This window comes from Phytobacter sp. MRY16-398 (genome assembly GCF_003925915.1).
In the GTDB taxonomy this organism is placed as follows: domain Bacteria; phylum Pseudomonadota; class Gammaproteobacteria; order Enterobacterales; family Enterobacteriaceae; genus Phytobacter; species Phytobacter diazotrophicus.
The window spans coordinates 3669547-3896809 of the sequence record NZ_AP018756.1 but is presented as its reverse complement, the minus strand read 5'-3'; the positions used below and the strand labels follow the sequence as shown (position 1 = coordinate 3896809).

The 227263-nt window shown below is 52.4% G+C and carries 236 protein-coding genes, 1 tRNA gene and 1 pseudogene (2 of these 238 running past the window's edge); 177 read left to right on the top strand and 61 right to left on the bottom strand.

Going from position 1 to position 227263, the window contains the following annotated elements; all coding sequences use genetic code 11:
• From MRY16398_RS30690 to MRY16398_RS19225, 5 genes are all read left to right on the top strand, one after another.
• On the top strand, positions 1-9 hold the end of the coding sequence (locus MRY16398_RS30690) for a hypothetical protein (RefSeq protein ID WP_155033999.1). Its footprint begins 144 nt before the window's first position; only the last 9 of its 153 coding nucleotides appear in the window; its start codon lies off the left edge, out of view; it ends in the stop codon at positions 7-9.
• Between the two features lie 672 nt (positions 10-681).
• Positions 682-897, top strand: a complete 216-nt coding sequence (locus MRY16398_RS19240; RefSeq protein WP_079498699.1) for a class II holin family protein — start codon at positions 682-684, stop codon at positions 895-897.
• Positions 897-1433 (top strand): lysozyme, encoded by a 537-nt coding sequence (locus MRY16398_RS19235; RefSeq protein ID WP_107224311.1) that lies wholly within the window; start codon positions 897-899, stop codon positions 1431-1433. Before MRY16398_RS19240 ends, MRY16398_RS19235 begins: the two co-directional genes overlap by 1 nt.
• Positions 1430-1882 carry a lysis protein gene (locus MRY16398_RS19230; RefSeq protein WP_107224312.1) on the top strand — a complete coding sequence of 151 codons (453 nt, stop codon included), beginning with the start codon at positions 1430-1432 and terminating at the stop codon, positions 1880-1882. The genes MRY16398_RS19235 and MRY16398_RS19230 overlap by 4 nt, the downstream gene beginning before the upstream one ends.
• 14 nt (positions 1883-1896) lie before the next feature.
• A complete protein-coding gene (locus tag MRY16398_RS19225; RefSeq protein WP_071196285.1) occupies positions 1897-2094 on the top strand; it encodes a hypothetical protein in 198 nt (65 codons plus the stop codon).
• 159 nt (positions 2095-2253) lie between these two features.
• Here MRY16398_RS19225 and MRY16398_RS19220 read toward each other — a convergent pair whose 3' ends face one another.
• Positions 2254-2487 (bottom strand): hypothetical protein, encoded by a 234-nt coding sequence (locus MRY16398_RS19220; RefSeq protein WP_107224313.1) that lies wholly within the window; start codon positions 2485-2487, stop codon positions 2254-2256.
• Between the two features lie 176 nt (positions 2488-2663).
• Here MRY16398_RS19220 and MRY16398_RS19215 point away from each other — a divergent pair, with 176 nt between their 5' ends.
• From MRY16398_RS19215 to MRY16398_RS19090, 27 genes are all read left to right on the top strand, one after another.
• A complete protein-coding gene (locus tag MRY16398_RS19215) occupies positions 2664-3422 on the top strand; it encodes a hypothetical protein (protein WP_107224314.1) in 759 nt (252 codons plus the stop codon).
• Positions 3422-3769, top strand: coding sequence for an HNH endonuclease (locus MRY16398_RS19210; RefSeq protein WP_075203689.1), 348 nt, complete (start codon positions 3422-3424; stop codon positions 3767-3769). Before MRY16398_RS19215 ends, MRY16398_RS19210 begins: the two co-directional genes overlap by 1 nt.
• Positions 3699-3938: a hypothetical protein gene (locus tag MRY16398_RS30685; protein ID WP_172600611.1), complete on the top strand. Its 240-nt coding sequence runs from the start codon at positions 3699-3701 to the stop codon at positions 3936-3938. Before MRY16398_RS19210 ends, MRY16398_RS30685 begins: the two co-directional genes overlap by 71 nt.
• Before the next feature lie 15 nt (positions 3939-3953).
• Complete coding sequence (locus MRY16398_RS19205) at positions 3954-4427, top strand: phage terminase small subunit P27 family (protein WP_107224315.1); 474 nt, start codon at positions 3954-3956, stop codon at positions 4425-4427.
• Entirely contained in the window at positions 4427-6184 is a 1758-nt protein-coding gene (locus MRY16398_RS19200) for a terminase large subunit (protein ID WP_107224316.1), read from the top strand. The genes MRY16398_RS19205 and MRY16398_RS19200 overlap by 1 nt, the downstream gene beginning before the upstream one ends.
• Positions 6181-6342, top strand: coding sequence for a hypothetical protein (locus tag MRY16398_RS30680; protein WP_165158537.1), 162 nt, complete (start codon positions 6181-6183; stop codon positions 6340-6342). The genes MRY16398_RS19200 and MRY16398_RS30680 overlap by 4 nt, the downstream gene beginning before the upstream one ends.
• Positions 6332-7558, top strand: coding sequence for a phage portal protein (locus MRY16398_RS19195; RefSeq protein WP_125125020.1), 1227 nt, complete (start codon positions 6332-6334; stop codon positions 7556-7558). The genes MRY16398_RS30680 and MRY16398_RS19195 overlap by 11 nt, the downstream gene beginning before the upstream one ends.
• A complete protein-coding gene (locus tag MRY16398_RS19190; protein WP_071196294.1) occupies positions 7551-8150 on the top strand; it encodes an HK97 family phage prohead protease in 600 nt (199 codons plus the stop codon). The genes MRY16398_RS19195 and MRY16398_RS19190 overlap by 8 nt, the downstream gene beginning before the upstream one ends.
• Before the next feature lie 12 nt (positions 8151-8162).
• Positions 8163-9389 carry a phage major capsid protein gene (locus MRY16398_RS19185; RefSeq protein WP_125125019.1) on the top strand — a complete coding sequence of 409 codons (1227 nt, stop codon included), beginning with the start codon at positions 8163-8165 and terminating at the stop codon, positions 9387-9389.
• A gap of 74 nt (positions 9390-9463) precedes the next feature.
• A complete protein-coding gene (locus MRY16398_RS19180; RefSeq protein WP_107224319.1) occupies positions 9464-9781 on the top strand; it encodes a head-tail connector protein in 318 nt (105 codons plus the stop codon).
• A gap of 8 nt (positions 9782-9789) precedes the next feature.
• Positions 9790-10128, top strand: a complete 339-nt coding sequence (locus MRY16398_RS19175) for a phage head closure protein (protein ID WP_107224320.1) — start codon at positions 9790-9792, stop codon at positions 10126-10128.
• Positions 10125-10571 carry an HK97-gp10 family putative phage morphogenesis protein gene (locus MRY16398_RS19170; RefSeq protein WP_107224321.1) on the top strand — a complete coding sequence of 149 codons (447 nt, stop codon included), beginning with the start codon at positions 10125-10127 and terminating at the stop codon, positions 10569-10571. The genes MRY16398_RS19175 and MRY16398_RS19170 overlap by 4 nt, the downstream gene beginning before the upstream one ends.
• On the top strand, positions 10568-10915 hold the full coding sequence (gene gp17, locus MRY16398_RS19165) for a tail completion protein gp17 (protein WP_107224322.1): 348 nt from the start codon (positions 10568-10570) through the stop codon (positions 10913-10915). The genes MRY16398_RS19170 and gp17 overlap by 4 nt, the downstream gene beginning before the upstream one ends.
• A 62-nt stretch (positions 10916-10977) precedes the next feature.
• Positions 10978-11448, top strand: coding sequence for a phage tail tube protein (locus MRY16398_RS19160; RefSeq protein WP_107224829.1), 471 nt, complete (start codon positions 10978-10980; stop codon positions 11446-11448).
• Between the two features lie 50 nt (positions 11449-11498).
• Positions 11499-11879, top strand: coding sequence for a phage tail assembly chaperone (locus MRY16398_RS19155; protein ID WP_125125018.1), 381 nt, complete (start codon positions 11499-11501; stop codon positions 11877-11879).
• 23 nt (positions 11880-11902) lie between these two features.
• Entirely contained in the window at positions 11903-12169 is a 267-nt protein-coding gene (locus MRY16398_RS19150) for a phage tail assembly protein T (RefSeq protein WP_107224703.1), read from the top strand.
• Between the two features lie 36 nt (positions 12170-12205).
• Positions 12206-12769, top strand: a complete 564-nt coding sequence (locus MRY16398_RS31020; RefSeq protein ID WP_232034352.1) for a hypothetical protein — start codon at positions 12206-12208, stop codon at positions 12767-12769.
• 58 nt (positions 12770-12827) lie between these two features.
• Positions 12828-16208 (top strand): phage tail tape measure protein, encoded by a 3381-nt coding sequence (locus MRY16398_RS19140; RefSeq protein WP_125125017.1) that lies wholly within the window; start codon positions 12828-12830, stop codon positions 16206-16208.
• Positions 16208-16546, top strand: a complete 339-nt coding sequence (locus tag MRY16398_RS19135) for a phage tail protein (RefSeq protein ID WP_110296711.1) — start codon at positions 16208-16210, stop codon at positions 16544-16546. Before MRY16398_RS19140 ends, MRY16398_RS19135 begins: the two co-directional genes overlap by 1 nt.
• On the top strand, positions 16543-17298 hold the full coding sequence (locus MRY16398_RS19130) for a phage minor tail protein L (RefSeq protein ID WP_125125016.1): 756 nt from the start codon (positions 16543-16545) through the stop codon (positions 17296-17298). The genes MRY16398_RS19135 and MRY16398_RS19130 overlap by 4 nt, the downstream gene beginning before the upstream one ends.
• 1 nt (position 17299) lies before the next feature.
• Entirely contained in the window at positions 17300-18010 is a 711-nt protein-coding gene (locus tag MRY16398_RS19125) for a C40 family peptidase (RefSeq protein ID WP_125125015.1), read from the top strand.
• 29 nt (positions 18011-18039) lie between these two features.
• Positions 18040-18495: a hypothetical protein gene (locus tag MRY16398_RS19120; RefSeq protein WP_125124592.1), complete on the top strand. Its 456-nt coding sequence runs from the start codon at positions 18040-18042 to the stop codon at positions 18493-18495.
• A gap of 37 nt (positions 18496-18532) precedes the next feature.
• Positions 18533-19147: a tail assembly protein gene (locus tag MRY16398_RS19115; RefSeq protein ID WP_125125014.1), complete on the top strand. Its 615-nt coding sequence runs from the start codon at positions 18533-18535 to the stop codon at positions 19145-19147.
• A gap of 51 nt (positions 19148-19198) precedes the next feature.
• Positions 19199-22987, top strand: a complete 3789-nt coding sequence (locus MRY16398_RS19110) for a TipJ family phage tail tip protein (RefSeq protein WP_125125013.1) — start codon at positions 19199-19201, stop codon at positions 22985-22987.
• Positions 22987-23940, top strand: coding sequence for a DUF6453 family protein (locus tag MRY16398_RS19105; protein ID WP_125125012.1), 954 nt, complete (start codon positions 22987-22989; stop codon positions 23938-23940). The genes MRY16398_RS19110 and MRY16398_RS19105 overlap by 1 nt, the downstream gene beginning before the upstream one ends.
• Positions 23941-23987: 47 nt before the next feature.
• On the top strand, positions 23988-25127 hold the full coding sequence (locus tag MRY16398_RS31015) for a tail fiber domain-containing protein (RefSeq protein WP_232034351.1): 1140 nt from the start codon (positions 23988-23990) through the stop codon (positions 25125-25127).
• 15 nt (positions 25128-25142) lie between these two features.
• Positions 25143-25364 carry a hypothetical protein gene (locus MRY16398_RS19090; protein WP_125125011.1) on the top strand — a complete coding sequence of 74 codons (222 nt, stop codon included), beginning with the start codon at positions 25143-25145 and terminating at the stop codon, positions 25362-25364.
• Between the two features lie 172 nt (positions 25365-25536).
• On the opposite strand, the gene MRY16398_RS19085 is transcribed toward MRY16398_RS19090, so the two are convergent.
• Together MRY16398_RS19085 and MRY16398_RS19080 are read right to left on the bottom strand one after the other, a co-directional pair.
• Positions 25537-25962: a hypothetical protein gene (locus tag MRY16398_RS19085; protein ID WP_125125010.1), complete on the bottom strand. Its 426-nt coding sequence runs from the start codon at positions 25960-25962 to the stop codon at positions 25537-25539.
• A gap of 242 nt (positions 25963-26204) precedes the next feature.
• A complete protein-coding gene (locus tag MRY16398_RS19080) occupies positions 26205-26438 on the bottom strand; it encodes a DinI family protein (protein ID WP_125125009.1) in 234 nt (77 codons plus the stop codon).
• Between the two features lie 415 nt (positions 26439-26853).
• Here MRY16398_RS19080 and pepN point away from each other — a divergent pair, with 415 nt between their 5' ends.
• The gene (pepN, locus tag MRY16398_RS19075) at positions 26854-29466 is read left to right on the top strand and encodes an aminopeptidase N (RefSeq protein ID WP_079496806.1); all 2613 of its coding nucleotides are present in this window, start codon (positions 26854-26856) and stop codon (positions 29464-29466) included.
• A 68-nt stretch (positions 29467-29534) separates the two neighbouring features.
• On the opposite strand, the gene ssuE is transcribed toward pepN, so the two are convergent.
• Positions 29535-30116 (bottom strand): NADPH-dependent FMN reductase, encoded by a 582-nt coding sequence (ssuE, locus tag MRY16398_RS19070; protein WP_125125008.1) that lies wholly within the window; start codon positions 30114-30116, stop codon positions 29535-29537.
• Between the two features lie 247 nt (positions 30117-30363).
• Between ssuE and pyrD the strand changes: the two genes are divergently transcribed.
• Together pyrD and zapC are read left to right on the top strand one after the other, a co-directional pair.
• Positions 30364-31374, top strand: a complete 1011-nt coding sequence (pyrD, locus tag MRY16398_RS19065; RefSeq protein ID WP_125125007.1) for a quinone-dependent dihydroorotate dehydrogenase — start codon at positions 30364-30366, stop codon at positions 31372-31374.
• 168 nt (positions 31375-31542) lie between these two features.
• A complete protein-coding gene (zapC, locus tag MRY16398_RS19060; protein ID WP_039078575.1) occupies positions 31543-32085 on the top strand; it encodes a cell division protein ZapC in 543 nt (180 codons plus the stop codon).
• On the opposite strand, the gene MRY16398_RS19055 is transcribed toward zapC, so the two are convergent.
• Positions 32082-33191 (bottom strand): YcbX family protein, encoded by a 1110-nt coding sequence (locus MRY16398_RS19055; RefSeq protein ID WP_125125006.1) that lies wholly within the window; start codon positions 33189-33191, stop codon positions 32082-32084. The genes zapC and MRY16398_RS19055 overlap by 4 nt on opposite strands.
• Positions 33192-33290: 99 nt before the next feature.
• On the opposite strand from MRY16398_RS19055, the gene rlmKL reads away from it, so the two are divergent.
• The 6 genes from rlmKL (at position 33291) to rmf (ending at position 41216) form a co-directional block, all read left to right on the top strand.
• The gene (gene rlmKL, locus MRY16398_RS19050; protein ID WP_039078577.1) at positions 33291-35399 is read left to right on the top strand and encodes a bifunctional 23S rRNA (guanine(2069)-N(7))-methyltransferase RlmK/23S rRNA (guanine(2445)-N(2))-methyltransferase RlmL; all 2109 of its coding nucleotides are present in this window, start codon (positions 33291-33293) and stop codon (positions 35397-35399) included.
• Between the two features lie 12 nt (positions 35400-35411).
• A complete protein-coding gene (locus MRY16398_RS19045; protein WP_125125005.1) occupies positions 35412-37319 on the top strand; it encodes an ABC transporter ATP-binding protein in 1908 nt (635 codons plus the stop codon).
• Between the two features lie 14 nt (positions 37320-37333).
• Positions 37334-38587 (top strand): membrane integrity-associated transporter subunit PqiA, encoded by a 1254-nt coding sequence (pqiA, locus tag MRY16398_RS19040; RefSeq protein WP_039078579.1) that lies wholly within the window; start codon positions 37334-37336, stop codon positions 38585-38587.
• 4 nt (positions 38588-38591) lie between these two features.
• A complete protein-coding gene (pqiB, locus tag MRY16398_RS19035) occupies positions 38592-40232 on the top strand; it encodes an intermembrane transport protein PqiB (protein ID WP_039078580.1) in 1641 nt (546 codons plus the stop codon).
• Positions 40229-40795, top strand: a complete 567-nt coding sequence (gene pqiC, locus MRY16398_RS19030) for a membrane integrity-associated transporter subunit PqiC (RefSeq protein WP_071194678.1) — start codon at positions 40229-40231, stop codon at positions 40793-40795. Before pqiB ends, pqiC begins: the two co-directional genes overlap by 4 nt.
• A 253-nt stretch (positions 40796-41048) precedes the next feature.
• Positions 41049-41216 carry a ribosome modulation factor gene (gene rmf, locus MRY16398_RS19025; RefSeq protein WP_039078582.1) on the top strand — a complete coding sequence of 56 codons (168 nt, stop codon included), beginning with the start codon at positions 41049-41051 and terminating at the stop codon, positions 41214-41216.
• A 90-nt stretch (positions 41217-41306) separates the two neighbouring features.
• Here rmf and fabA read toward each other — a convergent pair whose 3' ends face one another.
• Together fabA and MRY16398_RS19015 are read right to left on the bottom strand one after the other, a co-directional pair.
• Positions 41307-41825, bottom strand: a complete 519-nt coding sequence (gene fabA / locus MRY16398_RS19020; RefSeq protein WP_039078583.1) for a bifunctional 3-hydroxydecanoyl-ACP dehydratase/trans-2-decenoyl-ACP isomerase — start codon at positions 41823-41825, stop codon at positions 41307-41309.
• 69 nt (positions 41826-41894) lie between these two features.
• Positions 41895-43655, bottom strand: a complete 1761-nt coding sequence (locus MRY16398_RS19015; RefSeq protein ID WP_039078584.1) for an AAA family ATPase — start codon at positions 43653-43655, stop codon at positions 41895-41897.
• A gap of 183 nt (positions 43656-43838) precedes the next feature.
• Between MRY16398_RS19015 and matP the strand changes: the two genes are divergently transcribed.
• Complete coding sequence (gene matP, locus MRY16398_RS19010; RefSeq protein WP_125125004.1) at positions 43839-44291, top strand: macrodomain Ter protein MatP; 453 nt, start codon at positions 43839-43841, stop codon at positions 44289-44291.
• A gap of 72 nt (positions 44292-44363) precedes the next feature.
• Here matP and ompA read toward each other — a convergent pair whose 3' ends face one another.
• The gene (gene ompA, locus MRY16398_RS19005) at positions 44364-45407 is read right to left on the bottom strand and encodes a porin OmpA (protein WP_039078586.1); all 1044 of its coding nucleotides are present in this window, start codon (positions 45405-45407) and stop codon (positions 44364-44366) included.
• Between the two features lie 366 nt (positions 45408-45773).
• Positions 45774-46274 (bottom strand): SOS-induced cell division inhibitor SulA, encoded by a 501-nt coding sequence (gene sulA / locus MRY16398_RS18995; protein ID WP_039078587.1) that lies wholly within the window; start codon positions 46272-46274, stop codon positions 45774-45776.
• Positions 46275-46492: 218 nt separating this feature from the next.
• Between sulA and MRY16398_RS18990 the strand changes: the two genes are divergently transcribed.
• Entirely contained in the window at positions 46493-47113 is a 621-nt protein-coding gene (locus MRY16398_RS18990) for a TfoX/Sxy family DNA transformation protein (protein ID WP_039078588.1), read from the top strand.
• Here MRY16398_RS18990 and yccS read toward each other — a convergent pair.
• The gene (yccS, locus tag MRY16398_RS18985; protein WP_107224517.1) at positions 47110-49239 is read right to left on the bottom strand and encodes a YccS family putative transporter; all 2130 of its coding nucleotides are present in this window, start codon (positions 49237-49239) and stop codon (positions 47110-47112) included. The genes MRY16398_RS18990 and yccS overlap by 4 nt on opposite strands.
• A 16-nt stretch (positions 49240-49255) precedes the next feature.
• Positions 49256-49702, bottom strand: coding sequence for a YccF domain-containing protein (locus tag MRY16398_RS18980; protein WP_039078590.1), 447 nt, complete (start codon positions 49700-49702; stop codon positions 49256-49258).
• 123 nt (positions 49703-49825) lie between these two features.
• Here MRY16398_RS18980 and helD point away from each other — a divergent pair, with 123 nt between their 5' ends.
• On the top strand, positions 49826-51880 hold the full coding sequence (gene helD / locus MRY16398_RS18975) for a DNA helicase IV (RefSeq protein ID WP_125125003.1): 2055 nt from the start codon (positions 49826-49828) through the stop codon (positions 51878-51880).
• 29 nt (positions 51881-51909) lie between these two features.
• Here the strand turns inward: helD and mgsA are convergent, their stop codons facing one another.
• Positions 51910-52368: a methylglyoxal synthase gene (gene mgsA, locus MRY16398_RS18970; RefSeq protein WP_039078592.1), complete on the bottom strand. Its 459-nt coding sequence runs from the start codon at positions 52366-52368 to the stop codon at positions 51910-51912.
• 111 nt (positions 52369-52479) lie between these two features.
• Positions 52480-53142, bottom strand: a complete 663-nt coding sequence (gene csgI / locus MRY16398_RS18965) for a curli synthesis inhibitor (protein ID WP_071194671.1) — start codon at positions 53140-53142, stop codon at positions 52480-52482.
• A 153-nt stretch (positions 53143-53295) separates the two neighbouring features.
• Here csgI and MRY16398_RS18960 point away from each other — a divergent pair, with 153 nt between their 5' ends.
• Complete coding sequence (locus tag MRY16398_RS18960; RefSeq protein ID WP_039078761.1) at positions 53296-53709, top strand: CoA-binding protein; 414 nt, start codon at positions 53296-53298, stop codon at positions 53707-53709.
• 25 nt (positions 53710-53734) lie between these two features.
• Here MRY16398_RS18960 and hspQ read toward each other — a convergent pair whose 3' ends face one another.
• Positions 53735-54052 carry a heat shock protein HspQ gene (gene hspQ / locus MRY16398_RS18955; RefSeq protein WP_039078594.1) on the bottom strand — a complete coding sequence of 106 codons (318 nt, stop codon included), beginning with the start codon at positions 54050-54052 and terminating at the stop codon, positions 53735-53737.
• A gap of 60 nt (positions 54053-54112) precedes the next feature.
• Positions 54113-55324, bottom strand: coding sequence for a 23S rRNA (cytosine(1962)-C(5))-methyltransferase RlmI (gene rlmI / locus MRY16398_RS18950; RefSeq protein ID WP_110294709.1), 1212 nt, complete (start codon positions 55322-55324; stop codon positions 54113-54115).
• Between the two features lie 209 nt (positions 55325-55533).
• On the opposite strand from rlmI, the gene MRY16398_RS18945 reads away from it, so the two are divergent.
• From MRY16398_RS18945 to yccX, 3 genes are read left to right on the top strand one after another with little or no spacing between them, the layout of a single operon-like run.
• Positions 55534-56088, top strand: coding sequence for a kinase inhibitor (locus MRY16398_RS18945; protein ID WP_071194668.1), 555 nt, complete (start codon positions 55534-55536; stop codon positions 56086-56088).
• 10 nt (positions 56089-56098) lie between these two features.
• On the top strand, positions 56099-56887 hold the full coding sequence (locus MRY16398_RS18940; protein WP_172600675.1) for a helix-turn-helix transcriptional regulator: 789 nt from the start codon (positions 56099-56101) through the stop codon (positions 56885-56887).
• A 56-nt stretch (positions 56888-56943) separates the two neighbouring features.
• Positions 56944-57237: an acylphosphatase gene (gene yccX, locus MRY16398_RS18935; RefSeq protein WP_039078597.1), complete on the top strand. Its 294-nt coding sequence runs from the start codon at positions 56944-56946 to the stop codon at positions 57235-57237.
• On the opposite strand, the gene tusE is transcribed toward yccX, so the two are convergent.
• Both tusE and yccA read right to left on the bottom strand, forming a co-directional pair.
• A complete protein-coding gene (tusE, locus tag MRY16398_RS18930) occupies positions 57234-57560 on the bottom strand; it encodes a sulfurtransferase TusE (RefSeq protein ID WP_039078598.1) in 327 nt (108 codons plus the stop codon). The genes yccX and tusE overlap by 4 nt on opposite strands.
• 91 nt (positions 57561-57651) lie before the next feature.
• Complete coding sequence (yccA, locus tag MRY16398_RS18925; protein ID WP_039078599.1) at positions 57652-58311, bottom strand: FtsH protease modulator YccA; 660 nt, start codon at positions 58309-58311, stop codon at positions 57652-57654.
• Positions 58312-58641: 330 nt separating this feature from the next.
• On the opposite strand from yccA, the gene MRY16398_RS18920 reads away from it, so the two are divergent.
• Both MRY16398_RS18920 and MRY16398_RS18915 read left to right on the top strand, forming a co-directional pair.
• Complete coding sequence (locus MRY16398_RS18920; RefSeq protein WP_409349131.1) at positions 58642-60216, top strand: ABC transporter substrate-binding protein; 1575 nt, start codon at positions 58642-58644, stop codon at positions 60214-60216.
• Between the two features lie 145 nt (positions 60217-60361).
• A tRNA-Ser gene (locus MRY16398_RS18915) sits at positions 60362-60449 on the top strand.
• A 471-nt stretch (positions 60450-60920) separates the two neighbouring features.
• On the opposite strand, the gene MRY16398_RS18910 is transcribed toward MRY16398_RS18915, so the two are convergent.
• Complete coding sequence (locus tag MRY16398_RS18910) at positions 60921-61103, bottom strand: hypothetical protein (protein WP_039078626.1); 183 nt, start codon at positions 61101-61103, stop codon at positions 60921-60923.
• Positions 61104-61643: 540 nt separating this feature from the next.
• Here MRY16398_RS18910 and MRY16398_RS18905 point away from each other — a divergent pair.
• The 7 genes from MRY16398_RS18905 (at position 61644) to MRY16398_RS18875 (ending at position 71714) form a co-directional block, all read left to right on the top strand.
• Complete coding sequence (locus MRY16398_RS18905) at positions 61644-63197, top strand: sensor domain-containing diguanylate cyclase (protein ID WP_125125000.1); 1554 nt, start codon at positions 61644-61646, stop codon at positions 63195-63197.
• A gap of 436 nt (positions 63198-63633) precedes the next feature.
• Positions 63634-65109, top strand: a complete 1476-nt coding sequence (locus MRY16398_RS18900; RefSeq protein ID WP_071194662.1) for an NAD(P)-binding domain-containing protein — start codon at positions 63634-63636, stop codon at positions 65107-65109.
• Between the two features lie 311 nt (positions 65110-65420).
• Entirely contained in the window at positions 65421-67055 is a 1635-nt protein-coding gene (locus MRY16398_RS18895) for a TIGR04028 family ABC transporter substrate-binding protein (RefSeq protein ID WP_125124999.1), read from the top strand.
• Between the two features lie 54 nt (positions 67056-67109).
• Positions 67110-68054, top strand: coding sequence for an ABC transporter permease (locus MRY16398_RS18890; protein ID WP_125124998.1), 945 nt, complete (start codon positions 67110-67112; stop codon positions 68052-68054).
• Positions 68051-68911 (top strand): ABC transporter permease, encoded by an 861-nt coding sequence (locus MRY16398_RS18885; RefSeq protein ID WP_107223030.1) that lies wholly within the window; start codon positions 68051-68053, stop codon positions 68909-68911. Before MRY16398_RS18890 ends, MRY16398_RS18885 begins: the two co-directional genes overlap by 4 nt.
• On the top strand, positions 68908-70563 hold the full coding sequence (locus MRY16398_RS18880) for a dipeptide ABC transporter ATP-binding protein (protein WP_125124997.1): 1656 nt from the start codon (positions 68908-68910) through the stop codon (positions 70561-70563). The genes MRY16398_RS18885 and MRY16398_RS18880 overlap by 4 nt, the downstream gene beginning before the upstream one ends.
• Positions 70560-71714 (top strand): alkylhydroperoxidase domain protein, encoded by a 1155-nt coding sequence (locus MRY16398_RS18875; RefSeq protein ID WP_103245721.1) that lies wholly within the window; start codon positions 70560-70562, stop codon positions 71712-71714. The genes MRY16398_RS18880 and MRY16398_RS18875 overlap by 4 nt, the downstream gene beginning before the upstream one ends.
• A gap of 4 nt (positions 71715-71718) precedes the next feature.
• On the opposite strand, the gene MRY16398_RS18870 is transcribed toward MRY16398_RS18875, so the two are convergent.
• Positions 71719-71979 carry a hypothetical protein gene (locus tag MRY16398_RS18870; RefSeq protein WP_103245720.1) on the bottom strand — a complete coding sequence of 87 codons (261 nt, stop codon included), beginning with the start codon at positions 71977-71979 and terminating at the stop codon, positions 71719-71721.
• Here MRY16398_RS18870 and MRY16398_RS18865 point away from each other — a divergent pair.
• The 15 genes from MRY16398_RS18865 (at position 71969) to MRY16398_RS18795 (ending at position 84986) form a co-directional block, all read left to right on the top strand.
• Entirely contained in the window at positions 71969-72709 is a 741-nt protein-coding gene (locus tag MRY16398_RS18865; RefSeq protein ID WP_039078770.1) for an amino acid ABC transporter ATP-binding protein, read from the top strand. The two genes, MRY16398_RS18870 and MRY16398_RS18865, sit on opposite strands and share 11 nt — an antisense overlap.
• 10 nt (positions 72710-72719) lie before the next feature.
• Entirely contained in the window at positions 72720-73418 is a 699-nt protein-coding gene (locus MRY16398_RS18860; protein WP_071194657.1) for an ABC transporter permease subunit, read from the top strand.
• A gap of 9 nt (positions 73419-73427) precedes the next feature.
• Complete coding sequence (locus MRY16398_RS18855) at positions 73428-74183, top strand: amino acid ABC transporter permease (protein ID WP_071194656.1); 756 nt, start codon at positions 73428-73430, stop codon at positions 74181-74183.
• A complete protein-coding gene (locus tag MRY16398_RS18850) occupies positions 74170-75015 on the top strand; it encodes a transporter substrate-binding domain-containing protein (protein WP_039078635.1) in 846 nt (281 codons plus the stop codon). Before MRY16398_RS18855 ends, MRY16398_RS18850 begins: the two co-directional genes overlap by 14 nt.
• Before the next feature lie 23 nt (positions 75016-75038).
• Positions 75039-75560 carry an L-2-amino-thiazoline-4-carboxylic acid hydrolase gene (locus MRY16398_RS18845; protein WP_071194655.1) on the top strand — a complete coding sequence of 174 codons (522 nt, stop codon included), beginning with the start codon at positions 75039-75041 and terminating at the stop codon, positions 75558-75560.
• A complete protein-coding gene (locus tag MRY16398_RS18840) occupies positions 75560-76312 on the top strand; it encodes a VOC family protein (RefSeq protein WP_071194654.1) in 753 nt (250 codons plus the stop codon). The genes MRY16398_RS18845 and MRY16398_RS18840 overlap by 1 nt, the downstream gene beginning before the upstream one ends.
• A 13-nt stretch (positions 76313-76325) precedes the next feature.
• Positions 76326-77129 carry a pyrroline-5-carboxylate reductase family protein gene (locus MRY16398_RS18835; RefSeq protein ID WP_039078637.1) on the top strand — a complete coding sequence of 268 codons (804 nt, stop codon included), beginning with the start codon at positions 76326-76328 and terminating at the stop codon, positions 77127-77129.
• A 21-nt stretch (positions 77130-77150) separates the two neighbouring features.
• Entirely contained in the window at positions 77151-78038 is an 888-nt protein-coding gene (locus MRY16398_RS18830; RefSeq protein ID WP_083381223.1) for an alpha/beta fold hydrolase, read from the top strand.
• Between the two features lie 152 nt (positions 78039-78190).
• Positions 78191-79009 carry a hypothetical protein gene (locus MRY16398_RS18825; RefSeq protein ID WP_071194653.1) on the top strand — a complete coding sequence of 273 codons (819 nt, stop codon included), beginning with the start codon at positions 78191-78193 and terminating at the stop codon, positions 79007-79009.
• A gap of 159 nt (positions 79010-79168) precedes the next feature.
• Positions 79169-79942 (top strand): DUF3750 domain-containing protein, encoded by a 774-nt coding sequence (locus MRY16398_RS18820; RefSeq protein ID WP_103245719.1) that lies wholly within the window; start codon positions 79169-79171, stop codon positions 79940-79942.
• A gap of 934 nt (positions 79943-80876) precedes the next feature.
• A complete protein-coding gene (locus MRY16398_RS18815) occupies positions 80877-81725 on the top strand; it encodes a peptidoglycan-binding protein (protein ID WP_172600674.1) in 849 nt (282 codons plus the stop codon).
• Entirely contained in the window at positions 81679-82209 is a 531-nt protein-coding gene (locus MRY16398_RS18810) for a hypothetical protein (RefSeq protein ID WP_125124995.1), read from the top strand. Before MRY16398_RS18815 ends, MRY16398_RS18810 begins: the two co-directional genes overlap by 47 nt.
• 452 nt (positions 82210-82661) lie before the next feature.
• Complete coding sequence (locus MRY16398_RS18805; RefSeq protein ID WP_108701657.1) at positions 82662-83555, top strand: LysR family transcriptional regulator; 894 nt, start codon at positions 82662-82664, stop codon at positions 83553-83555.
• Between the two features lie 351 nt (positions 83556-83906).
• Complete coding sequence (gene pagP, locus MRY16398_RS18800; RefSeq protein ID WP_039078640.1) at positions 83907-84482, top strand: lipid IV(A) palmitoyltransferase PagP; 576 nt, start codon at positions 83907-83909, stop codon at positions 84480-84482.
• 255 nt (positions 84483-84737) lie between these two features.
• Positions 84738-84986 (top strand): hypothetical protein, encoded by a 249-nt coding sequence (locus MRY16398_RS18795; protein WP_108701655.1) that lies wholly within the window; start codon positions 84738-84740, stop codon positions 84984-84986.
• Between the two features lie 550 nt (positions 84987-85536).
• On the opposite strand, the gene MRY16398_RS18790 is transcribed toward MRY16398_RS18795, so the two are convergent.
• Positions 85537-85938 carry a helix-turn-helix domain-containing protein gene (locus tag MRY16398_RS18790; protein WP_108701654.1) on the bottom strand — a complete coding sequence of 134 codons (402 nt, stop codon included), beginning with the start codon at positions 85936-85938 and terminating at the stop codon, positions 85537-85539.
• A 159-nt stretch (positions 85939-86097) separates the two neighbouring features.
• On the opposite strand from MRY16398_RS18790, the gene MRY16398_RS18785 reads away from it, so the two are divergent.
• The 25 genes and pseudogenes from MRY16398_RS18785 (at position 86098) to MRY16398_RS18670 (ending at position 107402) form a co-directional block, all read left to right on the top strand.
• A complete protein-coding gene (locus MRY16398_RS18785; RefSeq protein ID WP_125124994.1) occupies positions 86098-86784 on the top strand; it encodes a hypothetical protein in 687 nt (228 codons plus the stop codon).
• Positions 86785-87449: 665 nt separating this feature from the next.
• Positions 87450-88028: a DUF1133 family protein gene (locus MRY16398_RS18775; RefSeq protein WP_108701652.1), complete on the top strand. Its 579-nt coding sequence runs from the start codon at positions 87450-87452 to the stop codon at positions 88026-88028.
• Between the two features lie 535 nt (positions 88029-88563).
• Complete coding sequence (locus MRY16398_RS18770; protein WP_108701651.1) at positions 88564-89013, top strand: hypothetical protein; 450 nt, start codon at positions 88564-88566, stop codon at positions 89011-89013.
• Between the two features lie 49 nt (positions 89014-89062).
• A complete protein-coding gene (locus tag MRY16398_RS18765; protein WP_108701650.1) occupies positions 89063-89587 on the top strand; it encodes a phage neck terminator protein in 525 nt (174 codons plus the stop codon).
• Positions 89588-89595: 8 nt separating this feature from the next.
• Positions 89596-90753 (top strand): DUF3383 family protein, encoded by a 1158-nt coding sequence (locus tag MRY16398_RS18760; RefSeq protein WP_108701649.1) that lies wholly within the window; start codon positions 89596-89598, stop codon positions 90751-90753.
• A gap of 17 nt (positions 90754-90770) precedes the next feature.
• Positions 90771-91175, top strand: coding sequence for a hypothetical protein (locus tag MRY16398_RS18755; protein WP_108701648.1), 405 nt, complete (start codon positions 90771-90773; stop codon positions 91173-91175).
• A 3-nt stretch (positions 91176-91178) separates the two neighbouring features.
• Positions 91179-91574, top strand: a complete 396-nt coding sequence (locus MRY16398_RS18750; RefSeq protein ID WP_108701647.1) for a phage tail assembly chaperone — start codon at positions 91179-91181, stop codon at positions 91572-91574.
• Between the two features lie 123 nt (positions 91575-91697).
• Positions 91698-93380: a lysozyme family protein gene (locus MRY16398_RS18745; RefSeq protein WP_232034350.1), complete on the top strand. Its 1683-nt coding sequence runs from the start codon at positions 91698-91700 to the stop codon at positions 93378-93380.
• 2 nt (positions 93381-93382) lie between these two features.
• A complete protein-coding gene (locus tag MRY16398_RS18740; RefSeq protein WP_108701645.1) occupies positions 93383-94027 on the top strand; it encodes a phage baseplate protein in 645 nt (214 codons plus the stop codon).
• Entirely contained in the window at positions 94024-94314 is a 291-nt protein-coding gene (locus MRY16398_RS18735) for a phage baseplate plug family protein (RefSeq protein ID WP_108701644.1), read from the top strand. Before MRY16398_RS18740 ends, MRY16398_RS18735 begins: the two co-directional genes overlap by 4 nt.
• On the top strand, positions 94307-95194 hold the full coding sequence (locus MRY16398_RS18730) for a phage protein (RefSeq protein ID WP_108701643.1): 888 nt from the start codon (positions 94307-94309) through the stop codon (positions 95192-95194). The genes MRY16398_RS18735 and MRY16398_RS18730 overlap by 8 nt, the downstream gene beginning before the upstream one ends.
• Positions 95191-95871 carry a Gp138 family membrane-puncturing spike protein gene (locus MRY16398_RS18725; RefSeq protein WP_223878719.1) on the top strand — a complete coding sequence of 227 codons (681 nt, stop codon included), beginning with the start codon at positions 95191-95193 and terminating at the stop codon, positions 95869-95871. Before MRY16398_RS18730 ends, MRY16398_RS18725 begins: the two co-directional genes overlap by 4 nt.
• A 60-nt stretch (positions 95872-95931) precedes the next feature.
• Positions 95932-96282, top strand: a complete 351-nt coding sequence (locus MRY16398_RS18720; protein WP_108701641.1) for a hypothetical protein — start codon at positions 95932-95934, stop codon at positions 96280-96282.
• Positions 96282-97499, top strand: coding sequence for a baseplate J/gp47 family protein (locus MRY16398_RS18715; protein WP_125124992.1), 1218 nt, complete (start codon positions 96282-96284; stop codon positions 97497-97499). Before MRY16398_RS18720 ends, MRY16398_RS18715 begins: the two co-directional genes overlap by 1 nt.
• A complete protein-coding gene (locus MRY16398_RS18710) occupies positions 97486-98391 on the top strand; it encodes a DUF2612 domain-containing protein (protein ID WP_125124991.1) in 906 nt (301 codons plus the stop codon). Before MRY16398_RS18715 ends, MRY16398_RS18710 begins: the two co-directional genes overlap by 14 nt.
• Positions 98392-98394: 3 nt before the next feature.
• Positions 98395-101511: a hypothetical protein gene (locus MRY16398_RS18705; RefSeq protein ID WP_125124990.1), complete on the top strand. Its 3117-nt coding sequence runs from the start codon at positions 98395-98397 to the stop codon at positions 101509-101511.
• Between the two features lie 36 nt (positions 101512-101547).
• Positions 101548-101700, top strand: a complete 153-nt coding sequence (locus MRY16398_RS30675; protein ID WP_165158878.1) for a hypothetical protein — start codon at positions 101548-101550, stop codon at positions 101698-101700.
• A 78-nt stretch (positions 101701-101778) separates the two neighbouring features.
• Positions 101779-103827, top strand: coding sequence for a tail fiber protein (locus MRY16398_RS18700; RefSeq protein ID WP_110294735.1), 2049 nt, complete (start codon positions 101779-101781; stop codon positions 103825-103827).
• A 2-nt stretch (positions 103828-103829) separates the two neighbouring features.
• Entirely contained in the window at positions 103830-104510 is a 681-nt protein-coding gene (locus tag MRY16398_RS18695; protein ID WP_125124989.1) for a hypothetical protein, read from the top strand.
• Positions 104511-104839: 329 nt separating this feature from the next.
• Positions 104840-105145: a hypothetical protein gene (locus MRY16398_RS18690; RefSeq protein ID WP_108701635.1), complete on the top strand. Its 306-nt coding sequence runs from the start codon at positions 104840-104842 to the stop codon at positions 105143-105145.
• Complete coding sequence (locus tag MRY16398_RS18685) at positions 105145-105630, top strand: lysozyme (protein ID WP_108701634.1); 486 nt, start codon at positions 105145-105147, stop codon at positions 105628-105630. The genes MRY16398_RS18690 and MRY16398_RS18685 overlap by 1 nt, the downstream gene beginning before the upstream one ends.
• A pseudogene (locus MRY16398_RS31170) lies at positions 105609-106019 on the top strand (lysis protein); the annotation flags it as partial. The gene MRY16398_RS18685 and the pseudogene MRY16398_RS31170, both read left to right, overlap by 22 nt.
• Complete coding sequence (locus MRY16398_RS31000; RefSeq protein ID WP_232034349.1) at positions 105958-106110, top strand: Rz1 family lipoprotein; 153 nt, start codon at positions 105958-105960, stop codon at positions 106108-106110. The pseudogene MRY16398_RS31170 and the gene MRY16398_RS31000, both read left to right, overlap by 62 nt.
• Positions 106111-106217: 107 nt before the next feature.
• Positions 106218-106436, top strand: coding sequence for a DUF7940 domain-containing protein (locus tag MRY16398_RS18675; protein ID WP_125124988.1), 219 nt, complete (start codon positions 106218-106220; stop codon positions 106434-106436).
• A 447-nt stretch (positions 106437-106883) separates the two neighbouring features.
• Positions 106884-107402 (top strand): DedA family protein, encoded by a 519-nt coding sequence (locus MRY16398_RS18670; protein WP_108702352.1) that lies wholly within the window; start codon positions 106884-106886, stop codon positions 107400-107402.
• Between the two features lie 150 nt (positions 107403-107552).
• On the opposite strand, the gene MRY16398_RS18665 is transcribed toward MRY16398_RS18670, so the two are convergent.
• Complete coding sequence (locus MRY16398_RS18665) at positions 107553-108347, bottom strand: SDR family NAD(P)-dependent oxidoreductase (protein ID WP_079496760.1); 795 nt, start codon at positions 108345-108347, stop codon at positions 107553-107555.
• 128 nt (positions 108348-108475) lie between these two features.
• On the bottom strand, positions 108476-108937 hold the full coding sequence (locus MRY16398_RS18660; RefSeq protein ID WP_125124987.1) for a winged helix-turn-helix transcriptional regulator: 462 nt from the start codon (positions 108935-108937) through the stop codon (positions 108476-108478).
• 152 nt (positions 108938-109089) lie between these two features.
• On the opposite strand from MRY16398_RS18660, the gene agp reads away from it, so the two are divergent.
• A complete protein-coding gene (gene agp, locus MRY16398_RS18655; protein ID WP_071194649.1) occupies positions 109090-110331 on the top strand; it encodes a bifunctional glucose-1-phosphatase/inositol phosphatase in 1242 nt (413 codons plus the stop codon).
• A gap of 33 nt (positions 110332-110364) precedes the next feature.
• On the opposite strand, the gene MRY16398_RS18650 is transcribed toward agp, so the two are convergent.
• The 5 genes from MRY16398_RS18650 to MRY16398_RS31450 form a co-directional block, all read right to left on the bottom strand.
• Entirely contained in the window at positions 110365-110592 is a 228-nt protein-coding gene (locus tag MRY16398_RS18650; RefSeq protein ID WP_039078645.1) for a YccJ family protein, read from the bottom strand.
• A 20-nt stretch (positions 110593-110612) separates the two neighbouring features.
• Entirely contained in the window at positions 110613-111209 is a 597-nt protein-coding gene (gene wrbA / locus MRY16398_RS18645; protein ID WP_039078646.1) for an NAD(P)H:quinone oxidoreductase, read from the bottom strand.
• Between the two features lie 382 nt (positions 111210-111591).
• Positions 111592-112470, bottom strand: a complete 879-nt coding sequence (locus MRY16398_RS18640) for a hypothetical protein (protein WP_039078647.1) — start codon at positions 112468-112470, stop codon at positions 111592-111594.
• Positions 112471-112655: 185 nt separating this feature from the next.
• The gene (locus MRY16398_RS18635) at positions 112656-113159 is read right to left on the bottom strand and encodes an AP2 domain-containing protein (protein WP_052249232.1); all 504 of its coding nucleotides are present in this window, start codon (positions 113157-113159) and stop codon (positions 112656-112658) included.
• Between the two features lie 247 nt (positions 113160-113406).
• Positions 113407-113979: a hypothetical protein gene (locus MRY16398_RS31450; RefSeq protein WP_039078648.1), complete on the bottom strand. Its 573-nt coding sequence runs from the start codon at positions 113977-113979 to the stop codon at positions 113407-113409.
• A gap of 760 nt (positions 113980-114739) precedes the next feature.
• Here MRY16398_RS31450 and MRY16398_RS18625 point away from each other — a divergent pair.
• Positions 114740-114913, top strand: coding sequence for a con-10 family general stress protein (locus MRY16398_RS18625; RefSeq protein WP_071845896.1), 174 nt, complete (start codon positions 114740-114742; stop codon positions 114911-114913).
• A 141-nt stretch (positions 114914-115054) separates the two neighbouring features.
• Positions 115055-115975 (top strand): DMT family transporter, encoded by a 921-nt coding sequence (locus MRY16398_RS18620; RefSeq protein ID WP_039078649.1) that lies wholly within the window; start codon positions 115055-115057, stop codon positions 115973-115975.
• Here MRY16398_RS18620 and rutF read toward each other — a convergent pair whose 3' ends face one another.
• The 6 genes from rutF to rutA are packed head-to-tail and all read right to left on the bottom strand — an operon-like array spanning position 115976 to position 120055.
• Complete coding sequence (gene rutF, locus MRY16398_RS18615; protein ID WP_369944952.1) at positions 115976-116467, bottom strand: NADH-dependent FMN reductase RutF; 492 nt, start codon at positions 116465-116467, stop codon at positions 115976-115978.
• 9 nt (positions 116468-116476) lie between these two features.
• Positions 116477-117067 (bottom strand): malonic semialdehyde reductase, encoded by a 591-nt coding sequence (locus tag MRY16398_RS18610; protein WP_125124986.1) that lies wholly within the window; start codon positions 117065-117067, stop codon positions 116477-116479.
• On the bottom strand, positions 117064-117867 hold the full coding sequence (rutD, locus tag MRY16398_RS18605) for a pyrimidine utilization protein D (RefSeq protein WP_071194646.1): 804 nt from the start codon (positions 117865-117867) through the stop codon (positions 117064-117066). The genes MRY16398_RS18610 and rutD overlap by 4 nt, the downstream gene beginning before the upstream one ends.
• A gap of 7 nt (positions 117868-117874) precedes the next feature.
• On the bottom strand, positions 117875-118261 hold the full coding sequence (gene rutC, locus MRY16398_RS18600; RefSeq protein ID WP_039078653.1) for a pyrimidine utilization protein C: 387 nt from the start codon (positions 118259-118261) through the stop codon (positions 117875-117877).
• A 10-nt stretch (positions 118262-118271) separates the two neighbouring features.
• On the bottom strand, positions 118272-118964 hold the full coding sequence (gene rutB, locus MRY16398_RS18595; protein ID WP_071194645.1) for a pyrimidine utilization protein B: 693 nt from the start codon (positions 118962-118964) through the stop codon (positions 118272-118274).
• On the bottom strand, positions 118964-120055 hold the full coding sequence (gene rutA / locus MRY16398_RS18590) for a pyrimidine utilization protein A (RefSeq protein ID WP_039078775.1): 1092 nt from the start codon (positions 120053-120055) through the stop codon (positions 118964-118966). Before rutA ends, rutB begins: the two co-directional genes overlap by 1 nt.
• 278 nt (positions 120056-120333) lie before the next feature.
• Here rutA and rutR point away from each other — a divergent pair, with 278 nt between their 5' ends.
• A complete protein-coding gene (gene rutR, locus MRY16398_RS18585; RefSeq protein ID WP_071194644.1) occupies positions 120334-120972 on the top strand; it encodes an HTH-type transcriptional regulator RutR in 639 nt (212 codons plus the stop codon).
• Here rutR and MRY16398_RS18580 read toward each other — a convergent pair.
• Together MRY16398_RS18580 and putA are read right to left on the bottom strand one after the other, a co-directional pair.
• Entirely contained in the window at positions 120969-121364 is a 396-nt protein-coding gene (locus MRY16398_RS18580; protein ID WP_039078656.1) for a lysozyme inhibitor LprI family protein, read from the bottom strand. The genes rutR and MRY16398_RS18580 overlap by 4 nt on opposite strands.
• 117 nt (positions 121365-121481) lie before the next feature.
• Positions 121482-125444, bottom strand: a complete 3963-nt coding sequence (gene putA / locus MRY16398_RS18575; protein ID WP_125124985.1) for a trifunctional transcriptional regulator/proline dehydrogenase/L-glutamate gamma-semialdehyde dehydrogenase — start codon at positions 125442-125444, stop codon at positions 121482-121484.
• Between the two features lie 388 nt (positions 125445-125832).
• Here putA and putP point away from each other — a divergent pair, with 388 nt between their 5' ends.
• On the top strand, positions 125833-127341 hold the full coding sequence (putP, locus tag MRY16398_RS18570) for a sodium/proline symporter PutP (RefSeq protein ID WP_039078658.1): 1509 nt from the start codon (positions 125833-125835) through the stop codon (positions 127339-127341).
• Between the two features lie 94 nt (positions 127342-127435).
• Positions 127436-127867 carry a DUF3574 domain-containing protein gene (locus MRY16398_RS18565; protein WP_125124984.1) on the top strand — a complete coding sequence of 144 codons (432 nt, stop codon included), beginning with the start codon at positions 127436-127438 and terminating at the stop codon, positions 127865-127867.
• A gap of 36 nt (positions 127868-127903) precedes the next feature.
• Here MRY16398_RS18565 and MRY16398_RS18560 read toward each other — a convergent pair whose 3' ends face one another.
• A complete protein-coding gene (locus tag MRY16398_RS18560) occupies positions 127904-129088 on the bottom strand; it encodes a NupC/NupG family nucleoside CNT transporter (RefSeq protein ID WP_125125704.1) in 1185 nt (394 codons plus the stop codon).
• Between the two features lie 277 nt (positions 129089-129365).
• Here MRY16398_RS18560 and efeU point away from each other — a divergent pair, with 277 nt between their 5' ends.
• From efeU to MRY16398_RS18530, 6 genes are all read left to right on the top strand, one after another.
• Positions 129366-130199, top strand: a complete 834-nt coding sequence (gene efeU, locus MRY16398_RS18555) for an iron uptake transporter permease EfeU (RefSeq protein WP_039078776.1) — start codon at positions 129366-129368, stop codon at positions 130197-130199.
• A 53-nt stretch (positions 130200-130252) separates the two neighbouring features.
• The gene (efeO, locus tag MRY16398_RS18550) at positions 130253-131380 is read left to right on the top strand and encodes an iron uptake system protein EfeO (protein WP_039078661.1); all 1128 of its coding nucleotides are present in this window, start codon (positions 130253-130255) and stop codon (positions 131378-131380) included.
• A gap of 5 nt (positions 131381-131385) precedes the next feature.
• Positions 131386-132669: an iron uptake transporter deferrochelatase/peroxidase subunit gene (efeB, locus tag MRY16398_RS18545; protein WP_039078662.1), complete on the top strand. Its 1284-nt coding sequence runs from the start codon at positions 131386-131388 to the stop codon at positions 132667-132669.
• Positions 132670-133211: 542 nt separating this feature from the next.
• Positions 133212-134000 (top strand): phosphate starvation-inducible protein PhoH, encoded by a 789-nt coding sequence (phoH, locus tag MRY16398_RS18540; protein WP_039078777.1) that lies wholly within the window; start codon positions 133212-133214, stop codon positions 133998-134000.
• Positions 134001-134279: 279 nt separating this feature from the next.
• Positions 134280-135560: a hypothetical protein gene (locus MRY16398_RS18535; protein WP_071194638.1), complete on the top strand. Its 1281-nt coding sequence runs from the start codon at positions 134280-134282 to the stop codon at positions 135558-135560.
• Between the two features lie 135 nt (positions 135561-135695).
• A complete protein-coding gene (locus MRY16398_RS18530; protein ID WP_079496748.1) occupies positions 135696-136364 on the top strand; it encodes a YecA/YgfB family protein in 669 nt (222 codons plus the stop codon).
• A gap of 30 nt (positions 136365-136394) precedes the next feature.
• On the opposite strand, the gene tyrP is transcribed toward MRY16398_RS18530, so the two are convergent.
• Positions 136395-137606, bottom strand: a complete 1212-nt coding sequence (gene tyrP, locus MRY16398_RS18525; RefSeq protein ID WP_071194636.1) for a tyrosine transporter TyrP — start codon at positions 137604-137606, stop codon at positions 136395-136397.
• 241 nt (positions 137607-137847) lie between these two features.
• Here tyrP and MRY16398_RS18520 point away from each other — a divergent pair, with 241 nt between their 5' ends.
• Entirely contained in the window at positions 137848-138087 is a 240-nt protein-coding gene (locus tag MRY16398_RS18520) for a YecH family metal-binding protein (protein ID WP_039078666.1), read from the top strand.
• 39 nt (positions 138088-138126) lie between these two features.
• On the opposite strand, the gene ftnA is transcribed toward MRY16398_RS18520, so the two are convergent.
• Both ftnA and yecR read right to left on the bottom strand, forming a co-directional pair.
• A complete protein-coding gene (gene ftnA, locus MRY16398_RS18515; RefSeq protein ID WP_039078667.1) occupies positions 138127-138624 on the bottom strand; it encodes a non-heme ferritin in 498 nt (165 codons plus the stop codon).
• Between the two features lie 208 nt (positions 138625-138832).
• Positions 138833-139171 (bottom strand): YecR family lipoprotein, encoded by a 339-nt coding sequence (gene yecR / locus MRY16398_RS18510; RefSeq protein WP_039078778.1) that lies wholly within the window; start codon positions 139169-139171, stop codon positions 138833-138835.
• A gap of 244 nt (positions 139172-139415) precedes the next feature.
• On the opposite strand from yecR, the gene MRY16398_RS18505 reads away from it, so the two are divergent.
• Together MRY16398_RS18505 and azuC are read left to right on the top strand one after the other, a co-directional pair.
• Complete coding sequence (locus tag MRY16398_RS18505) at positions 139416-140054, top strand: RpiB/LacA/LacB family sugar-phosphate isomerase (RefSeq protein WP_039078668.1); 639 nt, start codon at positions 139416-139418, stop codon at positions 140052-140054.
• A gap of 266 nt (positions 140055-140320) precedes the next feature.
• A complete protein-coding gene (azuC, locus tag MRY16398_RS18500) occupies positions 140321-140404 on the top strand; it encodes a stress response protein AzuC (RefSeq protein WP_088218881.1) in 84 nt (27 codons plus the stop codon).
• 91 nt (positions 140405-140495) lie between these two features.
• Here the strand turns inward: azuC and MRY16398_RS18495 are convergent, their stop codons facing one another.
• Together MRY16398_RS18495 and MRY16398_RS18490 are read right to left on the bottom strand one after the other, a co-directional pair.
• Positions 140496-141839 carry an anaerobic C4-dicarboxylate transporter gene (locus tag MRY16398_RS18495; RefSeq protein ID WP_039078669.1) on the bottom strand — a complete coding sequence of 448 codons (1344 nt, stop codon included), beginning with the start codon at positions 141837-141839 and terminating at the stop codon, positions 140496-140498.
• A gap of 213 nt (positions 141840-142052) precedes the next feature.
• Complete coding sequence (locus tag MRY16398_RS18490; RefSeq protein WP_125124983.1) at positions 142053-142499, bottom strand: ferritin-like domain-containing protein; 447 nt, start codon at positions 142497-142499, stop codon at positions 142053-142055.
• A 392-nt stretch (positions 142500-142891) separates the two neighbouring features.
• Here MRY16398_RS18490 and MRY16398_RS18485 point away from each other — a divergent pair, with 392 nt between their 5' ends.
• The 6 genes from MRY16398_RS18485 (at position 142892) to otsA (ending at position 149736) form a co-directional block, all read left to right on the top strand.
• Positions 142892-143449 (top strand): DJ-1/PfpI family protein, encoded by a 558-nt coding sequence (locus MRY16398_RS18485; RefSeq protein ID WP_071194632.1) that lies wholly within the window; start codon positions 142892-142894, stop codon positions 143447-143449.
• Between the two features lie 317 nt (positions 143450-143766).
• Positions 143767-144756 (top strand): arabinose ABC transporter substrate-binding protein, encoded by a 990-nt coding sequence (locus tag MRY16398_RS18480; RefSeq protein ID WP_039078671.1) that lies wholly within the window; start codon positions 143767-143769, stop codon positions 144754-144756.
• 70 nt (positions 144757-144826) lie between these two features.
• Positions 144827-146341: an L-arabinose ABC transporter ATP-binding protein AraG gene (gene araG / locus MRY16398_RS18475; RefSeq protein ID WP_039078672.1), complete on the top strand. Its 1515-nt coding sequence runs from the start codon at positions 144827-144829 to the stop codon at positions 146339-146341.
• An 11-nt stretch (positions 146342-146352) separates the two neighbouring features.
• Positions 146353-147342, top strand: a complete 990-nt coding sequence (araH, locus tag MRY16398_RS18470; protein WP_162303309.1) for an L-arabinose ABC transporter permease AraH — start codon at positions 146353-146355, stop codon at positions 147340-147342.
• A 188-nt stretch (positions 147343-147530) separates the two neighbouring features.
• On the top strand, positions 147531-148337 hold the full coding sequence (otsB, locus tag MRY16398_RS18465) for a trehalose-phosphatase (protein ID WP_125124982.1): 807 nt from the start codon (positions 147531-147533) through the stop codon (positions 148335-148337).
• Positions 148312-149736 carry an alpha,alpha-trehalose-phosphate synthase gene (gene otsA, locus MRY16398_RS18460; protein WP_125124981.1) on the top strand — a complete coding sequence of 475 codons (1425 nt, stop codon included), beginning with the start codon at positions 148312-148314 and terminating at the stop codon, positions 149734-149736. The genes otsB and otsA overlap by 26 nt, the downstream gene beginning before the upstream one ends.
• A gap of 29 nt (positions 149737-149765) precedes the next feature.
• Here otsA and uspC read toward each other — a convergent pair whose 3' ends face one another.
• Entirely contained in the window at positions 149766-150191 is a 426-nt protein-coding gene (uspC, locus tag MRY16398_RS18455) for a universal stress protein UspC (RefSeq protein WP_039078676.1), read from the bottom strand.
• Positions 150192-150970: 779 nt separating this feature from the next.
• On the opposite strand from uspC, the gene flhD reads away from it, so the two are divergent.
• The 18 genes from flhD to cheZ all read left to right on the top strand — a co-directional run bounded on the left by flhD (position 150971) and on the right by cheZ (position 169740).
• The gene (gene flhD, locus MRY16398_RS18450; RefSeq protein ID WP_039078677.1) at positions 150971-151321 is read left to right on the top strand and encodes a flagellar transcriptional regulator FlhD; all 351 of its coding nucleotides are present in this window, start codon (positions 150971-150973) and stop codon (positions 151319-151321) included.
• Between the two features lie 2 nt (positions 151322-151323).
• A complete protein-coding gene (gene flhC / locus MRY16398_RS18445; RefSeq protein WP_039078678.1) occupies positions 151324-151902 on the top strand; it encodes a flagellar transcriptional regulator FlhC in 579 nt (192 codons plus the stop codon).
• A gap of 126 nt (positions 151903-152028) precedes the next feature.
• Entirely contained in the window at positions 152029-152916 is an 888-nt protein-coding gene (gene motA, locus MRY16398_RS18435) for a flagellar motor stator protein MotA (protein ID WP_039078679.1), read from the top strand.
• Complete coding sequence (gene motB, locus MRY16398_RS18430) at positions 152913-153866, top strand: flagellar motor protein MotB (protein ID WP_039078680.1); 954 nt, start codon at positions 152913-152915, stop codon at positions 153864-153866. The genes motA and motB overlap by 4 nt, the downstream gene beginning before the upstream one ends.
• A 4-nt stretch (positions 153867-153870) precedes the next feature.
• Complete coding sequence (cheA, locus tag MRY16398_RS18425; RefSeq protein WP_071194628.1) at positions 153871-155946, top strand: chemotaxis protein CheA; 2076 nt, start codon at positions 153871-153873, stop codon at positions 155944-155946.
• 23 nt (positions 155947-155969) lie between these two features.
• Positions 155970-156473, top strand: coding sequence for a chemotaxis protein CheW (gene cheW, locus MRY16398_RS18420; RefSeq protein ID WP_039078682.1), 504 nt, complete (start codon positions 155970-155972; stop codon positions 156471-156473).
• Positions 156474-157007: 534 nt separating this feature from the next.
• On the top strand, positions 157008-157574 hold the full coding sequence (locus MRY16398_RS18415; protein WP_125124980.1) for a Csu type fimbrial protein: 567 nt from the start codon (positions 157008-157010) through the stop codon (positions 157572-157574).
• A gap of 456 nt (positions 157575-158030) precedes the next feature.
• A complete protein-coding gene (locus MRY16398_RS18410) occupies positions 158031-158603 on the top strand; it encodes a spore coat protein U domain-containing protein (RefSeq protein WP_039078684.1) in 573 nt (190 codons plus the stop codon).
• A gap of 88 nt (positions 158604-158691) precedes the next feature.
• The gene (locus tag MRY16398_RS18405; protein ID WP_232034433.1) at positions 158692-159174 is read left to right on the top strand and encodes a Csu type fimbrial protein; all 483 of its coding nucleotides are present in this window, start codon (positions 158692-158694) and stop codon (positions 159172-159174) included.
• Positions 159175-159187: 13 nt separating this feature from the next.
• A complete protein-coding gene (locus MRY16398_RS18400) occupies positions 159188-159943 on the top strand; it encodes a fimbrial biogenesis chaperone (RefSeq protein ID WP_125124979.1) in 756 nt (251 codons plus the stop codon).
• The gene (locus tag MRY16398_RS18395; RefSeq protein WP_125124978.1) at positions 159922-162318 is read left to right on the top strand and encodes a fimbria/pilus outer membrane usher protein; all 2397 of its coding nucleotides are present in this window, start codon (positions 159922-159924) and stop codon (positions 162316-162318) included. The genes MRY16398_RS18400 and MRY16398_RS18395 overlap by 22 nt, the downstream gene beginning before the upstream one ends.
• Positions 162318-163295 (top strand): Csu type fimbrial protein, encoded by a 978-nt coding sequence (locus tag MRY16398_RS18390; protein WP_103245712.1) that lies wholly within the window; start codon positions 162318-162320, stop codon positions 163293-163295. Before MRY16398_RS18395 ends, MRY16398_RS18390 begins: the two co-directional genes overlap by 1 nt.
• Positions 163296-163435: 140 nt before the next feature.
• Positions 163436-165100 carry a methyl-accepting chemotaxis protein II gene (tar, locus tag MRY16398_RS18385; RefSeq protein ID WP_125124977.1) on the top strand — a complete coding sequence of 555 codons (1665 nt, stop codon included), beginning with the start codon at positions 163436-163438 and terminating at the stop codon, positions 165098-165100.
• A 42-nt stretch (positions 165101-165142) separates the two neighbouring features.
• The gene (gene tap / locus MRY16398_RS18380; protein WP_125124976.1) at positions 165143-166741 is read left to right on the top strand and encodes a methyl-accepting chemotaxis protein IV; all 1599 of its coding nucleotides are present in this window, start codon (positions 165143-165145) and stop codon (positions 166739-166741) included.
• 19 nt (positions 166742-166760) lie between these two features.
• Positions 166761-167630: a protein-glutamate O-methyltransferase CheR gene (cheR, locus tag MRY16398_RS18375; RefSeq protein ID WP_039078691.1), complete on the top strand. Its 870-nt coding sequence runs from the start codon at positions 166761-166763 to the stop codon at positions 167628-167630.
• Positions 167627-168679 (top strand): protein-glutamate methylesterase/protein-glutamine glutaminase, encoded by a 1053-nt coding sequence (locus MRY16398_RS18370; protein ID WP_039078692.1) that lies wholly within the window; start codon positions 167627-167629, stop codon positions 168677-168679. Before cheR ends, MRY16398_RS18370 begins: the two co-directional genes overlap by 4 nt.
• 16 nt (positions 168680-168695) lie before the next feature.
• On the top strand, positions 168696-169085 hold the full coding sequence (gene cheY, locus MRY16398_RS18365) for a chemotaxis response regulator CheY (RefSeq protein WP_039078693.1): 390 nt from the start codon (positions 168696-168698) through the stop codon (positions 169083-169085).
• A 10-nt stretch (positions 169086-169095) separates the two neighbouring features.
• Positions 169096-169740 (top strand): protein phosphatase CheZ, encoded by a 645-nt coding sequence (cheZ, locus tag MRY16398_RS18360; RefSeq protein WP_039078694.1) that lies wholly within the window; start codon positions 169096-169098, stop codon positions 169738-169740.
• A 56-nt stretch (positions 169741-169796) separates the two neighbouring features.
• On the opposite strand, the gene MRY16398_RS18355 is transcribed toward cheZ, so the two are convergent.
• Complete coding sequence (locus MRY16398_RS18355; protein ID WP_071194623.1) at positions 169797-170447, bottom strand: type II CAAX endopeptidase family protein; 651 nt, start codon at positions 170445-170447, stop codon at positions 169797-169799.
• 223 nt (positions 170448-170670) lie between these two features.
• On the opposite strand from MRY16398_RS18355, the gene flhB reads away from it, so the two are divergent.
• From flhB to bglB, 6 genes are all read left to right on the top strand, one after another.
• On the top strand, positions 170671-171819 hold the full coding sequence (flhB, locus tag MRY16398_RS18350; protein ID WP_110294754.1) for a flagellar biosynthesis protein FlhB: 1149 nt from the start codon (positions 170671-170673) through the stop codon (positions 171817-171819).
• Positions 171812-173890, top strand: a complete 2079-nt coding sequence (gene flhA / locus MRY16398_RS18345; RefSeq protein WP_125124975.1) for a flagellar biosynthesis protein FlhA — start codon at positions 171812-171814, stop codon at positions 173888-173890. Before flhB ends, flhA begins: the two co-directional genes overlap by 8 nt.
• Positions 173890-174285: a flagellar protein FlhE gene (gene flhE / locus MRY16398_RS18340; protein ID WP_039078698.1), complete on the top strand. Its 396-nt coding sequence runs from the start codon at positions 173890-173892 to the stop codon at positions 174283-174285. Before flhA ends, flhE begins: the two co-directional genes overlap by 1 nt.
• Positions 174286-174330: 45 nt before the next feature.
• Positions 174331-174489, top strand: coding sequence for a hypothetical protein (locus MRY16398_RS30670; protein WP_172600610.1), 159 nt, complete (start codon positions 174331-174333; stop codon positions 174487-174489).
• Between the two features lie 70 nt (positions 174490-174559).
• Entirely contained in the window at positions 174560-176137 is a 1578-nt protein-coding gene (locus tag MRY16398_RS18335) for an MFS transporter (RefSeq protein ID WP_071194621.1), read from the top strand.
• Between the two features lie 10 nt (positions 176138-176147).
• Positions 176148-177287, top strand: a complete 1140-nt coding sequence (gene bglB, locus MRY16398_RS18330; protein ID WP_079496736.1) for a beta-galactosidase BglB — start codon at positions 176148-176150, stop codon at positions 177285-177287.
• Positions 177288-177718: 431 nt separating this feature from the next.
• On the opposite strand, the gene argS is transcribed toward bglB, so the two are convergent.
• Positions 177719-179452 carry an arginine--tRNA ligase gene (argS, locus tag MRY16398_RS18325; protein WP_039078701.1) on the bottom strand — a complete coding sequence of 578 codons (1734 nt, stop codon included), beginning with the start codon at positions 179450-179452 and terminating at the stop codon, positions 177719-177721.
• Positions 179453-179741: 289 nt separating this feature from the next.
• On the opposite strand from argS, the gene MRY16398_RS18320 reads away from it, so the two are divergent.
• From MRY16398_RS18320 to tnpA (MRY16398_RS18255), 13 genes are all read left to right on the top strand, one after another.
• Positions 179742-180470: a MerR family transcriptional regulator gene (locus MRY16398_RS18320; RefSeq protein ID WP_039078702.1), complete on the top strand. Its 729-nt coding sequence runs from the start codon at positions 179742-179744 to the stop codon at positions 180468-180470.
• Positions 180471-180683: 213 nt separating this feature from the next.
• A complete protein-coding gene (locus MRY16398_RS18315; RefSeq protein WP_039078703.1) occupies positions 180684-181118 on the top strand; it encodes a nuclear transport factor 2 family protein in 435 nt (144 codons plus the stop codon).
• Positions 181115-181834 (top strand): SDR family NAD(P)-dependent oxidoreductase, encoded by a 720-nt coding sequence (locus MRY16398_RS18310; protein WP_110294758.1) that lies wholly within the window; start codon positions 181115-181117, stop codon positions 181832-181834. The genes MRY16398_RS18315 and MRY16398_RS18310 overlap by 4 nt, the downstream gene beginning before the upstream one ends.
• Entirely contained in the window at positions 181831-183090 is a 1260-nt protein-coding gene (locus MRY16398_RS18305; RefSeq protein ID WP_125124974.1) for an NAD(P)/FAD-dependent oxidoreductase, read from the top strand. Before MRY16398_RS18310 ends, MRY16398_RS18305 begins: the two co-directional genes overlap by 4 nt.
• A 1-nt stretch (position 183091) precedes the next feature.
• Positions 183092-183814, top strand: coding sequence for a DUF1365 domain-containing protein (locus tag MRY16398_RS18300; RefSeq protein WP_125124973.1), 723 nt, complete (start codon positions 183092-183094; stop codon positions 183812-183814).
• The gene (locus tag MRY16398_RS18295) at positions 183811-185031 is read left to right on the top strand and encodes an SAM-dependent methyltransferase (protein WP_125124972.1); all 1221 of its coding nucleotides are present in this window, start codon (positions 183811-183813) and stop codon (positions 185029-185031) included. Before MRY16398_RS18300 ends, MRY16398_RS18295 begins: the two co-directional genes overlap by 4 nt.
• Positions 185028-185513: a DUF2878 domain-containing protein gene (locus MRY16398_RS18290; RefSeq protein WP_125124971.1), complete on the top strand. Its 486-nt coding sequence runs from the start codon at positions 185028-185030 to the stop codon at positions 185511-185513. Before MRY16398_RS18295 ends, MRY16398_RS18290 begins: the two co-directional genes overlap by 4 nt.
• Positions 185514-185518: 5 nt before the next feature.
• The gene (locus tag MRY16398_RS18285; RefSeq protein WP_125125702.1) at positions 185519-186037 is read left to right on the top strand and encodes a hypothetical protein; all 519 of its coding nucleotides are present in this window, start codon (positions 185519-185521) and stop codon (positions 186035-186037) included.
• Positions 186034-186564 (top strand): DUF3833 domain-containing protein, encoded by a 531-nt coding sequence (locus MRY16398_RS18280; RefSeq protein WP_125124970.1) that lies wholly within the window; start codon positions 186034-186036, stop codon positions 186562-186564. Before MRY16398_RS18285 ends, MRY16398_RS18280 begins: the two co-directional genes overlap by 4 nt.
• 12 nt (positions 186565-186576) lie before the next feature.
• Positions 186577-187536, top strand: coding sequence for a YbgA family protein (locus tag MRY16398_RS18275; protein WP_039078710.1), 960 nt, complete (start codon positions 186577-186579; stop codon positions 187534-187536).
• A gap of 109 nt (positions 187537-187645) precedes the next feature.
• Positions 187646-188206 (top strand): VOC family protein, encoded by a 561-nt coding sequence (locus tag MRY16398_RS18270; RefSeq protein ID WP_039078711.1) that lies wholly within the window; start codon positions 187646-187648, stop codon positions 188204-188206.
• 82 nt (positions 188207-188288) lie between these two features.
• Entirely contained in the window at positions 188289-189032 is a 744-nt protein-coding gene (cutC, locus tag MRY16398_RS18265) for a copper homeostasis protein CutC (protein WP_039078712.1), read from the top strand.
• A 223-nt stretch (positions 189033-189255) separates the two neighbouring features.
• Positions 189256-189714 (top strand): IS200/IS605 family transposase, encoded by a 459-nt coding sequence (gene tnpA, locus MRY16398_RS18255; protein ID WP_038918153.1) that lies wholly within the window; start codon positions 189256-189258, stop codon positions 189712-189714.
• A 254-nt stretch (positions 189715-189968) separates the two neighbouring features.
• Here tnpA (MRY16398_RS18255) and cmoB read toward each other — a convergent pair whose 3' ends face one another.
• Genes cmoB through MRY16398_RS18225 form a run of 5 tightly spaced genes read right to left on the bottom strand, consistent with a single transcriptional unit; the run spans position 189969 to position 193545 of the window.
• On the bottom strand, positions 189969-190940 hold the full coding sequence (gene cmoB / locus MRY16398_RS18245; protein WP_071194611.1) for a tRNA 5-methoxyuridine(34)/uridine 5-oxyacetic acid(34) synthase CmoB: 972 nt from the start codon (positions 190938-190940) through the stop codon (positions 189969-189971).
• On the bottom strand, positions 190937-191680 hold the full coding sequence (gene cmoA / locus MRY16398_RS18240) for a carboxy-S-adenosyl-L-methionine synthase CmoA (RefSeq protein ID WP_039078714.1): 744 nt from the start codon (positions 191678-191680) through the stop codon (positions 190937-190939). The genes cmoB and cmoA overlap by 4 nt, the downstream gene beginning before the upstream one ends.
• 39 nt (positions 191681-191719) lie before the next feature.
• On the bottom strand, positions 191720-192115 hold the full coding sequence (locus MRY16398_RS18235) for an MAPEG family protein (RefSeq protein WP_039078715.1): 396 nt from the start codon (positions 192113-192115) through the stop codon (positions 191720-191722).
• 48 nt (positions 192116-192163) lie between these two features.
• Entirely contained in the window at positions 192164-192982 is an 819-nt protein-coding gene (locus tag MRY16398_RS18230) for a DUF72 domain-containing protein (protein ID WP_125124969.1), read from the bottom strand.
• Positions 192979-193545 (bottom strand): hydrolase, encoded by a 567-nt coding sequence (locus MRY16398_RS18225; RefSeq protein WP_039078717.1) that lies wholly within the window; start codon positions 193543-193545, stop codon positions 192979-192981. The genes MRY16398_RS18230 and MRY16398_RS18225 overlap by 4 nt, the downstream gene beginning before the upstream one ends.
• Before the next feature lie 268 nt (positions 193546-193813).
• Between MRY16398_RS18225 and aspS the strand changes: the two genes are divergently transcribed.
• The 4 genes from aspS to ruvC are packed head-to-tail and all read left to right on the top strand — an operon-like array spanning position 193814 to position 197366.
• Positions 193814-195598: an aspartate--tRNA ligase gene (gene aspS, locus MRY16398_RS18220; RefSeq protein ID WP_125124968.1), complete on the top strand. Its 1785-nt coding sequence runs from the start codon at positions 193814-193816 to the stop codon at positions 195596-195598.
• A gap of 1 nt (position 195599) precedes the next feature.
• On the top strand, positions 195600-196043 hold the full coding sequence (gene nudB / locus MRY16398_RS18215) for a dihydroneopterin triphosphate diphosphatase (protein ID WP_125124967.1): 444 nt from the start codon (positions 195600-195602) through the stop codon (positions 196041-196043).
• 26 nt (positions 196044-196069) lie between these two features.
• Positions 196070-196810 carry a YebC/PmpR family DNA-binding transcriptional regulator gene (locus tag MRY16398_RS18210; RefSeq protein ID WP_047370910.1) on the top strand — a complete coding sequence of 247 codons (741 nt, stop codon included), beginning with the start codon at positions 196070-196072 and terminating at the stop codon, positions 196808-196810.
• Positions 196811-196844: 34 nt separating this feature from the next.
• Positions 196845-197366, top strand: a complete 522-nt coding sequence (ruvC, locus tag MRY16398_RS18205; RefSeq protein ID WP_039078721.1) for a crossover junction endodeoxyribonuclease RuvC — start codon at positions 196845-196847, stop codon at positions 197364-197366.
• Here ruvC and MRY16398_RS18200 read toward each other — a convergent pair.
• Positions 197338-198180 carry a helix-turn-helix transcriptional regulator gene (locus tag MRY16398_RS18200; protein ID WP_107222996.1) on the bottom strand — a complete coding sequence of 281 codons (843 nt, stop codon included), beginning with the start codon at positions 198178-198180 and terminating at the stop codon, positions 197338-197340. The genes ruvC and MRY16398_RS18200 overlap by 29 nt on opposite strands.
• 95 nt (positions 198181-198275) lie before the next feature.
• On the opposite strand from MRY16398_RS18200, the gene MRY16398_RS18195 reads away from it, so the two are divergent.
• From MRY16398_RS18195 to ruvB, 3 genes are all read left to right on the top strand, one after another.
• Positions 198276-199145 (top strand): SDR family oxidoreductase, encoded by an 870-nt coding sequence (locus MRY16398_RS18195; RefSeq protein ID WP_125124966.1) that lies wholly within the window; start codon positions 198276-198278, stop codon positions 199143-199145.
• Between the two features lie 109 nt (positions 199146-199254).
• Positions 199255-199866 carry a Holliday junction branch migration protein RuvA gene (gene ruvA, locus MRY16398_RS18190; RefSeq protein ID WP_039078724.1) on the top strand — a complete coding sequence of 204 codons (612 nt, stop codon included), beginning with the start codon at positions 199255-199257 and terminating at the stop codon, positions 199864-199866.
• Between the two features lie 8 nt (positions 199867-199874).
• Positions 199875-200888, top strand: coding sequence for a Holliday junction branch migration DNA helicase RuvB (gene ruvB / locus MRY16398_RS18185; RefSeq protein ID WP_039078725.1), 1014 nt, complete (start codon positions 199875-199877; stop codon positions 200886-200888).
• A 79-nt stretch (positions 200889-200967) separates the two neighbouring features.
• Here ruvB and znuB read toward each other — a convergent pair whose 3' ends face one another.
• The gene (gene znuB / locus MRY16398_RS18180) at positions 200968-201753 is read right to left on the bottom strand and encodes a zinc ABC transporter permease subunit ZnuB (protein WP_125124965.1); all 786 of its coding nucleotides are present in this window, start codon (positions 201751-201753) and stop codon (positions 200968-200970) included.
• Positions 201750-202505 carry a zinc ABC transporter ATP-binding protein ZnuC gene (gene znuC, locus MRY16398_RS18175; RefSeq protein ID WP_039078727.1) on the bottom strand — a complete coding sequence of 252 codons (756 nt, stop codon included), beginning with the start codon at positions 202503-202505 and terminating at the stop codon, positions 201750-201752. The genes znuB and znuC overlap by 4 nt, the downstream gene beginning before the upstream one ends.
• Positions 202506-202583: 78 nt before the next feature.
• On the opposite strand from znuC, the gene znuA reads away from it, so the two are divergent.
• From znuA to lpxM, 3 genes are all read left to right on the top strand, one after another.
• The gene (znuA, locus tag MRY16398_RS18170) at positions 202584-203528 is read left to right on the top strand and encodes a zinc ABC transporter substrate-binding protein ZnuA (RefSeq protein WP_071195193.1); all 945 of its coding nucleotides are present in this window, start codon (positions 202584-202586) and stop codon (positions 203526-203528) included.
• A gap of 15 nt (positions 203529-203543) precedes the next feature.
• On the top strand, positions 203544-204872 hold the full coding sequence (mepM, locus tag MRY16398_RS18165) for a murein DD-endopeptidase MepM (protein WP_039078729.1): 1329 nt from the start codon (positions 203544-203546) through the stop codon (positions 204870-204872).
• Between the two features lie 118 nt (positions 204873-204990).
• Entirely contained in the window at positions 204991-205962 is a 972-nt protein-coding gene (lpxM, locus tag MRY16398_RS18160) for a lauroyl-Kdo(2)-lipid IV(A) myristoyltransferase (RefSeq protein ID WP_039078730.1), read from the top strand.
• Positions 205963-206033: 71 nt separating this feature from the next.
• Here lpxM and tnpA (MRY16398_RS18155) read toward each other — a convergent pair whose 3' ends face one another.
• The 3 genes from tnpA (MRY16398_RS18155) to MRY16398_RS18145 all read right to left on the bottom strand — a co-directional run bounded on the left by tnpA (MRY16398_RS18155) (position 206034) and on the right by MRY16398_RS18145 (position 209067).
• The gene (tnpA, locus tag MRY16398_RS18155; RefSeq protein WP_107224832.1) at positions 206034-206468 is read right to left on the bottom strand and encodes an IS200/IS605 family transposase; all 435 of its coding nucleotides are present in this window, start codon (positions 206466-206468) and stop codon (positions 206034-206036) included.
• A gap of 165 nt (positions 206469-206633) precedes the next feature.
• Complete coding sequence (gene pyk, locus MRY16398_RS18150; protein ID WP_039078731.1) at positions 206634-208076, bottom strand: pyruvate kinase; 1443 nt, start codon at positions 208074-208076, stop codon at positions 206634-206636.
• A 121-nt stretch (positions 208077-208197) separates the two neighbouring features.
• Entirely contained in the window at positions 208198-209067 is an 870-nt protein-coding gene (locus MRY16398_RS18145; protein WP_039078781.1) for a MurR/RpiR family transcriptional regulator, read from the bottom strand.
• A gap of 345 nt (positions 209068-209412) precedes the next feature.
• Between MRY16398_RS18145 and zwf the strand changes: the two genes are divergently transcribed.
• From zwf to MRY16398_RS18120, 5 genes are all read left to right on the top strand, one after another.
• Positions 209413-210888 carry a glucose-6-phosphate dehydrogenase gene (gene zwf, locus MRY16398_RS18140; protein ID WP_039078732.1) on the top strand — a complete coding sequence of 492 codons (1476 nt, stop codon included), beginning with the start codon at positions 209413-209415 and terminating at the stop codon, positions 210886-210888.
• A gap of 232 nt (positions 210889-211120) precedes the next feature.
• On the top strand, positions 211121-212932 hold the full coding sequence (edd, locus tag MRY16398_RS18135) for a phosphogluconate dehydratase (RefSeq protein WP_039078733.1): 1812 nt from the start codon (positions 211121-211123) through the stop codon (positions 212930-212932).
• 39 nt (positions 212933-212971) lie between these two features.
• A complete protein-coding gene (gene kdgA / locus MRY16398_RS18130; RefSeq protein WP_125124964.1) occupies positions 212972-213610 on the top strand; it encodes a bifunctional 4-hydroxy-2-oxoglutarate aldolase/2-dehydro-3-deoxy-phosphogluconate aldolase in 639 nt (212 codons plus the stop codon).
• Between the two features lie 228 nt (positions 213611-213838).
• Entirely contained in the window at positions 213839-214525 is a 687-nt protein-coding gene (locus tag MRY16398_RS18125) for a fimbrial biogenesis chaperone (protein ID WP_052249235.1), read from the top strand.
• 15 nt (positions 214526-214540) lie between these two features.
• On the top strand, positions 214541-215683 hold the full coding sequence (locus tag MRY16398_RS18120; RefSeq protein WP_125124963.1) for a fimbrial protein: 1143 nt from the start codon (positions 214541-214543) through the stop codon (positions 215681-215683).
• A 48-nt stretch (positions 215684-215731) separates the two neighbouring features.
• Here MRY16398_RS18120 and purT read toward each other — a convergent pair whose 3' ends face one another.
• The gene (purT, locus tag MRY16398_RS18115) at positions 215732-216910 is read right to left on the bottom strand and encodes a formate-dependent phosphoribosylglycinamide formyltransferase (protein ID WP_125124962.1); all 1179 of its coding nucleotides are present in this window, start codon (positions 216908-216910) and stop codon (positions 215732-215734) included.
• A gap of 133 nt (positions 216911-217043) precedes the next feature.
• Here purT and MRY16398_RS18110 point away from each other — a divergent pair, with 133 nt between their 5' ends.
• The 4 genes from MRY16398_RS18110 (at position 217044) to ptrB (ending at position 220693) form a co-directional block, all read left to right on the top strand.
• Positions 217044-217385, top strand: a complete 342-nt coding sequence (locus MRY16398_RS18110; protein WP_125124961.1) for a YebG family protein — start codon at positions 217044-217046, stop codon at positions 217383-217385.
• Between the two features lie 65 nt (positions 217386-217450).
• Positions 217451-217798, top strand: a complete 348-nt coding sequence (gene yebF, locus MRY16398_RS18105; protein ID WP_039078739.1) for a protein YebF — start codon at positions 217451-217453, stop codon at positions 217796-217798.
• Positions 217799-217894: 96 nt separating this feature from the next.
• A complete protein-coding gene (locus MRY16398_RS18100; RefSeq protein ID WP_039078740.1) occupies positions 217895-218554 on the top strand; it encodes a tellurite resistance TerB family protein in 660 nt (219 codons plus the stop codon).
• A 78-nt stretch (positions 218555-218632) separates the two neighbouring features.
• Positions 218633-220693, top strand: coding sequence for an oligopeptidase B (gene ptrB / locus MRY16398_RS18095; RefSeq protein WP_125124960.1), 2061 nt, complete (start codon positions 218633-218635; stop codon positions 220691-220693).
• Here ptrB and exoX read toward each other — a convergent pair.
• Together exoX and MRY16398_RS18085 are read right to left on the bottom strand one after the other, a co-directional pair.
• On the bottom strand, positions 220690-221367 hold the full coding sequence (gene exoX / locus MRY16398_RS18090) for an exodeoxyribonuclease X (protein ID WP_125124959.1): 678 nt from the start codon (positions 221365-221367) through the stop codon (positions 220690-220692). The genes ptrB and exoX overlap by 4 nt on opposite strands.
• Entirely contained in the window at positions 221364-221594 is a 231-nt protein-coding gene (locus MRY16398_RS18085) for a DNA polymerase III subunit theta (protein WP_039078743.1), read from the bottom strand. Before MRY16398_RS18085 ends, exoX begins: the two co-directional genes overlap by 4 nt.
• Positions 221595-221731: 137 nt before the next feature.
• Here MRY16398_RS18085 and yobA point away from each other — a divergent pair, with 137 nt between their 5' ends.
• The 3 genes from yobA to MRY16398_RS18070 are packed head-to-tail and all read left to right on the top strand — an operon-like array spanning position 221732 to position 223333.
• On the top strand, positions 221732-222106 hold the full coding sequence (gene yobA / locus MRY16398_RS18080) for a CopC domain-containing protein YobA (RefSeq protein ID WP_071195198.1): 375 nt from the start codon (positions 221732-221734) through the stop codon (positions 222104-222106).
• 1 nt (position 222107) lies between these two features.
• Positions 222108-222977: a copper homeostasis membrane protein CopD gene (copD, locus tag MRY16398_RS18075; protein ID WP_079496722.1), complete on the top strand. Its 870-nt coding sequence runs from the start codon at positions 222108-222110 to the stop codon at positions 222975-222977.
• Between the two features lie 14 nt (positions 222978-222991).
• Positions 222992-223333, top strand: coding sequence for a YebY family protein (locus MRY16398_RS18070; protein ID WP_107222991.1), 342 nt, complete (start codon positions 222992-222994; stop codon positions 223331-223333).
• A 345-nt stretch (positions 223334-223678) separates the two neighbouring features.
• Here the strand turns inward: MRY16398_RS18070 and MRY16398_RS18065 are convergent, their stop codons facing one another.
• The 3 genes from MRY16398_RS18065 to MRY16398_RS18055 all read right to left on the bottom strand — a co-directional run.
• A complete protein-coding gene (locus MRY16398_RS18065; RefSeq protein ID WP_125124958.1) occupies positions 223679-224785 on the bottom strand; it encodes a tyrosine-type recombinase/integrase in 1107 nt (368 codons plus the stop codon).
• Entirely contained in the window at positions 224760-225020 is a 261-nt protein-coding gene (locus tag MRY16398_RS18060) for an excisionase (RefSeq protein ID WP_336513218.1), read from the bottom strand. The genes MRY16398_RS18065 and MRY16398_RS18060 overlap by 26 nt, the downstream gene beginning before the upstream one ends.
• Before the next feature lie 76 nt (positions 225021-225096).
• Positions 225097-227263, bottom strand: partial view of a 3'-5' exonuclease gene (locus MRY16398_RS18055; RefSeq protein ID WP_125124957.1) — the 3' portion only. It continues 341 nt past the right edge of the window; 2167 of the gene's 2508 nt are visible here — the last part of the coding sequence; its start codon lies off the right edge, out of view; the stop codon is at positions 225097-225099.

The following is a 227263-nucleotide window of genomic DNA, read 5'->3' as shown; positions in this document are numbered from 1 at the left end:
AAAAAATAATACTGCACAAAAATCCCCTGTTGTATGGGGGGAGTGTGGAATGTTATGAAAAAAAACAGGAAGTGACGACACCGTACACTACCTGTGAAATACAGCAACACGTCTGGTTATATGTCTGTTAACGCCCGATAAATGTGGATCAGATCACGAAAATGTACAAAGCTAAATTTTGGTGAAATGCTTTTATACCCGTGGTAATGTATTTCTGTAATAAATCCAGATTTGCGGGGTGTGTAAGACAGGTTGCTGTTTCTGTAACTTACACCAACGGTACGCAACAGTCCTGCACCTTCGGAATACTTGGAATTATGCATAACAAATATAGAGATAACCCTGATTTATGACCTGTCCCGTGGCAGGTCTTTTTTTATGGCTAAGGCTGTTGCTTTGTTTGGACGATGAGTTTAACTCATTGACGAATTGGTATTGGCAATTTTACATTGTTGAGGTGGTGAATCCCCCTGTGCGGAGGGGCGTAAACAGTACCGGTTTTCCACTACGGTCTCATTAGCTAACGCGAGTCACGGTGGCTGACCAAAGACTCACCGGGAGGCACCCGGCACCACAGTATTCTCTGTTTTGTTATTTTTCTCTTTAGGCCTGCTCCCTGCGAGTGGGCCTTTTTTATTTCTCCCTCTTCCACACAGCACTTCCCAAAAGCGGAGGTGGAGTATGTATCGAATGGACAAAATCACAACTGGTGTGAGCTACGGTTTTGCCGGAGCAAACGGAGGGTTCTGGGTGCTCCAGCTACTGGATAAAGTCTCGCCCTCACAATGGGCGGCTATTGGTGTTCTCGCGAGCGTCCTGTTTGGTCTGCTGACGTATCTGACCAATCTGTATTTCAAAATCAAAGAAGATCGGCGCAAAGCCGCCAGGGGTGAGTGATGGCAAACAGGGCAAAGCTTAGCGCGGCAATGTTGTCTCTCATCGCCGCGGGGGCATCAGCGCCGGTACTGTTTGATCAGTTCATCAGCGAGAAAGAAGGTAACGCACTTGTAGCCGTTGTTGACCCGGGTGGCGTCTGGTCACTGTGTCACGGCGTAACGGTCATTGACGGTAAGCCAGTAGTTAAAGGCCAGCGTGCAACAGAAGCACAGTGCAAGAAGGTAAACGCCATCGAGCGTGACAAGGCGCTTGCATGGGTAGACCGAAATATCAAAGCGCCACTAACTGAACCGCAGAAAGTAGGTATTGCGTCATTCTGCCCGTACAACATCGGCCCCTCTAAGTGTTTCCCCTCGACGTTCTACCAGCGCATCAATGCTGGTGACCGTAAAGGTGCGTGTGAAGCTATTCGCTGGTGGATTAAAGATGGTGGTCGCGACTGCCGGTTAACCAAAGGCCAGGCGAATGGCTGTTATGGACAGGTAGAGCGACGGGATCAGGAAAGCGCACTGACGTGCTGGGAGCTGGATAAATGACGCCAAAAGCCTGGTTGATAATCGGTGCTGAGTTACTGCTGTCGCTTCTGCTGATTTATATCCTGTTTGATCAAATTAGCACTGAGAAAAAGCGGGCCGACGATGCCACATCGCTGGCTAAACAGCGTCAGGAAACCATTGACGATATGACAGTACGTCAGCGTGATGTCGCCACGCTTGATGCAAAATACACCGGAGAACTTGCAGATGCTAAAAAACAGCTTGAAAATCTGCAGCGTTGCGTTAGCACTGGTAAGTGTGGGCTGCACATCAACGCCAAATGTCCAGCGAACGGTACGACCAGCGCCACCGGCATGGATGATGCAACCGGCCCCCGACTTACTGACGCCGCTGAACGGGATTATTTCACCCTCAGAGAGCGAATCGAAACCATCACCAAACAACTGACGGGCCTGCAACAGTATGTGCGTGAGCAGTGTCTTAAATAACTGGAGAGGAAAATATGGCAGTAGTTCTCACAGCCAGGCAGATTGAAGAGCTGGCAGTTTTCGCGAAAGAAGATGGACAGCCTCAATACACCATCACTACCGTAACAATTCCGGCGTTTGAATCCGATGATGGTGAAACCATCCCGGAATACACGGGGCTGATCGCTTACTCCGATTCGCTGGAACATGGTGTGCTGCAACTCGACGACTAGGCATTACAGCAGGCATTCACTGAGTGCCTGATAATGTTCCACACTCCGTATTGTGATAATTTGTAGTATCGGGAGGTGTTATGAAAAAAAAAGAGGCCACTAACAAGGCCCCTTCAAAGTCAGATAAATCTATTCAGCGCAGTGCAGAAGCACTCATTGCTAACTCTCAGGCGCTGCTGAGGCAATTTCAAGAGCGACCTGACGTACCACCGCATTAATCTGCACTGTTTCTTCTGGCTGCAATCTCTCGACGTCAACAAAAACTTGCTCTAGGTTAGCCCTGAAAGTCTTCGCTTGTTGTGCATCTAATGTAGCGAGCAGGCTACGCACAACTACTTCCAGCACATTGGATCTCACATTAGTTTCGTGAACAGAAAATGGTTCAATTCCCATGTTAAAACCCTCTTGTTAAGGAGAGGGAAGGATACCACCAAGCCTCGCAATAGCGGGGCTTTTTTATGCGCCTCGCACGCGCAGCCTAACGATAACTTTCAGTCGTGAGCCTGGGGTATTCCGCGTTATCGGGCGGTCTTCCCGTGCGACAGGCTCACATCTAAAAGGAAACAAACATGAACTGCCAGATTAAAAAAGTGATCGTCAGCATTTCATCGCTTGGCTCTAAGCTTTCCGGTGAGCACCTTACTGTTCACGTGTACGCCAGCAATGAAGCTGAAAAGTTGTTGGTTGGCCGCCTGGATTTTGTGGGCAAAACAGATTCAGTTTTCAAACGTTCTCTGAATGTGATTTGTCCTGATGGGTTTGAACTCTCGGCCATTGCCGTGGATGAACTCGGCGTGCCACATCCATTTAACGATAGTTGGGGCATTACTGTCGCTGATGATTTGCATTATCCGCGTGGTGGGTTTCTTACGCCTGAAAAGGCTATGAGCAAAGAACTATCCGGTGATGCTGACGCCAGCATTAGTACTATCCACTTAGCTACCTCTTGTACTGGAATTAACCCGTTATCAACTGCGATTAAACTTTCTGATGAGATGCGAGATGCTGTTATTGCCGCCGTTCGTGACAGCGGCCAGTTCGTTGAGAAACCAACTGGCGACGAGCAGCAGTCAGTGGTGTTCAGGGCTGACCGTTTCAAAGTGACGGTTGAGGTAAATGACAGCGGTGAACCCACCATCCAGCGGCAAATCCAGCAGGCTGCTAACGCTGTTATTGAAGCGACAAAAGCAGCACTAACCAGACAAGATGCGGCGATGGCGGATCTGGCTTCCGCTCAGGCTGCTATTACGGAACACATTAACCAGGTTGTGAATAATGCCCTTGCCAATGCTCTTAAGCCTGGTGGTGTGCTGTATGGGCTGCGCTGATGCCCGCGCTAATACCGCGAGCGTGCCGAAAGCGTGGATGCCCAGGCACTACCACGGACCGCTCAGGCTACTGCGATAAGCACCGCAACGAAGGCTGGGAGCAGCACCAGCAGGGCAGGAGCAGACATCAGCGAGGATATGGCAGCAAGTGGGAGATTCGCCGCACTCGCATCCTGAGCCGCGATAACCACCTGTGCCAGTCATGCCTCAAAGAGGGTCGCGCTGTGGCTGCTGTGACCGTCGACCATATCAAGCCGAAGGCACAAGGGGGTACCGATGATGACGCCAACCTGCAAAGCCTTTGCTGGCCTTGCCACCGCAGGAAAACGGCCACCGAAAAGCAATAGTGAAATCATTTCAAATGCAATCATTTCGATGTTAATGATAACGATTATCATCATGGTGGGGGGGGGATCAAATCCCTACAGCCGCGCGCCCCAGGGACCGACGCCTGACCTTTCTTCACATCGCCGCAGGTTACAAAACTTTTTTTGGGGATCCCCAGCCGATCATTAATAGGAGTTTTCGATTATGTCTGGACCACCGAAAACCCCGAGCCATCTGCGTTTGGTGAGGGGTAACCCATCCAAGCGCCCGATCAACAAAGATGAGCCAAAACCCCCAAAAGGGGTTCCCCCAACTCCGAAGCATTTCGATAAACAGGCGAAGTACTGGTTTAAGAGAATGGCCGAGGAACTGGATGCTGTCGGCGTCATTTCTCAACTCGACGCACGGGCGCTTGAACTGCTGGTGGAGGCATATACCGAATACCGCCACCACTGCGACGCTCTGGAGATCGAGGGATATACGTACCGGACTGAAACACAAACTGGAGATGTGCTAATTAAGGCTCACCCGGCGGCAATTATGAAAGCGGACGCATGGAAACGGCTTCGCGCCATGCTTGCTGAGTTTGGTATGACCCCCGCCAGCCGTTCAAAAGTCAGCATTAATAAGCCTGATGCGGTTGACCCGCTGGCAGAGTTCATGAAAGCGAGGGATTAATGGCTAAGGTTGCAGAAGGCATACGCTACGCCGAACGGGTTGTAGCGCGGGAAATTGTTGCCTGTGAATATGTGCGCCTGGCCTGTCAGCGTTTTCTTGATGATCTGGCGCATGGTGAGGAGCGGGGCATTTTTTTCAGCGAGGCGCGCGCGCAGCACATCCTCAATTTTTATAAATTTGTGCCTCACGTTAAGGGGGCACTGGCAGGCCAGCCGATAGAATTAATGGACTGGCATGTTTTCATTCTGATTAACATCTTCGGCTTTGTTATTCCCCTGGTGAATGAAGCGACCGGGGAAGTGGTTCTGCGTAACGATGGCAGCGGACGCCCGGTAATGGTTCGCCGCTTCCGGACCGCTTATAACGAAGTGGCCCGAAAAAACGCAAAATCTACGCTTTCCTCTGGTGTTGGCCTCTATATGGCCGGGGCTGATGGCGAAGGGGGCGCAGAGGTCTATTCAGCGGCGACCACCCGCGATCAGGCTCGTATTGTTTTCGAAGACGCCAAAAACATGGTGAAAAAGGCGAAAGCGACACTGGGCCGACTGTTCGAATTCAATAAGCTGGCGATTTACCAGGAGCAAAGCTCATCCAAGTTTGAACCGTTATCGTCTGACGCCAACAATCTCGACGGCCTGAATATTCACTGCGGCATTGTCGATGAGTTGCACGCACACAAAACGCGTGATGTGTGGGACGTTCTGGAGACAGCAACAGGTGCGCGCCTGCAGTCGCTTTTGTTTGGCATCACAACCGCCGGATTTAATAAAGAGGGCATCTGTTACGAGCTGCGCGACTACGCCATAAAGGTTCTGCAGGGCTACAACAGCAAGGTTGAAGGTGCTGTTAAAGATGACAGCTTTTTTGCCATCATTTTCACTCTTGATAAAGGCGATGATCCGTTTGATGAAACGGTCTGGCAAAAAGCCAATCCCGGCCTGGGCATCTGTAAACGGTGGGATGATCTGCGCCGCCTGGCGAAAAAAGCGAAAGAGCAGGTTTCCGCGCGCGTTAATTTCTTCACAAAGCATATGAATATCTGGGTGACCGCTGAATCAGCCTGGATGGACATGATGAAGTGGGAGGCTTGTGAAGACATCGCGCCCGTTCATGAGCTGAAAACCTACCCGATGTGGGTTGGCGTGGATTTGGCCCATAAAATCGATATCTGCGCAGCCGCGAAGATATGGCGTGCCGATAACGGCCACCTGCATGCGGACTTTAAATTCTGGCTACCCGAAGGGCGTTTAGAAAAATGCTCTGAACAAATGGCGCAGATGTACCGGGGGTGGGCCATGCTCGGAAAGTTAGAACTGACCGACGGTGACGTAATCGACCACCATCAGATTAAAGCTGATTTGCTCGACTGGATAGGCGGGCAAAGCCTGAAAGAGGTCGGTTTTGACCCCTGGAGTGCCACACAATTCAGCCTGGCGCTGGCCGAAGAAGGGATCCCGCTGGTGGAGGTGCCTCAGACGGTTCGCAACTTCTCGGAAGCCATGAAAGAGGTGGAAGCGCTGGTGTACGGGGGAAGATTCCACCATTCCAATCATCCGGTGATGAACTGGATGATGTCGAACGTGACCGTTAAGCCCGACAAAAACGACAACATTTTCCCTAACAAATCCACTCCGGAAGCAAAAATCGATGGCCCTGCAGCGCTGTTTACCGGGATGAGCCGCGTGCTTGTGAACGGTGGCGATGCTCCCGACTTCCTTTCCACTCTCGACCCGGATGACGACCTGCTAATCCTATGAAATCTCTGATTATCGATATTATCGGGCTGTCCGGTTTCGGGCTGCTCACGGGCGGGGTTTACCTGCAATTTGGGCTGGCCCCTGCGTTGATGTTTTCTGGTGGGTTGCTGCTTACAGGGGCGCTGCTGACAGCAAAAGGGGGCAAGCGTGTTACTTGATGCCATTTTCCGCAGTGAACCGCTCGAAAACCCCGCCACGCCGCTGACAGGTGAGACCGCCGACGCTGACAGCAGCCTGGGGCGTGATATTTACGTCAGCCCGGTGACCGCAATGAAGCTGGCAGCGGTGTATTCCTGTATTTATGTGATCGCATCCAATCTTGCGCAAATGCCGTTACACGTCATGCGAAAGAACGGGAATGCGGTTGCCCCGGCGCGCGACCATCCGGTGTTTTACCTGCTGCATGATGAGCCAAACATCTGGCAGACCAGCTATAAATGGCGCGAACTCACGCAGCGGCATGTGCTGGGCTGGGGGAATGGTTATGGCTGGGTGAAGCGCTCCCGTCGCGGAGAGGTACAGTCGATTGAAAACCCGATGCCCTGGGAAACCACCTTACTGAATACCGGCGGTCGCTACACCTACGGGGTTTATAACGAAGAAGGATCATTTGCTATCAGTCCCGACGACATGATTCATGTTCGCGCACTGGGTAACAACCAGAAAATGGGCCTGTCACCGATCATGCAACACGCAGAAACCATCGGTATGGGGATGAGTGGTCAGCAGTACACCAGTTCATTTTTTAACGGCAACGCACGACCTGCCGGGATCATCTCCGTGAAAAGCGACCTGAATGAAGAAAGCTGGTCGCGGCTTAAAAAGGTGTGGCAAAAAGCGGTAGCGGCTTTACGCAGCCAGGAAAACAAAACGATGTTGCTCCCGGCGCAACTGGATTACAAAGCGTTGACGGTTTCCCCGGTCGATGCACAGATCATCGATATGTCCAAACTGAACCGTTCAATGATTGCCGGGATTTTCAACGTCCCGGCACACATGATTAACGACCTGGAAAAAGCCACGTTCAGCAATATCACTCAGCAGGCCATTCAGTTTGTCCGCTATACGATGATGCCGTGGGTGACTAACTGGGAGCAGGAGTTAAACCGACGCCTGTTTACCCGCGCCGAACGTGCCGCCGGGTATTACGTCCGCTTCAATCTTACGGGGCTGTTGCGCGGTACGCCGCAGGAGCGAGCCCAGTTCTATCACTTTGCCATCACCGATGGCTGGATGAGCCGCAATGAGGCGCGCGCCTTTGAGGATATGAACCCGGTTGACGGGCTGGATGAAATGCTGGTCAGCGTGAATGCCGCAAATCCTGCCGGCGATTTTAAACCCGATAAAACAACAGAGGATAAAACCGATGAATGACCGTGAATTACGGTGTTACAGCGGCGAGGTTCGGGCAGAACAGCAGAGCGATCAGCCCACGCGGATCATCGGTTACGGTTCCGTGTTCAATTCCCGTTCCGAGCCACTCTGGGGCTTTCGCGAAATCATCAAGCCCGGTGCGTTTGATGACGTTCTGACAAACGACGTTCGCGGACTGTTTAACCATGACCCGAATTTCATTCTTGGGCGCAGCGCGGCGGGTACGTTATCGCTGAGCGTGGATGAACGCGGCCTGCAATACAACATTCTGGCACCGGATACGCAAACCATTCGCGATCTGGTCATTGCGCCGATGGTACGGGGTGATATCAGCCAGTCTTCGTTTGCGTTCCAGGTGGCCCGTGATGGTGACGACTGGTACGAGGATGACGAAGGCATTGTTATCCGTGAAATCAGCAAGTTTTCCCGTCTGTACGATGTCTCGCCGGTGACGTATCCGGCATATCAGGATGCTGATTCCGGCGTCCGCTCTATGAAAGCCTGGCAGGAGGCGCGCAACAGCGGTGCGCTAAAGAACGCCATTAACCAACGAATGGCGCGCGAGCGCCTGCTGACCCTTCTTAACGCGTAAGGAAATTATTCTATGGCACTTCATGAACTTAAACAGAAACGTAACACTATCGCAGCAGATATGCGCGCGCTCCACGAAAAGATTGGCGATACCGCCTGGACTGACGAGCAGCGCACGCAGTGGGGCGCGATGAAATCTGAGCTTGACGCGCTGGACGCCCAGATTGCTCGCGAAGAAGAACTTCGCCGCCAGGATCAGACTTATATTGAAGATCAGGAAGGAGAGCAGCGCCAGCAGCAGGGTAACCATGGCGATCCACAGCAACAGGCCAGTGAACGCCGGGCCGCCGCATTTAATGGCTTCCTGCGCCGTGGCGTGGCTGAACTGAGCGCAGAGGAACGTCAGGCATTACGTGAACTGCGTGCGCAGGGCACCAGTCCTGATGAGCAGGGCGGTTATACCGTTCCGACCCAGTTCCAGAACCGCATTGTTGAATCCATGCGGGCCTATGGTGGCATTGCCAGCATTTCGCAAATCCTCACGACGGCCACCGGGCAGGATATCGCCTGGTCAACGTCCGACGGTACGACAGAAGAAGGTGAACTTCTTGCTGAAAATACCGCAGCCAGTGAGGGTGATACCACGTTCGGTACCGCCATTCTGGGTGCAAAAAAACTCTCCTCCAAAATCATCCGTGTGTCCAATGAACTGCTGCAGGATAGCGGTGTGGATATTGAGGCATTTCTTGCGTCACGCATTGCATCCCGTATTGGACGCGGTGAGGCGAAATACCTTGTGCTGGGTACGGGGGCTGGTACGCCGCTGCAGCCGAAGGGGCTGGCAGCATCAGTGACCAATACGGTCAGCACAGCAGCCGCCGCAACTTTTAAATGGACTGAGCTGAACTCCCTTAAACACGCCGTTGATCCGGCATATCGCAATGGTCCTAATGTGCGCTTTGCCTTTAATGATGCGACGCTGCAGGTCATTGAAGAGATGGTGGACGCGCAAAACCGTCCGCTGTGGTTGCCCAGCATCATCGGCGGTGCGCTGGCTACGGTTCTCCAGACGCCATATGTTATCGACCCGGCCATTCCGAATGTTGCAGCGGGCGCTAAGTTCGCTTATTTCGGTGATTTTAACCGCTTCATCATTCGCCGCGTGTCGTATATGACCCTCAAACGCCTGGTGGAGCGTTACGCTGAGTATGACCAGACCGCATTCCTGGCCTTCCATCGCTTTGACTGTGTGCTGGAAGATACCGCAGCGATTAAAGCGCTGGCGGGTAAAGCCGCGTAATCGAACCCCGGAAATGCCTCCACCGCTTCGGCGGTTTTTTTATGCCCGCAGTTCGCTGCGGGCTAAGGAAAATCATGGTTCCTTCACTCAAACAACTGCGGATGCAGTGCCGTATTGATGACGATGACACATCAGGCGACGCTCTTTTAACGCTGATGGCGGCGGCGGCACGAAAGCGTGCGGAAAACTTTATCAACCGTAAGCTGTATGACGTGGTCGTACCTGACACCGATCCTGACGGTCTGGTTATCAGCGAGGACATTTGCCTCGCGCTGATGCTGCTGGTGGGCCACTGGAATGAGAGCCGGGAAGAAGCCACCGAAGTGGCGAAGATGAGCATCCCCTGGGGCTTCGCTTCACTGCTGGAGCCTTATCGCTATATTCCACTTTAGGGGGTTTTATGCAGGCTGGTCGAAATCGTCACCGTGTCACCATACAGAATTCAGTAACAGTCAGATCACCTTCGGGTCAGCCTAAACAGGACTGGCAGGATGGGAAAACTGTATGGGCTGAGGTGAAGGGCATCAGCGGGCGCGAGCTGATGGCCTCCGGTGCAGAAAAAGCCGAAGCCACTGTGCGTGTGTGGCTTCGGTATCGTCAGGATGTTTCTGCAGCGTCTCGCCTTAAAGTGCTGACTGGCCCGTTTCGTGGGCAGTTGCTTGAAGTCTCCGGTCCGCCTGTCCCTGATGAACGAGCCACGCGGCTGGAAGTTCTCTGTAAGCAGGGGGTAAAAGCGTGATTGACCATAAACTGGATTTTTCCGGCCTGCTGGATATCTCCCGTGATATGGAGTTGCTCAGCAAGGCGGAGAACAAAAAGGTTTTGCGTGACGGCACACGCGCAGCCGCAGAAGTGCTGAAAACGGCAATTGTTGAGCGTGCACCTGAACGTACCGGGAAACTGAAACGAAACGTTGTGGTGGTCACGATGCGGGGCCGCAGAAATGCGATCTCATCCGGTGTTCATATCCGCGGTGTTAACCCTGAAACGGGAAACAGCGACAACACCATGAAAGCCAGCAACCGGCGCAACGCGTTTTACTGGCGTTTCGTTGAGTTAGGCACGTCGAACATGCCTGCACATCCCTTTGTGCGGCCTGCGTTTGATACACGTCAGGAAGAGGCGACACGCGCGGCGATCGCCAGGATGAATCAGGCTATAGATGAGGTGCTGTCAAAATGACTGAGGCGACGATTTATGCGCTGATCGGTGCACTGGCAGACGGTCAGGTTTATCCGTATGTGGTACCGCTGAATGCACAGGGTGAGCCTGCCGTCAGTCCACCCTGGGTTGTCTTCTCGCTGCCGACTGACGCAATGGCCGATGTGCTCTGCGGGCAGGCTGAATCCACTGTTTCGTTTCAGGTGGATGTGTATTCGCTCGATCTGGATGAGGCCCGCGAAATTCGTGATCAGGCGCTTGCCAGCCTGTCTGTACTTGGGCTGGAAAACATCAATAAGTTTCCACTGTATGAACCGGAGACCCGTCTTCACCGCGCCTCGCTTGAGGCATCTGTGATTGTCTGACCCGTCACGCATCATAAATCCAATAACCCGCTCCGGCGGGTTTTTTTACATCTGGAGCAAACATGACCAGTAAGTATGAAAAAACAAAGGGCACGCAGATCGGTATCTCGAACGCCCCCGTCACAGAAGACGATTTTAAGGCTGCAGGTTTCCCGACGGCAGGCGTGACGTTCCTTGAAGCTGAATGTGCCACGAAGGAGATCAGCTACACAGGCGGCCAGAAAAGTGACATCGATGTCACCACGCTTTGCTCCACCGAGCAGGAGCAGACCAACGGCCTCGCGGCGCCGGCAGAAATGTCCATTTCCCGTAACTGGGTGGGTGATGAAGCCGCGCAACTGGCGCTGCAGACGGCATATGAAAATGACGAGCTGCGGGCGCTTAAAGTCGTTTTCCCCTCCGGTAACGGTTTTTATGTACTGGTTGAGGTCCGTCAGAGTAGCTGGTCTGCAGCGACATCCCAGGTCGTTGGCGCAACCTATTCGCTTCGCGTGAAAGGCAAGCCGAAACGCATTGTAGCCTCCGGTTCTTAAGCGCCTGCGGGCGCTTTTCCCCTCCATTTGATAACACAGAGAGTATAAAAATGTCCTTACGCGAACTGGCTCTGACACCTAATCTGGCGTTCCGTACAAAAAGCATCACCGTTCCTGAATGGAATAACGCAAAAGTCATTCTTCGTGAGCCGTCAGGTGATGCCTGGGTTAAGTTTCGTGAATTTATCGCCCCGCCGGAACTGGGGGAGGGTGAGGAAGCTCCGAAGCTGACTGCTGCGCAGGAATTTATCCGCAATAAAAAAGCGGACACGATCCTCTTCGTTGATGTTCTTCGCGATGAAGCAGGCGAACGTGTTTTTTCTGATGATGATATCGGTACCGTCGCAGAAGTTTATGGACAGGTGCATAAACGTCTCCTGAATGTGGCTCTGGCGCTGGGCGTGGATCAGGATCAGGCCGAAAAAAAGTAAAGCAACCCCTTACATTCTTTCTCATGACGCTGGCGCTCCGGCTGGGGCGCACGCTCCACGAACTGCGCAGTACCCTGACGGCCAGTGAGCTGAAAATGTGGATTGCGTATGACCGGATAAGCCCTGTTGGTGACTGGCGCGGTGATGTTCAGGCCGCCCAGATATCGGCGGCAGCATTCAATGCCCAGGGCGGCAAAGCGAATATGGCTGACCTGCTGCTTAAATGGGGTAGTGAGGGGGACGGCGGAGAAGAAGCCGCTGAGCTTGAAGAATGGATGTCGAAACTCTGATACGATTATTCATGTTTATCCAAAAGGGAAATTGACATGAAAATCTGGTTGAGGGTTATTTGCGGCTTGTTTGTGTTGATAACTTTTATTGTGGCGCTGCGTCAGCCGATCTCTATTATTATTTTGATTGGTGCGCTGTGTATTGCAATAAAGATAAGTAGTAGCTTTAGTGAATCAGCAACAATTGTTTTGATATTAGTTGTGTGTGTGGGTTTTGGGCTTTATCTGAATTCTGTAAGTCCGCTCTTTAACCAAAAGATAGAAACTTCTGGATTCAATCACTCTTACCTAACCGTAACAAAAAAAGATGAGAGTTCAATAAATAGAGAGGTGATAAATGTCCCAAGTGATAAAAATGCGAAATATTATCTGCTCGATAAAAATAATAACGGGTCATTAACCGATATTACGATAGAGCGACATGGTAGTTCAGGTGTAACTTTCTCAAAAAGGTCTTATTCATGTCACACTAATGAAGTTATGTATGTTGGAACAGGTGATACTTTAGATGATATGAAAAATTCAAAGCCTGATAAAGGGATGTCAAAAATAGTCCCTGATTCGATTGCTTATTATATAGGGTTGGCGGCATGTAATTAAGTCTCCAGCTCATAAAGAAGCCTTGCGTGAGCGAGGCTTTTTTTATTGAGGATACGAGATGGCAACTCTACGAGAATTAATAATTAAGGTTTCGGCTGACTCCGGCTCATTTCAGCGAGAAATTGCTCGCGCCTCACGGATGGGGCAGGACTATTACAAAACAATGGAGCAAGGCGGCAAACAGGCTGCCGCCGTCACCCGTGAAACACAACGCTCAATTGCGGCGCTGAATGCTGAGCTGGTCAGCGTTAAATCTACCGCTACGGGCCTTGCTGGGGCGTTTGCAGGGGCATTTGCCACGCATCAACTTATCCAGTATGCCGACACGTGGAACCAGTTAAGCGGGCGTCTGCGCCTGGCTTCCACTGGCGCGGAGGATTTTGCAGCAGCGCAACGCTCGTTAATGGCAATCAGCCAGCGCACAGGCACCTCGTTTGAGGCTAACGCAACCCTTTACGCTCGTATTGCATCTTCCCTACGTGATGCTGGCTACGCGTCAGCCGATGTGGCAAAAGTCACGGAAACGGTCGCCACGTCACTGAAATTGTCCGGCGCGAGCACGGAGGAGGCAAGCTCCGTTATCACGCAGTTGAGTCAGGCACTGGGCTCCGGCGTACTGCGCGGCGAAGAATTCAATGCAATTATGGAGAACGGCGGCCGCCTGGCGAAACTGCTAGCTGACGGTATGAAAACGACCGTTGGCGGGCTGCGCAATATGGCGCAGAACGGGCAACTGACAACGGATAAAATTGTCCCGTTACTGACCAATGTCGAATTACTGCGCAAAGAATTTGAAACGCTACCAGCCTCCATCAGTGGCTCAGCACAGAAAGTCCAGAACAGCTTTATGGCCTGGGTTGGTGGCGCGAATGACGCCCTTGGCGCGTCCACGGCGCTGGCTGGTGCTCTCGATAGTCTGGCGTCAAACCTCGATACAGTGGCTAGCGGGGCGGCAGTTCTGGCCGCTGCCGGTGGTTCTCGCCTGCTTGGTGGTATTCTGTCCGGCGTGACTTCATCCGCAGGTAAGGTGCTGGACGCCAGAAAAGAACAGATTGCCTTAGCTGATGCGCAGGCTTACGCCGCAACACAGGCACAACGCAAAGCACTGGCGAACGCCGGTGCCGCAACGTCTGCCTATAACCTTGCCGTCGCCGAGGCGAATGTAGCCAAAGGCTCTAATGCGTCAGTACTGGCGGCTGATAACGTCATCAAAAAACGCAGCGAAATGATCGCCGCGAATGCTGAGCTTGTTCTCTCAAACCGTGCGGTTACCGCGTCTCAGGAGGCATTAAACCGCGCGACATCCGCTGTGGGCTTACTGCGCAGTGGTGCTAGCGGCTTATTGTCACTGGTCGGTGGCATTCCCGGCGCGTTATTGCTGGGGGCTGGTGCCTGGTACACTATGTACCAGCAGCAGGAACAAGCCCGCCAGTCAGCGCAGGATTATGCGCAGCAAATTGACCTGATTCGACAAAAAACGACCTCAATGTCGCTGGGCGATGCAGACAGTAACAGGGGAAAAACTGTCGATGCGCTGGTTGAGCAAAACCGGCTGATTGATGAGCAGGCCGGGAAAGTGACTGCACTGAAAACGCAGATCGATGATCTGAATTCAGCGCGGAACAAACCAGGCATTACCAGCGAAAATGATGCAAATATCGTTAAGTCGCTCGGAATTCTGACTGACCAGCTAACGGTTGAAGAAAACAAGCTGAACCAGATGCGTGAACGGTCACGCACCATTCAACAGGCACTCAATGATATTGATGTCCGGCGCAATGATCTGATCCGGGAGCAGGCCTGGCGCCAGAACGAAGCGTATCAGTCCCTTATAAGGATGAACGGGGAGCATTCTGAATTTAACCGCCTGCTGAGTCTCGGTAATACCCTGCTGTCTGCCCGTAACGGTCTTGTTCAGGTGCCTCTGGCATTACCGCAGGCACCAGTATCCGATAAGGATGCGAAAGCCCTTCTGAATAAACAGCGTCAGGCTGAACTGGCCGGGTTGACGGGCATTGCTAAGGTCAATCGGCAGGTTGATTTTGATCTGCAGGATATGGGCCGAGACGGTCCGAATAATTCAACCTTTGCGTCTCAATATCGGGCAGCGGCAGAAAAAGACTATAACAACACGCAGAACGTGGCAGCGGCACAAAAAGCAAAAGCAGACGCCACCAGGGAAGCTGAAAAGGCTGACCGTGCTGCGGCGTCTCAGGCTGAACAGTACAGCCGAAAAATGGCTGATCTTTCCGTAGCTATCGAGGTGCAGAAAGTCCGCGCGACTGATGGCGAGAAAGCGGCAGATCTCTACGCCGCCGCGAATCAGGCAGGTACGAAATGGACGGATGAGCAGCGCAAAGCGATCCGTGAGTCCTCAGCAGAGTTAGCCCGCTGGACACAGCGAGCAGAAGAGAACGTGAAGAAACAGCGCGATCAGGCCGAAGCGCTGAAACAACTCACCGAAGCCGCGCGGAAATTTAAGGATGAGGCAACGGCGGCGACGGATACCGCCGGACTGAGCGACAGGCAGCGGCAACGTTTCGACGAGACCCAGCAGGTTGAACGTCAGTTCGATAAAACCGACAAAGGAACAGCCGCTGTCGCAGCACGCTCGGCAGCGTTAACCGAGCTTGATAATAAGTATCGGGCTATTGCCGAATCTGAGGCAGACTGGCGTAATGGTGTATCGCGTGGTTATGAAAACTGGCTACAGAACACGATGGACATCGCCGGGACCGTTTCACAGGGAGTTACTACCACAATGGATAGCGCCATGGATAATGTGGCATCTATGCTGGTTCGTGGTAAAGCGGACTGGAGGTCATGGGGGCTGTCGGCGCTGGAAATGATTTCTAAAGTAGCTTTGCAAATGGCTGTTGTCAGCGCCATGAGTAAATCGTCTGGTACATCAGGCCTGCTTGGCTCTCTTATCGGCGGTATTACCGGGCTAATCGGTGGTGGCGGCACATCTTCGGTTATGTCTTCAACATCTGGCACGGTTGTCACCGGACAAAGTTTCTCCGTACCTACACCTCATCTCGCAAATGCCCTGGGTGGTGTTTACGACTCACCTTCACTCAGTGCATACAGCAATGGTGTTTACAGCACCCCGAAAACATTTGCATTTGCCAAAGGCGCGGGAATTTTCGGAGAAGCAGGCCCAGAAGCCATTATGCCGCTGACTCGTGCTGCTGATGGTTCTCTGGGTGTTCGTGCTGTCAATTCAGGTGTAAATAACGTTCAGACAGCTAGCGGTTCGCCGCAGGTTTATATCACCATCGAAGGTAATGGCAATACCAGCGTTCAGACGGATGGCGGTATGACAGAACAATTCGGCAAGGAGATTGGGAGCTATGTTGAGCGACGTTATCGCGAACTGATGGCGCGTGATATTTCCCCAGGCGGTGCCGTATGGAATCTGGCTAAAGGAGGTCGTTAATGGCTATCGAAACATTTACCTGGTGCCCGCGCATCAACCCGGAGCAGGAAGTCAGTTTCCGAACACGCAAAGCACAGTTTGGCGATGGTTATGCGCAGGTTTCCGGCGATGGACTCAATCCGCGCTCGCAAAAGTGGACTCTGGAGTTTACGGGGAACGAAACCTATATCACTGCGATAAAAGCCTTTCTGGACAGGCATGGTGGGGTGAAAGCATTTCAGTGGACGCCGCCGCTTGAACCGTTGGGCTTATACCGTTGTGCAGGCTATAAGCCCACGCCACTGGGCAACAAAAAATATAACCTTTCCGTGACTTTTGAGCAGGCGTTTGCACCATGAGTTTAAACAACGATTATCAGAAACTGGAACCGGGTAACGCCGTTCGGTTGTTTGAGGTGGACGGTACCGCGTTTGGCGTTGGCGGGGTTTTGAGGTTTCATAATCACAATATTCCCCATACAGAAGCGGAAATAACCACTGCTGGTGGGGATGAGTCAAAACTTCCGGCAAAATCCATCTGGTGGCAGGGCTTTGAGTATTCGGCATGGCCCTGCCAGATTGATGGCCTTGAAAAATCGACTACCGGCAGTGGTGCCACGCCAAAACTGACCGTGGCGAACCTTGACGGCTCCATCACGGCGCTTTGCCTTGCATACGATGATCTGTTGAAAGCGACGGTCACGATACACGACACGCTGGCGCAGTATCTGGATGCGCGTAATTTCCCTTCCGGCAATGCCACTGCAGATCCCACTCAGGAAACATTGCAGGTCTGGTATATCGACGGGAAAAATACAGAAACGTCAGAGGCTATCGAGTTTCGGTTAACCAGCCCGATGGACCTGCAGGGTTTACTGATCCCGACCCGTCAGCTTCATTCGCTTTGCTCCTGGTGTATTCGTGGTAAGTACCGCAGCGGTGATGGCTGTGACTATGCAGGCACGAACTACTTCGATAAAAACAACAACCCGGTGGCAGATCCTTCACTGGACCAGTGCAACGGCACCCTGACCGCCTGCAAACTTCGGTTCGGGGAAAATAACGAACTTTCCTTTGGTGGATTCCCCGGCACGTCACTCATCAGGAGCTGATATGCGTCAGAAAACCATAAATGCCATCATGGCGCATGCCGCTAGTGAATATCCCCGTGAGTGTTGTGGTGTCGTGTCGCAAAAAAGTCGAGTGGAGAGATATTTTCCTTGCCGTAATCAGGCTAACGAACCCACTGAACATTTTGTTCTGTCGCCGGAGGATTATGCTGCCGCCGAGGACTGGGGGACGGTGATCGCTATTGTGCACAGCCACCCTGATGCGACAACACAGCCCAGCGAACTGGATAAGGCGCAATGCGATTTGATGGCTATCCCCTGGCATATTGTCAGTTGGCCGGAAGGTGATCTGCGTACAATCAACCCGCGCGGTGAATTGCCACTGCTGGAGCGGCCTTTTGTGCTGGGGGTTTACGACTGCTGGGGGCTGGTAATGTCCTATTATCGGCAAACGTACGGCATTGAGCTGCCGGATTACCGCGTCGATTATCCGTGGTGGGAGGACAAGTACCCCGATAATTTATATCAGGATAACTGGTATGAATGCGGATTCCGTGAAGTGTCTGGAGACCCGCAACCGGGTGATGTAGTGATTATGCAAGTGCAGGCCAACAAATGGAATCATGCAGGGTTGCTACTGGAAGGCAACATGTTGATGCATCACCTTTACGGTAGGCTAAGCAACCGTGTTCCGTATGGTGGCTACTGGATGGAACGAACAATGAAAGTACTACGTTATAAGGACATGTGTTAACCTTCAATAAAAATGAAGGGGAACAATTGATGAAAAAGCTATTATTTTTATCCATTGCATTAATAACCTGGAATTCTTCTGCAAGACCTCTGACAGAGCCTGAAAGGGAGGCCGTAGAAAAGACCATTAGAGAGGAAATGAAGGATCCTGATGCTGCAAAATTTTATCATCAGGATTATCCATATCCCGACTCTACTTATATGTATTGTGGATATGTGAATGGTAAGAATTCTTATGGGGCATATGCAGGAAAACAATTATTTGCTGCTTTTATTTTTCCTAAAACAGATAAACAAGAATTAACTGTAGCGTCTTTTGATATTAATTCATCAACAGGCGAGCCTACCGATCCTGATGTCCTTGCCTCTATGTGTGCTGGCGCGGGATACGATTTGCCTGTAAAAAAAATCCTTTTCAAAGGGGTTAATGATGACCGGAAAAAGAAAAACATACCGCCACTTGAAAAAAGATACATCAGGAATTAATTAAACCCGCTTCGGCGGGTTTTTACTTGAGGTTGCTATGAAAGAAATAATGATTATGATTGAGCTTGGTGGCATACTCGGTAAAACCTTCGGTAAAGTTCACCGACGCTTGATCAGTACAACCCACGAAGCCACGCGCGCACTGGCAGCAACAATTCCCGGCTTTGAAAAATTCATGATATCCAGTCAGCGGCGCGGACTTACCTACGCGGTATTCAAAGGTAAAAAAAATATCGGAATAGATGATCTGGGATTTCCGGTTACTGGTGAAGTCATTCGGGTCGTACCGGTTATCATCGGCAGTAAGCGTGGAGGATTGCTCCAGACTATTCTCGGTGTTGCCCTTGTTACCGTTGCTGCAATTGCGACTAACGGTGCAGCGCTTGGCTTTGGTGGTACTTCCTTTGCGGGTGGATGGGGGGCTGCTGCTGCAATGGGGATATCGATGTCACTCGGTGGCATTGTACAACTCCTTTCACCACAGACTACCGGGCTGGCAAAAACGCAATCAGCAGACAATAAACCGTCATATGCATTCGGTAGCGTCACGAATACCACATCGCAGGGATACCCGGTGCCTCTGTTGTACGGCAAGCGCCGTATCGGTGGTGCAATTATTTCTGCCGGGATCTATGTCGAAGACCAGCAATAAAAACACCTCAATTTAATAACCGCCTCCGGGCGGTTTTTTTATGGGCGAAATATGGCAAATAAGAAAATTCAGGGGCGAAAGGGCGGCTCCTCATCTTCCCGTACGCCGACAGAACAGCCCGACGATCTCCAGTCGGTCGCGAAAGCAAAAATCCTGCTGGCGCTGGGTGAGGGTGAATTTTCCGGCGGCCTCACCGGGCAGTCTATTTTTCTGGATGGTACGCCGCTGCTGAATGCTGACGGTTCGTCAAATTTCAGCGGTGTGGCCTGGGAATTCCGCTCTGGTACGCAGGCACAGACCTATATTCAGGGGATGCCCGGTAGTGAAAATGAAATCAGCCTGGGCGGTGTGGTTGTTTCCAGCGCTTCGCCGTGGACCCGAACACTGACCAATACACTGCTTTCTGCCGTTCGCCTGCGTATCAAATGGCCGTCCATTTTCCGGCAGGAAGATGACGGAGACTTAGTCGGGTATCCCATAAGTTATGCGATTGATCTGCAGACAAACGGTGGCGCATTTCAGACGGTAATCAGCGCCTCAGTTAACGGGAAAAATACATCAGGTTACGAGCGTAGCCACCGTATTAATCTTCCAGCTGGTGCCACAACGTGGACGATTCGACTACGCAAAATTACGGCAGATGCAAACAGCGCAAAAATCGGCGACACGATGACGCTCCAGAGTTATACGGAGGTTATCGATGCCAAGCTTCGCTATCCCAATACAGCACTGCTCTATATCGAGTTCGACTCCAGCCAGTTTAATGGTTCTGTCCCGCAGATTTCATGCGAGCCTCGTGGTCGCGTTATTCGTGTCCCTGATACCTACGATCCTGAAACACGCACCTACAGCGGTACATGGACAGGCGCGTTTCGGTGGGCGTGGACCGACAACCCGGCATGGGTTTTTTATGATCTGGTGGTGAGTGATCGCTTTGGTCTGGGCGACAGGCTGACGGCAGCTAACATCGATAAATGGATGCTGTACCAGGTTGCACAGTACTGCGATCAACTGGTCCCTGACGGGAAAGGCGGTGATGGTCTGGAGCCTCGCTACACCTGCAATGTTTATGTGCAGGACCGTAACGACGCATACACAGTTATGAGGGATTTTGCGGCTATTTTCCGGGGTATGACATACTGGGGCGGCAATCAGATTGTTGCCCTGGCTGATATGCCGCGTGACGTTGATTACAGCTACACGAACGCAAATACCCTTGACGGTAAATTCACGTACAGCAGCAGCACCTCTAAAACCCGCTATACCTCTGCACTGGTTTCATACTCCGACCCGGCGAATGCGTATTCCGACGCAATGGAGCCTGTATTCGAGCAGGATCTGGTGCGTCGCTTTGGTTTTAACCAGCTTGAACTGACGGCTATTGGCTGCACCCGACAATCGGAGGCAAACCGCAAAGGTCGCTGGGGCATTCTGACCAATAACAAAGACCGCGTGGTGACCTTCTCTGTCGGGCTCGACGGGAATATTCCGCAGCCGGGATACATCATTGCAGTCAGTGACAGGGACCTGGCCGGAAAAGTGACAGGCGGCCGCATCAGCGCGGTAAGCGGTCGGGTACTGACGCTCGACCGTGTACCGGATGCCGTAGCGGGTGATCGCATCATGGTGAACCTCCCGACAGGCGCATCACAGAGCCGCACTATTCAGGCTGTCAGCGGTAATAAAGTCACCGTTTCGACGGTGTTCACTACAACGCCAGAAGCTCAGGCGGTGTGGGTGGTTGAGTCAGATTCGCTTTATGCTCAGCAATATCGTGTTGTCAGCGTTACGGAAAATGACGACGGCACATTCACCATCGTAGGTGCCGCACATGATCCGGATAAATATGCCCGTATCGATACGGGTGCGATTATCGATCAGCGTCCGGTAAGCGTGATCCCGCCAGGTAATCAGTCAGCACCTTCGAATATCGTCATTTCCAGCTACGCCGTTGTGAATCAGGGGATCAGCCTGGAGACAATGCGTGTCAGTTGGGACCAGGCACCAAACGCTATTTCGTACGAGGCCCAGTGGCGGCGTAACGATGGCGACTGGGTGAACGTACCCCGCAGTTCTACCGCGTCGTTTGAGGTGCCGGCCATTTACACCGGACGTTATCTTGCACGTGTACGGGCTATTAACGCGGCTGAAATTTCCTCCGGCTGGGGATATTCAACCGAAACAACACTGACCGGGAAAACGGGAAATCCGCCGAAGCCCGTCGGTTTTATGGCATCAGATAATGTGGTTTTCGGCATTGAACTGAACTGGGGATTCCCTGCGAACACGGACGACACGCTGAAAACCGAAATTCAGTACAGCGCCACGGGGACGACTGATGATGCGGTTTTGCTGGCTGATGTGCCGTATCCGCTGCGCAAATATCAGCAGATGGGCCTCAAGGCGGGGCAGATTTTCTGGTACCGCGCGCAACTGGTGGACAGGACCGGGAACGAGTCGGGTTACACCGACTGGGTGAGGGGGCAGGCCAGTGTTGATGTGTCTGATATCACTGATGCCGTGCTTGAGCAGATCAAGGACACCGAACTGTTCAAAGATCTGATAGAAGATGCCGTGGAGAGCAGTGAAAAAGTTGCTGAACTGGCAGAGGCGGTCCGTCAAAACGCCGACCAACTTGCGGCGGCAGTGGGCGCGAACCGGCAGACGGCAGAAAGTATTATCAGTAACGCACTGGCTATCGCTGACGTAGTTGTCAGGCAGTCTGTACAGAACGGCGCAAACTCAGCAACGTTCACCCAGCTACGGGAGGTGATTGCCACCGAAACACAGGCCCGCGTTACGGACGTGACGCGTCTGGAGGCGAAAACCGACCAGAACGCTGCACAGGTAACGCAGCTCACGCAGGCGCTGGCTGACGAGACTCAGGCCCGCGCGACGGCGGTTGATACGCTGACGGCGCAGACGGAGGACAATACCGCTAACGTAACGCAGCTTACACAGGCGGTGTCCACCCTCGACAGCGCTAGCGCGTCCCGTTTCGACGAACTGTCAGGGAAAACAACTAATGCTGCTGGTGGGGTGCAAAACACGGCGGTGGCGTTGATTCAGGAAACGCTGGCGCAGGTCAACACCCGAATGACGCTCAGTGTTCAGTACGGTGCAAACAGTGCAGGCATCCAGCGCGTTGATAACGTGATGGTGGATGCGAGCAAAGCTGTCGCTGAGTCGCTGAAAACCCTGGATGTCACGGCTGGCGGCAATGCCAATATCACGGACTTCGCAAAAACGATGTCTGATTTTACGCAGACCTCCGCGACGCGAATCAACTCACTGAGCGTCACGGTAAACGGCCAGTCTGCGGCCATCACCACTAACGCCCAGGCAGTTGCGGATATCAACGGCAACCTGAACGCGATGTACAGCGTCAAAGTTGGCGTGGATGTGAACGGCGTGCAGTACGCGGCAGGGATGGGGCTGGGTGTGCAGAACACGCCGAGTGGCATGCAGAGTCAGGTTATTTTCCTGGCCGACCGTTTCGCAGTTATGTCTCAGGCAGGTGGCGCGGTCTCACTGCCATTTTTTATTCAGAACGGTCAGACTTTCATTAACGATGCGTTTTTCCGCGATGCCAGCATTCAGTTCGCGAAAATCACCGATTCATTGAAGTCGAATAATTTCGTTTCTGGTCCGAATGGTGTCGGGTGGAATTTGCCAAAAAGTGGCAATGCTGAACTCAACAACGTAACGGTTCGTGGGGCACTTTACGCCACGTCGGGCGCTTTCAGCTTTAACGGTGTGAACAATGCTGTAGTGATTGACGGTACCGGTGTGCTGATAAACCTGCCCGGTGGTGGTTCTATAAAGCTGGGGACGTGGTAATGCCGAGTGGATTACGCATTGATTTGAATGACGGCGGACCGGTAATGGAAATCACGGCGGGGCTGCGCGCCCCGTTTTTCTGCCGCACAACCGTCCAGGGGTATAACGGAAAGTCTGTGCCGGTCGACGGGTACGGTGCGGGGGATGTGGCTGTTTTTATCCCGACTGAAAGCGTCAGAATCTTTTTTTTCGACACCGGGCTTTTCCCCTTCACGCAGCGCCTGGCTTCTATAGTGCAAAGCGGCGGGACACTGACGATGAATACTCAGGGAGACAGAGCGGGGGCACCTGATACCTATCAGTGGCCCGGCCAGGTATGGCGCATCACACCCGCCAGCCAGGCAGGAAAAAGCGGCCTGCTGATTTCTGACTCGACTGATTTCACCGTCCTGACCACTAACGGGAATCTGGGCAGTTGCACCTGGTACGGCACGGTGACAATTAACGACTCCTGGACGCCCCCTGTTTCAGGGATAGTCTTTGCTTCATGGGACAGCCCGAGCGCGGTACTTGAGAATATCGGCGGAACGATATTCTGTTCGTCAGATTCGGGTAACTATGGTGATGCACCCGCATCGGTTACAGCCCGCATCGCGATATTTTCCAATAACGCACCTGTACCGGGGACGGGTCTGACGTTCCTCAACCCACAGGGGCAGTGCACGTTCTCCACGACCCGGAAGCCATTTGTAATCAGGTCGTTTTTCACACCCTCTCTTTCATGGCAGTCAGTCGGTGGAATGGTACCGATAGGCAGGTATGGATGGGACGTCGGCAGAGCTGAAGACTCAACATCCTGGAATATCGGCAGGGGGCGCGGCCTGATGATGAGTGGGGGAAATGTCAAAGGTGGACGGGGACGCATTGTTACCAGAAATGATCGGGCGGGCTGGAATTTTGACAGCAGCGGGATGAGCGCAATCAGTCTTCCGGTAATTCCCGCCATGTATTAATCAAATTAATAAACCGCTTCGGCGGTTTTTTTATGCCTGGAGAAAACATGATTTACACAACTGGCACCATAGCCATCAGCGGCAATACCCTGACGGGTACTGGCACGAACTTTACAGCAGCAGGCTCACTTATCCGCGTTGGGTGCTCGTTGCTTTCCCTGACTACACCGACACAGGTGTTCCAGATAACGGCAATCAACAGCGCAACCCAACTCACCATAACGCCAGCGGCAAACCCGGCAATTGCAGCCGGTACCGCTTACGCCATCCTCCTGAGCGACAGTCTGAGCGTTGACGGACTGGCTCAAAACATCGCTGAGACGCTGACGCTGTATCAAAAAAATATGAGCGGTTTCGCCGACGTGATGAACGGGGCGGGTGACGTCACTATCACAACAAACGGTGTGGCCGTCACGGTTCCCGGCCAGAAATCGCTGGCAAAAAAAGGGGCCAATTCCGATATCACCAGTCTGTCAGGGCTAACAACACCGCTCAGCAAGGGGCAGGGCGGGACGGGATTAACAAGCCCGTTTGGCACCGTCGCCGGGTCATTTTGCCAGGGCAATGATTCACGGCTGAATTCGCTGGATCGGAAAACTGGCGGAACCGTACTGAGCACAACACGACTAACAAATGAATCCGCTGGTAGTGTAAACCAGGAAACTCCGCATATGGAATGGGGGTATGGTGGGTCATTAACTCCGCATAAATCAGTGGCATATCACTATGTTTCTTCGACGTTCTCTGGGTTTTATTTGAACGTTATCGCGGGGCCGACGTCGTCATTTTTTGGGTTTAACTCTACAGGCTCGGCAACAGCGCCGGGGTCGTGGATTTCAAACTCTGATATCCGTGTGAAATACGACGTGGCAAGGATAGAGAATCCCCTGGAGAAAATGCGGGCCATTCGCGGCGTTTCGTGGAAACGTCTGGATGGCATCTCGCCTGGCATCGGGTTCATTGCTCAGGAGGTTCAGTCTGTATTCCCGGATAACGTTTTTGTCACTGGCAACAGAGAACTGGACGACGGTACCGTAATTAAAGATGTGCTCAGTCCTGACACTGCTGGGGTTGCAGCAGCGCTGCACCATGAGGCCATTCTGGCTCTGATGGCGCAGATAGACGCACTGACCGCACGCATTGCTGAGCTGGAGACAAAAAAATCCGAGGTACCAGCGGCAGAATAATCAACGCGTTATTCAGTGCAAAAAATAAATGTTCAAAATGGCGTTGATCTGCCAGGTTATATAATCTTTTTCGCTATAGTCGGTTTAAGTTTAGGGAAGGAAAAAGAAAAGTTTTCGTTTAGTTCGCTTCTGATTGTTGAAGGTTATTCAAACTCGCAGCATAGAAAATTCGCCGTTGTTTTAATGGCGGATTGGAAAGAAAAAATCCTAAACGAAGATAAGCGTGTCGCTACTTAAACAGTTTTTGAATGTTAGTATATTCGAAGGGGTTTTAAATTTTCGGTTCATATCGTATCAATGATTTTTTTAAAAAGCAGACAGAAAGTGGAAATTCGTTTTACAACCATAAATCTTCCTTTAAATATATACTAAAAAAGTAACTCATTGTTTTGACTAGCAGTGATTTATTCTATGCAGCTTTATGTATTATATTTTGTACTCTTCGCGCACTGTTACTGCTGATGTTTTTATCGGTGACATACTTGGCACTATCACGCAACGCTTGGTTAAATGCAACCACTGTCACCGGTTTCGCTATGGATTTGACTCTATTAGAATGGCTTTGAAATATAAATTCGTCATTAGGGTATAATGAACGGCGTTTCTGGATAATATGCCTTACAGGATTCTCAGCCAGTAATTGAATAATTTCATGTTTTTTTAATGGTAAGTCTGACTCCGTAACATCTTCAAAGCGTAACACCAGCAATTTCCCAACACTTATCTTAGTGTAATAGATAGTAATCCACAAATCAGCCCAAGTATCGCTAACTTGCCTAAGCCTGCTGTTGATCGATGAAAACTCCGTAAAGGTTAACTCATCAGCTTTAGCCATAAAATAACCACCCCTTATCCTAACACTAATACCGCTCTCCATGACGATAAAATACACAAAAGAAATAAAGAGGTAAACCTGCGGCTTATAAAAAATCCTTTACTAACTCGCGAATCAGATAACAGATTTCCATGTGGAGGTTCATTGAGATTTCTATTGTCAGCGAAATAAACAGTCATCCGCCGATTCCCACGTTTCCAGTAATACACCCTGCACCTATTCGTTATCGCCTTCCTTGTCCTTCAAACGAGCCACATATCTGCTTCTTCAAACATCTCCTCGATCATGCGGTTGAGTCGCTCCTTCTCAGTTTTCGTACAATCGCTGTTCAGCGCGTTCGCCTGCATTGGTTTAACTCTCACATCTGCACCTGGGAAAATCTTGTGAACTCTCTTTGTCAGTTCAGCCAGAATGATTTCTTTTGCGCTTGGTAAATCCTCAACGTTTCTCTTGTCGTAAACGAGTTCAACGAACATACTTACCTCAGTTAAATTACTGGTTGGATATACAGCTATTATTAGCTGGATATTTATACAGTGTCAAGTGGTCGCTCATCTAGCAGCGAATCTGTGGGGTATTTTCGACCAGAGTTTTAGCGCGAGGCCTTTATCCGTCTGGGCTGCAGAGAATTGTCTATGGGGCACCAATGGGGCATTTACCATCGATGAAAATCGCTAAAGTTCGCAAATGTGAAATTCGTTTAATCAGTCCAACCGTGATTTACGGCGCTCCTGGACGATATTTGTCGATTTTTAAAATTACTGTTTCATGTTACTAAAATGTAGCATAGTGAGCTTTTCTCCCTGAAAAGATGAACATTCTGCGTGGCGGGATTTACGCAACAGGAATAGACTGGAGACGTAACCAAACAGAAGATGCTAAAGGTTTTTTATGACACAACAGCCACAAGCCAAATACCGCCACGACTACCGTGCGCCGGATTACCTGATTAGCGATATTGACTTGACCTTTGACCTGGATGCCGCAAAAACCGTTGTCACTGCGCTGAGCACTATTTCGCGTCATAGCGCCTCTCCAGTGCCATTGCGTCTGAATGGCGAAGACCTGACGTTAGTGTCAATCCATGTTAACGACCAGCCATGGACACAATATAAAGAAGAAGACAATCACCTGGTCATTGACGGCCTGCCTGAACGATTCACATTGCGTATCGTGAATGAAATCAGCCCGGCTGCGAATACTGCGCTTGAAGGCCTCTATCAGTCTGGCGAAGCACTCTGTACCCAATGCGAGGCAGAAGGTTTCCGCCATATTACCTGGTACCTGGATCGCCCTGATGTTCTGGCGCGGTTTACCACTAAAATCATCGCCGACAAAGCTGCCTATCCTTACCTGCTCTCTAACGGTAACCGCGTGGACCAGGGCGAGCTGGATAATGGCCGTCACTGGGTGCAATGGCAGGATCCATTCCCGAAACCGTGTTACCTGTTTGCGCTGGTGGCGGGTGATTTTGATGTGCTGCGCGATACCTTTACAACCCGCTCCGGGCGTGAAGTTGCACTGGAACTCTTCGTTGACCGTGGCAACCTTGACCGCGCGCCGTGGGCAATGACCTCGCTCAAGAACTCCATGAAATGGGACGAGACCCGTTTTGGCCTCGAATATGACCTCGACATCTATATGATTGTCGCCGTGGACTTCTTTAATATGGGCGCGATGGAGAATAAAGGCCTCAACGTCTTTAACTCCAAATATGTGCTCGCCCGTACCGATACCGCGACCGACAAAGACTATCTTGATATCGAACGGGTGATTGGTCATGAATATTTCCACAACTGGACCGGTAACCGCGTAACCTGTCGCGACTGGTTCCAGCTCAGCCTGAAAGAAGGGCTGACTGTGTTTCGCGACCAGGAGTTTAGCTCGGACCTGGGTTCCCGTGCGGTAAACCGTATCAATAATGTCCGTACCATGCGCGGGCTGCAATTCGCCGAAGACGCCAGCCCGATGGCGCATCCTATTCGCCCGGATAAAGTGATTGAAATGAACAACTTCTACACCCTGACGGTGTATGAGAAAGGTTCAGAAATTATCCGCATGATCCACACCCTGCTGGGTGAAGAGAATTTCCAGAAAGGGATGCAGCTCTATTTTGAGCGTCACGATGGCAGCGCCGCAACCTGTGATGATTTCGTCCAGGCAATGGAAGATGCCTCAAATATCGATTTGTCGCATTTCCGTCGCTGGTATAGCCAGGCGGGGACGCCGATTGTCACGGTACACGACGATTACAACCCGGCGACCGAGCAGTACACGCTCACCATCAGCCAGCGCACGCCACCTACAGCGGAACAGCAGGAGAAACACCCGCTGCACATCCCGTTTGATATTGAACTTTATGATAATGAAGGCAAGGTCATCCCGCTGCAGAAAGACGGCCACCCGGTGCACCATGTGCTGAATGTCACCCAGCCAGAACAGACTTTTGTCTTTGATAACGTCTACTTCCAGCCCGTGCCGTCGCTGCTGCGTGAGTTTTCCGCGCCGGTGAAACTGGAATATAAATGGAGCGATCAGCAACTGACGTTCCTGATGCGCCACGCCAGCAATGATTTCTCTCGCTGGGATGCCGCACAGAGTCTGCTGGCGACGCACATTAAGCTCAACGTTGCCCGCCATCAGCAGGGGCAGGCGCTGTCTTTGCCACTGCACGTTGCCGATGCGTTCCGCGCGATCCTGCTGGACGAACACATCGATCCGGCGCTGGCTGCGGAAATTCTGACGCTGCCGTCAGCAAATGAGATTGCCGAATTGTTTGACGTTATCGACCCGGTAGCCATCGTGGCGGTACGTGAAGCGCTGACCCGCACCCTGGCCACCGAACTGGCAGATGAAGTGCTGGCCGTTTATAACGCCAATAAGCTGGATACCTACCGCGTGGAACATGCGGATATCGGTAAACGTGCCTTACGTAATACCTGTCTGCGTTATCTGGCTTTCGGCGACGAGCAACTGGCCGATAAGCTGGTAAGCGAGCAGTATCACAATGCTGATAACATGACGGATGCGCTTGCGGCGCTGTCTGCCGCGGTTGCCGCCCAACTGCCGTGCCGTGATGCGCTGATGCAGGAATACGATGACAAATGGCACCAGGATGGTCTGGTGATGGACAAGTGGCTGATTCTGCAGGCCACCAGCCCGGCACAAAATGTGCTGGAAACCGTGCGCGGTCTGCTTAAACACCGTTCGTTTACGATGAGCAACCCGAACCGTGTGCGTTCACTGATTGGCGCGTTTGCCAGCAGCAACCCGGCAGCATTCCATGCGCAAGACGGTAGCGGCTATCAGTTCATGGTTGAAATGCTGACAGAACTGAACAGCCGTAACCCGCAGGTGGCTTCCCGCCTGATTGAACCGCTGATTCGTTTAAAACGTTACGATGCGAAACGTCAGGAAAAAATGCGTGCGGCGCTTGAGCAACTCAAAGCATTGCCGAATCTGTCAGGCGATCTGTTTGAGAAAATCAGCAAAGCGCTGGCATAACATTCAGCGGGCAGGCCCTGTGTGATAACAAGCCGGGTTAGCGTCTACAGCGCGACCCGGTTTTTTTATTACGATGCTCTGGCAACACCCGGTATATGAGCACCGAAGATGGGGACTTGCGTGTCACGGCGGTGTAAGGCCTGCCAGAATGTTTCCAGGGCACTGTCCAGACGCGTCTGCAAATTCGCGGTGAAGCGTGGCTTATGCTGATAATCCTCCACCTGGCTGTCATCGGCGAAGACGCCATGCAACACTTCCTGGGCTTTCAATGCGCTCAGAACTGGCTTGAGCGCATAATCCACGGCCAGCATATGTGCAATGGTACCGCCAGTGGCGACCGGAAGGACCACTTTGCCTTCCAGCGCTCGTTCGGGGAACAGATCAAGCAGGGTTTTTAGCGCGCCGGAAAAGGAGGCCTTGTACACCGGGGTTGCGATGATCAGCCCATCGGCCTCATGTAATTGTTCGAGCAGTGTTTGCAGCGCCGGGCTGTCGAAGCGGGCGTAGAGCAAATCTTCCGGGACAAAGTTATGCAAATGCCAGTGACACACTTCAACATCAAGGGCCGTCAGGCGTTCGCGCGCGTATTCCAGCAGGGCGCTTGAGCGGGAAGGGTAACGCGGGCTTCCCGCCAGGGTAACAACTCGCATATTCACTCCTTATAACCATTTGCTTCGTTTTATTAAACATCGATAACTATTTTCTCAGTGTCGCAGAGGTTTTATATTCCGCTAAATGATTTTTTTAGTGAAAACACGTTAAAAAACGAATATGCAGAAAAGGATAAGAAAACGATTGCGTTCAGTTCACCTTTTTTTGCCCAAGGTCAATTCCATTTCTTCGGCTAATCAAAGATAATACGCCCCCGGTTTGCACACCGGGAATCCAGGAGAGTTCATGTACTACCCCTTCGTTCGTAAAGCCCTTTTCCAGCTCGACCCCGAGCGCGCTCATGAATTTACTTTTCAACAATTACGCCGCATTACGGGTACGCCGCTAGAGGCACTGGTGCGTCAGCGTGTGCCGGAAAAACCGGTACAGTGCATGGGGCTAACGTTTAAAAACCCACTGGGACTTGCCGCTGGCCTCGATAAGAATGGTGAATGTATCGATGCGCTGGGTGCTATGGGGTTTGGCGCGATCGAGATCGGTACCGTGACGCCGCGTCCGCAGCCGGGCAATGACAAGCCGCGCCTCTTCCGCCTGGTCGACGCAGAAGGGTTGATCAACCGTATGGGCTTCAACAATCTGGGCGTTGATAACCTGGTTGATAATGTGAAAAAAGCGCATTTTGACGGCGTGCTGGGTATTAATATTGGCAAAAATAAAGATACGCCTGTTGAAAACGGCAAAGATGACTATCTGATTTGTATGGAAAAAATCTATGCCTATGCCGGTTATATTGCGATTAATATTTCCTCGCCAAACACGCCGGGCCTGCGAACATTGCAATATGGCGAAGCGCTGGATGACCTTCTGAGTGCCATTAAAAATAAGCAGAATGAGCTTCATCAGACCCACCATAAATATGTTCCTGTTGCTGTGAAGATCGCCCCGGATCTTTCCGAGGAAGAATTGATCCAAGTGGCCGACAGTTTAGTTCGCCATAATATTGATGGCGTCATTGCCACCAATACAACGCTGGACAGAAAACTGGTTCGCGGAATGAAAAATTGTGATGAAGCGGGTGGGTTAAGTGGCCGTCCGCTGCAATTAAAAAGCACCGAAATTATTCGTCGCCTGTCCCTGGAATTAAATGGCCGCTTACCGATTATCGGCGTGGGTGGCATCGACTCCGTGATTGCCGCGCGCGAGAAGATGGACGCGGGAGCATCACTGGTACAAATTTATTCCGGCTTTATATTTAAAGGACCGCAACTGATTAAAGAAATCGTTACCCATATCTAATCTTTTGCTCACTATCGGACAACCAGGGCTTTATTTCCGGCCCTGGTTGTTTTATATTCCGTGATTGTTGCTAATTTGTACATTTTAGTCTTTGCTTATTTAGCGTAATAAGCGAAACGGCAAAGGATGAAAAAGGCAAAGGGATGTTTACGGAGAGAGGGGAACGAAATGCGAATTAAACCTGACGATAATTGGCGCTGGTATTTTGATGACGAGCACGATCGTATGATGCTCGATCTGGCCAATGGCATGTTATTTCGCTCACGTTTTGCCCGTAAAATGCTTACCCCGGATGCGTTTTCCCCCTGCGGATTTTGCGTAGACGATGCCGCCTTATACTTCTCCTTTGATGAAAAATGCCGCGATCTGATGCTCTCTAACGAACAACGTGCCGAGCTGGTGCTTAATGCACTGGTGGCCATTCGTTTTCTGAAGCCGCAAATGCCAAAAAGTTGGCACTTTACCAGCTACAACCAACCGTGGTCTCCCTGTGCGGGAGAAGCTGCGAGCGTCGTGATGAGTGACAGCGGCGAAGAGGTGAGTTTACTGGTCGTTGAACCGGGTGAAAATGCCGCACTTTGTCTGCTGGCCCAGCCGGGTGTGGTTATCGCCGGGCGCACGATGCAATTAGGCGATCCCATTAAGATCATGAATGACAGGCTGAAACCGCAGCTCAGTGCTGCCAGTTTCAGCTTTGAACAGGCCGTTTAACTTTCCAGGCGAACGGAGGTTTTTGGTACACAGCTACAACTCAGGATAGAACCATCTTGTGCGATAGCTGATTTTTTCAACGGGCTGACCTCACCCTCAATCAGGCGAATGCGACAGCAGCCGCAAATGCCCGCCCGACAGGAATAGGGCACGCGTATCCCCTGATTTTCCAGTTGCTCAAGCAGGATTTGCTGATTGTTACCGCGAAAGCTTTGCCCCTGCCAGACAATATCTACCACGTCCTCTGTTTTCTGTTCTTGTTCTACAGACTCAACAGCCTGTCCTGCGCCATAGGGTTTAGCGGGTGCACTGGAAAGGACCACGACCTCATCACCTACCCGGACGACCCCACTATTGCGGGCAATTAAGTTCTGGCCGAAATCAACATTGCCATTATCTTGCGCAGTGCGAAAACGGGTGAGGGTTGCCAGGGGTTCGCCAGCGGGATGTTTTTGCCCGCGTTCGGGACTGACGGTGGTAAAAACGCAACGGCTGCACGGTTTCACCACGTCAAAGACGACATCACCGATGCGTATTACTTTCCACGAGTCCTCTTCCCATGCACTGGCACCGGTGACCACCAGGTTAGGGCGGAACTGCTCCATTTGTACACTTGCCGGGCAGCGGTTTTGTAAATCACGTAATGAGGCTTCGTTGGTCAATAAAAACGGAAAGCCATCAGCAAATGAGAGCGGAATATCCTCGTAACGTTTTACCCGGCGCGTGGTTTGCGGCCCCACCCAGCGAAGCTGAACATCTCGAGCAAAAAAACCGCTGAGCCACTGGTTGATGTGTTCGGGTGCAACCCGGGCAGTAAAATGATTCCCCCATACTTCCGTTGGCTCATTCTGAGGCGCAAAATCATTAAAACGCACCACGGCGCTGCTGCCATCAGGTGCGGTTAAATGCAAGCCATCCGTCAGCGGAGAAGGAATAAAACGGACCATCTGCGGGAACTGTCGTGCAGTAATAAAGGTGCCATCCGCTTCGGTCACCATAAAAATGCGATCAAAGGATAACCCGCTGGTGTCTGCCAGGGCATGCGTCAGGCCAATACCGCGCATGGATTTCACTGGATGGATAAAAAGACGCGAAAGGGTAGCCACGTCATTTCCTCTGTGAACGAAAATAAGCCCTCAACTTTATGACATGAACGCCAGATTGGCTATAATGCGCAACAATTTTCTTCATCGATAAGTGATTTTATGATTTCTCTGTTTGCCAGTACGGCCCGTGGGCTGGAAGAGCTATTAAAAACTGAACTGGAAAACCTGGGCGGGCAAGAGTGCCGGGTGGTTCAGGGGGGCGTCCATTTCCATGGTGACACACGGCTGATTTACCAAAGCCTGATGTGGAGTCGTCTGGCCTCGCGCATCATGATGCCGCTCAGTGAGTGTAAGGTTTACAGCGATCTGGACCTTTATCTCGGCGTGCAGGCGATTCCGTGGACGGAGATTTTCAGCCCGAACGCCACCTTTGCGGTGCATTTTAGCGGCCTGAATGAAGAAATTCGTAACAGTCAGTATGGCGCGCTGAAAGTAAAAGACGCCATTGTCGATAGCTTTACGCGCAAAAATCTGCCGCGTCCGAATGTTGATCGTGAATCGCCGGATTTACGCATCAACGTCTGGCTGAACAAAGAGACAGCCAGCATTGCGCTCGACCTGAGTGGTGAAGGGCTGCATTTGCGTGGCTACCGTGATGGCACCGGTATGGCGCCAATCAAAGAAAACCTCGCCTCGGCGATTGTGATGCGCTCTGGCTGGCAGCCGGGCACGCCGCTGCTTGATCCGATGTGTGGTTCCGGCACTTTGTTGATCGAAGCGGCCATGTGGGCTACCGACCGTGCACCAGGTTTACACCGCGGCCGCTGGGGCTTTGGCGGCTGGGCTCAACATGATGAGGCAATCTGGCAGGAAGTGAAAGCCGAGGCGCAGACCCGCGCGCGGGCTGGGCTGGCTAATTACACATCGCATTTTTATGGCTCCGATAACGATCCTCGCGTCATTGAGCGTGCGCAGCGTAACGCCCGCCGTGCTGGCGTTGGCGAGCTGGTCACTTTCGACGTAAAAGACGTGGCGCAGTTAAGCAACCCGCTGCCAAAAGGGCCGTATGGCACGGTTATCAGCAACCCCCCGTACGGTGAGCGTCTGGAGAGCGAACCGGCGCTGATTGCCCTGCATAGCCTGCTTGGTCGGACGTTAAAATCGCAGTTTGGCGGCTGGAATCTGTCGTTGTTCAGCGCCTCTGTCGATTTGCTTAACTGCCTGCAATTGCGCGCTGACCGTCAGTTCAAGGCTAAAAATGGCCCGCTGGATTGCGTGCAGAAAAACTACCACCTGGCGGAAAACACCGGCGAAGCAAAAGCGCCGGTAATGGCTGAGGATTATGCCAACCGTCTGCGTAAGAATCTTAAGAAACTGGAAAAATGGGCGCGTCAGGAAGGCATCGAATGCTACCGCCTGTACGATGCCGATTTGCCGGATTATAACGTGGCTGTCGATCGCTACGGTGACTGGGTGGTAGTGCAGGAGTATGCGCCGCCCAAAACCATTGATGCGCAAAAAGCGCGTCAGCGTCTGTTTGACATCATTGCCGCTACCATCGCCGTGCTGGGTATCGCGCCGAACAAGCTGGTGCTGAAAACCCGTGAGCGGCAGAAAGGCAATAACCAGTATCAGAAGATGAATGAAAAAGGTGAATTTATCCAGGTTAGCGAATACAACGCCAAACTGTGGGTGAACCTGACGGACTATCTTGATACGGGCCTGTTCCTCGACCACCGTATCGCACGCCGTATGCTGGGCCAGATGAGTAAGGGGAAAGACTTCCTGAATCTCTTCTCTTACACCGGCAGCGCGAGTGTACACGCGGGGCTTGGCGGCGCGCGCAGCACCACGACCGTGGATATGTCGCGTACCTATCTGGAGTGGGCGGAGCGCAATTTGCGTCTCAACGGCCTGACCGGTCGTCCGCACCGCCTGTTACAGGCCGATGTACTGGCATGGTTACGCGAAAGTGACGAGCAGTTCGATCTGATTTTTATCGATCCCCCTACATTCTCGAACTCAAAACGTATGGAAGACTCTTTCGATGTCCAGCGCGATCACCTGGCACTGATGAAAGATCTTAAACGTTTGCTGCGTAAAGGCGGCACGATCATGTTTTCAAACAACAAACGCGGTTTCCGTATGGATACTGAAGGGCTGGCTACGCTTGGGCTCAAAGCACAAGAAATTACCCAAAAAACGCAGTCGCAAGATTTCGCCCGTAACCGTCAGATCCACAACTGCTGGCTGATTACCGCAGCCTGAAAGGATAAATAGATGTCATTAATTAGTATGCATGGCGCCTGGCTGTCGTTTAGCGATGCGCCCCTCCTCGATAATGCCGAACTGCATATCGAGGATAACGAACGTGTCTGTCTGGTAGGACGTAACGGCGCGGGCAAATCGACGCTGATGAAAATCCTCAACCGCGAACAGGGGCTGGATGATGGCCGCATCGTGTACGAACAGGATTTGATCGTGGCACGTTTGCAACAGGATCCGCCGCGTAATGTCGCGGGCAGCGTCTACGACTTTGTGGCCGAAGGGATTGAAGAGCAGGCGGAGTACCTCAAGCGTTATCACGAAATTTCGCATCTGGTGATGACCGATCCAAGCGATAAAAACCTGAACGAGATGGCGCGCTTACAGGAACTGCTGGACTACCACGGTCTCTGGCAGCTCGAAAACCGTATCAATGAAGTGCTGGCACAACTGGGTCTGGAAGCCGACATGCCGCTGGCGTCGCTCTCGGGCGGCTGGTTGCGTAAGGCGGCGCTGGGCCGTGCGCTGGTCAGCGGACCGAAAGTACTGCTGCTCGATGAACCAACAAACCACCTTGATATCGAAACCATCGACTGGCTGGAAGGGTTCCTGAAAACCTTCAGCGGTACCATTATTTTTATCTCGCATGACCGTTCCTTTATCCGCAATATGGCGACCCGCATTGTCGATCTGGATCGTGGCAAACTGGTGACCTATCCCGGCGATTACGACACTTATTTGCTGGAAAAAGAAGAAAACCTGCGCGTTGAAGAACTGCAAAATGCGGAGTTTGACCGCAAGCTGGCGCAGGAAGAAGTCTGGATCCGCCAGGGCATCAAGGCTCGCCGTACCCGTAATGAAGGCCGCGTGCGCGCATTGAAAGCCATGCGTCGCGAACGCAGCGAACGCCGCGAGGTGATGGGCAGCGCGAAGATGCAGGTGGAAGAGGCAAGCCGCTCGGGCAAAATCGTCTTTGAGATGGAAAATGTCGACTATCAGGTGGACGGCAAAGTGCTGGTCAAAGACTTCTCTGCTCAGGTTCAGCGCGGCGACAAGATTGCCCTGATCGGACCGAATGGCTGTGGTAAAACCACGCTGATCAAACTCATGCTGGGTCAGTTGCAGGCCGACAGTGGGCGCATCCATTGCGGTACCAAGCTGGAAGTGGCTTACTTTGACCAGCACCGCGCGGAGCTCGATCCGGACAGAACGGTGATGGATAACCTGGCGGAAGGTAAACAGGAAGTGTTGGTGAACGGTAAGCCACGCCATGTGCTGGGCTACCTGCAGGACTTTCTCTTCCATCCGAAACGGGCGATGACACCGGTTCGCGCGCTCTCTGGCGGTGAACGTAACCGACTCTTGCTGGCACGTTTGTTCCTGAAACCCAGTAACTTATTGATTCTCGACGAACCTACCAACGATTTGGATGTCGAAACGCTGGAGCTGCTTGAAGAGCTTATCGACAGCTACCAGGGCACTGTTATGCTGGTCAGCCACGACCGTCAGTTTGTCGATAACACCGTTACGGAGTGCTGGATTTTCGAAGGCGCGGGACGGATTGGTCAATACGTTGGCGGTTATCATGATGCGCGTGGTCAGCAAGCGGCATCGCAGGCATACAAAGCCGCATCCGAGAAGAAAGTTGCCGAAGCTTCGGTTAACAAAACAGAAAGTGTTAAACGAACCAGTAACAAACTAAGCTATAACCTGCAACGTGAGTTGGAACAACTGCCGCAAAAGCTGGAAAAGCTGGAGGCGGAACTGGAAACATTGCAGGCGCAGGTGGCAGATGCCAGCTTTTTCAGCCAGCCTCACGACCACACGCAGAAAGTATTAGCCGAACTGGCTTCGGCGGAACAGGCGCTGGAAGAAGCGTTTGAACGCTGGGAGTATCTGGAGGCTCTAAAAAACGGCGCATAACTCAGGAAGTCAGTATGTGTGAACATCACCACGCCACACGGCATATTTTATGTACCCAGTGCGATTTACTGGTGGCTTTGCCCCCATTACAGCATGGTCATAAAGCGGCTTGCCCTCGTTGTGGCGCCACATTAACCACGCAATGGGATGAGCCCAGACAACGGCCCACCGCGTATGCGCTGGTGGCGCTGTTCATGCTACTGCTTTCCAATCTGTTCCCCTTTGTGAATATGAAAGTAGCAGGCGTCACCAGTGAGGTGACGCTACTGGAGATTCCAGGCGTGATGTTCTCGGAAGATTACGCCAGTCTTGGGACGCTCTTTTTACTTTTCGTTCAGATGGTCCCGGCATTTTGCCTGGTGACCATACTGCTGCTGGTCAATCGCGTGCCGATGTCGCAGCAGACCAAAACGTTTCTGGCGCGTATCCTTTTCCAGCTTAAAACCTGGGGTATGGCAGAGATTTTTCTGGCCGGCGTGCTGGTGAGCTTTGTCAAACTGATGGCCTATGGTGATGTGGGCATCGGCAGCAGCTTTATTCCATGGTGTCTGTTTTGCCTGCTACAACTGCGTACCATGCAGTGTGTGGATCGTCACTGGCTGTGGGATGATATCGCCCCTGCGCCGGTGCCGGTCGCGCCGTTGCGCGTTGGTGTGCCGGGCATTCATCAGGGATTACGCAGTTGCCCATGTTGCACCGCCATTGTGGCGGCGGATGAACCCGTCTGCCCGCGTTGTCATACCAAAGGCTATGTCAGGCGCAGAAACAGTCTGCAGTGGACGATGGCGTTACTGGTGACGTCGATCTTGCTGTATCTGCCCGCCAATATTTTGCCGATCATGATTACCGATCTATTGGGCGATCAGATGCCATCGACGATCCTTGCCGGGGTGATTTTACTCTGGAGCGAGGGGTCGTATCCGGTTGCGCTGGTGATTTTCATCGCCAGTATCATGGTGCCGACCTTGAAAATGATCGCCATCGCCTGGTTATGCTGGGATGCGAAAGGCCACGGCCGACGAGACAGTGAACGCATGCACTTTATTTATGAAATCGTTGAGTTTGTTGGGCGCTGGTCGATGATTGATGTGTTTGTCATCGCCGTGCTCTCCGCGTTGGTGCGCATGGGAGGATTAATGAATATTTATCCGGCCATGGGGGCGCTGATGTTTGCGCTGGTCGTCATCATCACAATGTTTGCGGCAATGACGTTCGATCCCCGCCTGAGTTGGGATCGCGAGCCTGAATCGAGCCATGAGGAGTCGTAAGAACATGGAGAAAACCAGTGGGGAGGCGAAAGTGCAGAAAGTTAAAAACTGGTCGCCGGTATGGATATTCCCGATCGTCACGGCCCTCATCGGTGCGTGGATCCTTTTTTACCATTACAGCCACCAGGGGCCGGAAGTCACCCTCATTACCACCAATGCCGAAGGCATCATCGGGGGTAAAACGACCATCAAAAGCCGCAGCGTGGATGTCGGCGTGGTAGAGAGCACGACGCTGACGGACGATCTTACCCATGTTGAGATTAAAGCGCGCCTGAATACCGGGATGGAAAAGTTGCTCTACAACGACTCCGTTTTTTGGGTGGTTAAACCGCAGGTTGGCCGTGAAGGGATCAGCGGGCTCGGGACATTACTTTCTGGCGCCTACATCGAGCTCCAGCCAGGGAAAAAGGGCAATCAGCCGGAGAGATATAACCTGCTTGATTCGCCGCCGCTGGCACCGCCGGATGCAAAAGGGATTCGGATTATCCTGGACAGCAAAAAAGCGGGGCAACTCTCTCCGGGCGATCCGGTACTTTTCCGTGGTTACCGGGTCGGCTCTGTCGAGACAAGTACTTTCGACACGCAGAAACGTACGATCACCTATCAGCTTTTTATTAATGCGCCAAACGATCGTCTGGTCACCAGCAACGTGCGTTTCTGGAAAGACAGCGGTATCGCCGTTGATTTAACCTCTGCCGGAATGCGGGTTGAAATGGGATCGCTCAGTACCCTGTTTGGTGGTGGCGTGAGCTTTGACGTGCCGGAAGGGAATGAACTGGGCGAACCTGTTGCTGAAAAAACGGCGTTTATGTTGTATGACGACCAGCGCAGTATTCAGGAGTCCCTGTATACCGAACATATCGATTATCTGATGTTCTTCAAAGATTCGATTCGCGGTCTGCAACCCGGCGCGCCGGTCGAGTTTCGCGGTATTCGCTTGGGGACCGTGGCAAAAGTCCCGTTCTTCACGCCAGAAATGCGTCAGAAATTGAATGATGATTACCGGATACCTATTCTGATTCGTATTGAGCCTCAGCGTCTGATTAGCCAGTTTGGCGGCGATCCTAACGTGGATGAGCATATTACCGAGTTAATGAAACGTGGCCTGCGTGCGGCGCTGAAAACCGGCAATATTGTGACGGGCGCCCTGTATGTCGACCTGGATTTTTATCCTAAAGCACCACCTGTCACCGATATGCCGGAATTTGGTGGTTATCGCATCATCCCGACGGTCAGCGGCGGTCTGGCGCAGATTCAGCAAAAACTGATGGATACGCTGGATAAAATTAACAATCTGCCACTTAACCCAATGATCGAGCAGGCGACCAATACATTAACGGCGAGCCAGCAGACGATGCGCCGTCTGCAGACGACACTCGATAATCTGAATAAGCTGACAGCCAGTCAGTCTATGCAGCAGTTGCCAGCAGATATGCAAAATACGCTGCGTGAGCTCAATCGCAGTATGCAGGGCTTCCAGCCGGGGTCGGCCGCGTACAACAAGATGGTGGCGGATATGCAGCGTCTTGATCAGGTGTTGCGTGAGCTACAGCCGGTGCTCAAAACGCTGAACGATAAGAGTAATGCGCTCGTATTTGAAGCGAAGGGTAAAGACGATCCGCAGCCGAAGAGGGCGAAAGAATGAAAAAAGGAATGATAGCGCTTCTGGCCATGCTTCTGACGGCGTGCAGCGCGAGCGGTGATAAGAAGAGCTATTATCAGCTACCATCACCGCCGCAATCAACGGTGACGCAAAGTGATGCGCGTGGGCAACACCTGCTGTGGGTTGAGCAGGTGACGGTGCCGGATTATCTCGCAGGAAATGGCGTGGTCTATCAGACAACCGATGTGCAATACGTTATTGCCACCAATAACCTGTGGGCGAGCCCGCTGGACCAACAGCTTCGCACGACGCTGGTGGCGAATTTAAGTAACGCTCTTCCCGGCTGGGTTGTGGCTTCGCAACCGCTTGGCAGTGAGCAGGATACGCTCAACGTCACCGTGACCGGCTTTCATGGTCGTTATGACGGGCGGGTTATCGTGAGCGGCGAATGGCTGGTTAATCATCGTGGGCAACTGATTAAGCGTCCTTTCCACATTGAGCTTAAGCAGCAGCAAGACGGCTATGACGAGATGGTGAAAATGTTGGCCCAGGCGTGGCAACAGGAATCGGCAAGTATCGCCAGCGAGCTTAAACGTCTGCCATAGTAAAATTGACTGCATTATCTACGCCGTCAGGTCATTTTTGTCTGACGGCTTTTTTATTTTGTGCTCAATTCATTACCTGTGCTGGTTCACAGTTTTTGTACAAATGAACTTCTGTTTAGGTCACATTTATGACACTGGCGTGAATTTTGCGCATTGACGACAAACCGTATCCAGGGTATTCGTAGCCTGTGGTTGCATACTTAGTAACCACTGTTTTCTTTTCCACCAGACCAAAAAATGAGGGAAACGAGGCATGAAGAGACAAAAGCGAGATCGCCTGGAACGGGCACATCAACGTGGGTATCAGGCCGGAATCACCGGACGGCCAAAAGAAATGTGTCCTTATCAGACGCTGAATCAGAGATCCGAATGGATGGGAGGCTGGCGAGAAGCCATGGAGGACAGGGCCGTCATTGCCTGATTCTGTCTCTTTAACAAGAAACCTCCGCATAGCGGAGGTTTCGCTTTTTTGCCCAACGCCATTTTGTGGCGCGTTACACGGCAATCAGCATCAGAATGCAGAGGTGTCCTGGAACAGGCCCACTTTCAGGTCGGTCGCAGTGTAGATAACACGGCCATCAACCAGCACTTCACCATCGGCCAGGCCCATCACCAGACGACGGTTGATGACGCGTTTGAAGTGGATACGGTAGGTGACTTTTTTCGCGGTCGGCAGAATCTGACCGGTGAATTTCACTTCGCCTACGCCCAGCGCACGGCCTTTGCCTTCGCCACCGAGCCAGCCCAGGTAGAAACCAACGAGCTGCCACATAGCGTCCAGACCGAGGCACCCTGGCATTACCGGGTCGCCGATAAAGTGGCAACCAAAGAACCACAGATCCGGATTAATATCTAATTCAGCTTCAACATATCCTTTGTCGAAATTCCCACCGTTTTCGGTCATTAACACCACACGGTCCATCATCAGCATGCTTGGAGCTGGTAATTGTGGGCCTTTTTCGCCAAACAGCTCTCCGCGACCAGAGGCAAGAAGATCTTCTTTTGTATAGGATTCGCGTTTATCTACCATGTTCTATGTAAGCCTTATTGTGAGTTTCGGACGCAGGATAGCTAACACGTGTACGCTGAACAAGTCCGATCAGTTGGGACTGAACCAGCTAAGCCAACGAAGCGGCCACGGATAACGGTGACGAGCGTCTTGTTGCGTCGCCTGGGCGATACGCTCCAGGATGGTCTGCTTCAGTGTAGTTTGTCCTTCTGCATCCCAGACCAGTCTGGTCAATAAGGGGAGTGCATCCATGACATCTTCTATGGCCCAGATAGAGAATTGACCTGCCTTGACGGCATCCAGCAACTCCTGGCGCAGACAAAGATGGCGCACATTGGCAACGGGTATGATCACCCCCTGGTTGCCGTCCAGACCACGAGTCTGACAGATAGCAAAGAATCCTTCGATCTTTTCATTGAGCCCACCCACAGGCTGGGCGCGACCAAACTGATCCACCGAACCGGTGATAGCGATACTCTGGCTGACAGGGACATCCGCCAGGGCGCTGATCAAGGCACACAGTTCAGCCATCGAGGCGCTGTCACCGTCCACTTCACTGTAAGATTGCTCAAAGGTCAGCGATGCGGAGAACGGGATCTGTTGCTCAAGTTCCAGTTCAGCCATCAGGAAAGACTGCATTATCATCATGCCTTTCGCATGAATGTTGCCGCCGAGTTCCGCTTTACGTTCAATGTCGTTAAATTCGCCATCGCCGATGTGCACAACGCAGCTTATACGTGAAGGTTCGCCAAATGCACGTGGATGTCCCGGAAACTCAACCACTGACAGGGCATTGATTTGACCGACCTGTTCACCTTCAGTCTCAATGAGGATCTGCTCTAACAGAATTTCATCTTGCATGCGCTCCGCCAGATAGCCTTCTCGCCATTCACGCTGAGTAAGCATGGTGGTAAGCTGCTCAGCATCAAATGTCCGGGCGTCGGTCATAGCGGACACTTCGCCTAACTGGCGGGTTAACCATAGCGGGCAGAGCGGGAGCGTCTCTTGATCGCCGGTATAACGAACGGCTTCCCGAATCAGTACCGGCCACGCATCTGCAGACGGTGAAGGCAATTCTGCCTCCCGGGCGACCAGTTGAACCCACTGACACCATTGCGCCAGTGTTTCCGCATCGCTAATCTGCAGGTTGTCTTCGTATTCGCTATAGATAGCTTGTTCGGCAAGCTCTGGTTCCATCTCCTGGAAATCAGCCAGCGAATCGCGTTCACCCACGAGGATAACCCGAAGATCGAGCGGCAATGACGGAACTGACACGGGCAGGGGACGAGACTCATCAAATGCAACCCAGTCAAAACGACGGCGCGTCACCATGGTTTTTAAACGCATCCACAGTAAAGGTTGCGCCAGAAGGGTGCGCAGAGAGATAACCAGCGTGCCACCATTGGCCTGATGTACCAGCCCGGGCTGCAGGGTAATCTCGTTATTGAACTGGCGCAGGCAACCAAACAACTGCTCAGCTTCAACCCAATCGGCAATAACTACCTGGTTTTTACCGGCAAAATTGGCTTCTGCGTTTTGTGCGGGGGTAAGCGTAACTGTCGCACCATTAACCTGATAGTCGCCACCTACAACGTCGATCTCCTCGGGCTGCAGCGCTGACACTGCCCCGGCGAGGATCGTCAGGTACTCTTCTTCTTCTGGCGCTTTGGCCAGCATAAAGCGTGACGTCGCCGCAGGATGAAGCAACTGTTCCAGCGCATAGTGTAATCGGGGTTGGGTATCGCCCAGGAAGAAGACCGTCTCGTCAGTGAGTGCGGACTGCTTAAACACATCCTGATAGCTCTCGGTATCCGGAGTCAGTTCATTCCATTCAAGTTTTGTAATGGTCAAAGTCGTTTTTTTAGTCTGATGTAAAAGGCGGGATTATACCGTAAACGCATGGGCAGCACACAGGGAATACACGTTTTCCCGTTGCAGATATGTTGTTGGGATAGACAGAATGTGATTTCTTTTCAGCAGAGCAGAAAAAAACTGATATTCTGAACAGAGTTACACGGTAACGTTGAGATCGCAATGAAATATCAACAACTGGAAAATCTTGAAAGCGGCTGGAAATGGAAGTATCTGGTGAAAAAGCACCGGGAAGGTGAGCTTATTACAAGATATATTGAAGCCAGCGCGGCCAAAGAGGCCGTCGATTTATTGCTAACCCTCGATAATGAACCCGTGCAGGTGAATGCCTGGATTGAGCAGCATATTAATCCGTCTCTCATGAACCGCATGAAACAGACTATTCGGGCGCGGCGCAAACGCCATTTTAATGCCGAGCATCAGCATACTCGCAAGAAATCAATCGACCTGGAGTTTGTTGTCTGGCAACGTTTGGCCGCTCTGGCACAGCGTCGGGGCAAAACCCTTTCGGAGACCATTGTGCAGTTAATTGAAGATGCCGAGCATAAAGAAAAATACGCCACCACCATGTCGTCACTGAAACAGGATTTGCAGGCGCTATTAGGCAAAGAGTGATTTTTTGTACAATTGGTTTTGTTCAGGCAATAAAAAACCCCGCATCACGGGGTTTTTTTACAGCACGTGAACTTAAGCCTGAGGCTGAGTTACAACGTCTTTGCTGCCACGAACTTCGATTTCTACACGACGGTCCGGCGCCAGGCAATCGATCAGCGCAGGGCGCGCTTTCACGTTGTCACAGGTGCTGCCAGTAACCGGCTGGGATTTGCCCATGCCACGTGCAGAGATTTTGTTCGCCGGGATACCTTTAGAAACCAGGTAATCAACAACGGACTGAGCACGTTTCTCAGACAGACCCTGGTTGTAAGCGTCAGAACCGATACGGTCGGTGAAGCCCAGAACCACTACGGAACCGTCTTTCGGATCCAGGTTGCTCAGCTGACCATACAGCTGATCCAGTGCCTGCTGACCTTCCGGTTTCAGAGTCGCTTTGTTGAAGTTGAACAGGACGTCAGACTTCAGAGTGAAGTGTTTGGTCTGTACTTCCGGAGCCGGAGCCGGAGCCGGCGCAACTACTGGCGCTGCTTCTTCCTGCTGGCCGAAACGGTAGGAAACACCTACGCTCAGCATGCCGTTGTCCGGACGGGTACCAACGGTGTTTGCATCACCGATGTTGTTAACCCACTGGTATTCCAGACGGGTAGCGATATCACGGGTAACTGCCCACTCAACACCACCAGCGAATACCGGGGAAACACCAGTGTCGTGGTCTTTGAAGCCGCTGTTGTCTTTAGCGTCTGCACGCCATACCATGCCGCCCAGACGGGTGTAGATATCCAGATCGTCAGTGATCGGGTAACCCAGTTTAGCGGTCAACTGTACGCCTTGAGCTTTGAACGCACCGTTTACGTTGTCGCCTTTGTATGGCATACGACCTAACCAGTCGTAACCCATTTCAAAACCAACGTACGGGTTAACCTGATAGCCACCGAACGCACCTGCACCAAGCTGGCTTGAATGGGTCGGGCCGTCGTTCGCAATGAAGCCGGTGTCGTGGAACTGAGACCAGCCCAGTTTGCCACCTGCATACCAGGTATTATCTTTCGGAGCGGCCTGCGCTACGGTAGCGAAACCAGCCAGTGCCACTGCAATCGCGATAGCTGTCTTTTTCATTTTTTGCGCCTCGTTATCATCCAAAAATCGCCATGAAAATCTCGATGAGAAGTCACGGTTAAATCCTTCACCGGGGGCGTTGCTCATCAGTCCCTATAGAGATATCTTCACGATATCTTTGGCTTATGCCGAGCACCCCTGGCGATGTAAAGTCTACAACGTAGTTGAAAACTTACAAGTGTGAAGTCCGTCAGGCATATGAAAAAAAAGGCTTTGTATACACAATATTTAACACTTTTGCGGAACTATTCGCCAGTTCAGTTGCCTTACAAGTCGCCTGAACCGGGCGCTGGCGGCGTATTTCGCTGATTACACGGTAAACCTTGTCAGACAGAAAAATAATGCCAGGATTTATCCTAATTTTACTCAATGATACAAATTTGAGTGAATTTTTATCCCGGAATGCTGTCTCGCAGCGAGAGGATTACATTGTACTGGACGCATAACGAAGCCTATAGCGTTCCCTTCTTCGGCTGCAATCGCCAGACGGCGGTGTTCTTCTTCGGTCAATTCTTCGGCATGCCAGCCAATCACAACGCTATAGTTGCCTGTACGTAACGCGCGAATCATTGATTCCAGCGTAAGGCAGGGAGAGAGCTGACTGATCTGCATAACTTTAGTCAGCGGCAGGCCTGCCGACAATACCCATTCACGGCTTAATTTTTGTTGCGGCGTTAACCAGAGCTGCCAGCGCGATTGTTGACCCAGTTGCTGTAATAACGGCAACAGCAGCAATTGTGTCATGCCGGGCTGATCTTCGCGATAAACAACCTCACTGATCAGACCCGTAGAAGCCTCAATGGCCTCTGCGCTGTGTGCGGAAAGAAATTGTGTTGAACGATTTGCACGGCTTAATGAATGGTACATGATCAACCCAGCCCTGTTAGTTACTGTATAAACATACAGTAACCCCTGGACGTTCAAAGATCAACCTCATTTTCTGAAAGCATCTCGCAATTTTGTCTTGTATTGCGATGAAGGCGCAAAATTTTCTTGCTGAGTTGCGCGCACTTGCCTATGTTCCTCAGTAGCGGATCGGTTAACAGAATTAATGTTTTTACTCCATGATTTACAAGGGAATAATCATGAAAAACATATCCTATCAAAGGATCTATCAGTCCCGGGAATACCTCGCACCTTTGGGGAAAATTCGCTTTCGCGCGCATTTTGGTGGCTACAGCTTATCGATAGACAACACCGTGTTTGCGATGATTTCAGAAGGAGAGTTATACCTGCGTGCCTGTGAGGAGAGCGCGCAATATCGGGTAACGCGAAGTTCACCTCTTCTGACAATCCAGAAGCGTGGCCGCGCTGTTTCACTTAACTACTACTTTGTTGATGAGCATCTCTGGCGTGACTTGCCAACATTGTTGCGGCTTTCATCACAATCGCTCGCGGCGGCCCGGGAGGAAAAAGCGGCGCGAGATACGCCTCATCGCCTTAAAGACCTTCCAAACATAAGCTTTCAACTTGAGATGATGCTTTTTGACGCAGGTATACCAGACGAACGTATGCTGCGGCATCTGGGCGCCAAAGCGTGTTGGTTGCGTTTGAAGGCGTTGAACAAACACATGGGCATCAAGGTGCTGCTGGGTCTGGAAGGCGCGATCATTGGGCTGCATGAAGCCGCGCTCCCGGCGTTGAGACGCCAGGAGTTAATCGACTGGTACCACGAGGTGGGTCAGAAAAAAAACCAGGATCATTAAGTCATGATCTGCCGCTGTAAACGGCACATTTCTGGCAAAAGGGCGATAAGCAGACCTATTTGTTGCAATACAAGGGGTTCTTTGCTGTCAGGTCGCGGCTCAAGATGCTTAATTCGTCGCGACAAATCTGCCAGTGTCAACTGTACGCGCTCTTCATCAGCAGGCTGGTGATGAAGGGCGTCATCAACATAACAGACTGCATCATCCAGTAAGCGAAGAATGGCCGGATGAGTAAGCTGTTCGCGATGTGCGCCAAGAGCAGAGATATAGCTGGTACAGGTATGATTCAGGCAAAGTAATCGAAATGCCACTTCACGCAGTTCAGGTGTCGCACCTGGTTCCGATGCCATATTCGAGACCACCGACGCCAGTTCGGCATCTCTGTTATAGGCGTTTCTGCGGGCAATACGGTAGGCCAGACGGTTATCACGACCCTGGTGATATTGTTCGAGAATTGCGTCCAGATAACGGCAGTTGGCATTGAATGCCTGCTCGGTCACGCGTGCCAAATTGCGAAAACGCCAGTCTGGCCAGATAAAACTTACCGCGGCCCAGGCGATGGCGCATCCGATGATTGTGTCAATAACTCGCGGCATGGCGACTTCAAAACCTTCGCCGAGCAAATTAAAGCAGAGCAGCACCAGTAAGGTGATGAACATGGTGGCCTGCGCGTATTGTACAAGACGAAAGGCGAAAAAAAGCACACCGGTAACAACAATCAGTATCAGTTGCCCCTCCTGGGAGGGAACAAAATAAAGGACGGGGAGGCCGAGGGCGATACCTGCAATAGTTCCGACGATACGCAGCGTGAGACGGTGGCGCGTGGCGTTGTAGTTAGGCTGGCAGACAAACAGACTGGTGAGCAGTATCCAGTATCCGTGATGCAGACCGGTAATTTGGATGATGGCGTAGCCCGCACACAGCACAACAGACATCCGCACGGCATGGCGAAACAGTGCTGATTCCGGTGTAAGGTTGTTGCGTAAACGCAGCCAGATATCGCTCAATCCATGCAGGCTGTCATCTGCCAGTAAGTTTTCCGTTTCGTTTTTCTGCGCAGTTTGCGGTTGTCCGGACTCGATACTCGCCAGTTGTGCGTCGATGGCGCGGAGATTATCGAGTAAGAAACCCAACGCTTTCAGTTGATCAGACGACGTTGTACCGCTGGCTCGAATGCGATCTAACGCGGCATCAAGATGTATAAATGCGCGTTCGAAGCGGTGATCATGCTGATAAGGTGTGCGAAGCAGGATGGCGTTAGCGAGCCTGGAGCAGGCCTGGGATTGCAGAGTAATCAACCGCTGAAAACGGAACATCACGTCGCTGTAGCGAAAATGTTCCCGCAGTGTCTGGTACTGTATATGCGAAGAGCTGGCACGTTCATGAATATCCTGTGCGGCAAAATAGTAGTGCAGCGTACGCCGCGTTCCTCGCTGTCCGCGATCGCCCCGCAGGCGGGTCAATAATGACGCCTTGGTCTGGTTTAGTGTTGACACCAACTGCCCGTTGGCCAGCGCCAGCTCATAAAGCGGGGCCTGGCTTTCCTCCTCAATATCCGGATCGAACAGTCGCGCTTTGAGCTCCAGATATTGGGATAACTGCTCGTAGCAGCGCGCCAGATTATCCTGCAGCGGACGGATGGGGAAAACGAGGTGCCCGACCAGCGTCAGCACGTTAAACCAGATGGCGCCTGCCAGCAGTAAAAGTGGCTGCTGATACCATGCGGTATATAACGTGGTGCCAAGCATGGTGTAGATGGCGATAAGCAATGCGCCGAACGCAATGGTGGCGTAGCGTTGCCCCAGCCCTCCCAACAAAATAAACCCAATGGTCGACGTGATAAGCCCAATGGCAAATAACCAGGGCCAGGGAAACAGAAGCTCGACCGATGCCGAGGCGATAAAAAAAGAAATCAGGGTAATGATTAAATTACGCAGACGGCCGGTCAGGCGATCATCGAGATCCGCCAGCGCCGCGGCAACAACGCCCAGTGTTAAAGGGATCGTTAGTTTCGCGTCGCCAAGCAGCCACGGCAATGCCGCCGTTCCGCTTAGCGCAAGAAAGATACGGATGTTATAAAGCCAGGCACTATTCCAGGTGTACCGGCGAAGGAGGGGGCTTAGCATAGTATTCGTGACTCGTTTACGGGAAACGACGGCGAGCATTGGCTTCGCGCGCGGCACGGGCCACTTCAACCGACACAACACGGCGGCCAACCGGCCATAAGGCGATTGCCGCAATTTTAAAATTGGCGATACCGACCGGGATGCCGATGATTGTCATGCACTGGGCAATACCGGCCATAATGTGCATCACGCAGAGCCACCAGCCAAACAGCACGAACCAGAGAACGTTGAGCACGGTCCCACCAGCATTCATGAGGGTATTTTTACTGTCAGGGTTCAGCTCATCGACATGCACAGCTTCGTTGCCCCAGGGGATCAGCGACAATTTAGTGATTTCCCAACAGGAGCGCGTAAGCGGCAAGGTAATAACCAATGCAACACTCAAAACCGTTGTTAATAGCCAGCCGAGTGTGGTGGCAAAACCGCCAAGGACAAAGTTCAATATATTCAGAACGGTACGCATATTACCTCAATGCTATTCTGTCAGGGAATTGACCTGACAATTGTAACGATTTTTTTGGCTGGAGCACGTATTCTCTGGCGGTTAAACTGGCAATCACAGTCATAAGCTGAAAAAGGATGTGTGATGGAACTCAAAGCGACTTCATTGGGAAAGCGGCTGGCGCAGCATCCATATGATCGAGTAGTCATCCTCAATGCGGGCGTGAAGGTTTCAGGTGATCGACATGAATACCTTATTCCTTTTAATCAGTTGCTGGCAATCGAGTGCAAACGTGGCCTGGTATGGGGCGAGCTGGAATTTGTTCTGGCAGATAATAAAGTCGTTCGTTTGCACGGGACTGAATGGAATGAAACACAGCGCTTTTATCAGCATCTGAATGAACGCTGGGTGGCGTGGAGCACCGAGATGAGCGAGGTGGCAGCGGGGGTACTCTCCGAACAACTCGCGGACATTTCCGGACGTATGGATCAGGAAAAATGGCTCACTCGCGCGCAGCTTAAAGGTGTTCAGCAACAGCTTCACAAGGCGTTCGATGCGTTGCCTGTTCCTACCAGCCGCCTTGAATCTTTTGCTAACTGTCGGGACCTGTGGCGGCAATGTCAGGCCTGGTTAAAAGATACAGAGGCTGGACGCGCCAAACACAATCAGGACTGGACCGACAAAATGCTGGTCCAGTACGAGGCATTTTTTAAAAACATCGAAAGTTCTCCGCTCAACCCGGCGCAGGCAAGGGCGGTGGTCAATGGTGAAAACGCGCTGCTGGTGCTCGCCGGGGCAGGCAGTGGAAAAACCTCGGTGTTGGTGGCTCGCGCAGGCTGGCTGCTGCTGCGCGGCGAAGCATCAGCGGATCAGATCCTACTGTTGGCCTTTGGTCGAAAAGCCGCGCAAGAGATGGATGAGCGCATTCGTGAGCGGTTGCATACGGATGACATCACTGCACGTACGTTTCATGCGCTGGCGTTATACATCATCCAGCAGGGTGGAAAAAAAGCGCCGGAAATTAGCAAACTTGAGAGCGACACCAGCGCACGACAAACGTTATTGCTTAAAGCCTGGCAAACTCAGTGCGCAGAGAAAAAGGCGCAGGCCAAAGGCTGGCGACAGTGGCTGGAAGAGGAGCTGCAGTGGCAGGTTCCGGAAGGCAACTTCTGGGACGATGAGAAACTGCGGCGTCGGATGGGGCCCCGGTTGGATCGCTGGGTCAGCCTGATGCGTATGCATGGTGGCAGTCAGACTGAAATGATTGATGCGGCGCCGGAAGAGGTACGCACGCTGTTCAGCAAGCGGGTCAAACTGATGGCACCCCTGCTGAAAGCCTGGAAAACCGCGCTCAAAGCGGAAAACGCCGTCGATTTTTCCGGATTGATTCATCAGGCGATTAACGTGCTGGATAAAGGGCGTTTTGTCAGCCCCTGGAAGCATATCCTGGTAGATGAGTTTCAGGACATCTCGCCGCAACGCGCCGCGCTGCTGGCTGCATTACGGCGGCAGAATTCACAAACAACTTTGTTTGCGGTGGGTGATGACTGGCAGGCTATTTACCGTTTCAGCGGCGCGCAACTCTCGCTGACCACGGCGTTTCATGACTATTTTGGCGAAGGCGATCTGTGCGCGCTGGATACAACCTATCGTTTCAACACGCGCATTGGTGAAGTCGCCAATGGATTTATCCAGCAGAATCCGCACCAGCTCAATAAACCTCTTAACAGCCTGAGCGCCGGGGATAAAAACGCGGTGACATTATTGGCGGCGGACCAACTGGATGCGCTTCTCGATAAGCTCAGCGGTTATGCCACCCAGGAGGATCGTATTCTGGTGCTGGCGCGTTATCACCATGGTAAGCCCGCCAGTCTTGATAAAGCCGCCACGCGCTGGCCAAAACTGCAGCTCGATTTTATGACCATTCATGCCAGTAAAGGTCAGCAGGCGGAATATGTCATTGTGCTGGGGTTACACGAAGGGCAGGACGGTTTCCCGGCTCCCGCCCGTGAGTCCATTATGGAGGAGGCGCTGTTGCCGGTGCCGGAAGATTTTCCTGACGCCGAAGAGCGCCGCTTGCTGTATGTCGCCATCACTCGAGCACGTAAACGCGTCTGGCTGCTGTTTGATAAAGACAACCCGTCGCGATTCGTTGATGCGCTCAGGCAGCTTAATGTGCCGGTGGCGAGGAAACTCTGAGAGCAGGCGGCATCAGCCGCCCGCAAAGACTATTTCAGACGTTCAGCGAGGTAGCGCTGGTAATCCGGGATCAGGATTTCGACACTTTCTGCGAAACCGGGAGACTGGATGATGAAATCAGCGGTGGAAAGGTTGGTGGCGACCGGAATATTCCACACGGTCGCCAGACGCAGCAACGCCTTAACATCCGGGTCGTGCGGCACTGCGTTCAGCGGATCCCAAAAGAAAATCAGCACATCAATTTTGCCTTCCGAAATGAGCGCCCCAACCTGCTGATCACCCCCCATTGGGCCACTCAGCATGGCATTCACTTCAAGACCGGTAGCCCGCTGAATCAGGTTCCCGGTTGTCCCGGTGGCATAGAGAACGTGGTTAGCCAGTTTTGGTTGATGGCGTTCAACCCATGTCATCAGCATCTGCTTGCAATGGTCATGCGCAACCAGTGCGATGTGCTTACGCACGGGTAAGGAGCGTGTTGTGAGTTCCATAATCCGATTCCGTCAAAGTATTTTCGCTACAGATTACTGGAAGCGCCTGATGCTGCAAGAGAATGGCGTAAAAAATTATGCGCGAATGCGCGTAATGTTAACTCGCGCGGATCATGACGGGGGTTGTTGCTTAATCCATTGCATAAAACGGTCACGGGTTTGCGGGTCGGCCTGTTGGTACCAGAACCTCAGGCGCTGTTCTGTGAGGGTTTGCGATTGTGTCTGTGGGCTATCCAGTTCTGAAACGCCAGAGAGTAAGGTGCTGTCATCGGCCATCATCGTTGCAAATTTGGGTAGCGAAGCATATTTCCCCGCTTTGTTGTAATGCTCTGTCTCACGTTCATAGTCAATGATTTTCCCGTTTGCACTGATCTCAAGGATATCGAGTTTTACCGGAATCGGTGTGGCGTTGCCATCCAGTAAAGCCAGATGAGGCGTGGCGTTAAACGCCTCGGCTGCCTTTTGCGTGTCGATAGGGGGAAGGTTGAAGTTGACCTGGCTGATGCGCTGCGTATCGAAGGTGGCAATCAGCGGTACGGAAATAAATAGCCGGGATTCGTGATTGCCAGGCTCCATATTTTTTTCAACCCGGAAAACCACCTGATGAACGCCGTTTTCCAGTTCTATACTTTCCGCGCCGCGAAGCAGTGAGCTGGACACCTTTTTGCCATCAAGAACCAACAGGTCGATATCGCCGGACAGGCGAAGCGACGTAGCCAGTACATTAACCGGTATCAAACACGTGATAATGAATACTGTCCACCCGCACTTCATTGCGCGCTCCTGGGGGCTCATTGCCAATTCACATTTCAATTTATTTATTAACTTATAGACATATAACCTGTTCTCGCACTCATACTTCTGTATGGGATACATGGTTGTAGCGCAATGTTTGACATACACTTTGGAAAACCGCTGGAGGAAACCATGAAAGAGACCGATATCGCCGAGATCCTGAAATCGACACGTACCATCGCGTTGGTGGGGGCGAGTGACAAACCTGACCGGCCGAGTTACCGGGTCATGAAGTATTTGCTTGACCAGGGTTACCACGTTATTCCGGTATCACCGAAAGTTGCCGGTGCAACGCTTCTGGGGCAGCAAGGATATGCCACGCTGGCTGATGTGCCGGAAAAAGTGGATATGGTTGACGTATTTCGTAATTCCGAAGCGGCATGGGGCGTTGCCCAGGAAGCTATTGCCATCGGCGCGAAAACATTATGGATGCAGCTTGGCGTAATCAACGAACAGGCCGCCGTGCTGGCCAGTGAGGCGGGATTGAAGGTCGTGATGGACAGATGTCCGGCTATTGAAATCCCGCGGTTAGGACTCGCAAAATAAAAACACCCCGCATTGCGGGGTGTTGTCAGTTACGCAGGCGGGGTGCCTGCAGTTGCCTGCGGATCGTCCGCGCCAGCTCATCCATCGAAGGTTGTTCAGGATGTTCTTGCTGAATCTCACTGGTCAGTTGTGCTTCGGCCAGATAGGTATGCACTGGCTGACCGTCATCATCTTCCATCACCACGTGGTACCAGGGCGCAGCCCGGAGTTCATCGTTAACCGCCAGCTCGTCGACTGACGGCTCGTCGAGTGAATACTCAGGGTCAATATCCACCACTACGCCAAGATAGCCCAGCAGCGAGTGGCGAACCTGCTGACCAATACCGTATTTGCTGGCAATCATTGTCACCTCCCGGGAACCTGTACATGACCCAGATATGCGGGCAAGGCTCCAAAAATCAAGTTACATGACGCGACAGGCAAACCCTTTAAGGTACAGTCCTTCCGGGTAGGGAGCGATCACCGGGTGATCGGCGGCCTGACGGAACTGCTCTATAAATTGTACATCACGGCCAGCATCTATTGCGGCGTCGGCGATGATTTTCTGAAATAAATCTGTGGTCATCAGGCCAGAGCAGGAGAAAGTCAGTAACACGCCGCCGGGGTTCAACAGTTGGATAGCGAGCATGTTGATATCCTTATAGCCACGACATGCGCCCTGAAGCTGCCCCTTATTTTCTACGAATTTTGGCGGATCCATGACGATGACATCAAATGTCTCGCCCTGATCGCGATATTTGCGTAACAGTTTGAAGACGTCATCACGAATGAACTCAGCCTTGCTGAGGTCAAGCTTGTTTAACTCAACGTTCTTTTTGGCAACGTCCAGCGCTTCCTGGGAGGTATCCACACTCACCACCTGACGGCAATTGCCCATCAGAGCGGACACGGCGAAACCACCCGTATAAGAGAAACAGTTAAGGACGCGTTTGTCGGCAACGTAACGGCGGGTTGCCAGGCGGCTGTCGCGTTGATCGAGGTAATAGCCAGTTTTGTGGCCGGCCTTAATGTCGACATACAACTTCATGCCATTTTCCTGGATTGGCAGCAGATCAGGCGGCAACTCACCCACAACCGGACCCTGCGCGAGCGCCAGCCCCTCTTTTTTACGTACCGCAACATCGCTGCGATCGTAGATGGAGCATTGCGGGTAGAGTGTCTGCAGCGCAGAGATAATGGCAGCGCGCTGATATTCAGCACCAGCGCTAAGCAATTGCAGTACCAGGAAATTACCGAAGCGGTCAATGGTAACGCCCGGTAAACCATCGGATTCACCTGCAATCAGACGGTAGCTGTCCAGCCCGTCGCGCTCTGCCAGCCAGTCACGCCATTGCTGTGCCTGCTGCAGGCGGCGGGTAAAAAACGCGATGTCGATGAGCTCGTCTTTGTCGAAGGTCCAGACGCGAGCGCGAATTTGCGATTCCGGCGAAAAGGCGCCGCGCGCCAGCCATTTACCCTGCGCATCGACAATGTCGATAGTCTCACCGAGACGGGCTTTTCCTTCCATACGGCTTACGGCGCCGGAGAACACCCAGGGATGGCGGCGCAGCAAGGACTTCTCGCGCCCTTTGGCTAACACTAAACGGGGAAACCTTGCACTTGTAGATTCGGTCATACCGGGGAACCTCTGACGAACGTCAATATTAACCGGGGGATATCGGCCCGGCTCTTGATAATTAAACGGCGCGTAGGGTAGCACACATGCCCGGGCCAGGCACCCGCCTGATGGGGTGAGCGTTTCGGCACAAAAACAAAACGTTCAGGCACAACGTCTGCGCACGCTAAATATTAAATTGTATTTCTCAACATCAACGAGGAAATACAATGAAAAAAATCACCTTCACCGTCTTAATTTTTTTGGCCGCCGGGAGCGTTAATGCCTTCGCGGCTGAGACGTTTAGCCTCAGCAGTGCGGATATTCAGAACCATCGTTTAACAGAACAACAGGTTTTTGCGGGATTTGGTTGTCATGGCGGCAATACATCTCCGCAACTGGGCTGGCATAATCCACCAGCAGGAACCAAAAGTTTTGCGATAACCGTTTATGATCCCTCAGCCCCGACGGGAAGCGGCTGGTGGCACTGGACGGTGGTGAACATACCGGTGAAAACACAAACACTCCCAACGGGCGCGGGAGATGAAAAGAGCCCTACGTTGCCTGACGGGGCAGTTCAGGGGCGAAACGATTATGGCTATGCGGGCTTTGGGGGGGCGTGTCCTCCCGTCGGCGATAAACCGCATCCGTATCAATTCACCGTATGGGCGCTGAGTACTGATAAACTGCCCATTGATAGCAATGCAAGTGGTGCTCTGGTTGGCTATATGCTCAACAGTAATGTCATTGCAAAAGCGAGTTTCACAGCAACCTACGGAAGATAAAGGTGACACGGTGCAGAAAGTCCAGTTTCAGCATAAAACGTTAACGGCGGCAGAAGTCCGTTCGAACCATCTGCATCGTCTGCATCGTGTAAAGCTTTTCAGTGCTGCCATTTGCCATATTACGCAGGGAAGCAAGGTTATTATTCAGGAAGAGAATCGGGTTGTCGCGACACCTGATGAGCTTATTATCGTTCCGGCAAATAACTCTCTCGAAATCATTAATCAGCCAGTACATGGCCAGTTTCACTCCGATTTATTAGTATTATCGCCCGATCTGCTCACAGAGTTTAAGTCACAATATGTACGGGATTTTCCAGCCGCCAGGCCTGCGTCCGTATGCGCCCCTCTAAGTCACGATCTGGCCTTTATGTGGGACAATTTATTACATGCGGTTCGCCATGATTTACCGGAAAAATTGCAAAAACATCAGGCGATGGGGCTTTTGTTAGCACTGCTTGAAGAGGGGGTTGCGGGTCCGCTTCTGATTGAGCGTCGTTATAGTCTGACCGAGCAGGTGCGACAAATTGTCATGTTGTCTCCCGCAAAAAACTGGAGTGTGCAAGAGATAGCAGGGCAACTTGCTATTGGCGAATCCACTTTACGCAGACGGCTTAAAGATGAGTCTCAAAGTTACCGACTAATTGTCGAGGAGGTTCGCATGTCGCTTGCATTGTCACAGCTACAATCCACTACCTTGCCTATTGGCGAAATAGCCTCTCGCTGTGGGTATCTTTCGGGTTCGCGTTTCACTGCCAGGTTCCGTGAGCATTATGGATGTTTACCTAAAACTGTACGCTGATGATTAACGTTTCTACTATTAACAGAGAGACTGATTTTGCGTGAGGGGAGGTGGTTATGGCGAACGAGACAACATCGAATTGCGTAATATGCTGGGTTCATGGCATGGTCCAGGGTGTCGGGTTTCGTTATAGCACGCAACGTGAGGCGCAGCGTCTGGGGTTAACCGGTTACGCGCGCAATATGGACGACGGCAGTGTAGAGGTTGTCGCTTGTGGCGATAACGAGAAAGTAGAGCAACTCATTACCTGGCTGAAAGCCGGTGGACCGCGCAGCGCCAGGGTTGAAAAGGTCTTAACAGAGCCTCATCAACCCGGCAGAGAATGGACGAATTTTGGGATTCGCTATTAAATGCACTTTACCGGTTTTGGCAGGCCGGCAATTTTTGTTGCCTGCTTTGCCGGTCCTTTCGGGAAGAGGCGATACAGATAACGACTGTTGCCTTTTTCTTCACCAAATTTGTTAGCCATCGCTTTTACCAGCATGCGAATGGCGGGCGATGTATTGAATTCCAGATAAAACTCGCGCACAAAGCGCACCACTTCCCAGTGTTCTTCTGCGAGGGTGATACCTTCATTTTCGGCAATCGCCGATGCCAGTGCTTCATTCCACAGAGTCGTGTCTTTCAGATAGCCTTCGCTATCGGTTTCAATTTCTTTACCGTCAAAGATCATGGTCGTTCGCAAGGTGAGTCAATAACGCGGGGAGTGTAGCAAAAAACAAAGCCCCGCATAAGCGGGGCCCTGGTAATGCACGGTGACGCGATTAGTCGCGGCTGGCGAAGCCCAGAATGCTCAGCAGGCTTACAAAGATGTTGTACAGCGACACATACAGGCTCACGGTTGCGCGAATATAGTTGGTTTCGCCGCCGTGAATGATGTTGCTGGTTTCAAACAGGATTGCGCCTGAGGAAATCAGAATGAACACTGCGCTAATAGCTAAATGCAGCGCCGGAAGTTGCAGGAAGATATTGGCAACCATCCCGACCAGCACAATCACAATACCTGCCATCAGCATACCGCCGAGGAAGGACATGTCTTTGCGCGTTGTCAGCACATACGCTGAGCAGCAGAAGAACACCAGTGCGGTACCCCCGAGCGCCAGGCCGATGATATCGCCCATGCCCGCAGACAGGTAAGCGTTCAGGATTGGGCCCAGGATGTAACCCAGGAAGCCGGTAAAAGCGAAGGCCGAAAAAATACCCGCCGGTGAGTTCGCCGTTTTATAGGTCAGGAACATCAGGCCGTACATCCCAACCAGCGTCAGAATCAAACCCGGAGAGGGCAGCATCAGCACGGTGCTTGCGGTTGCCGTGATGGCGGAAAAGGCAAGCGTCAGGCTCAGTAAGAAATAGGTATTGCGCAGCACCTTATGGGTGCTAAGCAACGATGAACGGTCGCGCGAGGAGGTAATAATACGATCCATGAGGCACTCTCTTTTAACATAACAGATGTCATTAAATGTCGAGGATAGGAAATCCCCGTTTCCTTACAAAGTTGTTTTACCCATCTTTACTCAAAAAGCAAGCAAATCCATTTGGTTAAATATGCTTCAAATGCTCAAAAATTAAGCATAAGTGCGCATTTGAAGAAAATAACCATACCAGTGTCTTATATGTCACTGAAAAATATTGCCCTGATGACTTGAGCGCGCTAAGAAAGAAGTCGCGTCGTCATCAGGAATATAATCAGGGCGAAAAAGATGAAATCACGATATTTTACCCGTATTACCCTAAGCGCCTTAGCGTTAGGCATTATGAGCGCCTCCGCGTCGTTAAACGCGGCGACAGTTCCCACAGGAACTGAACTGGCGGCCCAGCAGGAGCTGGTGCGTAACAATGGCAGCGAACCTGCGTCTCTCGATCCGCATAAAGTAGAAAGCGATGTCGAATTCGGGATTATCAGAGATTTATTCGATGGGCTTGTTGCGGTAAAAAAAGATGGCACTGTTGAGCCTCGTCTCGCGCAATCATGGGAAAACAAAGACAACACGGTATGGGTGTTTCATTTGCGCCCTAACGTGACATGGTCTGATGGCACGGCCATTACGGCAAAAGATTTCGTCTGGAGCTGGCAGCGACTCGTCGATCCGAAAACCGTGTCACCCTATGCCAGCTACCCCGGCAACATGCATATAGAAAATGCCGCCGACATTGCTCTTGGAAAAAAAGCGCCCGAGACACTGGGTGTTAAGGCGCTGGATGATAATACCCTGGAGGTTCGCCTGACGCAGCCGACGGCGGCTTTCCTCGCTATGCTGGGGCATCCGGCAATGGTACCGGTCGATAAGATTCTCATCAACCGCTTTGGCGAAAAATGGACCAAGCCTGAACATATTGTTACCAGCGGCGCCTACAAACTTAGCGACTGGGTAGTCAATGAGCGTATCGTCGCGGTACGCAATACGCGCTACTGGGATAATAGCGCGACGGTCGTCAATAAAGTGACGTACCTGCCCATCTCTTCTGAAACCGCCGATGTAAACCGCTATAAAGCCGGTGAGATAGATATCACCTATACCGTGCCGGTAAATCAGTTTGCCCAGTTGAAAAAGACGCTCGGCGATCAGGTCAACGTTTCGCCGCTGCTGGCGACCTATTACTACGAATTCAATACCACTAAAGCACCGTTCAACGATCCGCGCATACGTCGGGCGCTCAATATGGCGCTGGATAAAGATATTATTGCCGATAAGGTGATGGGGCAGGGGCAGCGTCCGGCCTGGTTAATCAGCCAGCCAGAAATCGGCGGAGTAACCTTGTCCGCACCGGATTACGCCGCCTGGCCACAGGAAAAACGGATTGCAGAAGCGAAACGATTGCTTAATGAAGCCGGGTTTAATGAGGCGCATCCACTGTCGTTTAATCTGCTTTATAACACCATGGAGACCCATCAGCGCATCGCGATTGCCGTTAGTTCTATGTGGAAGAAAAACCTGGGAGTAGAGGCAAAGCTGCAAAACCAGGAGTGGAAAACGATGCTTGATGCCATGCATACCGGTCACTTCGATCTGGTTCGCTATGCCTGGAATGCCGACTATGATGATGCCGCAACCTTTTTGAACAACTTCCGTACGGGCGATAGCGAGAATACCTCGCAGTACAGTAATCCGGCTTACGATGACGCATTACGAAATGCTGCCAAAGCAAGCAATCTCGCCGAGCGAAGCAAATATTACCAGCAGGCGGAAGATTTACTGGGGCAAGATGTCCCGGCGATCCCTGTTTACCATTATGTGCGCGTGCATCTTGTGAAGCCGTGGGTCGGCGGGTTTGACCCGGACAGGCTCGGGTATTATTTAACGAAGGATATGTACATCAAAAAACATTGAGGTGCTGTCGCCATAAAAAACGGCTGTAAAATGGTCAGTGTGTTGTTATTTCAGGCGATTAACACACATTTGGCTGTTTTTCAGGCATATGAACATTTCAGGGCTTTACAGATGCATCGGGGATGTTTATAGTGCGCCTCATTCCGGAAGTGTGGCCGAGCGGTTGAAGGCACCGGTCTTGAAAACCGGCGACCCGAAAGGGTTCCAGAGTTCGAATCTCTGCGCTTCCGCCAGATTAAACAAGGGCTTACCATTAGGTAAGCCCTTTGTTTTTGGCTCTTAGAAATCTCATCAAATTTGAACACTTCAACGTTGGCAGTTCGCTCGTCGGCGCGACCTGAATTTTTCGGTCATACACCCCACATGCCTCTCCGTTTTAAATCCGCTGGATAGTTCCTTTCCGGCTTCCCGATTTGTTCTGTTCCTGCAATGGGTTAGTGTTTTGGCGTTGCGCTTTCCTCTCTCACATTTGCCCGTTTTGCATGCTCAGTTTGGGAAATGAGTTACACGGTAAATCACACCTGAGCAAATTTGTGAATCTGCTCAGGCATGTGTCGGCTACCATGATTCTCAATGCCATCGATACATCGCCTGGAATATAAGCAGGCTTTCCTGCGCGACGGACACACAGGTGGTCTTTGCCGCAGGGTTAAAGCCCTGCGAGAGCGATAAACAGAAGATCTCAGTAAATGCTCAAATCAAGGTTATTTACGGAGGGATTTAATCGCTTGTTCCACCAGCGCGGCATGTCTTTTCATATCCGCTACCATTTTTTTATCCCTATCCCCGGTAGACTTCGATGGGTTGGTGATTTTGCATATTATTTCTGCTCTCCTGACGATTTCATCGCTGATCTGAATCAATCTTTCGGACTCGGTAATTGCCATGACTTCTCCCTGTTTGAATTAAACATTTAACAACGGCAGTTTCAGAAAAGTCTTAAATTTATTCTTCTCTCTCTTCCAGTGCAAGTGGGATTTTCTTTCTGAAGTCAGAGAGCAGCATCTGGTTTTACCGGCTGACACAGATCTTTCGCAAATCTACGGCAATAAACTCAGGTTTTGTCGGAGCAAAATGAGAACTCCGGATGCCCCGGCTACTGGATAAAGGCTAAATCTATGAGCAGGTTAGGTGAGTTGCTATTCCAGGTAACGAGCGAGCTGGCGTTAGCAAATAACACCCACTAAAAATGGTAGGGCTGACGATAACGGGTGTCATGATGAATAAACGAAATATTTGAGGATATATATTATATCGTCAACGCTACTGAAGGCTATTTCGTCACCGTCATTCCAGCTAAGTGATATAATCAATACCCATACAGAATTTCCACTTATTAAACACTATGCCGCTTTGATAGTTCTGTATTTTTTAACGTCTATGTAGTACGGCTTAATTTTCTAAAAATTGGCACGGAGGCAAGGGGAATGTCAGGTAAACAGAGCTCTTTTTTTTCTACAGTCTTACATACTTCATTGGGAAGAAGTATGGCTTTGTTTCTTTTTATCATCAGCGTAGCTGTCGCAGCGATAAACAGTTGGACTATGTGGCAGTCCTGGCAAAATGAACTCGCGGAAAGTGAAAACGATGCACGAAACCTTTCTGTGTCGCTGGCTCGCCAGGCAGAAGATACCTTTTTACAGGTGGATATCACGCTTTCTGAGGTGGTGCGGCAATTAAATTTTTATGGTATAGACTACGCAAATACACCACCCTTTGCCCGGCATCTGAAAGAACTACACGATAAACTTACACAACTGCATGGCCTGTTTATATACGACGCCAGGGGGAATTGGGTCGTCACCACAGGGAATTATATACCCGCAAAAGCTAACAATGCCGATCGTGAATATTTTATATGGCATCAGCAGCATACTGAGCAAGGCATTCATATTGGTCACGTGATACGAAGTCGTTCCACTGGCGATCTGGTTATTCCGGTGTCAATGCGACTGAATGATACGAATGGTGATTTTGCGGGGGTAGCGCTGGCTACAATCAAAGTAGATTATTTCAGACACTTCTATAGTTATTTTATTATCGGTCCAAAAGATGCCCTCGGGCTTATTCTGGCTGATAGTTCTACTCTCTATGTTCGCCCTTTACCGGACTCGGCTATCAATAAGAATTTGTCTAACAGTCCTCTTTTTACTTTCGCACTGAAAGCGTCTGAGAGTGGAAGTGCCACCTGGGTTTCATTACTCGACGGCGTGGAGCGGATTTTTGGATATGCTCGCCTGGAACGGTATCCATTAATTGTGACCGCCGGTTATGACAAGGACCGAATTCGTACGACCTGGCTGCAAGAAAACATAGCCGATGCACTGCTTAATATCGCCATGCTCTTCATGATGCTTATTCTTGGCTTGTTTGTGCTGCGTCAGATTAACACAAATGCGCGAAATCAGGCTGAGCTGGCCTTAGTGCGGGACGAACTGACGACCATTAATCATACCCTCCAGTTGCTGGCACTGCTTGATGGGCTGACTGGCCTTGCCAATCGCAGACAATTTGATGAGTTTCTGGAAAGAAGCCTGATTCACTCGCAAAAAAGCAGGCTGCCTGTTTCTCTTATCATGATAGATATCGATTTTTTTAAACGTTATAACGACACCTATGGTCATGTGGCAGGTGATGCTTGCCTGAAAAAAGTCGGCAGCATACTGGGTTCTCTCGTTCATCGGCAGGGTGATCTGGTTGCCCGCTACGGTGGTGAGGAATTTGCCATCATTTTGTCTGAGGCTGATGCCTCGCAAGTAAAACAATTTGCTGATCATGTGGTTGTGAGTATCAGAGCGGCGGCAATTGCGCACATCTCGACAGACCTCCCGGAAAAAGTCGTCACCATCAGCGCAGGTTGTGCAACCATCGTCTCTGATGGTCAGAAGTGGGAAGCCGAAATGCTTAAAAAAAGTGCCGACAAAGCACTGTATGAAGCGAAGTTAGCAGGACGAAACTGTGCGCAAGCAGAAGAGAGTTAATTGCCGAATTGCGGGGGCGGGAATACCCTGGATTGCAGAAATTTCATTTTCACTATGATGATATTGCCCTCATGTCAGGGCTTACTGAGTGGTTTTACACTTTTCGAAAATTAAACATGTTGCTCGTTACGGGCGTATCACCTGCCGTCGATCCGCAAGGGATCAGCGTTTGAATTTCTGCGCTTTCGCCGGAAAACGCCTGCTCATATACCCCACTTCCTCTTCGTCTCCTTTCCCCTGAACCTCCGCTTCTGTTTACTCCACCCCGCGTAATCCAAATCATCTGCCTCACGTGCTCTCGCCAGTCAAACCCAATCCCGGTCTCCTATAGAAAAAGTCTGCATTAGGCTAGCAATATTAAATCGTAGTTCCCCTGGTATCGAAGTGCTATCACTCAGCAAATGACTGAATGCATTGACACAAAAGGATAACGACGATGTCACTTTCTTCGATTTCGCCCATTACACCATCCGAAAGGGCAGAGCAGGGGCTTGCCGCGCTGGAAGCCCGAATCAAACAGGATTTGGAATGGCTGGCGTTGCCTGCAAAACGCTGGTTGCCACAACAATCTGACGCACAGGCGCAGAACGTGGTGATCATTGGCGCAGGCATGGCGGGCCTGGCGGCGGCGTTCGCACTGCGCCTGCAGGGTATTGACGCCGTGCTGTATGACAAAGCACCCAAAGATTTTGAAGGTCCCTGGGCAACAACCGCGCGCATGGAAACGCTGCGCTCGCCTAAACACCTTACCGGGCCGGCGCTTGATATTCCCTCTCTGACCTTTCGCGCCTGGTATGAAGCACAATTTGGCCTTGAGGCCTGGAATACGCTGGACAAGATCCCCCGTCTGCAATGGGCCGCGTATCTGCGCTGGTACCGCCAGGTGCTGGCGCTGGATGTGCGTAACGATCACGCCCTGACAGGTCTGAATCTGCACGACCCACAGCGTGTAGAACTGACCTTTTCGCACCAGGGTGAGATCCGGCGGGTGAGCGCGCGCAAAGTGATCCTGGCCATCGGAATGGATGCGTTTGGCGGACCTGCTATTCCTGATTTTGTCAGTGATGTACCAAAGCAGTATTGGGCACACTCAGAAGAGGCGATTGATTTTGCCGCTCTTGCAGGTCGTCGGGTTGCGGTGGTTGGCGGTAGCGCCACCGCGATGGATGTTTCGGCCACGGCGCTGGAAGCGGGTGCTGCGGGGGTTGAACTGCTGATCCGTCGTCCTGATTTTCCCCGCGTGAACCTGTCAAAAGGGGCAGGCAACCCGGGTTTTGAATCAGGCTATTTTAATCTGCCGGATGAGTGGAAATGGCGGCTGGCCCAGCATATCGCGACCGTCCAGACGCCGCCGCCGCACGGCAGCACGCTGCGCGTGTCGCGTCATCCCAACGCCTGGTTCAATTTTAACGCCCCGGTTGAGCGGGTCGAAACCCGCCAGGAGGGCATCGTTGTTCATACTCCGCAGGGCGAAGTGCCGGTAGATTTCCTGATCCTTGCCACCGGGTATGCTCTGGACTGGCATGCCCGTCCGGAATTTCATGCGCTGGTGGATCAGGTCAAAACCTGGGGCGATGCCTGGCAGCCTCCTGCTGATAAGCAGAACGCGCAACTGGCGAGTTATCCCTATCTGGGGGCTGATTTCGCGTTTCAGGCAAAACACAGTGACAGCCCCTCTTCGCTGGCGAGGGTGCACTGTTTTAGCCACCCGGCGCTGTTAAGCAACGGTCATGTCGTCGGCCTTATTCCTGGAATCAGCCAGGGCGCACGTACCCTGGCACAACATATTTCCGGGCAGCTTTATTTTGAAGATCGTGAACACCATTATCAGGCCATTATCCATTACGATGATCCCGAACTGCTGGGTGATGAGTGGCAGCCTGCCGTGCCCTATGCCTGGCGAGAACGCTAATTTCCTTGAGGCGCAGGTTGGGGCACTGTTGGCATTTCCCCGCCACCAGATTGCCCCAACCTGCGCCTTGCCGCCTGATAGCGATTGCCCTTTATTTGCTGAATCCAGTCTGGCCTGGACTCTGCGCTGCTGCCGATTTAGTGTCACATCTCGCTAACAAATTTACGCATATTCATTATCAGTATTGTTCTTTGCGGTTTACCCATCGCTGTGAAAATATCAAATCAGGTTTCGGACGGCTAGCCGCCTGTATGGGGGCATCCGGCCGCGCTCAGCACGACGCTTAAACGATAACTACAGGAAAAATAACAATGTCGATTTTGCTCTCCACATACCGATTTCGCCTTTTTGCCACGATGGCCCTGGCAGGGATCAGCGCCGCTTCAGTGGCCGCAGAAAACGCGCCCAAAAACGGCGGCACGCTAATCTATCTGGAACAACAGGCGCACACTAACCTCTATCCGCCTGCGGGCGGGTTTTACCCTAACGGCGGAATCCTCAACCAGATAACCGACAAGCTGACCTGGCAAAACCCGAAAACCCTGCAAATTGAACCGTGGATTGCGCAATCCTGGACCACCAACGCGGATTACACCGAGTACACCTTTAAACTTCGTCCTGGCGTCACCTTTTCGGACGGCACTCCGCTTGATGCCAACGCCGTAGCGAAAAATTTCGATACCTATGGTCTGGGCAATAAAGCCCTCAACCAGCCGGTGTCCGAGGTCATCAACAACTACCTGAAAAGCGAAGTGATCGATCCGCTAACGGTGAAGTTCTTTTTCAAATCTCCGTCGCCGGGTTTCCTGCAGGGCACCTCTGCCATTGGCTCCGGACTGGTCTCGCTCTCGACCCTGGAGAAAAACTTTAACCAGCTCGGCAGCGCGCGCAGCATTATTGGATCCGGTCCGTTTGTGGTGGAGAGCGACCGTCCGGGCCGCGAAGTGAAACTGGTGGCGCGTAAGGACTATAACTGGGCGCCGCCGAGTTTTGCCCATCAGGGGCGTCCTTATCTGGACGGCATTAACGTGCTGGTGACGCCGGAAGATAGCGTCCGTATTGGCGCGTTACTCTCCGGCCAGGCCGATGCGATTCGCCAGATTCAGGCCTACGACGAGAAGCGCGTCTCCGACAAAGGCTTTGCCGTTTATGCCTCCCCGACGCGTGGGGTGAACAACAGTATTAACTTCCGCCCTGATAACCCGCTGGTGGCGGATCAAAAGGTGCGTGAGGCGCTGCTGCATGCCACCAATACCAAAGAGATTGTCCAGACGCTCTTCTCCGCAAATTATCCGCAGGCCACATCAGTATTAGCCAAAACGGCGGTGGGCTATGTGGATCTTTCCGACAAGCTGAAATTTGACCCGGCCCAGGCGGCGCGTCTGCTCGATGAGGCAGGCTGGAAAAGCGGCCCGGACGGCGTGCGACAGAAAGACGGGCAATCCCTGACGCTGACGGCGTACGAATCGCCGCCACAGCCGCAGAACAAAGAGACACTGCAACTGGTGGCGCAGCAGTGGGCCAAAGTGGGCGTCAAACTCAACGTCCTGGCGGGGGATGCGGGCAGTAAAACCCTCGATAACCTTGACCCGGCTAAAACGGGCGTATATCCGAGCATGGTGGGCCGCGCGGATCCGGATGTCCTGAAAAGCCAGTACTTCCCGACGCTGCGCAATGTGCTGCTGCAGAAAGGGGGCGCCAGCGACAAAGTGAAGCAGTTTGAGGACGACCATCTGAACGCATTGCTCAGTGGTATCGCCTCCGCCACCTCACAGGATAAGCGTATTGCGCTGGTCAATGAGGTGCAGCAATACCTCATCGATAAAGCCTACGTCATCCCCATCTTTGAAGAGCCGCAGGTCTATGCCGGTGCGCCGTCCACCAAAGGGCTGAGCTTCGAAGCCGTAGGGCGCCCGAGTTTTTACAACACCTGGTTAGATAAATAACGCACGGGTTTCCCCTCGTCAGCGGGCGAGGGGCACCGTGAAAGAGGACAAGCCATGGGCAGATATCTGACGGTACGTTTTGGTCAGGCGCTGATAGTGTTATGGGCCGCCTTTACGCTCTCATTTGTGCTGTTACAGGCACTCCCGGGCGACGCAATATTGATCAAGTTCCAGAATCCGGATCTCGGGCTGAGCGCCGATCAAATTGCCCAGTTGCGCCTGAGCTATGGTGCTGATACACCGGTGCTGACGCAATATGTCCACGCCGTGGTCAGCCTGTTACATGGGGATTTCGGCCTTTCCGTCCAGACCGGCGTACCGGTCAGTGATTTACTAAGTGAGAATCTTCCTTCCACGCTCCTGCTGGCGCTGTTAGGGCTGATCGTCGCCACGATCCTGGCCTTTGTGCTGGCGGCACTCTCATTTCTGTCGCCGTTTAGCGGGCTGCGTGAGGCGCTGCAATCGCTGCCATCACTGTTTATTTCGGTGCCGACTTTCTGGCTCGGTATCGTGTTAATCCAGATTTTTTCTTTCCAGTTGGGGTGGATCCCGGTTATTAACCCAGGCCCATGGCAGGGCCTGATCCTGCCCACATTGACGCTGGCGTTACCGATTTCCGCGCCGCTGGCGCAAATTTTGATGCGCAGTATTGACCAGGTACAAACCCAGCCGTTTGTCGCCGTGGCACGCGCGAAAGGGGCCAGCCGGGCGGGGGTATTGTGGCGCCATGTGTTGGGCAATGCGCTGTTGCCCACGCTGACCGTGGCGGGGCTGTTATTGGGCGAACTTATCGCCGGCGCGTTGATAACCGAAACCGTATTTGGTCGCAGTGGCCTGGGGCAACTCACCCAGGAAGCGGTCAACACCCAGGACAGTAGCGTGTTACAGGCCATCGTGGTGATTTCCGCCAGCGCTTTTGTGGTGATTAACCTCGCCATCGATCTGCTGTATCCCTTGCTCGATCCCCGCCTGAAAAACAGTACAGGAGTCACCTCATGACGGTCGTTCCTCAGGGGAAGCTCAGCTTCCCGTCATTATATAAACGCGCTCGCGTGCCCCGTATGACGCTGCGTCCGGGCTTGCTTGCCGCCTGGTTGGTTTTGCTGACGGTTGTGCTTTGGGCGCTGTTTCCCGCCTGGTTCACCCATTTCAGCCCGACAGACGGCGTGGCGGGCGCACAGCGTCTTGCCCCCGGCAATGGCTATCTGCTTGGCACCGACCAGTTGGGCCGCGACCTGTATACCCGCATTGTCTATGGTGCCGTGCATTCACTTTCCGGCGCGCTTATTGCGGTTGGTCTTGGGCTGGCGCTCGGTAGCCTGCTGGGGTTATTGGCCGGGGCGATTGGGGGCTGGTTCGATAGCCTGATCATGCGCGTTATCGATATTCTGCTCGCTATTCCCGGGCTGCTGCTGGCGCTGAGCGTCATCATTCTGCTGGGCTTCGGCACGGTGAATGCCGCCATCGCGGTGGGGATCACCTCGATTGCCAGTTTTACGCGGCTGGTGCGGGGTGAAACTCTGCGCGTGCGCCACAGCGATTTCGTCGAAGCGGCATGGGGCAGCGGCGGCACTTTTTTCAGTGTTCTATTACGCCATATCGTGCCTAACGCCCTGAGTACCGTCTTTGCCTTTGCCGCCCTGCAATTCGGCAGCGCGATTCTGGCTATTTCCACCCTCAGTTTCCTGGGGTATGGCGCACCGCCGCCCACGCCAGAGTGGGGATTGCTGATCGCCGAAGGCCGGAATTACCTTTCAACGGCCTGGTGGCTGACTGCCTTCCCGGGGATTGTCGTCGTGCTGGTGGTGCTGGCGGCCAACCGTGTCAGCCAGTCATTACGCAGGGGGCAATCATGAGCCTGAACCTGAGTCTGCAACAGAGCAGCGCCACCGTACCGGTACTGGAGCTGGAGGATGTCACCATCCGTTACCGCACCGCCGAAGGCGATCGCACGGTGGTTGAAGGGGTGTCATTTCAGATCAATCCCGGTGAAGTGGTGGCGCTGGTAGGGGAGTCCGGTTCCGGCAAGACCACCACGGCACAGGCGGTCATTGGCTTGCTCAGTGAAAACGGTCGCCTGACCCGGGGGACGATTCGCCTGAACGGCACCGATATCAGCCGCTGGTCGCAAAAGCAACTGGACGGCATTCGCGGTGCGCGTATCAGTCTGATTCCCCAGGATCCCACCAGCTCGCTCAATCCGGTCAAAACCATCGGCGCGCAGGTTGATGAGATCCTGCGTTTGCACCAGCGCGCGCCTCGTCAGGTTATTCGCCAGCAAACTCTGGCGCTCCTGGCCCGCGTTGGGCTGACGCAACCCGAGGTACGTGCGCAGCAATATCCGTATCAGCTTTCGGGTGGTATGAAGCAGCGGGTCTTGATCGCCATTGCCATTGCATTGAAACCTGCGCTGATTGTTGCCGATGAGCCGACCAGCGCACTGGACGTGACGGTACAAAAGCGCGTGCTCGATTTACTGGATGAACTGCGGCGTGAAAGTGGCACGGCTGTGCTGTTTGTGACCCATGATTTAGGCGTGGCGGCAGAACGCGCCGACAGGCTGGTGGTCTTCCAGCGTGGACATGTGCAGGAGCAAGGCCCCATTCAGGCGGTGTTGCAGGCACCCCGCAGCCAGTATGCGAGAGCGCTGCTGGCGGATGTGCCGTCGCTCAATCCCACGCCGCGCGCGCCACGGACAAGCGGCGGTGACACAGTGATTCGGGTGGATAATCTGGTCCAGACCTATCCGCTCTCCACCGACAACAAAACGCTGTTCCGTGCGGTGGATAATTTGTCGTTTAGCGTTGAACGCGGCACCACACATGCCATCGTGGGGGAGTCGGGGTCGGGGAAAACCACAACGGCGCGCAGCCTGCTTGGCTTTCATCGCCCCACCAGCGGACAGATTCTGATCGAGGGGACAGACATCACCCGCCTGAAAGGAGAGCCGCTGCGTCAGTTCCGGCAAAAAATTCAACTGGTCTATCAGAACCCGTTCAGTTCACTCGATCCAGCGCAGCGTCTGTTCGACATTGTGGAGGAGCCTCTGCGCAACTTTGGCCGCTTCGATCGGGCAACGCGCGCGCAGAAAGTCCATGAGATGTTTGAACGCGTGGCGCTACCGCACGAGCTACTGACCCGTAAACCGCATGAACTCTCCGGTGGCCAGCGCCAGCGCGTGGCCATTGCGCGAGCGCTCATTCTGGAACCCCAGGTGCTGGTACTCGACGAAGCGGTTTCCGCCCTTGATGTGACGGTACAGGCGCAAATCCTGCGCCTGCTCGATACGCTTCAGCGCGAGCTCGGCCTGACCTATCTGTTTATCTCCCACGACCTCTCCGTGGTGCGGCAAATTGCCGACACCGTGAGCGTGCTCCACCACGGAAAGCAGGTGGAGTCCGGCCCGGTAGAACACATTTTTAGCCACTCCCGTGATCCTTACACGCGGGAGCTGATCGACGCCATTCCCGGCATGACGCACCGTACTCAACAACAGGAGATTTTATGACGTTGCATGACCCTTTGATTCCGGAAAAAGAGACGGCGTTACACGCTCACGACCTGCTCGACAGCCTGGCCGGGATTGCGCCGGACAGTGAACTGGCCGCCGCTCGCCAGACGCGGGAAGCGGCAACGCGCCATACTCAGGGTAGCTATGAGGCACTTTTTTCCGCCCGGGCTGTACAGGGAAAGCTGACGCTCGCCGTGCGATTCTGGCTGGCGGCGCAGATTAGCAACTGGCTGCGGGACAGCGTACTGCGCCGCTATTACGAGCAACGCGGCAAAGACGTTACTGTCCCGAACGTGACCCCGGCGCTGAACGCGGCGCTGGCCCATGCCAGGACACTCACGCTACATCCCGTAAGCGCGCAGGCGGCTGACTTACAGACCTTGCTGAACGCCGGATGGTCAGAGGACGATATTGTGACCCTGTCGCAATTAACCGCCTTTATCAGTTTCCAGAGCCGCTTATTGCGCGGCTATCGTCTACTGACAGGCCATGAGGTGGACATCCCACAGCCACAAGCCGTAACGGCAGGGGAGTGGCATACGCATCCACAGACGCTTACGGGCAAACGGACGCCGGTTGCCTTTACCCAGGCGGAGCTCGGCTGGGAGCCGTGGATTGCGGCAAAAGCGCTGCCTGATTTTAACGCCGACGAGCAGGCGACCCTGGCCCGTTTCGGCCATAGCGAGTCGGACTATTTCCGTCTGCTGGGGCGTAATCTTCCCGTGCTTGAGCAGCGCACGCTGACGGATAAAGGGATTTTCTATACCGCGTCGGGATTGCCGCGCGCCGAGCGCGAACTGGCGGCAACTGTCGCCAGTAAGGTCAACGGCTGCATTTATTGCGCCTCGGTACATGCCCGTAAAGCAAGCCAGCTTTCTAAACAGCAGGAAGCGGTGCAACGTCTGTTGGATATCGCCCCCGGTGGCGATTTGGCACAAGGGCAGTCGCCACGCTGGCAGGCGCAGATCAATTTCGTTGCACGTCTCTCCAGCACGCCCGCACAGGCCAGCGCGCAGGATGTGGCGCAACTGCGTGAACAGGGGCTGAGTACCCTGGAGATTGTGGATCTTGTGCAATCAGCCGCGTTTTTCGCATGGGCCAATCGCCTGATGCTGACGCTTGGCGAACCTTACTGGCCGCAGGCGTGAGCCGTTAAAGAGAATATAAAGGATGATCCGCGACGATAAAGAGCGGATCATCCTTTCCCCCACCTTTATTTCCCGTTAATAGTTTAAATAGGTCAATTTCCGCAAATACTCCCATTTCGGAAATGTGTTTTTCAACTTTGCATATGTATTTTTCTTGTTTGTCTTTATAGACCCACCGGCAATATAGTTTTTGTAAAGAAATAGATGCCGCCGTTGTGCATTTATCAGGGATAGCCCGCTGCGAAAATATAATGATGATTGCCATTGAGAAAATCAGTAAAAGTTTTACTGGCGAAAAAATACTAAAAGAGGTTTCGCTTTCCATTAACGCAGGGGAAATTATCTGCATTATTGGCCCAAGCGGCTCGGGTAAAACGACACTGTTGCGCACGCTGAATTTTCTGGAACCCGCCGACAGCGGACAAATAAAAATTGACGACGCCATTGTTGATTGCGCCAAAGCAGGAAAAAAGGAGATTGAAAAAATACGCGCGAAAACTGCGATGGTCTTTCAATCCTGGAATCTGTTTCATAATCTCACCGCCTTGCAAAATATTACCGAAGGCTTGATCTATGCGCAAAAGCGCCCGCGTCAGGAGGCGGTCGCGACGGCTGAACGCCTGCTAAAACAGGTCGGATTGTTACATAAAAAAGATCACTATCCGAACAGCCTTTCTGGCGGGCAAAAACAGCGTATTGGCATTGCCCGTGCGCTGGCGATTAACCCGGCGGTGCTATTGCTGGATGAACCCACATCGGCGCTGGATCCGGAGAAAGTCGGCGAGGTTCTGACACTCATTCAGGAGATTGCCGCGAACGGGCAAACGATGATTATCGTAACTCATGAAATGGAATTCGCCCGCCAGGTCGCTTCCAGAGTGGTGTTTATGGAAAACGGCGAAATCGTGGAGCAGGGGCCGCCGGAGCAGATTTTTGGCGCGGCGTTACACACGCGCACACAGGCGTTTCTTGCCCGACTCCGTTTCCACGCCTGAGGCTAATGTAATGAACCTACAACCGTTGTTGCGTTCCGACGATCTGCTATTGATTGTGCCGAAATTACTGGAAAACCTGCCGATCACCCTGGGGATCACGCTGGCCTCTTTGTTGCTCGGTCTGGCACTTGGTCTGGTCGCCACTGTCTTGCAGTTTAGTCGCTCATCGTTATTGAGATGGCTGGCAAAAGCATACACCGATGTGCTGCGCGGTGCGCCGCTGGCGCTGTTAATCCTGCTCTTTTTCTTCGGCGGGAAACTGATTCTCTCAGCGCTGGAACTTCCTGCGCTACTGATTAGCGATACGACTTTTGCCATCTTGTCTATTTCCGTCGGCATCAGCCCTTATTTTGCCGAAATGATGCGCTCGGCATGGAATGCCGTGGATATCGGACAAAAAGAGGCGATACGCAGTTTGAATATTCCCTGGCACATGGGTATTGCGCGCGTTATTTTTCCGCAGGGGCTCATTATCGCTATTCCCAATTTCGGCAACCTTCTAATCAATCTGGTGAAGATGACATCACTGGTAAACATTATTGGTATTGTCGATATTTTTGGTCGAGCACAAAAAATCTCGCAAAACAGTTATGGTGCAAAGCAGGTTGCGGCGTTTATTAGCGTCATTCTCATCTACTGGTTGCTTAACATGATTATCTTTTATCTCACAAATCGTATTGAGAAAAAGTATCAATATTTACTGGAGTAAAAGACGACTATGTTTAGCCTCGATTTTATGCGGGATAATTTCACGTTTATATTAAGCGCGCTACCGGTCACGTTACTGATCACTTTTTTATCGTTAATATTTTCAACGTTATTAGGCGGTGTTTTTGCCTGGGTGATGATTGGCAATGTGCCGTACGTGAAATATCTGGTGCAGGTGTTTATCTCTTTCGGGCGCTCTATCCCCATGCTGGTAATGCTCTATTTTGTCTTTTATGTCTGGCCGTGGATTGCCAGCGGGCTTTGGGGCGGGCCGCAGGATACGCCGTTTAGTTACAAACTCTCACCGCTGGTGGCCGCCGTAACTGCTTTTTCCGTGGTGTTTAGCGCCTACTTTACCGAGACTTTTCGCTCCGCGTGGAATGCCGTGGAAAAAGGGCAACGCGAGGCCGCATGGTCGATAGGGCTGAGCGGCTTTACCCAGTTTCGACGCATCATTTTTCCGCAGGCGGCGGTATCCGCGCTACCCAACTACACCAGCGTCCTGATTGATCTGATCAAGGATACGTCACTGGTTTACACCATTACGGTGGTGGATGTGATGGCAAAGGCGAATATCGCCGCAGCGCGCGGTTTTCATTATGTGGAGGCCTATTGCATCGTTCTGCTTATTTATATTGCGCTCTGTCTGGTCCTTACCTGGATATTGCGACATATCGAGGTGTATCTCAGTAACCGGTGGAAAAGCCATGCACGTAAAGTGGTTCCATCTCACTCATTTTGGGGAAAGAAATATGTTCAAAAATAAGCTGTTGTTGGTAAGTTCACTGCTCCTGGCAATGAATATCACGGTGGCGCAAGCGGTCGAAAAAAGCCCTGATGCGCAAACTGTTGAAGTGGTGGTGAATGCAAACGGGTTCCCGTTTAGCTTTGTAGACGATAACAATAATATTACCGGTTACGACGGTGAGTTATTAAAAATCATTGATCAGAAGCTCACCGACTATAAGTTCCATTTTAATGCGGTCTCCCGCGATGCGATGATTGTCGGTCTGTCCACCGGCGCATACACCCTTGCGGCTGACCATTTTTATCTGACAAAAGAGCGTGCGGCGCAATACGCTTACTCCGGCCAGCCTTCGGGCATCAGCGACCTGCGTTTAATTGTGCGTAACAATGAAAACGACATTCATACGCTGGCCGATCTGGCGAGCGGCAAGAAGAAACTGGTGCCGATTCATACATCCGATGCGCGTTATACCGTGATTGATAACTACAACAAAAAGCACCCAGGCCAACAAATCAATCTGCAGCCGAACGGTGAGCAGTCTGCGGCGGACATTTTCAAAGCCGTTGCTTCTGGTGAATATGATGCGGCTATCTATCCGATTGGCGCCTTACTGGCGTTAAACAAAGCGCTGAATCTGAACCTGAAAGCCTCCGAGTCTGTCGGCCTGTTCCCTAACGTCTATCTCTACAAAAAGAGTGCTGACCCGAAACTGATCAAAGCCATCGACACGGAGCTGGAAGCCCTCAAAAAAGATGGCACGCTCGCCGCGTTGTCTCGCAAGTGGTATGACGAAGACGTTTACGGCCTGCCGGGTGCAGAGAACGTCAAAGTGAACACCGACTGGGAATAATCATTCAAGGGGAGTGCTGTCTGATGCGTACAAAACAGCCCGCTTCGGCGCATAACGCGCCGACCCTGGACGATGAGGTTACCCTGGCATTGCGTGCCATCACCGAAAAGCGCGCTGCCACGCTGGGTTATCTGCTTGATGAATCCCGACAACGCAGTCAACCCGATGATTATGCGCGTGACGCAATCCGCCGTTATGGGCGTGATATCGGGCATTCCGTGCGTGCGAAGATGCGTCATGGCAATGACTTGCAAGAATTTGCCACGGTATTTACCGGTGGGCTGGAATCGCAGGTTTACGAAATGGAGACCATTTCGGCTAGCCCGTCAGAGTTTATTGTTCTGTTCCACTATTGCCCTTACGTCAATTGCTGGCGTCAGCAGGGGCGAGATGCCCGGCAGATTGAGACGCTGTGTGATATCTGCATGGAAGGGGATCATGCGTTAACCGATGCGTTCGAGGGCATACAGTTAACGGTTGAAGCCGCGCTGGCGCGGGGTGATGCTGCCTGCCGCCTGCGTTTCTACCAGACTCAGGAGGCGTAATGACCACATTAAAATGGGACCATGCCGTGCAGTTTGTTAACCAGCCGCAAGAGGCCATCGCCATCTTTACGGGGCAGAGGCTCAACGCGCTTGCCGGTGGGCGTCACCCTGGCTGGGGAACCTGGAATGCACTCAGCTATTTTGGGCTGACCTATATTGAATTTCTCGCCATCGCTGATCAGGCTGAGCTGGCGTCGGCACAGACCGATTTTTTGCTCTCCCGCGATGCGGCGCACCTGTTGCCGGAAAACCAGGCGCTGCATCGGGTGGCGCTGCGCACGGATGATATTGACCAGACGCATGCGCAATTGCGCAGCAAAGGATTACAGGTCTCGCCGATAGTCGATGGCCAGCGTAACGACCCGCAGGGCAATGTGATTAGCTGGCGCATCTTCACCATCGATAGGGATTTTAACGGCCTGCCTTATCCCTTTATTTTGCAATGGGGTGAGGACGATAATGCCCGGCTGGCGCGACTACGTGCTCAGGGGCTCGACAGGCCACATCCCGCAGGCGAAGTGACATTACAGAGTGCCATTTTTGACGTGCAGGATCCGCAGGCTGTGCGAGCACACTGGCATAAGTTGTTCGGTTTCAACGAATTGCCGGAGGGGCTGGCGGTGGGCGAACAGCGCTTTATCTTTCGCCAGAGTACGGCTAATCGGTTAGTTGAACTGGTCTTTAACGTCTCTGACCCGGCGCTGAAAGGCCACCGTTTTCATGTAGGTAACGGCGAATATCGCTTTCAATAAGGAGAGGCGGCTCATGGCAAAAGTCCATTTTATTGGTGCCGGGCAAATGGCGGAGGCGATTATTCGTGCCTCTCTGGCGGCGGGAACACTCCGTTCGCAGGATATTTCGCTGGAGGATATCGACCCAAACCGTATTGCACTGCTCACTGAACGTTATGGTCTGGCGCCGGAGCGGCAGAACGGGCAACGGCTACACGAGGCTGCGCTGGTGGTACTTGGGATCCGCCCGCAGGATGATTTAGCAAGTGTCGCTGCGCGTATTCAGCCTCATCTTTCTGCCACAACGACGGTGGTCTCTCTGATTGCCGGGGTGACATTGCACCAACTGGAAGCGGCGTTGGGGACGGGAAAACCTATTGCCCGCGTTATCCCCAATACGCTTACCGACACCGGGTTTGGCTACAGCGGGGTGGTTCTGAATGCGCTGGCGAGCGCCGAACAGGTGGAACCTTTTCTCAACGGCTTTGGCAAGGTGCTCTATCTGCCGGAACGGCTTATCGATATCTTTACCGGCTTCGGTGTTGCCGGGCCGAACTACATTTATTACTTTATCGAGTCGTTTACCGATGCGGGCGTTCTGGCCGGTCTGTCGCGTGCGCAGGCAAGCGAAGTGGTGCTCGAAAATCTGCAGGGAGCGGTAGAGATGCTGCGCCGAAGCCAGAAACATCCAAGACAGCTTCTGGATATTAACAATTCGCCGGCAGGCGTCGGGATCCATGGGTTGTATGAGCTTAACAACAGCGATTTTGCCGCAGGCCTGCAACGCAGCGTGCTGGCGGCGGTGAAACGTACCCGAGAGCTGGGTGAGGCACATTAAACGTAATCAGGAGCGATCGCTATGAAGAAAAACAAAACATTAATCCTCGCCGGGCTGCTCTGCGTGATGGGGGCATTGAGCACATCTGCGACCTGGGCTGTTACGCCTAAATCCCCGATTGCCTGGGGGGATCGCTGGAAAAAATTACCGCGAACGCCTGCTCCTGTTGCCGCGCTGAAACCGGCGTATGCCAGCGTCAACGGTATACAACTCTATTACGCAACGACCGGAGAGGGGAAGCCGGTGGTATTACTCCACGGCGGTCTGGCTAATTCCGATTACTGGGGCCTGCAAGTCGCCGCGCTGGCAAAAGATCATAAGGTTATCGTGGTCGACAGTCGGGGACATGGGCGCAGTACGCGCGACGAACGGCCTTACAGCTACGACTTAATGAGTGATGATGTGGTGGCGTTGCTCGATCACCTGAATATTCAGAAAGCGGATATTGTCGGCTGGAGCGACGGGGGGATTATTGGTATCGATCTGGCTATTCGCCACCCCACACGAGTGAACCGTATTTTTTCCTTTGCCCCTAACACCAAAACCAGCGGTGTGAAACCGGATACCGAGAAGAACCCGGTCTTTGCCAGCTATATCGAGCGGGCGGGCAATGAGTATCGCAAGCTTTCCAAAACTCCGGACCAGTATGATGCTTTTGTCGATCAGATAAGCCATATGTGGGCAACGCAGCCCAACTGGAGCGATGAGGATCTTAAGAAAATCTCCAACCGGGTACTGATTGTCGACGGCGATCATGACGAAGCCATTGTGCGTGAGCACCTGGAATATATCGCCAATACGATCCCGAAAGCCGGATTGCTGATATTGCCGAACACCAGCCACTTCGCCTTTATTCAGGCACCGAAGGAGTTCAACGAGGCCATCCTGAACTTTATCGATTACAAGTGATATTCAGGCCGGGTAACCGGCCTTATTTTTTTCCCTTCTGAGTATGACCTTCCACTGCGGCCTGTTGAGCCCACTGAACAAAAAACTATGGTTTAACAAACCGTTGCCGATAACACTTTCACTGAAACTCTATCAACAGGGAAAAGGTATTAATGAATCTGGCAACCTTTCTTGGTAAACAGGTACTCGGCATATTGGCGGGTTACCAGCAGGACAATGTGGTTATTCATGTTTGTGGTGTTTTTATTCAGTCGGATAACAGCCTGCGGGTTTACTTCCCAAAAGGACATACGTTTTCGGCAGGGGATTTCGTTACCCTGCATCTGGATAACCGTTCGGGCGTTGATGAGTTCGATGCGGAAATCAGTGTATATCGCGCCTCGTATAAAGGCCGCGTTATTAGTCAGGAAGAAGACTGGGTGGTTGTCGCGCCACGGGAATGTCAGTTGATTCACGGAATGAGCGTCGTGCTTGAGATCCGGGAAGAGGGATATCAATTCCCGGCGGACAACAGGCCCGAACTGCCTGTGCCATTCACCACGCTGCGCAATATGCCTGAACCTGAATCAAAAGATGCGGTGAATAAAGTTGGCGTATTGATTACCATGGCCAACGAGCAGCCGCACACCACGGTGCTGGCGTTTTTATCGTCCGTCGATGATGATATTTTCCTCATTACCTTCCCGCAGATGTTCAAATCCAGGCTGCTAAAACGTAATCCACATTGTTTTTTTGCCATGGATGAACGTGCCCACTATACGTTTGAGCGGGCGATTGAATGGAACTACACCATTGTGGAAGGCGAGGCCTCTCTGGTGCCACCAGATAGCCCACTTTATGAGACCATTCGGGAAGCATTTATCCGCAAAAATCCCTGGGAAATGGGCTTCTTCCTGCAATCGGATGTTGAGATGTACCACATCAAACGTCGACAACTGGTGTGCTCAGGTTCAAGAGGAACGTTGCGCTAGTTTTGCGATGTTGTCATCGGGGTCTGAAAGCGCAAACACTTTCAGGCCTGTCCGGGGAAGAGATGGGCTTTTGCGTTATGTGCTAAGGGCGTTCTGCGGTACAAAAACGACGGTATACTCACCGGACGCGTCGATATTCCCTTCTGATAGCAGGGTGCCATGACCCCGATAAAAACGCTTTGTTTGTGTATTCTTTGCATCATTCTGCTCTCTCTTATTGCCAGTCTCGTTCAGGCGATGCACCAACGTGAATCGCGGGTGCAGGAAGGGTGGTGGGCCGCCAGGCGTGATTCTTCTGGCATGGCACCCGATGCCCGGCAAAATGCCCAACTGGCGATTGTTCAGGTTTATGCCGCGCCGACATGGGGCTGGAAAGGCGTGGTGGCCGTGCATCCATGGATTGTGTTTAAGCGTGCGGGTGACACGGAATACAACCGCTACGAGGTTGTCAGTTGGGGGGGCGGCGAAAAAGTGCGACGTAACCGCAACGCGCCGGATGGGTACTGGTACGGGGCGAAACCCCGCCTGCTTGTTGAACACCGTGGCGCGCAAGCCGAGGCGATGATCCCGCAGATTGAGGCGGCCATCGCCTCATACCCGTGGCCGGATACCTATCACGCCTGGCCCGGACCAAACAGCAATACGTTTGTTGCTCATATCGGACGTGCCGTGCCTGCTCTGAAACTGGATATGCCTGCTAATGCGGTGGGCAAAGATTTTCGCTCGCTGCGTAACCCCATCGGTTTACCCCCGTCCGGGCGCGGTATACAGGTGTCGCTGCTGGGTGTCGCGGGCATCACCCTGGGTGCCGAAGAGGGATTTGAGCTTAACGTCCTTGGCCTGAGCATGGGGCTGGATTTCACGCCGTTGCGGTTGCGGCTACCGTTTATTGGCGGGGTGGGGCGCGATAATCTGCAAAACAGTGAGCCGTGAGGCGCCAGGGACGCCAACAAACGTTGCCAGTCTCCAGCCTATCGCCAATTTTTACAGATCGACTTTAGAGTCATTTTCAAAGTGCTTCCTCCCGATAACCATTTGGGATTTTACAGTATTGATGTTTCCGAACGCGGCAATGATACAAGCCTCAAACAACAATCAATGGCAGAGGCTGCTCCGTTGTTTAATCATTAAGTAAAAACCAGAGAAAGTATCTACATCGGCATCATGTCGTCATGTTTTCCGTAAGTACTGTTAATGGCATGCCTTCCCTGTTTGAACGACTCGCAACAGCGCGGCGCCATCAATTACATGGAAATGGTATTGGACCTGGAAAGCAAGCGTGGACTAAGCCTTAGAGTAATAAGCGTTATGGATTTCACAGTGGAAAGCAGGGAAAAGAACCTTAATGCGGGTCTGGTAGAATTGATGGACTCTGATAAATGATTTTTTCAAGGACTCATAAAAACTGAGGTCCTCACACCAATCGTTTTCCTGCTTGCTAGTATCAAAATATCGAGAGGTTCTTCATACCGAAAGTCATTACAAGCACCAGACAATGCACGGAACAACTTGGCATATAGTAAATCCACTCGGTTTTTTAAATATTTATTGGGGGTGCAATATAGCATGTTTCTATTTGGGATAATTACGCATAAAACTATATCATAGCGTAACATATTGAGTATTGTGTGACATTTAAGTTAAGGTGAATCAAAGTTAAAGCTATAATATACAGTTTGGCTAATATTTATTTAAGGCATACTGTAAGAGCGCTTAAGTTATTTATTTTAAATACATTAAAATAAGACCTTTCTTAAAGTGGTGTTTTTTTCTTTTTTGATTCAGTGGTTTTTAGTTCTTTTTTAGCTTTTATAGGCATTATAATTCCTGGCCACGGATCATGGTTTTATTATATCGCGGAGGGTGTATGGAGATCACCGGTTCTGTAGGCATGGGTTGTGTGAATAATAGAAATGATGTTTTGGTAGTACAGGATGCATTAAAGAAAAAAGCATTTCCGGAGTTGGCTGTTGATGGAATCATAGGCCCGCAAACAATCTCGGCTATCAGAACGTTTCAACGCAAATTTTTGCGCCAGCCGGATGGAATCATTTCGGTTGGCGGAACTACTGCGCAGCATCTATTTTCTGGTACAGCTGATTCTGCGAATCTTCTTCCTGTAGATATGTCAGGTGGGCTGATTGTTAGTCAAGGGCAAGTCACTTTTGATGCCGAAGGTAATGATAACCCGGCAAGTATCTATTTTAGTCGTGTGCTACACTGGCCTGGTGGATTGTCAGGCGTTACAATTGGTAGAGGCTATGATATGAAAACCCGCAGTGAAGGGATTGTTTATGCCGATCTCATTCAGGCAGGTGTGTATAGACAGATGGCAACATTGATGTCAAAAGGTAGTACCCTGTCGGGAAACAATGCACGAAAATTCGTCCATGAAAATAAGACAATCTGTGGGGCGATAACCCGAAATATGCAAGTTAATTTATTTAATAATATTTACCCACAATACGTCAGCAGTGCACAGAGTTATTATAATAAGTATAAAGATGATACCTGTGTCTCGTGGAACGATATGAAAGACATTTTAAAAGAAATCATCATTGATATGCGTTTTCAGGGTGCATTGCGAGACGATGATATCGCCTTTTTTGGTCAAAATGATATTGATGTTGTTATCCAGCTTATTGAGTTGACGCCACGGATCCGTAAGTATGAGAATGGTCGTCATCGCGCAGATTATTTACGTAAAGGAATGTAGCATGAAGATGTTGTTTTTGTTCGTGGGTATTGCGTTCAGTTTTCCGGTCTTAGCCAATACAACTGCAACCAGACAGGATGCGCCTGTCATCGCTAAAGATATTGCGGCCTGCTACGGTACGCAGGGAGCAGGTATCTGCCTGCAATCTCTGGTGGATAAAGAAAAAATAAAATATAACTCGGCATGGCAGAGTCTCACGGACAGCTTAACCAATGTCGAGAATAAACAGCTATTGCTTAAAGAATTGACCGAAGGCAAACAGGCTTGGGAATCGGCATTACCGCATGACTGTCAGGCAAAAGGTTTGCTTAATGACAAAGATAGCCCGGCATTTAACGATGCTCTGTCCGAATGCCTGGCAATCGGTTATGCAGCTCGTACGGATTTCTATAACGGCTTTAATATTCTGGATGAGAGATCTCAGCAGAAAAAACTGCTGGAAAAAATTCTAAAAGAGAAACAAGAGAAGAAAGAGAATAAATAATAGAGAAACCGAAATGTGCGAGTATGCAGGCAATGAAAAAACTCGATCTTGCTATGTTAAGCTTAGTCCGACGGATTTTTCATTTCGTGCTTGAACTTGCCGAAGCGTTAGACGGATGCCACGCTTTTTCACTTATGAGAGTGATGGCACCGTTTAAACAGGAGTTAAATGAATTATTTGTTATCGATATGAACAGTCGAGTAATATGATGATTAATATCCTGCATTGTTCTTAATAATAGTGCTTCGTTTTCCTTTCTATATCTCAAACACTCATGATATAGCCTCATTTTAGAGGGCGCTTCCTGTTGATTAACACAATTGTTAGACAGGGGCTTCGTCTTATGCGTTATTTTTTTTATCTTTATCAATGAGATTTATACATATGTTTCCTCTGTGATGCGTAGTAGTATTGAATACGATTAAATAAAAGTATTTGGCAACGGGGCTGTGATGCTAAGAGATAATTTTAACGATCTGTTCTACTTTATCGTCGTTGCCCGTGAACGCAGTTTTACTCGAGCAGCAGCAAAATTGGGATTATCTCAATCGGCATTGAGCCATTCAATTCGTGGGCTTGAAGAGCGTCTGAAAATACGTCTGTTAACCCGTACTACCCGCAGCGTCGCGCCTACGCAAGCCGGTGAGTTTTTAATTAATAGTATTGCGCCACGCTTTGCGGATATAGAAAACGAATTGATCATGTTGAGCAACATGAGTGAGAACATTGCCGGGAATATCCGCATTACGCTCGGTGAGCATGCGCTGCAATCTACCGTCTGGCCCGCGCTGAAACCCTTTCTGCAGACCTATCCGGATGTGCATGTGGAACTGGTAATTGATAACACGCTGACCGACATCGTCAGCGGGCGTTTCGATGCGGGGGTACGTCTGGGCGAGCAGGTGGCCAGAGATATGGTCGCGGTGCGTATCGGGCCGGACTGGCGGATGGTGGTGGTGGGGTCGCCCGACTATTTTTCTCGCTACGGTAAGCCGCAAACGCCTCATGATTTGCAGAACCACAACTGCATCAATCTGCGCCTGCCGACTCTGGGAGGCTTATATGCCTGGGAGTTTTCAAAAAACGGTCAGCAACTCCGCGTCAAAGTCGAAGGGCAGCTTACGTTTACTAACCTGTCCTCCCGTCTTGATGCCGCTTTGTCTGGTATGGGGTTAGCCTTTGTCCCGGAAGATTGCGTCAAACAAGATATCGCTGATGGGAAGTTACTCACTGCCCTGGACGAATGGTGCGAACCCTTTCCGGGATATTACCTTTACTATCCCAGCCGCAGGCAGCATACCCCAGCCTTTGCCCGGTTAATTGAAACCTTGCGCTATCACCCGTAACCGGTGCGATGGGGAGACGCTTGCCGTCTACGGGTGTCGACCATAATCCCCGCTCTCAACATTGGATTGCCGCTTACACGCCGTTTAAAAATAGTTACAACATACTATTGTTTCGGGCTACCTCGCCATCCGTTGACCCCTTATCCGGGAAATGCCGTTTCTGCAGACGATTGCCGTCACGTTTGTTTAGAGATTACTACGCTTATTAAGAGTGATCTGCTTCTCAGGAAAGCTTCAAAAATTTATGTTTTGTTTAATGTGGGGACAGTAGTGTTTACCACCATTAAATAAAGACCTGACAGTAGACAGTGACGTTTATTTCAGGATGGCAAATGTATTATGAGGTGGTAGATGTTAAGGCTATTCATTGTGTGCTGGGCTATTGGGTGGGCAGCTTTCGTCCCGACTGATGCAGAGGCAGCCATTTACGGCGAACAGCGGATAGCGCAATGGTGGGACGGGTTTAAACAAGATGTGACCGAAACCTGGGACCATCCACAGAGTTATGATCTCTATTTACCTTTTCTCACCTGGCATAACCGCTTTACCTACGACAAAGAAAAAACGGACCGCTATAACGAGAGGCCGTGGGGCGGCGGTTTCGGTGTATCCCGCTATAACGCCGATGGAAACTGGAGCTCATTGTATGCCATGGCGTTTAAGGACTCCCACAACAAATGGGAACCCATTATCGGCTACGGCTGGGAAAAGGGCTGGTATCTGGATCAAAACCGCGATTTTCGTCTGGGGCTTGGCCTGACGGCAGCGGTGACCGCGCGACAAGATTTCGCCAATTATGTTCCTTTGCCTGTCGTGCTGCCGCTGCTTTCTGCAAGTTATAAACAGGCCAGCGTACAATTTACCTATATTCCAGGCACTTATAATAATGGCAATGTCCTCTTCGCCTGGTTCCGCTACGGTTTTTAACCGCAGGCAGATTACGCAAAAAGGATGAGAGTCGTGTATGTGAGCACTGCGACTCGTGGGAGAAAGCGCCGGTGTTTATTGGTATGACGATAAACACCGGCTTTGACGCATAACCGATTGCTGCGCAAATTTCGACACATTGTTGACGTTGCATTGCGCTATGGAATGTTATTTTATAACAGTTAATGGCGGTTGCGGGCTGCCCGCATGTTGCGACTTATCAAAATGACGTCTTCTTTTTGAGGGCAATACCCTATGAAAATCAGTCAGATTTTAGCGATTTCGTTGTCGGTTGTTTCTGGTAGTGCGATGGCGTTTCAGGCGAAAGATAAAGATCCCGCTGAATTTTCCCGCCAGCAGATCCGTGGGGCAGAATTTGCTATCTATGATCAGGCCATCACTACGCAGGGAATGCCTGGCTTAAGCCTGGGAAGTTGCGCTGCCACACCGGTGAGCGGCTGTAATTGCCCGTTCTGCACCATGTTGCGCAGTCAGCAGGTATAAATCACGCGATTCGACTTATGAAAAACGGGAGGACGCATATGTCATCTCGTTTTTATTTGTCTACTGCCCGCCATTGAAAATTATCCAGCCGTTTCAGCGGAAAATGCAGAGAAGGATTCTGCCTGAATGCCGCCAGTAAATGTAAATACTCCACCGTTGCCGTCACGCGCGGGCCGCGCTAACAGGATGAGGTAATGATATTTACAGGTAAATAGACGTTGCTACGGTATACCTTTGGCCGTTCAGCGGTATCACAGTTGGTCTTTCCTCCGCACGGGATTGGTCTTAGGTGCGGTTTGGTCACTTCCTGATAACAGAACCCACTTTGGTGATTTTTTTACGTCTGCTACCTGGCATAGCCTGCGGGTCTTAACTGGTGTAAAACCACTGTCCGTCTTTCCGGACTGTCAGAACGTTTTCTGAGCAACTGCCGCAAGGTTGTGCATCGTTGAGGAAAAAAATCTTAACTAATAGTAAGTTTAAAGGCAATAATTTACTTTTCAAAAGTTAAGTTAAGTTTCGCTAAAAACTAACTAATTGAATTTCTTTTCTATTTTTTTTGCTTATTTTTTCTTGCTGCCAGTAACTCGGCGAAAAGATTCTCGAATCCACGTACTTTTTCTGCAAGATCGGCGAGATGGCGCTCTTTTTCCGACTCGGGCAGGGAATCGAACAGTTCTAAAAGTTTTAACTGTCTATCGTCCAGTTCGGTTGGCAGCTCTTCTGCGGGAACAGGCGACATGTCTTCATCGCCGTAGAGCAGCCAGGTTGGAGAGCATTTGAGGACTTTGCTCAATTTAAAGAGATTCTGGCCTCGCGGTTCAGTCTCGCCGGTTTCCCATTTAAAAATCGTGACGTGAGAAACCTTCACAGCATCGGCCAGGCGTTGCTGTGACATATCAAGTTCATTTCTTCTCCGCCGAATGCGGTCACAGAGCTCTGCGTTCTTCATAGGGTTACTGTAAATTAATTTGACTTACCTTTTGTTAAGTTATAGGTTTATAACAAATATTAACCAGACGATGGAGCTGTGTTTGTAAAACTGGCTTCGTGAAGCAGACCAGAAATACTGCGCTTGACCTACGCAGGTTAACCTTAGAGGAAAGACCAAATGACCGAATGGATTTATGTGGATCGCACAAAATATGCCGATGATGGTTGCGATTGGACTCCGGCTATCCTGTGGCAAATGAATGCTAGTGCGCGAGCCAGAAGTCGTGCTGTCTATATTCCCGCTCCCCGCCCGGTGCAGGTCGCTAAACCGAGTGCGCCCATGATCAGGCGTACGCCAGTGGCAGCGACACCAGGTGATAAAAACCAGGAAAAGGTCACGAAAACACATATTGGCATCGTCATTCATTCGCGAGGCGAAAAAATCGTACGTCTGCATGAAACGGCGACGGCCTGGTCAGTGAGCGGCCAGGAAAACTATGACAAAAGAAACGGTACGCGCATCGGCGCATCGGGTGCGAGCTGCCTGATGCTGGAAACCATCAAACCTGCCGAAAGCAAGGTGGTCACGCAAGAATCAACGGCGGGTAGCGAACTGTCAGCACAGGCGCTGGTGACCATCATGCAAGACAAAACATTGTCGTATCAGGCCATTCTTACCACCATCAAACTCAGCCACCCTGAGGTCAGGATGTCGATGTCGCAATTGCAAAACCGGATTAAAGGCATGATGCAGTCAAAACTGGTGGCTTTGATCCGACATGATGATTTGCCAGTGACGCATTTCACTCTTGGCCATGTAGATCCCGGTTTTTATGCTCTATCGAGTAAAAATCTAAAGGGATAGACCCTTTTTCCAGGGCAAAGTTTCCAGGCAGAGCATGAGTTATATCAACCCCGTTATCGATGTGTAATCGGAGAGGTATAACCGTGTTTATTTTTTATTAACAATTACTTATGTTAAATCCTCGTTTTTGATCTTGCCCGAACTGTGCGTTTAAAAGTTTGCACAACTTATAATTGGAGAGTATAAATACTGGTATTATATACAGTACAATTGAGGGGGGCACGTGATTCACAAAGAGACGGCGGTGCTAAATCTCCCCGACGATGGGCGTGTCCTGATCACGTGTAAAGATGGCGCTATCTCAAGTGTTCGCGTTGTCCAGGATAATGAGCATATGGCTTCACTTAAAGCGTTGCTTGAGCTGGCCAGGTTGGCTGGCTATACCGTTACGAAGAATGACGGTGCCGAGAGGTAAAAGCGCAGCAGGCCTGAACAACCTGTCCGCGTTATTTCTGAACAATTGCTGCGTTAACGGGAGGACCCATGACGCAGTTCAATACAAGTCATTTGGCGAGTGGATATACCCATTCTGCTGTAGCAGGATTTCATCACCATCAGTTGTGGCAGTCTGAAACTTTTTTTAATCTGTCTTTGTTCTGGGTTTTTAATGATGAACCTGCGGCATACGTATGCCCCAACCAATGTAATTCAACCGAGGTGGCGATATGATTTATCCAACAGCAACGGGAAAACTGGACGAATCGGGACGTCTTTTAACGCTCGAGTCGGTATGGATCCAAGGGAAATTACGTATGTGGGGCCGCTGGTCCTTTATCGGGAACGGACGTATGGGCAGTATGTTTACTGCGTTGCTGGCGTCGCAAACTATCTCTAAATCTGCCATTCAGCAGATATTATCGCACCTCAAAGAATCCGGAATGAACGATGAAGAATTACACCAGTACTTTGTCGACTTGATGAGTGAAAAACAGCAAACTAATCTTGTCTTCTGTACGGACAGTGAAGGATTGATGATGGATGAAGTTATCGCGACTGTACTGATTCAAAAAGACAATGTCGCACTGTTCAATATTATCAGCGACCGTTATCGACATCGGATGAGTAAGAAATCCATGGCGCGAAAATTAAATGAAAAACATCCGGAATGGAGCCTGCGCACCTGCGAAAGTCGCATCAGCGTTTATTTGCAAGTGGCTGAATCTATGTTGTATATTCCCATGTGTGAAAAGTTTGATCGAAATCCGCAGCGATTTCGCTTGCAAGGTTGCGCGCGGACTGCTTGAATTCATATAAGCTTGATAAGTAGTATAAGGAAATAGTGAGTAAAGGCCGCCTTGCGCGGCTTTTTTATTGCTTTTTATTTATGTGAAAATAAATGTAGAAGTCACTTGCAACATTGCGCGCTGACTGCTTGAATTCATATATGCTTGTGAAGTTATATACGGAAGTAATTAAAAAAGCCGCCTTGCGCGGCTTTTTTAATTGTCGTTTATGCGTCTGAAAATAAATATAAAAATTACTTGCAGGGTTGCGCGCGGACTGCTTGGATTCATATAAGCTTGTGAAACAACATACTGCGAATTAATAGCCTATTTGATGCATTTTGTTTTTGGTATTACTCGATTTTCTTCATCTAAAAGTGAACTAACTATCGAATAAAAACGGCCGAAAGTACGGTTGTTCATTTTTTCTGGTCTCGGGAATCATTGGGCTGTCTATATTTAACAGAAGCGCCTGAGGGCAGGAATATTAATTCTATAAATCAAGAATCACCCATGTAAGGTGTTTTGAAAGCACTAATACTTCGGAAGTAATGTCATGAAAATACGTGCAATGTTTCGCGGCAATATAGCCCTGAACGAAAAAATAAAACAAATCAAGAACCGGTTGACTACGCGGTACCCGGTCTTTGTCGGATTGCCTGCAGGTTCGGGCAACGATGAACAGGGGACGTCTCTGGTTGCCATCGGGGCCATGCTGGAATTTGGGTCGACAGAAAATAATATTCCACAGTACTCCTTTCTGCGCCTTCCGCTACGCCAAAACATCGGCAACATACAGGCACACTTCCGGTCTCTTTCACCCAAGGTCAGCCGTGGCGAAATAACGGCCTCCGCGATGTTCAGACAAATCGGGCAGGAGGTGGCGGGTTACTGCAAGGCGGCGGTGCCGTCTGACATTGTGCCAACCAATACATCGCCGTTTACTGTTTCCCGGATTGGCATTGGCGTTTTAAAACAGGCCATCACTTACGTTCTGGAGGATTGAACATGGCATTGAGTAAAAGGCTTAACGTGCATGATAAGGGGGGCGGTTGATGGAAAATATGGCCGATCTCAACGCGACATTTCGGCAACTGATCATGCTGGCATCGGGACTGGAAAATGTCATCCTGGCCGGGCAGACGGGGGAAATCCCAAGCGATTGTTATGCCACATACAAGCCAATTCCGGTGCGGGTATATGGACATTCCGAGCATAGCATGACGGAGATTGTCCCCCAAGAAGCCTTCGCGGACTCACTCGGTACAGAATGGACTGATTTGCAGGACACCGTTTTTAGCAGCATGGAGTTTACCTTGTCCGTAAATATTTTCAATGAGGGGGCGGACAACGCCACTGTGCGTCTGCATAACGCAAATCTTCGCAACCCGGTTAGCGCGTTTCTTTTTCGAAACGGTATTGCATGGCGCAGCACCAGCGCGTCTCGCGATCTCACCGCGTTGTCGACATCCAGCCAGAAAGCGAACTGGCAGACGGATATCCACCTCTTTATCAAAAAGACCCTTTCCTACCCGGTGCTCCGTGCAGCGGGATTCACGATCGACGTTCAAAAACAATGAGGGCAATAATGACTTACTCCGTTGATAACATTATCCCGGTCAATCTCTATCTGACCGCCGCCGGCCTGGGATACGGCGACTTTTCCTCTGCGCTGATTTTTGCAGGTTCCACCGATCTCAAAAGCGGAGTGACTTTCGCCGTTGACACCTGGCGGGATTACAGCTCGTTGAATGAAATTGCTGAGGATTTCTCAGCCTCCAGCGATATTTATCTGATCGCCACACGTTATTTCACTCAGATCCCCAAGCCGAAGTCGGTCACCATCTGGATGAAAAATGCGGCGGATGCATCGTTACTGGATACCGTTAATAAAGCGGAAGATGAGGTATGGCGTTACCACTTTTTCTTCAAAAACAGCGATCTGACCAAAGCGAATCTGTTGCAATTAGCTGACTGGTCTGATGCGGAAAGCCACCCTATCTGGGTGACCACCAGCGAAGCCGGGGCGACCTCTGCGTCCTCAACCACGGACATTGCGGCGGTAATGGCGGCAAAAGGCAATCGCCATATTTTCATGGGCTATCGCTTACCTGCTGCTATTGTTGCGGATTCGTCACAGGCCTACACCATGGTTCAGCTGGCGGCGACGTTCAACAAGTTTAAGCCGAATGCGAAAAACTCCGCAATCACCGCCGAATACCAGGTACTGACCGGTATTGCTGGCGATGATCTGAAAACAAGCAGCTACAGCGCATTGAAATCCAAAAATTGCGCGTTCTTTACCGAGATCGAACTATCGGGCGAGACGGATAGTTTACGGGCGATTAACACCAGATCCATGTCGTCTTATAACGAATTTATTGACGATGTGATCAACCTGGACGTGCTGAAAAACCATCTGCAGGTGGATGGTTACAACTACATCACCGGTACTAGCACCAAACGTGCCCTGACGCCGGCTGGATATGCGGGCTTGCTTACTGCGCTGACTACAACCTGTAAACGTTTTTACGACAATGGCGTACTCGGTAAAGGCACTTATGTCGATCCGAAAACAGGTGAAGTGGCGACGGCGGAAAATGGTTTCGTCATTCTGGGCAAACCGGAAGACGTATTCAATTTAACAGACGCGCAGCGCAAAGCCCGTGAATACCCGGCAACCACTATTTACGCCATTTTGGCACGCGCAGGCCATGTGGCTGAGATCAACGTTTATATTGAGTAACATCTGGAGCAACTCTAATGGCAATGAACACCTATGGCACTGATGGTGCCAAACTGACAGTTTTCGGTATTCCGCTGGATGAGTTTGGCGAAACCGATCCACCAATTACGATTGAAGGCCTTGAGGATCGTTCGACCCTGAAACGGGGTCTTGGCGGCACGTCTGTGCGTCTGGACAATAAAACGCGTCCAGTAAAACTAACGGTTAACCTGATGCCGGGTTCGGAGCAGGCTCGTCAGATTATTGCGGCAGCGAAAAGTGGTATCGATGCCACCTTTACCTTCTACCAGTCCGGCACGGCGGAATATTTTGCCGGGTTTGATGGTGTGCTGACAAAACGCGGTAACGTAGAACGTGGTGGCAAAACCAAAGTGTCGGATGAGCAGTTTGTTTTTGAGTTTTCTGACAGTGAGGAGACCTAATTGATGGGGCGCAAAATTACGCTGATTATGGGTGAGAACGAGTACAGCGGTATGACAGCATCGGCCAAAGAACAGGTCGAAATGCTGCAGATTGCCGCGCAGAATAGTTTGCTGCCCGCGCTGAGTGAGGGGGGCACTGATATGGGTGTCGTGGCGGTCATGGCATCGTTAGATGGCATGCAGCTTACTCGCCTTAAGAACCTCTGTATCGGAGGAGGGAATATCATTCGCGTCAGTGATGGTGTGCCGGTAGCTGAAAACTTGTTTCAGGACAAAATCCATTACTGGCTGTTGCTCCTGGGGCGGGTATTGCAAGAGAACATCGGCCCTTTCTGGCAGCTCAGCGTACAGAGCGAAAACGGCGCAAACGCGGTGAAAATGGAGACCGCAGCGCTATAGACTGGCTCCTGTGGCGGCCCTGTGTTGGGGCTGGCCAACTTTGCCCACCTTTAGCGCGTTGGTCTGAGATGCTTGATGGCACCTACTGCCTGGAAGATGTCCATGCCATGCATCAGGTACTGGATGACATTACCGAGCAAGCTGAAAAAGCAAGAAGCGCCAAAACCTGAAAGCCCGCCAAAGGCGGGCTTTTTGCCGCCTGGAGAAATTAGAATGGCAGAAACCATAGACTCGCTGCTGGTCTCTATTGGTCTTGAAACAGACGCAAACTCCTTTAAGAAGGCGAGTAATGCGATAAAAGATGTCACTGACGGCATGATACAGCTTGCTGCGGTGGCGGGTGTTAAAGTCGATTTTAATGCGCTAACTGCAGGCGTAGCAAAATCCTGGTCTGAATTAAAACGTCTCGCCGATATCACTGCCTTTACGGTTAATCAAATCCGTGGACTTGAATTTGCTATGCGTAGAATAGGCGCTGCTAATCCGATTGCCTCCGGGCAGCAATTTGCACAAATGGTTCCTGAGTTGGCTCGCAAAGTGCGAAACGGCGAGTTTGACGCACGAGCCTATAAGGGAACAGCATTCAATCCTGAGCAGTTCGCCCAAATAGAATCTGTGGATCGCGTGGCGGCAACGGGATATCTATTAAATGCCTATCAATCCATGAGTCAGCAGCAGCGGCAACAGTTCCGCCCGATTCTGGGTTGGCAGGAAAATGACGATGTGACGCGGTTGGCCGAACGTGGCAGTGGTTTTTTTCAGCAAAGCATGAGCATGTCTTCTGATTACGATCGGTCTTTTGATCCAGAGTTAAATCAAAATGTTCAGGTATTCAACGATGAAATGGCGAAGTTGTCGCGCAATTTCGAGAACCTTGCCTATGCGCTTGGTGAAGATCTTCTGCCCATTGTGAATAGTGTGCTGGAAGCGATAAACAGCTTTATTAGGGCCAATCCAGTTGTTTCGGAGATCATACTGGGTGCCGGTAGTGCGCTTGCCAGCGGCAGTATGCTCAACAAACTCATGGGACCATTGTCTGTAGCAGGAGAGGGCGGCTGGCTTTCGGGACTGTTATTTAATCCTATGACGGTTGGTGCGGCGGCGGCATTGACACCGGGTAACATGTCCTATTCCCGTGATGATATTCAAGAGATGAGTGATCCACAGTTTTACTGGAAGCGTCGCCATCCAGGAGAATCTCCCCAGCAGGAAGGGGAAGGAATCACACCTTATGAGGCGTTCCTTCGTCAGCGCTCATCGACAGTAAAAAGTGCATTATATAATCAAAATGCGCGCCAGTATCTTGATTCGCTTGCCTACGGGGTGGCGGCGATGGATAACACGCAAAACAGTTCCGCCTTCGGTCGGTATCGATTTGCGTCCAATGCCTGGGGAGATGCAGCGGCGGCTATGGGGCTGAAAGATTTTTCGCACCAAAGCCAGGATTTGGCCGCGTTGTGGTTGATCCAGCGTGCCGGGCAACTGGATAACGTCATGAAGGGAAATTTCCTGCAAGCGACAAACGGTCTTGGCGATGTTTGGGCTGCTTTACCCTCGTCACCTTATGCTCAGCCGACGCGTAGCGTTGATGAGATAAATATGCTGTACGGCTATCAGAACACCCCTCCGTACTCTGCTTCTTACAGTTTCCTTCCTCCCGCCTCGCCCGTTAGTTTTAACCAGTATGTTGATCTGAGCATTTCTGGTGTGGGGATGAACGAACAGCAGATTCAGGACTCGGTGCAACGGGCGCTTACAGAAACAGGAAACAACCTCGAGCGCTCATATGACAACGGAGGGTGGTAAGAATGTCACTTGTCGGAGTATTTACAAAATTTCGTCCTGAGATTGGTGGCATTTTTTTTGATGCGACCCTGGACGAAACCAGTACGTTAATGACCATAGTGAGCAGTTATCCGTTAGAAGATGCCAGCACGGCTAATGACAATGCCGTCACGAAGCCGCTGGAACTGACGATGACCGTGGCGATTTCTGATAACCCGATTAAGGCTATGACGGCCGGAGAAGACAACCTCTCTGGTCTCACCAGTATGGGGGGCAGTCTCGTGGGCGGAACAGCTTTATCGATGCTGTCAGGTGGCGCGGCGGCCTTGGGTGGTCTTGCTGCGACGGCAGGCATGACGTATGCCAATTCCGGGCAATCACGTTCGGAGTCGGCATTGCTCTCGTTACGCAATTTGCAACGTAATAAAACGTTGCTGAAAATCGTGGGTGTAGGGTCGTCTTACGACAATATGCTCATTACAAAAACGCAAGTGAAGAAAGTAAAGGGGGGTGAAGGCGCGCAGGAGATCATTGTGGAAATGCAACAAATAACTATCGTCACACGTGATGACAGTGCCATCACCACTAACAGCAATCTTCCCAAAAATGATCCTGTCGCAACGCAGGGGCAAAAATCGGTAAATCTGGGACAGGTGCCTGTGAAATGAAAACAATACCTCTTAGCGCGGGATTGGCAAATTTCTCATTTACCACCCGGCTTAATGACACGCAGTTGAAATTCACTTTCCGATGGCTTACTCGCTACGGTTATTTCAGCGTCGATATTTTTAATAGCGATGGCAGTGCGCTGACCCTTGGGCGGGCTTTACACGTTGGTGTTAATTTGCTGGACGGATTAAATACCCAAATCGGAAATATTGTGCTGGAGGGGGGCAAAGCTACAATCGCCAACCTCGGTATAGACAATAAACTGAACTGGTATCCCCATGACTAAATTATTTGGCCGAAAATATAGCCTGACGGTGACATCCGTCGATGGGGAGGAACTGGTAATCGTACCGCCTATGCAGGTCCAGTTTCAGGTGACGAATATGCCCCAGGATCAGGTATCGACAGCAACTATTACCGTCTTCGGTGTTTCCGCAAAATATCGCCAGCTGATTCAGCACTATGATACTTCGGAGAAGCATTATGGTTCGGTGAGACTGGAGGCTGGTTATGATGAATCCGTCGGCGAAGTGTTTTCCGGGCAGATACAAAGCGTTGAAGTGGGCCGCGAAGGGGTCAATGTTTATCTCCGCCTGAAATGCTTATTGGCTATCTGGTCGGACGCGACCATCGGTAAAACATGGGGAAATAAAACGCAGGCGAGTGAAATATTACACGATGTCGCCCGCTCTTTTTATTACCCCGTGGAAATGGTCGGTGATTTTTCTGATTTACCTACCTTTAATTATGGCCATACGCTTGCACATAGCTCTAGCCGTGACTTTCTCAACAAAATGAAAGCGGCATGGGGCTATGAGTGGCTGCTCGATCATAATCGTGTTGTGATCATTCGCAACGGTGCCTCCCGTCCCATCACGCACCAACTCAGTGCCAGTAACGGTATGGAAGGGGTGCCGAAGTGGAATCAGCAGGATATGGAAGTCGATGTTCGCTTGAACACTATTATCCAGCCAGGCGATCGGGTGCATATTACCTCCGATTTCTGGACCATTAATTACACTGGGACACAACAAAAGGAATTTCAGGCCCTGGCGATGGCGCATACCACGTCGGGCAGTTTCCGCGTGTTATCGACCTCGCATCAAGGGGATTATTGGAATAACGACTGGAAAACGACAATTCGCTGCCAATGGAGGAGTACATGATGAACAGTTCTAATCCTCTGTTTGCAGCATTACAGGCGGCAGGTCGAGACGCCATTGGCGGATTAATGGTGGGGATGCCGGGTCACATTGTGGTCTTTGACAACCAGACGCAGCGCGCACAGGTTCAATGCGGTATCCAGCGGCGGTTGAGTGATGGCACGCATCAGACGATCCCCGTTTTAATTAATGTCCCAGTGAAATTTTCCGGTTCATCGGAATGGGCTGTTTTCCATGAATTGCCCGCTGGCACTGAAGGATATATCCATTTTAGCCAGCGCTCCGTGGATGCCTGGCTTGATATGGGGGGACCCGCGCCTCCTGTCAGCCCCTCGATGTTTAATGCGAGTGATGCCTTTTTTTCGCCCGGTTATCGTTCGGCAAAAACGGCAATACCCAATCTACCAGCCAGTGGGGTAGGAATGAGCAATCTCGACGGTTCTGTGCGCATTCATTTGACCCATGACGGTATTGTGTTATCTGTCGGCAATTCGACCCTGTCATTGACCGAATCGGGTATGACTTACAGTGGCCCCCGTTTTACCAATACTGGCGAAACAACGCTGAATGCACGTACGCACATCACGCAAGGGGGGCTCGCAGTAGGCAATATTGAGTTCGCCTCCCACACGCATGGTGGTGTTGAACGCGGCAACGCCAAAAGCGATGGCCCTCAGTAATGAGGAAGATAAAAGACTCAGCCCTGGCATTAGCCGGGGCTTTTTTATGGGAGTGGCTTCGTGATCCGACATTTTACAGAGGGTGACATTGTGACCAGCGGCGACCATTTCCTGACCGGAAAAGAGGCTACCGCTCAGGCGATTACCCGCAGACTGAAATTATTCCTTGGTGAGTATTTTCTGAATATTTCCGAAGGTACACCCTGGTTTCAGGAGATCCTTGGAAAAAGTTCCCGCGACATGGCGGCAGCCAATATTAAGAGCCGTATTCTCGATACGGATGGTGTCGTGGCTCTGGGGGCATTTTCATTCGATTTTGATGCTAAAACACGCATGATTACCGTTAATGCATCAGTCATCGATAAGAACAATGAGGCGCTGGAATACGCTTTCAACGAAGAGGTGATTTAATGGCCGATATTAACAGAGACGGGGCGACCGGCACCACGCTGGCAGAATATAAAGAACGCGTTGAGGCGGCCTACCTTGATATAGACGCGGGCTGGAATATCGACCCTTCGACGCCGGATGGGCTGGCGATTGCTATCTGGGCTGAAATGCTGGCTAACCTCGACGAAGAAGTGATCAATAGCTACCAGTCTGTTGATCCCGATTCCGCGATTGGCGTGCAGCTTAATCGTATTGCGGCCATTTCTGGCAATGTGCGTAAAGTCGCAACCTTCTCAACAGCCCGCGTCACCTTTACGGGTGTTCCGCTGACAGTCATCCCGGCCGGGACCCTGGTTCGTCATCGATTGACCAGTACGCTATGGAAAACGGATGCCGATGTCGTCACCAATACCGACGGTCTGGCAACGGTTGGCGTGACCTGCATGCTGACCGGTGAACAAAATGCCAATGCGGGTACGCTAACTATCATTGCCACGCCAATTGGAGGCATTACCGCAGTAGACAACGCCGCGGCGGCTTCTCTGGGTACCGATGAAGAGAGTGATGATGCCTTTCGCGTACGGCGCAATGAGTCGGTGGCACTGCCCGGTAATAACCAGCGCGACAATATTTATGCGGCTTTGATCAATGTGCCCGGCGTTAAGCAAGTCAAAATCTATGAAAATCCTGACTCCGTGTCCGATAGCAATGGCATCCTGGCGCACTCGATGGCCATTTTTATTGATGGCGGCGAGCAACTGGACATTGTTGCCGCGATGGCGGCTAACAAGAATCCAGGATGTGGCCTGAATCGTTATAACACGTTTATTCCCAATAAAATCAGTGTAGATACCACCACGCCGCTGACGGCTCAGCCATTTAACGCCACGTTTTTCCGCCCGGAAAATGTCACTGTCTACGTCAAGGTAACGATTGTGTCCGACACGCTATCGGCCACGGATAATGCCCGTATCAAAGCGGCGATCGTAAACGATTCCGTCTATGGCTTTCTTGAAACCAACGGCTTTGCCAAAACCGGGTTCAGGATCGGTGAAGCGATCGCCTCCGGGCGTTTGTATACGCCTGTTAATAAAATTGTGGGCAACGACGATTATGTCGCCAGCATACTGATTGGCACGCGTGCTGATGATGTGACGCACTCGCTGTTAAATTTGGCGTTCTATCAATTGGGGGTCTTTGATGTCGGCAATATTGAGGTGACATATGCAGCACCGTGATAAAGCCCGCACACGCATATACTGGCAATATAAAAATTCGCCGAAGCTGATTGCCTGGTTACTGGCATTACCGGACATCGCACAGGCGCAGCTTGAAGATCAACTGGCGAAAATCAAAGCCATTCTGGATATTGATAACGCCGAAGGTGAGCAGCTCGACATCTGCGGACGTATTGTCGGTTATCACAAACGCCCTGTCGGGACATTCTATCCCGCCTGTGCTCCGGCGAAGGTCAGCGACATGTTATTTCGTCGCATGATCAAAGCCAAAATCCATAAAAACAACAGTGCGGCGACCATCGATGAGATCACAGCCGCAACCAACTATATTCTGGACACCGAAGCGCGACTGCTTGATGGCCAGGATATGACCATGCGCCCGATCTTTTACGACTATCTCGATCCCGGGTCGCAGCAACTGGTCAGAGATTATGATCTGATTCCTCGCCCACAGGGGGTTGGGATCAGATCCCCGCGCATACTGACCTACACCCCTTTTGGTTTTGGCAAGTATTACAGCAATTTTCGTGTGCCTTTCTGGCATGGTGATGGGATTCACTTCTACTCTAACTTGCAACTAGCCCTGGTATATGACAGTGCAAACCGCAAAATATCGGGCGCGCTCACTGCGAATCGTGGTGTCACCGTCTCCAGTGTGGATGTGACACTTTTCTACACCTCTAATGGTACGACGGTCACGCAAACTGCCGTGACCGACACGGCGGGGCGGTTTTTTGTCACGGTTCCCGTCGCCGCTCCTTTCTATGCCGTCGCTCGTGCTCAGGTCTGGACACCACTGTGTCAGTGGGAAAACGTCGAGGGCAAGATGGATGCGAACATTTTCTATAACGGATCCGTGAAATACGACGGAACACATACTTATCGAGGTTAAAAAATGGCGAATTTGACCGAAACATCCGAGTTTACGGCGGATGTGCTACGTCTTGATACTGACACCCCGGTAAAAGGCTTTGATGGCACCGATCTCGGCCCTGCGAATGCGCAGGCCCAGGCACTGGCCAACCGTACGCAGTGGCTGAAAGATCAAATCGACGGTGAAGGGGTCGCGAATGCGGCGAAAGAGGCGGCGGAACTGGCAGCATCCGATGTGATCTCTCAACTGAGCGCCTACGTCAATGCCGCGCAAACGTCCTATACGTCAGCGGCGAAGGCGGCATCGACAGCCTCATCTGCCCGTAACGATGCACAGACCTACGCATCCAACGCCGAAACGGCAGTCAAAAATGCGGTGGCGGATGTGGTTAACCTGGTGGCAGATTATTCGACCACCGCCAGCACCTATGCAGCGGCATCGTCGGCGAGCGCAGCAGCGGCACAGAAGGCAGCAGGCACGGCAGCCGCAGAGGCGGTGTCGACTGTCTCCACGCAGCTGACACAGTATGTCTCTGACGCCCAAATAGCACAGACGAATGCCCAGTCCGCCGCGAATACAGCGCAGACAGCAGCGAGCACGGCGGCCAATAACGCGGCGGCTAATGTGCAGTCACAGCTTAATTCACTGGTGACTCAGGCAAGCAGTTCGGCCAGCAATGCTGCAGTTTATGCACAGGGGGCGAAAGATTCTGAGACGGCGGCTCAGGCCGCCGTGGTACAAGCACAATCTGTCGTACAGGGTGCCGCAGATGCCGCGGCGACTTCGGCCGCACAGAGCGCTGCTAAGGAAGTTGAGACTCATCTGGCGGGCTACGTTAACGATGCCCGTACCGCTGCCAGCGATGCCCTGTCATCTGCGGCAACGGCTCAGGATGCGGAAAATAGAGCGACCACGGCTGCGGATTCGGCAAAAACAGATGCGGATACTGCTCATACCGCCGCCGAGACGGCGACAGTTGCGGCACAAACGGCGGCTGCAGATGCCGCTCAGGCTGCGGCGGCAGAGGCAGTATCTGGCGTAGTCAGTCAGATGTCTGACTACACCCAAACGGCGAGCACGGCGGCTGTGAATGCCGCTGCCAGTGCGACGGAGGCGAAAAATGCCGCGAAAACGGCGGCGACCGACGCGGCAAATGCCGCCGCCGCGCAGGTGGCTCAGACCGCTGCCACTCAGGCGGCCGCCAGCGTAACCTCGCAACTTACGGGATATGTGTCTGATGCCAGAACCGCGGAGACCAATGCGAAAAACAGTGCCGATGCCGCTCAGGCTGCCGCGGATACTGCCACATCAGCGGCGGCGACCGGTGCGGCACAGCAGGCGGCAGAGAATGTCGTAAGCCAGTTATCCGCCTATGTCGCCAGTGCACAGGGAGAGGCCGAGGCAGCGGCGGCTTCTGCTTCGGCAGCAGCCACTTCTGCAACAGCAGCAGAAGCATCGGCTCAGAGCGCCAATGCTTCTGCACAGGCATCGGAAAGCGCGGCAGCCGTTGCCGAGTCGGCGGCGCAAACGGCGGCCGGTTCGGCGTCTCAGCAGGCCGCAGCCGATACCATCGCCAGTGTTCAGTCTCAAATGGCGAGCTCACTCAGTGATGCTCAGCATGCCGCTGATGTAGCAACCGCGCAGGCATCTACGGCTAAAAATAGTGCAATTGAGGCCGATGGCTCAGCTTCTGCTGCTGCGTCTTCCGCTCGGGATGCTGCCTCCGCATTGAATAACGTTAACGCTGCTATCGGCGATGCTGCAGCGACAGCGGCGACCCAGGCGGCCGCCACCGTCAGTGACGCCGTCAAAGGCTATGTTACGCAGGCGCAGACTGCACAATCGAATGCGGAACAAAGCGCAACCTCGGCACAGTCTGCACTAAGCGGCGTGAATCAGGCGATTGGTAATGCCGCTCACACGGCGGCTACGGAAGCCGCGCAGAAAACGGCGGATAACCTGGCGACGCTGATTAATACCGCGGTTGATACCGCCACGGCTGACCGTGCTAACGAACTGGGCACATATGCGACAAAGGCTAGTAACAGCGCGACGGCGGCGGCAAACAGTGCGACCGCTGCGGCAATCTCTGCGCAGAATGCCGCCAACAGCGCACTCACCGTGCAAACGCAGGCAACTGCGGCTGCGGATGCGGCCACCCGAGCGACGGCAGCAGCAACAACGGCAACCAACGCTGCCGCAAGTGCTGCGACTGATGCTGCCAGCCAGGCGCTGGTGGGCGTACAAAGCCAGCTTGATGCCTATACCTCTTCCGCCAGCACTTCGGAAAAAAACGCGAAAGACAGCGCCAGTTCGGCGGCAACGTCCGCTACGACGGCATCTGCCATGCTTAAGTCAATCAATGACCTTCTCGGTGACTACCTCTATCCCGGTGGTAGTGAATCTGCACCACTGAAGACTACCGGTGCGTTTGAACTCGCCTATGCCATTAGTTATGACATCAGTGAAGACGCAAGCTATATGCCACAGGTACAGGTATTACGTAACGATGGATCGTCGGCATGGGTGGACTATCCTGCCACTGTTGTTACGGACAATAGCGGTGCGCTTAAAGCAGCCGGTATTGATGTGCGGACGGCTAGCAACGGTTATCTTTATCTCCGGGCTAAAGGGGGCGGGATTATTCCTGCTAACGTGGCACTTTCAGAATTATTTAACGGACTGGATGTGAGCAGTTCGGTGAGTGCAGCAGGCTATGCCTTCCCGTTCCGGTTGCGTGTGATCAAGCAGAAAGTGTCGGTCTATGATAACTGGAAAGACTGGACCTCTGCTCCGTTTTTACCTTCGGCATTTACCAATTTTGATTTCGCGCACGGGCTGAGCCTCGACGTCAAATCTGCCTACGCGAGCATTCTGACTGAATTTACGGCAAATTACTCGGTGTATTCCGCCGGCGATATTGTGACGGGTTTGGATAACTGTAACTCCAGTGGTACATCTATTGGGCCAATAGCGATTAAGGTCACTCCAACCAACGTCAAAATGGTTATTGGTAATTACATGAACCTGTATTACTCAAACAATATATCATCTTCTTTTTACAAGATTTTTACTGATGCCGCGACATGGGCTAAATACACCCGATTATATATCCGCATTCTGTATAAAAAGATTTAACCCTATTAACGCATAATTTCATCAACAGGATGGAAAATGATATACGCATATTACATCAGAGATAACGACTATTTTTACTATGGTTCTCCATATCCCGATGCGCGGGAAGCCACTCAAGAGGAGATTGCCGCGCATTACGCAGAAATTGAAGAGCAGGTAGAAGTAGAGAAACAAAACGAGGTTAATTAACCCTCCAGATTTCTACCTGACCTTATATTTTCCTCCATCCACCTTAAGGTGGCTTTTTCAGTTCTGGAGTTCCCAACGATGGATCAGAAATTTTTCCGCGTGCCTTTCGCACAAAGCGGCGATACTCAGTCTATTCCCGATTCAGCCGACAGCAACGGGTTCGTAAGTTATGCAAAGGGTTGGGGTGTTGATTACGCAAAAGACCCAAACGCAGACATCAATGCCAAACCGGTGGAACGTGAAGCGATGAACTCGGTACTCAATGCGATCACTACCGCAGTGCGTCAATATCAAACAAACGGCTATCCGGAGTGGATCTCCACTGCCAACAACAATGGCGCGGCATACGGCTATGATGCTGGCGTCGTGGTTGAATACAACGGTGCGTTATATTTGTCGCTGTCAGGCAATAACACCGCTACGCCAGGCGCTAATGTGGCGAAGTGGCAATCCTACATTCAGCGCGAAGCAACTGCCGAAGAGGCGCTGGCCGGTGATGGCGCCACGCAAGTTATGACGCCGCGCAGAACAAAAGCGCTGGCATCCTATCTTGACGAACAGTTAAAAACGACCATCACCACTGCCCTGAGCCCCTTTATTTTACCGGTGGGTGCTATTGTGCTGTGGGGCAATGCGATGCCGCCAAGCGGCTGGCTGGAGCTTAACGGTCAGGCATTTAATACGGGGGAAAACCCGGAACTGGCCGCACTATATCCATCGGGGCGTGTGCCTGACTGGCGAGGTCGCTTCGTGCGTGCATGGGCGCATGGTTCTACAATTGATCCGGATTCTGGCCGAGGAATCGGCAGCGTACAGGACTATGCCCTTGTTGATCATGCGCATTATGCAGGGATAGAGAGCTATTACAGATACGATATTCCATCGCAACCAACAAGAAACTCCCCTGGCGGAGAATCGATCCGGCAATACAGTGCAAGGACCGGGGCCATTTCACCTGCACCAGCGGTAAATGTGGCATCTGAGGTTCGCCCGACAAACATCGCAGCAATGTACATTATTAAGACCGATAAAGCTGAGTCGGATGCGGGCGCGCAAACACCATCTGCGATCATTATCAGCCCGGCTACGGTAACGATGAACGCGGGAACCTCACGGCAATTCACGGGTACCGTTTTACCGTCGATACTGGCACCTGGATATGCCGTGTCATGGGCGGTGTCCGATGCAACATTGGGCAGCATCAGCAAGAGCGGTGCGTATACCGCGATCGCAGGAAAAAGCGGTACACAGACAATTATTGCCAGCATTTCTACCGGGCTGACAGCAACGGCTACCGTTACCCAGCAGGTTTATCTTACTAACATTACTATCGGTACAGCACCGTCGGCATTGCTGGCGGGAAACAGCTATTCACTGCCAGTGACCTATTCTCCAGCCACGTATACCGAAATGGTCAATGCGGCATCGTCAGACGCATCTGTTGCAGCTCTGGCGGCGGATGGTTCGCTCACCATCACAGGGGCTGGGACGACTACCCTGACCCTGACGGGGGCCAGTAGCGGTGTTACAGCATCGATTACGATCACTGCAACCGAGGTTGCGGCGAAAGAAATCTATTTGCAAATTGCCGATAATCTCTCAGAAATCAGCAGTGCAGGGGCATCTGCTATGCAGGCGGCACGAGGTAACCTGGGGCTCAAAACGCTGGCGACCAAAGACGCTTTAAGCGCCGGTGATGTGGGGGCAGTGCCACAGGCCAGTACGACGCTGGGGACAGAGGATCTGAACACCATTACGTCACCGGGGCGTAAGTTCCAGTCTCTTACCAGCAATGCCACAACCGCCAGACATTATCCGGTGGTGCTGCCGGGGATGCTGGATGTGATCAAAACGGCGGATAATAGTCTCCGTCAAATCTACTATCCGTATAACTCCACCGATGTTTACCACCGATTCTGCGTCAATGTGGTGGCGACCACGCTGGTATTTAGCGAATGGGCCAGCAGCGGTAATTTCCTCTCGGCGGCCAGCAATCTGGCCGACGTCGCCGATAAAGCCACAGCACGTAGCAATTTGGGGGTGGGGTATACGGTTTCCACGCAAGCCGCACCCATCAATGCCAGTGGTTATGCTGATGGCTACATGTGGTACCAGGTGGAGGAATAATTATGCCGATGTTTCGCAAGATTCCAGGGGGTAATTTCGCCCCCGTGATTGCGCTGAATATTAAAAGTGCTGACGAGCTGAAATCGGTGGACGCGGCGTGGGTGTGTAATGGCGGGGTGTTTATAAAGGTTTTTCCGGACAGGGAATATCAGGATCCCTCGGCCTATTACAATATGCAATACGCCACCAACCCAACGCTGACATTATCAAACACATCGGAAAGTGCGGTACGGGATTCGTTTGTTATCTCCCCTGTAATTATCCCTTTGTTGCAACCTTTGCCGCAACAGGGCATGGATATTGACTGGTCAACGATAGATATTATTACGCTCGATACTGAGGAGCAGTTGCCTTTTGCCCCGAGGTGGAACTACGGAACAGATACCATGACTGTACAAACGGAGTTTGATGGCACAAAGCAAACTGCAACGTTTATTACGGGTAAGAAGGTCATATTCACTGAAAGTTATTTCCCACCACCTCAAGATCAGTTACGTCTGCTGGGGGCTGGAAAATCGGCTGGTGAAGGTGCAACTATTTTTCTGAAATATCACTGGTTTGACTATTCCCCTTTTTATGGCAGACAGTTTGGCGTTCGTTGGCGTTGGCACAGTCGACTTAATAAACAATACTTTGAGCACATTTTCACCAACCAGAACATGGTGCTAAATTCGCTGAACTAACCCATCGGAATAGGAGTGATAGCCGAGAGGTTATTTTAAACAAATCGCTTGCAGGGTTGCGCGCGGGTTGCTTGAATCCATATAAGCTCGAGAAACTACAGACGCAGCAAGAAATAAACATAACCCGCCCAGCGTGGGTTTTTGTTTTTATACGGTTGAAATGATTTTGTTCCAGCCGTTGTGAATGATTGCATTGAAATACAGACCTCTTAATAGAGGCCTTTCCTTTTTCTGGCCTCGGGAATCATTTATCTGACTTTTTTAATAAAAGAACCCGAAGGCCAGATTTTCCTTTCTATTCCACCTCGAAAATTCGCAGGTGAGAGACCATGAAAATGAACGATCAACCCGGAAATATTGTTACGCAATTCTTTGCGTGGCTTGGCGTTATTGCATCGGGTCTTGGACTGAGTACGCAGGATGTCGTGTACATGCTATTCGGCCTGATTGGGGTCGCTATCTCTGTCGCGTCTTTTTGTTATGGGCGTCTTGATGCGCGACGTAAACGCAAAGAAGACGAAAAGCGTACCGAAATGATCAGTCATTACCTGAGTGATATTCAGGATAAACCCCATGTTGAACGCCCGGCGGCTATGCAGGTCGCGGTCGACGCGCTTGAAAGGGTAGGTGAATAATGGCGATGTCTACAGGCCTTAGAAACAAATTGTTAGCGATGGCAGGGGCCGGTTCTCTGGCTATTGCTGGCACGATGATCCCTCAACTTGAAGGGGTTCGCTATGCACCTTATCAGGATGTCGGTGGGGTTTGGACGGTCTGTTACGGCCATACGGGAAGTGACATTCACCCCGGGAAAAAATACACAGAAAATGAATGTCAGTCGCTATTACAGAAAGATTTAGCTCCCTTTGCCCGTACGGTGGAACTCGCTGTGAAAGTCCCGGCATCTGAATACCAGAAAGCCGCACTTATCACCTTTAGTTACAACGTGGGCGCTAATGCCTTTGAGCGCTCCGCGCTGCTACGACAGTTGAATGCCGGGCATTATCAGGCCGCCTGCGATAGTCTGCGTCAGTGGATTTATGCGGGCGGACGGCAATGGAAAGGCCTGGTGAACCGACGTGAAGTAGAGCGTGAAGTATGCCAATGGGGGCAGAAATGAACCGCTTACTGCTTGCGGCAATGGGCGCGCTGATTGTCATACTCGCAGCCCTTAGCTGGACCGTGAACCATTATCGCGACAACGCGCAGTTATACAAAGCACAGCGCGACCAGGCGACCAGCTCGCTGACTTTGGCAAATAACACCCTTACAGATATGCAGGCACGCCAGCATGATGTGTCCGCTCTTGATGCGCAATACACTGGAGAATTAGCCAATGCTAAAGCTGAACTGGAAAAACTACATGCTGATGTCGCTATTGGTCGTAAGCGGTTGCAGCTCAACGCCACCTGTCAGGCGGCTCGTTCCGCCAGCTCCCCCCGCGTGGATGATGGCTCCAGTGCCCGACTTACTGACACCGCTGAACGGGATTATTTCACCCTCAGAGAGCGTATCGATACGGTTACGCATCAGCTGGCAGGGTTGCAGCAGTATGTTCGCAAGCAGTGTATCTACTAACGTACTGCATATCGCCGTGTAAGCGTATTTCCTTTCACATCATCTGGTACAGCGTAAAACCTATATCAGCGAGACCGCCTGCTGATATCCCTTTCACGCTGCACATCAGACATTCACAAAGGGTAAAAAATGGTTATCGAAAACTGGAAACAATCCTGGAAGCTGTTCTCTGTTCAGGCGCTAGCTGTCGCAGGCGTTATTCCTGCTATATGGGCTGGGCTGCCTGACCATATCAAAGCCATCATTCCTGCTAGCTGGATGGGAAGTATCACCGCACTAGTGGCAGTATGCGGGATTATTGGTCGCCTGGTGAAACAGCCAGCAGCGACGAATTCCAAGACACAATGATGATTTACCTTTCGTTTTAATGATCAGCAAATCATACCTGCCATACCTCTCTTTTCAAAATGCGACTGGATCCACGCAAACTGAGGTGTCTTACTCGTTACCTCATAAAAGGGAATATCATGAAAAAATTCATTATTGCGCTTGTACGCCTTATGTCGGCCTGCGCGTATGTCGAATAATTTATGGACTGTGCTAACTCACCGGGTACGTCAACCGGTATCTGCAATACAGGTTATTGCAAACAACCCGGCGCCGAACGGTATTTAACACCACCATGATACATATATTTCCCAAGGGATTTAAAAGCTGAAGTATGTGCGGAAAAGTTTATTTTTTCTTTTGGGAGATATTTCTCGCGACCCGGTTTGTTGAAGTAATATTTAAGACATCCCCTGTTCAATACGCTAAAAGGGAATGCCCGAAATGCTCACGGACGCCGGAATGAATATGGAGTGGTTGAACAGCCTGCTTGCCCATTTTGCATCACACCCGATGCAGATGTTCGTGTTGCTGTTTATGGTGGCGTTTAGCAAATCCACGGTGCTCATCTCCACCGTGCTTCCCCCGGCGTCGGTGATGCTGGTCGCGGCGCTCTCCGCAAGTCACTTAAGCCTGCCGCCGATCATGGCGTGGCTGGCGGTCACCGCAGGGGCAACGCTCGGTTCGTTGGTGAGTTACCATCTGGGCTTACTGATGACCCATAGCGACCATTTTCATCGCGTGATGTCCCGGCATGAGGAGACATTGCTGCGCGTTCGCAGCAAGTTACAGCGCAATGGCGCCGTGGTGCTGTTTACGTCCCGTTTTATCGCCTTGCTGCGCTATCTCGTTCCGCTTGCGGCAGGAATGCTGCGCCTGAATCCGGGCAAAGTTTATGGCATCTGTCTGCTTTCGTCTGCCATATGGGCCGCGCTGTTTGTCGGGGTAAGTGCAGGTGTTAGTCTGTTCCTGCCGCTACTGTTTTGATGCGAAGCGAAAGAGGTTCCGCTCCGCTCAGATTTACAAAATCCAGGTACCGCCATTCCCACCGTTCTGTGCTGAGGGTATCGCTGGATACAACGGCGTGAAGTAGCGTGAAGCGTTCGCCAGTGGCGGTTGCAACTGGCGATCCGGATATCAAACTATCGGGTAGCGAGAGGCGGGCGTACCGTTACGTGATGCGCTGAACAGCGCCAGACGCGCCTCTTCCCAACGCTGCCACAACTCAAGGTCTTCTACGGGGGGAATGGTCACCAGTTCCCCCTGATCCAGGCCTGCCAGCGCCGCGTCCACCAGATTTTCGGTGGTCATTACCGACCCCGCGGGCAATGAGTCCAGCGTCACGCCGGAGTGTCCCCAAATTTCTGTCGCCGTCGCGGCAGGCAAAACTGCCTGAATACGCACTGCGCTTTCGGCAAACTCCTCCTGCAAGCCACGGGTGAAATTCAGCACCCAGGCTTTGGTGGCGCTGTATACGGCGCTACCTGCCCGGGCGTGAAAGGCCAGTACAGACGCGATGTTGATGATGGTCCCGCGGTTTTGTTCAACAAAGCGTGGCAGGGCCGCCAGCGTCAGGCGCATCAGCGCCGTGGTGTTGAGTGTATTGAGCGCTTCATGTGAATCGGCATCTGAGGAGAGAAACGGCGCGAGATTGGCGGCCCCGGCATTATTTACCAGCAGCTCGATGGCACTGTTTTGCCGTAACGTCTCTTCAACACGCTCAATGCCCTCTGTTTTGCTGAGGTCGGCAACCAGTGTCGTCACGTTGACGCCGTAGCGTTTTTCCAGCGCACTGGACAGCGCCTCCAGGCGGTCAGCGCGTCGTGCCACCAGCACCAAATCGTAATTGCGGGCCGCCAGTCTGTCGGCATAAACCGCACCAATGCCTGATGATGCGCCAGTGATAAGCGCGCTAATGCGTTGCGTAGCCATTCTCATACCTCGTTAAAACGAAAGGGGGATAAAAGGTTTTATAATGAAACAAAATTCAGCATGAGATATTTGGTTTTATAATGCAACCATTTAGCATGGCAAAATGTGCGATCCGGCGACGTGGGTTATTAACGCGTTGATTTATCGATATCAGGATAGCGGGGCGCGATCTCGTCGGGTTGCAGGACGCGGCCATCTTCTGCCAGCAGTTGTAATTTTTGCAACGGCTGGCGGTGCCGGGCATCAACGAGCACCGTACCCTGCTCATCCCCGGCAAAAAGATGCTCATTGCCCCATTGCGACAGGGCAACCAGCACGGTTTGCAGAGCGCGGCCTTTTGCGGTCAACACATATTCCTGCCACGCGCTGCCATCGGAGGCGGGCTGCAATTGCAGAATATCTTGATCGACCAGCAACTTAAGGCGCGTGGTGAGCATATTTTTGGCGATACCCAGACTTTTTTGAAATTCACCGAAGCGTGTCATGCCACGCAGCGCATCACGCACGATCAATAACGACCACCAGTCCCCAACTACATCCAGGGAACGGGCGACGGGGCAGGTGCTGGCTTCAAGACGGGTACGTTTCATATTCACTCTCCGGTTAATGGTTTTATTATAAAACTACTGAGCCCCGTGGGAAAGCGATGTTGTGGCAGGCCACTTCTGTGCCCTAATTCACTGCAAAGCGTTACAAATGTGTCACACTTTCTGTTCACCACTATCAGGATGAGGAAGTCAGGATGAAACAGTCTCTATGGACACTCGCGCTTGCCGCGCTGTTACCGTTCACCACAACCGCGCAGGCAGACACTGTTCCGCAGGGTTATCAGCTTGAACAAGTGCTGATTATGAGCCGCCATAACTTACGTGCGCCGTTGGCGAACAACGGTAGCGTGTTGGAACAATCCACCCCCAATAAGTGGCCAGAATGGGAAGTTCCGGGCGGGCAATTGACTACCAAAGGTGGCGTGCTTGAGGTCTATATGGGCCACTACATGCGTGAGTGGCTGGCCGGGCAAAAACTGGTGACCTCTGGCGAATGCCCGGCACCGGGAACCGTTTATGCCTATGCAAACAGCCTGCAACGTACGGTCGCGACCGCGCAATTCTTTATCACCGGCGCGTTTCCAGGGTGCGATATTCCTGTCCATCATCAGGAAAAAATGGGGGCGATGGACCCGACATTTAACCCGGTTATAACGGATGGATCCGCCGAGTTTGGCGAGCAGGCGATTAAAGCGATGGAGGCGCAACATCAGCACGATGCGCTGGGTGAAAGCTATAAATTGCTGGAAAAAATTGTCCGCTATGACCAGTCACCTTCTTGTAAAGAGAAGCAGAACTGTTCACTGGCGACGGCCACCGATACCTTTAGCGCGTCGGTACAACAGGAGCCTGGGGTTTCCGGACCGCTGAAAATCGGCAATTCACTGGTAGATGCTTTCACGTTGCAGTATTACGAAGGCTTTCCGTTGGATCAGGTCGCGTGGGGCGAGATCAAAACCGAGCAGCAATGGCGTTTGCTCTCGAAGATCAAAAATAGCTATCAGGATGCCCTGTTTACGTCACCTGATGTGGCGCGCAATGTGGCGAAACCACTGGTGAAATACATCGATAAAGCGCTAGTGACCGATGCGGCAAACACGCCGAAAGTGACCGTGCTGGTAGGCCATGATTCCAACATCGCATCGCTGCTGACCGCGCTTGATTTTGCGCCATATCAGCTTCATGACCAGTATGAACGCACACCGATTGGCGGCAAGATCGTCTTCCAGCGCTGGTATGACAGCGAGCGCAAACGCGAGTTGATGAAAATCGAGTATGTCTACCAGAGCAGCATCCAGTTGCGTAATGCGGAGGTGCTGACCCTGAAAGCCCCGGCGCAACGCGTGACGCTATCGCTGAAAGGCTGTCCGATTGACCGTGAGGGATTTTGTCCGCTGGAGAAATTCAATGCGGTTGTGAGCGCGGCGGCGAAATAAAATAATCCCCCGCGCAGGCGGGGGAGAGTCTTATCAAACGTTTTGACGCTCAATCGTTTGTTCACCCCAGAAGAGCGAATCTTTGTCGGTTTTTTCGAAGGCGCGAATCAGAACCTCATCGCTGCCTTCTTCCCAAATTTTTTCGGCCAGCGCCTCGTCGTAACCTGCAACCTCGAAGATCGCTTCGGCAATTTCCGGTGAGGTGTTGCGTAAGCTGGCCCATTCCCCAACGTGATGGGCTTTTGTATCTTGATTAGGCATTCATCTCCTCCTGTGGAAGTTTAGCCGTTCAGTTTGACTGCCAGACCGGCAACATATTCACCCTGGTAACGGGCAATCGCCAGTTCTTCGGGGCTTGGCTGACGCGAACCGTCGCCCCCGGCGATGGTCGTTGCACCATAGGGAGTGCCACCGTGTACCTGAGAAACATCAAACAGCTCTTGCGCAGCGTAACCGATGGGCACAATGACCATGCCATGATGTGCAAGCGTAGTCCATGTGGAGGAAATGGTGTGCTCCTGGCCGCCCCCGGTTCCCGTAGAGCTAAAGACGCTGGCCAGTTTGCCGTAAAGTGCGCCGGAGGCCCACAGCCCGCCCGTCTGGTCAAGGAAAGTGCGCATCTGGCCGGACATATTGCCAAAGCGGGTCGGGGTACCAAAGATAATGGCGTCGTACTCGGCCAGCTCCTGCGGTGTGGCGACTGGCGCATTCTGTGTTTTCCCGCCGGCTTTCAAGAACAGTTCTGCGGGCATGGTTTCGGGTACACGCTTGATAACCACCTCTGCGCCTGACACTTTCTCTGCACCTTCTGCTATTGCATGGGCCATGGTTTCGATGTGTCCATACATGGAATAATAAAGCACCAGCACTTTAGCCATTTTCATCACTCCTCGTTTCGATGTTACCAGACGGCATTTTGCCGCGTTCACTTAAGCGTATGCCCTGGTGGGCAGAGTGCAAATTTGAACGTCATTTCCTTGATTGATAACAATTTGCCCATGGGCGGGTAGCGGTTGCGGTTAACGGCATTTAAAACGCTGCCTAATTCTTTGCCGATGCTGCTCCCGGAAATAAAAAAGCCCCAACACCGGGGGATGAAGGGGCGAACACAATGTCAAGTTAGTTTACTTACCGCCACCGCGCAGGTTTCCCACCTTTGCGGTTTCGATGTGTTAATTCTACTTAAAGTGTTTATCAAGTCAATTAACTATCATTGATTTGTCATTACAAAGTCATTAATAAAGTCTTTTTTGTGCTTTTTTACTGCTTAGGCATCTGAAATTCGAACTTGTCTAAGGTGAGATCGCCTGCTTTCTGAATGGCTTGTGAAAGCTCGGCATAGAATTTTTCGAGACCGTACTCTTTGATTTGCAATAAGGTGGTTTGAATGGGTGCGCAAAAAACGTCAGCGTGACCAGCCGCAACTTTTTTATTGTTCGGCGGTAACTCACCCGTAATCGCTTTAAACCAGGTTCTTGTTGCGCCTTTGAGCGGCGTCGGTGCTTTACTGATGTCATCCTGGCCGATTAACACTTGCATGGTCGGGAATTGATTAGCGAGGACGGCATCCGAGAGATGTGAAAAGAACTGGCTGAACATTTCAAAAGAATTAAGGTCATGCACTTTTGGCTGAGTCGATAACCTGTTTTTATTGCCGATTCTACTTGCGGGGGGTTGAGTGTTAACGGCCGGCGTTGTAGTGTTAATGGTATCCAGTTGGAGATTAAACAGCAGATCACAGTGAACTCTTCGCTCGTTGACATCGGTAAATCTTTCGAGGAACTCTTTAATAAACTGCACAATCGTCTGGTCGTGCATTTCTTTGTTTTTAAGCCATGTTTCACGCATAAACTCACCTGGCTCCGGGTACCAGTCAGGTGTCTTCGTGAGAGGAGGCTTAATCTTGCCTTTGCCATCAAATTCGATGAACTCTTTACCATCACCAAACGCAAAACAGCAGTTTTTGAAATCGGGCATTAACTGACCATCGCGAAAAGCAATGGCACCTTTAATCCAGTGAACCAACTCAGGGGTGATTGAGTAGGTTGTCTCTTTTGAATCACGCAAAACATGACTAAGATCGGCTGGCGTTTTTAAGCCTGGGTCAATACCCGAAATTTCAAGAAAGATGTGTGCCATTTTATAAGTTCCTTGTAGGTTTACCAGGCCACTATAACAAAGATGTTACTTTTCGACCAGTGAAGGGTAAGCCTGGAAATTGTGAAAAAAGATTACGTCTCGTTTTCCACAAAAAAGTGATGAGCCAAGATTAAAGAAAGTCACCACAATGGAACTCAAACAAACGTCTTTTCATTACACATTTTTTACTGCCACTTTTGGCTGGCAGCTTCGTTGTAAGCGCTGGCTGCTTCCTCAATGGTGTCAAAGGTGCCCAGCGCTTTTAATTTGCCATTAACCTGAATATGCGCCCGAAAACGAGAACCTCGCTGAGTTACCCCTTTCACACCTAATTTGTTTCTTTTTCGATGCTGGCGGTAAGCCTGACTGGCTGCGCCAGTAGACTCGCGCAGATTGGCTATCCGGTTATCTCTTTCGCCACGCTCATTTAATATTGCACAACAGTGGTCAATCAAATCAGGTAATACGCCTTTCTCCAGCCACCATATCAGGCGATGCGTGCGATAAAGGTTCTTCTGGAATCGAAAGCGTCGATAGCCGTTATGTACCAATACGCCTATTTCATCGCCGATTTTTACGCGTTTACCCGGGCTGACGGCCCAAAATACGCGGCCTTGTTCAGCATCGTATCGGATTAGCGGTTTGAGTTTAATGAAGGCTGCAATCTCATTCGCGATTTTCTGTTTCACACATTCATCCCTGTTAGCAGACATCTATAAAGTCAGGATAACCAGCTCAGAACAACCAATATGGCGATGATGACGCAAAAGGCTTTAAATGTCTTACGTGACTCGGCGTAAGCGGGATTCGTCACTGTGGTTCTGGTTTTGCCGCGCATTCTTCAATACTCTGAATGGATAAATGCCGGTTATTTTTTTGCGCATTCCGACAAATAAAAAGGCTGCAAAAAAGCAGCCTCCTGGTACAGGGAACGATTTAATGCAAATATCCCTGAACCACACGATTTTTCAGAAGGGCAACCTTACCCGATTTGTACAACACCACCTGATAAAACCCCTGAGAATAAACATCACTTGTTTCGCCATGTTCATCCCGCGCTGCGGGTTTATCATCAATATAAACTTGCTGACCATCGATCCTGACGGTGACCCCATATCCTTTAACGGTCCGAGTCGCAGGTGCGGTATTGATATGGCAGTTGGGGATCTGTTTTTGCTGACCGGGGGTGAGGGCTATGCCTGCGTCGATAAAACGCCGCAGATCGTCGCAGGAAATAGTGTCCCGGTTTTTATGTGCCGCCTGGGCGAATTGCGTTGAATCATGATGATGTTTATATCCCGCCGCCGGTTCGACAGGGTAGAGCGCCTGAGCATTACGCATCGCCTGCGCTTGCGCCTGGGCGTTGATGCCGTTTTGACGGTTCTGTTCAGCGACATAGCATGCATCGCGTGAAATGCCCTGGGCCTCGCAATCATTCATACGTTGCGCAGCGCTTGTGCATCCTGCCAGAAAGGCCACCGGAACAAGTAAAAATAACTTTTTATTCATTATAATCAATAACCTTGCTAATTATTTTAAAGGGTGGCGGTGTTCATTCTTGTGTTGCTATACCCGCCAGGGCTTTGTCGCAGCACTATTACGGAGTGCCTGCGTCTGTAATCGTTCAGCATGCGCAACGTTCAGTACTGGCGCCGCGAAGAAAGTCAGCGAAATGGCGCTTATCGGCAGTTGAATGTTTGCTCATGAGAAAGCAGTTTTACGTTTTTAAAGTCATTAATATGTCTTTTTATGTCGTGCATTTTAGACTTATCTTTTATTTGGTAAAGTCTTTTTGATGCTTATTTTTGTTGTCATTTAAAGTATTAATAAGTCATTGAGTTGAAAGGGTGTGCTTAGTCTGCGGTATCACCGGAACGTTTGCTGTCTGTACCACGCTCTGGATGGCTGAACAGTATCGGTTGGCGCGGCATTGCGTTTATATCTGCGGGAGACAGTGGAGGCGATGTATATCGTTGATTATTATAACATTAATTAAAGATACTTTGCCTGTTGCAATTTGACACATTTTAAACGCAGCCGTTTTTTTAAAGCATAAGAGCGGCTTATCATTATGCTGCTTAAAAAATCAACGATTTGCCCGATTTCCTGTTGCAGGATATTACGATTCACTGACTGATTAACCTTGCTCTACTAAGCTTAGTTTCACGTGGCGAAGACATCGGTACATTGGTGTCGCCGCGCGGTGAAAGAATCCTCTTTTACTGAATGCAGTATGATGTCTAATGTTTCACACAACCGGAGGTCAGAAATGGCAAACCATCGTGGTGGTTCAGGTAATTTCGCTGAAGACCGTGAAAGAGCATCAGAAGCAGGTCGTAAAGGTGGCCAGCATAGTGGGGGTAATTTTAAAAATGACCCACAACGTGCCTCGGAAGCTGGTAAGAAAGGGGGCAAAAGCAGTCACGGTAGCCGCAGCAGCTAGTACTCAGGTGTTGTGGTAACGGTTAATCCTTTTGACTGTTGCCGTCTGCTCGCCGCCGGGTTTTGCCCGGCGGTTTTTTTTGAGTTGAAGAAACTGGCCGCAGGTCGCAAACTAGGCGGTTTCCGTTAACCGGTTTGTAACATGCGTACCTCGCGATTCCAGTTCTCCGTTAAACCCCAGGAAGCGCTCCTGATCCTCATCACCATGTTCTGGGGTGGGACATTCCTTGCTGTGCAATATGCGGTCACAATGAGCGGCCCGTTCTTTTTTGTCGGCCTGCGTTTCGCGACGGCCGCGCTGGCGGTGGCGTTACTCTCCTTTAATGTCCTCAAAGGTATCACCTGGCTTGAAGTTAAGGCCGGTGTCGCCATCGGTGTGGCGATTGCGCTGGGCTATAGCCTGCAAACCTGGGGGCTACAGTCTATTCCCAGCAGTAAATCGGCGTTTATTACTGCCATGTACGTCCCGCTGGTGCCGCTGTTGCAGTGGTTATGTCTGGGACGTATACCGGGGCTGATGTCCTGCATTGGCATTCTGCTCGCTTTTATTGGTCTGATTTTGTTGGCCGGGCCGGACGGCAACATGCTGGCGTTGGGGAAAGGCGAAATCATTACGCTGGTGGGCGCGGTGGCGATTGCCGCTGAGATCATTTTGATTAGCGCCTGGGCCGGGAAAGTGGATGTGCGTCGCGTCACCGTTGTGCAACTGCTGACAGCTTCGCTGGTGGCGTTCGCGGCCATGGCGCCGGCCGGAGAATCCCTTCCGGATATCTCGCCTGCGCTACTGGGGCTGGCAGCGGGGCTGGGCATTTTCAGCGCGATTATTCAGGTCACCATGAACTGGGCACAGCGCAGCGTCTCGCCAACACGCGCTACGGTTATTTATACCGGGGAACCGGTGTGGGCGGGTATATTTGGCCGTATGGCGGGAGAACGCTTGCCGCTGCTGGCTATTCTGGGTGGCGTGTTTATTGTCGTCGGCGTGTTAGTCAGTGAGCTGAAATTAAAAAAGAAAACGGCGCCGATGAAAGCGCCGGAAACGACGGCTGAACCGGAGTCCTGATCAGCAGGCCGGGCGCATCAGCGTATGGTAATGACGATTAAACCACACCAGGCCCTCCGGGGCAGGGTGGTGGATGATAGCTTTAATCTCGCAAAAAAGAATATCGTGCGTCCCCACACTCACCACCTGATTGATATGGCAGTCAAATGAGGCCAGCGCCCCCTCCAGCCGTGGGCAGCCGGTTTCACCGGTTTGCCATTGCGCTGCGGCAAAGCGCTCCGCCATCGCCGTCTTCCCGCCAAATAAGTTCGACAGTCCCTCCTGACCTGCTGCCAGCGTATTTACGCACAGCGCCCGGTTATGATTAAACACCGGCCAGACCGATGCCGCGCGATTCAGGCAGACCAGAAGCGTAGGCGGTGAATCGGTGACGCTGCACACGGCGCTGGCGGTAAACCCCGCCTGGCCGGCTTCGCCATCGGTGGTGATAATATTGACCGCTGCCCCTACACAGGCCATGGCGTCGCGGAATGTCTGTTGATTAATCGCCATCATCACCTCTCAAATAAGCTGGCAAGCGTCGTTGAACGCCAGTCGCGGCAGGCGGCCATACAGCTTGCTGGCATCGCCATAACCAATATTGACCAGCAGATTACTGCGCCAGGGGGTATCGCTGAAAAATGTCTTATCCACCAGCGCGCGGTCGAAGCCGGACATCGGTCCGGTATCCAACCCTAAGGCCCGACAGGCAGCGATAAGATAAGCGGCCTGCATGCTGCTGTTACGAAACGCGGTCTCTTCTGCCAGTTGCGGGCTTGACGTAAACCAGCTTCGCGCGTCGCCATGAGGAAAGAGTTCCGGCAGTCGCTCATAGAATTCGGCGTCCCAGGCGACAATTGCGGTTACGGGCGAGCTGAGCGTTTTGGCCAGATTCCCACTCGATAATGCCGGACGCAGCCGCTCTTTGCCTTCCTCGCTGCGGATAAACACAAAACGTGCCGGGCTACAGTTGGCTGACGTCGGTCCCATTTTGACCAGTTCATAAATCCCGGCGAGTGTCGCATCGCTTACCGGTCTGTCCTGCCAGCCGTTGTGGGTGCGGGCGTCATAAAACAGGGTATTCAGCGCGCTTTGGCTCACGGCTTCACTCATAACAACTCCTTTTCGGCAATGGGCAGTAAGGTTTCCAGCCCGCTGAGTAACAGGGTATTAAAGGCGTCACTGTCGGTGACATTACAGGCGTGCCCACCGCGTTCCATCAGCCGGATTTCACTATGGGGTAACGCGTCGTGTAGCGTTTGCGAACAGGTCCAGGGCACCAGCAGATCGTCCCGTGAACAGATAATCAATACAGGGCAGCGGATCTGCGCTGCCGTGGCGCTAAAATCGGCGCGTTTCAGGGCGTTCAGGCGCCGCAGTAGGTTATGCTCGCCCTGAAAATGGGCGAGGGCGAGGGCTTCCTCCGCCTCCATGCGCGGCGCGTGCTCCTCCAGCCAGTCAGCGGGGTAAAGAAACAGCGGCTGCGCCTCAATCCATGCCTGTGCGCCGCCGGCCTGCAATAAGCGCTCGCGGACGTGAAAACAGCGGCGGGTGTGATCGCTCAGTTGTAGCCAGCCATTGACCAGGACCAGCGCGCTAATGCTATGCGGGTAATCCTGCGCCATTTGTAACCCGACCAGTGCTCCCAGCGCGTGGCCAACCACGCAAAAACGGTCAATGCCCGCCTGTTGCAGGGCGCTCAGCAGTTCTGCGGCCATATCGGCGATACGGTAGCCATCCGGCAGTGTCGCCGGGTTATTGCCGGTGCCGCATTGATCGTAGCTGACCACCTGATACCGGGTTTGCAGGGCCGCCGTTTGCGCCAGCCAGTAGCTGGCATTGCCGCCAAGTCCGGCAATCAACACCACCACGGGTGCGCCCGCAAAGGGCGGTTCACTGAGGATCAGTTTCATGCAAACCTCACTTTGCGATATGCGCGACGGTGGCGATTTCGACCAGTGCCTCCGGCTTGACCAACCCGCACTGAATACAAAAACGGGCGGGTTTATCGCCGGGGAAGAACTCCGCATAAACTTCATTAATCGCGGCGTAATTTTTCCAGTCGGTGATAAAAATACTGTTGAACGTCACGTCCTCCATCGAGCCGCCCGCCGTTTCGATAACGGTGCGGATCGTCTCCAGCACGTGACGGGTTTGCGCCTTTGGGTCGCCGGGGTAGACCACATTATTTTGCTTATCAAAGGGTAGCGTCCCGGAGACATAGACCACGCCATCTGCCAGCGTACCTGGCACAAACGGCGCAATCGGGGTGGTGGTTCCGGGAGGAATAATGACCTGTTTTGGCATGGTGTTCTCCTTAAGCAATTTTGACCCGAGGCTGAGGGGAAAGGGCGTTGCAGAATGTCCCGACATCGCTGACCCAGCCAAAGAACGTTTCGATGTTAAAAAGCGCGGCCTGTTGTGCGAAAGCGGGGCCAGCCTGGTGGGTGGCGTCTTCCAGAACCACGCCGAAATATTCGAGGAAAAAGCCGTCGCGCAGTGTCGACTCCACGCAAACATTGGTGGCTATACCGGTAAACACCAGATGGCGGATGCCACGGCTGCGCAAAATGCTGTCCAGCGGGGTGTTGAAAAAGCCGCTGTAGCGGGGCTTCGGCAGCACAATATCGCCGTCCTGCGGCACCAGCTCATCCACTAACTGGTAATCCCAACCGCCTTTCGCCAGCAGTTTGCCCTGTAACTCAGGACGTTTGCGCATGGTCTTAAGCGCGTTGGACTTGTGCCAGTTCGGCGAGCCCGGACCGCCGGCTTCCACATACTGCTCATCCCAGCCATTCTGAAACCAGATAATGAGCATGCCCGCTTCGCGCGCGGCGGCAACGGCGGTCTGAATCTTTTCTATCACCGGCGCGGTGGCGGAGACATCAAACCCCGCCAGGTCGAGGTATCCCCCTTTTGTGGCATAGGCGTTTTGCATATCTACCACAATCAGCGCGCTCTGCGCCGGGTCGAAGCGCAGCGAATCGGGACGGGCGTCAAGCGTTATCATCAGGCGACCTCACGGGTAGGGGCAGGGATCTGGCTGCGGCAGTTCATCAGTGGCTGGATACGCTCACCGAAGGCCTCAATGCCAGTCAGAAAATCATCAAATGTCAGCAGCACGCCATCGGTACCGGGAACAGTAGCCACCTCATCAAGCAGACGCGCGACGGTGGCATACGAGCCGACCAGCGTTCCCATATTGATATTGACGGCGGAGGTGGGGTCAGCCATCTGGCGCACGTTGGTATCGCTGCCGGAGCGGGTATCTTTCTGGCTTTGCTCGGTCAGCCACGCCAGCGCTTCGTCATCCGCGCCTGCCTTGTAGTGTTCCCATTTAGCGCGTGCGGCTTCATCGGTTTCATCGGCGATAACCATAAACAGCACGTACGAGCCCACGTCGCGCCCGGTTTTTTGTGCCGCCTCGCGCATCCTTTCAGCGGTAGGCGCAAATGCCGTTGGGGTGTTGACCCCTTTGCCAAAGCAGAAGTTGTAATCAGCGTATTGCGCTGAAAACGCCATCCCGGCATCGCTTTGCCCGGCGCAAATCACTTTCATGGGCTGCGACGGCTGCGGGCTGACGCGACAGTCATTCATGGTGAAAAACTCACCTTTGAAATCGCTTTTCCCGGTGCCCCATAAATCGCGCAGTACCTGGACATATTCGGTCAGGTAGTCATAACGGCGTGAAAAGTACTCATCGCCGGGCCAGATGCCCATCTGGTCGTATTCCGGCTTTTGCCAGCCGGTGACCAGGTTGACGCCGAAACGACCGCCGGAAATGGAGTCGATGGTGGAGGCCATGCGCGCCACGATGGCGGGCGGCAGCGTTAAGGTAGCGGCGGTGGCGTAGATCTGAATCCGCGATGTCACCGCAGCCAGTCCGGCCATCAGGGTGAAGGATTCCAGATTGTGATCCCAGAATTCTGTTTTGCCGCCAAAACCCCGCAGCTTGATCATCGACAGAGCAAAGTCGAAGTGATAATGCTCGGCCTTTTGCACAATCGCCTTATTGAGTTCAAAGGTCGGTTTGTATTGCGGCGCATGGGTGGAAATCAGCCAGCCGTTGTTGCCAATCGGAACGAAAACACCAATTTTCATCTCGTACCTCGCGTTGTCGGTTGAACGTCGGGCGTGGCGTTGCATCCTGCACTCTCCTGTGAGCCTCGCATCAACGATTTAGCAAAGGAGATGCCAGTTTTGAAAACTACATTGTTATTAGTGTGTTAAACAAAAGTTGACGAAATGCAGATTAAAAAAGTGGACTAAATGGTCAAAAACAGTGCACAAAAAACAGGCGCTCTTGCGCCATGGCTGTGCAGGGGTCGAGTCGGCTCGCGCCATTTGATATGCTGAGAAAAATCAATAAGGAGAAAAAGATGGCGCAGGATACGGCGAAAAAAGCGGGCAAGCGGACACAGGCGGTGAACGAGAAAAAAGAGGCCATTCTGGCTGCGGCGCTTGAGACCTTTTCCCTGTATGGCATTCACGGTACGCGCATTGAAAAGGTGGCGGAGCGAGCGGGGGTGTCAAAAACCAATCTTCTCTACTATTACCCTTCCAAAGAGGCGCTCTACCTTGCCGTGTTGCGCCACATCCTTGCTATCTGGCTGGCACCGTTAAAAGCGTTTCGTGAGGACCTGACCCCGCTGGTGGCGATTGGGGAGTACATCCGCTTAAAGCTTGAAGTTTCGCGTGATAATCCGCAGGCGTCACGGTTGTTCTGCATGGAGATGCTGCAAGGCGCGCCGGTGCTGAAAGAAGAGCTGGAAGGATCGCTGAAAGCGCTGGTGGAAGAGAAATCGGCCATTATTGCCGGTTGGGTAGCCAGCGGCAAACTGGCACCGGTCGACCCGCATCATCTTATTTTTATGATTTGGGCCTCAACCCAGCATTATGCCGATTTCGCCACTCAGGTAGAGGCGGTGACCGGCACAACGTTACAGGATGAGGCCTTTTTTCAGCGCACGGTAGAAAACGTGCAGCGGATGGTGACCGAAGGCATCCGCGTGCGTTAGTTGGCGGTCGGGAAAGGGCAGCTCAGATCACCCTCACCGCACTGCAGGAGAGACGAAAGCCAGGCTTCGCGCTCGTTCGTTTTATCGGTCATGCACTGGTTGATGACCATAGGCTGCGCGCTGCCTTGTTCTGAGCCGGAGCCGATAAACGCACAGTCGGCATCGCGCAGGGCAATCCAGTTTTTCTGCGCTTTTTTCAGTAAGTCACGCTGTTGTGGCGTGGCGCGCTTGAGTGCCGTCTGCCAGGTCTGGTTGAGTTTTTTGTCCGCCTTGTCGTATTGATCGGCGCTACACATGTTCATTTCTGTCTGCGAGATAGCGTTGTCGCAGTCCTCCGCCAGTGCGCTGGCGCTGACCAGCAAAACCACCCCTGCAATCAATAAACGTTTCATATTTTCTCCGTATAAAAAAATGCCGGATAGCATTGTGCATATCCGGCATACGGTACTACTGCTTCGCGCTGAATTGTAGCCCCGACATTCAGTACATTATCAGCGAGTTTTGCGCCCTTAGCCGATGGTCATCAGGCTGGCATTGCCGCCTGCGGCCGCGGTGTTGATACTCAGCGAACGCTCCAGCCATAAACGCTCCAGCAAAATGTTGCTCTCACCACGGGCAAAACCCTGTACCGAGATGATGGCGCCATCGCGCGTCGCGATATGTCCGCACAGTTCACGTAGCTGATCGGAGTCACCGTGATAGATAACCGCATCAAATGGCTGTGAAAGCAGGTTATCGAGCGCGGCCAGCGTGATCCTTGCGCTGACACTCTCTGGTAACGCGTTATGCAGGGTGCGGTGAAGCTCATCATCTGGCCACAATACCCGACAGCCGCTGGCGAGGGCTGCCGCAAGCTGTGTCAGGCTATCTTCTGCGTTGTCGGCCATGCAAAGAACCGACTCGCGGGGCAGCAGCGTCCAGGTATTGCGTTCACCGGTAGGGCCGGGGAGTACCCGCTGGATCCCGGTCTGGGCCAGTTCGCCAAACCGCTGGCAAATAGCCTGCAATGCCGGTTTATCCTCTGCCCAATGTGTCAGCGCATCCAGCGGCTGGATCAGGCTCGGTTTAAGCTGTGCATCAAGCGGGAAGCGGGTATCGTGACGCGACAGCGTCTGCTTGATGGCCGTTTCCGGGCGGCTGGCGAGCAGGCGATAAAGGTACAGCGGTCCGCCAGCTTTAGGCCCGGTGCCAGATAGCCCCTCTCCGCCGAAGGGCTGTACACCCACGACCGCGCCGACCATGTTGCGGTTTACGTACAGGTTGCCAACATGCGCGCTGCCGGTCACCTGAGAGATAGTCTCATCAATGCGGGTGTGAACACCCAGCGTCAGGCCATAACCTGCGGCATTAATCTGACTTACCAGTTTGTCGAGATCGTTGCGGCGGTAGCGCACCACGTGCAGCACCGGACCAAAGACCTCTTTTTTCAGCTCGTCCACACTCTCCAGCTCAATGAGCGTTGGCATTACAAAGGTGCCGGTTCGCCATTCACGGGCATCAAGGGTGTTTTCATGGGCCGTCTGGAACACCGGGCGACCTTTCTCGCGCATTGCCTGAATATGTTTCTCAATATTCTCTTTGGCTTCGCGGTCAATCACCGGACCGATATCCGTTGTCAGGCGTCCTGGATTCCCCATGCGACATTCCGCCATCGCGCCGCGCAGCATGGTGAGGGTATGTTCGGCAATCTCTTCCTGCAGGCAGAGTACGCGCAGTGCCGAACAGCGCTGTCCGGCGCTATCAAAGGCCGAGGCGAGCACATCGACCACCACCTGCTCGGTCAACGCAGAAGAGTCGACAATCATTGCATTCAGCCCGCCTGTTTCGGCGATAAGCGGCGTCGGACGCCCTTGTGCATCCAGTCTTGTGGCAATATTGCGCTGTAACAGGCTTGCCACTTCCGTAGAACCGGTGAACATCACGCCGCGTACGCGGTTATCTGACGTCAACTGCGCGCCTACGGTTTCGCCCCGGCCTGGTAGCAGTTGCAGCACGCCCGACGGGACGCCCGCTTCCCGCAGAATAGCGACACCCTGTGCGGCAATCAGCGGTGTCTGCTCTGCCGGTTTTGCCAGCACGGTGTTACCGGCCGCCAGCGCCGCCGCGATTTGCCCGGTGAAAATCGCCAGTGGGAAGTTCCACGGGCTGATACAGACCACCGGACCCAGCGGGCGGTGGGTTTCGTTAGCAAAATCTTCCCGTACCTGGCCTGCGTAATAGCGCAGGAAATCGACCGCTTCACGGACTTCGGCAATCGCATTGCTGAATGTTTTGCCTGCTTCGCGTACCAGGATGCCGAGCAGTGTCTGCATCTGATCTTCCATCAGTACCGCCGCACGTTCGAGGATCGCCGCGCGCTCCTGGGGCGGGGTGGCAAACCAGATAGGCGCGTTATTCACCGCACTTTCCAGCGCGCGCGCCACTTCACTGCCGGAGGCTTCCCGAACATAGCCAACAACATCTTTCGGCTCTGCCGGGTTGAGCACGGGCTCCATTTCACCTTCCGCTACCGGGGTTTCCAGTAACGGTTTGGCCTGCCATTTCTGTGTCGTGCTGTTGAGCAGGGAAGAGGAGAGGGAGGCCAGTCGATGTTCATTGGCCAGATCCAGCCCTGCTGAGTTGATACGCCCCTGTCCGTACAGCCAGCGTGGCAGCGGGATTTTCGGATGCGGCAGGCCAACATGGCCTTCTTGTGTCGCCAGTTTCTCTACCGCCAGCACCGGGTCGGCCACCAGTTCATCGAGCGGCAGCGATGTATCGGCAATACGGTTCACAAAGGAGGTATTGGCGCCGTTTTCCAGCAGGCGACGCACCAGATAAGCCAGCAAGGTTTCGTGGGTGCCCACCGGAGCGTAGATGCGGCAAGGGCGGTTCAGCTTGCCGTCAGAGATTTTACCGACCACCTGCTCGTAGAGCGGCTCGCCCATGCCGTGCAGACACTGGAACTCGTATTGACCCGGATAGTAGTTTTGCCCCGCCAGTTGATAGATAGCGGCCAGAGTATGGGCGTTGTGGGTGGCGAACTGCGGGTAAATCAAATTCGGCACGGCGAGCAATTTTTTCGCGCAGGCCAGGTAGGAGACGTCGGTATAGACTTTGCGCGTATAGACCGGATACCCCTCCAGCCCTTCCATCTGCGCGCGTTTGATCTCGCTATCCCAGTACGCGCCTTTCACCAGACGGATCATCAGACGACGGCGACTACGTGAGGCCAGATCCGTCAGGTAATCAATGACGAACGGACAGCGTTTCTGGTAGGCCTGAATCACAAAACCGATGCCGTTCCAGCCCGCCAGTTCTGGTTCGAAACAGAGCTTTTCCAGCAGATCGAGAGAGATTTCCAGCCGGTCGGCCTCTTCGGCGTCGATATTGATGCCGATGTCATACTGGCAGGCAAGCAGCGCCAGTGATTTCAGGCGCGGGTAGAGCTCGTCCATCATTCTGTCGTACTGGGCGCGGTTGTAGCGTGGGTGCAGCGCAGAGAGCTTAATGGAGATCCCCGGCCCTTCATAAATGCCGCGGCCATTAGAGGCTTTCCCAATCGCGTGGATCGCCTGCTGGTAAGAGACCATGTAGGCCTCTGCATCGGCAGCGGTCAGCGCGGCCTCACCCAGCATATCGTAGGAGTAGCGGAACCCTTTTTCTTCCAGTTTGCGGGCGTTAGCCAGCGCTTCGGCAATGGTTTCCCCGGTGACGAACTGCTCGCCCATCAGGCGCATCGCCATGTCCACCCCTTTGCGGATCAGCGGTTCGCCGCTCTTGCCGATAATGCGGTTAAGCGAGTGCGACAGGCTGGCTTCGTTGTGGGTAGAGACCAGTTTGCCGGTAAAGAGCAGGCCCCAGGTGGCGGCATTGACGAACAGCGAGGCGCTGCGGCCAATATGCGATTGCCAGTTACCATTGCTGATTTTGTCGCGGATCAGCGCATCGCGGGTGGCCTTATCAGGAATGCGCAACAGCGCCTCTGCCAGGCACATCAGCGCCACCCCTTCTTGCGAAGAAAGTGAAAATTCTTGCAACAAACTCTGTACCATACCCGCCCGGCCGGACGCGGTCTTTTGGTTACGCAGCTTCGCCGCCAGTTGGCTGGCTAACTGCTGGGTATTTTCGGCAATAGGCGGCGCAAGACGCGCCTGCTCAAGCAGCATGGGAACCGCATCCGTTTCCGGGCGACGCCAGGCGGCGGTGATAGCGGCACGTGAAACCGACTGCGGCAAAATGTTTTCGGCGAATTCGAGGAAAGGCTGGGCACTTTCATCAGCGCTGCTATCGGCTTCATCGCTTTCGGCGTACTGACCCGCATGGGTCGCAGGCAATTCTGGAATTATTTCGTTATTTTCGAGTTTTTCCAGGTAGCTAAAGATGGCCTGCTTAATCAGCCAGTGTGGTGTGCGGTCAATCGATGCAGCAGCGGCTTTCAGTCGCTCACGCGTCGCATCATCAAGTTTAACGCCCATGGTGGTGGTACCCATGTTTTTCTCCTGCAATTTTTGTTGTGTGCAGACTATCCGTCATGTTGCAACTTTGTGCAACCTTGTTAAATGTGACTGGGTTAACAAGGTCAATATTGAACGATAAGTTAATTGTATGTAACTGGAATTGGCATACTGAATTACGGTTAAAGGCGAGTGAATTTGCGGTAGATAACACTTTTTTAAGGTGCAACCTTTGAAAGTGTGACATGGTGCAACCTGGTGGAAAATAATGACGGTTTCGGGATGAAATTAATGTAAATGCTGTGTTAAATCATTTGTGAATAACCGGGGCTTCCGGCAGGATACGGTCGCTTCATAACAACAATCACATCGCTACCCCGTTCCGGTGGTGAAGATAACGGGTAAATCCTGGAGACTTTTATTGATGGCAATTAGCACACCGCTGCTGGTGACCTTTTTCATTTATATCTTTGGCATGATTCTCATCGGGTTCTTTGCCTGGCGTTCAACGAAAAACTTTGATGACTATATCTTAGGTGGTCGTAGTCTGGGCCCGTTAGTGACTGCGTTATCCGCAGGGGCATCGGACATGAGCGGCTGGTTGCTGATGGGGCTGCCCGGCGCCATTTTTATCTCGGGTATTTCAGAAAGTTGGATCGCCATTGGCCTGACGCTTGGCGCGTGGGTCAACTGGAAGCTGGTCGCAGGTCGTCTGCGCGTGCATACCGAGGTCAACAATAATGCCCTGACGCTGCCGGACTATTTTACCGGCCGTTTTGAAGATAAAAGCCGCCTGCTGCGTATTATCTCGGCGGTCGTCATTCTGGTGTTCTTCACTATTTACTGTGCCTCCGGCATCGTGGCGGGCGCGCGTCTGTTTGAAAGTACCTTCGGCATGACATACGAGCACGCGCTATGGGCGGGTGCGGCGGCAACCATCATCTATACCTTTATCGGCGGTTTCCTGGCGGTAAGCTGGACCGATACCGTACAGGCGAGCCTGATGATTTTCGCCCTGATCCTGACCCCGGTGATTGTGATCCTCTCCGTAGGTGGCCTTGCGGACTCGCTGGAAGTTATCAAGCAGAAAAGCATCGAAAATATCGACATGCTGAAAGGGCTGAACTTCGTTGCCATTATTTCGTTGATGGGCTGGGGACTGGGATATTTCGGTCAGCCGCATATCCTGGCGCGCTTTATGGCGGCGGATTCCCACCACAGCATCGTCCACGCCCGCCGTATCAGCATGACCTGGATGGTCCTGTGCCTTGCCGGGGCCGTTGCCGTGGGCTTCTTCGGGATTGCCTATTTTAATAACCACCCTGAACAGGCTGGCGCGGTCAATCAGAACGCAGAACGCGTGTTCATTGAACTGGCACAGATTCTGTTTAATCCTTGGATTGCCGGGGTGCTGCTGTCAGCGATTCTGGCGGCGGTAATGTCCACCCTGAGCTGCCAGTTGCTGGTGTGCTCCAGCGCACTGACAGAAGATTTCTACAAAGCGTTCCTGCGTAAAAATGCCGGGCAGACCGAGCTGGTCTGGGTTGGCCGCGTGATGGTGCTGCTGGTGGCGCTGGTATCCATTGCGCTGGCGGCGAACCCGGAAAACCGCGTGCTGGGCCTGGTCAGCTACGCATGGGCAGGCTTTGGCGCGGCGTTTGGCCCGGTGGTGCTGTTCTCGGTCATGTGGTCAAAAATGACGCGCAACGGCGCACTGGCCGGGATGGTTATCGGTGCGGTCACCGTTATCGTCTGGAAGCAGTTCGCCTGGCTGGGGCTGTATGAAATCATTCCGGGCTTTGTGTTCGGTAGTCTTGGCATTGTGGTGTTCAGCCTGCTGGGTAAAGCACCGTCTCGCGCGATGCAAGACCGCTTCGCCGAAGCAGACGCACATTATCACTCTGCGCCACCGACACGCTTGCAGGCCGACTGATCCCTCTTGCTAAACCCGCTTCGGCGGGTTTTTTCTTGATATAACAGTGCATTTACGCTCTTATCACATTGCTTAAAACAATGAGGATAGCAAGATGAAGATAAAGACAGGGGTTACTGCACTGGCGTTCGCGGGTTTACTGGCAGGCTGCGTCGCACAGACGGCAAAACAGGCGCAGCAGCCCGCCCAGAGCTGCAAAGCCGACAATCAGATGCAACAAACCACGCTCTATTTCGGCTTAAGCCGCCCGGCAGGGAAAGATGTCACCGCACAGGAGTGGCAGCAGTTTGTCGATACGGACGTGACGCCGCGCTTTCGTGATGGCCTGACGGTGTTTGACGCGCGCGGACAATGGCTGGGTAACGACGGCAAAGTGGCGAAGGAAGCGAGCAAAGCGTTAATGCTGATCCACGGGAAAGATGCTGGAAGTGAAAGCAATATCGAAACGCTGCGCACGCTCTACAAAACCCGTTTCGGGCAGGAGTCTGTGATGCGGGTTGATCAGCCGGTTTGCGTACAGTTCTGATAAAAAAAACGGCGGGTGTGAAGCCCGCCGTGAGAATTAAAGCACAACGCCTGCAAAAGCGGCGGAAAGCAGACTCACCAGCGTTGCACCATAGACCAGGCGCAAACCAAAGCGTGAGACGACATTCCCCTGCTGCTCGTTAAGCCCTTTAATGGCGCCCGCCACGATGCCGATAGAGGCGAAGTTGGCGAACGACACCAGGAAGACGGAGAGGATCCCAAGCCCGCGCGGCGTCATTTCAGCGGCAACTTTCTGCAGTTCGATCATCGCCACAAACTCGTTAGCCACCAGTTTGGTCGCCATAATGCTGCCCGCATGCAGGGCATCGGAAAGCGGAATGCCGACCAGCCACGCCAGCGGGTAGAACACATAGCCAAGAATTTGCTGGAAGCTGATGCCAAACAGGGTAGAGAAGAGGGCATTGACCGCGCTAATCAGGGCAATAAAGCCAATCAGCATGGCCAGGATAATCATCGCCACTTTGAAACCGGCCAGAATATATTCCCCCAGCATCTCAAAGAAACTTTGTGATTCGTGGAGTTTTTCCAGCTTAATTTCCGGTTCGGCTTCCGGGCGCGTCGGGTTAATGACTGACAGGATAATAAAGGTGCTGAACATATTAAGGATTAACGCCGCCACCACATATTTGGCATCCAGCATCGTCATATAGGCGCCGACAATCGACAGCGATACCGTCGACATCGCGGTTGCGGCCATGGTGAACAGACGACGTGAGGACAGGTCGGCCAGAATCCCTTTGTAGGCAATGAAGTTTTCCGACTGGCCAAGGATCAGCGAGCTGACCGCGTTAAACGACTCCAGCTTGCCCATGCCGTTGAGTTTTGACAGCAGCGTGCCGATAAGACGAATAAAAATCGGCAGAATACGCCAGTGCTGCAAAATACCGATCAGCGCGGAAATAAAGACGATAGGGCACAGAACGCCGAGGAAAATAAACGCCAACCCTTTTTCACTCATCCCGCCAAAGACAAAGTTGGTGCCTTCACCTGCAAATTTGAGCAGTGTTTCAAAAAAGCCAGAGACATATTTAATTAGCGTCAGTCCGCTTTGCGCATGCAAAAAGAACCATGCCAGCGCCAGTTCAATAACCACTAATTGCAGAATAAAGCGCACGCGAACTTTGCGGCGGTCAAAGCTGGTGAGCCATGCCAGAGCCAGAATGACGACCAGCGCCAGCAGAAAATGTAGGAAGTTGATCATGTCGAAAATTGTGCAGGTAATTGGGGCGCTCATTTAGCCACAGCCCGTATACTCAGTAAACAAAAAGTTAATGATTTGTAAGCTAACTTTTTGCCATATACCTTCTGATTCTGCATAACAGCCGTTTCGATCAGTCTTAGTTTGCGACCCGGTTACATCCTTTCATTATTCATATTAATTTTCGCTTGAGTTTCTTTTTTCCGTAATGATAATCACTATCAAAGAAATTTACTTTTCTTTTCAGCAATTGACCATTGATGACAGCAGAGGCGTCCGCATGTTTGTTCCATTTCTCATTATGTTACGTGAAGGCCTCGAAGCGGCACTGATCGTAAGTTTGATTGCCAGTTACCTCAAGCGCACTCAGCGCGGACGCTGGATTGGCGTGATGTGGATTGGTGTCTTCCTCGCCGCGGCGCTATGTCTGGCGCTCGGCATCATCATTAACGAAACCACTGGTGAGTTCCCGCAGAAAGAGCAGGAGCTGTTTGAAGGCATTGTCGCGGTGATTGCCGTGGTGATCCTGACATGGATGGTCTTCTGGATGCGCAAAGTCTCCCGCAACGTCAAAGTGCAACTGGAGCAGGCGGTAGATAACGCCCTCGCCAGCCGAAACAACCATGGCTGGGCGCTGATCATGATGGTCTTCTTCGCGGTGGCGCGCGAAGGGCTGGAATCGGTCTTCTTTCTGCTGGCGGCATTCCAGCAAGATGTGGGGATCTGGCCGCCTGTGGGCGCGGTGCTTGGGCTGGTTGCGGCCGTGGTACTCGGCTTCCTGCTCTACTGGGGCGGCATTCGTCTGAACCTCGGTGCGTTCTTCAAATGGACCAGCCTGTTTATTTTGCTGGTTGCGGCAGGTCTGGCGGCAGGGGCGATTCGCGCCTTTCATGAGGCCGGACTGTGGAACCACTTCCAGGATGTGGCGTTCGATCTGAGCAACGTGCTGACTACGCACTCTCTGACGGGCACGCTGCTGGAAGGCATTTTCGGCTATCAGGAGACACCGAGCGTCAGCGAAGTTGGCGTCTGGTTCCTCTACTTAATTCCTGCGCTGGTGCTGTATGTCATGCCATCGCGCTCAGGCTCGCAGCCTTCCAGAGCTGCACAATAATCGCTGTACCGGGTGAATTATAGTTACAACATACTTTAAGAAGGGAAGGGGTCATGGCAATTCATTTTCGTCGTAGTGCGTTACAGGCAGGGATCGCAACGCTGCTTTCTTGCGCGTTTGCTGCCCATGCAGCGGATGTCCCTCAGGTAAAAGTGACCGTCACGGACAAGCAGTGTGAGCCGATGAATCTGACGGTAAACGCGGGTAAAACGCAGTTCCTCATCGTCAACCAGAGTCAGAAGGCGCTGGAGTGGGAAATCCTCAAAGGGGTGCTGGTGGTTGAAGAGCGCGAAAACATTGCGCCGGGCTTTAGCCAGAAGCTGACCGCTAACCTGCAGCCGGGTGAATATGACATGACCTGCGGCCTGCTTACCAACCCGAAAGGCAAACTCATCGTTAAAGGCCAGGCGACGGCGGATGCGGCAAAAAGCGAAGCGCTGCTGAGCCTTGGCACTGCTATCACCGACTATAAAGCCTACGTGACGGCCGAGACAGCCGAACTGGTAAAAGGGACAAAAGCCTTTACCGATGCGGTGAAAGCGGGCGATATCGAAAAAGCGAAATCGCTGTATGCGCCGACGCGCCAGCACTATGAGCGTATTGAACCGATCGCTGAGCTGTTCTCCGACCTGGACGGCAGTATTGATGCCCGCGAAGATGACTACGAGAAGAAGGCAGACGATCCGAAATTCACCGGTTTCCACCGTCTGGAAAAAGCCCTGTTTGGCGACAACTCGGTGAAAGGCATGGACACCTATGCTGACCAGCTTTACACCGACGTGCAGGAGCTGCAAAAACGCATCAGCGAGCTGGCGTTCCCGCCGTCAAAAGTGGTGGGTGGCGCTGCGGGTCTGATTGAAGAGGTCGCGGCGACCAAAATCAGCGGTGAAGAAGACCGCTACAGCCATACCGATCTGTGGGATTTCCAGGCTAACGTCGATGGCGCGCAGAAAATCGTCAATCTGCTGCGTCCGCAGTTGCAGAAAAACAACGCCGAACTGCTCGGTAAAGTGGATGCGAACTTTAAGAAAGTCGACGCTATTCTGGCGAAATACCGTACCAAAGACGGCTATGAGACCTATGACAAGCTGACGGATGCTGACCGTAACGCGCTTAAAGGGCCGATCACGACGCTGGCGGAAGATCTCGCTCAACTGCGCGGTGTGCTCGGTCTGGACTAACTATCATGAATGACAAAGAAGAGTACGGCGTTAGCGAGCCTTCGCGTCGCCGTTTATTAAAAGGTATGGGCGCGCTGGGAGGCGCCCTTGCCCTGGCCGGAGGATGTCCGGTGGCGCATGCGGCCAAACCGCAAAGTGCGCCAGGCACACTCTCCCCGAATGCGCGCATGGAAAAGCAGCCCTTTTATGGTGAGCATCAGGCCGGGATTTTGACGCCGCAACAGGCGTCGATGATGCTGGTGGCGTTTGATGTGCTGGCGTCCGACAAAGCCGATTTGCAGCGTCTGTTTCGTCTGTTAACGCAACGTATCGCTTTTCTGACCGAAGGGGGGCCGGCGCCGGAAACCCCTAATCCGCGCCTTCCGCCGATGGATTCCGGTATTCTCGGGCCGTTTATCGCACCGGATAATCTGACCATCACGGTTTCGTTGGGTGATTCTCTGTTCGATGACCGCTTTGGCCTGCGTGCGCAAAAGCCGAAAAAATTGCAAAAGATGGAGCGCTTTCCCAACGATGCGCTGGTCTCTTCATTAAGCCATGGTGACCTGCTGGTGCAAATCTGCGCCAATACCCAGGACACGGTGATTCATGCCCTGCGCGATTTGATTAAACACACGCCTGATTTACTGAGCGTTCGCTGGAAGCGAGAGGGGTTTATCTCCGACCACGCCGCGCGCAGTAAAGGAAAGGAGACGCCGGTAAACCTGCTGGGCTTTAAGGATGGTACGGCAAACCCGGACAGCAGTGATAACGCGCTGATGGACAAGGTTGTGTGGGTAACAAGCGATCAGGCGGAGCCTGCGTGGGCCGTGGGCGGTAGCTATCAGGCCGTGCGTATCATTCAGTTTCACGTGGAGTTCTGGGATCGTACGCCACTCAAAGAGCAGCAGACTATTTTTGGTCGCGATAAGCAAACCGGCGCGCCGCTGGGGATGCACAACGAGCATGATGTCCCCGATTACGCCAGCGACCCCGGTGGCGATGTGATTGCCCTGGACAGCCATATTCGTCTGGCAAATCCACGTACGCCAGAGACGCAGTCGAGCCTGATGATGCGCCGGGGTTATAGCTATTCCCTGGGTGTCACCAATGCCGGGCAGCTTGATATGGGACTCCTGTTTGTCTGCTATCAGCACGACCTGGAGAAGGGGTTTCTGACCGTGCAAAAACGTCTCAATGGCGAAGCGCTGGAGGAGTATATTAAGCCCATCGGCGGCGGCTACTTCTTCGTGCTGCCAGGGGTTAAAGACCAAAACCAGTATCTCGGGCAAGCACTGCTCGAAGCCTGAAAAAAGAATCCTGCCTGAAGCCAGGCAGGATAATCTCTTATCTGTAGCATCCGTTCACACTTTTTCTGCCATCAAACTATCGATTTTTCGTATGAGAAAGTATCTGTTATTTTTCTGTAATATTCTTCGTAGACACTCTTTTCCATAGCGCAGGGTAAACGCTCGTTACCTTTCGGTGAAAATAATGTTGCGTTTATGCTAATTCCTGATGTACTTATTACATAGAATTACTGCCCTGCGGTGATGTCGTCACCTGGAGATCGCGGATGGTAAAGTCCACAACTGGACGTAACACCAACAAACAGCGCAACACCCGGCTCGGGGATGCACACTCCGGCAGTAAACGCTTCACCTCTGAATTTCTCTCCTTTATTCCTGTTTCTGATTTAACCGACATGGCAAGCGCTGATGACGGCTGCTTTGTTATGTCAATTTCAAAGGCAAGACATGGCTTAAAAGGAAGCCAAACCTCAGACGTTCGTGCGCATAATCGTGCCGATTTTGGTGCGTGTGATGTAAACCAACAACTCAAGGTGCTATCCATGGGAAGACAGAAAGCAGTGATCAAAGCTCGTCGTGAAGCTAAACGTGTGCTGAGACGCGATTCGCGCAGTCACAAACAGCGTGAAGAAGAGTCGGTCACCTCGCTTGTGCAGATGAGTGGCGTTGAAGCAATTGGAATGGCAAGGGATAGCCGTGATAATTCACCGATTGTTGCGCGTAATGAAGCTCAGGCGCAGTACCTGAATGCTATCGAGAGTAAACAACTGATATTCGCGACCGGGGAAGCCGGCTGCGGTAAAACATGGATCAGCGCGGCGAAAGCGGCGGAAGCCCTGATTCATAAGGATGTGGACAGGATTATTGTAACCCGACCGGTTCTGCAGGCCGACGAAGATCTCGGCTTCTTACCTGGTGATATTTCGGAGAAGTTCGCCCCTTATTTCCGGCCCGTCTATGATGTGCTGGTGAAAAGGCTGGGTGCGTCCTTCATGCAATACTGCCTGCGACCAGAGATTGGTAAGGTAGAGATCGCGCCGTTCGCCTATATGCGCGGACGTACCTTTGAAAATGCGGTTGTCATTCTTGACGAGGCTCAGAATGTGACCGCTGCGCAAATGAAAATGTTCTTAACGCGCCTCGGGGAAAATGTGACGGTAATCGTCAACGGTGATGTGACTCAGTGTGATTTGCCCCGCGGGGTGCAGTCTGGTCTGAGCGATGCGCTGTCGCGTTTTGAGGAAGATGAGATGGTAGGGGTGGTGCGTTTCACCACAGACGATTGCGTCCGCTCCGCACTCTGCCAGAGGACGCTGAAAGCCTACTACTAAGATTTTTAGCGCATGATAAGAGCCCGGGAAACCGGGCTTTTTTTTGCTCTAAATAAAATCACTCACAGGTTTTTCATGTACTAAAACAGGTGGGTACATGTCGTCTGATAATCCTGTTAGTGTTATGCGCCGCTTTTTAATTATCAACATTGCCGTTGGCTATTTCGCCTTAGCTGTATGTGACAACTTCTACGGATCGGGCGCTGCCACTGATTGTTTTTAGGTGATGCTGGTAAATGCGGAACATAAAGTAAAAGTGTCATTATTTAAGAGGGAATTATGCGCGGGATTGTATGTATTTTAGGGCTGTCAGTCGTATTGGTTGGCTGCGATAAAGCGGTTGAAGATAAAAAGATTTCTGAACTGACAAGCGAAGAAGCTCAGACTTTATGTAAGTCGCCGCAGGCAATTGAGCAATTAACAAACAACTTCAAAGCGGGCACCAGTGAGTTTTTAACCCAACATCCCTTTAACTATTATCCTTTTAGCGATCGTAACGTTGACTCGACCAAAAGCATTACTGATTCGGAGCTGAGAAGAAAAAGTCGTATTGATGACAGTTTTCTCTATTCCGCTGATACCTTTAACAAAGGCTTTGGCCAGACTGACGTTCTGAAAATAAGTAACCCGACGCTTTCTGCAACAGGCCAGGACAGCCTGACCTGTAGTGCCCAGGCTGATTTCAGCAGTGATGAGATTTACGGTAAAGCCTTCTCAACGCCGGTCTCCTATACCATCACTAAGGCTGACAAGAAAATTATCACCGAAGGGAAATTCGCGCTGGCCGACATGAAGCAAAGCAAAGTCGAGCCGACGGCGGGCCAAAAGGCGTGGCGTGATAAATATGAAGCAGAATTAAATGCAAAAGATCAGGCGCTGAAAAACGTTGCCGACAGCGAATACCAGCCGATTTCTACAAAAGATCTCTTTTATATCTATTTTGCCCAGACTCCGCGCCAGTTTAACGATGATGAGCTGATGGGACTCTTTAGCAACAAATGGAACAACACCAGTGATTCATTTGCGAAAGAAGACATCAAAAAAGAAGAACTGCCGCAAATTAAAGCAAAAATTGCGCAATATAAAGACATCAAAAATATCGTCATTTATTCCACCACCGATGGTTCTTATCATGATGAGGACTTCCTGAAGCTGAAAACAGCGTCGGGTGAAAACGCTATCAAAATTAACGATATGGGGATCTTCACCCTTACCGATAGCAGCTATGACTTTGCAAAGAAAGGCTATGAATATCATAACTTCCTTTGCAACATGAACGGGGGCATCACCGTCAACGAACGGGGCGTATCGTTATCTGTCGATAAGACCGTCCGTGGCTGCACAGTGCTGGTTCCTGACGATCAGGCCCGTGAGATCTCTGCGAAGTTCGCCGATTTCAAAGGCAAAGGCAAAAATGTCAGCACCTCAGCGAAATATTTCATCCATATCGACAGCATTAATGGCGATCGTAATACCATTGAGGCAACGCTGGTAAAAGATGATGTACAGCTTATCGACCCTGACACTAAAGCGGTGATTTTGCATACGGTCATCAATTAAAAGACTGTTCAGCGCAATGAAAAATTGACGCCAGAATCCTGATTATAAATAGCCGGGCTTGTCCCGGCTTTTTTACGCTTATCGTTTCTGTGATACCCTTCTTTTTTATCCCTTATGCCATCAGGAGAGTCGTAAATGACCGAAGGCCCGTTAAATGAAAATGAATTGCAGTGGCTGGAAGAGACATTGGTCGCTTATGGCCACAGCGATGAGTCCGTACTCGATGTGGCGGAGCTGGATGGTATGTTGACCGCCGTATTGTCCGGCCCGGTGGTTGTCGAGCCGGATCGCTGGCTGGTTGCCGTATGGGGCGGCGAAAAGAACATTCCGCGCTGGAAAAACGATCGTGAAATGAATCGTTTTATCGATCTCTGCTTTAAGCATTTGAACGATATTGCCGAGCGCCTGAGTGATTACCCGGATCAGTTTGAACCCGTCTTTGGTTACAACGAAGTGGACGGTAAGAGCTACACGGTGGTTGAAGAGTGGTGTTTTGGCTATATGCGCGGCGTGGCGCTAACCGACTGGTCAGGCTTGCCGGAGGAGCGTAAGGCCGATCTGGATATTATTGCCTTGCACGGGCTGGAAGAAAACTTTGAGCGTCTGGATGAATTCACCGAAGAGGAATTCAATGAAAGCGTAGAGGCTATCAGGCCTGCCGCTCTGCGTCTGTATGAGTACTGGTCGGCGAATCCACAACAGCCTGTTGCTCAGAAACCGCAGGTGAATGGTGTAAAAGTCGGGCGTAACGATCCTTGCCCGTGTGGCAGCGGTAAGAAATTCAAAAGCTGCTGCCTGCACTAAAAAAACCGGGCTCCTGATGAGCCCGATTTATTATCCCACTTCCGGCAGCAAGCCTGCTGAAATCGCAAACTGTACGGCAATAATAGTTACGCCGCAGGCCATCACCAGGCAGAGCATAGGTCTCCCGCCCAGAACACGATATTGCGCTTGTCCATGCGCCTTACGGCTTTGCCATGCGAGCAGGGCGGGGATCAGCAGGGCCAGCACCGCAAGCGCCACGCCAGCATAACCGAGCGCCATCACAAAACCGCGCGGATAGAAGAGGGCGAAGGCCAGCGGGGGCAAAAAGGTTATCGCGCCGGTTTGCAGACGCCCGACAGCCGTGTTGCGGCGCTGGAACAGGTCGGCCAGGTAATCAAATAGACCAAGCGACACACCTAAAAATGAGGTCGCCAGCGCCAGGTCGGCAAACAGATGAACAGCCAGTTCCACATGCGCGGAGGCAACCACTTCGCGCAGCGCCTCAAGAAGTCCATTCAGTCCGGCATGGTTAGCCAGCATTCCCATAAAGGTTGAAGACTCAATACTGCCAAGGGTCGCCAGTTGCCAGAAAATATAGGCGACCAGCGGGATCGCGCTGCCGGTGATAAATATCCCGCGTAGCTTGCGAACGTTACCGCCCATATAACTGACAATGCTCGGCACGCTGCCATGAAAGCCAAAAGAGGTAAAAATCACCGGCATGGCGGAGAGGGCCAGCCCTTTTTCCAGCGGCAGGGTGAGTAAATTCACCTGATGAACATGTGGCAGGAGCAGCGCGAGCATTACCACCAGGAAAATAATCTTGGCGCTAAACAGGAAACGGTTGAATAAATCGACCAGTGATGTGCCAATACAGACCACGCCACCGGCGACAAAGGTAAACAAAAATACCCCGCCTGATGACGATACATTGATGCCAGTCCATACGCTGAGGCTGGACGCCAGCAGCTCACCGGCGCCGCTGATATAAGCCGCCGTCAGGGCATACATCAAAAACATCATGCTAAAACCGGTGATCCACTGCCCGTAACGCCCCAGGTAACGTCGCGCCAGGCTACCGAGCCCTGTGTCGGCGGGCACGTGCTGATAGACTTCGAGCAATAACAGCGCGGTATAACACATCAGTCCCCACAGGGCGAAGAGTAAAACCAGCGTTACACTAAATCCGACCCCGGCGGCGGCCAGCGGCATCGCCAGCATCCCTGCGCCAATAGTGGTACCAGCCACAATAAAAACACTGCCAAGTGCTCGATTCTTCACACTTTCCTCTGGATTCAAACCGCATTCTTTATCAAATATGCGGCGCAGAGTATGTGAAAAACCGATCTGCGTCAAACGGGGCTTACAAACAGTGTAAATAAATAATTACATGAAAAGAGGCGCTTGCCTTTGGTCGTTTGGCTGGCGGTCTACAGGCTACGCGCAATGCAGGTAAACCTGTCTCAGCGCAATAAACCCTTATAAAGATGTGTCTATGATGCATCTTTTAAGCGGAGGGTGTATGGCGTCAATTCATGGTCATGAAGTACTTAATATGATGCTGGAGTCAGGGGAGCGTTATTCAGAGCAAAGCCTGGAAGCGGCAATCTGTATGCGCTTTGGTAAGGATGCCCGTTTTCATACCTGTTCAGCAGAGGATATGACGGCAGCGGAGCTGGTGGCGTTTCTGGCATCGCGTGGGAAATTTATTCCTGCGGAAAATGGGTTTTCTACCCACGAAAGTAAAATCTGCCAGCACTAAAAAATAATGCGGTAATGTAGAGTCATTACCGCATGTTGCTTAATTTGCGGTGTCGAGAGTAGACAGTTCTTTATCGATAAAATAAAGACCTTCGCCGCTTTTACCCGCCAGCGTCAGTTTATCAATAACGGATTTAAACAGTTTTTCTTCTTCATGTTGTTCCGCTACATACCACTGCAGGAAATTAAACGTCGGATAATCCTGCGAGGTCATTGCGACGTGCGCCAGTTCGTTAATTTTCTGGGTGATCAACTGCTCGTGTTCGTAAGTCGCACGGAACAATTCATCCAGCGAAGCGTATTCGGCAAACGGCGACTGAATAGTGTTAATGCGCGGTAAGCTGCCGGTATCTGCCAGATAATCAAACAGACGCTGCATGTGCGTCATCTCTTCCTGCGCATGGCGGCGCAGAAATGCGGCGGCACCTTCAAAGCTGTTATAGCTGCACCAGGCGCTCATTTGTTGATAAAGCAGAGACGAAAAAAGTTCGAGGTTCATCTGCTCATTGAGTTTTTCAATCATTTCAGCTTTAAGCATGGCGCCACTCCGAAAAATAATAAAAGAGGTAAAGAGCGGCCACTATAATTTGTTATTTAATTATTTGCAAAAGGTAAAATAAAAAATAATTTTTATTAAAAATGAGAATGGGAATAACACGCATTGCAGGAAAATAAGCGGGGAAATGATAATTATTCTTTTATTTAAATAAAGAGTAATGCCAGCGGTGGAGCACTGGCATTAATTGTTACCAGGCTCTGGCGGCCGGCACGTTGTTGAGCGCCATACCACGGCACTGGTACTGAATGGTGATGGTCGTGTTCATACAGACGGAACCACTGATCAGGCTACAGGTCGAAATGGGCTGACCATAGGCCACTGCGGTCGCATAGCCCATTTGTTGACACTGCTTGTTGGCGGTTCCCTGGGTGGTGTATTCGTCATAGTGTGCGTTTTGCATCATCGCCTGATTAAAGCTAAGACGGATCAGACCATTGGTCGTATCAACATTGCTGACTTTGGGTTCTTTGGTTATTGAGCACCCGGCGAGCAGTAGCAGCGAGGCGGCAACAAGGATTTTGTTCATGAAAGCGCTCTGATTCATATGGGCATTGTTGCATCTTACCGACTTATTACGCGGGCAATCGGCAGAATAGCCTGCTTAACTGACCTTTTTACGTGCAACGACGGGGCAATCAGGTCCATTTCAGGCAAAACTGTGAACGCAATTTGCTTTTTTAAAACTATTTTTCATTAAATTTGAAAGTCTGTTTATCAGGTAGTAAGGTTAATCCAATTTGGCAACTTAATGCATTAACCAGGAGATGAAGATGAAGATTGCACTGATGATGGAAAACAGCCAGGCAGGGAAAAACGCCGTCATCCTTAAAGAACTGAAAGCGGTTGCAGATGAAAAAGATTTTCCGGTCTTCAATGTGGGTATGAGTGACGAAAACGATCATCACCTGACCTATATCCACCTTGGTATTATGGCCAGTATTCTGCTGAATGCTAAAGCGGTCGACTTTGTAGTGACGGGTTGCGGTACAGGGCAGGGGGCGCTGATGTCCCTCAATATTCATCCTGGCGTTATTTGTGGTTACTGTATTGATCCGGCTGACGCTTTCCTGTTTGCCCAGATTAACAACGGCAACGCGCTCTCATTGCCGTTCGCCAAAGGGTTTGGCTGGGGTGCGGAGCTGAATGTGCGCTTTATCTTTGAAAAAGCGTTCACGGGCCGTAAAGGTGAAGGCTACCCGCCGGAACGTAAAGAGCCGCAGGTGCGTAATGCCGGTATCCTCAACCAGGTAAAAGCGGCGGTAGTCAAAGAGAACTACCTTGATACCTTACGCGCCATCGATCCGGAACTGGTGAAAACCGCCGTTTCCGGCCCGCGTTTCCAGCAGTGCTTCTTTGAAAACTGCCAGGATAAAGCCATCGAAGCTTTCGTGCGTGAGATCCTCGCCTGATACCCCTGAGGTCAGCACACGCTGGCCTCTGCTTTCCCTTCCGTGTTCACCCGCCACTATTTCCTTAACTTATCCAATTATTTTTTAAAAATACAAAAAAATTTTAGATTGTAAGTCCCAGATTCTATACGAATTTTTAACAAAAACTGTTTTTCTTTAAAAATAAAACGTGATTTCTATCACGTAAATATTGCTTTTTGTGACGGAGGTCATATTATATGCACATCAACCGATAACACCTGCATAACAAATCGCCGGAGCAAAACATGAAACTGCGCAAAATCCTGAAAAGCATTTTTGAAACCTACTGCAAAACCTTCAAAGATGTCCCCCCGGGTGCCATGTTCTGATGATAAAAAAACCTGCCGAGGCAGGTTTTTTTATGTCCGCAACAAAAGGCGGAAGGGTGATAAAAGCGGCGATCTTCGCCGCTTTTTGCTATCAGAAGAAAGCCGAGACCAACATGTAGCTGGCAGCACAGGCGCAACTCACGCCAATCAGACCCGGAATGATAAAGCTGTGGTTAATGATAAATTTGCCGATACGCGTGGTGCCTGAGCGGTCAAAGCCGATACAGGCCAGGTCACTCGGGTAGGTCGGCAGAACAAAATAGCCGTACGAGGCCGGGAAGAAGGCGATCAACATTTTGGGTTCAACGCCCAGCATCAGACCCATTGGCGCAACGGCGGTCAGTGCGGCGGCCTGGCTGTTTACCAGTTTCGAGACGAGGAACAGCACGATAGCGTAGGTCCACGGATGGCTTTTCACGACCCCTTCCAGCGCCATTTTCAGTTCGTTCAGATGTGCCTGGAAAAAAGTATCACTCATCCATGCAACACCAAACACCGAGAAAATAGCCACCATTCCCGCTTTGAATACCGCACCGCCTGATATAGCAGAAGCGTTGACCTTACAGACCATCAGCATCACGGCACCGGCAATCAGCATCATCATCTGAATGACCAGGTTCATGGAGAGGGGGGAAAGTTTACCTTTTACGTCGAAAGCCGGGCGCAATTGCGGGAGTGCGCCGAGTAATACCACGACCAGGATACCGGCAAAAAAGATCCACGTTGACCAGTAGGCCTCTTTGGGGAAGCGCTGATTCATCAGCGTTTCGCTACTGCCATAAATGAATTCACGCTGTTTCGGATCTTTTAATTTTTCCTGGAATTCTTTGTCGTCTGCCAGATCTTTACCACGGCGCAGGCTCCACAGCGCGGCGATAGCGACCCCGAACAGCGAGGCCGGAACAGAGACGGCCAGTATTTCAAGGATACTCCAGGCATGACCAATGCCGTGTTGCGCGGCAAGAATGGAGACCAGCGACACGACGGCAACGGAGACCGGCGATGCGGTAATCGCCATCTGCGAGGCAATAGAAGCCACGGCCATCGGACGTTCCGGGCGGATATTTTTCTTAAGCGCAATGTCGGCGATGATAGGAAACATGGTGTAGACCACATGCCCGGTACCGCAGAGAAACGTCAATGTCCATGTGGTGAACGGTGCCAGCAACGTAATATGTTGGGGATGGCGACGTAATAACCGCTCCGCAAATTGCATCATCACGTTCAGACCGCCTGCGGTTTGCAGCGTAGCTGCGCAACCAATAACGGCAAGAATCGTGAGCATAACATCAACCGGCGGCTTGCCCGGCTCCAGACCAAATACAAAACTCAGGAGAAAAAGGCCAATACCGCTGATTAAACCCAGCCCCATCCCGCCAAAACGTGTCCCTATTAATAAACAGAGAATTATAATGATAAATTCAATGGTAATCATGACTCACCTTGTCCTGGACATTAATACATTGAATAGATCATTACATTTTGTAACGTCTCTCAATGAGAGCCAGATCCAATTTGAGCAAAATTAATAAAAGCAATAACTTATATACTTTTTATTAACAAATAATTCATACCCTGGCAAAGTAATGGGTCAGTCGGTGGGGGGATTAAACATCGACTGACGACAGGAAGGGGTAACGCGGAAAAATTAACAGGCAATGGAAGCGGAATACTGAATAGTGAGAATGTTTTTTAATTCTTCGTTATTGTTTTGATATTCTGCGCGAATGTTGTTTATGAGTTCGAGAGTGGCCATATTACTGTCCAATGCGATCTCTTCGGCCAGACATTCCAGTGCACAGATACGCAGGGCCTGGTTTTCCATGAGTTGCTTTAGAACATCCTCAACAGAGACAAAATTATTGTCCACCATATCAACCGCCTTAATAACCGGCCAGGTCCCTGACGCCTTAATATATTCGAACAGTTGCATCATTCGCGTCACACTTTTTTGCGCCTGAATGCGCAGAAACACCCCCATAGCAGGAAGGTTACGCGTCATACACCCGTTGCCAAGAGAGATATAAAGATGTGACGCATGAAACTCAAGATTCATCTGAGTATTCAATTTCTGCGTCATTACAGAGGTCATCATAATAATATCCTTATTACAGAGTAAGTTTTTGCACGTGTTAAATTAATACGGCAAACCATTCAGGTATCCATCTGCCTCAACGTGAGTTGCATAAGGATTACAGAGGAAGAAGCGTATCCTAAGTTATATTACGTTATTGTTCATTTCGCCCATATGACATGTGGATGATAGTTTTATTCAGTCATAAATATTCGTTTTCTCTTACAGAGGGTGCACTTATTCCGACAGGCAAATAAACCTATCTTTCAAAAGCCTGCGGTTTCTCTGGTTACCTGAAAAGTGACGGCTTGCGCTCGCCTGGCGGCAAGAATGTGACTTAAGAACGATTTTGAAACACCGTTTTGATTTAATATATGGACAATTGATGACAACAACAGGGTAAGGAGTAGGCAATGAAAAAAGTGGCGGTGTTGTTAGCGCCAGGGTTTGAAGAGGCAGAGGCGATTATTACCATCGACATTCTGCGTCGCCTGAATATCGAGGTTGAAACGCTGGCCTGCGCGCAATCACGTGCGGTAGTGAGCTATCACAATATTCCGATGGTGGCAGACAGCACGCTGAGCGAGCGTGCTGACACACTTTACGACGCCGTGGTGCTTCCGGGTGGCCCGCAGGGCAGTGTTAACCTTGCCGCGAACACAGAAGTTATCGCATTTGTTAAGCATCACGATGCGCAGAACAGGCTGATTTGCCCGATTTGCTCCGCGGCCGCAAGAGTGCTCGGCGGCAATGACCTGCTGGATGGCCGCCGCTACGTCTGCTCCGGCGATTTGTGGCAAGGGGTTCGAAACGGCGAGTACGTTGATGCCCCGGTGGTGGAAGACCGCAATCTGTTAAGCGGCAAAGGTCTTGGCCACGCGTTTGATTTTGCGTTTGCCCTGTCGGCACGCTTGCTGGGCGATGAAACCCCCGTGCGCGATCACGCAGATCATATTTATTACCATTGGTAACTTGTACACCCCGATACACCTTGTATCGGGGGACAAGGATAACCGAGCTGGAGCTATGGATTATCCTGCTAATACCCTTCTGGTTTGTACGACAAATACGCCCATTTTTATGTCTTAATCCGCTGAATTTATGTACGGAATTACTGTAATTCTGCGGTGTGATATTGCTCTCCTATGGAGAATCAATTTCCCGCTAAAACTACTGCCAGCACAGGTATCCAGGGAAGCACGGATCCTAATGCCTTGTTTTATGACCTTTTAAGTTAACCGGTAGTTATTTTTCCCTACGTAAAAGAAAGTCAAAGCTGGAGTTAACCATGCACAAATTCACTAAAGCGTTAGCAGCCATTGGCCTTGCCGCCGTTATGTCACAATCCGCTATTGCTGAAACAATGAAACTGGGTTTTTTGGTAAAACAACCTGAAGAACCCTGGTTCCAGACTGAATGGAAATTCGCCGATAAGGCGGGCAAGGATTTAGGGTTTGAGGTGATTAAAATCGCCGTTCCGGATGGCGAAAAAACACTGAATGCCATCGACAGTCTGGCAGCGAGCGGCGCAAAAGGCTTCGTTATCTGTACGCCGGACCCGAAATTAGGTTCCGCGATTGTTGCTAAAGCGCGCGGTTATGACATGAAAGTCATTACCGTGGATGATCAGTTCGTTAATGCCAAAGGCGAACCGATGACCTCCGTTCCTCTGGTCATGATGGCTGCCAGCGAAATCGGCGCGCGTCAGGGTCAGGAATTGTACAAAGAGATGCAAAAACGCGGCTGGGATGTGAAAACGACCGGCGTTATGGCGATCACGGCCAATGAACTGGATACCGCACGTCGCCGTACCACCGGTTCAATGGATGCGCTGAAAGCCGCGGGCTTCCCGGAAAAACAAATTTACCAGGTACCGACAAAATCAAACGATATCCCCGGTGCGTTTGATGCCGGTAACTCTCTGCTGGTGCAACATCCGGAAGTGAAACACTGGCTGGTGCTGGGTATGAACGATAACACCGTCCTGGGCGGCGTGCGTGCAACCGAAGGCCAGGGCTTTAAAGCTGCGGATGTGATTGGCATTGGTATTAACGGTGTGGACGCGGTGAGCGAGCTGTCTAAAGCGCAGGCGACCGGCTTCTACGGTTCTCTGCTGCCAAGCCCGGATGTGCATGGCTATAAAACCAGCGAGCTGCTCTACAACTGGGTGACCAAAGGTGTTGAGCCGCCGAAATTCACTGCGGTTACCGATGTGGTGCTGATCACTCGCGATAACTTCAAAGAAGAGCTGGCGAAAAAAGGGTTAGGCGTGAAGTAAATCTCTGATGGTTGTGCCCTCCCTTATCAGGGAGGGCCAGAAGTACACTGAACTGATTCACGGAGACGTTATGCAAGACTCTACTCCTTATCTTTCCTTCCGCGGCATCGGCAAGACGTTCCCCGGCGTCAAGGCCCTGAGCGATATCAGCTTCGACTGTCATGCCGGTCAGGTCCACGCGTTGATGGGGGAGAATGGCGCGGGTAAGTCGACCCTGTTGAAAATTCTCAGCGGTAATTACGCACCGACGACCGGTACGCTGGCAATTAAAGGACAGGAAGTTAGCTTCGCGGATACCACGGCGGCGCTCAATGCCGGTGTGGCTATCATCTACCAGGAACTGCATCTGGTACCGGAAATGACGGTGGCGGAGAATATCTATCTCGGCCAGTTACCCCATAAAAGCGGGATCGTTAACCGCTCACTCCTCAATTATGAAGCGGGTCTGCAACTCAAGCATCTGGGGCTGGATATTGATCCACAGACGCCGCTCAAATATCTCTCCATCGGCCAGTGGCAGATGGTCGAAATCGCGAAGGCGCTGGCACGTAACGCCAAAGTTATTGCCTTTGATGAACCGACAAGCTCACTGTCGGCGCGCGAAATCGAAAACCTGTTCAGGGTTATTCGTGAGCTGCGCAAAGAAGGGCGCGTCATTTTGTATGTTTCGCACCGCATGGAAGAGATCTTCGCCCTCAGCGATGCCATTACCGTGTTTAAAGATGGACGTTATGTCCGTACGTTCACGGACATGCAGCAGGTTAACCATGACCAGCTAGTACAGGCGATGGTTGGCCGCGACCTGGGCGACATCTACGGCTGGCAGCCGCGCGACTATGGCGATGAACGGCTACGCCTCGATCAGGTTAAAGCGCCCGGTGTTCGCACACCGATTAGCCTGACGGTACGCAGCGGCGAGATTGTTGGTCTGTTCGGTCTGGTAGGGGCAGGGCGCAGCGAGTTAATGAAAGGTTTGTTCGGCGGTACGCGAATTACCGAAGGGAAAGTCTTTATTGACGGTGCTGAGGTTAATATCCAGAAACCATCCCATGCCATTCGCGCCGGTATGATGCTCTGCCCGGAAGACCGTAAAGCAGAAGGGATTATTCCCGTCCACTCCGTACAGGAGAATATCAATATCAGCGCCCGGCGTAAGTTTATCCATGCAGGGTGTTTGATCAATAACGGCTGGGAGGCGCAGAACGCCGAGCATCATATTCGTAGCCTGAATATCAAAACGCCCAGTGCCGACCAGTTAATTATGAATCTTTCCGGTGGTAATCAGCAGAAGGCCATTCTGGGACGTTGGTTATCGGAAGAGATGAAGGTCATTTTGCTCGATGAACCCACTCGTGGGATTGATGTGGGGGCCAAGCATGAAATCTATAACGTTATCTATGCGCTGGCAGCCCGTGGTGTAGCGGTGTTGTTTGCCTCAAGCGACCTGCCGGAAGTCCTTGGCGTCGCCGACCGCATCGTGGTGATGCGCGAAGGCGAAATTGCCGGTGAATTGCTTCATGGTCAGGCCGATGAACAGCGAGCGCTCAGCCTCGCGATGCCTAAAGTTAGCCAGGCTGTCGCCTGAGCAAGGAGAATATGATGTCATCTGTAACTTCTTCTGGCGCACCGAAGTCGCCATCGGCCTTTAGCCTGGGCCGCATCTGGGATCAGTTCGGTATGCTGGTGGTGTTTGCCGCACTGTTTATCGGCTGCGCCGTTTTTGTGCCGAACTTCGCCTCGTTTGTGAACATGAAAGGGCTGGGGCTTGCAATCTCCATGTCCGGTATGGTGGCCTGCGGGATGTTGTTCTGTCTGGCCTCCGGTGACTTCGACCTTTCGGTTGCATCCGTCATCGCCTGTGCTGGTGTTACCACCGCTGTGGTGATCAACATGTCAGGTAGCCTGTGGCTGGGCGTATTTGCTGGCCTGATGCTGGGCGTGGTGAGCGGGTTTATTAACGGTTTTGTGATTGCCCGGCTGAAAATTAACGCCCTGATCACGACCCTTGCCACGATGCAAATTGTGCGCGGGCTGGCTTATATCATTTCTGATGGTAAAGCGGTCGGTATTGAAGACGAGAGCTTCTTTACGCTTGGTTACGCCAACTGGCTGGGGCTGCCTGCGCCAATCTGGCTGACTGTCGCCTGCCTTATCGTGTTTGGCTTCCTGCTAAACAAAACGACGTTCGGTCGAAACACCCTGGCCATTGGCGGCAATGAAGAAGCGGCGCGTCTGGCGGGCGTACCCGTGGTGCGCACGAAAATCATTATCTTTGTTCTGTCCGGGCTGGTATCCGCGGCGGCAGGGATTATCCTGGCCTCGCGTATGACAAGCGGTCAGCCGATGACCTCTATCGGTTATGAGCTGATTGTGATTTCGGCCTGCGTGCTGGGTGGGGTTTCGCTGAAAGGCGGTATCGGTAAAATCTCTTACGTGGTCGCCGGGATCCTGATTCTGGGGACGGTAGAGAATGCGATGAACCTGCTGAACATCTCGCCGTTTGCCCAGTATGTGGTGCGTGGTTTGATCTTGCTGGCTGCGGTGATTTTTGACCGCTACAAACAGAAGGCTAAAAGAACTGTGTAATCCTCCTGTCATCGCTATGATGATTGATCTTTAAGCATACCTCCAGTAACCCATCAACCGCCAGAATGGTTGATGGGTTATGCATAAAATGGCGAGCAGCGTCACACTGTCTATACTTACATGGCTAATGATAATGAAAGGTTATCGTATGAGACCTTTCACCGTTGACCATTAAGGAGGAAACCAGGGTGGCTGACCTGTTATCTGAACCGCCTGTCTTTTCCGGAAATTTTGCTTTTTTCTTCGATCTTGACGGAACCCTCGCTGAAATCAAACCTCACCCTGACCAGGTTTTTGTTCCGCCGGATGTTCTCAAGCGGCTCGCACGCCTTGCTGAAATGAATGATGGCGCGGTGGCATTGATCTCAGGGCGCTCAATGGCAGAGCTGGACAAGCTTGCCAGGCCTTACCGTTTTCCCCTTGCCGGGGTTCATGGGGCAGAGCGCCGCGATATCAACGGTCAAACTCACCGGGTCACGTTGCCAGATGAGATCATCCAGCCGCTGGAACAGGCACTGACTACGGGAATGGCCGCACTTGAGGGTGCCGAGCTTGAAAGCAAGGGGATGGCGTTCGCTCTGCATTATCGGCAGGCACCGGAGCATGAAGAGGCAATCTTCGCTCTGGCACGCAAAATGGTTGAGACCTGGGGCCAACTGGCGATGCAGCCAGGCAAATGTGTGATCGAACTTAAACCGTCTGGCATCAACAAGGGTGCCGCTATAGACGCGTTTTTACAGGAGTCGCCGTTTAGGGGAAGAAAACCGGTATTTATCGGCGATGATCTGACGGATGAGCACGGCTTTGAGGTCGTGAACGCGAAATCAGGTATTTCGGTGAAAGTAGGGGCTGGTGCAACTCACGCGCAATGGCGTTTGGGTTGTGTGAATGACGTCCATCAGTGGCTTAAACGTATAACTGACCATCAAGAACAAGAAAAAAAGGCGCTAACAAACAGGAGAGATGGCTATGAGTCGCATAGTCGTAGTATCTAATCGCATTGCTCCGCCTGACGATAAAAAGTCCAGCGCAGGTGGGCTGGCCGTAGGGATTCTGGGAGCATTAAAAGCCACGGGCGGATTATGGTTCGGCTGGAGTGGTGAAATCGGTGATGAAGATGCACCGCTGAAAAAGGTCTCGCGTGGAAATATCACATGGGCTTCCTTTAACCTCAGCGAAGAGAATTACGAGCAATATTATTCTCAATTTTCCAACGCCGTGTTATGGCCGGCTTTCCATTATCGCCTGGACCTGGTGAAGTTCCAGCGTGAGGCATGGGAGGGCTATCAGCGGGTAAATTCCCTGTTGGCGGATAAGTTATTACCGCTGGTAGAAGATGATGACAATCTGTGGATCCACGATTACCATCTGCTGCCTTTTGCCAGTGAATTGCGCAAGCGTGGGGTGAATAACCGTATTGGTTTCTTCCTGCATATTCCTTTCCCGACCCCGGAAATCTTCAACGCGCTGCCGCCGAATGCCGAACTGCTTGAGCAGTTGTGTGACTATGACCTGCTGGGTTTCCAGACCGAGAGCGATCGTCTGGCGTTCCTTGACTGTCTGTCTACCCAAACACGTCTGACAACACGTGGCGGTACGCACCATACCGCATGGGGCAAAACGTTCCAGACCGAGGTTTACCCTATTGGTATCGAACCGAAAGAGATTGCCCAGCAGGCTTCGGGGCCGTTGCCACCCAAACTGGCGCAACTTAAAAACGAGCTGAAAAACGTCAAGAATATCTTCTCCGTTGAGCGTCTGGATTACTCCAAGGGGTTGCCGGAGCGTTTTCTCGCCTATGAAACGCTGCTGGAGAAGTATCCGCAGCATCACGGCAAGATTCGCTATACGCAAATCGCACCGACCTCGCGTGGCGAAGTACAGGCCTATCAGGACATTCGTCATCAACTGGAAACGGAAGCGGGGCGCATTAACGGGAAATATGGTCAGCTTGGCTGGACGCCGCTCTATTATCTGAACCAGCACTTTGATCGCAAAGTGTTAATGAAAGTCTTTAGATACGCGGAGGTCGGGCTGGTCACACCACTGCGTGACGGGATGAACCTGGTCGCGAAAGAGTATGTTGCCGCGCAGGATCCTGCGAACCCGGGCGTACTGGTGCTGTCGCAATTTGCCGGTGCGGCAAACGAGCTAACCTCGGCGCTGATTGTTAACCCTTACGACCGGGATGATGTGGCTGCCGCGATGGACAGGGCACTGACGATGCCGCTGGCTGAGCGTATCGCGCGTCATGCTGAAATGCTTAAGGTGATTGAGCAAAATGATATCAACCACTGGCAAGAACGGTTTATAAGCGATTTAAAGCGCATCACGCCACGTAGTGCTCACAGTAGCCTGCAAAACAAAGTGGCGACCTTCCCGAAAATGGCCTGACAAGAGCCCCTTCCGTTACGCGGGAGGGGTTATTCGCTTAATGGCACCAGCAAGACATCCACTTTACACGAACCGACTATCGCTTTAGCGGAGCAGGCTGCTCGCGCAAAAAAACTCTGATTGTGATTCCCACAGATAACCAGGTCGACGCCCTGTGTACGACAGGTATGCAGCACGTGCTCACTGAGCTCACCAGAGGTAATAATCACCTGTTCAATGGGGTAATCAGCGCGGCTGACCAGGTCATTCATAAACTGTTGCGTCTCTTCCTGCAGAATCTCGCGCACATTCTCCATCATCGGTGCCGCAAGCTGGTTATACATTTCGGGATCGGACGTTAGTGTGATGAGGGTTAAGCGGGAGTGAAACGGACGTGCTATTGACACCGCTTTTGCCACCAGGGCGTGGCTTTCCGGCGAGGCCGATACCGCAACCAACAGATGCGTGTAGCCCATGACTGGCTCCTTATCTATGAGGTTCACATATCACCATTACTCCGTTTGCGCCAACGTAGCAATAGACCAATATGACAAACTTGTGAAGAAACTCATAAATATTCATTAATTAATCTTATGAAATGGACAGCCTGATGTTTAATCATCTTAATTATAATTAAGCGCTTAAGCTAAATTTTAAGAATTTAAAGTTAAATCCCTAAATTATTAATCGTCCTGATTAACAAATTTAAAATGATCCCGCGCGGCAATTAATAAGCGTGGCTGTATTTCTAATTTATTGTTTTATAAAGCTATTTATTATTGTTTCTTTATTAGAGACGAATTGCGTATTTTAAACGCCTAAAGATAGTACACATCTGACCACTGCGCTGTATTTCGATATGTCATATGAATGAGTATTCGCATTAAAAGAATAGAAAAATGGATTGTTAGAACAAAAAATAATCAATTCAGAAGCAGGACTGATAGATTTCTTACCAGGAAATGCGTAAATTATGTGACGTGGATCACATTTTTTCCAAAATTTCACTCTGGTCACATTGTATGTCTCAGCACCTACGAGTACAGTTGCGTCGAATTAGGAAAAATCTTAGTTCTTTGTAAGAAATGATTAAGAGTGTGGCAAGGTAAAAACATTTGAGCGAGAGACCTGCCGCACGAGATCCTAAGTCTGTTATGCATTTAGCCTTTCTTTTTATACCGGGTTTTTTCCCGGCGACATCACGGGGTGCGGTTTGTCCGCATAAGATACAAGTTGGTTATTCGGGATGGGAAAAATGCATACATCCGAGTTGCTGAAACACATTTATGACATCAATCTGTCATATCTGCTCCTTGCTCAGCGTTTAATTAGTCAGGACAAAGCGTCCGCCATGTTCCGCTTAGGTGTTAACGAAGAAATGGCGAATACGCTGGGAGAGTTAACTCTTCCACAGATGGTTAAGCTCGCTGAAACAAATCAAGTTATTTGTCAGTTCCGCTTTGACAACCATCAGACCATTACGCGTCTGACTCAGGAATCCCGTGTGGATGATTTACAGCAAATCCATACCGGCATTCTGCTCTCTACTCGTCTGCTGAATGAATCTACCCAAGCAGGTGAACCAGCCCGGAAGAAAAGGGCGTAATCATGAGCGAGAAAAGTATTGTTCAAGAAGCCCGCGACATTCAGTTAGCAATGGAACTGATCACGCTGGGCGCACGTTTGCAAATGTTGGAGAGTGAGACGCAACTGAGCCGTGGTCGTCTCATCAAGCTTTATAAAGAGCTGCGTGGTAGCCCGCCGCCGAAAGGTATGCTGCCATTCTCCACCGACTGGTTTATGACGTGGGAGCAAAATATTCATGCTTCAATGTTCTGTAATGCCTGGCAATTCTTACTAAAAACCGGGTTATGCAGCGGCGTTGATGCGGTAATTAAAGCCTATCGACTCTATCTCGAACAATGCCCTCAGCCTGAGGAAGGGCCACTGCTGGCTCTGACCCGTGCCTGGACTTTGGTACGTTTCGTGGAAAGCGGAATGCTGGAGTTGTCTCGCTGTAACTGCTGTGGTGGTAACTTTATCACCCACGCGCATCAGCCTGTTGGCAGTTTCGCCTGTAGTTTATGCCAGCCGCCTTCTCGTGCGGTAAAAAGACGTAAACTTTCCCGGGATGCTGCCGATATTATTCCACAACTGCTGGAAGAACAGATCGATCAGGCTGTTTGACCGAACAAGGTGTGGGACAAACTCCAGCAGCGGTGAAGTTATACCGCTGCTTTTTTTTTCCCTGCCTTTCGTGAAAACCCTGCGATTTGTCTTCCTTGCCATAGTCATTAGCGGAAGGATGATGTCGTGCTTATCGTATTAGGTTACATAGTGGTTGTGGGTGCTGTCCTTGGCGGGTATATGATGACCGGCGGGCACCTTGGCGCACTTTATCAACCGTCCGAGCTTATCATCATTGGCGGCGCTGGCATCGGTGCGTTTATCGTCGGCAACAATGGTAAAGCCATCAAGGGCACCATCAAGGCGTTACCTTTGCTGTTTCGCCGCTCCAAATACACAAAAAGTATGTACATGGATTTGCTGGCGCTGCTCTATCGGCTGATGGCGAAGTCTCGCCAGCAGGGGATGTTCTCCCTTGAACGGGATATCGAAAACCCGAAAGAGAGCGAGATTTTTGCCAGCTATCCGCGCATCCTTGCCGATGCCACCATGCTCGAATTTATTGTTGATTATCTGCGTCTTATCATCAGCGGCAATATGAACACCTTCGAAATTGAAGCGCTGATGGACGAAGAGATCGAAACCCACGAAAGTGAAGCGGAAGTCCCGGCCAACGCCCTGGCGGCGGTAGGGGATTCGTTGCCCGCATTTGGTATCGTTGCGGCGGTTATGGGCGTGGTTCACGCACTGGCCTCGGCGGACCGTCCGGCGGCGGAGCTTGGTGCGCTCATTGCTCACGCGATGGTGGGAACCTTCCTTGGTATTTTGTTGGCGTACGGCTTTATTTCTCCGCTGGCCAGCGTGTTGCGTCAGAAAAGCGCCGAAACCACCAAAATGATGCAGTGCGTCAAGATCACACTGTTGTCGAATCTGAACGGCTACGCGCCGCCAATTGCCGTCGAGTTTGGGCGTAAAACGCTGTACTCAACCGAACGTCCGTCGTTTGTCGAACTGGATGAACACGTGCGCGCGGTAAGAAACCCTAACCAACAGACAACGACTGAGGACGCATGAAAAATCAGTCCCATCCTATCGTCGTCGTAAGACGCAAGAAACATAAAGGACATGGCGGGGGAGCGCACGGCTCCTGGAAGATAGCCTATGCCGACTTTATGACGGCGATGATGGCTTTTTTCCTGGTTATGTGGCTTATCTCAATTTCTAGCCCTAAAGAACTGATTCAGATTGCCGAATACTTTCGTACACCCCTTGCAACAGCGGTAACGGGTGGACCAAGAATTTCGAATAGCGACAGTCCGATTCCGGGCGGTGGCGATGACTACACACAGCAGCAGGGTGAAGTTAAAAAACAGCCGAACATTGATGATCTCAAGCAACGCATGGAGCAAGCAAGGCTGAAAAAATTGCGCGGCGATCTGGACCAACTGATCGAAGCCGATCCGAAATTGCGTGCTTTACGCCCGCACCTCAAGATCGATCTTGTTCAGGAAGGTTTGCGTATTCAGATTATCGATAGCCAGAACCGCCCGATGTTTAAAACCGGCCGGGCAGAAGTGGAGCCCTATATGCGTGACATTTTGCGGGCTATAGCACCGGTACTGAATGGTATTCCGAACAAAATTAGCATTTCCGGACACACCGATGACTATCCCTACGCCAACGGTGAGAAAGGATACAGCAACTGGGAGCTTTCAGCGGATCGTGCAAACGCCTCGCGACGAGAACTGGTTGTTGGGGGTCTCGACGATGGAAAAATGCTTCGAGTCATTGGCATGGCAGCCACAATGAGGCTGGCAGAGCGCGGACCGAATGAGGCGATCAACCGCCGTATCAGCCTGTTGGTGCTAAACAAACAAGCAGAAGAAGCCATTCTGCATGAGAACGCCGAAAGCCAGAATGTGCCAATAAGCGTCATTACACAGCCGGAGGCAGAAGCGGCGCCAGCGCCAGCATCCGCGCCTGCGGCGGCAGTTACAACATCGCCACAACCCGAGTCGAGGTGATTGCGTGAGCATGGATATTAGCGATTTTTATCAGACGTTCTTTGATGAAGCTGACGAGTTGTTGGCCGACATGGAGCAGCATTTGTTAGACCTGGTGCCAGAAGCGCCGGACTCTGAACAACTCAATGCCATCTTTCGTGCCGCCCACTCTATTAAAGGCGGTGCGGGCACGTTTGGCTTCACCATTTTGCAGGAAACCACGCACCTGATGGAAAACCTGCTTGATGAAGCCCGCCGTGGGGAAATGCAGCTCAACACTGACATCATTAACCTGTTTTTGGAAACCAAAGATATTATGCAGGAACAGCTCGATGCCTATAAAAGCTCTACGGAGCCAGATGCCGCCAGCTTTGAATATATCTGCAATGCGTTGCGTCAATTAGCGTTGGAAGCCAAAGGGCAAGCTGTTCCGGCTGCAGCCAATAGCGCCAAATTGTCCGTTGTTGAAAGCGCCGCACAGGACGCTGAGGCTGCCGCTCCGGCGAGCCCAGCCGATGACGGAAAGCTGCGTATTGTGCTGTCGCGTCTAAAAGAAAACGAAGTCAGCCTTCTGGAAGAAGAGTTGGGTAACCTCGGTACGCTCACTGACGTTGTAAAAGGGACGGATACCTTACGCGTCACGCTGGATGGCGGTGTAAGCCAGGATGATATCATTGCGGTGCTGTGCTTCGTTATAGAAGCAGACCAGATCGCCTTTGAAAACGCCAGCGTACCTGCGGAAACCGCGTCTGCGGAAGCTGCAACGGTTGAAGCCGTTGAAGAGGCCGCACCAGAAGCAGCAGCGGCCCCGGTTTCAGCCCCGGCCCCGGTTGTCCAGGCTGCACCTGTCGCGGCGCTGAAAGCGGTCGCCAAAGAGCAACCCGCAGGTCGTGAAAAACCGGCCCGCGCCAGTGAGTCAACCAGTATCCGTGTTGCGGTAGAGAAAGTTGACCAGTTGATTAACCTCGTCGGCGAGCTTGTTATTACGCAGTCGATGCTGGCTCAGCGCTCGAACGAACTTGACCCGGTCACCCACGGCGACCTGATTACCAGCATGACGCAGTTGCAGCGTAACGCACGCGATCTGCAAGAATCGGTCATGTCTATCCGTATGATGCCGATGGAATATGTATTCAGCCGCTTCCCGCGTCTGGTGCGTGACCTCGCGAGCAAGTTGGATAAACAGGTTGAACTGACCCTGCAAGGTAGCTCAACAGAACTGGATAAGAGCCTGATTGAGCGCATCATTGACCCGTTAACGCACCTGGTGCGTAACAGCCTTGACCACGGGATTGAAGTTCCGGAAAAACGCGTTGCAGCGGGTAAATCACCGATTGGCAACCTGACCCTTTCCGCAGAACATCAGGGCGGCAATATCTGCATCGAAGTCACCGACGATGGTGCAGGCCTGAACCGTGAACGTATCCTGGCAAAAGCCATATCGCAGGGTATGCCAGTGCACGAAAACATGAGCGACGAAGAAGTCGGCATGCTGATCTTTGCGCCGGGCTTCTCTACCGCTGAGCAGGTGACCGATGTCTCCGGGCGTGGCGTGGGCATGGACGTGGTGAAACGTAATATCCAGGAGATGGGCGGCCACGTTGAGATCAAATCACGTCAGGGCGCAGGTACCACAATCCGCATTCTGCTGCCGTTGACCCTGGCAATCCTTGACGGCATGTCCGTTAAAGTGAGCGATGAAGTGTTCATTCTGCCGCTGAACGCGGTGATGGAATCGCTGCAGCCGCGCGAAGAAGATTTGCACCCACTGGCCGGTGGCGAGCGCGTACTCGAAGTGCGTGGCGAGTACCTGCCGCTGGTAGAGTTGTGGAAAGTATTTGATGTTAATGGCGCGAAAACCGAAGCTACGCAGGGGATTGTCGTTATCCTGCAAAGTGCCGGTCGTCGCTATGCATTGCTGGTTGATCAATTGATTGGTCAGCATCAGGTAGTAGTGAAAAACCTTGAAAGCAATTACCGCAAAGTGCCGGGAATTTCTGCGGCAACCATCCTTGGTGATGGTAGCGTTGCGCTGATTGTTGATGTTTCGGCACTACAGGGATTAAACCGTGAACAACGTGTGGCGCACACTGCCGCCTGACTGAGTTAAAAGAAGGTAAAAACATGACCGGTATGAGCAATGTAACAAAACTGGCTGGCGAGCCATCGGGTCAGGAATTCCTGGTATTTACCCTGGGCGATGAAGAATACGGTATCGATATTCTGAAAGTGCAGGAGATTCGTGGCTATGACCAGGTCACCCGTATCGCCAACACGCCTGACTTTATCAAGGGTGTCACTAACTTACGTGGTGTCATCGTGCCCATCGTCGACCTGCGCGTGAAGTTCTGCCAGGTGGACGTTGAATACAACGATAACACGGTGGTCATCGTCCTGAACTTTGGTCAGCGCGTGGTTGGGATTGTTGTCGATGGCGTATCTGACGTGCTGTCGCTGGCTGCGGATCAAATCCGCCCGGCACCGGAATTCGCGGTTACCCTGTCCACCGAGTACCTGACAGGTCTTGGCGCGCTGGGTGAGCGTATGCTGATTCTGGTCAACATCGAAAAACTGCTGAACAGCGACGAGATGGCACTGCTGGATATCGCAGCTACCCACGTCGCCTAATCGCGCGTCCTTAAACCCCTGCGCCATCGCGTGGGGGTTTCTTTCCTTTCCTGCCATTCACTCGCGCTTTTTGTTTTTTATTCATCTGTCCTGATTCCTGTATTTATCACCGTAAATATAGCGACGCAAAGAAATACCTGACGATAAATGATGTGAATGTCCGTTATGTTGCGTGTTAATACACACGGCACATTGTATTTACTGAATAATGACGCATTACGTATATGGGGTTTCTTTAAAAGAGACAGATGGCAGCATAGCGTTGAATTTGTTTTAGTGTGCGTAAATAATGTTTTCTTTCGGCTTAACTTCCTATATTATAGAATCTGTTACGCAACTGAATTATTTGAATTCTAATTTACGTCAAATTGTAAGAAACTTTCATTAATTTGTTGAATAGCATAGATATTTATAATTTTTTATTTGTCAGTGACATGCAATTTTAGGAATGCCCGATGTTATGCAGCGATGGAAGTGCAATTTTTTAATTGTTACTGCGTGATGAATAAACTGCGCTTTTTCCGGAACTGTACTATGAAAAAATATCTGTTTCTGTTGGCCTGCATATTGCCGCTGGCGTTACCGGTTAAGGTTTCGGCAAGCAGCAGTGGCACCCTTGGCGTATCCCTGACGCTGACGAACGGCTGCCTGGTTAATGGTTCCGCCAGCCAGAATGGTATTTCCTTCGGTACGCTCAATTTTGGCGACCATTCCGCCACCTTTTCCGAACTCTCCACGCAACTGTCGAACAGCGGGCCAGGTGGGAATGCATTTGGGATCCAGTGCACCACCAATAGCTACAGTGTACAGATAACCGGTAATACCAACACCACGGCGCCCACGTCGCTTGTTGGTATACCCGGAACTACGGCACGCTATCTGCGAAGCGCCAGTAATAGCACCCAGGGCGTTGCCTACAGTCTCTATAGTGACAGTAATTTTAATAACGAGATTGCCAATAACACAGCGCTTCCTCGTCTGTCGACAGTTGACGGTGTGGATTATTACACGCTGTATGGCCGCATTCGCGGCGGTGGTAAAAATACTGCGATTGCACCGGGTAACTATTCAGATACTATTTATGTCAGTGTGAATTATTAACTTTAACTGGTTGAAGTCATTTTTTAAGGCCTGCATTTGTTATGGGCTTTTTATTTTAAAAAATGGTCGAGCATCATAATAAAGTTAATAAAGAATAAACTTATTTTTTAAAGTTTAAGCGCTGCTTAATTTCAGTGGTTTCACCAGTGCGAATAAGCATTTTAAATATGCTAATGGTGAATTTACGTTATACCATATATTGTGATATTCATCACATTATTGCTAATATATCCTTTTCATATATCTTTCTTGTTACGCTTCATTATAATTAACTTGTTGAAAAACAATCAAAATATATACTAACACACCCTTTAGGGGCGTTGGGCATATTCAGTGGTCGAAGCGTTGGACATCAACTAAATTTTTCTTATTACTCCTATTGAGTTACGCACATCCGTTTTTAATGACGTTGCTCTTTTATATTGGATGAACGCTCGCCTTTCCCGGAGATATAATATGAAGAAAATACGCCTTATCCTGTTAACTGGATTGGTGACGCTGTCGGTAAATAATGCCGATGCGGTTACCAGTAACGGTATTATTGGGGCGACGTTGACATTATCAAACGGATGTTTAATTAATGGTTCTCCCTCTCAAAGCGGTATCAACTTCGGTACACTGGACTTCGGTACAAATCCCGCCACATTTTCTCAATTGACCACTCAACTTTCTAACACGGGCGCTGGCGGCAGTTCGTTCACTATCCAATGCACGACCGCCAGCTATACCGTCCAGATAACCGGCAACACCAATACTGCAACACCAGGCACCACAGTGGGAACGCCGGGTACAGTGGCACGGTATTTGCGTTCCGCAACGCCAACGAACACGCAAGGGGTGGCGTACAGCGTTTTTAGCGACAGCGCGTTCAGTAATGAGATCGTTAACGGTGCCGCCATCCCGCGAACCACCACCAGCGGTGGAGTGGATTCTTACACGTTGTATGGGCGCATTACTGGCGGGGGTAACAGCGTAACGGTATTGCCTGGGACCTATACGGACACCCTAAACGTGAGCGTGACCTACTAGCGTCAATATGATGCAACCAGAAGGAAAGTGCGCTTCTCTCGCGAGAAGTCACGGGGTGTTGCGCGCCATTTTTGGGCTATCGCTGAGCATGAGTGTACTGCCAGGGCCTGCGGTTGCCGTCACGGTGACGCAACAAACTTTTACCGTTGGCGCGACCATTACACCCGGATGTTCTGTAACGAGAGGCGTCGGTGGGGTTTTGGGCGCACTTGATTTTGGTACTCATACGGGGGTGGAGAGCGGCCAGATCTCCACCAGCTTTGTACCGAATGCCGGAATGTCACTCGCCTGCACGCCGGGTGTTGCCTTAACCATGAGCATCAATGGTGGGATGTATTACTCAACGGTACGCAATATGCAGCTAAACGGTGGAACACAGCGGGTTCCGTATCGCATTTACCGCAGTAGCTCGTTGGCGGCAAACACAGAAATTGGTGCTAATCAGTCGGTGTCAGTCACCTATAGCGATGCCAATAATATCGCGCTCAGCATCTTTGGCGCCGCGCAACTGTCCCCGTTCGGCACAGCGGGGACATATTCTGATCAATTGACTGTGACATTGACATGGTAAAGGGAGAAGGGAAATGAGCGTCACCTCCGGCGCCGCAAGGGCGGCAGGTTTAATGATGATGCTGTGTACTGCGGTGGGAGACGCCAATGCGGCAGCCACAATCTTACTCTGGCCGATTGATCCCTGGTTAGGATCAGAGAATAAAGCCACCGAGTTGTGGATCCAGAACCAGGGCAACACGCCAGCAACCATGCAGGTGCGTATCGTCCGTTGGCGCCAGGAGCGTGGCGATGAGCGCTATCAACCGCAGACGGATGTGGTCGCCAGCCCGCCTATTGTCACTATACAAAAAGGGACTAAGCAGCTTATCCGCTTGATAAAACAGACGGAGATACCCGCAGGCACAGAACAGGCATACCGAATCATTGTTGATGAAATCCCTCCAGCCAGCTCATCTCAGGGACAGATGGGTATCAAATTGCAAATGCGTTACTCCATCCCGCTCTTTATTTATGGCAAGGGGATTACTACTTATCCTGAGAGTGCAAACCATGCGCTGGTGGATCCGCGCGAACTCAGTTGGCAAGTCGTACGAGAAAATGGAAAACCTGCGCTGCAGATACGTAACCAGGGTGATGTGCATGTTCGTTTGACGGCTGTCTCCGCCCGACAAGGTGGGCAAACACGGGTCATTGCTGACGGACTGCTGGGTTATGTCCTGCCAGGGGAAACGCGTTCCTGGCCGCTCCCTGCCGGGTTGCCTGCCCCTGTAGAGCTTAAAGCGACAATCAATGCCAGAGAAAGTGAATGGCAGTCTCCCGCCAGGTAATTTTCCCGGCGATGATCATGCTGCTAGGCAATTCGGCTAATGTCAGAGCACAGCAGGGCGATGACACACTTCCACCGCCGCCGGATGCACAAGTAGTGAATGAACAGGTGGTGTTTCATCTAAACCTGGTCATAAATCATTATGATACGCAACAGGTTGTACCGGTGACGCGACGTGGCAGTGCTTATTTTGTCGCCAGCGCCGATCTGCAGCGTTGCGGAATATCCGCAGATTATATTCCTCAGGGAGAGGTAAACGTGTCAGCGTTACCCAACGTGCGCACTGACTACGATAGCGAACGTCAGCGGCTATTGCTGTTTGTTCCTGATGGGTGGTTGCCGGAGCGGTTTACCGCGTTCAATGGCGGACAGCAGCGTAGCCCCTTACCCGATGGGCGTGGCGCGCTGCTGAATTATGATGTCTACACCAATAACACGGAAAATATCGGTACGCGTGCTTCTCTTTGGCATGAGTTTCGCTATTTCTCCGGAAATATGACGTTTTCCTCGACCGGGACAGCCATCTCCCGCCTTTCGGGTCAACCTGCGCAACAGGATGGTTATACCCGTTATGACACCACCCTCCATTTGACTGATGAAGACAATGCTATCCAGTGGAGTGTGGGGGATGTGATTTCCGACTCGCTAAGTTGGAGTAACAGCGTACGCGTAGGGGGGATCAGCTATGGGCGTGACTTTTCACTGCGTCCTGATCTGGTGACCTGGCCCATTCCGTCATTTTCCGGCGAGGCGGCGGTTCCGACCTCGGTTGATGTATTCATTAATGGCTACCGCGCCGGGTCGAAACAAATTGAGCCAGGCCCTTTTACCCTGACCAATTTGCCTTATATAAACGGTGCAGGGAATGCAGTACTGGTCACCACCGATGCGTTAGGACGCAAGGTCAGTACCACCATGCCGTTTTATGTAGCCAGCGAGTTGCTTAAAGAGGGGCTCAGTGATGGTGCGACAACGTTGGGGGGGCTGCGGCGTAATTACGGTATCGACAGTTTCGACTATGGCTCCATGGTGGGAAGTGCGTCTTATCGCTACGGCCTGACAGATTATTTGACGCTGGAGGCTCATGGGGAAGGGGCGCAGAAACTGGCGCTGGGCGGCGTGGGCGCTGTCGCGAAATTGTGGCGTCTTGGGGTGGTGAATACGTCATGGACGCAAAGTCAGATGCGGGGCGACAGTGGTAGTCAATTGAACTGGGGATATCAGTACAGTACCGGTATGTTCAGCATTGCCACGCAGCATATCCGTCGCGATCGCGGTTTCGGCAACCTGGCGCTGTATGAACAAAACTACTATTACGACCATCCCAATGACAATAACACGCCGCCAATAGCCAGTTTGAGTCGTAAAACGGACCAATACTCACTCTCTTTTAATCTCGGCGATTTTGGCAATATTGGCGCGGCATGGATTGGCGTTCGCAATTTTGACAACAGCAAGACTGAATTGCTTAACCTCTCATGGAGCCGCAATCTGTGGGGAGACAGCAATATTTATGTTTCGGCAAGCCGTGACAATGGGCGCGGTGACTGGAACGCCGCAGTCTCGGTACAAATTCCGCTCGGCGATCGGGACAGCGTGTCTCTGAGCGTGGATAACACTGCGGATACGGGCACGGCGCAGCGGATTAATTACGGACATTCGATGCCCTCTTACGGTGGTTTGAGCTGGAATATGGCGCTGGCGCGACAGACCAAAGGCGACAGTTATCAACAAGGAACGCTCGGCTGGCGCAATAACAACGTTGAATTGCAGGGGGGTATGTACGGCTACAGCGACATGCGGACATGGTGGGGGGAGGCGATGGGATCGCTGGTACTGATGGATAACGAATTCTTCTTCGCCAAAAGAATCAATGATGCCTTTGTGGTCGTGAGTACGGGGGGAGAGCCGGAAATTCCGGTAAATTATGAAAATCAACTCATTGGAAAAACGAATAAAAATGGCTACCTGCTCATAAGCGGCGTGTCCTCGTATTATCCGGCCAATTACAGCATTGACACCCTGAATTTACCCGCCGACACGCAGATCATTGAGACCGAGCGGCGGCTTGCTCTGCGTCGTTACTCAGGCTATCTGGTGGAATTTCCGATGGTGCGCGAGCGGGTGGCGAGTGTGATCCTGCATGATGAGCAAAACAATCCGTTACCGCTCACCAGTGAAGTGAGTCGCCAGGGCAAACCGACGGCTATTGTGGGCTATGACGGTATTGCCTGGCTGGAAAATCTGGATGAAGTCAGTGTGCTTAATGTCCGGTTACCCGATGACACACGCTGCACCGCTAACCTGACCCTGAATGCCAACCCAGAGCATAAGCTGGAAACGTACGGCCCGCTTGTGTGTAAGAGGAGCAACTGATGCGTCGTATCCTGTTAATGCTGTTATTACTGTCGGGAACGAGCGCACAGGTTTGGGCTGCCTGTACCGCCAGTTTATCCAATAACAGCCCGTCATTTGGCACGTCAGTGACATCTTTTACCCTCAATAGCGCCGAGCAACCGGTGTCTACCAATATCTATCTTGATTGCGACTCCGCGCTGTCGCTTCTGACAAATGACTACGCAACACTCACTATGACAGGTGCCTCAACGCTGGTTGCCAGTCGTGGGGCGATGAAGCGTACCGATGATTTAACAGTGACGGATACCATCCCGGTGAAATTATGCGGTGTGTCTGGCTGTTCGTCGGGCGAAGTCACGAACGGTGGGGCTGGCTATACCTGGAATGGCACTTTTCTTTTGACGGTACTGGGATCGAAGCGCTATACGCTGCCACTCTTTCTACGCACTGTGACCGGTCAAAGCGTTTCGGCTGGCCCCTATGCGGGGACGTTAAACCTGAATCTCTACTACAACATATGCGCGGTGGGGACCATTTTAACCGGTTGTACGCAGTTGCAAAGCGGTAACCTGGCGCTGAATCTTACGGTAAGCATGACAGTGACCAACGATTGCACTGCGATTTCAGCACCTAATGTCAATTTCGGCAGTGCGCCAATCGCGAAGGCGTTCCCCGCCATTTCACAATCGATTAGCGTGACCTGCACTAAAGGGTATGCCTATACCATTGGTATCAATAATGGCAACAATGCCAATGGGACGGTACGGCAGATGGCAAACGGTTCAAATCGGCTGAGTTATGAAATCTATAAAGGCAGCACATCATCCCGTTGGGGGGCTGCGGGGGCGGAGCGCTGGTCCAGTGGGACGTCTTCATCGATCAGCACCGATGGCACGTTACGCACCTATAACTATACGGCGCAGGTCATGCCGAATCAGACGACCCCACCGGGAGGAACATACAGTGACACATTACTTATCGATCTCGCTTTTTAGTTGAGTTATCGCTTTTTAACATTCCAGACGAAGGAGATTTCTACGGTTAATATTGAGACGGTTTAATTCCCTTTCGCAAATGTAAAGTTCTATAGCCCCTTGCCGATAACACCGTTAACAAGTTTTCAGGAAGGTGTAGCATGTTGAACCGTATTCGCGTTGTCACAATGCTGATGAGTGTACTGGTAGTGTTTGCGCTGCTGCAGTTGCTCTCGGGCGGGCTTTTATTCTCTTCTCTTAATCAAAATCAGCAAAGCTTTGCGGTTTCCAACGATCTGCGCATGCAACAGACCGAACTGACGAAAACCTGGGAACTGATGCTGCAAACACGTATCAACCTGAGCCGTTCATCTGCGCGTATGATGATGGATCCGAACAACCAACAAAGTAGCGCTAAAACTGATTTATTAAAAAGCGCGAAATCCAGCCTGGCTGATGCGGCAAAACACTACGATGCCTTCCGTGCCATGCCATCGGTACCCGCGATGGAAGAGGCGCGTCAGGTGCTGGATGAAAAGTATAAAACCTATGCGGCCGGACTGACAGAACTGGTGCAGTTTCTGGAAGGCGGCAACATGGATGGCTACTTTGCGCAGCCAACGCAGGGTATGCAAAACGGTCTCGGTGATGCGATGGGCAAATATGCCCAGTTAAGCGAATCGCTGTATCGCAAAGCCTATGACGAAAGCGTGAGTGATTATAACTTTGCAAAATGGCAGATGGCGGCCCTCGCGCTGGCCCTGGTCGTTGTGCTGGCGTTGGTCTGGTACGGCATTCGCCGCATTCTGCTGGCGCCGTTGACCGCCGTCATTAAACACATTCGTGAAATCGCCAGCGGCAATTTGACCGATACGCTGGTGGTTGAAGGGCGCAGTGAGATTACCGATCTGGCCCAAAGCGTTGACCATATGCAGCGCTCGTTGATTGATACGGTAACCAATGTGCGTGCCGGTTCTGATGCTATTCATTCTGGCACCAGCGAAATCGCCGCGGGTAACAATGACCTGTCATCCCGTACCGAAGAACAAGCCTCGGCGTTGGAAGAGACGGCGGCCAGTATGGAAGAGCTGACCGCAACGGTGAAACAGAACGCCGAAAACGCCCGTCAGGCATCGCTACTGGCGAAAAGCGCCTCCGAAACCGCTGAACGCGGCGGTAAAGTGGTGGATGGCGTGGTGAAAACCATGCATGACATTGCCGCCAGTTCGCAAAAAATTGCCGATATTACCGGCGTCATCGACGGTATTGCCTTCCAGACCAACATCCTTGCCCTCAACGCGGCGGTTGAAGCCGCCCGCGCCGGTGAGCAGGGTCGTGGCTTTGCGGTGGTTGCTGGCGAAGTGCGTAACCTTGCCAGCCGCAGCGCCCAGGCGGCAAAAGAAATCAAAGCGCTGATTGAAGACTCTGTCTCTCGCGTGGATACCGGTTCGGTACTGGTTGAAAGCGCCGGTGAGACGATGGGTGATATCGTCAGTGCAGTAACCCGTGTAAACGACATTATGGGTGAGATTGCTTCGGCCTCTGATGAACAGAGCCGTGGCATCGACCAGGTTGCGCTGGCGGTATCCGAAATGGATCGCGTCACGCAGCAAAACGCCTCGCTGGTACAACAATCTGCCGCCGCTGCGGCTGCATTAGAAGAACAAGCCAGCAGGTTGACGCAAGCGGTTTCTACTTTCCGTCTCTCTTCTGTCCCTACAAAAACCGCGCAAGGACCGCTTAATCCGGCGGCAGCCATTACTTCGGCTCCTTCCAGAGCCCGTCAGCTAACGACCGGACAAAACGATAACTGGGAAACTTTTTAACTGCTTTAACCCGCGGCACTTTGCCGCCTGATGGGAGCGTTGATGTTAAACCGTATTCGAATTTCTACGACACTTTTTTTGATCTTGATCGTTTGTGGCATTTTGCAGGTAGGGAGCAACGGATTGTCGTTTTGGGCGTTTCGTCAAAGCACCGCCCATTTATCAGAAGTTGAAAAAAGTAACATCCAGCGCAACGCATTGATGCAAACCCGCGCCTGGTTATTACAAGCCAGTACATCATTGAATAAAGCCGGTACGTTAACGGCGCTGAGTTATCCGCCGGAAGATATCAAAGCGCTAATGAAACAGGCGAAAGATAATCTGAAAGATGCCGATAACAGTATTAATGAGTTTCTGAGTATCCCGGCGCTGACCGATGAAGGTAAGCGTCTGCAGGACGGAACGAAAGTGGCTTATACGGCATGGCATGGCGATCTGGAACACCAGGCCGCGTGGCTTGAAAGCAACCAGCTATCCGACTTTATGTCGGCGCCGATTCAGCAGTCGCAGGATGTATTTGATAAAAACTTTACGGCCTGGCAGCAGCATATTAACCACTTTGTGGAGACTGCTAAGGCAGAGGGTCAAAGCAATTACCAGCGCTCAGCGGTGATTTTCGCCGTGGTGGTCGTTCTGGCGGCGTTGCTGACGTCGGCGGCGCTGTGGTGGTCGCGCAAGATGATTGTTCAGCCGCTGGCCATTGTCAGTAGTCACTTTGAGAGTATTTCCGAGGGCAATCTGGCCCGACCGATTGCGGTAGTGGGTAAAAATGAAATTTCGGCCATTTTTGCCAGCCTCAAAAAAATGCAGACCGCGCTGCGTTCTACCGTGACCGAGGTGCGTCACGGCAGCTACGCGATGCATACCGGTATCTCGGAGATTGCCGAAGGCAACAACGACCTGTCGGCGCGTACCGAGCAACAGGCGGCGTCGCTGGCGCAAACGGCGGCCAGCATGGAACAGTTAACGGCGACCGTGGGACAAAACGCCGATAACGCCCGTCAGGCATCTGGTCTGGCACAGAGCGCGGCGGAAACGGCGCGTAAAGGCGGGCAGCAGGCGTCGAATGTGGCAAGCACTATGCATGAGATCGCCGCCAGTTCGCAAAAGATTGGCGATATTATCAGCGTGATTGACGGTATCGCTTTCCAGACCAATATTCTGGCGTTGAACGCGGCGGTAGAAGCGGCGCGGGCAGGTGAGCAGGGACGTGGTTTCGCTGTGGTGGCCGGGGAGGTGCGTAACCTCGCCAGCCGAAGCGCGCAGGCTGCCAAAGAGATCAAAGGCCTTATCGAAGAGTCGGTTTCACGCGTTGAGCAGGGATCTGCGCTGGTGGATACCTCTGCGAAAACCATGATGGAGATCGTCCACTCTGTCACCCAGGTGAACGATATTATGGGCGAAATTGCCTCTGCTTCGGATGAACAGCGCCGGGGTATTGAGCAGGTCGCACTGGCAGTAAGCCAGATGGATCAGGTGACCCAACAGAATGCGGCGCTCGTTGAAGAAGCCGCCGCGGGAACCGATCAGTTAGCGCATCAGGCAGATCATCTGACCTCTCTGGTGGCTGTGTTTAAGTTAGAAGAACATGTCGTTACATCAGACGCGGTACTCCCCAAAGGAGTGCCGGTTGTATCCTAAATCAGAATGAGAAGGCGCTATGACATCATCAATGCCTACTGGGCAAACGTCATCACTCATGCAACAGATGACTCAGCGTCTTGCGCTGTCTGACGCGCATTTTCGTCGAATATGTCAGTTGATTTATCAACGCGCAGGGATCGTGCTCGCCGACCACAAGCGGGACATGGTCTATAACCGTCTTGTTCGTCGTTTACGCACCCTTGGGCTGGATGATTTTGGTCGCTACCTGAGCATGCTGGAAGCGAACCAAAATAGCGCCGAGTGGCAGGCTTTTATAAACTCGCTGACCACTAACCTCACGGCATTTTTCCGGGAAGCTCACCACTTCCCGGTCCTTGCGGAGCATGCCCGTAAGCGTACCGGCGAGTATCGCGTCTGGAGTGCTGCGGCGTCGACTGGTGAAGAGCCGTATTCCATTGCGATTACGTTGGCAGATGCACTCGGTATGGCGCCGGGTCGTTTCAAGGTAATTGCCAGCGATATTGATACCGAAGTGCTGGAAAAAGCCCGTAACGGTGTCTATCGCCAGGATGAATTGAAAACGCTGTCGCCGCAACAGCTACAGCGTTACTTCATGCGCGGAACCGGGCCCCATGCCGGTCTGGTGCGCGTGCGTCAGGAACTGTCGAATTATGTTGATTTCACTTCGGTGAATTTGCTCGATAAACAATATAACGTCCCTGGACCGTTTGACGCGATTTTTTGCCGTAACGTAATGATTTATTTTGATAAAACGACGCAGCAGGATATCTTGCATCGTTTTGCACCATTGCTTAAGCCTGACGGACTACTTTTTGCCGGGCATTCGGAGAATTTCAGCAACCTTGTGCGTGAGTTTAGCCTGCGTGGTCAAACCGTTTACGCGCTGAGTAAGGATAAAGCATGAGTAAAATCAGGGTAATGTCCGTCGATGATTCTGCATTGATGCGCCAAATCATGACCGAAATTATCAATAGCCACAGCGATATGGAAATGGTGGCGACGGCGCCGGATCCGTTGGTTGCACGGGATTTAATTAAAAAATTTAACCCTGATGTGCTGACGCTTGATGTGGAAATGCCGCGGATGGACGGTCTGGATTTCCTGGAAAAACTGATGCGCCTGCGTCCGATGCCAGTCGTGATGGTTTCTTCCCTGACGGGAAAAGGCTCAGAAGTGACGCTGCGTGCGCTGGAGTTAGGGGCGATTGATTTCGTCACTAAACCCCAGCTCGGTATTCGCGAAGGGATGCTGGCCTACAGCGAAATGATCGCCGAAAAAGTGCGTACCGCCTCGCGCGCGCGCCTTGCGGCACATAAACCCATGTCGGCAGCCCCGGCAGCGTTGAAGTCTGGTCCGTTGTTAAGTTCGGAAAAATTACTGGCCATTGGCGCTTCAACCGGAGGAACAGAGGCAATTCGTCATGTACTCCAGCCATTGCCGCTGTCAAGTCCGGGTATTCTTATTACGCAGCACATGCCGCCAGGGTTCACACGTTCGTTTGCCGAACGCCTGAATAAGCTGTGCCAGATTACCGTGAAAGAGGCGGAAGATGGTGAGCGTGTCCTGCCAGGACATGCGTATATTGCGCCGGGCGACAAGCATATGGAGCTGGCGCGTAGCGGGGCAAACTATCAGATTAAGATCCACGATGGGCCGCCGGTGAACCGTCACCGTCCCGCTGTGGACGTACTGTTTCATTCGGTCGCGAAATACGCCGGGCGCAATGCCGTGGGGGTTATCCTCACCGGTATGGGCAATGACGGTGCGGCCGGAATGTTAGCGATGCACCAGGCTGGAGCCTGGACCATTGCACAAAATGAGGCAAGTTGTGTGGTGTTCGGCATGCCGCGCGAAGCTATCAATATGGGTGGCGTCAGCGAAGTGGTCGATCTTAGCCAGGTAAGCCAGCAGATGTTGGCAAAAATTAGTGCCGGACAGGCAATACGTATTTAACGAGGAGTGATGTTTTATGGCGGATAAAGAGCTCAAATTTCTGGTTGTCGACGACTTTTCCACGATGCGTCGTATCGTGCGCAACCTGTTAAAAGAGCTGGGGTTCAACAACGTCGAGGAAGCCGAAGACGGCGTTGACGCGCTGAACAAACTCCAGACCGGTGGTTTTGGTTTCGTCATTTCCGACTGGAACATGCCGAACATGGACGGACTGGAACTGCTTAAGACGATTCGTGCTGACGGCAACATGTCTTCGCTGCCGGTACTGATGGTCACGGCAGAAGCGAAAAAAGAAAACATTATCGCGGCGGCTCAGGCTGGCGCGAGCGGCTATGTAGTGAAACCTTTCACTGCTGCAACCCTGGAAGAGAAACTCGGTAAGATTTTCGAGAAACTCGGCATGTGAGGACTGGACGATGATTCAACCTTCAATTAAACCTACGGAAGAACATTCAGCCAGCGATATCATTGCCCGTATCGGTAGCCTGACACGTATGCTGCGTGACAGTTTACGTGAATTGGGATTGGATCAGGCGATTGCTGAAGCGGCGGAAGCCATTCCTGATGCCCGTGATCGTCTTGATTACGTGGTGCAGATGACCGCGCAGGCGGCTGAACGCGCACTCAATAGCGTCGAGGCGTCGCAACCGCATCAGGATGCGATGGAAAAAGGGGCCAAATCCCTGTCCAAGCGTTGGGATGAGTGGTTTGAAAATCCTATCGAGCTGAAAGATGCCCGTGAACTGGTGACCGACACCCGTAAATTCCTCGGGGATGTGCCGGGCCACACCAGCTTCACCAACGCGCAACTGTTAGACATCATGATGGCGCAGGATTTCCAGGACCTTACCGGTCAGGTTATCAAGCGTATGATGGATGTGATTCAGGAAATTGAACGACAGCTTCTGATGGTGCTGATCGAAAACATTCCCGATCAGTCTGCGCGTCCGAAACGTGAAAACGAAAGTCTGCTCAATGGGCCGCAGCTTGATGCGACGAAAGCGGGCGTGGTGGCAAGCCAGGATCAGGTTGACGATCTGCTCGACAGTCTCGGTTTCTGATGCTCTTGCACTGAGCCATACTGATAAAACGGGAAGCAGCAATGCTTCCCATTTTTTTAGCTCATCGTGGACAAGGAAAATGAGGCGGTGTTATTGAGCATATGTAGCAGCATTGGCAGCAGTAGCCCACCGGATGACATTCTTACCACGCAAAGCAGAGCCGAAAAAGTAAACAGCCAGATAAAGGTGGCTGGCGCGTGGTATTGCGTATGCATAAGCGCAAAGGCTACCGAAGTCACCACGATGCTCTGCTGCCTGGTAAAGCGTCCCCAGCGCAGAAAGGCGTTGAGTAAGAAGCCGCGAAAAATCACCTCTTCACAAAACGGGGCAATAAAACAAATGGCGAACGCCAGACCCCAACGCGCAGAAACCGAGTAGTTCTTTAGCGATGCAACCCACTCTTCTTCGATCCCCAAAAACTGCCAGACAATATTGAGTGCGATAATAGCCAGTAAGCCCAATGCGAAATAACCGGGGTTAAATTGCCCCAACGGCATAAAAGGGTAGTGATGGTTGTAGTATCGCCAGAGCAGGAGTGTGCACGGCAAGCTCACGGCCAGGCCGACAAATAGCGCAGCAAAACCTGAATGATAGAGCGCGGCATAATTGGGCAGCAGTGCCACAATAAAGAAAAAACAATGATAAATCAGTACTGCTGCGAGACACATCATTGTGTGATGACGTCTCTGCTCCTGATTGAACAGCATGGTTATCATCCCTGTGTTAATTACGTTTTATATCTTTTTTATAGGCATACGCTGCAAAAGCAGCTTTTCTGACCCACGCGGTAGTATATCGTTGGCGGATAAGTACATGCACTTTTCCTTTTCTCAAATCGCGAAAACCCCGTGTTTTTATGCCTTACTCTGCCCATTAGACCGACTTGACTCTGGCATTATGTCATCAAACATCTACCCGTGGATTTGAGCCGTGGCAGACGATAGCGACGACAAAACAGAAGCCCCCACACCCCACCGAAAAGAGAAGGCCCGTGAGGAAGGGCAAGTTCCCCGATCGAAAGAGCTGACATCAATATTGATGCTCTTTGTTGGGGTGGGCGTGCTCTGGATGGGTGGGGATGCGTTTGCCCGCAAACTGTCGGGCATCATGTCGTCGGGATTACGTTTTGATCATGGCATTATCAATGACCAAAAAATGATCCTTGGGCATCTGATCGCGTTGCTCAAAAATACTGCGCTGGCGCTGTTACCGCTGGTGGCAGGTGTGGTGCTGGTGGCGCTGGCTGCTCCCCCGGCACTGGGTGGCCTGGTGTTAAGCGGAAAATCGATACAGTTCAATTTTTCTAAAATTAACCCGTTGAGTGGAATTAAGCGCCTGTTTTCGGCGCAGGTCGTGGCAGAGCTGGTCAAGGCCATTATGAAAACGGCCCTGATGGGCAGCGTGGCCGCCTTTTATCTGTGGTATAAATGGCCGGAAATCATGCGCCTGATGATGGAGGCACCGGTCACTGCGATGGCCAGCGCGCTGAATCTGGCCGGGATGTGTTGCCTGTTGGTCGTGCTATCGATAATCCCGATGGTGGGATTTGACGTCTTCTGGCAGATCTACAGCCACCTGAAAAAATTGCGCATGTCCAAACAGGATATCCGTGATGAATTTAAACAGCAGGAGGGTGACCCGCATGTTAAGGGGCGTATCCGCCAGCTACAACGTGCCGCGGCGCGCCGTCGTATGATGGCAGATGTGCCGAAAGCCGATGTGATTGTAACGAACCCGACGCACTACTCCGTCGCACTGCAATATGACGAGAATAAAATGAGTGCGCCAAAAGTGATTGCGAAGGGTTCTGGTTTGATTGCGCTGCGTATTCGTGAAATTGGCAGCGAAAACCGTATTCCGATCCTTGAGGCGCCGCCGCTGGCGCGCGCCCTGTACCGCCATGCTGAAATCGGTCAGCAGATCCCTGGCCAGCTTTACTCGGCCGTGGCTGAGGTTTTAGCCTGGGTATGGCAATTGAAACGCTGGAAGCTTGCCGGGGGCAAACGCCCGGCAAGACCTGAAAATCTCCCAGTGCCAGAGTCGCTGGATTTTATGAACGAGAAGGACACTGATGGCTAATCTGGTGGCAATGTTGCGTCTGCCTGGCAACCTGAAATCAACACAATGGCAAATTCTGGCGGGACCCCTGCTGATTTTGTTGATTCTGTCGATGATGGTTTTGCCGTTGCCGGCATTCGTGCTCGACCTGCTTTTTACCTTCAACATTGCGCTCTCGATTATGGTGCTTCTGGTGGCGATGTTCACCCAGAAAACCCTCGAGTTCGCGGCATTTCCCACCGTATTGCTGTTTACCACGTTGCTGCGCCTGGCGCTGAACGTTGCCTCTACCCGTATCATTCTGTTGGAAGGCCATACCGGCACGGCGGCGGCGGGTAGGGTGGTTGAAGCCTTTGGTCACTTCCTTGTTGGCGGTAACTTTGCCATCGGTATCGTGGTGTTCATCATCCTCGTTATCATCAACTTTATGGTTATCACCAAAGGTGCGGGGCGTATCGCGGAAGTGGGCGCACGTTTTGTACTGGACGGGATGCCGGGTAAACAGATGGCTATCGACGCCGACCTTAACGCCGGGCTTATCGGTGAAGATGAGGCGAAACGTCGTCGTTCCGATGTGACCCAGGAAGCTGACTTCTACGGCTCCATGGACGGTGCGAGTAAGTTTGTGCGCGGTGACGCCATCGCGGGCATCCTGATCATGGTTATCAACGTCATCGGCGGCCTGCTGGTGGGGGTGTTGCAGCATGGCCTGTCGATGGGCGATGCGGCGCAAAGTTATACCCTGTTGACCATCGGTGATGGTCTGGTGGCACAGATCCCGGCGCTGGTTATCTCCACCGCAGCGGGTGTTATTGTGACACGCGTGGCAAACGATGAAGACGTCGGTCAGCAGATTGTTAGCCAGTTGTTTACTAACCCACGCGTAATGGTGCTCAGTGCCGCGGTACTGGGTCTGTTTGGCCTGGTCCCAGGTATGCCGAACTTTGTCTTCCTGCTTTTCACCGTGGGTCTGCTGGCGCTGGCCTGGTGGCTGCGCGGTAAAGAAGAGAAGGCGCCGGCGGAAGCGACGCCAATCAAGATGCCAGAAAATAACCAGGCGGTGGAAGCCACCTGGAATGATGTGCAACTTGAAGATTCACTGGGCATGGAAGTGGGCTATCGCCTGATTCCGATGGTGGATTTCCAGCAGGATGGCGAACTGTTGGGGCGTATCCGCAGTATTCGTAAAAAATTCGCCCAGGACATGGGGTTCCTGCCGCCGGTGGTGCATATTCGTGACAACATGGACTTGCCGCCAGCCCGTTACCGCATCCTGATGAAAGGGGTGGAAGTGGGGAGCGGTGATGCCTATCCGGGGCGCTGGCTGGCGATTAACCCGGGGACCGCAGCAGGTTCGTTACCAGGGGAACAGACTGTCGATCCGGCCTTTGGCCTGGCGGCTATCTGGATTGAGAGCGCCCTCAAAGAGCAGGCGCAGATCCAGGGCTTCACCGTGGTTGAGGCCAGTACGGTTGTCGCAACGCACCTGAACCACGTGATCGGCCAGTTTGCCCCGGAGCTGTTTGGGCGTCAGGAAGCGCAACAACTGCTTGACTGCGTGACTCAGGAAATGCCGAAACTCACCGAAGATCTGGTGCCGGGAGTTGTTACGCTGACAACGCTGCATAAAGTGCTGCAAAACCTGCTGGCAGAAAAAGTGCCGATCCGCGATATGCGCACCATTCTGGAGACGCTGGCAGAACACGCTCCGCTGCAAACCGATCCCTACGAACTGACCACGGTTGTTCGCGTGGCGCTGGGCCGTGCGATTACCCAGCAATGGTTCCCTGGCAGTGGCGAAGTGCAGGTTATTGGCCTTGATACGCCGCTCGAACGCCTGCTGTTGCAAGCATTGCAAGGCGGCGGTGGGCTGGAGCCGGGCCTTGCCGATCGTTTACTTGAGCAAACCCAGGAAGCATTGCAGCGTCAGGAGATGCTTGGCGCGCCGCCGGTACTGCTGGTCAACCATGCGTTGCGTCCGTTGCTGTCTCGCTTCTTGCGTCGCAGCCTGCCACAACTGGTGGTGTTGTCGAACATGGAAATGTCAGATAACCGTCCGATTCGGATGACGGCGACCATCGGAGGCAAATAATGCGTAAGCTTGCCGGGTTACTTCTCGCGTTGCCTTTGTTTGTCCATGCCGCCGGAAACGGCGCATGGCAGGCAAGCAATATCGGGGTCATTCTCAGCAATCGTGGGCAGGCCATGTCATCGCGTGTTCTTGCCCCGTCGCAGCCGGTCAATGGCCTGATGACGGTAGTTTCGTGGCGTTATGAGCTAATCGGCCCGACGCCTGCGGGGTTAAATACACGCTTGTGTAGCCAGACACGCTGTGTGCAACTGGACGCCCAGAGCGGAACCACTGTCGCCTTCGCCGATGTGCCCGCGATTGAGCCGTTACGCTTTATCTGGGAAGTCCCCGGCGGTGGAAGATTGATTCCTGCCCTCAATGTTAGCAGTATCCAGGTTATCGTTAACTACCGCTAGCCGCTCGTCTTTTCACCAGCCATCATCGTTCTTCTCAGGAATCTGATGGCTGGCTCGCAAATTATGACCCTGCCTTTTGAATCAAAAGAAACACTGTTTTATAAATCAGTGAAGCGCGTTGCGGCACTCTTTGTATTTTTGCCATTTGCCTTCCAGTCGTGGCAGAAACAGAAAGGTATCCCAAAGCACATACTCTTACTTTAGCCGTGTAAGCATTACCTTTGGCGAAGCCGGATTGCCAGAGGTCCCTCACTAATAAACAGGGTTAACGGCAATGAAAACACGTAAAATTGGATTGGTTAACTACCTCGCCTATGGTTCGGGCGACTTCCTGGGGGCGGGCACGACAGCACTTACCGCCGCATGGCTACTCTATTTCTACACCACGTTCTGTGGCCTGACGCCTATCGAAGCGACGTTTATTTTTGCGGCTGCCAGGGTACTGGATGCGGTGGTAAGTCCATTGATGGGCTTTTTAACCGATAACTTCGGCTCGACCTGGCTGGGTAAACGCTTTGGTCGCCGTAAGTTCTTTATCCTGTTAGGTATCCCCTGTGTGTTCAGCTACTCCATTATGTGGGTAGGGGACATGAGCTTCTGGTATTACCTGCTGACATATCTGCTGTTTGATGTGGTCTATACCATGATCCTGGTGCCGTACGAAACGCTGGTGCCGGAAATGACCGATGATTTCAAACAGAAAACCAAATTCTCCGGCGCGCGTATCTCGATGGCGCAGATGTCCGCTATCCTCGCCTCGTTCCTGCCGGGTCTGCTGCTGGCCCACTTCGGTAAAGACAACCCAATCTCTTTCTTCTACGCAAGCCTGGTGTTCTCTGTACTGTGCGCGCTGATGCTGACTTTTGTCTGGTGCTTTACCTGGGAGCGTCCGCGTGAAGCGTGGACCGAAGCGGCGCTGCGCGCCGAAGCTGAGAAAAAACACCTGACGCTGGGGCAGAGCCTGCGTCGCCTGTTTGTTGAACTGAGCTCAACGCTGCGCATTAAGATTTTCCGCCAGCACCTGGGGATGTACCTGGGCGGCTATATCGCACAGGACGTCTTTAACGCCGTCTTTACCTACTATGTTGTTTTCGTTCTGATGCAGGAAGCGTCTGTCGCGTCTAACTTGCTGGGCACCATGGCTATCTTCCAGTTTATCGCCGTTATCGCCATGATCCCGCTGTGCATCCGTTTTGGACCGGCGCCGTCTTATCGCATGGTGGTGGTGCTGTTTGGTCTGAGCGCGGCATCTTTCGCCATCCTCTACTGGGCGGGCCTGAGCGACATCTATGCCTTGTTGCTGTTGGTGTCTGCCGTTGCCGGTCTGGGCCGTGGTGGTATCAACTACGTACCGTGGAACACCTATACCTATATCGCGGATATCGATGAAGTGGTTACCGGCCAGCGCCGGGAAGGGATCTTCGCGGGCATCATGACCCTGACCCGGAAAGCCTCTCAGGCCGGTGCGGTCATGCTGGTGGGGATTGTGATGCAGGCATCCGGGTTTGTCTCCGGCCAGAAAACGCAGGTGCCGGAAGTGAGCCATACCATCCTGATGATCATGTGCTTCGGTACGTTGCTGGTGCTGGCCTGCGGTTTCCTGGTCTCTCTGCGTTTCAAACTGAACCTGAAAACTCACAGCGTTCTGCGTGAAGAGACGGCCAAAATGCGTGAGTCCGGTCGTGTTATTCCGGAAAGCGCAACGCCGCAAGCGCGTGCCACCGTTGAGATGCTGGCCGGCATGCCGTTTGAGTCCCTGTGGGGCAACAACAATATCGGCTATCTGAATCGTAATAAACCTGCCGCGCCTTCCCTGAAAGAAAACGCGTCACTGAAATCGACTTACAACTGAGGTTAAGAATATGAAGGTTTGGCCTGTCAAACATAGCCCGTTACTTTGTCAGCCAGAGCGTTTTATCGCCCGCGACGAGCTGAAATCATTGATTCAGAAGATCACGCATAATCTGGTCAATATTCACGACACCACCGGCGAGTTTTTACTGCGGCTTGACGACGGGCGTGTGATTGACACCAAAGGTTGGGCGGGCTGGGAATGGACCCACGGCGTCGGTCTGTACGGTATGTATCAGTATTACCAGCAGACGGGTGACCAGACGGTGCGTGACGTGATTGATAGCTGGTTCGCTGACCGTTTTGCCGAAGGCGCGACGACCAAGAACGTAAACACCATGGCACCGTTTCTGACGCTGGCGTATCGCTATGAAGAGACCCGGAATCCAGCTTTCCTGCCGTGGCTGGAGACTTGGGCTGAGTGGGCGATGAATGAGATGCCGCGTACGGATCACGGCGGTATGCAACACATCACTCTGGCAGAAGAGAACCATCAGCAGATGTGGGATGACACCCTGATGATGACTGTTCTGCCGCTGGCGAAAATCGGTAAACTGCTTAACCGTCCTGAGTATGTGGAAGAGGCGACCTATCAGTTCCTGCTGCATGTGCAGAACCTGATGGATAGGGAGACAGGCCTGTGGTTCCACGGCTGGAACTACGAAGGTTGCCATAACTTCGCGCATGCCCGTTGGGCGCGCGGCAATAGCTGGCTGACCATCGTCATCCCGGATTTCCTGGAGCTGGTGGATTTACCGGCAAACAATGCGGTACGCCGTTATCTGGTACAGGTGTTGAACGCACAAATCGCTGCGCTGGCGAAATGCCAGGACGACAGCGGGCTGTGGCATACGCTGCTCGACGATCCGACATCCTATCTTGAGGCGTCGGCAACCGCCGGTTTTGCCTACGGTATTCTGAAAGCGGTACGTAAGCGTTATGTTGGCCAGGAATATGCGCAGGTTGCTGAGAAAGCGATCAAAGCGGTGGTGAAGAATATCTCACCTGAAGGCGAATTGCTGCAGGTCTCATTCGGTACCGGTATGGGCAGCAATCTCGATTTCTACCGCCAGATCCCGCTGACTTCTATGCCGTATGGTCAGGCCATGGCGATGCTGTGTCTGACCGAGTATCTGCGTAAGTATTTCTAAGCTTCCCCGCGGCGCGAAGCTTGCCGGGGCTACCTTTGGTGCGGGCGGTAGATGCTGTGAACGTTTTCGACCTTTTTAGCCAGGGCTGACCCTTTTTCCCGACCGCAGGCAGCGGGGCGGGAGGCGAACACAGCGCGAAGCACCGCTTTCTTCGCGGGGCCGTGGGGATTATAAAGGGGAACGCGGTGTTCCCCTTTACCCGTTCACGGGTTCTGTCGCGACAGAAAAGCAAGGAACATAAGGTGAACGGAATGACCATCAGAGCCGCATTTTCCCCTCACCCTGGCCCTCTCCCCAAAGAGGAGAGGGGACCGTTCGTGCTCGAATTTTTGTGGCGATTCCTCAGCCTTGGGGGCTGAGGGGGTCTTTATCATGCATGGCGATATAAAACAAAACCCGGCATTTGCCGGGTTTTTTTACAGACCGTCGATTTACATACGTTCGATGGTTTCGATACCGAGCGTATCCAGACCCAGTTTCAGGGTCTTCGCGGTCAGTAGCGCCAGTTTCAGACGGCTGTTGCGGACTTCTTCATTCCCGGCGCTCAGAATCGGACAATGTTCATAGAAGCCAGAGAACAGGCCCGCCAAATCGTACAGATAGGCACACATCACGTGCGGTGTCCCTTCACGGGCAACCACATTCAACGTCTCTTCAAACTGCATCAGGCGTGCGGCCAACTGGGCTTCGCGATCTTCGCTGATCACCACCTTCGCGGCGAGAAGGGCGCTTTCGTCGACCTCTGCTTTACGGAACACCGACAGCACGCGGGTATAGGCGTATTGCATATATGGCGCGGTGTTACCTTCAAACGCCAGCATATTGTCCCAGTCGAAGACATAATCGGTGGTACGGCTTTTGGAAAGATCCGCGTATTTCACCGCGCCGATACCTACGGCATTAGCCAGTTTTTCCAGCTCGTCTGCTGGCATATCCGGGTTCTTCTCGGCCACCAGACGACGGGCACGCTCCAGCGCTTCATCAAGCAGATCAGCCAGTTTCACCGTGCCGCCCGCACGGGTTTTGAACGGCTTGCCGTCTTTACCCAGCATCATGCCGAACATATGGTGTTCGAGAGAAACAGACTCCGGTATATAACCGGCCTTACGCACGATAGTCCAGGCCTGCATCAGGTGCTGATGCTGGCGGGAGTCGATGTAGTACAGCACACGGTCTGCATGCAGCGTTTCATAACGGTATTTGGCACAGGCAATGTCGGTGGTGGTATAGAGGTAGCCGCCATCTTTCTTCTGGATGATCACACCCATCGGCTCGCCTTCTTTGTTCTTGAACTCGTCCAGGAACACCACGGTTGCGCCTTCGCTCTCCACTGCCAGCCCTTTGGCTTTCAGATCGGCCACGATCCCCGGCAGCATTGAGTTATAGAGGCTTTCGCCCATCACGTCTTTACGCGTCAGGGTAACGTTCAGGCGGTCATAGGTCATCTGGTTCTGGGTCATGGTAATGTCGACCAGTTTGCGCCACATCTGCAGGAAATATTCATCGCCACCTTGCAGTTTCACGACGTAGCTACGGGCGCGCTCGGCGAAAGCTTCATCTTCGTCGTAATGCTTTTTGGCTTCGCGGTAGAAACCTTCAAGATCCGCCAGCGCCATTTCACCCGCGTTTTGCTGCTGTTGCAGCTCCAGCCAGGCAATCAGCATACCGAACTGGGTACCCCAGTCACCCACGTGGTTCGCGCGGATCACGTTATGACCGAGGAACTCCAGGGTTCGCACGGATGCATCGCCGATGATGGTTGAGCGCAGGTGGCCAACATGCATCTCTTTCGCCACGTTCGGCGCTGAATAATCGACAACGATGGTTTGTGCCTGCGGCTTCGTGATGCCCAGACGGTCGGACTGCAACGCCAGGCTTACCTGGTCTGCCAGAAACTCCGGGGCCAGGAAGATATTGATAAAACCAGGCCCGGCGATTTCCACTTTGCTGGCGATCCCGCTGAGATCGAGATGAGTCAGTACCTTCTCGGCCAGTTGTCGCGGTGCCATGCCCAATTTTTTGGCAATTGCCATCACGCCATTAGCCTGATAATCGCCGAACTGGACTTTTGCAGACTGGCGGACCTGCGGTTCGCAATCCGCATCCGCACCTGCGGCAATGAGCGCCTGACCGACTTTTTCTGAGAGTAGAGCCTGAATATTCACCGGGATACCTTACATTGATGACGCGGCACATAAGGGCAGGCCGCGTCCGGGTGTTGATTATGAAAGGCGGGAGTATACTGCAAATGCCCGCAGGCGTCAGCACCGTAACCCGGTGGTTAACGTCAAAAAGCGTGGCCTGTTAGCGCCCGGATGAACGCTTAACACATTCGATCATGGACGTGTTTTCATCCCCCTCATCCGAAACGCCAGGCGCCTGATCTTACTCGCTATCCTGCGAGGGGGATTTATCCGTAGTATAGTAAGAAGAGTTTATTTCTTTGAGCGTACTATGACTTATTCCATTGGCGAATTTGCCCGGCTTTGCGGGATAACGGCGACCACACTACGCGCCTGGCAGCGCCGCTACGGTCTGCTCAAACCGATGCGCACGGAAGGTGGGCATCGGCTTTACAATGATGACGACGTGCAACAGGCGCTTAAAATTCTCGACTGGGTGAAAAAAGGGGTGCCTGTTAGCCAGGTTAAACCGCTGCTGGCAAGGCCAGAGATGCGGCGAACGAACAACTGGGTCACCCTGCAAGAGAATATGCTTTCACGGCTGAAAGAGGGGAAGATTGACTCTCTGCGACAGCTTATTTACGACTCCGGACGCGAATATCCTCGCCCGGAACTGGTCACGGAAGTGTTGCGCCCGTTGCGCAGTAAAATGTCCGCCAATATTGCGGCAATGATGACGCTACGTGAAATCCTCGACGGCATTATTATCTCCTACACCTCGTTTTGCCTTGAAGGGGATAAGCGCGCGCCAGGCGATAATTATCTTATCACCGGCTGGCATCTGACCGACCCTTGTGAAATCTGGCTTGAAGCGCTTCGGCTGACCGGGCAGGGGCATCGCATCGATATCCTTCCGGTTCCGCCAGCTATGCTGGCACCGGAGATTTTGCCGACAAGAAAATGGTTGCTGGTCACCAGCGGTAAGTTATCGGCCGCGCGTAAAAAACAGATTGAACTGTGGCAATCGCAGGTCAATTCTCTCGACGTTATTACCCTCTAGATCCTCTCTTCTGCTTGTGTTCATGGTCGCTGCATAGCGACCTGGACGCTTACGCCTTTTTCTCAAATTAAGCATAAAAATTAATCACATTTAATCTCTTGATATTTAAGGGTTATAAAATATTTACGCAACAAAACTTGGACAAATATAATTAATTGTGTAAGTTTTAGATCAGGCGATAGCCGCGTTTTGTCAACGGAAAGGGTAAGACCCATGAGCACCATGCAGTCCGTCATTGATCGGTTTGTTCATTACTACGCTGAACTGGACAGCCAGCCGCCTTCGGCGCTGAGCGCGCTCTATCATCCCGATGCTGTGTTGCAGGATCCGTTTGGCGAGCATCACGGATTCGTTGCTATCCATCGTTACTTCACCCATCTACTGGCAAATGTTGAACAGTGCCGTTTCGCTATTGATCCCCCGCTTTGTGATGGTCAGCGTTTTGCGGTGACCTGGACCATGCACTGGTCGCATCCGCATATCCGTGGCAACGAACCCCTCACGCTGCCAGGCTGCTCGGTCGTGGAAGTGCAGGGGGAGCATGTCTTACATCAGCGTGATTATTACGACGCCGGGGAGATGCTGTATGAGCATCTTCCCGTTCTGGGCTGGGCGGTCCGCGGTGTGAAAAAGAGGGTTCGCGCATGAAAACGGTGCTTATCACGGGTGCCAGTTCGGGTATTGGCGAGGGGCTTGCTAAATCCTTCGCCGCCGATGGCTACCTCGTCATTGCCTGCGGGCGCGATCCATCGCGTCTTGAGGCATTACAACAATTCAGCCCCAACATTAGCGTGCGCCTGTTCGATATGACAGGCAGGGACGCTAGTCGCCAGGCGCTGGCCGATTGTCATGCCGATCTGGTTATTCTCTGTGCGGGCACCTGCGAATATCTGGATCATGGGGTGGTGGATGCCGCTCTTGTCGAACGGGTGATGAGCACCAATTTTCTTGGCCCGGTGAACTGTCTTGCCGCGCTCCAGACACAGCTTAAACCCGGAAGTCGCGTTGTGCTGGTCAGTTCGATGGCGCACTGGCTGCCATTTCCCCGTGCCGAAGCCTATGGCGCGTCAAAAGCTGCGCTCAGTTGGTTTGCTGACAGTTTGCGCCTGGACTGGGAGCCGAAAGGGATCGCTGTCACCGTGGTTTCGCCGGGCTTTGTCGACACCCCGCTGACCCGTAAAAACGACTTTTCTATGCCTGGTCAGGTGAGCGTCGGGCAGGCGGTAACGGCGATTCGTCGCGGTCTCGCAAAGGGCAAAACACATATCGCATTTCCGGGCGCTTTTGGGTTGCTGTTGCGCTCGCTCTCCTCTCTTCCCGCCGTTGTGCAGCGGGCATTCTTACGCAGGATGGTACGGCCATGAACATTGCAATTATTGGTAGCGGCATTGCCGGGCTGACCTGTGCATGGCGGCTCGCCGGTCATCACAAGGTGACACTATTTGAAGCACAAGCCACGCCCGGCGGGCATACGGCTACAGTGGATGTCACTACCCCACAGGGGAGATGGGCCATTGATACCGGTTTTATCGTCTACAACGATCGCACCTACCCGCGTTTTATGGGGCTGCTCAGCGAACTGGGTATCGCCGGACAGAAGACGCAAATGAGTTTTTCCGTCCACAATCCGCAAAGTGGGCTGGAGTATAACGGTCACACCCTTGCTTCGCTGTTTGCCCATCGCCGAAATCTCATTAACCCATCTTTCTGGCATCTGCTCAGCGATATCGTGCGTTTTAACCGCCAGGCAAAACAGGCTCTCGCGGGCAAGGTAGATGAGAAAGCCACACTGCAAAGCTTTCTCGATGAGCACCGGTTCAGCGCCTTTTTTGCCCGCCATTACATTCTGCCGATGGGGGCGGCCATCTGGTCATCGTCCCTGCAAGAGATGCGGCGTTTCCCGTTGCCGCTGTTTTTGCGCTTCTTTGAGAATCATGGACTGCTGGATGTGACCCATCGCCCGCAGTGGTATGTGGTACCCGGCGGTTCGCGTGAGTATATCCGCGCCATGCTCGCCAAACTCGGCGATCGCCTGACGCTGCATCTCAATACGCCGGTGCAGAGCGTTACCCGCCACGATAAGGGGGTGGAAATCCAACTTGCCGATGCAACCTCTACGTTTGACCACGTTATTTTTGCCTGCCACTCCGCACAGGCGCTGGCGATACTTGCCGATCCCACGGTTGCGGAAACAGAGATTCTCGGCGGTATCGGCTGGCAGCGTAACGAGGTGGTCTTGCACAGTGACCGACGCTGGCTCCCGCAACGTGAGCGTGCCTGGGCAAGCTGGAACTACCGCCTGAGTGAGCAGGATCAGGCCAGCGCGTGCGTGACCTACAACATGAATATCCTGCAAGGGCTGCCAAAGGAAGCGCCTTTATTCTGCGTAACGTTGAACCCGGACACGCCCGTTGATGAACTCTACGTCTGGAAACGCTTTGTTTATGAGCATCCGCTGTTTAACCCGCAAAGCTGGCAGGCACAGGCGCGGCGCGGTGAGATTAATGGCCGTCAGCGTAGCTGGTTCTGCGGCGCTTACTGGTACAACGGCTTTCATGAGGATGGTGTTCGCAGCGCGCTCGATGTGGTGCAGGGCATCGCCCATGGGGAGGGCCAGTAACATGAACAGTTGTCTTTATGAAGGTGTTTTACGCCATCGGCGTCTTCTGCCCCGTGAACACCATTTCAACTATCGCGTATTTATGGCCTGGCTCGATCTGGATGAGCTGGACGCACTCCCGATGTCAGGCATTCGTCGTAACCGTTTTGCTCCCGCTGCCTTTTATGACGAGGATTATCCGCTGGGATCGCCGCTTAAGGCGAAAGTTCTCGAACGGCTGGAAAATCTGACCGGCGAACGTCCGCAGGGGCGGGTGATGTTGCTCACTCAACTGCGCTATTTCGGCTTCCATTTTAACCCGGTCAACTTCTATTACTGCTACGACCAGCAAGACGTTCTGTGTTGGGTGCTGGCCGAGGTGCGCAATACGCCCTGGAATGAACGACATTACTATGCCGTTGACGGACAGAATGCCCGCCCGCTGGAAAAAGCGTTCCACGTTTCCCCGTTTAATCCGATGGATATGGTCTATCACTGGCGCTTTAACCGTCCTGGAAAAACGTTGCATATGCATATCGAAAACCATCAGGAGGCGAAGGTCTTCGACGCCACGTTGCGTCTGACCCGGCGTCCATTAACGCGCGCTGCACTCACATCCTTGCTGTTGCGTATTCCGCTCATGACGCTCAAGACCGTGATGGCCATTTATTGGCAGGCGCTGCGTCTGTGGCTTAAGCGCGTACCCCTTTATAACCATCCCGTCAGCAGGAGTGAACGCTCATGACCGATCCCGTCTTTGCGCTTGAACCCGATATGCCGCGTAATGCTCGCGTCGCGCGCTGGTTGCTCTTTCGCCTTCTGAACGGTTTACGCGTGGGGTCTCTCACGGTTCGTGAGGGGGGGCAAACTTACCATTTTGGCGACACTGCCGCCGCGTTGCGCGCAGAGGTGCAGATCCTTTCCCCGGTCGTTTACTGGCGTTTACTGACTGGCGGTAGCCTTGCGGCGGCGGAAGCCTGGATGGATGGCGAGTGGGAGACGCATCAGCTTACCCCGCTGTTGCAGATTTTAGCGCTCAACAGCCAGGTTTTAGGAAAACTGGAAAGCGGCTTTCGCCTGCTCGGGCGTCCGATTGAGCGGCTACGCCACTGGACACGGCGTAACGACCGTCTGCAGGCGCGGGAAAACATTGCCGCGCACTATGACCTGGGGAATCTTTTTTACGCCCAATTCCTGGATGAACAGTTGCTCTACTCCAGCGCGCTGTTCACCGCGCCCGATCAGGATCTCGCCAGTGCGCAGCAGGCAAAAATGGCGCGATTGTGCGAACAACTGGCGCTAACGCCGGACGATCACCTGCTGGAGATCGGCACCGGATGGGGGGCCATGGCGGAATATGCCGCACGTCATTATGGCTGTCGGGTGACCACCACCACGCTATCACGCGAGCAGTACACGTGGGCTCAGGCACGCATTCACCAGGCAGGCTTGCAGGATAAGGTTCAGGTATTGCTGTGCGACTATCGCGACCTGACCGGACAGTTCGACAAACTGGTTTCGATTGAGATGATTGAAGCGGTAGGAAAACGCTATCTCCCGACCTTCTTTCGAACCTGTCAGGCGCGCCTGCGCGCAGGTGGGAAAATGGCAATTCAGGCCATCACCATTCAGGATCAGCGCTACAGCGATTACAGCAAAAGCGTCGATTTTATCCAGCGTTACATCTTTCCCGGCGGTTTCTTGCCGAGCATAACGGCAATGAACAACCTGATGACCCGCCACACCGATTTTGTGGTGCGCAATGTGTTCGATATGGGGCCCGATTATGCCCGCACCCTCGCGCACTGGCGTCAGCGTTTCGTTCAGGCCTGGCAAGAGATTGAAAAGCTGGGGTTTGATGAGCGTTTTCGCCGCATGTGGCTTTACTATTTTGGCTACTGCGAAGCGGGTTTCAATGCACGCACCATCAGCGTGGTGCAACTGACCGCGGAACGTGTATGAACCGCCATCTGCAGGTTTTCATCATGGCCGTGGCGTTCGATCTTTACTGGACGCTGGTGGTGCTGTTTCGTGAGCGCGGCATTATCGTCTGGCTCGCACTGGCGATGCTCGCCTGCGTTATGCTTGCGCCAGCGCTGCGCATATATGCCCTGGTGCTGGCCGGGGCTGGCGGCTCGCTGGATGCCCTCTGGGCGCTTACCGGATTGATCCGCTTTAGCGGAGATGGCGTGCTGCCATTGTGGATGGTGGCGCTGTGGCTGATGTTTGCCGTCGTCTGGACCCGACTTACCCACACCAGTGCCTTGCCGGGTTGGACGCTGGCGTTGCTGGCGACGCTGGGCGGGCCAGTTGCTTACTATGTCGGTGAACGGCTGGGGGCGATTACATTCCTGCAACCGAACTTTATTGTGCTGAGCTGGCTCGGGCTCGGATGGCTGGTACTGGCGCTTTTTTTCCATTTATTGATGGGGAGGCGGCAATGAAAGCTCTGCGCTTTGCACTGCTATTACTGATAGCCGCCGCTCCCTTAGTGAGCGCCTCTGCCTGGCTAAACTGGCGCAAAACCGGTGACGCAACATTAACCTGGGGGCCCTTTACCGTTTATACCTCGCAACTGCGCACGCCGCAGGGGCGTTATATCGCAGCGGATCAGGACCAGGCGTTAATCATTACCTACGCGCGGGACATCACGCGTGATGAACTGGTCGATGCGACTCGCGAACAGTGGCAGGCGCTGGGCATTCTGACGCGGGAAGCGCAGAGTCAGGCCTGGCTACGCACCCTGGCAACGCTCTGGCCGGATGTCCGTTCGGGCACGCAACTGGCGTTTGTTCTGCACGATAAACAAGGGCAGTTCTGGTATCGCGCTTCGGCGGCGCAAAAAGCCTTTACCCCGCTGGGGCCACCGCAATCCCTGGCGTTCAGCATCAGCTTTCTGGCCATCTGGCTCGATCCCCATACGCAATACCCCAGGCTGCGTCAGCAGCTCATTGGCGGTGAACAATGAAACGCATTCTGGCACTTGGACTGACACTTCTCTTAATGCTGACGGGCTGCAGTAGCGAGATAAATGACTATCAACGCCAACAGCCGCCACTCGATATATTTCACTACTTTCAGGGCAAGACCGAAGCCTGGGGCATGGTGCAGGACTATAGTGGTAAACAATTGCGCCGCTTCCACGTTGAGATAGAGGGCGACGTGGTGGGCGACACGCTGACACTCAACGAACATTTTGTGTACGACGATGGCGAAAAACAGCAGCGGGTGTGGCATATCCGGCGTACCGGTAACGGCCGCTATGAAGGGACTGCTGGCGATATCGACGGTGTTGCACGGGGGCAGGCGGCAGGCAATGCCTTTAACTGGCGTTACAGCATGAACGTGACGGCTGACGGGAAAACCTGGCTGCTACACTTTGATGACTGGCTGTATCTGCAGGACGATACATACCTTTTCAACAAAACCGCCATGAAGAAATTCGGCATTACCGTTGCAACGGTCACGCTCTTTTTCACCCGAAAAACACAATAAAAGGAGAGGGGTATGAAAACTCAACCGACGATTGGTATCAGCGGCTGTTTGACCGGCTCGGCCGTGCGTTTCGATGGCGGACATAAGCGCATGGGGTTTGTGATGGACGAACTTGCCCAGTGGGTGACCTTTAGCCCTGTCTGCCCGGAGATGGCTATGGGGCTGCCCGTTCCCCGCCCGGCGTTGCGTCTGGTTCAGACCGCCAGTGGCGAGACCCGGATGCGCTTTAGCCAGGCGCCGAATGAGGATGTCACCCAGAAAATAGATGACTTCACCACGGCGTATCTGCCCCGCGTTGCCGAACTGGCCGGTTTTATCGTCTGTGCGAAATCACCGAGTTGCGGAATGGAGCGCGTGCGACTGTATGATGAAAAAGGCGGGAGAGGGCGGAAAGAGGGGGTGGGGCGTTTCACCGGCGCGTTACTCTCGGCGTACCCGTGGCTGCCGGTGGAAGAAGACGGTCGCCTGCACGACCCGGTATTGCGCGAGAACTTTGTGGAGCGCGTATTCGCGTTATATGAGCTCAATACCCTGCGGGCACGCGGTCTGACCCGTCATAGCCTGCTCGATTTTCACAGCCGCTACAAACTCCAGTTGCTGGCACATCATCAGGCGGGATACCGGGAGATCGGGCCGTTTGTCGCGTCACTTTCCCAGTGGGACAACCTGGAGGCGTTTTTCGAGGCTTACCGGGAAAAGCTGATGGCGATCCTCAAACACCCGGCCTCCCGCAAGAATCACACTAACGTATTGATGCACATTCAGGGGTATTTTCACGGCAAACTTACGCCTCGTCAGCGCGGTGAGCTTCGGGAGGTGATTCTTCACTATCGCGCCGGGCTGCTGCCGATACTTGCCCCCTTAACGTTGCTCAAACATTACCTTGGCGAATACCCTGACCACTATCTGCTGGCACAAAACTATTTCAATCCCTATCCCAACGATCTGGGGCTTCGCCTGAACCTCAAATAACCGGGTGGCAGTGACGTCAGACGCGGGCGATGTCACTGCATAACCTGAGTTGGTGACGTGCGCAGAACAGGGTAAAGTATCGCCCGAATTCATCGCATGGGAATAAACAATGGCTGGTTGGCAACATATTGACGAACTGCAGGATATCGCTGCAGATCTCCCGCGTTTCATTGAGGATCTGACACACCTTGTCACCCGCCTGGGGCTGGATATCCGTGACCTCAATGCTGACCATATCTCCTTGCGCTGTCACCAGAACGCGACGGCCGAACGCTGGCGTCGCGGCTTTGAACAGTGCGGTGAGCTGCTCTCAGAAAACCTTATTAATGGCCGACCTATCTGTCTGTTCAGGTTATCGCAACCGGTGCAGGTCGCGCACTGGGCATTTAGCGTGGTCGAACTGCCGTGGCCGGGGGAAAAACGTTACCCGCACGAGGGGTGGGAGCATATCGAAATTGTACTGCCGGGTGAGCCGGAAACCCTCAATGCCCGCGCGCTGGCGCTGCTTTCGGATGAGGGGTTGAGCCAGCCAGGCATTTTTGTGAAGACCAGTTCGCCAAAAGGTGAACGAGAGCGTCTGCCGAACCCCACGCTTGCCGTGACCGATGGTAAAGTCACCATCAAATTTCACCCCTGGTCGATAGAAGAGATAGTCGCCAGCGAGCAATAGAATCTCACTGTGTGAGGGCGCTCAGCACGCAGGTTGCCAAATAATGCCATGCTGAGCACGCTGCATCTTAAAGGAAGAAGAGATGACGTTACTGGAAATATGTTGCTATAGCGCAACCTGTGCGGAGATCGCGCAGCAAAACGGGGCGGACCGCATTGAGCTGTGCGCCGCGCCGAAAGAAGGCGGGCTGACCCCCTCACTCGGGACGCTTAAAGCCGCCCGTCAGCGGGTCACCATCCCTGTGCACCCGATAGTGCGCCCGCGCGGGGGCGATTTTTGCTACAGCGACGATGAATTCGCCGCCATGCTGGAGGATATCCAGGCCATTCGCGAACTGGGTTTTCCGGGAATGGTAACCGGCGTGCTGGATGAGGACGGCAATGTCGATATGCCGCGTATGCAACAAATTATTGAGGCCGCAGGGGGGATGGCGGTCACTTTTCATCGCGCTTTTGATATGTGTGCAAAACCGCGTGAAGCCGCTGAAAAATTGAGAGATTTAGGGGTTGCCCGCATTCTGACGTCAGGCCAACAGGCGAGTGCAGAAAAAGGTCTTTCATTAATTATGGAACTAAATACCCATTCAGGTGTTCCAATCATTATGGCTGGCGCGGGTGTCCGTGCAGCGAACCTGATGCGTTTCCTTGACGCAGGCGTGAAAGAAGTTCACAGCTCAGCGGGTATCTGGACACCATCGCCCATGCGTTATCGCAATACAGGATTGTCCATGTCGTCGGACGCCGCCGCGGATGAGTATTCGCGTTATGGTGTGGACGGCGAGGCAGTGGCGGTGATGAAGACAATGATTGTTCAGCATCGCCCATAACCGGTTTTTACCGCGCATCATGTCGCCCAATATGATGCTTGCTCGTACCAGGCCCCTGCATTTAACAGGGGCCTTTTTTTGTCTATAGAAAACCCCCAGCTAGGCTGGGGGTTCCGGAAAGCTTTCAGCTTTAAGCCAGTTATTAAAACCCCTTTTGATTTGTTAAAACAGCTTGCGGTCTGGCAACTGCAAAAGTTCAACAAGAAATCAAAAGGGGGTCCCGATGGGGGACGAAAAGAGCTTAGCGCACACCCGCTGGAACTGTAAATATCACATAGTTTTTGCGCCGAAATACCGAAGACAGGCGTTCTACGGAGAGAAACGTCTGGCGATAGGCAGCATTTTAAGAAAGCTGTGTGAGTGGAAAAACGTACGGATCCTGGAAGCTGAATGCTGTGCAGATCATATCCATATGCTTGTGGAAATCCCGCCCAAAATGAGCGTATCCGGCTTTATGGGATATCTGAAAGGGAAAAGCAGTCTGATGCTTTATGAGCAGTTCGGAGATCTGAAATTCAAATACAGGAACAGGGAGTTCTGGTGTCGGGGATACTACGTGGATACGGTAGGGAAGAACACAGCGAAGATACAGGAATACATAAAGCACCAGCTTGAGGAGGATAAAATGGGTGAGCAGTTGTCGATCCCTTATCCGGGCAGCCCGTTTACGGGCCGTAAGTAAGGAAGTTTGATGCAAATGTCAGATCGTATGCGCCTGTTAGGGCGCGGCTGGTAACAGAGCCTTACAGGCGCATCTGAAAAACCTCCGGCTATGCCGGAGGATATTTATTATCTTTCGCCTGCCTATTCCGGCCTGCAACGGCGTTGGCTTTCCTCGCTCACTCCGGTCACGTAGTTATCTACGCTCCCGGGGATGCGCCGCGTCGCCGCCTTGTTGCAAACTGAACTATTCTGGCGAAAGGGCTTCGTCACTCATCACGGTTTACGTGCAATTAACACGGCGCGCACCGGGGCCGGGTAGCCTTCAATGGTCCTGGTGTGGTCATTCGGATCAAGGAAATCAGCCAGTGATTCCGTCACCATCCATGACGTACCGCGCTGCTCCCCGGTGGTGGTCGCACAGACATCGGCGATACGGACATCAACAAAGCCGCACTTCTCAAGCCAGTTTTTCAGCGCCGCCGCCGAGGGAATAAAATAGACGTTACGCATCTGGGCGTAGCGATCACCCGGCACCAGAACGGTATGCTCATCACCGTCGACAACCAGCGTTTCCAGTACCAGTTCACCGTCTTTCACCAGTTGATCTTTCAACTGCCACAGGTGCTCCAGCGGTGAGCGACGGTGATACAGCACGCCCATGGAAAAGACGGTATCGAAGGCATTCAGCGCCGGAAGTTGCTCAATACCCAGCGGCAATAAATGGGCGCGACGATCATCCCCCAACAGCTTACGCACTGCTTCAAACTGACACAGGAACAGTTGCGTCGGGTCGATGCCCACGGCCAGCTTTGCCCCTGCGCCAATCATGCGCCACATATGATAACCACTGCCACAGCCTACATCGAGAATAGTCCGGCCCTGCAAGTCAGACAGGTGCGGCAGCACGCGATCCCATTTCCAGTCGGAACGCCATTCCGTGTCGATATTGATGCCATACAGAGAGTAAGGCCCTTTACGCCACGGCATCAGATTGCGCAGCAGGGTCTCCATGCGCGTCAGTTGCCCTGCGCTTAACGGTGTTTCGCTTTCGGCGGTGACGCTATTAAGCAAGTCGAGATGCGACGGCGTCAGCTCGGGTAAGAAATTCACCGCATTGGTCCACTGTTTGAACTGACCATGAAGCTGGTCACGTTGCCAGGCGGCAATCTGCGCCGGCAGGGTTTCTAACCAGTGAGACAGGGGGCTGACGGCGATTTGCTGATAAAAACGCTCGAAGGTGATCATGCCTGGTCACCCGCTTTCAGGGCAATCAGCGAACCAAAGTTAAAACACTGGAACCAGACTTCGCTATGTTCAAACCCGGCCTGTTGCAGGCGGGATTTATGCTTCTCGACCGAATCCGTCAGCATCACATTTTCCAGCATGCTGCGTTTCTGGCTGATTTCCAGCTCGCTGTAGCCATTGGCGCGTTTAAAGTCGTGGTGCATGTTGAATAACAACTCGCCGACGTTGGCATCTTCAAAACTGAATTTCTCGGACAGCACCAGCGCGCCGCCGGGATTCAACCCCTGATAAATCTTATCCAGCAGCGCCTGACGTTCTTCTGGCACAAGGAACTGCAGGGTAAAATTCAGCACCACCATTGAGGCGTTTTCAATGGCGATATCGCGAATATCGCCTTCAATAACCTCGACCGGCGTAGGCGCTTTATACGCATCGATATGACGGCGGCAGCGTTCAACCATTGCCGGCGAGTTATCAACGGCAATGATTTTGCAGCCGTCGTGATGAATATTACGGCGCACGGAAAGCGTCGCGGCGCCTAAAGAGCAGCCCAGGTCGTAAATCTGCGTTTGTGGCTGAACGAAACGCTCCGCCAGCATGCCGATCATCGAGATAATATTGGAGTAACCCGGGACGGAGCGCTGGATCATATCCGGGAAGACTTCGGCAACCCGTTCATCAAAGGTCCAGTCGCCCAGGCTGGCGATAGGCGCGGAAAAAAGCATGTCGCGGTTAGACATAATGTAAACATCCGGGAAAACAAAGTGGCGTATTGTGCGCTAACGCAGGGAGAAAACCAACTCCCACGGCATATACCACAGGTTTGCGACCACCATCAGTAGTAGCGAACTCCAGGTCGCGCTCATTCCGGAACGACGCCAGCTTAGCTGTCGGTGATGAAGCCCGTAGTAATGCATTAAACGTCCGGCAATAAGCAGGATGCCGCACACGTGAACCATCCAGGTTTCAGCACCGTTCATCTCCATAAATAACAACAGCACCAACGCCAGCGGAATGTATTCCACCGCGTTGCCATGAATACGGATGGCGCTTTGCAACTCGCTGAACCCACCGTCGCCATAGCTGACGCGGTATTGCATGCGCAGACGCACAACATCAAATGAAAACTTAATGAGCAGTAACGCACCCAGCACGGCATACAGCGCGCTTACCATACAAACTCCCTTTATACGCGGATGGCCTTACAATGATAGGTAATCCATTCAGAAAAGAGAAGATTGCTGAGGAATGGACGGAGGAGTGCCAATAGAGGGCAGCGCCTGCTGAAGATCTTTCCACAATACATCCACGAGTTCCGGCGACTGGCCGTTATCAGGGGTGTGCAAAAACAGATATGGCGTGCTCTGCTTCTCCCATTGCGGCAGCTTCTCCAGCCAGACGCTGAATAATTGACGGTTCTGTTCCATATCGTCACTACCGATAAAGCGGATTAATGGGTTTTGTGCGGTCACCAGGGCATGAACCGGCAGCTTAGGCTTCTTGCGCTGCGCATCTATCACCGCTTCGCTGTGGGGGATGGCGCTGTGAATAGGGCGGCTATCCAGAATCACCCGGTTGACGCCGCGCTGATGCAGACCGCGGTTAAGCGACAACTCCGTCTCGCCTTTAGCAAAAAATTCCGGGTGGCGCACTTCAACACCGTAGGTGAAATCCACCGGAAGCGCATCCAGGAAAGCCCACAGTGCCGAAAGATCGCGCGGACCAAACGTGGCGGGCAGTTGTAGCCAGTACTGGCCGATACGCGTTTCCAGCGGCGCAAGACGGGTGAAAAATTCCTGCGTCAAATCGCTGCACTGGCGCAGCGAGGCCTGATGGGAAATGGTCGCCGGAAACTTAAAGCAAAAGCGAAAATCATCGTGGGTTTGATCGTACCAGCGCTGGACAATTTCGGCTTTCGGTAGGGCATAGAGCGTGGTGTTGCCCTCCACGCAGTTAAAGTGGCGGGCATACTCTTCAAGACTGGTGATGCCAAGGCGCACCCATTTCGGGTGCGACCATTGCGGCAGGCCAAGGTAAATCATAACGCGGCCAGAATCTCCCCGGTGCTGCGCACGCGACCAATTCGCGGGAAGATATTTTTCATGCTGCCCTGATGCTGTTCGCTGCTGGCGGCGGAGCAGGCATCTTCCGCAACCACCAGGTTAAAGCCCAGCTCCCAGGCGTTGCGGGCGGTGGATTCCACGCCGATGTTGGTGGAAATACCGCACAACACGATGGTGTCGATACCGCGGCGGCGCAACTGCAACTCCAGATCGGTACCGTAGAATGCGCCCCACTGGCGTTTAGTGACCTCAATGTCGCTCTCTTTCTTGCCAAGCTTCAGCGGATACGTCCACCAGTTTTCCGGCAACGCGTGACCGCCAGTTTGCGCATCGACCGGCTGTTTTAACGCTTCGGCAAAATCGGCAGACCAGCCAACGCGGACCAGAATGACCGGCGCACTGTTAGCGCGAAACGCCTCAGCCAGCGTCGCGGCCCGTTTCACCACATCCTCAGCGCTGTGCGGACCACCGGCAAACGGCAGAATACCTTCCTGTAAATCAATAACCACCAGGGCGGTGTTGGCAGCATTAAGTTCAAGCATGATAACTCCTGAAAAAAGAATGAGGTCGCACTTACCTTACGCGGTATCCTGCTGCACCCGGTTTACAAATTTTGTTAATTTTTGTGAGAATACGCACTAAGCGTGCGCAGCAAACGCGCGTACAGGCGGTATCGGGCTTATCGTGTGCCATTATTTCCAGTATAATAGCCGCCTTTTTTCATCCAGTTGTGACATTCAGCTAAAGCTGCGACATCGTCGCCTGCACGGCAGGCAACAATCAGCCTGCGGCAAAGTTAAGGGATATCTCATGCGTACAGAATATTGCGGACAGTTGCGTAAGTCCCACGTGGGGCAGCAGGTGACTCTGTGTGGTTGGGTCAATCGTCGTCGTGATCTCGGCAGCCTCATTTTTATTGATATGCGTGATCGTGAAGGCATCGTTCAGGTGTTCTTCGACCCGGACGCCGAAGCCTTCAAACTGGCTTCCGAACTGCGTAATGAGTTCTGCATCGTGGTGACCGGCACCGTGCGTGCTCGTGACGAAAGAAACGTCAACAGCGATATGGCGACCGGCGAAGTGGAAGTGTTTGCCAGCGAACTGACCATTATCAACCGCTCTGAGCCGCTGCCGCTGGATTCCAATCAGGTTAATACCGAAGAAGCGCGTCTGAAATACCGCTATCTGGACCTGCGTCGTCCGGAAATGGCCCAGCGCCTGAAAACCCGCGCCAAAATTACCAGCTTCGTGCGTCGTTTTATGGATGACCACGGTTTCCTTGATATCGAAACCCCGATGCTGACCAAAGCGACGCCGGAAGGCGCGCGCGACTATCTGGTGCCTTCACGCGTACATAAAGGCAAATTCTACGCGCTGCCGCAGTCTCCACAGCTATTCAAACAGCTTCTGATGATGTCCGGCTTCGATCGTTACTACCAGATTGTGAAATGCTTCCGTGACGAGGACCTGCGCGCTGACCGTCAGCCAGAATTCACCCAGATCGACGTGGAAACCTCCTTCATGACCGCACCGCAGGTGCGTGAAGTGATGGAAGAGCTGATCCGCAACCTGTGGCTGGACATTAAAGGCGTCGATCTGGGCCAGTTCCCGATCATGACTTTCGCCGAAGCGGAGCGTCGTTACGGTTCCGATAAACCGGACCTGCGTAACCCGATGGAGCTGGTGGATGTAGCCGATCTGCTGAAAGACGTTGAGTTTGCGGTCTTCTCTGGCCCGGCCAACGATCCGAAAGGCCGCGTTGCCGCGCTGCGCGTTCCTGGCGGCGCCTCTCTGACCCGCAAGCTGATTGATGAATACGGCAACTTTGTGAAGATCTACGGCGCGAAAGGCCTGGCTTACATTAAAGTGACCGAACGTGCGAAAGGCATGGAAGGCATCAACAGCCCGGTGGCGAAATTCCTGACCGCGGACATCGTTGAAGCTCTCCTGGATCGTACTGGCGCACAAGACGGCGACATGATTTTCTTCGGCGCTGACAACAAGAAAGTGGTAGCTGATGCGCTGGGCGCGCTGCGTCTGAAACTCGGTAAAGACCTGAGCCTGACCGACGAAAACAAATGGGCGCCGCTGTGGGTTATCGACTTCCCGATGTTTGAAGACGACGGTGAAGGCGGCCTGACCGCAATGCACCATCCGTTCACCTCACCGAAAGACATGACGGCGGATGAACTGAAAGCCGCGCCGGAAGAGGCGGTTGCGAACGCTTACGATATGGTTATCAATGGCTACGAAGTGGGCGGTGGTTCTGTGCGTATTCACCGTGGTGACATGCAGCAGACCGTGTTCGGCATTCTGGGCATTACTGAACAGGAACAGCGCGAGAAGTTCGGCTTCCTGCTGGATGCGCTGAAATTCGGTACCCCGCCGCACGCAGGCCTGGCATTTGGTCTGGATCGTCTGACCATGCTGCTGACCGGCACCGACAACATTCGTGACGTTATCGCTTTCCCGAAAACCACTGCGGCTGCTTGTCTGATGACCGAAGCACCGAGCTTTGCTAACCCGGCTTCCCTGGCGGAACTGGGTATTCAGGTGCTTCCGAAAGCGTCAAAAGAGATTTCGGAGAACGAATAATATGCAATTTAAGTATCCCGTTTCTGTCTTAGTTGTTATTTATGCCCAGGACACGAAGCGGGTGCTGATGTTGCAGCGACGCGACGATCCCGATTTCTGGCAGTCGGTTACCGGCAGCCTGGAAGAGGGAGAGTCCGCATCGCAAGCCGCCGCGCGCGAAGTAAAGGAAGAGGTCGCCATTGACATTGCGACTGAGCAACTGGCCTTAATTGACTGTCAGCGCACGGTGGAGTTTGAAATTTTTGAACATTTACGTCATCGCTACGCCCCTGGCGTGGTGCGCAATACCGAATCCTGGTTCTGTCTTGCGCTACCCCATGAACGGTCTGTCGTGTTCACTGAACATCTGGCTTACCGCTGGGTTGATGCGCCGCATGCGGCCGCGTTAACCAAGTCATGGAGCAACCGGCAGGCGATTGAAGAATTTGTAATTCATGCCGTATAAATCAACGGTTAAGTGGAGAGTTTCTTATGGCAGGTCACAGTAAATGGGCCAACACCAAACACCGCAAAGCGGCACAGGATGCCAAGCGCGGTAAAATCTTTACCAAAATTATTCGTGAGCTGGTTACCGCAGCGCGCCTTGGCGGCGGCGATATCGGTTCCAACCCGCGTCTGCGTGCGGCAGTGGATAAAGCGCTGTCGAACAACATGACCCGTGACACCCTGAACCGCGCTATCGCACGTGGCGTGGGCGGTGATGAAGACGCGAACATGGAAACCATCATTTATGAAGGTTACGGTCCTGGCGGCACAGCGGTGATGGTGGAATGTCTGTCTGACAACCGCAACCGTACCGTTGCCGAAGTGCGCCATGCCTTCACCAAAACCGGTGGTAACCTGGGCACTGACGGTTCCGTTTCTTACCTGTTCAGCAAGAAAGGCGTGATCTCTTTCGAGAAAGGCGACGAAGACACCATCATGGAAGCGGCGCTGGAAGCGGGCGCGGAAGATGTTGTGACCTTCGACGACGGTGCCATTGACGTCTATACCGCATGGGAAGAGATGGGCGCAGTGCGCGATGCACTGGAAGCGGCAGGCCTGAAAGCCGACAATGCCGAAGTCTCCATGATCCCGTCAACCAAAGCGGATATGGATGCGGAAACCGCACCGAAACTGCTGCGTTTGATCGACATGCTCGAAGATTGCGACGATGTGCAGGAAGTTTACCATAACGGTGAAATTTCTGACGAGGTTGCGGCTACTCTGTGATGAGGCAACTTATCGCAATAACCGGAGACGCGTGATGTCTGTCATTCTCGGTATCGACCCGGGTTCACGCGTAACCGGTTACGGTGTGATTCGCCAGGTAGGCAGGCAACTGACCTACCTGGGCAGCGGATGCATCCGTACAAAAGTTGATGATTTACCGTCGCGCCTGAAATTAATTTATGCCGGTGTGACGGAAATCATCACCCAGTTCCAGCCTGATTACTTCGCGATTGAACAAGTCTTTATGGCAAAAAACGCCGATTCTGCGCTCAAGCTTGGGCAGGCGCGCGGTGTGGCCATTGTGGCTGCTGTAAACCAGGATCTGCCCGTGTTTGAATATGCGGCCCGTCAGGTCAAACAGACCGTCGTTGGTATTGGCAGCGCCGAGAAAAGCCAGGTTCAGCATATGGTACGCACCTTGCTGAAACTTCCGGCGAACCCGCAAGCGGACGCCGCCGATGCGCTGGCGATTGCTATCACCCATTGCCATGTCAGCCAGAATGCAATGCAAATGAGCGATACCCGGCTTAATCTGGCGCGCGGGCGGCTGCGCTAAGTAACGCGCTGATTTTTTGGGCATCCTCAGGCGTTGACGGGTTATAGACAATCATCGTCAGATCTGGCTGCCCTTCAACGGCAAAACTCGAATACTCCAGCGATAATCTCCCCGCCTCGCGATGAATCAGCACTTTCGTGCCTTCGCCCATCGTGTCGATGGTATTGCTGCGCCACAGTTCGGCGAACAGCGGCGACGCGGCCATCAATTCATCAATAAGCGGTTTCACTTCTGCTGTTGCGCCTGAGCGGGTAGCATCTGCGCGAAAAGCGGCGACCAGCGACTGCGCCAGGCCTTCCCAGTCTGCCTGGACCTCACGCACCCGTGGGTCGAGAAAGATACGCCGCAGAATATTGCGCTCGGTATGGGGCAGCTTTGCATAATCGGTCAGCACGACGGCAGCGGGCTGATTCCATGCCAGTACACACCAGGTCGCGGTGCGGATCATCGCCGGGCTGAGCGTCATACAATCCAGCACCTTTTGCAGCCGCGCCGTGACGGCCAGCGACGGGGTATAACGCACCTCAGGGGCGCGTCCGAGCGCCAGATGGAAGACATGTTCACGTTCGGGTGGGCTAAGTTGTAAAGCGTGGCATAAGCGCTCCAGCACTTCTGCTGACGGGGTGCCGCCGCGCCCTTGCTCCAGCCAGGTATACCAGGTAGCGCTAATACAGGCCAGATGCGCCACCTCTTCACGGCGTAATCCGGGTGTACGACGACGCCCGGTATGAAAACCAAGCGCATCCGGGTCGAGCCGCGCACGGCGGTGTTTGAGGTAATCGCCTAACTCTGTGGGACGGGTATCGCGCTGCATCCTGTTAGTCCTTATACCACGATAATGTCACTACTTTTCACCTCTGAGGATATTCATCACTATCACATGATGAGTCAACACAAGGGGAGTGAGCTATGCATGTTTTTCTGACGGGGGCGTCTGGCTGGGTTGGTTCAGCCGTTGCTGAAGATCTACTGGCGGCCGGGCATCAGGTTACCGGGCTGGTGCGCAATGCGCAAAAAGCACAGGCGCTGGTGGCCCTGGGAATGCAGGTGGTCACGGGAACGCTGGACGATCATCAATTGCTGCATGATGGCGCAAGCCGTGCCGATGCGGTTATCCATACTGCCTTCAACCACGATTTTTCACGCTTTAGTGAGAACTGCGCGCAGGATGAGCGCGCCATCCAGATTCTGGGGGAGGCGCTACACGGTAGCGACCGCCCTCTGTTGGTGACCTCCGGGGTGGCGATGATTGCCCCAGGACGTCTGGCGACAGAGAACGACCTGCCGTTTGTCGCGCCAGCGTATCCACGCCGTTCTGAGCCTGCGGCACGTGAGCTGGCAGACAAGGGCGTGCGGGCCGCAACGATACGCCTGTCGCCTACAGTCCACGGCGTGGGCGATCACGGATTTATTCCCATCCTGATGGACCTTGCGAAGCAAACGGGTGTGTCTGCCTGGCCTGAGGACGCAGAAAACCGCTGGGCGGCGGTGCATCGTCGGGATGCTGCCACGCTTTATCGGTTAGCGCTGGAGACGGGGATGACTCAGGCGGTTTATCACGCGGTGGCGGAAGAGGGCATCCTGTTTCGCGATATCGCGCAGGCCATCGGTAAACATCTTGGGGTACCCGCAGAGCCGCGGGCGAGGGAGCATTTTGGCTGGTTTGCTGATTTTGCATCTCTCGATATGGCCGCAAGCAGTGAACAGACGCGCGCGGTACTGGGCTGGAACCCGACGCATCCAACGCTACTTGCTGACCTCGCGCAGGCGCAATATTAGGCCAGTAAATTAATACACTTCGCTTTTCATCAATAAGCGGCTGGATATCTATCCAGCCTTTTTTTATGATACAGCATTCTTACTTCGGCCATTAACGCAGGAGCGTCATGTGATAGGCAGACTCAGAGGCATTATTCTGGAAAAACAGCCCCCTTTAGTCCTGATGGAAGTCGGAGGCGTGGGCTACGAAGTGCATATGCCGATGACCTGTTTCTATGAACTGCCGGAGGCGGGGAAAGAGGCCGTGGTCTTCACCCATTTTGTGGTGCGTGAAGATGCGCATCTGCTGTTTGGTTTTAACAACAAGCAAGAGCGCACGCTGTTTCGCGAACTGATCAAAACCAATGGCGTGGGGCCAAAACTGGCGCTGGCTATTCTTTCCGGCATGAACGCGCAACAATTTGTGAATGCCGTCGAACGCGAAGACCCTGCGGCACTGATTAAACTGCCGGGTATCGGCAAGAAAACGGCAGAGCGACTGATTGTCGAAATGAAAGATCGCTTTAAAGGGTTACATGGCGACCTGTTCACGCCAGCCGCCGATCTGGTGCTGACATCACCCGCCAGCCCGGCTGCGGATGATGCAGAGCAGGAAGCGGTTGCCGCACTGGTGGCGTTGGGCTATAAACCTCAGGAAGCCAGCCGGATGGTTAGCAAAATCGCCAAACCGGGCGCCAACAGTGAAACTCTGATCCGCGAAGCATTACGCGCCGCGTTGTGAGGTAAAGGATGATTGAAGCAGACCGTCTGGTCTCCCCCGACAGCGTTATTAATGCGGAAGAGGTCGCGGATCGCGCGATCCGCCCTAAATTGCTGGCGGAGTATGTGGGTCAGCCGCAGGTGCGCTCGCAAATGGAAATTTTTATCCAGGCGGCGAAGCTGCGTGGTGATGCGCTGGATCACTTGCTGATATTCGGCCCTCCGGGGCTTGGGAAAACTACCCTGGCGAATATCGTCGCTAATGAGATGGGCGTCAACCTGCGTACCACCTCGGGTCCAGTGCTGGAAAAAGCGGGCGACCTGGCGGCAATGCTCACCAACCTTGAGCCGCATGACGTATTGTTTATCGATGAAATTCACCGTCTCTCGCCGGTGGTAGAGGAGGTCCTCTACCCGGCAATGGAAGATTATCAGCTCGATATTATGATCGGCGAAGGCCCGGCGGCACGCTCAATCAAAATTGATTTGCCTCCCTTTACGCTGATTGGCGCAACGACGCGTGCAGGTTCATTGACCTCACCGCTGCGTGACCGTTTCGGTATTGTGCAGCGGCTGGAGTTTTATCAGGTGGCGGATTTACAGCACATTGTCGGGCGCAGCGCCCGCTACATGGGGCTGGAGATGAGCGAAGAGGGCGCGCTGGAAGTCGCTAGACGTTCGCGCGGCACGCCACGTATCGCTAACCGTCTGCTGCGCCGGGTGCGTGATTTTGCCGAAGTGAAGCATGATGGCGCGATTACGCTTGATATAGCCTCTCAGGCGCTTGATATGCTGAACGTGGACGCGGAAGGGTTTGATTACATGGACCGCAAGCTGCTGCTGGCGGTCATCGATAAATTCTTTGGTGGGCCGGTAGGGCTGGATAACCTTGCCGCCGCAATCGGGGAAGAGCGTGAAACCATTGAAGATGTGCTGGAGCCCTTTTTAATTCAGCAAGGCTTCCTGCAGCGTACCCCACGTGGCCGCATGGCGACGGTCAGGGCATGGAACCACTTCGGGATCACGCCGCCGGAGATGCCCTGAGATTTTCCCGCATCAGCCATTGTCGCTATTCTGAATGGCAGAAAGGCCGAAACAACGGGTTTCGGCCAGATAAGAAGGGTCAGGTAGCGCTTTTTTTCATCATACTGAAAATGAACAACAGCGCGGCGCACAGCACGACAGACGGTCCTGCTGGTGTGTCGTAAAAGGCAGAGAAGGTTAGCCCACCGGTGACGGCAATCATGCCGACACCTACTGCCACTCCCGCCATTTGCTCTGGCGTCCGGGCAAAGCGGCGCGCTGTGGCCGCAGGAATTATCAGCAAGGACGTGATAATCAGCGCCCCGACAAACTTCATCGCCACCCCAATTGTCAGCGCGGTGACCAGCATTAACAGCAACTTGACACGCTGCAACTTCACGCCATCGACAAACGCCATCTCCGGACTGATGGTCATCGACAGCAGGTTACGCCACTGCCAGAACAGGATCCCGATAACCAGTACAACACCAACAGCAATGGAGATTAAATCCGTGGGCGTGACTGCCAGCAGGTCGCCAAACAGGTAGGCCATCAGATCGACGCGAATATTCGACATCAGGCTGACAACCACCATGCCGAGGGATAACGCACTGTGAGCCATAATCCCCAACAATGTATCGATAGCAAGGTGAGGGCGTTTTTCCAGCCAGACCAGCCCGGCGGCAAGCAGCAGCGTGACGGCAATCACCGCATAAAAGGGGTTAACGTCGAGCAGCAAACCGAAAGCGACACCGAGCAATGAAGCGTGGGCGAGGGTATCGCCAAAATAAGACATGCGACGCCAGACCACAAATGAACCCAACGGGCCAGCGGCGCAGGCGAGCATCATCCCGGCTAACCAGCCGGGCAACAGTAATTCAATCATCCGCGTCCATTTCCCTGACGTAATATAATGCGCCCCTGCAAATCATGACGATGATTATGGCGGTGGCGATAAATACCCAACTGCTCTGCGCCGCGTGGGCCGAACATTGAGATAAACTCAGGGTGCATGGAGACCACTTCCGGTGCGCCGGAGCAGCAAATATGGTGATTCAGGCAGAGGACTTCATCCGTTTTTGCCATCACCAGATGCAGGTCATGGGAGACCATCAGTACGGCGCAATCAAGCTCGCGACGTAATTGATCAATAAGATCGTAGAGTGCAACCTGACCGTTAACATCGACCCCTTGCGTTGGCTCATCCAGTACCAGCAACTGTGGCTGATTGAGTAGGGCGCGAGCCAGCAGCACGCGTTGCGTTTCGCCGCCGGATAATTTTTGCATCGGGGCATCGACAAGGTGCGCGGCATTCACACGTTTTAGCGCCGGAACAATATCATCTTTACGGGTGCCGGGCCGCAGACGCATAAAGCGACCCACGGTCAACGGCAGCGTGGTGTCGAGATGCAGCTTTTGCGGCACATAACCAATACGCAGGGCATTGCCACGCTTGATCGTCCCGGTATCGGGTGCTACAAGCCCCAGTACCACGCGCACCAGCGTCGATTTCCCCGCGCCATTGGGGCCGAGCAGGGTAAGAATTTTACCGGGTTGTAGAGTGAGCGAAATGTCAGACAGTACGCGTCTTTGGCCGAAACTGACGGAGACATTTTCCAGCGTTACCAGATTAGTCATAGCATTTAAAGGGTTGCACAAGTTGTCGAATGTTATAATATCACATTCCGCATATTCATTACGATAATTAGTCGCATTATGTTACATAAAAATACGCTTCTTTGCGCAGCGCTTTTCACCGCCTTATCCGGCGGAGTAATGAGCACCGCAAACGCCGCTGTTGTCGCGTCGCTCAAGCCTCTGGGCTTCATCGCTTCCGCGATTGCGGATGGGGTAACGACAACAGAAGTACTGCTCCCCGATGGGGCTTCTGAGCACGATTATTCCCTGCGCCCGTCTGATGTAAAACGCTTGCAGAACGCGGACTTAGTCTTCTGGGTAGGCCCGGACATGGAAGCGTTCATGGATAAGTCCGCGCAGCAGATTCCGGCGGCAAAGCAAGTGCTCATGCAGGAACTGCCTGGCGTGAAACCGTTACTCATCAAGGGCAGCGATGATGACGACCACGACCATGACGCAGGCCATCACGGCGACGAAAATAGTGACGAACATCACCATCATGGTGATTACAACATGCATCTGTGGCTTTCACCAGAGATTGCACGGCTGTCGGCGGTTGCAATCCACGATAAATTAGTAGAAGTTATGCCCCAAAGCCGAGCACGGCTGGACGCCAACCTGCAAGCGTTTGAGGCCAGTCTGGCACAAACCGACAAAGAGGTTGGCAGCGAGCTGGCGCCAGTGAAGGGTAAAGGTTATTTCGTTTTTCATGATGCCTATGGCTATTTTGAGAGGCATTACGGGCTGACTCCGTTAGGTCACTTTACCGTCAACCCTGAAATTCAACCTGGTGCGCAGCGTTTACATCAAATCAGAACACAGTTGGTTGAGCAAAAAGCAGCCTGCGTTTTTGCTGAGCCACAGTTCAGGCCAGCGGTCGTTGAAGCTGTTGCCAGAGGGACATCCGTTCGAATGGGAACGTTGGATCCCCTTGGTACCAGTATCAAGCTTGGCAAAGAGAGCTATTCGCAGTTCCTTGCCCAGTTGTCTAACCAGTATGCGAGCTGCCTGAAAGGAGATTAACGAGGAAGTGGATACGTGCAACAGATAGCCCGCTCTGTCGCCCTGGCATTTAATAATCTGCCCCGACCCCACCGCGTTATGCTGGGGTCACTTACAGTTCTCACTTTAACGGTTGCCGTCTGGCGACCGTATGTCTACCACCCCGAATCCACGCCGACACCCATCGTCAAAACCATCGAGCTGGAAAAGAAAGAGATTCGTTCGCTGCTGCCTGAGGCCAGTGAGCCTATCGATCAGTCTATGCCCGACGAAGTTGAAGACATTCCCCAGGATGAACTTGACGATAAGACTGCCGGTGAAGAGGGCGTGCACGAATATGTCGTGTCGACCGGCGATACGCTGAGCAGTATCCTGAATCAGTACGGCATCGATATGGGTGATATCAGCCAGCTCGCCGCGGCAGATAAAGACCTGCGTAACATGAAAATTGGTCAGCAGATCTCCTGGACGTTGACCGCAGATGGCGATCTGCAGCGCATGACCTGGGAAGTTTCCCGCCGTGAAACCCGCACTTATGACCGCGTTGATGGCGGCTTTAAAATGACCAGTGCGATTCAGGAAGGCGATTGGGTCAACTCCGTGCTGAAAGGCACGGTTGGCGGCAGTTTTGTCAGCAGTGCGAAAGAAGCCGGCTTGACCAATGTCGAAATCAGCGCCGTCATCAAAGCGATGCAGTGGCAAATGGATTTCCGTAAACTCAAAAAAGGCGATGAGTTCTCTGTGCTGATGTCCCGCGAAATGCTGGAAGGGAAACAGGAACAGAGCCAACTGCTGGGTGTTCGTCTGCGCTCTGATGGTAAAGATTATTTTGCGATTCGCGCCGACGACGGTAAATTTTACGACCGCAACGGTACCGGGCTGGCGAAAGGCTTTATGCGTTTCCCCACGTCGAAACAGTTCCGCGTCTCCTCCAACTTTAATCCGCGTCGACTGAACCCGGTCACGGGTCGCGTTGCGCCGCATAAGGGCGTCGATTTCGCCATGCCGCAGGGGACGCCGGTTCTCTCTGTGGGTGACGGCGAAGTGGTGGTTGCCAAACGCAGTGGTGCGGCGGGGTATTATGTCGCGGTGCGTCATGGCCGCACCTACACCACGCGCTATATGCACTTGCGCAAATTGCTGGTGAAAGAAGGGCAGAAAGTGAAACGTGGCGATCGCATCGCGCTCTCCGGTAACACCGGTCGTTCAACAGGCCCGCATTTGCATTATGAAGTGTGGATCAACCAGCAGGCGGTTAACCCCTTAACGGCGAAACTGCCAAGGACCGAAGGTCTGAGCGGTACCGATCGCCGTGATTATCTGGCGCAGGTGAAGGACATCGTTCCGCAATTGAAATTCGATTAACGCCTTACAGCATACAAACCGGCGTCGACACACGCCGGCTTTTTCTTTTGTAGGAATTAACGCACCTCGTTACACTATTCTTACTTTGCTTACTTGAATACTTGCCTGCGGAACATGCATGGAAACGAAGAAAAATAATTCTGAATACATTCCCGAATTTGAAGAAGGCTTTCGCCACCCGCGCTACTGGGGCGCGTGGATGGGTGTTTTTGCGTTTGCCGGTGTAGCGCTGCTCCCTGCGTCGTTACGCGATCCGTTGTTGGGAACGCTGGGGCGACTTGCCGGTAAATTTGGTAAGAGTGCGCGTCGGCGTGCGCAGATCAACCTGCTGTACTGCTTCCCGGAAAAATCAGAAGCGGAACGCGAAGCGATCATTGATGAGATGTTTGCCACTGCACCGCAGGCAATGGTACTGATGGCTGAACTGGCGCTGCGTGGGCCAGAGAAGATCCTGCCGCGCGTTGAGTGGCAGGGCCGTGAGATCATTGATGGGCTGCGCGACAACAACGAAAACGTCATTTTTCTGGTCCCGCACGGCTGGGGCGTTGATATCCCGGCAATGTTGATGGCATCCCAGGGGCAGAAAATGGCGGCGATGTTCCATAATCAGGGCAATAAGGTGTTCGATTATGTCTGGAATACGGTGCGCCGCCGCTTTGGCGGACGTCTGCATGCACGTAACGACGGTATCAAACCGTTTATTCAGTCCGTACGCCAGGGGTACTGGGGCTACTATCTGCCCGATCAGGATCACGGTGCTGAGCACAGCGAATTTGTTGATTTCTTTGCCACCTATAAAGCCACGCTACCGGCGATTGGCCGTTTAATGAAGGTGTGCCGTGCACGCATTGTGCCGCTTTTTCCGGTGTATGATGCGACGACGCACAGGCTGATCATTCAGGTTCGCCCACCGATGGACGATCTGTTAACGGCGGATGACGTCACCATTGCGCGCCGAATGAACGAAGAGGTTGAAGTGTTCGTCGGCCCGCACCCTGAGCAGTACACCTGGATTTTAAAACTGCTGAAAACACGCAAGCCGGGCGAGACTGAACCGTACAGACGCAAAGAGCTATTCCCGAAGAAGTAAAAGACCACCTTCTTAGAAGGTGGCTTTTTAGAATGCCCCCTATAAGGGGGGCTACTGTCTCATTCCTGTTACTACTCTAGCAATTCCATCTGCTGTTCATGCATTTGTTCCTTTTTCTCCTGATGCCTCACATATCTCCTGATAATTTCTTCATTCACTCCCACCGTATCGACAAAGTAGCCACGGGACCAAAAATGGTTACCCCATAGTTTCTTTCTTATATGTGGAAAACGATTGTAGAGCCTGATTGCACTGCGGCCTTTCAGATGCCCCATCAGGGTTGATATCGAGATTTTCGGCGGGACTATTACAACCAGATGTACATGATCTGGCTGAACATTTAACTCCAGAACCTCACAATCTTTTATTCCGCATAGGATGTAGATTGTCCTGTAAAGTTCCTTGCCCAGATTATCTTTCAGGATCCTGAAACGGTACTTTGGCGTCCATACTATGTGGTATTTGCAACGCCAATATACATGTGATGAACTCCTGTAAAGCCCCATGTCGGTTTGTCTCCTTTTACTTGTGGTGAGTAAGCAGAGATATTCCGGCATGGGCATTCTTCAGGCTATAGCCTTACAGGATCAATCACCACCTCCCCAGGAGGTGGTTTAGGGGTGACAATAAAAAAACCCCGCCAGGCGGGGTTTTTGCTTTTTGGATACTGCTTATTCCACGGTCAGAATGCGCGTGGTGTTAGTGGTGCCCACGGTGCTCATCACGTCGCCCTGGGTGACGATCACCAGATCGCCAGAAATCAGGTAACCTTTGTCACGCAGCAGATTGACCGCATCGTTGGCAGCGGCAACGCCTTCGCTCGCGCTGTCAAAATGGACCGGCGTTACGCCACGGTACAGCGCGGTCAGGTTCAGCGTACGCTCATGGCGGGAGAGCGCGAAAATCGGCAGGCCGGAACTGATACGTGACGTCATTAACGCCGTACGCCCGGACTCCGTCATGGAAATAATCGCCGTTACCCCTTTCAGGTGGTTAGCGGCATACATTGCCGACATGGCGATCGCTTCTTCCACGTTATCAAACTGGATATCCAGGCGGTGTTTAGACACGTTGATGCTGGGGATCTTTTCCGCACCCAGGCACACGCGCGCCATCGCGGCAACGGTTTCTGCCGGGTACTGGCCTGCGGCTGTTTCCGCAGAGAGCATAACCGCATCGGTACCATCCAGCACGGCGTTTGCCACGTCCATCACTTCTGCGCGAGTGGGCATTGGGTTGGTGATCATCGATTCCATCATCTGCGTGGCGGTGATGACCGCACGGTTAAGCTGACGCGCACGACGGATCAGCGCTTTCTGGATACCCACCAGTTCCGGGTCGCCAATTTCTACGCCGAGGTCGCCACGGGCAACCATCACCACGTCGGAGGCGAGGATCACATCATCCATCGCTTCCTGGCTGCAGACCGCTTCTGCGCGCTCAACCTTGGCGACAATTTTGGCGTCACAACCAGCGTCGCGCGCCAGGCGGCGTGCATAGTTCAGGTCTTCGCCACAGCGCGGGAAGGAGACGGCGAGGTAATCCACGCCAATCAGCGCCGCAGTTACAATATCTGCTTTGTCTTTATCGGTCAGTGCTTCTGCAGAGAGGCCGCCGCCCAGTTTGTTAATGCCTTTATTGTTAGACAGCGGGCCGCCCACCGTGACTTCGGTGAACACTTTCATGCCCTGAACTTCCAGTACTTTTAACTGAACGCGGCCATCATCGAGCAACAGGATATCGCCAGGCACCACGTCAGCGGGCAGGCCTTTATAGTCGATGCCGACTTTTTCTTTATCGCCTTCGCCTTTGCCGAGGTTGGCATCAAGCAGGAATTTATCGCCAATGTTAAGGAATACTTTGCCTTCCTTGAACGTGGACACGCGAATTTTCGGTCCTTGTAAATCGCCAAGAATAGCAACATGACGTCCCAGTTTTGCCGCAATTTCACGCACTTTATCCGCACGTAATTTATGATCTTCCGGTGTGCCGTGTGAGAAGTTCATGCGTACCACGTTGGCGCCTGCGGCGATAATCTTCTCAAGATTATTATCGCGGTCGGTGGCCGGGCCTAAAGTGGTAACAATTTTGGTTCTGCGAAGCCTTCTGGACATGTAATACTCCGTTGTCTAAAACAACCAGGTGTTGCGTGAACATGGATTCAGTTAAGTTATCAAAATGAGAATTTAACCGAACAGCGTAAGATGTTACAACTTTGTTATTACTATCGGTCTATTAATGTTTGTCGCTCCGGATGAGCAACTCCTTATCAAAGCGCGATTCTTTCAGTGCTTCTTTGACACGCTTCAAGTTATCCCGGAATTTTGCGCCACGTCGCAATGTGAAACCGGTGGCGAGAACGTCAATAACCGTGAGCTGTGCCAGACGCGACACCATGGGCATGTAAATGTCGGTATCTTCCGGAACGTCGAGGGTAATGGCCAGTGTCGCTTCCCGCGCAAGCGGTGTATCGGCTGATGTCAGCGCAATGACCATGGCGTCGTTTTCCCGCGCCAACTGTGCCAGTTCAACCAGACTCTTTGTGCGTCCGGTATGAGAAATCAGCACAACCACGTCATCATCACTACAATTCATACAACTCATGCGTTGCAGCACAATGTCGTCGGTATAAATAACCGGTACGTTGAAGCGGAAAAATTTGTTCATCGCATCGTGCGCGACGGCCGCGGACGAGCCAAGACCGAAAAAGGCGATTTTCTTTGCCTGCGTTAGCAGATCTACGGCGCGGTTGACCGCCGTCATATCGAGCGACTGGCGCACATGGTCCAGGCTTGCCATCGCTGACTCGAAAATTTTGCCAGTATAGGCTTCGACACTGTCATCTTCATCGACGTTGCGATTAACATAGGGGGTGCCGTTTGCCAGACTTTGCGCCAGATGCAATTTAAAATCCGGAAACCCGCGGGTATCCAGACTGCGGCAAAATCGGTTCACCGTTGGTTCGCTGACACCTGCTTGCTGGGCAAGGGCGGCGATACTGGAATGAATGGCTTGATCGGGGAAGGCGAGGATCACTTCCGCCACTTTGCGCTCGGATTTGCTAAGGTGTTCCAGTTGAGACTGGATTTTTTCCAGCATATTCATTTTTAACGAATCGCTCATCAGTGAAACGATTCCACAGAAAGGTGAAATCGTGATGCGTTTTAGCAAGAATATACCTTTCTGCCGCAAAGAAAGGTAAGCGACAACGTTAAATGTTGTTGTTTTTTTTCATTACATGATCGCAGTCGGATTTTATTCGCCGCGTATCGGGCAAACATCCAGCATTTTCAAGGCGAAAACCCAGATTTTCGCCGAAGAGAAGAAGAACGCACACGTAGCCAAGCGTTAGCAGTTTCGGGAATTACGTAAAAGCAGTACAGTGCAGTGTAATAAAATTACAACTAAAACCTGGCATAAGCACCAGGATAGCCAACTGAGGAGAATGACATGGCGGTAACGCAAACAGCCCAGGCATGTGACCTGGTCATTTTCGGCGCGAAAGGCGACCTCGCACGCCGGAAATTGCTGCCTTCCCTGTATCAACTGGAAAAAGCGGGTCAGATCCATCCGGATACGCGTATCCTGGGTGTCGGACGCGCCGACTGGGATAAAGAAGCCTATATAAAAGTGGTGCGTGAAGCGCTCGAAACTTTCATGAAGGAAAAAATCGATGAAAGCTTATGGGACACGCTGAGCGGCCGCCTGGATTTCTGCAACCTGGACGTTAATGATACCAAAGCGTTTAAACGCCTTGGCGCCATGCTTGACCAGAAGAATCGCACCACTATTAATTACTTTGCGATGCCGCCAAGCACCTTTGGCGCAATTTGCAAAGGCCTGGGCGAGGCGAAGCTGAATGCGAAACCTGCCCGTGTGGTCATGGAAAAACCGTTGGGTACCTCGCTTGCCACCTCACGCGAAATTAACGATCAGGTTGGCGAATATTTCGAAGAGTGCCAGGTCTACCGTATCGACCACTATCTGGGTAAAGAGACGGTACTGAACCTGCTGGCGCTGCGCTTTGCCAACTCCCTGTTTGTGAACAACTGGGATAACCGTACGATTGATCACGTGGAAATCACGGTGGCGGAAGAGGTGGGTATTGAAGGTCGCTGGGGTTACTTTGACCAGGCAGGTCAAATGCGCGACATGATCCAGAACCACCTGCTGCAAATCCTTTGCATGATCGCTATGTCTCCGCCGTCCGATCTCACCGCAGACAGCATTCGTGACGAAAAAGTGAAAGTGCTGAAATCCTTGCGTCGCATCGATCGCTCGAACGTGCGCGAGAAAACCGTTCGTGGTCAGTACACCACCGGCTTTGCGCAGGGCAAAAAAGTCCCGGGCTATCTGGAAGAAGAGGGCGCGAACAAATCCAGTAACACCGAAACCTTCGTCTCTATTCGCGTAGATATCGACAACTGGCGTTGGGCGGGCGTGCCGTTCTACCTACGCACGGGTAAACGCCTGCCGACGAAATGCTCTGAAGTCGTGGTCTATTTCAAAACGCCGGAGCTGAACCTGTTTAAAGAGTCGTGGCAGGATCTGCCCCAGAACAAACTCACCATCCGTCTGCAACCAGATGAAGGTGTGGATATCCAGGTACTGAATAAAGTGCCAGGGCTGGATCACAAGCACAATCTGCAGACCACGAAGCTGGACCTGAGCTATTCCGAAACTTTCAACGAAACGCATCTGGCGGACGCTTACGAGCGCCTGTTGCTGGAAACCATGCGTGGCATTCAGGCGCTGTTCGTGCGCCGTGATGAAGTTGAAGAAGCGTGGAAGTGGGTTGACTCCATCACCGAAGCCTGGGCGATGGATAACGACTCGCCGAAACCGTATCAGGCCGGGACTTGGGGACCGGTTGCCTCTGTGGCGATGATCACCCGTGATGGCCGTTCGTGGAACGAATTTGAGTAATCAGGTTGTTGCCAATGTTACGGAGTTTTACCGGTAACATGATCTAACTCAGAAATCAGGCCAATATTTCAACTTTCAGGCTCCGACTGGATTCACCAGCGGAGCTTTTTTTATTACACTGGCTACAGTAATTTTGCCTTTGGGCGCGGTGTGGCGGCGTTTCTGCTGGAATTAAAATGCTGAAAACCTCCTGCATACCGTTGTCCCGGACAGATAAATTTCAGGAGCCTTTATGAATCCAGTATTGTTACGCGTAACAAATCGCATTGCTGAACGCTCGCGCGAAAGCCGAACTGCCTACTTAAAACGCATCAATCAGGCGAAGAGTGAAACCGTACACCGCTCCTCGCTGGCGTGTGGAAACCTGGCCCACGGCTTTGCCGCCTGCCAGCCTGATGACAAAGCTTCGCTCAAAAGTATGCTGCGTAACAATATCGGCATCATCACCTCCTATAACGATATGCTTTCAGCACATCAACCTTACGAAACCTATCCCAATATCATCCGCAAAGCGCTGCACTCAGTTAACGCGGTCGGCCAGGTAGCAGGCGGTGTTCCGGCCATGTGTGACGGGGTTACGCAGGGTCAGGACGGGATGGAACTTTCACTGCTCAGCCGTGAAGTGATCGCCATGTCGGCGGCAGTTGGTCTGTCGCATAATATGTTTGACGGGGCGTTGTTCCTTGGCGTCTGCGACAAAATCGTCCCCGGCCTCGCGATGGCCGCGTTTTCGTTTGGTCATCTGCCCGCCGTGTTTATCCCGTCAGGTCCGATGGCCAGCGGTCTGGCAAATAAAGAAAAGGTACGCATTCGTCAGCTTTATGCAGAAGGCAAAGTCGATCGTATGGCGCTGCTGGAATCCGAAGCGGCCTCTTACCACGCGCCGGGTACGTGCACTTTCTACGGTACGGCCAATACCAACCAGATGGTCGTTGAATTCATGGGCATGCAACTGCCAGGTTCTTCCTTCGTGCATCCGGATGCACCGCTGCGTGAAGCGCTAACTTCGGCTGCAGCACGCCAGGTGACACGCTTAACCGGCAACGGCAGCGAATGGATGCCGATAGGCAAAATGGTTGATGAAAAAGTGGTGGTAAACGGTATCGTTTCACTGCTGGCAACCGGTGGCTCTACTAACCACACCATGCATCTGGTGGCGATGGCGCGCGCTGCGGGCATCATTATTAACTGGGATGACTTCTCAGAACTGTCGGACGTGGTGCCGCTGCTGGCGCGACTCTATCCGAACGGTCCGGCGGATATTAACCACTTCCAGGCGGCGGGTGGCGTACCTGTGTTAATGCGGGAACTGCTTAAGGGCGGTTTGCTGCATGAGGATGTCAACACGGTGGCCGGTTTTGGCCTCTCCCGTTACACCATGGAACCGTGGCTCAATAACGGTGAACTGGACTGGCGCGAAGGGGCGGCAGCGTCGCTGGATGCGGACGTTATCGCCACAATTGAGAAACCCTTCTCTCGTCATGGCGGTACCAAAGTGCTGAGCGGCAACCTTGGCCGCGCGGTGATGAAAACCTCTGCCGTACCGGTTGAATATCAGGTCATTGAAGCGCCGGCGGTGGTATTTGAGAGTCAGCATGATGTGTTACCGGCCTTTGATGCGGGGCTATTGAACAAAGATTGCGTCGTGGTGGTGCGTCACCAGGGGCCAAAAGCGAACGGCATGCCAGAATTACATAAACTTATGCCGCCACTTGGTGTATTATTGGACCGCTGTTTCAAAATTGCGTTGGTTACAGATGGACGACTCTCCGGCGCATCAGGTAAAGTGCCTTCAGCGATTCATGTGACACCCGAAGCGTATGACGGTGGATTGCTGGCGAAAGTACGTGATGGCGACATCATCCGTGTAAACGGACAGACCGGCGAATTGACGCTGCTGGTCGATGATAACGAGCTTGCTGCACGTCAGCCGCATATTCCTGACCTGAGCGCTGCGCGCGTTGGCACGGGACGCGAGCTGTTTGGCGCACTGCGAGAAAAACTTTCCGGTGCCGAGCAGGGCGCGACCTGCATTACTTTTTAAAACGACAAGATTTTTAGTTCAGGCGAGAGAATAATTCTGATGAAAAATTGGAAAACGAGTGCAGAAGCAATCCTGAAAACTGGCCCGGTAGTGCCGGTTATCGTTGTCAACAAACTGGAGCACGCTGTCCCAATGGCGAAAGCTCTGGTTGCAGGCGGCGTGCGCGTTCTTGAAGTGACACTGCGTACTGCCTGTGCCATCGATGCGATTCGCGCGATTGCAAAAGAAGTGCCGGACGCCATCATCGGTGCTGGTACCGTCCTTAACCCGCAGCAACTGATAGAAGTGACAGAAGCGGGTGCGCAGTTCGCGATTAGCCCGGGTCTGACTGAGCCGCTGCTGAAAGCCGCCACCGAAGGCACCATCCCGTTGATTCCGGGTATCAGCACAGTTTCAGAACTGATGCTGGGCATGGACTACGGTCTGAAAGAGTTCAAATTCTTCCCGGCGGAAGCAAACGGCGGCACCAAAGCGCTGCAGGCCATTGCAGGTCCGTTCTCTCAGGTGCGTTTCTGCCCGACTGGCGGTATCTCTCCGGCGAACTACCGCGACTACCTGGCGCTGAAAAGCGTGCTGTGTATCGGTGGCTCCTGGCTGGTTCCTGCCGACGCGCTGGAAGCAGGCGATTATGATCGCATTACGAAACTGGCTCGCGAAGCGGTAGAAGGCGCGAAGTAATCTGTTTCAGTGGGCGGCGTATTATTGACTGCTCATAAAATTGAAAAGCCCGGTAAGCATTACTGCGACCGGGCTTTTTTATATTCTTTTTCACCAGTGTAAAAGCGTCTCTTCAATAAGATATTTAATTATCAAAATTGCAGCTTTAAACTCCGCTTCTGTGCATCGTCAGCCGTTTTACGGGTTTTACGTGATCAAAGACGTTTGCATTTTATCAGGAGCAAAGGAATGTTTCGGAATATTTTTTGTATCAGCATATTGATGATGCTGTCGACCAACGTATCTGCAAGTATTGTCATGGATATTACACGAGTGATTTATAACGCAGGGATGCGTGAAGTCACCATCCCCATTACCAACCGCAGTAATAAACCGGTCCTGGTACAAAGCTGGCTTGATACGGGTAATAAGGCCAGCTCTCCCGCATCTAATGACACGCCCTTCATCATTATTCCTCCTATTACTCGTGTCGATGCTGAAAGTCATCAGACTTTGCGCCTTCATGTGGTTAACAGCTCGGCGCTACCGCGCGATCGTGAATCTCTTTTCTGGCTCAACGTGCTGGATGTACCCATGAAACTCCCGGCAGGTGAGGGGGTAAACCGCCTGCAGGTGGCGTTACACACGCGGGTGAAATTGTTCTATCGCCCGGAGGGATTGCGCGGCAACCCGGAAACGGCGGTGCAGGCGTTGAGCTGGCACAGCTCGAAGCAGGGTGTGACGGTTAGCAACTCCGGCGCCCGGTATGTGTCGCTGGTGTCAGTGGCAACCAAAAGCGGAAACTGGCCGGTTGATATGGTTGCGCCCGGTGAATCGCGTAATTTTCCATTGCCGGTGAAGAGCGGTACGCCAGCACAGGTGACATGGATAGATGATAACGGCATGACGAAGATATATGACGTCGTTATTAAATAATTGAAGGAGTATATAATGATCAGGGAACGTCTGTTTTCAATAATAGTTATATTAAGCGCGCTGTTATTTTCATTCTCTGCGCAGGCATGGTGTACATTAGTCTCTTATTCACCGGGCGATCAGCCGGCCGGCATAGTTACCACTACCGATGTGAGAATATTCTCAACAATGCGGATGCCGAAAGATATTGCAGTGGGGACCGAGTTTTACAGAGTCTTCACGCGGAATGACACCTATATCTATTACCGCGCCAATTGTAATAATAACTCTACATACACTAATTATTATGTGATGGGACGATTTGTCGGCGGCATCACGCCTGCGCTGTCATCATGGCAGGGGAGTAGTCGGGGAACTGTCTATCAGACCGGTATTGCGGGTATTGGTATGGTAGTTCTGACCGATGGTCGGGCAATTGGAGATAAAAGATATAGTTTTGGGTCTTGCTATACCAAGTCTGACTATTCCTGCAATACCTATACATCAAACGGTAATCTCAGCTTTGTACTCATCAAAACGGGCGATATCACGGCCAGTTCTATTGACCTGTCCACCTTGCCTAAAGTGGAAACTGTGGTGGGAGGGAATAATTCACCTGGCAGCGACGTTCCGGTTTTTCGCCCCATTTTTAATGGCAGGCTTACCTTTACCCAGGCGACATGCACACTTGCAGAAGCCAGTAAAACGGTGGATCTCGGCAAATATAAAGCGTCAGAATTTACTGCTACGAATACGGCAACCCCGTGGGTGAAAGCATCTATTGATCTGCTCAATTGCAATTACGGTGGGGCACAGTCTTACGGTCATTACATAGAGAATAACAGTAGCAGTGGCAGTAAAACAATCAGGGGCCCCATCACAGCTAACGCCATCTGGAGCCTGAGCCTTACCCCCGCCACCAGCGTCATTGATGACGCAAACGGGATTATGGCAATCAGCAGTGACTCAAACAGTGCCACGGGTATAGGGATTCAGCTTTCGAGTTCAAACACGACGCTGCAGCCAATGACGTTCTCGCAGCCGACAACCGGAACCCTGGTATCAGGCACCGATGCCACCATGACCATTCCACTGTATGCCCGCTATATCAAAACCGGAGCAGCCGTGACGCCAGGCCGGGCCGATGGGAAACTGACCTATCTGATCGAATACAAATGAATACAATAGCCCCGGTAAGCGAAGCAATACCGGGGACTGCCGTCGGGTTTAACCCGTAACTTTCACCGCTGCTGCCGCGGCTTTTGCGCGTTCAACAGCTTCTTCAACGCTATCTGCCGTTGCCAGCGCAACACCTAAACGACGCGTGCCGTCGATTTCGGGCTTGCCAAACAGACGGACCTGCAGGCCCGCACCAACGGCATTTTGCACGTTATCAAACGTGACGTTCTGGCTTTTCAGCTCCGGTAAGATCACCGCCGATGCCGATGGCCCGTACTGGCGGATTTGCCCAATGGGCAGACCAAGGAAGGCGCGAACATGCAGGGCGAATTCTGAAACATCCTGAGAAATCAGCGTGACCATGCCTGTGTCGTGCGGGCGTGGAGAGACTTCGCTAAAGACCACCTCATCGCCGCAGACGAATAATTCGACACCAAACAGCCCATAGCCCCCGAGCGCCAGCACTACTTTACTGGCGATCTCTTTTGCACGTTCCAGCGCAAGGTCGGTCATTGATTGTGGCTGCCAGGATTCACGATAGTCGCCATCTTCCTGACGATGACCGACTGGCGCACAGAAATGCACGCCATCTGAGGCGCTAATGGTCAACAGGGTGATTTCAAAATCAAAATTCACCACACCTTCAACGATAACGCGACCGGCACCCGCGCGCCCGCCTTGTTGCGCATATGCCCAGGCTTTCGCCAGTTGCTCGGCGCTGCGAATGAAACTCTGGCCCTTACCGGAAGAACTCATGACGGGTTTGACGATACAGGGCAGGCCGATCTCATCAACGGCCTGACGGAACGCCTCTTCACTGTCGGCAAAGCGGTAGCTTGATGTAGGAAGGGCAAGTTCTTCGGCTGCCAGACGACGGATACCTTCACGGTTCATGGTCAATTTGGTTGCCCGTGCACAGGGCACGACATGCTGCCCCTGAGCTTCCAGCCCCAGCAGTGTGTCGGTGGCAATCGCTTCGATTTCCGGCACGATAAAATGCGGTTTTTCCTGCGCGACCAGCGCTTTTAACGCCTCACCATCAAGCATATTAATAACATGCGAGCGGTGGGCCACATGCATTGCGGGCGCGTCGGCATAACGGTCTACGGCAATGACTTCAATGCCCAGACGCTGGCATTCAATCGCCACTTCTTTGCCTAATTCCCCTGAACCCAATAACATTACGCGAGTCGCCGCCGGACGCAGCGCAGTACCTAATAGAGTCATAGTAAGTCGACCTTCTTAAAAAAATCTGGCGGCAGTATATACGAAAACGTTTGCGTCTGTCTTTTACGACTTGCGCTCTGATAAATGACGCAGTAATATACTGTATATAAATACAGTTAAAAGGGGCTGCATCATGGCGGTTGAAGTCAAGTATGTTGTGATTCGTGAAGGTGAGGAAAAAATGTCTTTTGCCAGCAAAAAGGAAGCTGACGCTTACGATAAAATGCTCGACCTGGCCGAGGTACTTGAAGGCTGGCTGGGCGAAGCGCCAGTGACGCTTGAAGAAGACCAGTGCGATCAAATGGCGCTCTGGCTGGCTGAACAAAAAGATGTGCTCAGCCATATCCTCAAGTCCGGTAAGTTACCGGGTGCGGATACCCAGGAGAGTGCACCAGCAGTGGCTCAGGATGACGCAGAAATTGAGTCATCAGACGCGGTTGATATTAAGTCAAAAGCGAAACGTTCTGCCGCCTGATCCCGGCTTGCACTGCCAGTAATTTGTACCATGCTTTGATTGGGCTCTATGCACAGGAGAAAAGCATGAAAATAGCAGGAGTGTTGCTGGGTACAATATTACTGGCGGGCAGCGTAGTCGCGTCGGCTGCTACTGCCAAATCGGTGAAATTTCCCTCTTGCGAAGGCATGAACGCCGAGGGGATTGCTGCGAGCGTCAAACGCGATTATTTGCAAAACCGCATCGTACGCTGGGCTGATGACCAAAAAAAACTTGGCCAGGCGGATCCCGTTGCCTGGGTTACTCCGAAAGACATACGGGGTAAGAACGATCAATGGGATGTTCCCTTGACAGTTCGCGGCAAGAGTACTGACATTCACTATCTCGTCAAAATCGATTGTAAAGCAGGAAAAGCGGAGTATCAGCCTCGTTAAGGCTGCGACCTTTTCTCATCTTTTGCTGTTTTAGACATTTCCTGACACCCCCTCGCTTAGGCTTCTCGTTTACGAAACGATTAAGTGAGGGGAATCATGGCAAACTGGTTAAACCAATTACAGTCTCTTCTTGGCCAACAAGGCCAGTCATCGTCATCCTCCGGCGGGCAGGATCTCGGCAAATTACTCGTGCCCGGTGCCTTAGGCGGGCTTGCTGGTTTGCTGGTCGCCAGCAAATCCTCTCGCAAATTACTGACCAAATACGGTACCAGTGCGCTGCTTGTTGGTGGCGGGGCCGTGGCGGGCAGCGTGCTGTGGAATAAATACAAAGACAAAGTGCGTGCTGCCCATCAGGGGGAAGCGCAGTTTGGTCAACAGAGTTCGTCTATTGATGCGCGCACGGAACGCCTTATTCTGGCCCTGGTGTTTGCCGCGAAGAGCGACGGACATATTGATGACAGAGAACGTGCCGCTATCGAACAACAACTGAACGAGGCCGGTATTGAAGAACAGGGGAGAGCGCTGATTGCGAAAGCGATCGAACTACCGCTGGATCCGCACCGTCTTGCATCCGGCATCAAAAATGAGGAAGAGGCGCTGGAAGTGTACTTCCTGAGCTGTGCTGCGATAGATATTGACCACTTTATGGAGCGCAGCTATCTGGCCGCTTTAGGTGATGCGCTTAAGATCCCGCAGGAGGTTCGGGACGGTATCGAAGAAGACCTTCGACAACAAAAAAAGGGGCTCATCGACTAACGCTACTTTCTCGTTTCGCTTGCATCACGCGCGGCTTTTGCCAACCTTATAGTGTGTTAAACAAATAAGAACAGAGCTATGCCGCCGAAAGCTAAACAAATCCCCCACGCCATGACAGTTCATGGCGATACACGTCTGGACAACTATTACTGGCTGCGCGACGACACCCGTTCGCAGCCAGATGTACTCGAGTACCTGCAAGCTGAAAATGAGTATGGCCGCTGCATTATGGCTTCCCAGCAGGCGCTACAGGATAGTCTGCTGGAAGAGATCATTTCGCGTATTCCGCAGCGCGAGGTTTCAGCGCCCTACGTTAAGAATGGCTATCGCTATCGCCACATCTTTGAGCCGGGGTGTGAGTATCCCATATACCAACGCCAGTCTGCGCTGTCTGCTGAATGGGATGAGTGGCAGGTGCTGCTCGACGCGAATCAGCGCGCTTCGCATAGCGAATTTTATACCCTCGGTGGGATTGCCATCTCGCCGGATAATACGCTTATGGCCATTTCCGAGGATTACCTGTCGCGCCGCCAGTACGGAGTACGCTTTCGTAATCTGGAAACCGGCAACTGGTATCCGGAGATGCTCGACAATGTCTCACCGGGGTGTGTCTGGGTTAACGATTCAGAGACCCTTTATTATGTGCGTAAGCATGCCACGACTCTGTTGCCTTACCAGGTATGGCGTCACACCGTCGGAACGCCCTCAACGCAAGATGAACTGATTTACGAAGAGGCGGACGACACTTTTTACGTCAGCCTGAGCAAAACCAGCTCCCAACACTACATCATTATTCATCTTGCGAGTGCGACGACCAGTGAGGTATTGCTGCTGGATGCTGAATTGCCGGATGCACAGCCGCTCTGTTTTTTACCGCGTCGTAAGGATCACGATTACAGCCTCGATCATTTTCAGCACTCGTTCTATTTGCGTTCAAACCGCGATGGCAAAAATTTCGGCTTGTATCGCACCAAAGTGCGCGATGAAAGACGCTGGGAGGTACTGATTCCTGCCAGAGATAATGTCATGCTGGAAGGATTCACCCTGTTTACCGACTGGCTGGTGGTTGAGGAAAGACAGCGTGGTCTCACCAGTCTGCGGCAGATCAACCGCAAAACGCGAGAAGTCACTGGAATCGCGTTTGACGATCCGGCATATGTTACCTGGCTTGCTTATAACCCGGAGCCGGAGACCTCGCGGCTGCGCTATGGCTATTCCTCCATGACGACGCCCGATACCTTGTTTGAACTCGACATGGATACCGGCGAGCGCCGGGTGATCAAACAGACGGAAGTGGCCGGGTTTGATGCCAGTGACTATCGTAGCGAGCATTTGTGGATCCGCGCGCGGGATGGCGTGGAAGTGCCGGTATCGCTGGTCTACAACCACAAACACTTCCGCAAAGGGGAAAATCCGTTATTGGTCTATGGCTACGGATCCTACGGCGCCAGCATGGATGCCGATTTCAGCAGTAGCCGGTTAAGTTTGCTCGATCGTGGTTTTGTCTATGCCATTGCCCACATTCGTGGCGGCGGGGAACTGGGGCAGCAGTGGTATGAGGACGGTAAATTCCTGAACAAAAGAAATACTTTCAACGACTTTATCGATGTCACGGATGGGCTGTTAGCACTGGAGTATGGCTCTCCGCTTTTCTGCTACGCCATGGGCGGCAGTGCGGGGGGGTTGTTGATGGGGGCCGTCATCAATGAGCGTCCGTCACTGTTTCACGGCGTCATCGCTCAGGTACCGTTTGTGGATACGCTCACTACGATGCTGGATGAATCCATCCCTCTGACCACCAGTGAGTTTGAAGAGTGGGGGAATCCGCAGGATGAGACCTACTATCACTACATCAAACGCTATAGTCCGTACGATAATGTCGGCGCCCATGACTATCCCCATATGCTGGTTACCACGGGGCTGCATGACTCTCAGGTGCAATACTGGGAACCTGCCAAATGGGTCGCGAAACTGCGAGAATTTAAAACGGACAATAATCTGCTACTGCTTTGTACCGATATGGATTCCGGTCACGGCGGCAAATCAGGCCGTTTCAAATCCTACGAGGGCGTGGCGCTGGAGTTCGCTTTTCTGGTCGCGCTGGCGCAAGGCACGCTCCCGGGCAAAAAAACGGATTAATTATCGTCGAGATAATACTTTAACGTCAGCCGTAGTTCCGGACTCATTCGGTCCAGATTGTTGAACAACCAGCGCAGGTAACCGGGGTCGCGCTCTGCGACTTCGGCAACGGCTTTACCCCGATATTTACCGAAGGTGAAGGTTGTCAGCAGAGCGGGTCTGCCGGTAACCGTTGCCATTTGGTCCGGGGTCCAGCCTGATGTGTTGATAATGTCAATTAGCAAGGCCGCGGTGATATAGCAATCATAAAGCGCCCGGTGATGATGCAATCCGGCAGGTGTCTGCACGCTAAGTTTGCGTGATTTATACAAAGCCATATTGCTGTATTTAATGCCGGGCCAGAGCCGACGCGCCAGTTTCATGGTACAAATCCATTCACCGGGCATTTCGGGTAAGACGCGCCTGTCGAAGCTGGCATTATGGGCGACATACCAGTGACTGCCGTAGTAGTGGGGAATAATCTCTTCAATCCACGGTTGATTCGCCACCATGGATTCGGTTATCCGATGGATAGCCATCGCCTGCGGACTGATAGGGCGATCCGGGCGCACGAGATGGCTCATTGGATTAATAATCTGCCCGTTCACCACATCCACGGACGCAATCTCGACAACCCCGCCCTGCAAATCGCAGGTTTCGGTATCGATGACGCGCAGTACGGTTTCGGCGGTCATTTGCTTTTCGGCTCGTAAGGCAGACGAGACAGATTGACGGACGCCAGGCGGTGAGCAATAAGCCGTTCACGAAACCAGTTGCGCAGGTGTTCTGGCTGTTCGCGTTCCACCACCTCAGCGACAACTGGCATGTTATAGCGCTCTTTAAAAGCTACACCGGCCGCCGCCAAATCGACGTTGACTTTGTCCATCTCTTCCTGTGAAAGACGGGCCAGATTGGTATTCATGCGTTTCTCCTGGGTTTATGCCGCAAAAGTTACTAAGCCTGTTGCAGAAAGACAAGTCTGCCGATGATGATACTCGACGAGACCATTATACAGAGTTATTCTCGTCGCTTTAAACATAACAAAAAGGAATGCCAGACATGTTATTCACCGCATCCCACCTGACACGCGCGTTGGTTTTTGCTGCGGCTCTCGCCACTACGCCTGCCGTTTTCGCACATGCTCATCTGAAAAACCAGTACCCGGCAGCAAATGCCGAGGTGACGGCCGCCCCGCAGGCATTAACCCTCAATTTCTCAGAGGGCATTGAACCCAAATTTAGCGGTGTCACCCTGACGGGGGCGCAGCAACAGAGCATCAAGACAGGTGCGGTCAAACGTAACGAACAGGACAAAACCCAAATGATCGTTCCGCTGGCGCAGGCGCTGCAACCGGGCAATTATACCGTTGACTGGCACGTCGTCTCGGTCGATGGCCACAAAACCCGCGGTACCTATACTTTTTCAGTGAAATAAGATGCTAACGGCTGGCTATATTGGGTTGCGCGGCATCCATTTTGCCGCCGTGATGCTGCTTTTCGGCTGCGCGCTCTTTATTAGTCGGCTGGCGCCTCGCCATCTGCAACCTGTTATGGTAACGCGTTTTACACTATTAACGCGTATCTGCCTTGGCATGAGCATGTTGAGTGCCGTCTTCATGTTTGCCCTACAGGGCGGGATCATGGGTGATGGCTGGACAGATGTTTTCAGTCCGCAAATCTGGCTGCTGCTTACCGGCACACAGTTTGGCAGTATCTGGCTATGGCAGATTATCATTGCCGTTATGACGATGCTTGTCGGTTACCTGCAACCACAACAGCAGGGACGGTTGATGTTGCTGGCAGGCGCGCAACTGATCCTGATGGCGGGCGTTGGTCATGCCGCCATGCACGATGGCATGGCGGGCATATTACAACGTACAAACCACGCTTTTCATTTGCTGTGTGCCGCGGCCTGGTTTGGCGGATTATTGCCAGTGATATTTTGTATGCGGTTGAGCCAGGCCCGCAGGCGAGATCATGCTGTTATGGCGATGATGCGTTTTTCACGCTATGGCCATGTCGCTGTCGCAGGTGTGCTTGCCACAGGTATTATCAATACCCTGTTGATTCAGGGCAGCATGTGGTCCACACAGACAAACTATGGTCGCATGCTCTTGATCAAATGTGCGCTGGTGGCGCTAATGGTGGCAATAGCGTTAGCGAACAGGTATGTTCTGGTTCCACGCTTAGGCCTGAAAAACTCGCAGGCACGACATTTCCTGATTTGGATGACATGGACCGAAGTGGTCCTGGGCGCGCTAGTGCTGGCGGCGGTCAGCCTGTTCGCAACCTGGGAACCCTTCTGATTAACCGGGCGAAAATGATGAAAAAAACCATTCTGACGATGCTTTTACTGGCATGTTCCGCTGGCGCCTTTGCCGCGCCGTCGGTGATTACCGTAAGCCGCTTTGAAGTGGGTAAGGACAAATGGGCATTTAATCGCGAAGAGGTGATGCTCACCTGCCGACCTGACCATGCGCTTTATGCCATCAATCCCAGCACACTGGTGCAATACCCACTCAATGAAGAGGCGCAAAAGCAGGTGGCAAGCGGTAAAACAACAGCGCAGCCTGTCAGCGTTATCCAAATTGACGACCCGGCCAGACCCGGTGAAAAGATGAGTCTTGAGCCCTTTATTGCCCGAGCGGAAAAGCTCTGTTAATAAACGAAAGTATCTGGCTGATTTTCCATAAAAAACCGCAAGCCTGATTCCTCAGAACTTGCGGTTTTAACATTTTTAAGCGTGACGATAACCGAATTTTTCAGACCGGATTTGCCGCAAACTGGAAAACCTGGCGTCGTCATCTATTCTTAAAGTGCATGGCGACTTAGCCTGCATTAATGCCAACTTTTAGCGCACGGCTCTCTCCCAAGAGCCATTTCCCTGGACCGAATACAGGAATCGTATTCGGTCTTTTTTTGGAACCCTTTCCAGACAAGCACTTATGTGGCTTCGTCCGAAAATGTCCGAAAATCGTCCGAATTCCCATATTCGGCGACCTAACCCTTATACCAGAATAAATTCCTTTTTGCGCGGATCTAAATACTTTTTCGTAGTCGCTTCTGAGGAGTGCCCCAACAGCCGCTGTGCGAATGCTTTGCCTTCTTTTTTGCCGTGAATTTCTGAATATTCAGCCTCATGCAGGCGCCCGGCCAGACTCCTGATTTCATGAAACGTAGGAGGGGAGTCGCTGAAAGCGATCTGAGATAGTTTTCTTGCCTTCACGAAATATTTGGTTAACCCGTCCGGGTGAATCGACCCCGCCAGGCTGTTTTTTCTGACACCAGCAGAAATCAAAAAATCCGTAGAATTACCTTTCCGGCAGCGCTCAATGACATCCCCCAGGACCAGACCGGCGCAACGCAATTCCAGATCCAGAGAGATGGCGATCATCATTCCCGTTTTTATGTGGACTACGTGAAGCCGATTATCTCTGATCTCTGAAAAACGCATTTCCACTATGTCTTCGCGGCGTTGGCCGGTGACCAGTGCAAGGTCCATTCCGTTGCGAAACCAGACGGGAAGAACTTCCGCTTCATGCCTTATCGAGATAAAGGTTTCAAGTTCCAGGCGTTCCCGTTTAACTTTGATTGTTGGCGTTCTTGTGGGTTCAACCGGATTGGCTACCACCCGGCCATTCACGATGGCCTCACGGAACACATCTGACAGGACCGAACGGTAAGTGGTAGCCATCGTCATTTTGTCCTCATCTGTCCAGCGCTTAAGAAAGTCTGCAATATGCAGAGTAGAAACTTTTGCGAGGATCATTTCCCCCAGCGATTGGCGGATCACCTCAAGATGTCCTTTACGGGATTTCAGCGTGATCGCCGAAAGCTCTCTTTTACCCAAAATTTCCCAGTATTCTTTTAGCCATTCAGCAACAGTGTATTCATGCTCGCCTTTCAACTGCTCGAGCAGCGTGACCGGGGTGTAATTTTGCTCAAGATAGTGATTAGCCTCGATAGCCTGGGCAACCGCTTCACGTTTGGAAATCTTACCGAGAGAGATCTCCTTGCCGGTGAGCGGGTTGCGCCAGGCGTACGTTTTGCGTGACTGGCGGTATGTCAGGTTTCTGGGGAGATTCTGATCATAATTTTCCCGCCTTTTTGTCATGTTGCAACTTCTCCAGTAATGACCCCTTTCTGGGGTGTCTTGTATCCATTCCGTTAACCGGGGCGACTGAACATAATTTGTTTGGGCGTATATAGATGGCGTTGGGGCAAACCTGGTAACTCGTCCCGTGTTTTTCCGGAGCAGGGTAGATGTTCCCCATCCGAGCCCACCGCCTTAATGTGTTCAGCGTTGGGGGTTTTACATACGTCTCTTTGGCCCATTCTTCGAGAGGCATCAGTTTTGACATAACGTCTCCTTAGCCCCGGCCAGAAGAGTAATCCCCCAGCCAGGTAAAAGGTGATTTTTGAAAATCAGTTCTGGGTCAGTTTTTGCCAGATAGCTGAAACGTATTTGACCTGGTGCCGGGCGTCGGCCAGTGCGTTATGCATGTCGCCGTCGAAAGGGATCTGATAGCGCGGGTTGATACCGACAACTTTGCCCAACTCGACGATGGTGCGCACGTCACGGTCATTCCAAAACGGCACGGACAATTCCGCGCCAACCTGTTCATATGCGCGGCGCAAAATTACATTGTCGAATGAACTGCCATTGCCCCAGAGCTGCACATACTTGATGCCGTTGGCTGAATTCGTGTGAATAAATTCGTCGAGGTTATCGATGGCGTCCATCAGCGAAATAGCATCGCCGCCTGTTATCGCTGCGCGCGCCTCTGCTGACTGTTTCATCCACCAGATTATTGTGGCGGCGTCAGGTTTCGCGCCGAACTCCATTGCGGACTCGAGGCTGACAATCTGATAGAACTCCTCACCCGTTTTGCCTGTTCCCGGATCGAAAAATACCGCGCCGATGGCAACAATCGGTGCTTCCGGATTGTTGCCCATCGTTTCCAGGTCAACCATCACATGCGTCATCAGGGTGTACGATTCGCCATCGTTAATTTGATGTCCGGTATCAATATTATTATCTACGGCAGTTGCCTGTGGACGAGCTGCAGCACCGCTTTCAGTTGACACATTTTCTGCTTCGCCCGGCGGTACCGCAGAATCAGTCTGGGCTTCATCACGGCCAGTTTCTTCCATCTGCACATCGTCGGCAGCCTCGTTCTGTAGTGTGGTTGTGCTGGTGGCGGATTGGTGGCCCATCAGGTTATCGATGGAGAAAACGCCATTACCGAGATTCGCAACTTCCGTTGTTGTTTTAGAATCCCCTGCAGTTTTGCCTGCTGCTTCTGCAACCTGCTTGCCTACAACAGCAAATCCTGTTTCCAGATTATCGAGGCTCTCAACCGGTTCGGTGCCCTGAATCACCGCAGCGACGACGGAGGCGCTGTTAACCTGCCGGGCTGCAGCCAGGGTTTCAGCGGTTGGTGCATCGTGGTTGCTTTCAGCCAGACTTTTGTTGATGTATCGATTTAGAAGCGCCGGGAAGCGATGGACGTCTTCGGCGGCGCCGCGGATGAGTGCGAAGATTGCAGCTCGTGAGAAATCAAGAATACCCGGTGTCTTGCGCAAAGCCGCAGACCACTCTTTAAATGGACTTTCTTTGTTGCTGACGATTTCTTTTGCGCGACGGTGGATAGATGCCGGGAAATTGTAAATGTCGAAATCCATCGGTAGCGTCGCCAGGGCTATCTCAATGTCCAGCGTATCCAGCGTGTGGATGTAGTCTGGATTGCGGTCTGTTGGAATTCCACCGCCAGCAGTTGTTCCTGAATCAGTTCGCTGAATAGCGGCCACGCGTTTGCCAGCCTGCCACTCCTTAACCAGTAAGCCGCGGTCAATATGATGAGTTGCTGCCCATGCCTGCATGAACCGCAAAACCACGCCGAGTTCATGACGTGCCGAAGGGGCAAATACTTTTTTTACAGCGTCAGTGAGCTTCCAGATCTCTTGCCAGGAATATTTTTTTGCCTCCGCCACATTCTCGGCGGCCAGCATCAGGTTTTGAACATAATGGTTATCTACGTCAAGCATGAGATCGGAGATCATGATCCGCTGGTCAGCGGTGACGTGATGGGCAAACTCATCGCAAATGTACGCGGCAAGGAACTGCTGGCGGAATCCCAGTTGTGCTGCCGGATGCTCCATCTTGTCGGTAACATCCTCGCTTCGTGTTACCGGTTCTTTAGCCGGTAAGTTGCCGCTTTGCCAGTCTTCCACCAACTGATTGCGGGAATCCGGTTCACTAGAGATCCAGTTCGTCACAAAGTCGACCAGCAGCGTCGGGGCATGCTCACCATCCTGAGGGAATACAGCTTTGACTGCCTGCACCAGTTTCCACTCGACGTGCAAGGACAGGTCGGAAAATTCAGCAACGTCACTGATGGCCTGCATCAGGTTCTGCATGTATGAGTTGCCTTCATCCAGTGACAGCTCGGTGGCGGTAATCTGCTGCGCCTTCGTAATATGGGTCTGGTATTTATCGTTCAGCAGGTGAATGGCAATGCGAACAGCCAGCCCACGATTTTCCAGAGGAATACTTGCTTCGTCAGATGTAGTCGGGAGTTCTTCTTTCGCA

Bases quoted from the DNA above. Each gene is read 5' to 3' on its own strand.
- MRY16398_RS19240 (WP_079498699.1), top strand. From the start codon at position 682: ATGTATCGAATGGACAAAATCACAACTGGTGTGAGCTACGGTTTTGCC.
- MRY16398_RS19235 (WP_107224311.1), top strand. From the start codon at position 897: ATGGCAAACAGGGCAAAGCTTAGCGCGGCAATGTTGTCTCTCATCGCC.
- MRY16398_RS19230 (WP_107224312.1), top strand. From the start codon at position 1,430: ATGACGCCAAAAGCCTGGTTGATAATCGGTGCTGAGTTACTGCTGTCG.
- MRY16398_RS19225 (WP_071196285.1), top strand. From the start codon at position 1,897: ATGGCAGTAGTTCTCACAGCCAGGCAGATTGAAGAGCTGGCAGTTTTC.
- MRY16398_RS19220 (WP_107224313.1), bottom strand. From the start codon at position 2,487: ATGGGAATTGAACCATTTTCTGTTCACGAAACTAATGTGAGATCCAAT.
- MRY16398_RS19215 (WP_107224314.1), top strand. From the start codon at position 2,664: ATGAACTGCCAGATTAAAAAAGTGATCGTCAGCATTTCATCGCTTGGC.
- MRY16398_RS19210 (WP_075203689.1), top strand. From the start codon at position 3,422: ATGCCCGCGCTAATACCGCGAGCGTGCCGAAAGCGTGGATGCCCAGGC.
- MRY16398_RS30685 (WP_172600611.1), top strand. From the start codon at position 3,699: ATGATGACGCCAACCTGCAAAGCCTTTGCTGGCCTTGCCACCGCAGGA.
- MRY16398_RS19205 (WP_107224315.1), top strand. From the start codon at position 3,954: ATGTCTGGACCACCGAAAACCCCGAGCCATCTGCGTTTGGTGAGGGGT.
- MRY16398_RS19200 (WP_107224316.1), top strand. From the start codon at position 4,427: ATGGCTAAGGTTGCAGAAGGCATACGCTACGCCGAACGGGTTGTAGCG.
- MRY16398_RS30680 (WP_165158537.1), top strand. From the start codon at position 6,181: ATGAAATCTCTGATTATCGATATTATCGGGCTGTCCGGTTTCGGGCTG.
- MRY16398_RS19190 (WP_071196294.1), top strand. From the start codon at position 7,551: ATGAATGACCGTGAATTACGGTGTTACAGCGGCGAGGTTCGGGCAGAA.
- MRY16398_RS19185 (WP_125125019.1), top strand. From the start codon at position 8,163: ATGGCACTTCATGAACTTAAACAGAAACGTAACACTATCGCAGCAGAT.
- MRY16398_RS19180 (WP_107224319.1), top strand. From the start codon at position 9,464: ATGGTTCCTTCACTCAAACAACTGCGGATGCAGTGCCGTATTGATGAC.
- MRY16398_RS19175 (WP_107224320.1), top strand. From the start codon at position 9,790: ATGCAGGCTGGTCGAAATCGTCACCGTGTCACCATACAGAATTCAGTA.
- gp17 (WP_107224322.1), top strand. From the start codon at position 10,568: ATGACTGAGGCGACGATTTATGCGCTGATCGGTGCACTGGCAGACGGT.
- MRY16398_RS19160 (WP_107224829.1), top strand. From the start codon at position 10,978: ATGACCAGTAAGTATGAAAAAACAAAGGGCACGCAGATCGGTATCTCG.
- MRY16398_RS19155 (WP_125125018.1), top strand. From the start codon at position 11,499: ATGTCCTTACGCGAACTGGCTCTGACACCTAATCTGGCGTTCCGTACA.
- MRY16398_RS19150 (WP_107224703.1), top strand. From the start codon at position 11,903: ATGACGCTGGCGCTCCGGCTGGGGCGCACGCTCCACGAACTGCGCAGT.
- MRY16398_RS31020 (WP_232034352.1), top strand. From the start codon at position 12,206: ATGAAAATCTGGTTGAGGGTTATTTGCGGCTTGTTTGTGTTGATAACT.
- MRY16398_RS19140 (WP_125125017.1), top strand. From the start codon at position 12,828: ATGGCAACTCTACGAGAATTAATAATTAAGGTTTCGGCTGACTCCGGC.
- MRY16398_RS19135 (WP_110296711.1), top strand. From the start codon at position 16,208: ATGGCTATCGAAACATTTACCTGGTGCCCGCGCATCAACCCGGAGCAG.
- MRY16398_RS19130 (WP_125125016.1), top strand. From the start codon at position 16,543: ATGAGTTTAAACAACGATTATCAGAAACTGGAACCGGGTAACGCCGTT.
- MRY16398_RS19125 (WP_125125015.1), top strand. From the start codon at position 17,300: ATGCGTCAGAAAACCATAAATGCCATCATGGCGCATGCCGCTAGTGAA.
- MRY16398_RS19120 (WP_125124592.1), top strand. From the start codon at position 18,040: ATGAAAAAGCTATTATTTTTATCCATTGCATTAATAACCTGGAATTCT.
- MRY16398_RS19115 (WP_125125014.1), top strand. From the start codon at position 18,533: ATGAAAGAAATAATGATTATGATTGAGCTTGGTGGCATACTCGGTAAA.
- MRY16398_RS19110 (WP_125125013.1), top strand. From the start codon at position 19,199: ATGGCAAATAAGAAAATTCAGGGGCGAAAGGGCGGCTCCTCATCTTCC.
- MRY16398_RS19105 (WP_125125012.1), top strand. From the start codon at position 22,987: ATGCCGAGTGGATTACGCATTGATTTGAATGACGGCGGACCGGTAATG.
- MRY16398_RS31015 (WP_232034351.1), top strand. From the start codon at position 23,988: ATGATTTACACAACTGGCACCATAGCCATCAGCGGCAATACCCTGACG.
- MRY16398_RS19085 (WP_125125010.1), bottom strand. From the start codon at position 25,962: ATGGCTAAAGCTGATGAGTTAACCTTTACGGAGTTTTCATCGATCAAC.
- MRY16398_RS19080 (WP_125125009.1), bottom strand. From the start codon at position 26,438: ATGTTCGTTGAACTCGTTTACGACAAGAGAAACGTTGAGGATTTACCA.
- pepN (WP_079496806.1), top strand. From the start codon at position 26,854: ATGACACAACAGCCACAAGCCAAATACCGCCACGACTACCGTGCGCCG.
- ssuE (WP_125125008.1), bottom strand. From the start codon at position 30,116: ATGCGAGTTGTTACCCTGGCGGGAAGCCCGCGTTACCCTTCCCGCTCA.
- pyrD (WP_125125007.1), top strand. From the start codon at position 30,364: ATGTACTACCCCTTCGTTCGTAAAGCCCTTTTCCAGCTCGACCCCGAG.
- zapC (WP_039078575.1), top strand. From the start codon at position 31,543: ATGCGAATTAAACCTGACGATAATTGGCGCTGGTATTTTGATGACGAG.
- rlmKL (WP_039078577.1), top strand. From the start codon at position 33,291: ATGATTTCTCTGTTTGCCAGTACGGCCCGTGGGCTGGAAGAGCTATTA.
- MRY16398_RS19045 (WP_125125005.1), top strand. From the start codon at position 35,412: ATGTCATTAATTAGTATGCATGGCGCCTGGCTGTCGTTTAGCGATGCG.
- pqiA (WP_039078579.1), top strand. From the start codon at position 37,334: ATGTGTGAACATCACCACGCCACACGGCATATTTTATGTACCCAGTGC.
- pqiB (WP_039078580.1), top strand. From the start codon at position 38,592: ATGGAGAAAACCAGTGGGGAGGCGAAAGTGCAGAAAGTTAAAAACTGG.
- pqiC (WP_071194678.1), top strand. From the start codon at position 40,229: ATGAAAAAAGGAATGATAGCGCTTCTGGCCATGCTTCTGACGGCGTGC.
- rmf (WP_039078582.1), top strand. From the start codon at position 41,049: ATGAAGAGACAAAAGCGAGATCGCCTGGAACGGGCACATCAACGTGGG.
- fabA (WP_039078583.1), bottom strand. From the start codon at position 41,825: ATGGTAGATAAACGCGAATCCTATACAAAAGAAGATCTTCTTGCCTCT.
- matP (WP_125125004.1), top strand. From the start codon at position 43,839: ATGAAATATCAACAACTGGAAAATCTTGAAAGCGGCTGGAAATGGAAG.
- ompA (WP_039078586.1), bottom strand. From the start codon at position 45,407: ATGAAAAAGACAGCTATCGCGATTGCAGTGGCACTGGCTGGTTTCGCT.
- sulA (WP_039078587.1), bottom strand. From the start codon at position 46,274: ATGTACCATTCATTAAGCCGTGCAAATCGTTCAACACAATTTCTTTCC.
- MRY16398_RS18990 (WP_039078588.1), top strand. From the start codon at position 46,493: ATGAAAAACATATCCTATCAAAGGATCTATCAGTCCCGGGAATACCTC.
- yccS (WP_107224517.1), bottom strand. From the start codon at position 49,239: ATGCTAAGCCCCCTCCTTCGCCGGTACACCTGGAATAGTGCCTGGCTT.
- MRY16398_RS18980 (WP_039078590.1), bottom strand. From the start codon at position 49,702: ATGCGTACCGTTCTGAATATATTGAACTTTGTCCTTGGCGGTTTTGCC.
- helD (WP_125125003.1), top strand. From the start codon at position 49,826: ATGGAACTCAAAGCGACTTCATTGGGAAAGCGGCTGGCGCAGCATCCA.
- mgsA (WP_039078592.1), bottom strand. From the start codon at position 52,368: ATGGAACTCACAACACGCTCCTTACCCGTGCGTAAGCACATCGCACTG.
- csgI (WP_071194671.1), bottom strand. From the start codon at position 53,142: ATGAAGTGCGGGTGGACAGTATTCATTATCACGTGTTTGATACCGGTT.
- MRY16398_RS18960 (WP_039078761.1), top strand. From the start codon at position 53,296: ATGAAAGAGACCGATATCGCCGAGATCCTGAAATCGACACGTACCATC.
- hspQ (WP_039078594.1), bottom strand. From the start codon at position 54,052: ATGATTGCCAGCAAATACGGTATTGGTCAGCAGGTTCGCCACTCGCTG.
- rlmI (WP_110294709.1), bottom strand. From the start codon at position 55,324: ATGACCGAATCTACAAGTGCAAGGTTTCCCCGTTTAGTGTTAGCCAAA.
- MRY16398_RS18945 (WP_071194668.1), top strand. From the start codon at position 55,534: ATGAAAAAAATCACCTTCACCGTCTTAATTTTTTTGGCCGCCGGGAGC.
- yccX (WP_039078597.1), top strand. From the start codon at position 56,944: ATGGCGAACGAGACAACATCGAATTGCGTAATATGCTGGGTTCATGGC.
- tusE (WP_039078598.1), bottom strand. From the start codon at position 57,560: ATGATCTTTGACGGTAAAGAAATTGAAACCGATAGCGAAGGCTATCTG.
- yccA (WP_039078599.1), bottom strand. From the start codon at position 58,311: ATGGATCGTATTATTACCTCCTCGCGCGACCGTTCATCGTTGCTTAGC.
- MRY16398_RS18920 (WP_409349131.1), top strand. From the start codon at position 58,642: ATGAGCGCCTCCGCGTCGTTAAACGCGGCGACAGTTCCCACAGGAACT.
- MRY16398_RS18910 (WP_039078626.1), bottom strand. From the start codon at position 61,103: ATGGCAATTACCGAGTCCGAAAGATTGATTCAGATCAGCGATGAAATC.
- MRY16398_RS18905 (WP_125125000.1), top strand. From the start codon at position 61,644: ATGTCAGGTAAACAGAGCTCTTTTTTTTCTACAGTCTTACATACTTCA.
- MRY16398_RS18900 (WP_071194662.1), top strand. From the start codon at position 63,634: ATGTCACTTTCTTCGATTTCGCCCATTACACCATCCGAAAGGGCAGAG.
- MRY16398_RS18895 (WP_125124999.1), top strand. From the start codon at position 65,421: ATGTCGATTTTGCTCTCCACATACCGATTTCGCCTTTTTGCCACGATG.
- MRY16398_RS18890 (WP_125124998.1), top strand. From the start codon at position 67,110: ATGGGCAGATATCTGACGGTACGTTTTGGTCAGGCGCTGATAGTGTTA.
- MRY16398_RS18885 (WP_107223030.1), top strand. From the start codon at position 68,051: ATGACGGTCGTTCCTCAGGGGAAGCTCAGCTTCCCGTCATTATATAAA.
- MRY16398_RS18880 (WP_125124997.1), top strand. From the start codon at position 68,908: ATGAGCCTGAACCTGAGTCTGCAACAGAGCAGCGCCACCGTACCGGTA.
- MRY16398_RS18875 (WP_103245721.1), top strand. From the start codon at position 70,560: ATGACGTTGCATGACCCTTTGATTCCGGAAAAAGAGACGGCGTTACAC.
- MRY16398_RS18865 (WP_039078770.1), top strand. From the start codon at position 71,969: ATGATTGCCATTGAGAAAATCAGTAAAAGTTTTACTGGCGAAAAAATA.
- MRY16398_RS18870 (WP_103245720.1), bottom strand. From the start codon at position 71,979: ATGGCAATCATCATTATATTTTCGCAGCGGGCTATCCCTGATAAATGC.
- MRY16398_RS18860 (WP_071194657.1), top strand. From the start codon at position 72,720: ATGAACCTACAACCGTTGTTGCGTTCCGACGATCTGCTATTGATTGTG.
- MRY16398_RS18855 (WP_071194656.1), top strand. From the start codon at position 73,428: ATGTTTAGCCTCGATTTTATGCGGGATAATTTCACGTTTATATTAAGC.
- MRY16398_RS18850 (WP_039078635.1), top strand. From the start codon at position 74,170: ATGTTCAAAAATAAGCTGTTGTTGGTAAGTTCACTGCTCCTGGCAATG.
- MRY16398_RS18845 (WP_071194655.1), top strand. From the start codon at position 75,039: ATGCGTACAAAACAGCCCGCTTCGGCGCATAACGCGCCGACCCTGGAC.
- MRY16398_RS18840 (WP_071194654.1), top strand. From the start codon at position 75,560: ATGACCACATTAAAATGGGACCATGCCGTGCAGTTTGTTAACCAGCCG.
- MRY16398_RS18835 (WP_039078637.1), top strand. From the start codon at position 76,326: ATGGCAAAAGTCCATTTTATTGGTGCCGGGCAAATGGCGGAGGCGATT.
- MRY16398_RS18830 (WP_083381223.1), top strand. From the start codon at position 77,151: ATGAAGAAAAACAAAACATTAATCCTCGCCGGGCTGCTCTGCGTGATG.
- MRY16398_RS18825 (WP_071194653.1), top strand. From the start codon at position 78,191: ATGAATCTGGCAACCTTTCTTGGTAAACAGGTACTCGGCATATTGGCG.
- MRY16398_RS18820 (WP_103245719.1), top strand. From the start codon at position 79,169: ATGACCCCGATAAAAACGCTTTGTTTGTGTATTCTTTGCATCATTCTG.
- MRY16398_RS18815 (WP_172600674.1), top strand. From the start codon at position 80,877: ATGGAGATCACCGGTTCTGTAGGCATGGGTTGTGTGAATAATAGAAAT.
- MRY16398_RS18810 (WP_125124995.1), top strand. From the start codon at position 81,679: ATGAGAATGGTCGTCATCGCGCAGATTATTTACGTAAAGGAATGTAGC.
- MRY16398_RS18805 (WP_108701657.1), top strand. From the start codon at position 82,662: ATGCTAAGAGATAATTTTAACGATCTGTTCTACTTTATCGTCGTTGCC.
- pagP (WP_039078640.1), top strand. From the start codon at position 83,907: ATGTTAAGGCTATTCATTGTGTGCTGGGCTATTGGGTGGGCAGCTTTC.
- MRY16398_RS18795 (WP_108701655.1), top strand. From the start codon at position 84,738: ATGAAAATCAGTCAGATTTTAGCGATTTCGTTGTCGGTTGTTTCTGGT.
- MRY16398_RS18790 (WP_108701654.1), bottom strand. From the start codon at position 85,938: ATGAAGAACGCAGAGCTCTGTGACCGCATTCGGCGGAGAAGAAATGAA.
- MRY16398_RS18785 (WP_125124994.1), top strand. From the start codon at position 86,098: ATGACCGAATGGATTTATGTGGATCGCACAAAATATGCCGATGATGGT.
- MRY16398_RS18775 (WP_108701652.1), top strand. From the start codon at position 87,450: ATGATTTATCCAACAGCAACGGGAAAACTGGACGAATCGGGACGTCTT.
- MRY16398_RS18770 (WP_108701651.1), top strand. From the start codon at position 88,564: ATGAAAATACGTGCAATGTTTCGCGGCAATATAGCCCTGAACGAAAAA.
- MRY16398_RS18765 (WP_108701650.1), top strand. From the start codon at position 89,063: ATGGAAAATATGGCCGATCTCAACGCGACATTTCGGCAACTGATCATG.
- MRY16398_RS18760 (WP_108701649.1), top strand. From the start codon at position 89,596: ATGACTTACTCCGTTGATAACATTATCCCGGTCAATCTCTATCTGACC.
- MRY16398_RS18755 (WP_108701648.1), top strand. From the start codon at position 90,771: ATGGCAATGAACACCTATGGCACTGATGGTGCCAAACTGACAGTTTTC.
- MRY16398_RS18750 (WP_108701647.1), top strand. From the start codon at position 91,179: ATGGGGCGCAAAATTACGCTGATTATGGGTGAGAACGAGTACAGCGGT.
- MRY16398_RS18745 (WP_232034350.1), top strand. From the start codon at position 91,698: ATGACATTACCGAGCAAGCTGAAAAAGCAAGAAGCGCCAAAACCTGAA.
- MRY16398_RS18740 (WP_108701645.1), top strand. From the start codon at position 93,383: ATGTCACTTGTCGGAGTATTTACAAAATTTCGTCCTGAGATTGGTGGC.
- MRY16398_RS18735 (WP_108701644.1), top strand. From the start codon at position 94,024: ATGAAAACAATACCTCTTAGCGCGGGATTGGCAAATTTCTCATTTACC.
- MRY16398_RS18730 (WP_108701643.1), top strand. From the start codon at position 94,307: ATGACTAAATTATTTGGCCGAAAATATAGCCTGACGGTGACATCCGTC.
- MRY16398_RS18725 (WP_223878719.1), top strand. From the start codon at position 95,191: ATGATGAACAGTTCTAATCCTCTGTTTGCAGCATTACAGGCGGCAGGT.
- MRY16398_RS18715 (WP_125124992.1), top strand. From the start codon at position 96,282: ATGGCCGATATTAACAGAGACGGGGCGACCGGCACCACGCTGGCAGAA.
- MRY16398_RS18710 (WP_125124991.1), top strand. From the start codon at position 97,486: ATGCAGCACCGTGATAAAGCCCGCACACGCATATACTGGCAATATAAA.
- MRY16398_RS18705 (WP_125124990.1), top strand. From the start codon at position 98,395: ATGGCGAATTTGACCGAAACATCCGAGTTTACGGCGGATGTGCTACGT.
- MRY16398_RS30675 (WP_165158878.1), top strand. From the start codon at position 101,548: ATGATATACGCATATTACATCAGAGATAACGACTATTTTTACTATGGT.
- MRY16398_RS18700 (WP_110294735.1), top strand. From the start codon at position 101,779: ATGGATCAGAAATTTTTCCGCGTGCCTTTCGCACAAAGCGGCGATACT.
- MRY16398_RS18695 (WP_125124989.1), top strand. From the start codon at position 103,830: ATGCCGATGTTTCGCAAGATTCCAGGGGGTAATTTCGCCCCCGTGATT.
- MRY16398_RS18690 (WP_108701635.1), top strand. From the start codon at position 104,840: ATGAAAATGAACGATCAACCCGGAAATATTGTTACGCAATTCTTTGCG.
- MRY16398_RS18685 (WP_108701634.1), top strand. From the start codon at position 105,145: ATGGCGATGTCTACAGGCCTTAGAAACAAATTGTTAGCGATGGCAGGG.
- MRY16398_RS31000 (WP_232034349.1), top strand. From the start codon at position 105,958: ATGATGGCTCCAGTGCCCGACTTACTGACACCGCTGAACGGGATTATT.
- MRY16398_RS18675 (WP_125124988.1), top strand. From the start codon at position 106,218: ATGGTTATCGAAAACTGGAAACAATCCTGGAAGCTGTTCTCTGTTCAG.
- MRY16398_RS18670 (WP_108702352.1), top strand. From the start codon at position 106,884: ATGGAGTGGTTGAACAGCCTGCTTGCCCATTTTGCATCACACCCGATG.
- MRY16398_RS18665 (WP_079496760.1), bottom strand. From the start codon at position 108,347: ATGGCTACGCAACGCATTAGCGCGCTTATCACTGGCGCATCATCAGGC.
- MRY16398_RS18660 (WP_125124987.1), bottom strand. From the start codon at position 108,937: ATGAAACGTACCCGTCTTGAAGCCAGCACCTGCCCCGTCGCCCGTTCC.
- agp (WP_071194649.1), top strand. From the start codon at position 109,090: ATGAAACAGTCTCTATGGACACTCGCGCTTGCCGCGCTGTTACCGTTC.
- MRY16398_RS18650 (WP_039078645.1), bottom strand. From the start codon at position 110,592: ATGCCTAATCAAGATACAAAAGCCCATCACGTTGGGGAATGGGCCAGC.
- wrbA (WP_039078646.1), bottom strand. From the start codon at position 111,209: ATGGCTAAAGTGCTGGTGCTTTATTATTCCATGTATGGACACATCGAA.
- MRY16398_RS18640 (WP_039078647.1), bottom strand. From the start codon at position 112,470: ATGGCACACATCTTTCTTGAAATTTCGGGTATTGACCCAGGCTTAAAA.
- MRY16398_RS31450 (WP_039078648.1), bottom strand. From the start codon at position 113,979: ATGAATAAAAAGTTATTTTTACTTGTTCCGGTGGCCTTTCTGGCAGGA.
- MRY16398_RS18625 (WP_071845896.1), top strand. From the start codon at position 114,740: ATGGCAAACCATCGTGGTGGTTCAGGTAATTTCGCTGAAGACCGTGAA.
- MRY16398_RS18620 (WP_039078649.1), top strand. From the start codon at position 115,055: ATGCGTACCTCGCGATTCCAGTTCTCCGTTAAACCCCAGGAAGCGCTC.
- rutF (WP_369944952.1), bottom strand. From the start codon at position 116,467: ATGGCGATTAATCAACAGACATTCCGCGACGCCATGGCCTGTGTAGGG.
- MRY16398_RS18610 (WP_125124986.1), bottom strand. From the start codon at position 117,067: ATGAGTGAAGCCGTGAGCCAAAGCGCGCTGAATACCCTGTTTTATGAC.
- rutD (WP_071194646.1), bottom strand. From the start codon at position 117,867: ATGAAACTGATCCTCAGTGAACCGCCCTTTGCGGGCGCACCCGTGGTG.
- rutC (WP_039078653.1), bottom strand. From the start codon at position 118,261: ATGCCAAAACAGGTCATTATTCCTCCCGGAACCACCACCCCGATTGCG.
- rutB (WP_071194645.1), bottom strand. From the start codon at position 118,964: ATGATAACGCTTGACGCCCGTCCCGATTCGCTGCGCTTCGACCCGGCG.
- rutA (WP_039078775.1), bottom strand. From the start codon at position 120,055: ATGAAAATTGGTGTTTTCGTTCCGATTGGCAACAACGGCTGGCTGATT.
- rutR (WP_071194644.1), top strand. From the start codon at position 120,334: ATGGCGCAGGATACGGCGAAAAAAGCGGGCAAGCGGACACAGGCGGTG.
- MRY16398_RS18580 (WP_039078656.1), bottom strand. From the start codon at position 121,364: ATGAAACGTTTATTGATTGCAGGGGTGGTTTTGCTGGTCAGCGCCAGC.
- putA (WP_125124985.1), bottom strand. From the start codon at position 125,444: ATGGGTACCACCACCATGGGCGTTAAACTTGATGATGCGACGCGTGAG.
- putP (WP_039078658.1), top strand. From the start codon at position 125,833: ATGGCAATTAGCACACCGCTGCTGGTGACCTTTTTCATTTATATCTTT.
- MRY16398_RS18565 (WP_125124984.1), top strand. From the start codon at position 127,436: ATGAAGATAAAGACAGGGGTTACTGCACTGGCGTTCGCGGGTTTACTG.
- MRY16398_RS18560 (WP_125125704.1), bottom strand. From the start codon at position 129,088: ATGATCAACTTCCTACATTTTCTGCTGGCGCTGGTCGTCATTCTGGCT.
- efeU (WP_039078776.1), top strand. From the start codon at position 129,366: ATGTTTGTTCCATTTCTCATTATGTTACGTGAAGGCCTCGAAGCGGCA.
- efeO (WP_039078661.1), top strand. From the start codon at position 130,253: ATGGCAATTCATTTTCGTCGTAGTGCGTTACAGGCAGGGATCGCAACG.
- efeB (WP_039078662.1), top strand. From the start codon at position 131,386: ATGAATGACAAAGAAGAGTACGGCGTTAGCGAGCCTTCGCGTCGCCGT.
- phoH (WP_039078777.1), top strand. From the start codon at position 133,212: ATGGGAAGACAGAAAGCAGTGATCAAAGCTCGTCGTGAAGCTAAACGT.
- MRY16398_RS18535 (WP_071194638.1), top strand. From the start codon at position 134,280: ATGCGCGGGATTGTATGTATTTTAGGGCTGTCAGTCGTATTGGTTGGC.
- MRY16398_RS18530 (WP_079496748.1), top strand. From the start codon at position 135,696: ATGACCGAAGGCCCGTTAAATGAAAATGAATTGCAGTGGCTGGAAGAG.
- MRY16398_RS18520 (WP_039078666.1), top strand. From the start codon at position 137,848: ATGGCGTCAATTCATGGTCATGAAGTACTTAATATGATGCTGGAGTCA.
- ftnA (WP_039078667.1), bottom strand. From the start codon at position 138,624: ATGCTTAAAGCTGAAATGATTGAAAAACTCAATGAGCAGATGAACCTC.
- yecR (WP_039078778.1), bottom strand. From the start codon at position 139,171: ATGAACAAAATCCTTGTTGCCGCCTCGCTGCTACTGCTCGCCGGGTGC.
- MRY16398_RS18505 (WP_039078668.1), top strand. From the start codon at position 139,416: ATGAAGATTGCACTGATGATGGAAAACAGCCAGGCAGGGAAAAACGCC.
- azuC (WP_088218881.1), top strand. From the start codon at position 140,321: ATGAAACTGCGCAAAATCCTGAAAAGCATTTTTGAAACCTACTGCAAA.
- MRY16398_RS18495 (WP_039078669.1), bottom strand. From the start codon at position 141,839: ATGATTACCATTGAATTTATCATTATAATTCTCTGTTTATTAATAGGG.
- MRY16398_RS18490 (WP_125124983.1), bottom strand. From the start codon at position 142,499: ATGATGACCTCTGTAATGACGCAGAAATTGAATACTCAGATGAATCTT.
- MRY16398_RS18485 (WP_071194632.1), top strand. From the start codon at position 142,892: ATGAAAAAAGTGGCGGTGTTGTTAGCGCCAGGGTTTGAAGAGGCAGAG.
- MRY16398_RS18480 (WP_039078671.1), top strand. From the start codon at position 143,767: ATGCACAAATTCACTAAAGCGTTAGCAGCCATTGGCCTTGCCGCCGTT.
- araG (WP_039078672.1), top strand. From the start codon at position 144,827: ATGCAAGACTCTACTCCTTATCTTTCCTTCCGCGGCATCGGCAAGACG.
- araH (WP_162303309.1), top strand. From the start codon at position 146,353: ATGATGTCATCTGTAACTTCTTCTGGCGCACCGAAGTCGCCATCGGCC.
- otsA (WP_125124981.1), top strand. From the start codon at position 148,312: ATGAGTCGCATAGTCGTAGTATCTAATCGCATTGCTCCGCCTGACGAT.
- uspC (WP_039078676.1), bottom strand. From the start codon at position 150,191: ATGGGCTACACGCATCTGTTGGTTGCGGTATCGGCCTCGCCGGAAAGC.
- flhD (WP_039078677.1), top strand. From the start codon at position 150,971: ATGCATACATCCGAGTTGCTGAAACACATTTATGACATCAATCTGTCA.
- flhC (WP_039078678.1), top strand. From the start codon at position 151,324: ATGAGCGAGAAAAGTATTGTTCAAGAAGCCCGCGACATTCAGTTAGCA.
- motB (WP_039078680.1), top strand. From the start codon at position 152,913: ATGAAAAATCAGTCCCATCCTATCGTCGTCGTAAGACGCAAGAAACAT.
- cheW (WP_039078682.1), top strand. From the start codon at position 155,970: ATGACCGGTATGAGCAATGTAACAAAACTGGCTGGCGAGCCATCGGGT.
- MRY16398_RS18415 (WP_125124980.1), top strand. From the start codon at position 157,008: ATGAAAAAATATCTGTTTCTGTTGGCCTGCATATTGCCGCTGGCGTTA.
- MRY16398_RS18410 (WP_039078684.1), top strand. From the start codon at position 158,031: ATGAAGAAAATACGCCTTATCCTGTTAACTGGATTGGTGACGCTGTCG.
- MRY16398_RS18405 (WP_232034433.1), top strand. From the start codon at position 158,692: ATGAGTGTACTGCCAGGGCCTGCGGTTGCCGTCACGGTGACGCAACAA.
- MRY16398_RS18400 (WP_125124979.1), top strand. From the start codon at position 159,188: ATGAGCGTCACCTCCGGCGCCGCAAGGGCGGCAGGTTTAATGATGATG.
- MRY16398_RS18395 (WP_125124978.1), top strand. From the start codon at position 159,922: ATGGCAGTCTCCCGCCAGGTAATTTTCCCGGCGATGATCATGCTGCTA.
- MRY16398_RS18390 (WP_103245712.1), top strand. From the start codon at position 162,318: ATGCGTCGTATCCTGTTAATGCTGTTATTACTGTCGGGAACGAGCGCA.
- tar (WP_125124977.1), top strand. From the start codon at position 163,436: ATGTTGAACCGTATTCGCGTTGTCACAATGCTGATGAGTGTACTGGTA.
- tap (WP_125124976.1), top strand. From the start codon at position 165,143: ATGTTAAACCGTATTCGAATTTCTACGACACTTTTTTTGATCTTGATC.
- cheR (WP_039078691.1), top strand. From the start codon at position 166,761: ATGACATCATCAATGCCTACTGGGCAAACGTCATCACTCATGCAACAG.
- MRY16398_RS18370 (WP_039078692.1), top strand. From the start codon at position 167,627: ATGAGTAAAATCAGGGTAATGTCCGTCGATGATTCTGCATTGATGCGC.
- cheY (WP_039078693.1), top strand. From the start codon at position 168,696: ATGGCGGATAAAGAGCTCAAATTTCTGGTTGTCGACGACTTTTCCACG.
- cheZ (WP_039078694.1), top strand. From the start codon at position 169,096: ATGATTCAACCTTCAATTAAACCTACGGAAGAACATTCAGCCAGCGAT.
- MRY16398_RS18355 (WP_071194623.1), bottom strand. From the start codon at position 170,447: ATGCTGTTCAATCAGGAGCAGAGACGTCATCACACAATGATGTGTCTC.
- flhA (WP_125124975.1), top strand. From the start codon at position 171,812: ATGGCTAATCTGGTGGCAATGTTGCGTCTGCCTGGCAACCTGAAATCA.
- flhE (WP_039078698.1), top strand. From the start codon at position 173,890: ATGCGTAAGCTTGCCGGGTTACTTCTCGCGTTGCCTTTGTTTGTCCAT.
- MRY16398_RS30670 (WP_172600610.1), top strand. From the start codon at position 174,331: ATGGCTGGCTCGCAAATTATGACCCTGCCTTTTGAATCAAAAGAAACA.
- MRY16398_RS18335 (WP_071194621.1), top strand. From the start codon at position 174,560: ATGAAAACACGTAAAATTGGATTGGTTAACTACCTCGCCTATGGTTCG.
- bglB (WP_079496736.1), top strand. From the start codon at position 176,148: ATGAAGGTTTGGCCTGTCAAACATAGCCCGTTACTTTGTCAGCCAGAG.
- MRY16398_RS18320 (WP_039078702.1), top strand. From the start codon at position 179,742: ATGACTTATTCCATTGGCGAATTTGCCCGGCTTTGCGGGATAACGGCG.
- MRY16398_RS18315 (WP_039078703.1), top strand. From the start codon at position 180,684: ATGAGCACCATGCAGTCCGTCATTGATCGGTTTGTTCATTACTACGCT.
- MRY16398_RS18310 (WP_110294758.1), top strand. From the start codon at position 181,115: ATGAAAACGGTGCTTATCACGGGTGCCAGTTCGGGTATTGGCGAGGGG.
- MRY16398_RS18305 (WP_125124974.1), top strand. From the start codon at position 181,831: ATGAACATTGCAATTATTGGTAGCGGCATTGCCGGGCTGACCTGTGCA.
- MRY16398_RS18300 (WP_125124973.1), top strand. From the start codon at position 183,092: ATGAACAGTTGTCTTTATGAAGGTGTTTTACGCCATCGGCGTCTTCTG.
- MRY16398_RS18295 (WP_125124972.1), top strand. From the start codon at position 183,811: ATGACCGATCCCGTCTTTGCGCTTGAACCCGATATGCCGCGTAATGCT.
- MRY16398_RS18290 (WP_125124971.1), top strand. From the start codon at position 185,028: ATGAACCGCCATCTGCAGGTTTTCATCATGGCCGTGGCGTTCGATCTT.
- MRY16398_RS18280 (WP_125124970.1), top strand. From the start codon at position 186,034: ATGAAACGCATTCTGGCACTTGGACTGACACTTCTCTTAATGCTGACG.
- MRY16398_RS18275 (WP_039078710.1), top strand. From the start codon at position 186,577: ATGAAAACTCAACCGACGATTGGTATCAGCGGCTGTTTGACCGGCTCG.
- MRY16398_RS18270 (WP_039078711.1), top strand. From the start codon at position 187,646: ATGGCTGGTTGGCAACATATTGACGAACTGCAGGATATCGCTGCAGAT.
- cutC (WP_039078712.1), top strand. From the start codon at position 188,289: ATGACGTTACTGGAAATATGTTGCTATAGCGCAACCTGTGCGGAGATC.
- tnpA (WP_038918153.1), top strand. From the start codon at position 189,256: ATGGGGGACGAAAAGAGCTTAGCGCACACCCGCTGGAACTGTAAATAT.
- cmoB (WP_071194611.1), bottom strand. From the start codon at position 190,940: ATGATCACCTTCGAGCGTTTTTATCAGCAAATCGCCGTCAGCCCCCTG.
- cmoA (WP_039078714.1), bottom strand. From the start codon at position 191,680: ATGTCTAACCGCGACATGCTTTTTTCCGCGCCTATCGCCAGCCTGGGC.
- MRY16398_RS18235 (WP_039078715.1), bottom strand. From the start codon at position 192,115: ATGGTAAGCGCGCTGTATGCCGTGCTGGGTGCGTTACTGCTCATTAAG.
- MRY16398_RS18230 (WP_125124969.1), bottom strand. From the start codon at position 192,982: ATGATTTACCTTGGCCTGCCGCAATGGTCGCACCCGAAATGGGTGCGC.
- MRY16398_RS18225 (WP_039078717.1), bottom strand. From the start codon at position 193,545: ATGCTTGAACTTAATGCTGCCAACACCGCCCTGGTGGTTATTGATTTA.
- aspS (WP_125124968.1), top strand. From the start codon at position 193,814: ATGCGTACAGAATATTGCGGACAGTTGCGTAAGTCCCACGTGGGGCAG.
- nudB (WP_125124967.1), top strand. From the start codon at position 195,600: ATGCAATTTAAGTATCCCGTTTCTGTCTTAGTTGTTATTTATGCCCAG.
- MRY16398_RS18210 (WP_047370910.1), top strand. From the start codon at position 196,070: ATGGCAGGTCACAGTAAATGGGCCAACACCAAACACCGCAAAGCGGCA.
- ruvC (WP_039078721.1), top strand. From the start codon at position 196,845: ATGTCTGTCATTCTCGGTATCGACCCGGGTTCACGCGTAACCGGTTAC.
- MRY16398_RS18200 (WP_107222996.1), bottom strand. From the start codon at position 198,180: ATGCAGCGCGATACCCGTCCCACAGAGTTAGGCGATTACCTCAAACAC.
- MRY16398_RS18195 (WP_125124966.1), top strand. From the start codon at position 198,276: ATGCATGTTTTTCTGACGGGGGCGTCTGGCTGGGTTGGTTCAGCCGTT.
- ruvB (WP_039078725.1), top strand. From the start codon at position 199,875: ATGATTGAAGCAGACCGTCTGGTCTCCCCCGACAGCGTTATTAATGCG.
- znuB (WP_125124965.1), bottom strand. From the start codon at position 201,753: ATGATTGAATTACTGTTGCCCGGCTGGTTAGCCGGGATGATGCTCGCC.
- znuC (WP_039078727.1), bottom strand. From the start codon at position 202,505: ATGACTAATCTGGTAACGCTGGAAAATGTCTCCGTCAGTTTCGGCCAA.
- znuA (WP_071195193.1), top strand. From the start codon at position 202,584: ATGTTACATAAAAATACGCTTCTTTGCGCAGCGCTTTTCACCGCCTTA.
- lpxM (WP_039078730.1), top strand. From the start codon at position 204,991: ATGGAAACGAAGAAAAATAATTCTGAATACATTCCCGAATTTGAAGAA.
- tnpA (WP_107224832.1), bottom strand. From the start codon at position 206,468: ATGGGGCTTTACAGGAGTTCATCACATGTATATTGGCGTTGCAAATAC.
- pyk (WP_039078731.1), bottom strand. From the start codon at position 208,076: ATGTCCAGAAGGCTTCGCAGAACCAAAATTGTTACCACTTTAGGCCCG.
- MRY16398_RS18145 (WP_039078781.1), bottom strand. From the start codon at position 209,067: ATGAATATGCTGGAAAAAATCCAGTCTCAACTGGAACACCTTAGCAAA.
- zwf (WP_039078732.1), top strand. From the start codon at position 209,413: ATGGCGGTAACGCAAACAGCCCAGGCATGTGACCTGGTCATTTTCGGC.
- edd (WP_039078733.1), top strand. From the start codon at position 211,121: ATGAATCCAGTATTGTTACGCGTAACAAATCGCATTGCTGAACGCTCG.
- kdgA (WP_125124964.1), top strand. From the start codon at position 212,972: ATGAAAAATTGGAAAACGAGTGCAGAAGCAATCCTGAAAACTGGCCCG.
- MRY16398_RS18125 (WP_052249235.1), top strand. From the start codon at position 213,839: ATGTTTCGGAATATTTTTTGTATCAGCATATTGATGATGCTGTCGACC.
- MRY16398_RS18120 (WP_125124963.1), top strand. From the start codon at position 214,541: ATGATCAGGGAACGTCTGTTTTCAATAATAGTTATATTAAGCGCGCTG.
- purT (WP_125124962.1), bottom strand. From the start codon at position 216,910: ATGACTCTATTAGGTACTGCGCTGCGTCCGGCGGCGACTCGCGTAATG.
- MRY16398_RS18110 (WP_125124961.1), top strand. From the start codon at position 217,044: ATGGCGGTTGAAGTCAAGTATGTTGTGATTCGTGAAGGTGAGGAAAAA.
- yebF (WP_039078739.1), top strand. From the start codon at position 217,451: ATGAAAATAGCAGGAGTGTTGCTGGGTACAATATTACTGGCGGGCAGC.
- MRY16398_RS18100 (WP_039078740.1), top strand. From the start codon at position 217,895: ATGGCAAACTGGTTAAACCAATTACAGTCTCTTCTTGGCCAACAAGGC.
- ptrB (WP_125124960.1), top strand. From the start codon at position 218,633: ATGCCGCCGAAAGCTAAACAAATCCCCCACGCCATGACAGTTCATGGC.
- exoX (WP_125124959.1), bottom strand. From the start codon at position 221,367: ATGACCGCCGAAACCGTACTGCGCGTCATCGATACCGAAACCTGCGAT.
- MRY16398_RS18085 (WP_039078743.1), bottom strand. From the start codon at position 221,594: ATGAATACCAATCTGGCCCGTCTTTCACAGGAAGAGATGGACAAAGTC.
- yobA (WP_071195198.1), top strand. From the start codon at position 221,732: ATGTTATTCACCGCATCCCACCTGACACGCGCGTTGGTTTTTGCTGCG.
- copD (WP_079496722.1), top strand. From the start codon at position 222,108: ATGCTAACGGCTGGCTATATTGGGTTGCGCGGCATCCATTTTGCCGCC.
- MRY16398_RS18070 (WP_107222991.1), top strand. From the start codon at position 222,992: ATGATGAAAAAAACCATTCTGACGATGCTTTTACTGGCATGTTCCGCT.
- MRY16398_RS18065 (WP_125124958.1), bottom strand. From the start codon at position 224,785: ATGACAAAAAGGCGGGAAAATTATGATCAGAATCTCCCCAGAAACCTG.
- MRY16398_RS18060 (WP_336513218.1), bottom strand. From the start codon at position 225,020: ATGCCTCTCGAAGAATGGGCCAAAGAGACGTATGTAAAACCCCCAACG.